The organism is Vallitalea longa (assembly GCF_027923465.1).
GTDB lineage: Bacteria > Bacillota > Clostridia > Lachnospirales > Vallitaleaceae > Vallitalea > Vallitalea longa.
Genome location: NZ_BRLB01000002.1, coordinates 115,344 through 346,029 on the forward strand (window position 1 = coordinate 115,344; position 230,686 = coordinate 346,029).

236 protein-coding genes, 3 pseudogenes and 1 riboswitch (1 of these 240 running past the window's edge) are annotated in these 230,686 nt (G+C 29.9%); of the genes and pseudogenes, 19 read left to right on the forward strand and 220 right to left on the reverse strand.

Going from position 1 to position 230,686, the window contains the following annotated elements:
- Window positions 1-49: the 5' end (the start) of a mechanosensitive ion channel family protein gene (locus QMG30_RS06675; protein ID WP_281813681.1), read on the reverse strand. The gene continues 824 nt to the left of window position 1, outside the view; the window shows 49 of its 873 coding nt (coding positions 1-49); it begins with the start codon at window positions 47-49; its stop codon lies beyond the left edge, outside the window.
- A 211-nt stretch (window positions 50-260) separates the two neighbouring features.
- Complete coding sequence (locus tag QMG30_RS06680) at window positions 261-3,431, reverse strand: DEAD/DEAH box helicase (RefSeq protein WP_281813683.1); 3,171 nt, start codon at window positions 3,429-3,431, stop codon at window positions 261-263.
- Window positions 3,432-3,665: 234 nt separating this feature from the next.
- Between QMG30_RS06680 and QMG30_RS06685 the strand changes: the two genes are divergently transcribed.
- The gene (locus tag QMG30_RS06685; RefSeq protein WP_281813685.1) at window positions 3,666-5,405 is read left to right on the forward strand and encodes an ABC-F family ATP-binding cassette domain-containing protein; all 1,740 of its coding nucleotides are present in this window, start codon (window positions 3,666-3,668) and stop codon (window positions 5,403-5,405) included.
- 143 nt (window positions 5,406-5,548) lie between these two features.
- On the opposite strand, the gene nadR is transcribed toward QMG30_RS06685, so the two are convergent.
- The 8 genes from nadR to QMG30_RS06725 form a co-directional block, all read right to left on the reverse strand.
- A complete protein-coding gene (gene nadR / locus QMG30_RS06690) occupies window positions 5,549-6,586 on the reverse strand; it encodes a multifunctional transcriptional regulator/nicotinamide-nucleotide adenylyltransferase/ribosylnicotinamide kinase NadR (protein WP_281813688.1) in 1,038 nt (345 codons plus the stop codon).
- A 7-nt stretch (window positions 6,587-6,593) separates the two neighbouring features.
- On the reverse strand, window positions 6,594-7,280 hold the full coding sequence (gene pnuC, locus QMG30_RS06695; protein ID WP_281813691.1) for a nicotinamide riboside transporter PnuC: 687 nt from the start codon (window positions 7,278-7,280) through the stop codon (window positions 6,594-6,596).
- Window positions 7,281-7,364: 84 nt separating this feature from the next.
- On the reverse strand, window positions 7,365-8,894 hold the full coding sequence (locus QMG30_RS06700; protein WP_281813695.1) for a GTP pyrophosphokinase: 1,530 nt from the start codon (window positions 8,892-8,894) through the stop codon (window positions 7,365-7,367).
- 418 nt (window positions 8,895-9,312) lie between these two features.
- On the reverse strand, window positions 9,313-9,816 hold the full coding sequence (locus tag QMG30_RS06705) for a GNAT family N-acetyltransferase (protein ID WP_281813698.1): 504 nt from the start codon (window positions 9,814-9,816) through the stop codon (window positions 9,313-9,315).
- A 73-nt stretch (window positions 9,817-9,889) separates the two neighbouring features.
- On the reverse strand, window positions 9,890-10,633 hold the full coding sequence (locus QMG30_RS06710) for an ABC transporter permease (protein ID WP_281813701.1): 744 nt from the start codon (window positions 10,631-10,633) through the stop codon (window positions 9,890-9,892).
- Window positions 10,620-11,351, reverse strand: a complete 732-nt coding sequence (locus tag QMG30_RS06715) for an ABC transporter ATP-binding protein (RefSeq protein WP_281813703.1) — start codon at window positions 11,349-11,351, stop codon at window positions 10,620-10,622. The genes QMG30_RS06710 and QMG30_RS06715 overlap by 14 nt, the downstream gene beginning before the upstream one ends.
- A gap of 84 nt (window positions 11,352-11,435) precedes the next feature.
- Window positions 11,436-12,194 carry a MerR family transcriptional regulator gene (locus tag QMG30_RS06720; RefSeq protein WP_281813705.1) on the reverse strand — a complete coding sequence of 253 codons (759 nt, stop codon included), beginning with the start codon at window positions 12,192-12,194 and terminating at the stop codon, window positions 11,436-11,438.
- A gap of 72 nt (window positions 12,195-12,266) precedes the next feature.
- The gene (locus QMG30_RS06725; RefSeq protein WP_281813707.1) at window positions 12,267-12,899 is read right to left on the reverse strand and encodes an IclR family transcriptional regulator domain-containing protein; all 633 of its coding nucleotides are present in this window, start codon (window positions 12,897-12,899) and stop codon (window positions 12,267-12,269) included.
- Between the two features lie 132 nt (window positions 12,900-13,031).
- Here QMG30_RS06725 and QMG30_RS06730 point away from each other — a divergent pair, with 132 nt between their 5' ends.
- Window positions 13,032-13,796, forward strand: coding sequence for an SDR family NAD(P)-dependent oxidoreductase (locus tag QMG30_RS06730; protein WP_281813709.1), 765 nt, complete (start codon window positions 13,032-13,034; stop codon window positions 13,794-13,796).
- A 203-nt stretch (window positions 13,797-13,999) separates the two neighbouring features.
- Here QMG30_RS06730 and QMG30_RS06735 read toward each other — a convergent pair whose 3' ends face one another.
- The 4 genes from QMG30_RS06735 to QMG30_RS06750 form a co-directional block, all read right to left on the reverse strand.
- A complete protein-coding gene (locus QMG30_RS06735; RefSeq protein WP_281813711.1) occupies window positions 14,000-14,494 on the reverse strand; it encodes a GNAT family N-acetyltransferase in 495 nt (164 codons plus the stop codon).
- A gap of 58 nt (window positions 14,495-14,552) precedes the next feature.
- Complete coding sequence (locus QMG30_RS06740; protein ID WP_281813714.1) at window positions 14,553-15,011, reverse strand: hypothetical protein; 459 nt, start codon at window positions 15,009-15,011, stop codon at window positions 14,553-14,555.
- A gap of 26 nt (window positions 15,012-15,037) precedes the next feature.
- Window positions 15,038-15,574 (reverse strand): DUF4872 domain-containing protein, encoded by a 537-nt coding sequence (locus QMG30_RS06745; protein ID WP_281813717.1) that lies wholly within the window; start codon window positions 15,572-15,574, stop codon window positions 15,038-15,040.
- A 125-nt stretch (window positions 15,575-15,699) separates the two neighbouring features.
- Window positions 15,700-15,930: a BtrH N-terminal domain-containing protein gene (locus QMG30_RS06750; RefSeq protein WP_281813719.1), complete on the reverse strand. Its 231-nt coding sequence runs from the start codon at window positions 15,928-15,930 to the stop codon at window positions 15,700-15,702.
- 255 nt (window positions 15,931-16,185) lie between these two features.
- On the opposite strand from QMG30_RS06750, the gene QMG30_RS06755 reads away from it, so the two are divergent.
- Together QMG30_RS06755 and QMG30_RS06760 are read left to right on the forward strand one after the other, a co-directional pair.
- Window positions 16,186-16,620 carry a hypothetical protein gene (locus QMG30_RS06755; RefSeq protein ID WP_281813722.1) on the forward strand — a complete coding sequence of 145 codons (435 nt, stop codon included), beginning with the start codon at window positions 16,186-16,188 and terminating at the stop codon, window positions 16,618-16,620.
- Window positions 16,621-16,791: 171 nt separating this feature from the next.
- A complete protein-coding gene (locus QMG30_RS06760) occupies window positions 16,792-17,550 on the forward strand; it encodes a class I SAM-dependent DNA methyltransferase (RefSeq protein WP_281813725.1) in 759 nt (252 codons plus the stop codon).
- A 125-nt stretch (window positions 17,551-17,675) separates the two neighbouring features.
- On the opposite strand, the gene QMG30_RS06765 is transcribed toward QMG30_RS06760, so the two are convergent.
- Entirely contained in the window at window positions 17,676-17,978 is a 303-nt protein-coding gene (locus QMG30_RS06765) for a hypothetical protein (protein WP_281813726.1), read from the reverse strand.
- 251 nt (window positions 17,979-18,229) lie between these two features.
- The gene (locus tag QMG30_RS06770; protein WP_281813729.1) at window positions 18,230-19,486 is read right to left on the reverse strand and encodes a M14 family metallopeptidase; all 1,257 of its coding nucleotides are present in this window, start codon (window positions 19,484-19,486) and stop codon (window positions 18,230-18,232) included.
- A gap of 192 nt (window positions 19,487-19,678) precedes the next feature.
- Between QMG30_RS06770 and QMG30_RS06775 the strand changes: the two genes are divergently transcribed.
- Both QMG30_RS06775 and QMG30_RS06780 read left to right on the forward strand, forming a co-directional pair.
- The gene (locus tag QMG30_RS06775) at window positions 19,679-19,888 is read left to right on the forward strand and encodes a DUF378 domain-containing protein (protein WP_281813732.1); all 210 of its coding nucleotides are present in this window, start codon (window positions 19,679-19,681) and stop codon (window positions 19,886-19,888) included.
- Between the two features lie 591 nt (window positions 19,889-20,479).
- Window positions 20,480-20,899, forward strand: a complete 420-nt coding sequence (locus QMG30_RS06780) for a twitching motility protein PilT (protein WP_281813735.1) — start codon at window positions 20,480-20,482, stop codon at window positions 20,897-20,899.
- Window positions 20,900-21,000: 101 nt separating this feature from the next.
- Here the strand turns inward: QMG30_RS06780 and QMG30_RS06785 are convergent, their stop codons facing one another.
- The 46 genes and pseudogenes from QMG30_RS06785 to QMG30_RS07005 all read right to left on the reverse strand — a co-directional run bounded on the left by QMG30_RS06785 (window position 21,001) and on the right by QMG30_RS07005 (window position 65,384).
- Complete coding sequence (locus QMG30_RS06785) at window positions 21,001-21,399, reverse strand: methylglyoxal synthase (protein WP_281813737.1); 399 nt, start codon at window positions 21,397-21,399, stop codon at window positions 21,001-21,003.
- A gap of 13 nt (window positions 21,400-21,412) precedes the next feature.
- Complete coding sequence (rodA, locus tag QMG30_RS06790) at window positions 21,413-22,528, reverse strand: rod shape-determining protein RodA (RefSeq protein ID WP_281813739.1); 1,116 nt, start codon at window positions 22,526-22,528, stop codon at window positions 21,413-21,415.
- A 53-nt stretch (window positions 22,529-22,581) separates the two neighbouring features.
- Window positions 22,582-22,851 carry a cell division topological specificity factor MinE gene (gene minE, locus QMG30_RS06795; RefSeq protein WP_281814268.1) on the reverse strand — a complete coding sequence of 90 codons (270 nt, stop codon included), beginning with the start codon at window positions 22,849-22,851 and terminating at the stop codon, window positions 22,582-22,584.
- A gap of 6 nt (window positions 22,852-22,857) precedes the next feature.
- Complete coding sequence (gene minD / locus QMG30_RS06800; RefSeq protein WP_281813741.1) at window positions 22,858-23,655, reverse strand: septum site-determining protein MinD; 798 nt, start codon at window positions 23,653-23,655, stop codon at window positions 22,858-22,860.
- Between the two features lie 24 nt (window positions 23,656-23,679).
- Entirely contained in the window at window positions 23,680-24,378 is a 699-nt protein-coding gene (locus QMG30_RS06805) for a septum site-determining protein MinC (RefSeq protein WP_281813743.1), read from the reverse strand.
- A 64-nt stretch (window positions 24,379-24,442) separates the two neighbouring features.
- Window positions 24,443-27,259: a penicillin-binding transpeptidase domain-containing protein gene (locus tag QMG30_RS06810; RefSeq protein ID WP_281813745.1), complete on the reverse strand. Its 2,817-nt coding sequence runs from the start codon at window positions 27,257-27,259 to the stop codon at window positions 24,443-24,445.
- A complete protein-coding gene (gene mreD / locus QMG30_RS06815; RefSeq protein ID WP_281813747.1) occupies window positions 27,256-27,771 on the reverse strand; it encodes a rod shape-determining protein MreD in 516 nt (171 codons plus the stop codon). The genes QMG30_RS06810 and mreD overlap by 4 nt, the downstream gene beginning before the upstream one ends.
- 31 nt (window positions 27,772-27,802) lie before the next feature.
- A complete protein-coding gene (gene mreC / locus QMG30_RS06820; protein ID WP_281813749.1) occupies window positions 27,803-28,633 on the reverse strand; it encodes a rod shape-determining protein MreC in 831 nt (276 codons plus the stop codon).
- Between the two features lie 49 nt (window positions 28,634-28,682).
- Entirely contained in the window at window positions 28,683-29,720 is a 1,038-nt protein-coding gene (locus tag QMG30_RS06825) for a rod shape-determining protein (protein WP_281813753.1), read from the reverse strand.
- Window positions 29,721-29,902: 182 nt separating this feature from the next.
- On the reverse strand, window positions 29,903-30,598 hold the full coding sequence (gene radC / locus QMG30_RS06830; protein WP_281813755.1) for a RadC family protein: 696 nt from the start codon (window positions 30,596-30,598) through the stop codon (window positions 29,903-29,905).
- A gap of 282 nt (window positions 30,599-30,880) precedes the next feature.
- A complete protein-coding gene (locus QMG30_RS06835; RefSeq protein WP_330680693.1) occupies window positions 30,881-31,468 on the reverse strand; it encodes a Maf family protein in 588 nt (195 codons plus the stop codon).
- A gap of 17 nt (window positions 31,469-31,485) precedes the next feature.
- Entirely contained in the window at window positions 31,486-31,749 is a 264-nt protein-coding gene (locus QMG30_RS06840) for a DUF4321 domain-containing protein (protein ID WP_281813757.1), read from the reverse strand.
- Between the two features lie 283 nt (window positions 31,750-32,032).
- A complete protein-coding gene (rnfB, locus tag QMG30_RS06845) occupies window positions 32,033-32,842 on the reverse strand; it encodes an RnfABCDGE type electron transport complex subunit B (protein WP_281813760.1) in 810 nt (269 codons plus the stop codon).
- A 124-nt stretch (window positions 32,843-32,966) separates the two neighbouring features.
- Window positions 32,967-33,542, reverse strand: a complete 576-nt coding sequence (rsxA, locus tag QMG30_RS06850) for an electron transport complex subunit RsxA (RefSeq protein ID WP_281813764.1) — start codon at window positions 33,540-33,542, stop codon at window positions 32,967-32,969.
- A 17-nt stretch (window positions 33,543-33,559) separates the two neighbouring features.
- Window positions 33,560-34,177 (reverse strand): electron transport complex subunit RsxE, encoded by a 618-nt coding sequence (gene rsxE / locus QMG30_RS06855; protein WP_281813767.1) that lies wholly within the window; start codon window positions 34,175-34,177, stop codon window positions 33,560-33,562.
- On the reverse strand, window positions 34,178-34,750 hold the full coding sequence (locus QMG30_RS06860; protein WP_281813770.1) for an RnfABCDGE type electron transport complex subunit G: 573 nt from the start codon (window positions 34,748-34,750) through the stop codon (window positions 34,178-34,180).
- Window positions 34,740-35,681, reverse strand: coding sequence for an RnfABCDGE type electron transport complex subunit D (locus QMG30_RS06865; RefSeq protein ID WP_281813775.1), 942 nt, complete (start codon window positions 35,679-35,681; stop codon window positions 34,740-34,742). The genes QMG30_RS06860 and QMG30_RS06865 overlap by 11 nt, the downstream gene beginning before the upstream one ends.
- Before the next feature lie 34 nt (window positions 35,682-35,715).
- Window positions 35,716-37,035 carry an electron transport complex subunit RsxC gene (gene rsxC / locus QMG30_RS06870; protein WP_281813778.1) on the reverse strand — a complete coding sequence of 440 codons (1,320 nt, stop codon included), beginning with the start codon at window positions 37,033-37,035 and terminating at the stop codon, window positions 35,716-35,718.
- Between the two features lie 349 nt (window positions 37,036-37,384).
- Entirely contained in the window at window positions 37,385-37,942 is a 558-nt protein-coding gene (locus tag QMG30_RS06875; protein ID WP_281813781.1) for an ATP-binding protein, read from the reverse strand.
- Between the two features lie 30 nt (window positions 37,943-37,972).
- Entirely contained in the window at window positions 37,973-38,314 is a 342-nt protein-coding gene (locus tag QMG30_RS06880) for a DRTGG domain-containing protein (RefSeq protein WP_281813783.1), read from the reverse strand.
- A gap of 104 nt (window positions 38,315-38,418) precedes the next feature.
- Window positions 38,419-39,762, reverse strand: a complete 1,344-nt coding sequence (locus tag QMG30_RS06885; RefSeq protein ID WP_281813786.1) for a [Fe-Fe] hydrogenase large subunit C-terminal domain-containing protein — start codon at window positions 39,760-39,762, stop codon at window positions 38,419-38,421.
- A gap of 43 nt (window positions 39,763-39,805) precedes the next feature.
- On the reverse strand, window positions 39,806-40,219 hold the full coding sequence (locus QMG30_RS06890) for an ATP-binding protein (protein WP_281813789.1): 414 nt from the start codon (window positions 40,217-40,219) through the stop codon (window positions 39,806-39,808).
- Window positions 40,203-40,571, reverse strand: coding sequence for a hypothetical protein (locus tag QMG30_RS06895; protein ID WP_281813792.1), 369 nt, complete (start codon window positions 40,569-40,571; stop codon window positions 40,203-40,205). The genes QMG30_RS06890 and QMG30_RS06895 overlap by 17 nt, the downstream gene beginning before the upstream one ends.
- Window positions 40,572-40,655: 84 nt before the next feature.
- A complete protein-coding gene (gene hydF / locus QMG30_RS06900; RefSeq protein WP_281813795.1) occupies window positions 40,656-41,879 on the reverse strand; it encodes a [FeFe] hydrogenase H-cluster maturation GTPase HydF in 1,224 nt (407 codons plus the stop codon).
- A 69-nt stretch (window positions 41,880-41,948) separates the two neighbouring features.
- On the reverse strand, window positions 41,949-46,256 hold the full coding sequence (locus tag QMG30_RS06905) for a 2-hydroxyacyl-CoA dehydratase (RefSeq protein ID WP_281813796.1): 4,308 nt from the start codon (window positions 46,254-46,256) through the stop codon (window positions 41,949-41,951).
- Between the two features lie 263 nt (window positions 46,257-46,519).
- Window positions 46,520-47,167, reverse strand: a pseudogene (gene hisIE / locus QMG30_RS06910) (bifunctional phosphoribosyl-AMP cyclohydrolase/phosphoribosyl-ATP diphosphatase HisIE); the annotation flags it as partial.
- Between the two features lie 41 nt (window positions 47,168-47,208).
- Window positions 47,209-47,970, reverse strand: coding sequence for an imidazole glycerol phosphate synthase subunit HisF (gene hisF, locus QMG30_RS06915; protein ID WP_281813800.1), 762 nt, complete (start codon window positions 47,968-47,970; stop codon window positions 47,209-47,211).
- A gap of 56 nt (window positions 47,971-48,026) precedes the next feature.
- The gene (hisA, locus tag QMG30_RS06920) at window positions 48,027-48,746 is read right to left on the reverse strand and encodes a 1-(5-phosphoribosyl)-5-[(5-phosphoribosylamino)methylideneamino]imidazole-4-carboxamide isomerase (RefSeq protein ID WP_281813802.1); all 720 of its coding nucleotides are present in this window, start codon (window positions 48,744-48,746) and stop codon (window positions 48,027-48,029) included.
- An 18-nt stretch (window positions 48,747-48,764) separates the two neighbouring features.
- On the reverse strand, window positions 48,765-49,364 hold the full coding sequence (gene hisH / locus QMG30_RS06925; RefSeq protein WP_281813804.1) for an imidazole glycerol phosphate synthase subunit HisH: 600 nt from the start codon (window positions 49,362-49,364) through the stop codon (window positions 48,765-48,767).
- Window positions 49,365-49,410: 46 nt separating this feature from the next.
- Entirely contained in the window at window positions 49,411-49,998 is a 588-nt protein-coding gene (hisB, locus tag QMG30_RS06930) for an imidazoleglycerol-phosphate dehydratase HisB (RefSeq protein ID WP_281813806.1), read from the reverse strand.
- Between the two features lie 71 nt (window positions 49,999-50,069).
- Entirely contained in the window at window positions 50,070-51,140 is a 1,071-nt protein-coding gene (gene hisC / locus QMG30_RS06935) for a histidinol-phosphate transaminase (protein ID WP_281813809.1), read from the reverse strand.
- A complete protein-coding gene (gene hisD, locus QMG30_RS06940; protein WP_281813811.1) occupies window positions 51,133-52,428 on the reverse strand; it encodes a histidinol dehydrogenase in 1,296 nt (431 codons plus the stop codon). The genes hisC and hisD overlap by 8 nt, the downstream gene beginning before the upstream one ends.
- A gap of 112 nt (window positions 52,429-52,540) precedes the next feature.
- Window positions 52,541-53,182 (reverse strand): ATP phosphoribosyltransferase, encoded by a 642-nt coding sequence (gene hisG, locus QMG30_RS06945; RefSeq protein WP_281813813.1) that lies wholly within the window; start codon window positions 53,180-53,182, stop codon window positions 52,541-52,543.
- The gene (hisZ, locus tag QMG30_RS06950; protein WP_281813815.1) at window positions 53,182-54,447 is read right to left on the reverse strand and encodes an ATP phosphoribosyltransferase regulatory subunit; all 1,266 of its coding nucleotides are present in this window, start codon (window positions 54,445-54,447) and stop codon (window positions 53,182-53,184) included. The genes hisG and hisZ overlap by 1 nt, the downstream gene beginning before the upstream one ends.
- A 335-nt stretch (window positions 54,448-54,782) precedes the next feature.
- Window positions 54,783-55,313: a Holliday junction resolvase RecU gene (gene recU, locus QMG30_RS06955; protein ID WP_281813817.1), complete on the reverse strand. Its 531-nt coding sequence runs from the start codon at window positions 55,311-55,313 to the stop codon at window positions 54,783-54,785.
- A 15-nt stretch (window positions 55,314-55,328) separates the two neighbouring features.
- Window positions 55,329-56,429: a tRNA epoxyqueuosine(34) reductase QueG gene (gene queG, locus QMG30_RS06960; RefSeq protein WP_281813820.1), complete on the reverse strand. Its 1,101-nt coding sequence runs from the start codon at window positions 56,427-56,429 to the stop codon at window positions 55,329-55,331.
- A 10-nt stretch (window positions 56,430-56,439) separates the two neighbouring features.
- Window positions 56,440-57,405, reverse strand: a complete 966-nt coding sequence (locus QMG30_RS06965; RefSeq protein ID WP_281813823.1) for an RluA family pseudouridine synthase — start codon at window positions 57,403-57,405, stop codon at window positions 56,440-56,442.
- A gap of 12 nt (window positions 57,406-57,417) precedes the next feature.
- Window positions 57,418-57,987 (reverse strand): hypothetical protein, encoded by a 570-nt coding sequence (locus QMG30_RS06970; RefSeq protein ID WP_281813825.1) that lies wholly within the window; start codon window positions 57,985-57,987, stop codon window positions 57,418-57,420.
- Window positions 57,988-58,036: 49 nt separating this feature from the next.
- Complete coding sequence (locus tag QMG30_RS06975) at window positions 58,037-58,585, reverse strand: GNAT family N-acetyltransferase (protein ID WP_281813827.1); 549 nt, start codon at window positions 58,583-58,585, stop codon at window positions 58,037-58,039.
- Between the two features lie 149 nt (window positions 58,586-58,734).
- Window positions 58,735-59,427 (reverse strand): nuclear transport factor 2 family protein, encoded by a 693-nt coding sequence (locus QMG30_RS06980; RefSeq protein WP_281813829.1) that lies wholly within the window; start codon window positions 59,425-59,427, stop codon window positions 58,735-58,737.
- 81 nt (window positions 59,428-59,508) lie between these two features.
- Complete coding sequence (thiC, locus tag QMG30_RS06985) at window positions 59,509-60,816, reverse strand: phosphomethylpyrimidine synthase ThiC (RefSeq protein ID WP_334305032.1); 1,308 nt, start codon at window positions 60,814-60,816, stop codon at window positions 59,509-59,511.
- A gap of 42 nt (window positions 60,817-60,858) precedes the next feature.
- Window positions 60,859-61,464 (reverse strand): annotated as a pseudogene (thiE, locus tag QMG30_RS25150) (thiamine phosphate synthase); the annotation flags it as partial.
- On the reverse strand, window positions 61,427-62,257 hold the full coding sequence (gene thiM / locus QMG30_RS06990; RefSeq protein WP_281813832.1) for a hydroxyethylthiazole kinase: 831 nt from the start codon (window positions 62,255-62,257) through the stop codon (window positions 61,427-61,429). The pseudogene thiE and the gene thiM, both read right to left, overlap by 38 nt.
- Window positions 62,258-62,262: 5 nt before the next feature.
- Window positions 62,263-63,042 (reverse strand): bifunctional hydroxymethylpyrimidine kinase/phosphomethylpyrimidine kinase, encoded by a 780-nt coding sequence (gene thiD / locus QMG30_RS06995; RefSeq protein ID WP_281813834.1) that lies wholly within the window; start codon window positions 63,040-63,042, stop codon window positions 62,263-62,265.
- The gene (thiW, locus tag QMG30_RS07000; protein WP_281813837.1) at window positions 63,042-63,542 is read right to left on the reverse strand and encodes an energy coupling factor transporter S component ThiW; all 501 of its coding nucleotides are present in this window, start codon (window positions 63,540-63,542) and stop codon (window positions 63,042-63,044) included. Before thiW ends, thiD begins: the two co-directional genes overlap by 1 nt.
- Before the next feature lie 138 nt (window positions 63,543-63,680).
- A riboswitch (TPP riboswitch) is annotated at window positions 63,681-63,788 on the reverse strand.
- Between the two features lie 114 nt (window positions 63,789-63,902).
- Window positions 63,903-65,384 carry an alpha-L-fucosidase gene (locus tag QMG30_RS07005; RefSeq protein WP_281813839.1) on the reverse strand — a complete coding sequence of 494 codons (1,482 nt, stop codon included), beginning with the start codon at window positions 65,382-65,384 and terminating at the stop codon, window positions 63,903-63,905.
- 114 nt (window positions 65,385-65,498) lie between these two features.
- Between QMG30_RS07005 and QMG30_RS07010 the strand changes: the two genes are divergently transcribed.
- Window positions 65,499-66,341, forward strand: a complete 843-nt coding sequence (locus tag QMG30_RS07010; protein ID WP_281813841.1) for a helix-turn-helix domain-containing protein — start codon at window positions 65,499-65,501, stop codon at window positions 66,339-66,341.
- A 27-nt stretch (window positions 66,342-66,368) separates the two neighbouring features.
- On the opposite strand, the gene QMG30_RS07015 is transcribed toward QMG30_RS07010, so the two are convergent.
- The 16 genes from QMG30_RS07015 to metG all read right to left on the reverse strand — a co-directional run bounded on the left by QMG30_RS07015 (window position 66,369) and on the right by metG (window position 91,588).
- Complete coding sequence (locus tag QMG30_RS07015) at window positions 66,369-68,630, reverse strand: glucoamylase family protein (RefSeq protein ID WP_281813843.1); 2,262 nt, start codon at window positions 68,628-68,630, stop codon at window positions 66,369-66,371.
- Window positions 68,631-68,648: 18 nt separating this feature from the next.
- A complete protein-coding gene (locus QMG30_RS07020; protein WP_281813845.1) occupies window positions 68,649-71,030 on the reverse strand; it encodes a glycoside hydrolase family 94 protein in 2,382 nt (793 codons plus the stop codon).
- Window positions 71,031-71,048: 18 nt separating this feature from the next.
- On the reverse strand, window positions 71,049-72,044 hold the full coding sequence (locus tag QMG30_RS07025; RefSeq protein WP_281813846.1) for a LacI family DNA-binding transcriptional regulator: 996 nt from the start codon (window positions 72,042-72,044) through the stop codon (window positions 71,049-71,051).
- Between the two features lie 117 nt (window positions 72,045-72,161).
- Window positions 72,162-73,805: an extracellular solute-binding protein gene (locus QMG30_RS07030; protein WP_281813848.1), complete on the reverse strand. Its 1,644-nt coding sequence runs from the start codon at window positions 73,803-73,805 to the stop codon at window positions 72,162-72,164.
- A gap of 59 nt (window positions 73,806-73,864) precedes the next feature.
- The gene (locus tag QMG30_RS07035; RefSeq protein WP_281813850.1) at window positions 73,865-74,752 is read right to left on the reverse strand and encodes a carbohydrate ABC transporter permease; all 888 of its coding nucleotides are present in this window, start codon (window positions 74,750-74,752) and stop codon (window positions 73,865-73,867) included.
- Between the two features lie 13 nt (window positions 74,753-74,765).
- Window positions 74,766-75,716 carry an ABC transporter permease gene (locus QMG30_RS07040; protein ID WP_281813852.1) on the reverse strand — a complete coding sequence of 317 codons (951 nt, stop codon included), beginning with the start codon at window positions 75,714-75,716 and terminating at the stop codon, window positions 74,766-74,768.
- A gap of 42 nt (window positions 75,717-75,758) precedes the next feature.
- Window positions 75,759-77,219, reverse strand: a complete 1,461-nt coding sequence (locus QMG30_RS07045; protein WP_281813854.1) for a sulfatase family protein — start codon at window positions 77,217-77,219, stop codon at window positions 75,759-75,761.
- 506 nt (window positions 77,220-77,725) lie between these two features.
- A complete protein-coding gene (locus QMG30_RS07050; protein WP_281813857.1) occupies window positions 77,726-78,559 on the reverse strand; it encodes an MBL fold metallo-hydrolase in 834 nt (277 codons plus the stop codon).
- Between the two features lie 180 nt (window positions 78,560-78,739).
- Entirely contained in the window at window positions 78,740-80,746 is a 2,007-nt protein-coding gene (locus tag QMG30_RS07055) for a glycoside hydrolase family 30 protein (protein ID WP_281813859.1), read from the reverse strand.
- A gap of 157 nt (window positions 80,747-80,903) precedes the next feature.
- Entirely contained in the window at window positions 80,904-83,276 is a 2,373-nt protein-coding gene (locus tag QMG30_RS07060; RefSeq protein ID WP_281813861.1) for a glycoside hydrolase family 2 TIM barrel-domain containing protein, read from the reverse strand.
- 5 nt (window positions 83,277-83,281) lie between these two features.
- Window positions 83,282-84,829 (reverse strand): response regulator transcription factor, encoded by a 1,548-nt coding sequence (locus QMG30_RS07065; RefSeq protein ID WP_281813864.1) that lies wholly within the window; start codon window positions 84,827-84,829, stop codon window positions 83,282-83,284.
- Between the two features lie 15 nt (window positions 84,830-84,844).
- Complete coding sequence (locus QMG30_RS07070) at window positions 84,845-86,605, reverse strand: sensor histidine kinase (RefSeq protein ID WP_281813867.1); 1,761 nt, start codon at window positions 86,603-86,605, stop codon at window positions 84,845-84,847.
- 79 nt (window positions 86,606-86,684) lie between these two features.
- Window positions 86,685-87,515, reverse strand: a complete 831-nt coding sequence (locus tag QMG30_RS07075) for a carbohydrate ABC transporter permease (RefSeq protein ID WP_281813869.1) — start codon at window positions 87,513-87,515, stop codon at window positions 86,685-86,687.
- Window positions 87,515-88,375 (reverse strand): carbohydrate ABC transporter permease, encoded by an 861-nt coding sequence (locus tag QMG30_RS07080; RefSeq protein WP_281813872.1) that lies wholly within the window; start codon window positions 88,373-88,375, stop codon window positions 87,515-87,517. Before QMG30_RS07080 ends, QMG30_RS07075 begins: the two co-directional genes overlap by 1 nt.
- 56 nt (window positions 88,376-88,431) lie before the next feature.
- A complete protein-coding gene (locus QMG30_RS07085; protein WP_281813874.1) occupies window positions 88,432-89,769 on the reverse strand; it encodes an ABC transporter substrate-binding protein in 1,338 nt (445 codons plus the stop codon).
- A 199-nt stretch (window positions 89,770-89,968) separates the two neighbouring features.
- A complete protein-coding gene (gene metG, locus QMG30_RS07090; protein WP_281813877.1) occupies window positions 89,969-91,588 on the reverse strand; it encodes a methionine--tRNA ligase in 1,620 nt (539 codons plus the stop codon).
- 561 nt (window positions 91,589-92,149) lie between these two features.
- On the opposite strand from metG, the gene QMG30_RS07095 reads away from it, so the two are divergent.
- Both QMG30_RS07095 and QMG30_RS07100 read left to right on the forward strand, forming a co-directional pair.
- On the forward strand, window positions 92,150-93,313 hold the full coding sequence (locus QMG30_RS07095; RefSeq protein ID WP_281813879.1) for an amidohydrolase family protein: 1,164 nt from the start codon (window positions 92,150-92,152) through the stop codon (window positions 93,311-93,313).
- 46 nt (window positions 93,314-93,359) lie between these two features.
- On the forward strand, window positions 93,360-93,638 hold the full coding sequence (locus tag QMG30_RS07100; RefSeq protein ID WP_281813881.1) for a DUF503 domain-containing protein: 279 nt from the start codon (window positions 93,360-93,362) through the stop codon (window positions 93,636-93,638).
- On the opposite strand, the gene QMG30_RS07105 is transcribed toward QMG30_RS07100, so the two are convergent.
- Complete coding sequence (locus tag QMG30_RS07105) at window positions 93,613-94,533, reverse strand: hypothetical protein (RefSeq protein WP_281813883.1); 921 nt, start codon at window positions 94,531-94,533, stop codon at window positions 93,613-93,615. The two genes, QMG30_RS07100 and QMG30_RS07105, sit on opposite strands and share 26 nt — an antisense overlap.
- A 421-nt stretch (window positions 94,534-94,954) precedes the next feature.
- Here QMG30_RS07105 and trhA point away from each other — a divergent pair, with 421 nt between their 5' ends.
- Complete coding sequence (gene trhA, locus QMG30_RS07110; RefSeq protein ID WP_281813885.1) at window positions 94,955-95,611, forward strand: PAQR family membrane homeostasis protein TrhA; 657 nt, start codon at window positions 94,955-94,957, stop codon at window positions 95,609-95,611.
- A gap of 27 nt (window positions 95,612-95,638) precedes the next feature.
- On the opposite strand, the gene QMG30_RS07115 is transcribed toward trhA, so the two are convergent.
- The 99 genes and pseudogenes from QMG30_RS07115 to QMG30_RS07605 form a co-directional block, all read right to left on the reverse strand.
- Window positions 95,639-96,442 (reverse strand): HAD-IIA family hydrolase, encoded by an 804-nt coding sequence (locus tag QMG30_RS07115; protein WP_281813888.1) that lies wholly within the window; start codon window positions 96,440-96,442, stop codon window positions 95,639-95,641.
- 255 nt (window positions 96,443-96,697) lie between these two features.
- Entirely contained in the window at window positions 96,698-97,297 is a 600-nt protein-coding gene (locus QMG30_RS07120; protein ID WP_281813890.1) for a thermonuclease family protein, read from the reverse strand.
- Between the two features lie 136 nt (window positions 97,298-97,433).
- Window positions 97,434-98,195, reverse strand: a complete 762-nt coding sequence (locus QMG30_RS07125; RefSeq protein ID WP_281813893.1) for an SDR family NAD(P)-dependent oxidoreductase — start codon at window positions 98,193-98,195, stop codon at window positions 97,434-97,436.
- A gap of 13 nt (window positions 98,196-98,208) precedes the next feature.
- Complete coding sequence (locus tag QMG30_RS07130; protein ID WP_281813895.1) at window positions 98,209-100,122, reverse strand: YgiQ family radical SAM protein; 1,914 nt, start codon at window positions 100,120-100,122, stop codon at window positions 98,209-98,211.
- Window positions 100,123-100,145: 23 nt separating this feature from the next.
- Complete coding sequence (locus QMG30_RS07135) at window positions 100,146-101,243, reverse strand: sensor histidine kinase (RefSeq protein ID WP_281813897.1); 1,098 nt, start codon at window positions 101,241-101,243, stop codon at window positions 100,146-100,148.
- Complete coding sequence (locus tag QMG30_RS07140; RefSeq protein ID WP_281813899.1) at window positions 101,233-101,928, reverse strand: response regulator transcription factor; 696 nt, start codon at window positions 101,926-101,928, stop codon at window positions 101,233-101,235. Before QMG30_RS07140 ends, QMG30_RS07135 begins: the two co-directional genes overlap by 11 nt.
- A gap of 43 nt (window positions 101,929-101,971) precedes the next feature.
- On the reverse strand, window positions 101,972-102,643 hold the full coding sequence (locus tag QMG30_RS07145) for an HAD family hydrolase (protein ID WP_281813902.1): 672 nt from the start codon (window positions 102,641-102,643) through the stop codon (window positions 101,972-101,974).
- A 166-nt stretch (window positions 102,644-102,809) separates the two neighbouring features.
- Window positions 102,810-104,177: an RsmF rRNA methyltransferase first C-terminal domain-containing protein gene (locus tag QMG30_RS07150; RefSeq protein ID WP_281813904.1), complete on the reverse strand. Its 1,368-nt coding sequence runs from the start codon at window positions 104,175-104,177 to the stop codon at window positions 102,810-102,812.
- A 44-nt stretch (window positions 104,178-104,221) separates the two neighbouring features.
- Window positions 104,222-104,908 carry a metallophosphoesterase gene (locus QMG30_RS07155; protein WP_281813906.1) on the reverse strand — a complete coding sequence of 229 codons (687 nt, stop codon included), beginning with the start codon at window positions 104,906-104,908 and terminating at the stop codon, window positions 104,222-104,224.
- A 47-nt stretch (window positions 104,909-104,955) separates the two neighbouring features.
- Window positions 104,956-105,762 (reverse strand): GTP pyrophosphokinase, encoded by an 807-nt coding sequence (locus tag QMG30_RS07160; protein WP_281813908.1) that lies wholly within the window; start codon window positions 105,760-105,762, stop codon window positions 104,956-104,958.
- 97 nt (window positions 105,763-105,859) lie between these two features.
- Entirely contained in the window at window positions 105,860-106,702 is an 843-nt protein-coding gene (locus QMG30_RS07165; protein ID WP_281813911.1) for a M23 family metallopeptidase, read from the reverse strand.
- A 220-nt stretch (window positions 106,703-106,922) separates the two neighbouring features.
- Window positions 106,923-107,405, reverse strand: a complete 483-nt coding sequence (gene rnhA / locus QMG30_RS07170) for a ribonuclease HI (protein ID WP_281813913.1) — start codon at window positions 107,403-107,405, stop codon at window positions 106,923-106,925.
- Window positions 107,406-107,652: 247 nt separating this feature from the next.
- Complete coding sequence (locus QMG30_RS07175) at window positions 107,653-107,760, reverse strand: MetS family NSS transporter small subunit (protein ID WP_281813915.1); 108 nt, start codon at window positions 107,758-107,760, stop codon at window positions 107,653-107,655.
- Window positions 107,760-109,262: a sodium-dependent transporter gene (locus QMG30_RS07180; RefSeq protein ID WP_281813917.1), complete on the reverse strand. Its 1,503-nt coding sequence runs from the start codon at window positions 109,260-109,262 to the stop codon at window positions 107,760-107,762. Before QMG30_RS07180 ends, QMG30_RS07175 begins: the two co-directional genes overlap by 1 nt.
- Before the next feature lie 107 nt (window positions 109,263-109,369).
- Window positions 109,370-113,695, reverse strand: coding sequence for a PolC-type DNA polymerase III (locus tag QMG30_RS07185; protein ID WP_281813919.1), 4,326 nt, complete (start codon window positions 113,693-113,695; stop codon window positions 109,370-109,372).
- A 23-nt stretch (window positions 113,696-113,718) separates the two neighbouring features.
- Window positions 113,719-114,777: a flavodoxin-dependent (E)-4-hydroxy-3-methylbut-2-enyl-diphosphate synthase gene (ispG, locus tag QMG30_RS07190; protein ID WP_281813921.1), complete on the reverse strand. Its 1,059-nt coding sequence runs from the start codon at window positions 114,775-114,777 to the stop codon at window positions 113,719-113,721.
- A gap of 161 nt (window positions 114,778-114,938) precedes the next feature.
- Window positions 114,939-115,967 carry an RIP metalloprotease RseP gene (rseP, locus tag QMG30_RS07195; protein WP_281813923.1) on the reverse strand — a complete coding sequence of 343 codons (1,029 nt, stop codon included), beginning with the start codon at window positions 115,965-115,967 and terminating at the stop codon, window positions 114,939-114,941.
- Window positions 115,968-115,999: 32 nt separating this feature from the next.
- Window positions 116,000-117,142, reverse strand: a complete 1,143-nt coding sequence (locus QMG30_RS07200; protein WP_281813925.1) for a 1-deoxy-D-xylulose-5-phosphate reductoisomerase — start codon at window positions 117,140-117,142, stop codon at window positions 116,000-116,002.
- A gap of 118 nt (window positions 117,143-117,260) precedes the next feature.
- Complete coding sequence (locus tag QMG30_RS07205; RefSeq protein WP_281813928.1) at window positions 117,261-118,064, reverse strand: phosphatidate cytidylyltransferase; 804 nt, start codon at window positions 118,062-118,064, stop codon at window positions 117,261-117,263.
- A 16-nt stretch (window positions 118,065-118,080) separates the two neighbouring features.
- Window positions 118,081-118,806, reverse strand: a complete 726-nt coding sequence (gene uppS / locus QMG30_RS07210) for an undecaprenyl pyrophosphate synthase (RefSeq protein ID WP_281813930.1) — start codon at window positions 118,804-118,806, stop codon at window positions 118,081-118,083.
- Window positions 118,807-118,903: 97 nt separating this feature from the next.
- The gene (gene frr, locus QMG30_RS07215; protein ID WP_281813932.1) at window positions 118,904-119,458 is read right to left on the reverse strand and encodes a ribosome recycling factor; all 555 of its coding nucleotides are present in this window, start codon (window positions 119,456-119,458) and stop codon (window positions 118,904-118,906) included.
- A 68-nt stretch (window positions 119,459-119,526) separates the two neighbouring features.
- Entirely contained in the window at window positions 119,527-120,231 is a 705-nt protein-coding gene (gene pyrH, locus QMG30_RS07220; RefSeq protein ID WP_281813934.1) for a UMP kinase, read from the reverse strand.
- A gap of 127 nt (window positions 120,232-120,358) precedes the next feature.
- Window positions 120,359-121,279, reverse strand: a complete 921-nt coding sequence (gene tsf, locus QMG30_RS07225; RefSeq protein ID WP_281813936.1) for a translation elongation factor Ts — start codon at window positions 121,277-121,279, stop codon at window positions 120,359-120,361.
- A 192-nt stretch (window positions 121,280-121,471) separates the two neighbouring features.
- Window positions 121,472-122,206, reverse strand: coding sequence for a 30S ribosomal protein S2 (rpsB, locus tag QMG30_RS07230; RefSeq protein ID WP_281813938.1), 735 nt, complete (start codon window positions 122,204-122,206; stop codon window positions 121,472-121,474).
- A gap of 138 nt (window positions 122,207-122,344) precedes the next feature.
- A complete protein-coding gene (locus tag QMG30_RS07235; protein WP_281813940.1) occupies window positions 122,345-122,884 on the reverse strand; it encodes a hypothetical protein in 540 nt (179 codons plus the stop codon).
- Between the two features lie 19 nt (window positions 122,885-122,903).
- Window positions 122,904-123,455: a DUF6115 domain-containing protein gene (locus QMG30_RS07240; RefSeq protein WP_281813942.1), complete on the reverse strand. Its 552-nt coding sequence runs from the start codon at window positions 123,453-123,455 to the stop codon at window positions 122,904-122,906.
- Window positions 123,456-123,579: 124 nt separating this feature from the next.
- Window positions 123,580-123,897, reverse strand: coding sequence for a hypothetical protein (locus tag QMG30_RS07245; RefSeq protein ID WP_281813944.1), 318 nt, complete (start codon window positions 123,895-123,897; stop codon window positions 123,580-123,582).
- A gap of 30 nt (window positions 123,898-123,927) precedes the next feature.
- Window positions 123,928-125,529, reverse strand: coding sequence for a flagellar assembly protein A (locus tag QMG30_RS07250; protein ID WP_281813946.1), 1,602 nt, complete (start codon window positions 125,527-125,529; stop codon window positions 123,928-123,930).
- A gap of 12 nt (window positions 125,530-125,541) precedes the next feature.
- Entirely contained in the window at window positions 125,542-126,309 is a 768-nt protein-coding gene (locus tag QMG30_RS07255) for a FliA/WhiG family RNA polymerase sigma factor (protein WP_281813949.1), read from the reverse strand.
- Between the two features lie 20 nt (window positions 126,310-126,329).
- On the reverse strand, window positions 126,330-126,653 hold the full coding sequence (locus QMG30_RS07260; RefSeq protein ID WP_281813951.1) for a hypothetical protein: 324 nt from the start codon (window positions 126,651-126,653) through the stop codon (window positions 126,330-126,332).
- 14 nt (window positions 126,654-126,667) lie between these two features.
- Complete coding sequence (locus QMG30_RS07265; protein ID WP_281813953.1) at window positions 126,668-127,153, reverse strand: chemotaxis protein CheD; 486 nt, start codon at window positions 127,151-127,153, stop codon at window positions 126,668-126,670.
- Window positions 127,154-127,156: 3 nt separating this feature from the next.
- The gene (locus QMG30_RS07270) at window positions 127,157-127,780 is read right to left on the reverse strand and encodes a chemotaxis protein CheC (RefSeq protein ID WP_281813955.1); all 624 of its coding nucleotides are present in this window, start codon (window positions 127,778-127,780) and stop codon (window positions 127,157-127,159) included.
- 78 nt (window positions 127,781-127,858) lie between these two features.
- Window positions 127,859-128,305, reverse strand: coding sequence for a chemotaxis protein CheW (locus tag QMG30_RS07275; protein ID WP_281813957.1), 447 nt, complete (start codon window positions 128,303-128,305; stop codon window positions 127,859-127,861).
- 15 nt (window positions 128,306-128,320) lie between these two features.
- Window positions 128,321-130,393, reverse strand: coding sequence for a chemotaxis protein CheA (locus QMG30_RS07280; protein WP_281813959.1), 2,073 nt, complete (start codon window positions 130,391-130,393; stop codon window positions 128,321-128,323).
- Window positions 130,394-131,479, reverse strand: coding sequence for a protein-glutamate methylesterase/protein-glutamine glutaminase (locus tag QMG30_RS07285; protein ID WP_281813961.1), 1,086 nt, complete (start codon window positions 131,477-131,479; stop codon window positions 130,394-130,396).
- Between the two features lie 4 nt (window positions 131,480-131,483).
- Window positions 131,484-132,155, reverse strand: coding sequence for a flagellar brake protein (locus QMG30_RS07290; RefSeq protein ID WP_281813963.1), 672 nt, complete (start codon window positions 132,153-132,155; stop codon window positions 131,484-131,486).
- 10 nt (window positions 132,156-132,165) lie between these two features.
- Complete coding sequence (locus tag QMG30_RS07295; RefSeq protein ID WP_281813965.1) at window positions 132,166-133,053, reverse strand: MinD/ParA family protein; 888 nt, start codon at window positions 133,051-133,053, stop codon at window positions 132,166-132,168.
- 2 nt (window positions 133,054-133,055) lie between these two features.
- A complete protein-coding gene (gene flhF / locus QMG30_RS07300) occupies window positions 133,056-134,204 on the reverse strand; it encodes a flagellar biosynthesis GTPase FlhF (RefSeq protein WP_281813967.1) in 1,149 nt (382 codons plus the stop codon).
- The gene (flhA, locus tag QMG30_RS07305) at window positions 134,201-136,243 is read right to left on the reverse strand and encodes a flagellar biosynthesis protein FlhA (RefSeq protein ID WP_281813969.1); all 2,043 of its coding nucleotides are present in this window, start codon (window positions 136,241-136,243) and stop codon (window positions 134,201-134,203) included. Before flhA ends, flhF begins: the two co-directional genes overlap by 4 nt.
- 5 nt (window positions 136,244-136,248) lie before the next feature.
- A complete protein-coding gene (flhB, locus tag QMG30_RS07310; RefSeq protein WP_281813971.1) occupies window positions 136,249-137,382 on the reverse strand; it encodes a flagellar biosynthesis protein FlhB in 1,134 nt (377 codons plus the stop codon).
- Between the two features lie 4 nt (window positions 137,383-137,386).
- On the reverse strand, window positions 137,387-138,169 hold the full coding sequence (gene fliR, locus QMG30_RS07315; protein ID WP_281813974.1) for a flagellar biosynthetic protein FliR: 783 nt from the start codon (window positions 138,167-138,169) through the stop codon (window positions 137,387-137,389).
- Window positions 138,170-138,180: 11 nt separating this feature from the next.
- The gene (gene fliQ / locus QMG30_RS07320) at window positions 138,181-138,453 is read right to left on the reverse strand and encodes a flagellar biosynthesis protein FliQ (protein WP_281813976.1); all 273 of its coding nucleotides are present in this window, start codon (window positions 138,451-138,453) and stop codon (window positions 138,181-138,183) included.
- Between the two features lie 40 nt (window positions 138,454-138,493).
- Complete coding sequence (gene fliP / locus QMG30_RS07325) at window positions 138,494-139,291, reverse strand: flagellar type III secretion system pore protein FliP (RefSeq protein WP_281813979.1); 798 nt, start codon at window positions 139,289-139,291, stop codon at window positions 138,494-138,496.
- Window positions 139,292-139,315: 24 nt separating this feature from the next.
- Window positions 139,316-139,681, reverse strand: a complete 366-nt coding sequence (gene fliO, locus QMG30_RS07330) for a flagellar biosynthetic protein FliO (protein ID WP_281813982.1) — start codon at window positions 139,679-139,681, stop codon at window positions 139,316-139,318.
- Between the two features lie 4 nt (window positions 139,682-139,685).
- Window positions 139,686-140,048, reverse strand: a complete 363-nt coding sequence (locus QMG30_RS07335; RefSeq protein WP_281813985.1) for a response regulator — start codon at window positions 140,046-140,048, stop codon at window positions 139,686-139,688.
- Between the two features lie 23 nt (window positions 140,049-140,071).
- Complete coding sequence (fliY, locus tag QMG30_RS07340) at window positions 140,072-141,226, reverse strand: flagellar motor switch phosphatase FliY (RefSeq protein ID WP_281813987.1); 1,155 nt, start codon at window positions 141,224-141,226, stop codon at window positions 140,072-140,074.
- A gap of 3 nt (window positions 141,227-141,229) precedes the next feature.
- Window positions 141,230-142,213, reverse strand: coding sequence for a flagellar motor switch protein FliM (gene fliM, locus QMG30_RS07345; RefSeq protein WP_281813990.1), 984 nt, complete (start codon window positions 142,211-142,213; stop codon window positions 141,230-141,232).
- A 61-nt stretch (window positions 142,214-142,274) separates the two neighbouring features.
- On the reverse strand, window positions 142,275-142,784 hold the full coding sequence (locus tag QMG30_RS07350; protein WP_281813992.1) for a flagellar basal body-associated FliL family protein: 510 nt from the start codon (window positions 142,782-142,784) through the stop codon (window positions 142,275-142,277).
- Window positions 142,785-142,794: 10 nt separating this feature from the next.
- On the reverse strand, window positions 142,795-143,616 hold the full coding sequence (locus QMG30_RS07355; RefSeq protein ID WP_281813994.1) for an OmpA family protein: 822 nt from the start codon (window positions 143,614-143,616) through the stop codon (window positions 142,795-142,797).
- Complete coding sequence (locus tag QMG30_RS07360) at window positions 143,609-144,406, reverse strand: motility protein A (RefSeq protein ID WP_281813997.1); 798 nt, start codon at window positions 144,404-144,406, stop codon at window positions 143,609-143,611. Before QMG30_RS07360 ends, QMG30_RS07355 begins: the two co-directional genes overlap by 8 nt.
- A 5-nt stretch (window positions 144,407-144,411) precedes the next feature.
- Window positions 144,412-144,606 carry a flagellar FlbD family protein gene (locus tag QMG30_RS07365; protein ID WP_281813999.1) on the reverse strand — a complete coding sequence of 65 codons (195 nt, stop codon included), beginning with the start codon at window positions 144,604-144,606 and terminating at the stop codon, window positions 144,412-144,414.
- 64 nt (window positions 144,607-144,670) lie between these two features.
- On the reverse strand, window positions 144,671-145,999 hold the full coding sequence (locus QMG30_RS07370) for a flagellar hook protein FlgE (protein WP_281814002.1): 1,329 nt from the start codon (window positions 145,997-145,999) through the stop codon (window positions 144,671-144,673).
- Window positions 146,000-146,081: 82 nt separating this feature from the next.
- Window positions 146,082-146,468 carry a TIGR02530 family flagellar biosynthesis protein gene (locus tag QMG30_RS07375; protein WP_281814004.1) on the reverse strand — a complete coding sequence of 129 codons (387 nt, stop codon included), beginning with the start codon at window positions 146,466-146,468 and terminating at the stop codon, window positions 146,082-146,084.
- Between the two features lie 20 nt (window positions 146,469-146,488).
- Window positions 146,489-147,055: a flagellar hook capping FlgD N-terminal domain-containing protein gene (locus QMG30_RS07380; protein ID WP_281814007.1), complete on the reverse strand. Its 567-nt coding sequence runs from the start codon at window positions 147,053-147,055 to the stop codon at window positions 146,489-146,491.
- 11 nt (window positions 147,056-147,066) lie between these two features.
- Entirely contained in the window at window positions 147,067-148,401 is a 1,335-nt protein-coding gene (locus QMG30_RS07385) for a flagellar hook-length control protein FliK (RefSeq protein ID WP_281814009.1), read from the reverse strand.
- Window positions 148,402-148,442: 41 nt separating this feature from the next.
- On the reverse strand, window positions 148,443-149,198 hold the full coding sequence (locus QMG30_RS07390; protein WP_281814010.1) for a MotE family protein: 756 nt from the start codon (window positions 149,196-149,198) through the stop codon (window positions 148,443-148,445).
- Window positions 149,199-149,292: 94 nt separating this feature from the next.
- Window positions 149,293-149,730: a flagellar export protein FliJ gene (gene fliJ / locus QMG30_RS07395; RefSeq protein ID WP_281814013.1), complete on the reverse strand. Its 438-nt coding sequence runs from the start codon at window positions 149,728-149,730 to the stop codon at window positions 149,293-149,295.
- Complete coding sequence (gene fliI / locus QMG30_RS07400; RefSeq protein WP_281814015.1) at window positions 149,730-151,055, reverse strand: flagellar protein export ATPase FliI; 1,326 nt, start codon at window positions 151,053-151,055, stop codon at window positions 149,730-149,732. The genes fliJ and fliI overlap by 1 nt, the downstream gene beginning before the upstream one ends.
- A gap of 13 nt (window positions 151,056-151,068) precedes the next feature.
- Window positions 151,069-151,821, reverse strand: coding sequence for a FliH/SctL family protein (locus QMG30_RS07405; protein ID WP_281814017.1), 753 nt, complete (start codon window positions 151,819-151,821; stop codon window positions 151,069-151,071).
- Entirely contained in the window at window positions 151,814-152,821 is a 1,008-nt protein-coding gene (fliG, locus tag QMG30_RS07410) for a flagellar motor switch protein FliG (RefSeq protein WP_281814019.1), read from the reverse strand. Before fliG ends, QMG30_RS07405 begins: the two co-directional genes overlap by 8 nt.
- Before the next feature lie 4 nt (window positions 152,822-152,825).
- A complete protein-coding gene (gene fliF, locus QMG30_RS07415; RefSeq protein ID WP_281814022.1) occupies window positions 152,826-154,421 on the reverse strand; it encodes a flagellar basal-body MS-ring/collar protein FliF in 1,596 nt (531 codons plus the stop codon).
- A gap of 71 nt (window positions 154,422-154,492) precedes the next feature.
- Window positions 154,493-154,798: a flagellar hook-basal body complex protein FliE gene (gene fliE, locus QMG30_RS07420; RefSeq protein WP_281814024.1), complete on the reverse strand. Its 306-nt coding sequence runs from the start codon at window positions 154,796-154,798 to the stop codon at window positions 154,493-154,495.
- A 40-nt stretch (window positions 154,799-154,838) separates the two neighbouring features.
- Entirely contained in the window at window positions 154,839-155,276 is a 438-nt protein-coding gene (gene flgC, locus QMG30_RS07425) for a flagellar basal body rod protein FlgC (RefSeq protein ID WP_281814026.1), read from the reverse strand.
- A 64-nt stretch (window positions 155,277-155,340) separates the two neighbouring features.
- Window positions 155,341-155,715 (reverse strand): flagellar basal body rod protein FlgB, encoded by a 375-nt coding sequence (gene flgB, locus QMG30_RS07430; RefSeq protein ID WP_281814029.1) that lies wholly within the window; start codon window positions 155,713-155,715, stop codon window positions 155,341-155,343.
- A 400-nt stretch (window positions 155,716-156,115) separates the two neighbouring features.
- A complete protein-coding gene (gene codY, locus QMG30_RS07435; RefSeq protein WP_281814031.1) occupies window positions 156,116-156,883 on the reverse strand; it encodes a GTP-sensing pleiotropic transcriptional regulator CodY in 768 nt (255 codons plus the stop codon).
- 199 nt (window positions 156,884-157,082) lie between these two features.
- The gene (topA, locus tag QMG30_RS07440) at window positions 157,083-159,158 is read right to left on the reverse strand and encodes a type I DNA topoisomerase (RefSeq protein ID WP_281814034.1); all 2,076 of its coding nucleotides are present in this window, start codon (window positions 159,156-159,158) and stop codon (window positions 157,083-157,085) included.
- 12 nt (window positions 159,159-159,170) lie between these two features.
- Complete coding sequence (dprA, locus tag QMG30_RS07445) at window positions 159,171-160,271, reverse strand: DNA-processing protein DprA (RefSeq protein ID WP_281814037.1); 1,101 nt, start codon at window positions 160,269-160,271, stop codon at window positions 159,171-159,173.
- Between the two features lie 28 nt (window positions 160,272-160,299).
- Window positions 160,300-161,529, reverse strand: a complete 1,230-nt coding sequence (locus QMG30_RS07450; protein ID WP_281814040.1) for a lipid II:glycine glycyltransferase FemX — start codon at window positions 161,527-161,529, stop codon at window positions 160,300-160,302.
- Window positions 161,529-162,629 carry an alanine racemase gene (gene alr, locus QMG30_RS07455; RefSeq protein WP_281814042.1) on the reverse strand — a complete coding sequence of 367 codons (1,101 nt, stop codon included), beginning with the start codon at window positions 162,627-162,629 and terminating at the stop codon, window positions 161,529-161,531. The genes QMG30_RS07450 and alr overlap by 1 nt, the downstream gene beginning before the upstream one ends.
- A gap of 85 nt (window positions 162,630-162,714) precedes the next feature.
- Window positions 162,715-163,080, reverse strand: a complete 366-nt coding sequence (locus QMG30_RS07460) for a magnesium chelatase subunit ChlI family protein (protein ID WP_309298643.1) — start codon at window positions 163,078-163,080, stop codon at window positions 162,715-162,717.
- Window positions 163,063-163,182: pseudogene (locus QMG30_RS07465) on the reverse strand (ATP-binding protein); the annotation flags it as partial. The pseudogene QMG30_RS07465 and the gene QMG30_RS07460, both read right to left, overlap by 18 nt.
- Before the next feature lie 345 nt (window positions 163,183-163,527).
- A complete protein-coding gene (locus QMG30_RS07470; protein ID WP_281814044.1) occupies window positions 163,528-165,024 on the reverse strand; it encodes a hypothetical protein in 1,497 nt (498 codons plus the stop codon).
- Window positions 165,025-165,307: 283 nt separating this feature from the next.
- Window positions 165,308-166,879 (reverse strand): phospholipase D-like domain-containing protein, encoded by a 1,572-nt coding sequence (locus tag QMG30_RS07475; RefSeq protein ID WP_281814046.1) that lies wholly within the window; start codon window positions 166,877-166,879, stop codon window positions 165,308-165,310.
- A 595-nt stretch (window positions 166,880-167,474) separates the two neighbouring features.
- The gene (locus QMG30_RS07480; protein WP_281814048.1) at window positions 167,475-170,387 is read right to left on the reverse strand and encodes a P-loop NTPase fold protein; all 2,913 of its coding nucleotides are present in this window, start codon (window positions 170,385-170,387) and stop codon (window positions 167,475-167,477) included.
- Between the two features lie 575 nt (window positions 170,388-170,962).
- The gene (locus tag QMG30_RS07485; RefSeq protein WP_281814050.1) at window positions 170,963-171,652 is read right to left on the reverse strand and encodes a peptidoglycan recognition protein family protein; all 690 of its coding nucleotides are present in this window, start codon (window positions 171,650-171,652) and stop codon (window positions 170,963-170,965) included.
- Window positions 171,653-171,657: 5 nt separating this feature from the next.
- Window positions 171,658-172,143: a phage holin family protein gene (locus QMG30_RS07490; protein WP_281814052.1), complete on the reverse strand. Its 486-nt coding sequence runs from the start codon at window positions 172,141-172,143 to the stop codon at window positions 171,658-171,660.
- A gap of 115 nt (window positions 172,144-172,258) precedes the next feature.
- The gene (locus QMG30_RS07495) at window positions 172,259-174,268 is read right to left on the reverse strand and encodes a BppU family phage baseplate upper protein (protein ID WP_281814055.1); all 2,010 of its coding nucleotides are present in this window, start codon (window positions 174,266-174,268) and stop codon (window positions 172,259-172,261) included.
- A gap of 12 nt (window positions 174,269-174,280) precedes the next feature.
- Entirely contained in the window at window positions 174,281-174,508 is a 228-nt protein-coding gene (locus tag QMG30_RS07500; RefSeq protein ID WP_281814057.1) for a hypothetical protein, read from the reverse strand.
- The gene (locus tag QMG30_RS07505; RefSeq protein ID WP_281814059.1) at window positions 174,505-175,626 is read right to left on the reverse strand and encodes a hypothetical protein; all 1,122 of its coding nucleotides are present in this window, start codon (window positions 175,624-175,626) and stop codon (window positions 174,505-174,507) included. Before QMG30_RS07505 ends, QMG30_RS07500 begins: the two co-directional genes overlap by 4 nt.
- Window positions 175,623-177,377 (reverse strand): glycoside hydrolase family 78 protein, encoded by a 1,755-nt coding sequence (locus tag QMG30_RS07510; protein WP_281814062.1) that lies wholly within the window; start codon window positions 177,375-177,377, stop codon window positions 175,623-175,625. The genes QMG30_RS07505 and QMG30_RS07510 overlap by 4 nt, the downstream gene beginning before the upstream one ends.
- Before the next feature lie 12 nt (window positions 177,378-177,389).
- Entirely contained in the window at window positions 177,390-179,384 is a 1,995-nt protein-coding gene (locus QMG30_RS07515; protein ID WP_281814064.1) for a phage tail tape measure protein, read from the reverse strand.
- Between the two features lie 195 nt (window positions 179,385-179,579).
- Window positions 179,580-179,954, reverse strand: a complete 375-nt coding sequence (locus QMG30_RS07520; RefSeq protein WP_281814066.1) for a hypothetical protein — start codon at window positions 179,952-179,954, stop codon at window positions 179,580-179,582.
- Window positions 179,955-180,011: 57 nt separating this feature from the next.
- On the reverse strand, window positions 180,012-180,587 hold the full coding sequence (locus tag QMG30_RS07525) for a major tail protein (RefSeq protein WP_281814068.1): 576 nt from the start codon (window positions 180,585-180,587) through the stop codon (window positions 180,012-180,014).
- Window positions 180,584-180,925, reverse strand: a complete 342-nt coding sequence (locus tag QMG30_RS07530; RefSeq protein WP_281814070.1) for a hypothetical protein — start codon at window positions 180,923-180,925, stop codon at window positions 180,584-180,586. Before QMG30_RS07530 ends, QMG30_RS07525 begins: the two co-directional genes overlap by 4 nt.
- An 8-nt stretch (window positions 180,926-180,933) precedes the next feature.
- Window positions 180,934-181,332, reverse strand: coding sequence for an HK97-gp10 family putative phage morphogenesis protein (locus tag QMG30_RS07535; protein WP_281814072.1), 399 nt, complete (start codon window positions 181,330-181,332; stop codon window positions 180,934-180,936).
- A complete protein-coding gene (locus tag QMG30_RS07540) occupies window positions 181,322-181,645 on the reverse strand; it encodes a phage head closure protein (RefSeq protein ID WP_281814075.1) in 324 nt (107 codons plus the stop codon). Before QMG30_RS07540 ends, QMG30_RS07535 begins: the two co-directional genes overlap by 11 nt.
- Window positions 181,646-181,659: 14 nt before the next feature.
- Window positions 181,660-181,920, reverse strand: coding sequence for a head-tail connector protein (locus tag QMG30_RS07545; protein WP_281814077.1), 261 nt, complete (start codon window positions 181,918-181,920; stop codon window positions 181,660-181,662).
- A gap of 161 nt (window positions 181,921-182,081) precedes the next feature.
- Complete coding sequence (locus QMG30_RS07550) at window positions 182,082-182,348, reverse strand: hypothetical protein (RefSeq protein ID WP_281814079.1); 267 nt, start codon at window positions 182,346-182,348, stop codon at window positions 182,082-182,084.
- Window positions 182,349-182,361: 13 nt separating this feature from the next.
- The gene (locus tag QMG30_RS07555; RefSeq protein ID WP_281814081.1) at window positions 182,362-183,657 is read right to left on the reverse strand and encodes a phage major capsid protein; all 1,296 of its coding nucleotides are present in this window, start codon (window positions 183,655-183,657) and stop codon (window positions 182,362-182,364) included.
- A 20-nt stretch (window positions 183,658-183,677) separates the two neighbouring features.
- A complete protein-coding gene (locus QMG30_RS07560; RefSeq protein WP_281814084.1) occupies window positions 183,678-184,331 on the reverse strand; it encodes an HK97 family phage prohead protease in 654 nt (217 codons plus the stop codon).
- Window positions 184,324-185,544 (reverse strand): phage portal protein, encoded by a 1,221-nt coding sequence (locus QMG30_RS07565; RefSeq protein ID WP_281814271.1) that lies wholly within the window; start codon window positions 185,542-185,544, stop codon window positions 184,324-184,326. Before QMG30_RS07565 ends, QMG30_RS07560 begins: the two co-directional genes overlap by 8 nt.
- Before the next feature lie 7 nt (window positions 185,545-185,551).
- Window positions 185,552-187,279: a terminase large subunit gene (locus QMG30_RS07570; RefSeq protein WP_281814086.1), complete on the reverse strand. Its 1,728-nt coding sequence runs from the start codon at window positions 187,277-187,279 to the stop codon at window positions 185,552-185,554.
- A gap of 4 nt (window positions 187,280-187,283) precedes the next feature.
- A complete protein-coding gene (locus QMG30_RS07575) occupies window positions 187,284-187,628 on the reverse strand; it encodes a hypothetical protein (protein ID WP_281814087.1) in 345 nt (114 codons plus the stop codon).
- An 86-nt stretch (window positions 187,629-187,714) separates the two neighbouring features.
- A complete protein-coding gene (locus QMG30_RS07580) occupies window positions 187,715-188,158 on the reverse strand; it encodes an Rpo12/RPC10 RNA polymerase subunit family protein (protein WP_281814089.1) in 444 nt (147 codons plus the stop codon).
- A gap of 15 nt (window positions 188,159-188,173) precedes the next feature.
- The gene (locus QMG30_RS07585; protein ID WP_281814091.1) at window positions 188,174-188,857 is read right to left on the reverse strand and encodes an HNH endonuclease; all 684 of its coding nucleotides are present in this window, start codon (window positions 188,855-188,857) and stop codon (window positions 188,174-188,176) included.
- Between the two features lies 1 nt (window position 188,858).
- The gene (gene terS / locus QMG30_RS07590; RefSeq protein ID WP_281814093.1) at window positions 188,859-189,599 is read right to left on the reverse strand and encodes a phage terminase small subunit; all 741 of its coding nucleotides are present in this window, start codon (window positions 189,597-189,599) and stop codon (window positions 188,859-188,861) included.
- A 465-nt stretch (window positions 189,600-190,064) separates the two neighbouring features.
- Window positions 190,065-190,604: a tyrosine-type recombinase/integrase gene (locus QMG30_RS07595; protein ID WP_281814095.1), complete on the reverse strand. Its 540-nt coding sequence runs from the start codon at window positions 190,602-190,604 to the stop codon at window positions 190,065-190,067.
- 406 nt (window positions 190,605-191,010) lie between these two features.
- Complete coding sequence (locus QMG30_RS07600) at window positions 191,011-191,496, reverse strand: DUF722 domain-containing protein (RefSeq protein ID WP_281814097.1); 486 nt, start codon at window positions 191,494-191,496, stop codon at window positions 191,011-191,013.
- A 39-nt stretch (window positions 191,497-191,535) separates the two neighbouring features.
- Complete coding sequence (locus tag QMG30_RS07605) at window positions 191,536-191,970, reverse strand: ASCH domain-containing protein (protein ID WP_281814099.1); 435 nt, start codon at window positions 191,968-191,970, stop codon at window positions 191,536-191,538.
- 121 nt (window positions 191,971-192,091) lie between these two features.
- Here QMG30_RS07605 and QMG30_RS07610 point away from each other — a divergent pair, with 121 nt between their 5' ends.
- Together QMG30_RS07610 and QMG30_RS07615 are read left to right on the forward strand one after the other, a co-directional pair.
- A complete protein-coding gene (locus tag QMG30_RS07610) occupies window positions 192,092-192,370 on the forward strand; it encodes a hypothetical protein (RefSeq protein ID WP_281814101.1) in 279 nt (92 codons plus the stop codon).
- Between the two features lie 16 nt (window positions 192,371-192,386).
- Window positions 192,387-192,641, forward strand: coding sequence for a hypothetical protein (locus tag QMG30_RS07615; protein WP_281814103.1), 255 nt, complete (start codon window positions 192,387-192,389; stop codon window positions 192,639-192,641).
- A gap of 21 nt (window positions 192,642-192,662) precedes the next feature.
- On the opposite strand, the gene QMG30_RS07620 is transcribed toward QMG30_RS07615, so the two are convergent.
- The 21 genes from QMG30_RS07620 to QMG30_RS07720 all read right to left on the reverse strand — a co-directional run bounded on the left by QMG30_RS07620 (window position 192,663) and on the right by QMG30_RS07720 (window position 202,395).
- A complete protein-coding gene (locus QMG30_RS07620; RefSeq protein ID WP_281814105.1) occupies window positions 192,663-192,803 on the reverse strand; it encodes an adenine nucleotide alpha hydrolase family protein in 141 nt (46 codons plus the stop codon).
- Between the two features lie 74 nt (window positions 192,804-192,877).
- Window positions 192,878-193,153 (reverse strand): hypothetical protein, encoded by a 276-nt coding sequence (locus QMG30_RS07625; protein WP_281814107.1) that lies wholly within the window; start codon window positions 193,151-193,153, stop codon window positions 192,878-192,880.
- A 40-nt stretch (window positions 193,154-193,193) separates the two neighbouring features.
- On the reverse strand, window positions 193,194-193,544 hold the full coding sequence (locus QMG30_RS07630; RefSeq protein ID WP_281814109.1) for a hypothetical protein: 351 nt from the start codon (window positions 193,542-193,544) through the stop codon (window positions 193,194-193,196).
- A 30-nt stretch (window positions 193,545-193,574) separates the two neighbouring features.
- Window positions 193,575-194,390: a DNA adenine methylase gene (locus QMG30_RS07635; RefSeq protein ID WP_281814111.1), complete on the reverse strand. Its 816-nt coding sequence runs from the start codon at window positions 194,388-194,390 to the stop codon at window positions 193,575-193,577.
- 37 nt (window positions 194,391-194,427) lie between these two features.
- A complete protein-coding gene (locus QMG30_RS07640) occupies window positions 194,428-194,862 on the reverse strand; it encodes a hypothetical protein (RefSeq protein ID WP_281814113.1) in 435 nt (144 codons plus the stop codon).
- A gap of 40 nt (window positions 194,863-194,902) precedes the next feature.
- Window positions 194,903-195,754: a phosphoadenosine phosphosulfate reductase family protein gene (locus QMG30_RS07645; protein ID WP_281814115.1), complete on the reverse strand. Its 852-nt coding sequence runs from the start codon at window positions 195,752-195,754 to the stop codon at window positions 194,903-194,905.
- Between the two features lie 41 nt (window positions 195,755-195,795).
- A complete protein-coding gene (locus QMG30_RS07650; RefSeq protein ID WP_281814117.1) occupies window positions 195,796-196,068 on the reverse strand; it encodes a hypothetical protein in 273 nt (90 codons plus the stop codon).
- Window positions 196,069-196,071: 3 nt separating this feature from the next.
- Window positions 196,072-196,998 (reverse strand): helix-turn-helix domain-containing protein, encoded by a 927-nt coding sequence (locus tag QMG30_RS07655; RefSeq protein WP_281814119.1) that lies wholly within the window; start codon window positions 196,996-196,998, stop codon window positions 196,072-196,074.
- Between the two features lie 14 nt (window positions 196,999-197,012).
- Window positions 197,013-197,366 (reverse strand): hypothetical protein, encoded by a 354-nt coding sequence (locus QMG30_RS07660; protein ID WP_281814121.1) that lies wholly within the window; start codon window positions 197,364-197,366, stop codon window positions 197,013-197,015.
- The gene (locus tag QMG30_RS07665; protein WP_281814123.1) at window positions 197,363-198,328 is read right to left on the reverse strand and encodes a ParM/StbA family protein; all 966 of its coding nucleotides are present in this window, start codon (window positions 198,326-198,328) and stop codon (window positions 197,363-197,365) included. The genes QMG30_RS07660 and QMG30_RS07665 overlap by 4 nt, the downstream gene beginning before the upstream one ends.
- A gap of 207 nt (window positions 198,329-198,535) precedes the next feature.
- Window positions 198,536-199,243 (reverse strand): hypothetical protein, encoded by a 708-nt coding sequence (locus QMG30_RS07670; RefSeq protein WP_281814125.1) that lies wholly within the window; start codon window positions 199,241-199,243, stop codon window positions 198,536-198,538.
- A gap of 31 nt (window positions 199,244-199,274) precedes the next feature.
- Window positions 199,275-199,655 carry a hypothetical protein gene (locus tag QMG30_RS07675; RefSeq protein ID WP_281814127.1) on the reverse strand — a complete coding sequence of 127 codons (381 nt, stop codon included), beginning with the start codon at window positions 199,653-199,655 and terminating at the stop codon, window positions 199,275-199,277.
- A 46-nt stretch (window positions 199,656-199,701) separates the two neighbouring features.
- On the reverse strand, window positions 199,702-199,863 hold the full coding sequence (locus tag QMG30_RS07680) for a hypothetical protein (RefSeq protein ID WP_281814129.1): 162 nt from the start codon (window positions 199,861-199,863) through the stop codon (window positions 199,702-199,704).
- Window positions 199,856-200,164 (reverse strand): hypothetical protein, encoded by a 309-nt coding sequence (locus QMG30_RS07685; RefSeq protein ID WP_281814131.1) that lies wholly within the window; start codon window positions 200,162-200,164, stop codon window positions 199,856-199,858. Before QMG30_RS07685 ends, QMG30_RS07680 begins: the two co-directional genes overlap by 8 nt.
- A gap of 66 nt (window positions 200,165-200,230) precedes the next feature.
- Entirely contained in the window at window positions 200,231-200,779 is a 549-nt protein-coding gene (locus QMG30_RS07690; protein ID WP_281814132.1) for a helix-turn-helix domain-containing protein, read from the reverse strand.
- Entirely contained in the window at window positions 200,779-200,994 is a 216-nt protein-coding gene (locus QMG30_RS07695; protein WP_281814135.1) for a DUF6906 family protein, read from the reverse strand. The genes QMG30_RS07690 and QMG30_RS07695 overlap by 1 nt, the downstream gene beginning before the upstream one ends.
- 147 nt (window positions 200,995-201,141) lie before the next feature.
- A complete protein-coding gene (locus QMG30_RS07700; RefSeq protein WP_281814138.1) occupies window positions 201,142-201,321 on the reverse strand; it encodes a hypothetical protein in 180 nt (59 codons plus the stop codon).
- On the reverse strand, window positions 201,318-201,566 hold the full coding sequence (locus tag QMG30_RS07705; RefSeq protein ID WP_281814140.1) for a hypothetical protein: 249 nt from the start codon (window positions 201,564-201,566) through the stop codon (window positions 201,318-201,320). The genes QMG30_RS07700 and QMG30_RS07705 overlap by 4 nt, the downstream gene beginning before the upstream one ends.
- Before the next feature lie 30 nt (window positions 201,567-201,596).
- The gene (locus QMG30_RS07710; protein WP_281814143.1) at window positions 201,597-201,899 is read right to left on the reverse strand and encodes a helix-turn-helix domain-containing protein; all 303 of its coding nucleotides are present in this window, start codon (window positions 201,897-201,899) and stop codon (window positions 201,597-201,599) included.
- A 20-nt stretch (window positions 201,900-201,919) separates the two neighbouring features.
- On the reverse strand, window positions 201,920-202,102 hold the full coding sequence (locus QMG30_RS07715) for a hypothetical protein (protein ID WP_281814146.1): 183 nt from the start codon (window positions 202,100-202,102) through the stop codon (window positions 201,920-201,922).
- Window positions 202,103-202,185: 83 nt separating this feature from the next.
- On the reverse strand, window positions 202,186-202,395 hold the full coding sequence (locus tag QMG30_RS07720; RefSeq protein WP_281814149.1) for a helix-turn-helix domain-containing protein: 210 nt from the start codon (window positions 202,393-202,395) through the stop codon (window positions 202,186-202,188).
- A gap of 135 nt (window positions 202,396-202,530) precedes the next feature.
- Here QMG30_RS07720 and QMG30_RS07725 point away from each other — a divergent pair, with 135 nt between their 5' ends.
- Window positions 202,531-202,827, forward strand: coding sequence for a helix-turn-helix domain-containing protein (locus QMG30_RS07725; protein ID WP_281814151.1), 297 nt, complete (start codon window positions 202,531-202,533; stop codon window positions 202,825-202,827).
- Window positions 202,828-202,877: 50 nt separating this feature from the next.
- Here the strand turns inward: QMG30_RS07725 and QMG30_RS07730 are convergent, their stop codons facing one another.
- Complete coding sequence (locus QMG30_RS07730; RefSeq protein WP_281814153.1) at window positions 202,878-203,078, reverse strand: helix-turn-helix domain-containing protein; 201 nt, start codon at window positions 203,076-203,078, stop codon at window positions 202,878-202,880.
- A 138-nt stretch (window positions 203,079-203,216) separates the two neighbouring features.
- Between QMG30_RS07730 and QMG30_RS07735 the strand changes: the two genes are divergently transcribed.
- The 3 genes from QMG30_RS07735 to QMG30_RS07745 all read left to right on the forward strand — a co-directional run bounded on the left by QMG30_RS07735 (window position 203,217) and on the right by QMG30_RS07745 (window position 205,319).
- The gene (locus QMG30_RS07735; RefSeq protein WP_281814155.1) at window positions 203,217-203,459 is read left to right on the forward strand and encodes a helix-turn-helix domain-containing protein; all 243 of its coding nucleotides are present in this window, start codon (window positions 203,217-203,219) and stop codon (window positions 203,457-203,459) included.
- 390 nt (window positions 203,460-203,849) lie between these two features.
- Window positions 203,850-204,212 carry a helix-turn-helix domain-containing protein gene (locus QMG30_RS07740; RefSeq protein ID WP_281814158.1) on the forward strand — a complete coding sequence of 121 codons (363 nt, stop codon included), beginning with the start codon at window positions 203,850-203,852 and terminating at the stop codon, window positions 204,210-204,212.
- 237 nt (window positions 204,213-204,449) lie between these two features.
- Window positions 204,450-205,319, forward strand: coding sequence for a hypothetical protein (locus tag QMG30_RS07745; RefSeq protein ID WP_281814159.1), 870 nt, complete (start codon window positions 204,450-204,452; stop codon window positions 205,317-205,319).
- A 349-nt stretch (window positions 205,320-205,668) separates the two neighbouring features.
- On the opposite strand, the gene QMG30_RS07750 is transcribed toward QMG30_RS07745, so the two are convergent.
- The 3 genes from QMG30_RS07750 to QMG30_RS07760 form a co-directional block, all read right to left on the reverse strand.
- Window positions 205,669-207,009: an AbiJ-related protein gene (locus QMG30_RS07750; protein WP_281814162.1), complete on the reverse strand. Its 1,341-nt coding sequence runs from the start codon at window positions 207,007-207,009 to the stop codon at window positions 205,669-205,671.
- An 88-nt stretch (window positions 207,010-207,097) separates the two neighbouring features.
- Window positions 207,098-207,355, reverse strand: a complete 258-nt coding sequence (locus QMG30_RS07755; protein WP_281814165.1) for a DUF7662 domain-containing protein — start codon at window positions 207,353-207,355, stop codon at window positions 207,098-207,100.
- Window positions 207,356-207,565: 210 nt separating this feature from the next.
- On the reverse strand, window positions 207,566-209,377 hold the full coding sequence (locus QMG30_RS07760) for a hypothetical protein (RefSeq protein ID WP_281814168.1): 1,812 nt from the start codon (window positions 209,375-209,377) through the stop codon (window positions 207,566-207,568).
- A 272-nt stretch (window positions 209,378-209,649) separates the two neighbouring features.
- On the opposite strand from QMG30_RS07760, the gene QMG30_RS07765 reads away from it, so the two are divergent.
- Both QMG30_RS07765 and QMG30_RS07770 read left to right on the forward strand, forming a co-directional pair.
- Window positions 209,650-211,218 carry a recombinase family protein gene (locus QMG30_RS07765; protein ID WP_281814170.1) on the forward strand — a complete coding sequence of 523 codons (1,569 nt, stop codon included), beginning with the start codon at window positions 209,650-209,652 and terminating at the stop codon, window positions 211,216-211,218.
- An 80-nt stretch (window positions 211,219-211,298) separates the two neighbouring features.
- The gene (locus QMG30_RS07770) at window positions 211,299-212,855 is read left to right on the forward strand and encodes a recombinase family protein (protein WP_281814171.1); all 1,557 of its coding nucleotides are present in this window, start codon (window positions 211,299-211,301) and stop codon (window positions 212,853-212,855) included.
- 42 nt (window positions 212,856-212,897) lie between these two features.
- Here QMG30_RS07770 and QMG30_RS07775 read toward each other — a convergent pair whose 3' ends face one another.
- The 4 genes from QMG30_RS07775 to QMG30_RS07790 all read right to left on the reverse strand — a co-directional run bounded on the left by QMG30_RS07775 (window position 212,898) and on the right by QMG30_RS07790 (window position 216,890).
- A complete protein-coding gene (locus tag QMG30_RS07775; protein ID WP_281814174.1) occupies window positions 212,898-214,220 on the reverse strand; it encodes a KAP family P-loop NTPase fold protein in 1,323 nt (440 codons plus the stop codon).
- A gap of 12 nt (window positions 214,221-214,232) precedes the next feature.
- Window positions 214,233-215,093 (reverse strand): hypothetical protein, encoded by an 861-nt coding sequence (locus QMG30_RS07780; protein ID WP_281814177.1) that lies wholly within the window; start codon window positions 215,091-215,093, stop codon window positions 214,233-214,235.
- 54 nt (window positions 215,094-215,147) lie between these two features.
- Window positions 215,148-215,693 (reverse strand): hypothetical protein, encoded by a 546-nt coding sequence (locus tag QMG30_RS07785; protein ID WP_281814180.1) that lies wholly within the window; start codon window positions 215,691-215,693, stop codon window positions 215,148-215,150.
- 126 nt (window positions 215,694-215,819) lie between these two features.
- Window positions 215,820-216,890 (reverse strand): YifB family Mg chelatase-like AAA ATPase, encoded by a 1,071-nt coding sequence (locus tag QMG30_RS07790; protein WP_281814183.1) that lies wholly within the window; start codon window positions 216,888-216,890, stop codon window positions 215,820-215,822.
- A 442-nt stretch (window positions 216,891-217,332) separates the two neighbouring features.
- Between QMG30_RS07790 and QMG30_RS07795 the strand changes: the two genes are divergently transcribed.
- Window positions 217,333-217,710 carry a helix-turn-helix domain-containing protein gene (locus QMG30_RS07795; RefSeq protein WP_281814186.1) on the forward strand — a complete coding sequence of 126 codons (378 nt, stop codon included), beginning with the start codon at window positions 217,333-217,335 and terminating at the stop codon, window positions 217,708-217,710.
- Between the two features lie 21 nt (window positions 217,711-217,731).
- Here QMG30_RS07795 and QMG30_RS07800 read toward each other — a convergent pair whose 3' ends face one another.
- From QMG30_RS07800 to QMG30_RS07860, 13 genes are all read right to left on the reverse strand, one after another.
- Window positions 217,732-218,136, reverse strand: a complete 405-nt coding sequence (locus QMG30_RS07800; protein ID WP_281814188.1) for a DUF6241 domain-containing protein — start codon at window positions 218,134-218,136, stop codon at window positions 217,732-217,734.
- A gap of 276 nt (window positions 218,137-218,412) precedes the next feature.
- Complete coding sequence (gene nrdR / locus QMG30_RS07805; RefSeq protein ID WP_281814190.1) at window positions 218,413-218,868, reverse strand: transcriptional regulator NrdR; 456 nt, start codon at window positions 218,866-218,868, stop codon at window positions 218,413-218,415.
- Window positions 218,869-219,032: 164 nt separating this feature from the next.
- Complete coding sequence (locus QMG30_RS07810; RefSeq protein WP_281814192.1) at window positions 219,033-219,296, reverse strand: YlmC/YmxH family sporulation protein; 264 nt, start codon at window positions 219,294-219,296, stop codon at window positions 219,033-219,035.
- A 53-nt stretch (window positions 219,297-219,349) separates the two neighbouring features.
- Window positions 219,350-220,126, reverse strand: coding sequence for an RNA polymerase sporulation sigma factor SigG (gene sigG, locus QMG30_RS07815; RefSeq protein WP_281814195.1), 777 nt, complete (start codon window positions 220,124-220,126; stop codon window positions 219,350-219,352).
- A 98-nt stretch (window positions 220,127-220,224) separates the two neighbouring features.
- Window positions 220,225-220,926: an RNA polymerase sporulation sigma factor SigE gene (sigE, locus tag QMG30_RS07820; protein WP_330680698.1), complete on the reverse strand. Its 702-nt coding sequence runs from the start codon at window positions 220,924-220,926 to the stop codon at window positions 220,225-220,227.
- A 149-nt stretch (window positions 220,927-221,075) separates the two neighbouring features.
- On the reverse strand, window positions 221,076-221,993 hold the full coding sequence (locus tag QMG30_RS07825) for a sigma-E processing peptidase SpoIIGA (protein WP_281814201.1): 918 nt from the start codon (window positions 221,991-221,993) through the stop codon (window positions 221,076-221,078).
- 238 nt (window positions 221,994-222,231) lie between these two features.
- A complete protein-coding gene (gene ftsZ / locus QMG30_RS07830; protein ID WP_281814203.1) occupies window positions 222,232-223,350 on the reverse strand; it encodes a cell division protein FtsZ in 1,119 nt (372 codons plus the stop codon).
- A gap of 190 nt (window positions 223,351-223,540) precedes the next feature.
- Window positions 223,541-224,296 carry a cell division protein FtsQ/DivIB gene (locus tag QMG30_RS07835; protein ID WP_281814206.1) on the reverse strand — a complete coding sequence of 252 codons (756 nt, stop codon included), beginning with the start codon at window positions 224,294-224,296 and terminating at the stop codon, window positions 223,541-223,543.
- A 12-nt stretch (window positions 224,297-224,308) separates the two neighbouring features.
- Window positions 224,309-225,565 carry a UDP-N-acetylglucosamine 1-carboxyvinyltransferase gene (gene murA, locus QMG30_RS07840; protein ID WP_281814209.1) on the reverse strand — a complete coding sequence of 419 codons (1,257 nt, stop codon included), beginning with the start codon at window positions 225,563-225,565 and terminating at the stop codon, window positions 224,309-224,311.
- Window positions 225,566-225,717: 152 nt separating this feature from the next.
- Window positions 225,718-226,869, reverse strand: a complete 1,152-nt coding sequence (locus tag QMG30_RS07845; protein WP_281814212.1) for an FtsW/RodA/SpoVE family cell cycle protein — start codon at window positions 226,867-226,869, stop codon at window positions 225,718-225,720.
- A 12-nt stretch (window positions 226,870-226,881) separates the two neighbouring features.
- The gene (gene murD, locus QMG30_RS07850) at window positions 226,882-228,237 is read right to left on the reverse strand and encodes a UDP-N-acetylmuramoyl-L-alanine--D-glutamate ligase (protein WP_281814215.1); all 1,356 of its coding nucleotides are present in this window, start codon (window positions 228,235-228,237) and stop codon (window positions 226,882-226,884) included.
- Window positions 228,238-228,266: 29 nt separating this feature from the next.
- Window positions 228,267-229,235: a phospho-N-acetylmuramoyl-pentapeptide-transferase gene (mraY, locus tag QMG30_RS07855; RefSeq protein WP_281814217.1), complete on the reverse strand. Its 969-nt coding sequence runs from the start codon at window positions 229,233-229,235 to the stop codon at window positions 228,267-228,269.
- Window positions 229,236-229,274: 39 nt separating this feature from the next.
- Window positions 229,275-230,675, reverse strand: coding sequence for a UDP-N-acetylmuramoyl-tripeptide--D-alanyl-D-alanine ligase (locus QMG30_RS07860; RefSeq protein ID WP_281814220.1), 1,401 nt, complete (start codon window positions 230,673-230,675; stop codon window positions 229,275-229,277).
- Window positions 230,676-230,686 lie beyond the last annotated feature (11 nt).

Sequence of the window (230,686 nt, forward strand, 5' to 3'; positions counted from 1 at the left end):
TTTTTATCAATATTTGATTATCATTTAGATATCTTACAATCACATTCATTCTTAAGCAATACCCCCTTAACCATTTTATTTAGTAACATCTTATGTTCTATGTCCAGTTTAAATTATTCGAACATAAAGATGTGAAACACTTAATTAATCATATATTAGTATTATAACATAAAAATGGAATTTCTTTAGGAGATCTTTAATAATAATTCTTAACCTCAAATAGTAGATTTTAGTTCTTTTCATTTTTAATTTCTTTAAATCTAATTTGCCAAGTTCACATTCTCCTCCAAAAATCCAGCTGGCATATCATCCTCCAACTTCCAAATAAAACTCATAGGCTTTGAACCGCTATGGGAAACATATTTTGCTTTTCCCATGAAAATAAACGGACTAACAAAACCATCACGTTTCTTATATTCACGAACAAATAATAAAATATCCTGATTATTTTTAAGATGGTTTATATAACGTTGTGCAGTAGGAGTAGATTCAGAAATTCTATTCTGGGTTTGCCAGTGAAAGAGATTATTGTTTATAGGATAATCTTTATACATGGTTACTTCTGAAAAATCCTTATCACTCTTATTAAGTGTAATGAAGAAAATGTCTGTATTACCCTCTTCAATATGCAGTACCCCTTCTCTAAAAGCAGGCATTACATTTTTATTATAATATCCAAGACCTGCCAGTATTTGATTAGTGGTATATGTACAATGAACGTCAAGTGGACTATCAATATTCATTTTCTGATGTTTATCTACAAAATTTATATGTTCGTATTGATACTTCAATATCTCAATTATCTCATTACATAACATACTGTTTTCACGAACTTTATTCAGTCCATCATTAATACAACAAAAACCTTCTTTGTCAGGTATACTATTGTAAAAACTATAGTAAAAAATAGCCCTAACCTTGGTATCTGTAATTTCTTCTATCTCACTACTAAAATATTTTATACCTATTTTTAACAACCTTTTACTATTAATGTAGAATAAGTTTTTGAATCTCTTAACTATAGTCATATCATAATTTGAATCAATAGTTTTATTCAATGCAAGACATTCTAAGGAATAAAGACTTCTATTACCAGATCTACCATAGAAATCAATCAAATTCATATTATGATAATTCAAAAAGTTTGTTAAGGTCAATGGCTGATCTGTTTCTGTTTTATAAGTTCTGATTCTGCTAATGATAACACTTTTATTAATAATAGCATTAGTAATATTGTTAAGAATATATTCCTTAGCAAGCTTCTCCATCTTTATATGACATCCTCTTGGCAGACTCAGAACCTCATCATCTATAGAATCTCTTACAGAATGTTTTGATTTATGAATCAAAGCACTGAAACGTTCTTCATAGTTGTATTTCTCATGAGCTCTTCCTACATAATCCAAGACAGTCAAACACTCTTTGTTCTCAGCATGTCTAAGACCACGACCAAGCTGTTGTAAGAAAACCGTTAAACTTTGTGTAGGTCGTAGGAATAAAACTGTATTGACTTCTGGAATATCTACACCTTCATTGTACACATCAACAGTGAATATTATTTTAATCTGACCTGATTTTAATTTGTTTTTAGCTTGAGTACGTAAATTATTATCTGTCTTTCCTGTAACTGATATAGAATTTATTCCATGTTCATTAAAAGATTTTGTCATAAACTCAGCATGTTCTACACTGACACAGAATCCAAGTGCTTTTAGATTATCAAAATCCGTTAAGTATCTCTCCATACTATTCAAAATGACATGAAGACGTCTTTCATGATTGATTTTATAGACATTAGTAAGATCACTAATCTGATAACCTCCGTTAGTCCACTTTAGTCCAGATAAATCAATATCATCAGATATACAAAAATAATGGAATGGTGATAACAGTTTATGGTCAATTGCCTCAGGGAGCCGCATTTCTGAAGCTATGCGACCATCAAATAATTCTAATATATTCTTACCATCCATACGTTCTGGTGTAGCTGTCAACCCTAACAAGATATTGGGTTCATAGTAATTCAATAAAGCCACATATGATTCGGAAGCACTATGGTGAAATTCATCTACTATGATAAAATCATAAAAATCTGGTGTAGTCTTTTTTATTAACTTTTGACTGTTAAATGATTGTATAGTGACAAACAGATAATCTAATGAGTTAGGCTTATGATTACCAGTTAACATTTCTCCAAAATCAGGCTCTTTCAATATGCCTCTGAAGGTATCCATTGCTTGTTTCAGTATTTCTTCACGATGGGCAACGAACAACAATTTTGCATTGGGATTATTTCTATAAAAAAATTTGAAGTCAAATGCAGCTATGACGGTTTTACCAACACCTGTTGCTGCAACAACAAGATTTTTATGCTTACCAAAGATTTCACGCTCTGCTTGTAGGGTATTAAGAATATCTTGCTGATAGGCATAAGGACGTATGTCAAAAAAAGTCATTGATGAAGTCATGTTATTATCATATTCCCCACTACGTTCCTTTAAAATGGCTGATTTCAACTTTTTTCTATGGTCTTCATTACTTAATATAAATGTTTCAAAATCATAACTATTCCAATAACTTTCAAATGTAGCTAGAAACTTACGTATAACTTCAAATGAATCTTTCTCACTTACTTTGAGATTCCATTCAAGCCCGCTTGTCATTGCAACCTTTGACATGTTTGATGAACCAATATATGCAGTGGTAAATCCCGAATTTCGACAAAACAAGTATGATTTTGCATGCAATCTAGTACGTTTGGTTTCATAGGATATTTTTATTTCTACATTAGGTAATTGGGCCAACTTTTCTATAGCACCTGCATCTGTAGCTCCCATATAACAAGTGGTAATGATTCTTATTTTTTTATTCTCATTCTTAGTAAATGTTTTCAGCTCATCATATATAAGTCTTAACCCACTCCATTTAATGAATGAAATTAACATATCAATACGGTCGCTAGACTGGATTTCTTTTTTTAATTCTGATACTAGATCAGGCTCTTTCACTGACCCTGTAAAAAGAGAGCTGGTAGCGATGGAAGTGACAGGACGAACTGGTAGAATTTTATCGTTTAGTACTGATGCCGTATTTAATGTAGAATAAATTGACAAAAGTAGTTCTGATGTTTCAGATATTTTATAATTGTTTAATGTATCCAAATCCAGATTCTCAGATAATAGTTCAATCAAACGGTTACACAATTCTATCTGGTATACCAGATTTCTTTTGGCTTTTCTCTCCTTACGATTGTCTTCACGAATGAATATTAAAGCTTTTCGTACTACTTCTTCAATATATTTTGATAATATTAAATGTGCTTCTGCTTCATCAAGGGGATTTTTCTGTGAACCTTGATTTATGTTTTCCAAATGAGATATTTTGTTTTCAATTTCTTTATTTATTAGTTGTTCGTATATTCCTTCTATCATTTTAATTACCTCTTTAAGTTTTGTTATAATATTAATTCATAATAATCATTTTAACACGAAAAGCTCCATTAATAAATGATTGATATTAATCGCAAAAAATGTTATGCTATCAACAATAAATCCAAAAAATATTGTCATTACTACATAAATCAATAAAAATTTATGATTATGAAGATTATATATTGAAGAGCTTATTTTATAGGCTCTTTTAATGTGATAGAAAGAGGTAATAATATGATAAAAGTTGATAACTTGTCCTACTCATACCCGCAAAAAGATCTATATAATAAGATTTCATTTACATTAGAAGATGGTCAACATTGCGCTTTTATAGGAACAAGTGGCAGTGGAAAAAGTACACTGATAGATATAATTATGAATCCAGAAATATATATGTTTGATGGTAAGTTAGATATAGACCCTAATTGTAGAATTGGATATGTAAGTCAGTTTTCACAGCTTGACAAAACAAAAGAAACTACGGTCTACGAATATATAGCAGAAGAATTTATTAAGCTACAAAAAGAGATAACATACCTTTGTACTGAAATGGAAACATCTTCAGATATTGATACTTTGTTAGAAAAGTACCAACAAGCTTTAGACGCATTTGATGCAATCGGTGGAGATGATTTCGAAAGCAAGATCAATAAAAAACTACACCATGCAAACCTAATCAAACATAAAGACCTAATGATATCTGAGCTTAGCGGTGGAGAATTCAAACTTATCCAGGTAATTAAGGAAATGCTTCATAGTCCTGACTTAATGATTATGGATGAACCAGATGTTTTTCTGGATTTTGAAAACCTTAATTCCCTGAAAAATCTAATTAATTCTCACAAAGACATAATGTTAGTTATTACGCACAACAGATACCTATTGAATCATTGTTTCAACAAAATTGTACACCTAGAAAATATGGAACTCCAAGAATTTGATGGAACATATATTGATTATAATTTCTCGTTACTTCAAACTAAAATTGAATTGCAGGAACTTGCTATTGCTGATGATGAAGAAATTAAGAGAAATGAGATTTTAATTAATAAACTAAGATCTGTTGCCAGTAATAATGCTGAAGCTGCTAAAGGGAAATCTCTAAAAGCTAGAGTTAAGATTCAAGAAAGACTAGAAAAACGTAGAATCAAAGCACCTTTCGTAGATATTAAACAACCGAATATACATTTGGTTACTGACAATGAAATTGAAGAAACTATTGCTTTAAAAGTTAATGATTACAGTGTTACCTTTGATGAAATGCTTTTAGAAAATGTTAGCTTCGAGATTAAATCTACTGATAAAGTAGCTCTTATCGGTTCCAACGGTACTGGAAAAACTACATTACTCCGAGATATTATTAATAATAATCAAGATTCCATTGAAATAAATTCTGATATTGAAGTGGCTTATTTATCTCAGCTTCAAGGAGAAATACTAAATGAGTCTAATACAATAATTGAAGAATTTTTAGACTTTGGTTTTGATACTTATCAAGAAATCAAATCATATGTTTCAGATTATGGTTTCAGCGAAGATATCGTTGACCAAAAAATAGAATCCTTATCTGGTGGAGAAAAGAATATACTTCAATTAGCTAAAGTATCTGCTAGCAAAGCCAACATGTTGCTTCTGGATGAACCCACAAGTCATTTAGATACTTATTCACAAATAGCACTTGAAGAAGCCATAAAAAATTACAACGGTGCCATTATAATGATTTCTCATGATTACTATTCCATAATAAACTGTATGGATTATGTTTTAATCATTGATGATAAGACAATTAGAAGAATGAGTATGCGAAAATTTAGAAAGATGATTTATGCCAATCATTTCGATAAAAATTATTTAGAAATTGAGCAAAAGAAAAAATCAGTTGAAACAAAAATAGCATTGGCTTTAAAAGATACTGATTTTGAACTTGCAAAAGCTTTATCGGAACAATTAGAAGAACTGATTAAATTGCTTTAAAGAATAAAATTCAACTTTATTCTTTATCAATCCATAATAAAGTTAAGTAGAATTCATATTGGTCAACAATTTCAACAAATTAATGAGACGCCTATCTTAGCGTCTCAATGATTTTCTCTCGTATTACTCGACACTGTTTGTATTTACCATCTAGTGTTCAATCCGAGATTTTCTTCAATTAATTTTTTTGCCCTATTAAATCTATCCAGATAGTTCCCCGAAATGCAGTAATATCGTGAACCATATTTTTCTAGCAATTCTTTTATCTGATTACTATATTTATCACGGTCAGATTCAATAATTTCACTTCGTGTACCGTCCTGTACAAAATCTACAGTTGGTTCGAGGAATAATATTAAATCAAACTCATTGATATTAGTGATGGCATCAGCTAATAATCCACATTTTGCAATTTCTTCTTCCTTAGATAATAGAAATTTTGTATAAAACAGTGTAGTGATAGCATCAGTATCAATAAAGAGTATCTTATTGCTGTCCTTGATTGCATCCATTTCCTTAACTTTGTGACGTAAGAGTATTTCATTGAAATCTTCCATTATCATCAACTCTTCGTTTCCAGCTATTTCACAGATATCTCTTCCTACTTCCTCAACATAATTCGTATTATAAGCTAGAGCCAAATTATGTACTAAGGTTGATTTGCCAGTACTCTCCCCTCCTACAATCAATACCTTTCGTGTATAGTAAGGTCTACAGACCTTCGGTATGTAATACCAATTATCGAATACCCATTTTCTTATATCAGTGGAACTTACCGGTACTTCACTTCTATCAAAATAAACTACATCGCTATCAGGAGAATAGAGATTCTCGAATCTATCTGTACCATAATAATCTGTCCCACAGAATACTACATCAATAGGTCTTCCTATTGCTCTTTTAATGTCTTCTGCTCCTTTTTCCCAATAGTAGTTGGTATCATAAGTGTCTTTATCAATAGCTTCGTCTTCTATCATGATAATCTTTATATTGGATAAATGCCTACAGCAATTATGTATCCATCTATAACGTAGCTCTTTAATTGTTGATTCTCTTCCTTCGCACCAACTAATAACAATATATAACATTTTACACATTGATGATGCTCTAATAATATCATGTATATGACCTATATGTAATGGATCAAAGGAACCTCCATACATTCCTACATCATATTTCATTACTTATTCACCTACTTTCCTTAAACCACTTAATGAACATAAAAATGGCGTTAAGTAAATAGACTATCCACATGAGTAGAGTCGCAATATCAGTACCACCATTAAAATAATCAATTAGCCACATATTTACAGTTACTAGATCTACTACAATCCATATTATCCACTGTTCCATCAATCTTCTAACACTTAAAATCATGGCAACTATACTAAGACAAGTAGAAATACTATCAAAAAATGGCAGATTTCCTCCTAAGTTTCTTAATATAGTCCCATAACCGTATATACATATAATTGATATGATTAGTAGCATAATCTCCTGATTAATATTAAGTTTTGTTTTTTCCACTTCCTTGGTTTCATTATTCATATGTTTTTTCCACATTAACCAACCAACAAATTGCATAGGTGCATAGTATAATCCATTAAGCATGACCTCACCATAATACCTAGCCTCAAAAGCAATCCAAGCGTAGAGTATTGTATTGACTAAACCAAACATAAAACAACTCATTTTGCCTTTTCCTGTAAGTATCACACACATTACACCAGTTACTGCTGCAATAATACCTCTTACATTATCCCCCCAATGTAAGGATAGCGAAATAATCACACTGATAGCGAATACCATCCATACTATTTCCCATGTCTTCCATCCTGTAAGCTCATACTTCAAAAATTTCTTAGTCTTATCCATGTTCCATCTCCTCAACCTATAATCTATTTTATTTCTACTGACTCTTGAATAGAAAATATATAAATCAGAGTACTTCCTATTATTCTATAGTTTGAAGAGTTTCAAAGCTTGTTCAGCTTCTATTGAAGATAAAGTCTCTAGTTCATGTGTATAACCTATAATATCTTTACTGATTTCTATTACATTGGATTCATCTTTAGCTTTTTCTAGGAATCTTTTTACTTTTGTTATTTCAATTTTATAATCGAATATAGCTAATATCTTCATTTTGAAACAATCTAAGTATATTTCTTGGTACTCCAACCAATCATCATATGTTTGAATATTCTTACATATAAGTTCAACTATGTAGCGTAATGCATGGTTTATTTTCACTATGTTCGTATCATAGATAAATTTTATTGAATCGATTCCTTTAAAAGAATATACGATAGTGAGCAATAGTTTTTCTATCATTTCTTTAGCTTGATTTTCTTCAAATAATACATATAACTTGGATAGACTCCTATTTTTACTAAATCTTTCTTTTATGAATTGAATAAATGTTTCAAAATCCTCTACATTATTTCCAAGCTCTATTGCAAATAATATTCTAAAAAAGATATTCCATTGAAAATCACTATTGATTGAAGCTATTATGGTTTCTCCCATAACTTTTGAAAATTCATCTTCAAGTTTTATTTCTCGTTCAAATATTATCTCATGAGTAAAATCTATCTTATTCTCACTTATATCATTTAACCTTGAAAAGGTTTTTACCAGAGTCATATTATAGTCATCCAGATTTTCTGCGTGATTAGTCCTAAAAATATATTTCATGATAGTGTCACATGACTTTCTGAAATCCACGATAAAGCCAATACTTTCCTTGATTTTAATAGAAAAAATATCATAAATCATCTTGGAAAGTGTTGTTTCAATTTGGTTTTTCCTAACAGAAGGATTAATCGTATTCAATTGTTTGAATTGGTCATCAATAATATGTAATTGTTTATCAATCATGGAAAGGTTTTCGTTTATTGAACCCATTATATCTTTGAAGAAACTATCCCATACTGTATAATTATTGTTTTTATAGATTATCTTATGTTCTATCTCTCCCCAAAACACATTTACTAGTGATTTTATTTGGAGTTCAAAATTAAATAACTCGTCATTATACTCATATACACCATCGATTCTATATATTTCAAAACCATTTTTTTGTTTTTGTGGTTGTGGTCCATCCAATTCAAGTCTAATATTTTTATTAAGGGAGTTGTAGTAATAACCATCTGAATGGCGCATACTAAAACATCTCTTTATCATACCATAAATCCTATATTCATCTTCAATGAACCTACATTCTATTCTTATCCCAATCAAGTCTGATAGATTAGAAATAAATTCTTCTGGTGAATTAAATTCTTTGTATGAATTATTTCTGATAATTTTTTCTTTTACACTGGGTACTGATTTTACTCTCCTATTGATGTTAAGATAACCATCAGTGCTTACCTCTATTAATTCCTTAAGAAAGATTTTTATTTCATTGGATGCTATTTCCAAATCATTATTTTTAGTATCTATATAATCAGTTACATCATGTATAAATCCAAATAGTTTTAATTCCATAATTCCTCCTATGCATAACAAAGTACTTATAAGCTTTATTTACGCTTCATTTCATGTCGATTTTTTAATTACCATGTAGATCATTTGCCAATTTTATGAGTGTGTACTTCTATTTTATCACTATTTCATACTTTATTAAAAGTTAATTTTATATATTTCAGTAATGTAATACTTGCATTTTACCTTTTATTATACAATAAAAACAATTATTCAACCATATATTTTACTATAAAAAATAAAATTCCACCCTAATCTAACAGAGTAGAATTTTTTCTATTTGTAGTTTTAATTATAGATTCATACTAATATGCTTGTAATTTCTCACCATCAAAACAAGCTTTCTTCTATCAGTTTTTCAATTAGCAAAATCAACTAATTTTAAAATAATGGTATTAAATCTCTTATTATAAGTCAATAACTAGCAATTTACAGCCACATGAGCAATTTGTTTTTCATCATTCTTTTCAAAATATTTATAAACTTCCATACCCAACTTCTTCGCAACTTTTTGTGATGGAATATTTCTCAATATGGTATATGAGAATATTCTTGGATATTGCAAAACATTGAATGCATATTCTTTACACGCTAGAGCAGCCTCTGTCGCAAAACCTTTATTGCAATAGTCATTTATAATATGAAAACCTATTTCCGGTAAACTTTCATCATCTATCTCTTGCATGGTTATACCACAATCACCTATAAAAATATCTCCTTCTTTCAATATTACTGCCCATAGTCCATGTTTATATTTTTTATAGTTGTTAATATTCCAATTAATCCATTTCTCTACTTCTTTCTCGGAAAATGGATGGGGATAAAATTCCATAGATTTTGGATTTGAAAGAACTTTCATTAATTCTTTTTTGTCATCAAGGCGTAATTCTCTTAAATATAATCTCTTTGTCTCAAGTATTTTCATAGTTGGTCTCCTTTGCATAAGTATTTTATTATATTATATAATATTAAAAATATTTAGTAAAACATTTATTTAGTTACTCCCATTTGAAATATTTGATTGAAATTGTGCAACATACAAATGTTATAGCTACCATCAGTATAAGTGGGAAAATTATATTGTCAACAGTAAGTCCTAATGATGTAGCTTTTAAGAGTTTAATACCTTGCGTAAGTGGTAGAAGATCTGCAATATTTTGTAGCCCTTTTGGCATTAATTCATAAGGTAGAGTGGCACCAGAAAAAATCAACATTGGGAAATATAAAACACTTGCTATTATACTCGCTATTTTAACATTAGGTGCAATACCTCCAACCATCATTCCTATACTAAACATTGAAGCCATGACCAATAGAAAAGTACCGATAAATAGCAATATAGACCCATTGAACCTAAAATCAAAAAACAAGGCTGCAATTATAGTGAGTAGAACAAGCGAAACCAATGAATAGAGAAAGTAGATGGTAACTTGTACCCCTAAAACTAGTATTGGACTTACAGGTGTCACTTGAAATCTCTTCAGGATCTTTCTATTTCGATATTCAGAAACTACAAGTGGTAACCCCATAACACCACCTGCACAAATGGCAATCGTTGATACAGCTCCAAAAGTCTGTTCTAAAAAAGTATAATTAGCACCTTCAAAAGCAGGTTTATCTCCATAGATTATTCCAATAAGCACTATAACGACAACAGGCATACATATAGCAAATATAAACATATCCATACCTCTGAGAGATAGTTTTAGTTCTGTTTTCAGCATTGTTCTAAACGTTTTCATAAGCTTTTTCCTCATTTGCATACCATAGATATACTTCCTCAAAATTTTCATAAGGGCTATTATTAATAGCTTCTGTTACAGTTCCATTAAAAACCATATTACCTTTTTTCAGAATCATTATTTTGTCACACAAAGCTTCTACTTCATCCATAAAATGAGATGTCAGAAAGATTGTCAGTCCCTTCTTTTTTAGATGAGATAAACATTTCCATACATCATGTCTCGCCCTTGTATCAAGTCCTGTTGTTAATTCATCCAAAAAGACTACTTTTGGATCAGGAATAAGGGCTAAGACAATAAATAACTTTTGTTTTTGTCCACCAGACAATTCAGCAACAGGACTTCCAGCCTTTTCAAGTAATCCGAATGTTTTCAATAGTTCTTTATAATCCGTAACTTCTTTGTAAAGGCACTGGGTTTCTTCACATAACTCAGATACACATATTTTATCCTGATAATTTGCTTCTTGAAACTGAACACCAACATATTCAAATAATTTATTTCTATCTTTTTGTGGATTCATTCCAAGAATTGAAATCGTACCATTATCAGGTTTACGAGTACCTAAAATACATTCCATAGTAGTACTTTTTCCAGCACCATTTGCGCCAAGAAGCCCAAAGACTTCTCCCCTTTTCACAGAAATATCTATATTGTTTATAATTGTAGTATTTCCGTATGATTTTTTAAGTTGTTCTATTCTGATAGTTGTTTCCAATTTACATACCTCCTATAATTTCTGGCAAGAAAAGCCAAATAGCTTTCCTGTAGTAAAATAATAACACCAGAAAAAACTCTGGTGTTAAAGTGGAGGGTTAATTTGAAATTCTTTTTTCATGTTCAGGATAGTTGTTTTCATTAGTGAGGCATTTATTTGCGCACTTTGTATAGATGACAGTAATTTGTCACATGCTGTTATAATATCTTCATTTTCCTCTGGCATATCAATAATATCTCTTATATCTATTTCAGTATTATATGATAAGACATTCAACATTCTTAATATCGCTGATAAAGAATAATTGGCACATCGTAATACACGAATTATTTTTAGTCGACGTAAATCTTCATGTGTATATACACGATAACCATTAGATTTACGTTTTACTGTTAACAAACCATTAAGTTCCCAATTTCGCAGTGTATCCATCGATATATTCAGATAATTAGATACTTCTTTTCTCTTAAGAAGAACTTCATGTAATTTATCTTCACCAGATAACAGATTTTTGACTATATCAATAGCTTCCTCTGCATTATCTTTTTCTCGTTGGAGCTGTTCTAGATACTCATCTGTTAATATTATGGCTTCATCAAAATTTCCAGTAGCAGAAACTATAATTATATTTAGGGCCTTTCTTCTAAGTCCATTTTGTAGGATCTCCACTTTTAAAGCAGCACGAGCTAATTTAAATTGCTCAATATGGATATCTGTAAAAATACGATATCCGTTTTTCTGTCTTTCAACTTTCGGTATTAGTCCCCACTTCTCATATAATCTTACCGTATTAGGGTGTATACCAATTATTTTCGCTACTTCACTTGTTCTATAAGTATTCATCAATAAACCTCCCTCTATATAATTATACTTTTCCATAGAAGTCTGGTGTTTTAATGGAGAGTTTTATTTTTATCAAATAACTTCTACCATGCAATCCACTAATTTCTTCTCATCAAATCTAGATTTAGGTACAAATACACTAATAGCAACATCTTCTTCAAGTTTAACTGCCACACAATAAGCATATAATTCTATTTCATTTCTAAAATAGATAGTAATATCATTTTTAGTTATAACATAATGTATTTTTTCATCGTACATTTTCTTATCATCATCAAGTGCAAATCCTATAGCTGTTTCTTCCTTCAAATCAAAATTTCCTACCATTGAAGTTAATCTCACTGGATGAGAAGATTCAACTTTGTCAATATATATTATTGAATCATCATCAATTGCTTTAGCTAAATGACAAGTTTCATTAGTTAATTCTGCAAGACGTACTAACTTATTATGGTACCTATTAATCAATATATCATCTACGTTATATTTAGAATATAATTCTAATATTTTGGAACCTAATTCATAAAATCCATTATCATTTCTTTTAATCAATTTATGTGATTCTAGTGTTAAAATCAATCCATTCAATGTGGTTAGTGGCATATCTAATTTCTTGCTTAAAGACGATAGATTATATTTATCTTGATTATCGGATATAAAATCTAGTATATTAATTGTTTTATCTATTGTTTTAATAGTCTTCATACCAGTCTCCTTCTCTTTCAAAATCAATTTTTATTATAGCATACTTCTTGACAAATTCAAAAGCAGTGTTACAATATATACGTAATAATATTTATATTATACTATATTATAGTAAGAAAGAGGAATGATATCATGAATAGAGTATTAATCACAGGAGCTAATCAAGGTATGGGCTTGGCTACAACAAAACTTTTTTTGAAAAAAGGTTGGAGAGTTGCTATGGTAGATATTAATGAAGAACTAGGCAAAAAGGAATGTGATAAGCTTAAAACGGAATATGGAAATGTTATAGAATTCTTCAAATGTAATATATCAGATATCTCAGATATAAAATCTATGAGAGAATCAATTGCCATGAAATTTGATGGTGGAGTTGATGGAATCGTTAATTGTGCTGGAATTTTTGCAACTGGGGCTTGTCATAACTTGGAAGAAGATCAATGGGATAAGATAATGGATGTAGATGTTAAAGCGATTTATCTTATTGCAAAGGTATTTATTCCATATATGATGTCACAGAAAAAAGGTTCAATTGTAAATGTCGCTTCATGTGCTGGTATCCAAGGCGATTATAACATGGTAGCATATTGTGCAGCCAAAGGTGCTGTAGTTAATATGACTAGAGCTATGGCTTTAGATTATGGTAAATACAATATTAGAACAAACACCGTATCACCAGCAGCTTGTGCTACTCCTATGTTCAAAAAAAATCCTCAAGAGGTTCAAGAGACATTTGCAGAAGCCAATCCATTAAAGCATCTTTGTACTCCTGAAGAAGTTGCTCATGCAATTTACTTTTTAATCTCTGAAGAATCCAATTCATGTAATGGTACCAATCTAGAAGTAACTGGTGGTATCAACATAGCTTGTGGTTCACCAGTTGTTCAAGAAGGTTAATCTACATATATACAGAATTTATTTTATAAATGGCTGAACCCAATATATTTGTTCAGTCGTTTTTTCAATTCCAGATATTGAAGCTATACTAGCTATATTCTATGAAACCTTATATAAGGCACAATTTCTTTTTTTGTACTGTTTTTTCTATACTGATTATATCATTTTATATATCTTTAAATAACATGCCAATCATATAGTATCTATAGAATTTTGCTCATATAATATTCATCTACATATTTTCCGTTCACGATAAGTGATTTTTCTTTGATTCCTTCAATCTTGAATCCCATTTTTTTATATAGATGAATAGCACTTTCATTATCGACCATAACTGTTAATTCCAGTCTTTTAATATCACTTTCTAATGCCCATTCTTCCATCTTAGCAAAGAGTTTTACACCCATTCGTTTTCCTCTATATTCTTTTAATAGACCTATTACTATATAAGCACTGTGTTTTATTCTATTAGCGAATCCTCTCTCAGCTGATAAAAATCCAACTATTTTCTTATTATCTTCAACTATCAATATTAGTGACTTTGTTTCATTCATCTTGATGATATCAGATTGCATTTCTTCTATTGTTGTTTTTCTCTCTCCTTGCTCAAACATCATATCATTTGTTTCATTATCCAATTGTTTCAGCATATCAAGAAATCTTTGTGAATCTTTCGTTTCAATTCTTCTAATAACCATTATTTACCTCCAATCTTTAATTACTTATTCTCTAATATATTATGTATTTTGTATCACTTCATAAATTCTTGTTCTTTTGTTCCAACAAATAATTCTCTACTTCTTCTGTTGTTAGTCTTCTTACCTGAGCATTTTGGAATTTTTCATATTTATCTCCTTGAAAGACAGGTTTCATCTGAGTACATGATTTTTGTTTATTTTTGCAGAGATAGACATTTAACTCTTCTACATTCTTAAATATCTTATAAGATTTTCTACCTTTACTATCTGTTATCTCGTAAATACCGCAAGGTATTTTTGTTGACACTTCAGCTGTTCTCAAGTACAACTTTGCTATCTCTAGTGTTTTAAATGGGAAATTCCATCTTTGCAGTCCTCTTCTTTCATCTTTATTGATGCATATACATCGTCCACATGTTCCACAGATATATTGTATATGATTTTCCAAACATTCTCTTGGCTTCAATAATGGTGTTATTCTATTATTACTACTGTAGCATTCTTTACATTCACTCATGTCATTCTCCTCGTTATATTTAATTACTATTTGCTTATTATATTTAGTAGTTCAGTCAACACTGCAATTTCTTTTAAATGTATCCCTTTAATTATATCAGACATCTTCAGCAATAACTGACATTCAATTGTTTCTGATAATTCCCACATTAGATCTCCTACCTTGTCCCATTCTTTTGATATTTCAATGTAAGAAACTCCTAATTCTCTCATTAGTTTACTACCAACAACTTCACTTGCCTGAATTAAAAAATCACCATACATTCTTCTAAAAATACCTCCGCCAGTACCACCGTCAGCATTTATTTGAAAGTAATTTGTAGCTCCCGCTAATTTTAGTTTCTCTTTATCAAATTTATTCCATTTCATTATTTCCTTAGAAAATTTATCAATACCATTTAATCCTAATAATTTTGCTGGTGGATTTAACATATTATCACAAGTTTCTCTGATTGCTGAAAATATAATGGATGACGTTATCTTTTGTTTGTTAGTTATTTTGATGTCGAGATATTTATTCTTTGCTGGAAAAGGTCTATAATTACTACTTCTACCTTTCTCCATTTGAACAAAATCCACTAAATGATAATCTTTTGCTATATTCCCATTAGGTGTTCTAATCGCATAATTAGAGTTATCCCTATCACTAATATAAAATTTTCTTGCTTTATCATCATAACCAAAGATTACTACTGCATGTCCACCAAAGTGATTGTCAACACTAAATCAAATGGTTTTATTCTTCCTGACACCAAAGGTGATTGTTGAAGATTAATATATACAAATGATAGACCTGAACCTATTCCAAAAATCATTTCTTCCGTAATTGGAAAATCAAAATATTGAAATACTTGTTTTAATGCATTTGTTATACAATGCTTACCTCCACTTGTCTTGAATTTACTAATAACTTTTTTCATCATATTTTCTCCCTATTTCCATATTATATTTTTTTACTACCAATACAAAAATTAGTTTAACATCAGAAATAGGACAGCATTATGTCATGTTCATAAAAAACTATGCTTTATATAATTGAATAAAATCCTCTAAATCATATTAAAATAATAAAGTTTTATCATCTCACTACATAGAAAATGTATTTGTTTCATTTTTATTGTCAATATTATTATAATATAAATATATTAATATAGTCTAGATATAAGGAGGATAAAATGAAACAAAAATTTAATATGTACTTATTCGGACTCTATGAATTAATTATAGCTTTTGTAGCTTTTTATACTGGCATAAAAATGATTTCAGATCCCATTGGAGAATTAGGTGTTTTTGCTCACGAATTTCCAATTGACTGGAGTACTAAACTTCAAATTGACAGTTGGTCTATCCCTGGAATATTTGCAATCTTATTATTTGGTATTGGAAATGTTTTGGTGTTCATTTATTGTATAACAAAAAACCAAAGATTATGTGGTATATTAGGAATAATTATGGGAAGCATACTGTTTGTGGGTATAATTATACAAATGCTTTGGCTAGAAATAATACTATTTAGTATCCAATGTTTATTGGCAAGTATCATTCAAATACTATGGGGAATCGTACTTCTCAAAAACCATAAAACCAACGCACTTATAAGTAACCAATAAAAAATAATTCGTTAGAGCTAATTCATTATCATTAGAATTGCTCTTTTTTATCTTATAGAAAAATAATACTTTTATTTTATTAAATTCCATTAATTATTAGAGTCTTTATTGATTATTATTTGATAAACCACTATAATATAAATATTCTAATTCAAAGATTGGAGATATAAAATGAAACAAATAAATAGAACTCAGAATATATACGACAACGATAAATTCTTTAATGGTTATTACAATCTCAGAAAACAACCTAATAATTACAATATTTTATTAGAGCAACCAACAATGTTAGAGTTGTTACCTAATGTAAAAGGTAAATCCATATTAGATATAGGTTGTGGTATGGGTGATTCATGCCTATTGTATGAAAAATATGGAGCTAAAAAAATAGTAGGTATAGATATATCTAGCAAAATGCTTGAAAAAGCAAAAAAAAGAACCAATAGTGATATTATTGATTACCTAAATATTGATATGAATAGTATAAATAAAATTGATGGTAAATTTGATATAATAACAAGTTCTTTAGCAATTCATTATATCCAAGATTTTAGATCATTGACTAATTCTATCTATTCTCTTTTAAATAAAGATGGTTATTTTATATTTTCACAGGAACATCCATTAACAACTGCTCCAAGACTTGGATGTGAATATTCACTAGATGATAATGGTGATGTTATTCATTATAATTTAACAGATTATATGAGACCTGGTAAAAGAAAGGTAGAATGGTTTGTAGATGATGTGATTGTGTATCACAGACCTCTATCTGAAATCATAAATACTTTAATTGACAATAATTTTGTAATTATGAAAATGATAGAATCAAAGCCAGATGATACAACATTACAGAAAAATCCTAATATGATAAATGAATTCCATAAACCTAGCTTTCTTTTTGTTAAAGCAAAAAAAACTATTGATTAATATAATTAGAGAAATAATTAAAAAAAGTGCAAATACATTATATGTATAAGCACTTTATCAATACATTAAAAATTCTACTTTTATTTCCCTTGAAATCTTTTATAAGGCATAGCGTTTGCTCTAGTCTAATGATGCTTATCATTTGATTTCTTTTTTCGGAATAAAGATAATCCCCCAAAACCACTAATGATGGCAATGTAAAAACCAAAGTCATACCACCAACCAGTATTAACTAATTCATAAACTCTAACATTTTCCTTGAAAAGTCCTACTATTAAAGATATAGGAGCAATCCATCCATGCCAAATCCCCCAAAAGAAACCAGCTGGCTTAGTTACCGTGTATTTTGGATCTCCAGGCATACATCCAGTCATTAAGCATAAGACCATAATAATTATTATGCTTAATAAAATCAACTTCTTTTTCATAATTATCATCATTCCTTTTTGATTTATTTTAATACCTTATGTAAATCATTTTAGTTAGACTATGTTTTAATTTTATTATAATATATTTTTCACGATATTTCATCAATTTTACTTAATGGTTAATAACTTTTAATAATCAATGCAGCCACCAATAAGGTAGCTGCTATTTTTTTATTCATAATTATTTTATTAAGATTAATTAACTATAATATTTTTTATTTAATAATATATATTATTGCATATCGAAGATACTATATGATACTTGCCAATAATAACAATTCTTCATTATTCTCATATATCATATCAAATTGCTCAATTGGTAATGGATTCTCTCCTTTTCCTACTTCTATAGTATATCCAGGTTTTCTGAATTCTTGAATATACCAATCTTTGTATCCTGCTAGACTTTGGCTCAGTTCTTCTGCTGCCAATTCATATCCACTAGCATTAGCGAATGTTTCACCAATGTATAAACTGATTTCTGGTTGTAAATCTCTAAAATTCCAAAAAATCACTTGTCCTTGGGAATGATATGCTAATACTAATCTAGTATCAATATCTCTTGTTAGATTAGCCATAGTAGCTGATTCTGGTTCTGACTCAGGTTCTGAACCTCCATACAAGTATGGTCCTGGACCAGTAACCCCTAACTCCAATTCCAGTTTTTTATATTCTTCCCAACCAGCATCATAATTTCTATTAAGGTCAACACCATTTATATTGGATTTCCAGTCTCTAAAATCATCATTATCAAAATTCCATTTTATGAGTTCTTCCTTATTGGTATTTATATTTTCTATACCATCAATAACTAACTCAACACCATCCGGATTAACCATAGGTACAATATCTATTGTGGCATAATCCCATATCTCTTCTGTATCATAACCTCGTATAGAACCCTTTCTAGAATATACTTCCAAAAAAACTTCTAACCATTTCATTAAAACTGGCGTTGTAATCCATTCATTAGCATGATGAGCACCATTATAAATGACATGATTATCTCCTTCTCCTATTCTTATTCTGTATATATTTCTTCCGTCCACACTAGTACCAATGCTATCGTATTTCATAAAAGGATACCTTTTACTTAGAGCTTCTATATTATTTTCTAATATTTCGTAAGTATACGGAATATTAGTAAGAACAATCTGATTATCTAATGGTACTATGATTGCTTTTCCAATCGATAATTCGAAAGGATTGATACCTTGGTTAGCTGTTATTATTCTCCAAACACTTGTATTATATTCTTCAGCTATTTTATATAATGTATCTCCATCTTTTATAGTATATACTATATATCCCATCAAAAAATCATTTAGAACATTAAGCGTTATCTCGTCTAATTCTCCTGTTATTTTTAAATTATTATTTTTTTGAAAATTTTTTATAGAATTTTTTGTATAATTTCCTAAAAAACCATCAATACTATAATTATAATAACCTAATTTATTTAATAAGCCTTGAATTTCTCTAATTTTTGACTTTGAAATATTGTCCAATTTTTATCACCCGAAAAACATTATTTTTATTTTATCTTATTGCTTTAATAAGGTAAATGTACCTTGTACCATTATTTTACTAGTTATTTTTTAAAAAATTACAGAAACTAATAGTAAGATTAAACCTTGAAAAAGATATAACACATCTACTTTTTTAGGTTAATCATAAATACACATTTAAGGAGGATGTTTATGAATACTAAAGGTATTGATATAGTTGCTCTCATTTTAGTAATAGTTGGAGCTATCAACTGGGGTCTTATTGGCTTCTTTGAGTTTGATTTAGTCGCTGCAATATTTGGAGGGATGTATACAATAGCAAGTAGAATAGTTTATGCTTTAGTTGGTATTGCTGGTATATATTCGTTAACTTTCTTTGGAAGAATTAGAGGAGAGATGTAATGTTATTATAGAGATTATTTTACATAATCTCTATTTTTTTATAAATAATTATATACTTTCTATTAACATAAAATTAGTGATTCCAATCCTCTTCTTCTATCAATACTACTCACATTATAAAATTGATATTATATTTTTCATTTTAATACATATATATACTATATATAGTTATTACATTTATTATAATAGTATATATAGTATAACACAATATTAAATTTACATTACCGAACAAAGATCAATATCTAATATAAATAAATAATAATAAATATATATTATATTATTTAAGGTAATTTTAAAATTTGTATGCAATATATTAAGTAATATTCGCAAATATTTTTTTAAATTAAAATTGCAAATCTTATTGTAAATAATTCTATAAAGTTATATAATAAAAGTATAAAGTTATAATTTTTAAAGAATTTATTATAAGTGTTCTTTGAAATTCATCTTCTGATTGATATGGACACTATTGTCTATCTAATAATACTATATAAGTACATAATACAATATATAGATTAGTTCTAATAACTACTCGATGTATTTTGTAAATAATATCAATTGGAAAGAACAATTAAATAGGAGGAGATTGCTATGATAAGATTAGTTGCAGGTGATACTGGGGAAGGTAAGACAAAAGATTTAATTAAGATGGCAAATGATGCAATAAAAACTGCTAAAGGTCACATAGTTTATCTAGATGGCGACAGTAGTCATATTTACGATTTACACCATAATATACGATATATTAACGTTTCCGAGTTTCCTATTAACGATTATAAAGAATTTTTTGGGTTTATGTGTGGCATACTTTCAGAAGATAGTGATATAGAACAAATATATGTAGATGGCATTCTAAGAATGGTCAATCTACCTATAGAAAATAGTAATACTAAAGAATTGATTAATAAATTAAAGACTGTTTCAGACAATCAAAAAGTACGATTTGTTATTAGTGTTAACTGTGATACAACTGGCTTACCAGTTGCTCTAAAAGAATATTTAGTTGCTTAAATGTGAATATTAGCCACCTGTTTTCAGGTGGCTTTATTAATAGTTATTTTAAATTTAATAATTCTTAATAATATTAGAAGAAGGAGTTTCTGCTCCTTCTTTTATGATCTTATTACACTTCGCCATTCTAAATCTCCACGTTCTAACGCTTTAATCAACAATTCAGCTGTAGCTAAGTTAGTCGCAATTGGTATATTATGAATATCACACAATTGAATAACTGATGCAGGATCTGGTTCATGCTGTTTAGGTGATAGTGGATCTCTCAAAAATATAACCATGTCTATTTGGTTATGAGCGATTTGAGCTCCTAATTGCTGCTGACCTCCTAAGTGCCCTGCTAAATATTTATGGATGGATAAATTGGTTACTTCTTCTATTAATCTACCAGTTGTTCCTGTAGCAAATAGTTCATGCCTATTTAAAATATTACGATACGCAATACAAAAATTCTGTATTAATTTCTTTTTATTATCATGTGCAATTAATCCAACATTCATAAGCTTACCCCCTTTAGTAGTAAGTTGTTTTTCTATGCAAACTTATATTAAGTATTACACCAATCCCTATCATATTTGATAATAACGAGCTCAGTCCATTACTAATGAACGGAAGTGGTATACCTGTATTAGGTATTATTCCTGTAGCTACACCAACATTTACAAATGTTTGAAATGATATTATCGCTACAAAACCACTTATGATAAGCATACCAAATAGATCAATAGAATCTTTAGCAATCCATAAACATTTTATAATTAACAATAGAAGCAATAACAAAACAATACTGCATCCAATAAAACCAGCTTCTTCACCAATTATTGAAAAAATGAAATCTGTTTGTGGTTCAGGTAAATAGTTATATTTATTAATAGTTCCTTGATACAATCCTTTTCCATTAAGTTGTCCAGATCCTATTGCTTGAATAGAATTATCGGTTTGATAAGTATCATATTTCTCAGGATACAAAAAACTCAATATCCTTTCAACTTGATGGTTACTGAATATCGTTTGATCTGGTTGTTGCATATACCAAACAGTACCAAATAATATAGGAACAGCTATTATTAAGGCAGCCAGTACATATTTATAGCTTATACCTGCCACAAAGAGCATAACAATCAAAATAACTATTAAAACTAATGAAGTTGATAAATCTGGTTGTTTATAAATTAATATTGTAGGTATAATAACTAGTATTCCAAGTTTTATCAAAAATAATAAATTATTAATTTTATCTATATTCTTATCAATAAATCTCGCTAAAAATATAACCATCATAATTTTCGACAATTCGGAAGGTTGAAATCGTATACCTGCAATGATAATCCATCTAACAGCATTATTTGTATTTACTCCAATAAATTTTACTGCCACTAATAGTATAATATTAAATGCATAAATAAGCCAGTAAAATTTTCCTATAAAATGATAATTTATTAAAGAAACAATAATCATTAATACTAAAGTAAAAATAAAACCATACATTTGCTTATCTCTAAATTGAGTATTTCCAGTACTATTTATTTGAGTAGCGCTACCTATTGCAATTATGCCACAAGAAACAAGAGCAATAACTATTAATATTAGGAAAATATCATATTTTTTGAAATTATAGTTTCGAAACATTTTTGCACTTCTTTCTATATTATTATTTCTTTAACAACTACTAATATATCATATTAAGCTTTTTTCTTCATATCTTTTATCGGTATATTAGCATATAGTGCTGGTACTATAGCGTCACTTATTTCAGACTTGGTATTACCCATTTTTATATCCAAACTTTCCTCATCTATTTCCATATACTTACTAATAACATTGATTATATCAGTTTTTATCATTTCGAGTAATTCTGGAGAACAATTTGCTCTATCATGTATAAGGACAAGTTTCAATCTATCTTTTGCAATTCTTTTTGACGTTCTTTTACTCAATAATGGCACTTGTATCCCTCCTTAATTACCAAATCTAATCATATTTTTTAGCTTACTAAATAATCCACCTTCATTTTCAAAACTAAGTAATGGAATATCTTCACCTAAAACTCTTTTTGTTATATTAGCATAAGCTTTACCAGATATCAAGTTTCTATTACCAACTATAGGATCACCATTGTTTGTCGAAATGACTATGTTTTCATCATCAGGAATAGCTCCCAGTAAATCAATAGCTAATATCTCCACAACATCGTCTACAGACATCATATCTCCTTTTTTTACCATATCTGTACGAATCCTATTAATAATCAATTGAGGACTTCTTAATTCATTAGCTTCAAGTAAGCCTATGATTCTATCGGCATCACGTATAGCTGATATTTCTGGTGTAGTCACAACTAAAGCTCGATCTGCACCAGCTATAGCATTTTTGAATCCTTGTTCAATACCAGCAGGGCAATCTATGATTATATAATCAAATTCTTCTTTTAGTGTTTGGCATAACTTAAGCATCTGTTCTGGAGTAATAGCAGTCTTGTCTCTTGTTTGAGCTGCAGGTAATAAATATAAAGTGGAATATCTTTTATCTTTTATTAATGCTTGTCTAAGTCTACAATTTCCATCTATTACATCTATTAAATTATATACAATTCTATTTTCCAACCCCATAACAACATCTAAGTTTCTTAACCCTATATCAGCATCGATTAAACATACTTTTTGATTCTCCATAGCAAGACCAGCACCTAAATTAGCTGTAGTTGTAGTTTTTCCTACTCCGCCCTTACCAGATGTTACAACAATAACTTCACTCATTAGAAAATCTCCCCTTTATATTAATTATTTTTTTACTATTTCATTATTGTAATATTCAAGTTCCTTATAGATACTATTATTTAATGTTTCAATACATATTCTTCCGTCTGCAACATATGCAATCTCAGCAGATGTTGTATCTATTGCTGATTCTTTTTTATCTGGAGATCTTCCCATTATATTACCGATTTTTAATTGCATAGGCTTCATTGATAGTGCAACTACAAATGGATACTTGCCATCATATTGATTTGCATAAACTGTTCCTTTTAATGTACCCAAAACTATTACGTTCCCATTCGCAACTACTTTAGCACCAGGATTGACATCTCCCATTATTATAACACTATGCTCAACATCTAACTGCTGTCCTGAACGTAAAGTTCCTTTATGAAAGACTGCCATTTTATCATCCATTTGTAATGAATCATTATTATACAATTGATTACTATTACTCTTTGTATCATTACTTTTTGATTCGTCAATTATACATGTTACTTCCATATCTGAATATATAGTAATGATATCAACTAGTTCTTTTTGCTCTTTATCTGAAAGTTCTCTACCAGCAAAAGTAATAGCTATTTTAGCATTTTTAAAGAATTTTTTAGCATCAATAATTTTCTTTTTCAGATTTTGTTTTATATCCTTAAATGCTACGTCTTTATCTAATATAATAGTAAGTCCATATTTATTACCTTTAATTAGTATACAATCGCTCATAATGAGCATCCTCCTAACCAATAAAAGTCCCTTAAATCTTTTTGACTTACCCTAATACATTGAATTAATACTCCAATTTATTATCTATAGTAGTTGTTTCCTTTGTTCCATTAAAATCATAATAACTCTTTAGTATTTCTTTAACAACTTTACCAGAATTCTGAGCTGTATATCCATTAGGAATAACAACAACTACAGCTATTTCTGGATCATCATATGGAGCAAAAGCTGTAAATATCGCATGGTCTGGTCTATTTTTACTTTCTTGAGAAGTACCTGTTTTTCCTGCAACTTTCATTGGCAAATCCTTAAATATGCTGTAACCAGTACCACCTCTAGTAGTCACTTTCAACATACCTGAATGAACTGTTTTAATATTTTCAGGATCAAAATCACTTTGGGTAGCAATATTTGGAGTTCTATCTTCATATACTTTACCATCGTGATCAGAAATTTTATCTACTATATTAAGTTCGTAATTAGTTCCACCATTAGCTAACGTAGTAATATATCTAGCTAATTGTACAGGTGTATAACTATTTTTATCTTGTCCAATACAAGAACGAACAGGGTCGCTTGTAGGATTTTTAGGTGATAATTCATCTAATTCTATTCCTGACTTACTGTCAAGTCCAAATTTCGTAACATATTTCATCAAGGTATTAATTCCTTCAATTGGATTATAGTTACCTTCTTCATCTTTTCCCAATCTTAACCCAACTTCATAGAAGAAATAATTACATGAATCCCTAAGTGCATCAGATACGGTTTCATTGCCATGAGTAGTACCATATGCACTGTATATCCAACACTTTGCAGGAGGTGATATTTTAGTAAAAATACCTAAATCTCGTATTATAGTATTTTTAGTTATTACACCCTCTTCTAGACCTGCCATTGCAGAAACCATCTTGAATGTAGAACCAGGAGCTCTTCTTTCTTTAGTAGCTCTATGAACAAGCGGTGTAGTTGGATCTTTTAATAATTGGTTCCAATAGCTATTATCGAAGTCATTAACAAACTTATTGTTATCATAACTTGGATAACTGACAAGGGATAATACTTCACCAGTCTTAACATCTACTACAACTGCTGAACCTGTACTAGGGTCTAAAGCCAATTGACTTGGTTTTAAATCTAGATTACTTATTTTTGATTTAATAAAACTAAGCGCTGATATTTTACCTCTAGATAGATTTGACATTTCATCTTCACTTGAAGTAATTATATCTTGTTCGATTAACATAAAACATAAGTCTTTATAATTGAATTTTTCGTTTTCTGCCATAGTAGCAATTACCAAACGCTTAAAATCATTACTTTCTAATATTTCTTCAATAATATAATCTTTTATATAATTATATAATTCAATATCTGAAGGCTTATCTCCTTCTTTTTCATCCACTATTTCAATGCTTTTTTCCTTAATGCTGGTATCTAATAATTGATATACACTTGCTTCATCTTTCTTATATTTTTGGTAGATTTCAGTTTGGACTTCTTTAAATTTTTCTTCTTCTTTTTCACCATCTGTATCTTCTATCTTAACCTTCTTACTTGTTAATAATATATCATCAGAGACTAAATTGTCAATTATATAGTCTAAATACCTATCCTGTTCTGATGAATAATTATTATCATCGTTAGATAAAAAATAATTAATATCCTCTATGACACTATTATAATATTTTTCGAAAGATTTATATATCTTATTTTGATGCTGGTCATCATTAGAATTCTCTAATTTTTCTAGTGATACGATATTGTTATTAAATAAATTGGTAAAAACATCCTTTAACAGAATTATAATATCCTTAGAATATGAAGGTTGGCTGGAATATAACTTTTGGACAATAACATTTGCTATTTGCTGTTCTAAGGCATCATATGTCTTCATCTGTAGTTGTTTATCTATAGTCAAGAAAATATCCTTGCCTGGTTTTGGTTCTTCTGTATCTAATACATTCCTAGTTCTTCCCATATTATCTACTTCTATTGATTGCTTACCATCTGTACCTTTTAAATATATTTCCATTTCTTTCTCTATTCCAGATTTTCCAACAATATCTTGAGCATTATATCCATGTACTTTTAATTTTTCTAATTCGCCAGCACTTATTGATTGAGTATATCCTATAATGTGAGCAAAATAAGTTGAATCAATATATTTCCTTTTAGGTTCTACAATTATTTTAGCTCCTGGAAACTTTTCTTGGTTTTCGTTAATCATAGCCAAAGTTTTTTCAGATATATCAACAGCCACCTTAAGTGGTTTATATTTAGTTCCTCTTGTTAGATATAAAGCATATCTTATTGCCAATATCTTAATCGTGTTTTCATTATCAGGATAAATTTCTACGGGCATATCAAAAAATCTTCTTATTCTAAGATAATCAATCACTTCTGACGCTGTCGTACTTTCTTGTACAGGAGATAATGTTCTTTCACCAAATATTTCCCTTTTGAATCTCTTAATAGCAGAGTCAGAACCAACAAATTCATAGTTACCATCATCATTGATTTTTATAGGGAAAGTAACTATTATCTCATCACCATTTTCTTCTATCACATTGATAAGATCTCGTATCATAATTCCTCTGTCATCAACAGGAATACTATCGTCTAGTTCTACTGAATATGCCAACTCATTAATTGCAAGGGGCATACCATTTCTATCATATATATTACCTCTTGTACCATCTAGTACAATATCTCGTTTTATTTTAATGCTAAAATCATTAGCCAATTCTTGTCCCTGTACTATTTGCAAATCAAAAATTCTATTAATCAATACACTAAATAGAACCAATATAAAAACTAATAAAATAAATAATCTATGTTTAATCACTTTCCAGATATTTAAAAGTAATTCTCGAATCAATTGCTATTTGCCTCCTTTTTCTCTCGTGACTCTATTCTATTATTTATCAAATGATAAAGTTTATAAATAAGTACTGCTACAAGTGTCGTATAGACTAATTCTGGCATAATTATATTACCTAAGTAGTATACAAAATTAAGTTTTCCTCGAAATAAAAATGTAAATATGTATACATAAATCCCATAAATAAAATCGCAACCCGAAATAACTAAAGTAGGTATTAATATACTTTCTTTATAAAAACTTCTGTATAGATATCCACTAAAAAATCCAATATACATATAGATAAGAGCATAAAATCCTAAAACTTTACCAAAGAAAATATCCTGAAGAAGGCCACAGAAAAATCCAATTATACCTCCTTCGTATTTTCCTCTAAGGAGAGCAAAAGATACAGTAGTAATAACAAGTAGATTAGGAGCTACATTGTTAATGCTTATATCATTCATTATTGTTGATTGAAATATAATATTCAACAACAATACTATTATCATGATAATCACTCTACGCATACCATTACCTCTCTTCCATCATATTTTTTTATTATTCTTTCCAAACTTGATTAATTACTAAAACTTCTTCAAGATGTTTAAAATCGACTACAGGTTCAATGATTGCAGATTTGTTCAGATTGCTAGGATTCTCTTTAATCTCTTTTATAGTTCCTATTAATATACCTGGAGGATATATTTCAGATAGATGCGATGTTACTATCTCATCACCTTTCATCACGCTTGCTGATCCTTCAATGAAATCCACTTTACAACTTCCTGAATATTGTTTTTCTCCTTGCACAACACAAGTATCTGATGTTCTTAATATTTTGGCACTAACTTTACTAGAATCATCAATTATAGATTTTACTTTAGCGTAATTTTTTCCAACCTCAAAAATGTGACCTACTAAACCATTACCAGCCATTACTACCATATTAACTTTTAATCCATCATCAGTTCCTTTATCTAGCTCGAATACGTTATACCAATTTCCCACATCTTTTCCTATAACAGAAGCTCCTATCTTAGGATAACTTGGATATTTCTTATCCAATTCATATAAATTTCTAAGCCTATCAAGTTCAATTTTGTCTTGTTGAAGTATTTTATTTTCATAACGTAATTTATCTACTTCTTCTTGGAGATCTTTATTCATACTCTCAAATGAATTTACATTTTTAACAAAATTAACCTTATCAATAACCCAATCTCCAAATACATTGATACCCTTTTGTATAGGAACCACAACATATGCAATACCATTTTCTACAGGACTTACTTTTGAGCGGGATTCCCATGTAAAAATAATAAGAATTAAACATATAAGTGTCATTAACAACAAAATATATTTTATTGGCATTTTCTTCTTTCTAAGCATTTTACAACCCCTCCCTCTGTATTTGAATCATTTAATATTATCACATACATTATCTTAGTCTAGTTTCTCTTTTTGATGATACTAATATTTCTTCATATTGTTGCAAATCTCTTAAAATCGTATCTATGCCATTAACAACACATTCTTTTGGATTCTCTACTAAATTGATTGATAAAGATGTTTCATTGGTTATCAGCATGTCTAAATTACCTAATAATGAGCTTCCACCAGTTAGATATACTCCAGTTTCCAATATGTCAGATGATAACTCAGGGGGTGTTTTTTCCAATATAAATTTTACTGCATCAATTATTATGTTGATATCTTCTTGTAAAGCATCATTAATATCTTCATTAGTAACAGTTACCCTCTTTGGTAATCCAGTAACTACATCTCTTCCTACAACTTCAGTAGTAACAATGTCATTTTCATCGTCAATAAATACATATCCTATTTCTTTTTTAATTTTCTCTGCAGATTTTTTCCCAATATAAATGCTGTACTTACGTTTTATATAACTTTTTATGTCCTCATCAAATTTATTACCACCGACTTTTAATAACTTACTTATAACGATTCCACCTAAGGATACAACTGAGACTTCGGTAGTTCCTCCACCAATATCAACTATCATATTACCATATGGCTGTAGAACTTCAATTCCTGCACCAACTGCTGCTGCTACAGATTTCTCTATAAGGTAAACTCTTTTGAATCTAAATCCAGAATGAACAAATAAATCGTATAATGCTTTTCTCTCGACTTCTGACACATCATGGGGAACACTTACTATAGCAACATTGTTAGAAAACTTTTTCCCCATCTTAAGCTTTCTTAATTGACATTTCAATAATTTTGCCATATTGTCAAAATCAGCAACAACTCCATAATTAACTGGATTATTCATAAGTATATGGGATGGTGTTTTTTCTAACATGTCATAAGCTTCTTCTCCTACTGCAATTATATCACCACTTTTTTTATCTATAGCAATAATCTCAGGTTCATCTAATATGATGCCTTTATCTCTTTGGCTAATATGCATAACAGATGTACCCAAATCAAATCCTAATTCTCTACTAAACATGAAAATCTCCTTTCAGTACTTGCTTCATCTATAGTTACGATTATTTTCATTTAAATATCATATATAGCTAATCTATCATAAAATCAACTATACACACTACTTATTATATTATCTCCAAATCTGGTAAATTATTTTCTAAATCTTATTATAAACAACTAAAGAATAGGACTTTCTGCTATAAATCAAAATAATCCTTGCTCTTTTAAGCTGATATAATTACCATCTCCAATTATTATATGGTCTATCAATTTAATTCCGATTATTTCTCCTGCGTTAATAACCCTTTTGGTAATTAAGATATCTTCTCTACTTGGTGTAGGATCACCACTAGGATGATTATGTAACAATATCACATGAACAGCATTATGTTTTAATGCTTCAATAAATACTTCTCTAGGATTAATCAATGAAGCATTCACTGTTCCTACCGTAAGAAATTCATCAGAAATAATTTGATTTTTAGTATCTAAAAATACAATTTTCAAATGTTCTTGCTGTAAATATCGTAACTCTTCCATATAGATTTTAGCTATTGAACCTGGAGAAGAAATCTTTAATTTCGTAACAGCGTTATTCTTGGAAATTCGTTTTGATAACTCAGCAATAGCTTTGATTTGTATTGATTTAACTCTTCCAATACCAGATATCTGCTGTAAATCTTCCAATGACAAATCGTATATTCCCCTTATACCTTGTTTTTTTATTCCCAGTATTCTTTGAGCTAATTCTATAGAACGTTCTTTTTTAGAACCACTTCTAATAATTATTGCCAATAATTCTGCATCAGATAAAGCACTCGGACCGCATATTTCAAATTTCTCATAAGGTCTCTCTGATAAAGGCAAGTCTTTAACCCTCATCCTACTGTCAATTTCCATTATAAATACCCCCTAAGATATAAATAAAAATTATAGTATTAAGTTAAGAAAACAAATATTCATCTATCAATAAATATTTCTTAACTAAGGAAAATCTATATCATCAATTTAGTGTTTATTGAGTAATATAATATAGATTCTCCTTAATCAATAACATTTATAAAAATTATTTCGCTCAATATATAAATAGAGTTAAGGTTAATAACTAACTCTCAACTCTAATTGATACATTTAATTAAGATATATCTAGTATATAATTTAATTATCTACTTAATTTTTATCTTACTTAACAATCTCAAAATAATTAACCCCAAGTTTTTTCAAGCCGTTATATAATTTATTTAATGGCAATCCCATCACATTATAATAATCTCCATTAATTTTCTCAATAAAGATGGATCCTATTCCTTGAATTCCATATCCACCAGCTTTATCGAGGGGTTCACCTGTTTTAATATAATTAGTTATCTCTTCTTCATTTAATTCTTTCATATATACTTCTGTTATTTCATGAGATATATATTTTTTATTTGAATCAACATCAATTATTGCCAAACCTGAGTAAACTAAATGCTTATTGCCTGATAATTTTTTGAGATACTCTGCAGCTTGTAATGTATTACTAGGTTTTTCTAGAATTTCATTTTCATATACTACAACTGTATCACAACCTATTACCAAACAATTACCCGCTTCTGCCTCAGCTACACTCTTAGCTTTTTCATAAGCAAGTTTTTCAACATATACCCATGGTAAGCTTTTTTCAAAACTTTTCTCATCTATGTGACTTACCTTAATGTCAAAATCCATATCAAGCCTTTTAAGCAATTCTTTTCTTCTTGGTGATTTTGAAGCTAATATTATCCTCAAAATTTCACTTCCCATTATTATAATTTTCTATAAACGAATATAGCGGCAACAACACCTATAACACTTGTAATAGTAATTTCAAAATTCAACTGTAAAACAAGCATAATTATTTTCAAATCAAGTTCTAGGGGATTCTCCATTCCAAATGATAGCCCATAATTAAGCCATTTCAACCATTCTACATTTTTTGCTAAAGAACCTAAAAATCCTCCTAAAACGATACCAGCTAGTATTAGTAAAAATAGTGCCCAACCATTCTTATTGCTTCTTCTGTAACTCATTAACTTTCACCCCTTCAAATCTTGTTCAACACTAACTATATCCTTTATTAAGAAGTCCCTTAATGAAATAATTTTATCATATATATAAAACTTTGTATACACAAAAAGCATATTTTTTAGAACAATTTCCTATGGAGTAAATATTAGGATATATATATAATTATTTCCATTCTGAGATATTTCAACGCTAAATTTGTATTTATCAGTAAATTAATATAAAATAATGTATCATGCCATATATAATAAAACAATGTAATATTATGGGAAAAGAAAAAAGCAGGAATTATTTCTCCTGCTCTTTTACTATAATTGCATGTGTCGGACATTTTTCTACACATTTCATGCACATTGTACATTTATCATAATCAATTTTTGCTAAGTTATTCTCAACACTTATGGCATCGAATTCACATACTTTTGTACATAAACGACATCCTATACAACCTACATCACAACTTAATTTTACATCTTTTCCTTTATTATTCGAGTTACAAGAAACTCTAACATTATTATCATAAGGTACCAAATCTATTAAGTTCTTGGGACATGCTTCAACACACATACCACAGGATGTACATTTTTCTTCATCCACTTTAGCGATCCCGTCAATAATGTGAATTGCATCAAACATACATGCGTTAACACAACTACCAAGTCCTAAACAACCATATTCACACGCTTTCGAACCATTACCTTGTAAAAAATTAGCATTTTTACAATCCATTACACCAACATATTCATATTTTTCCTTAGCTTTATCACATGTTCCTTGGCACTTAACGAAAGCGACTTTTTTAACATCATCAGAACTTTCGATTCCAAGTATAGCAGATACTTTTGCTGCAACATCTGAACCACCGACTGGGCAACCATTAGGTTTAGCTTTTCCTTCAACTACAGCTTTTGCAAATGCATCACAACCAGCAAATCCACATCCACCACAGTTAGCACCTGGCAATACTTCTCTTACTTTTGGCACTTTTGGATCAACCTCTATAGCGAACTTTTTGGCTGCTACACCAAGACCTAAACCGAAGACAATACCCAGTCCCCCTATACTTAAGGCAGGATATAATATACTAGTCCATTCCATATCCGTATCCTCCATTTCTATTAATCATAAAACCTGTCAAATATTATTCTCAACTATAAAATCACAGAAACTTTAATTGAAACTTAAGCTTCTCATCTATCACTGTATTCATATACTATTACAATTATTTAATAAGACCAGAGAAGCCTAAGAATGCAATTGCCATTAATCCAGCTGTAATTAATACTATAGGATAGCCTTTAAATGATTTTGGTATATCGTTAAATTGTATTCTTTCTCTAATACCTGCTAGAATAACTATAGCAAGTGTAAATCCTACAGCTGTTCCAAATCCATTAATTATACTTTTGATTAATGAATATTCAGCTTGCATATTTATAACAGCAATACCAAGCACTGCACAGTTAGTAGTAATAAGTGGTAAATAAACACCTAAAGCCTGATATAGTGATGGACTGCTCTTTTGAATAACCATTTCAACCAATTGTACTAACGAAGCTATTACAAGTATAAAAGCTATAGTATATAAATATTCAATGTGTAAAGTCACTAATATATATTTATATACTAAATATGATATTAATGAAGCTAAAGTCATAACAAATGTAACAGCTAGTCCCATTCCAAAAGAAGTTTCTACTTTTTTAGATACTCCCAAGAAAGGACATATTCCTAAAAATCGTGTAAGTACAACGTTATTAACTAGAACTGCACCTATAAAAAGTAATAATAATTCCATATTATCTTATCCCTCCTCTACGCTTTCTTAGAATCTTTGTCTTTTATTTTATTAAATATAGCAAACAATAATCCAAGTACTATAAAAGCGCCAGGAGCTAAAATTAATATGGTTATAGGTTCATATCCACTTGGCATAACATAAGTTTCAAGTGATGTACCAGCTAATATAGTTCCTGCTCCAAACAACTCTCTAACAAATCCAATGACTGTTAAAGCACATGTGAAACCAAGACCCATTGATAAACCATCTACCATAGATGGTAATACACCATTTTTTGCTGCAAAAGCTTCTGCTCTAGCAAGAACAATACAGTTAACAACAATAAGAGGTATGAAAAGTCCTAGTGATTCATATAATGAATACACATAACCTTGTAATAACAAATCCACCATCGTAACGAATGAAGCAATTATAACTATAAATGCTGGAATCCTTACTTTTGATGGTATTATATTTCTAAGTAACGATATAACCATATTAGAAAATAGTAATACCACTGTAGTCGCAAGTCCCATACCAATTCCATTAAATGCTGAAGTCGTTACCGCGAGTGTTGGACACATTCCTAATACTTGAACAAAAGTTGGATTCTCATCAATCAATCCATTCTTAAATACTTTACCTAATTTCATCTACTGTGCCCCCTCACTGAAATTATCATTAAAATATTGACTAGCCACATTAACTGCATTAGTTACTGCTCTTGAAGAAATTGTAGCACCACTTAATGCATCAATCTCTGAGTCAGAATCTGCACCATCTTTAACCACAGTTAACTGATCTGTAGGCTTTCCTTTATACTGTTCTTTAAATTTATCACTATCAGCATTAGCACCAAGACCAGGAGTTTCACTATGCTTAATAATATCAATACCTGAAATAGTAGCATCCGAATTAATACCTACTATCAATTCGATTTCTCCACCATATCCTTCTTTTGTAACTAATTTAAAAGCATAACCGTTTATTTCATCATTTTTCTTTGCTGCATAAATTTCTTTTATTACAGGTTGTTTGGATAAATCAGCTTCTACTGGTGTGAATTGGCAATCATTTAAAACACTATTAAGCGCAGCATCTCTAATTTTTATCTGCTGCTCAGCAATAGGTTTTTCGGTTACCGTATGAGTCAAACCTAATAATAAACCTGCACATATTGTAATAGCAAATAATATAAGAGCGTCTTTGACTATCTTATTTTTCATTCTTAGCCACCTCCCCAAATGCTTTAGGGATTGTAAATCTATCAATAAGTGGTACGAAAAGGTTCATTATGATTATTGCAAATGACACTCCCTCTGGATAACTTCCGTATATTCTAATAACAGCAGTTAATATACCACAACCAAGTCCCATAATGATTTGTCCTGTTTTTGTCATTGGAGATGACGAATAATCTGTAGCCATATAAATTGCACCTATCATCAAACCACCACTGAATATCTGATAAGCAGCATAATTAATATCAAAACCTCTTCCACTAATCAATAATGAAAGTACAAAAACTGTACCTATAAAAAATACTGGTACTCTCCAATTAATTATTTTTCTTATTAATAAATAAATACCACCAATCAATAAAGCTATTGCAGACGTTTCACCTATACATCCTCCAATAAAACCGAAGAATGTATCAGCAATACTTGGAAGACTACTTCCGCCTTCTTTTAGAATACCTAATGGTGTAGCTGTAGTTACTCCATCAAGTTCCCATCTTGTCATTAATCCGGCAAATGATACAAGCAAAAATGCTCTTGCACCTAGAGCTGGATTCATGAAATTCTGTCCTAATCCTCCGAATAATTGCTTAACGATAATTATAGCCACAACACTTCCCATAACTGGTATCCACCAAGGAACTGTATGTGGTAGATTAAGTGCTAATAATAACCCTGTAACTACAGCACTATAATCATTAATGCTAATTTTTCTTTTAGTAATAAATTGAAATAATGCTTCTGATCCAATACTTGATATAATACATAGTACAACTATAAGTAAAGCTCTTGGACCAAAATTGTAGATTCCAAATATAGTCGCTGGCATTAAAGCAATAATTACATCCCTCATTATCTTATCTACAGTTTTATCTGATCTAATATGAGGTGAAGACGATACTATATAATGATCTGTCACAACTAAACCCTCCTACTAAAAACATTAATAATTTTTATTTCTTTTTCTTTGCCATAATCGTTCTCTTAGTCGTTCTTATAGAATGAGTTAAATGTCTGTTTGATGGACATATATATGAGCAAGCTCCACATTCTATACAATTCATACCTTTATATTTTACAAATAAATCATCTTCATTGTTGATAGCTAATGTATTAAGCTTATAAGGTAATAAATTCATTGGACATATACTTACGCATTTACCGCATCTTATACAATTGCTCTCTTCATTTTGAATTGCTTCTTTTTTGGTTAAGCATAATATTGATGATGATCCTTTTATAACAGGTACATCTAGAGAAAATAAAGCCAATCCCATCATTGGTCCCCCTGAGATTACTTTTGTAGGTTCTTCTTTAAACCCTCCAGCAGCTTCTATAAGCTCTCTATAACTTGTACCAATTCTAACTTTGAAGTTCTGAGGCTCTTTTATTGCCCCTCCACTTACTGTAACAATTCTCCTCATAAGAGGTCTTCCTCTGAGAACAGCTCTATGAATAGCTACTACAGTATCAATATTTTGAACAATACAGCCTACATCAGCTGGCAATGCTCCTGCTGGAACTTCTCTTTTAGTTATAGAATATATCAATTGCTTTTCTGCACCTTGTGGATATTTTGTTTTCAGAGTTGCAACAGTAATATTACTAATACCTTTAGTTGCTTCTTTCATTGCTTTTATTGCATCTGGTTTATTATCTTCAATACCAATAAATCCTTTTGCATCTGGAAATAGATGTAATATTATCTGTAATCCTTTTACTACCCTGTCCGTTTCTTCCAACATGATTCTATGATCAGATGTCAAATATGGTTCACATTCCGCACCATTGACAATAATATGATCAATCTTTTTTTCTGGAGGTGGTGATAATTTAATGAATGTTGGAAATGTAGCTCCACCCATACCAACTATTCCTGCCTCTTTAATAATATTAATTATTTCTTCCCTAGAAAGATTTTTATAATCCTTTCTAGCTATCATTGTGTCTATTTCCGTATATTCACCATCATTTTCTATAACGATACCTTGTACTTTGGAACCATTAGGGTGAAGTACATCCTTAATAGCCTTTACAGTACCAGACACTGTAGCATGAATTGGTGAAGAAACGAATCCTTGAGGTTCTCCAATTTTTTGTCCTACTAAAACATTGTCACCTTTTTTTACTAAAGGTTTGCATGGTGCTCCTATATGTTGTAACATTGGGAAAACCAAATCACCTTTTGGCATATAAATCTTAATAGGTTTTTTTTCTGTAAAATCTTTTGAATGACTAGGATGAATTCCTCTTTTGAATGTCAATGCTCCCATTAGTATCCCCCTGTCTTTGTTAGTTTTATAGTAATTATTTTTTATAACGCTTAAGATATATTACTAATAAATATTACTAATAAATAAAATTATTAAAATTAGTATTGTAATAGTATCCATTTCCATATTAATAATAATACAATTCCTTCTGTAATACAAGAATTGATAAAAAAAGTACAAAGTGCTCAACTAGCATATTAACGCTAATAAAGCGCTATTGTTTATTGTATACAATATCCCTTATGTATTTAGCTCCCATATTTACTAAAAAAACTTGTAAAATATGCTAAGATTGTTAATTCATTAACATTGCGTACCCATGAATAAAGCTTAAAGATAAAAAATATCTTTAAGCCTTCTCTTCATCGCTCTTGATTTCTTCAATATTTTCTCTCAAAAATTCTACTAGCCATTTAATAACATCTAAATTAGTTAAAGGTACATCTCCTAAAACATCTTTTAATTCTTTTGTTGATATACTAAATGATTCATCATTATAGCAATGTTCATATTCTATATTAACATTATCGTTGGAAGAAAAAAAAGTTGCAATAGTGGATTCTAAATCTCCTAAAGGTGGTCTATCAATATGATTATAATCCATTTTTGCTAAAATATAAGTCCCCTGATTAACAATTGACTTAATATAAAGTTCACCATTACACATGTTACATGTATCATTTAGTAATGGTATACCTAATCCAACTCGTCGCATAGTTCTTGATGTAGTAAAAGGACTACGAATATCTTTTAATATTACCTCTGGAATACCCTCTCCATCGTCTTGAATGCTAAATTCAAAAACATTATCTTTCACTAGTTCTTTTACTATAATAGTAATATTACTAGATTTAGCTCTTACACTATTCTGAGCTATATCAAGTATGTGCATTGATAATTCTTTCATAGGCAAATAGATTCCTTTCATATAAGAAGATTAACAATTACTGATTCCTAATTTTATAAGTTCACTAACAACTTTATATGATGACTCCTCAGTAGATAATATAGGAATATTTTCTTCGTTTGCTTTCTCAATTGCTTCCTTTTCTATTTTAAAACCTTCTGATACAATTATGCAAGCTGCTCCAGTAAGTACAGCTACTGCTACGATATTCACATGACTCTGAATAGTAACCCAAGCATTACCTTCTTTTGCTTTTCCCATTACAACACTTAATAGATCTCCAACAAAACCGTTGGTTATTTCTGCCTGTAGTCCTTTTTCACCTGCCACTAATTCAAGATTTAGTTGTTTTATTAATTCTGCAACTGTCATTATCATGACCCTCTTTTCTAATATCTATATTTAATATTGTAAAATTCTATGAGAACCTTAAACATCATATAATTATACTCATATAACTGACTTATAACTATATATTATATAATTTTAGTTCCACCATTAGTATTTTCCTTACTAATTGATGGAGGCATTTTTTGTGCAAGCGTAACCATTTGTTCTGCCATATCTCTAACTTTCTGTCTTAGCATAAATACACAATCTTCAATATGAGCCTTACCACAGACAATATCTTCCGCTAATGCCCTACATGTTGGAGCTCCACAAGAACCACAATCGATTTTTGGCAGCATATCATAAATCTCTTCTAATTGTTCAAGCTTTTCTATAGCTTTTTCAACATCATCATCCAATTTCATAACTTGTTTGGTTTGAAGTGGTTTAGACCAATAAAGATCTATTTTTTCATCAAACAAAGGGATGTTTCTTTTAATATAATTATCTTTGTTGTTTTCATTGAATTTCTTAATTCTGTCCATTCTATTACTAGAAACAAAGCAATTCTCAACTGTCAAAGGTCCTCCAAGACACCCACCTACACACGCTAAGCATTCTATGAAATTAACATCATCCAACTTCCCGTTTTCAACTTTCTCTAATATCTTAATTACATTTTCAATACCATCTACCGCTATATGATTTTCAATACCTGATGCATATCCTTCACCGCCAGTATGTGCCCAACCAATACCAGTATTACTGCTCATTTGAAGTATTTCTGGTTCTTTTATTGTTTTTATGACAGGTACAAGTTTCAGATAAATCTCTTTTAAAGATATAACTCCATCTACATAGGATTCATCAATAACTTGAGGCTGTTTACTGTTAGTTACCTTCGCTGCACAAGGTGAAATAAAAAATACACCTATGTCTTCTTTTTTAATGCCTTTTCTAACTAAATATTTTTTAGCATATCTAGCCATTGCTTCTTTTGGTGATATTATAGGTAATATGTTAGGTATTAGAGATGGAAATCTTATTTGAATGAGCTTAACAATTGCAGGACATGCAGAAGATATAACAGGCTTAGGGATTTTCCCTTTAGCCAATATTTTTTTACTTTCTTCTGTTATAATCTCTGCTGCTCTAGCAACTTCAAAAACTTCATCGAATCCCAGCCTTTTTAAAGCTGTTAAGATAATATTTGGGTCAACTACATTTCTAAATTGTGTGTATAGTGTTGGGGCAGGGATAGCTACCTTGAATTTATAGTCATTAATACTATCTAATGGCTCCGTTACAGCTTTTTTTGCATGGTTTCTACAGATTCTAATACACATACCACAATCGATACATCTTTCATCCATAATATGAGCTTTACCATTTCTAACTCTTATGGCCTCTGTAGGACAACGCTTTATACAGTCTGTACAACCAATACATTTATCAATATCCAATCTTACAGAATGAAATATTTCCTCCATACTTAGCCTCCTAACCCAATTATATATAATAATAAATACCTTCTCATTTTATATTAAAAATCAATTCTAATTTTGTCCCTTCTCCAACCTTAGTTTCAATCTTCATTCCATCACTATGTCTTTTTATGTTAGGCAACCCCATACCAGCACCAAATCCCATTTCCCTAGCTTTACTGGATGCTGTTGAATAGCCAACTTGCATAGCCAAATCAAGATCTTCTATTCCTGGACCTTCATCTTTAATAAGAATTTCTATGTTTTCTGGGGTTATTTCAACATCGATAACTCCTCCATCAGCATGAATGACCATATTTATTTCTGCTTCATACATACAGATAGATACTTTTCTAATAACATTAGGAGATATACCAAGTTGTTTTAGAGTTTTCTTTAGTTTACTTGAAGCTACTCCTGCTGAAATAAACTCACCACCCTCAACATCATAGTGAATCTTCATCGTGAGCTATCTCCTCCCCTTCTAAACCATTTTTATATAGTAGTCCACATGCTGTAAATAAAGTATGTTTAGTTGTCAATAATATAATATTTTTCAACTTAGCCATACGAATCAACTCGCTACTAGGTTTTTTACCTCTAACAAATGCTATTGCATTAATATCCAACATCTCAGCAGTTCTTATCACTTGAGGATGAACAAGTCCTGAAAGTAGTATAATGTCATGTCTTACAAAAGCTAATACGTCACTCATTAAATCGCAACCATACCCATAGTCTATATTGATATCCAACATATCTTCACCAGCTAGTATTTCTGCGTCTAATATCTCTTTTATTTCACTTACGAGCACTTTATTGCACCCCCATTAATTTTTTTTAACTTATATATATTATATCAAATTATTATGTATCCTACAAATAGTGTACATTTATATTCATAGTCTTTCATTCGCTAAAGGAAAGGGCTCAGTTACCCTTTTTAATATACCCTTAACATAAGCTATTATAACTCCATAATTAACTATAGGAATATTATTATCAGATGCCACTTTTATTCTATGCTGCATTTCTCGTCTGTTTAGCATACACCCTCCGCAATGAACTATCAGAGAATAATCAGCTAGATTACTAGGATATTTGAACCCACTGGAGAATTCAAATTTAATATTTTTACCTGTATATTCTTTTATCCATTTTGGGATTTTAACTGTACCTATATCATCTGATTGTCTATGGTGAGTACAACCTTCTGCAATTAATACTTTATCACCATCTTTTAATGTTTCTAATTTCTTAGCTCCTTCTATAAGCTTTATCAAATCACCCTTATATCTTGCAAATAATATAGAGAAGGATGTTAACATTATATCCTCAGGCGTATCTTCAGAAACTTTTTGAAACACTTGTGAATCAGTTATAACAATCTTAGGTTTTTTTCCTATGTTCTTAAGCGTATCTTTTAAAGTATATTCTTTCGTTACAATAGAAATAGCATCATTATCCAATATGTCTCTTATTACCTGCTGCTGAGGTAATATCAATCTTCCCTTTGGTGCAGCACTATCAATAGGAACTACTAATACTACAAAGTCACCTGGCTCGATGATATCCCCAACCAACTTATGTTTACTATCTTCATCAGGTAATTTTTTGATTATTTCATTCTTAACTTCTTCAATTCCCTCTTTTTTGATTGCAGAAACCGGAATAAGTTTTAGCGATAAATCTTTCTCCATCTTCGACAATTCTTCTGTAGCTAATGGAGCTGTATCTATTTTATTAATAATACCTACTATGGGAATATTTTTTCCCTTGATGTTCTTTAAAATTCCTTTTTCAAAATTAGTGATACCTGTTTCAGCATCCACTATTAATATGGCTAAATCTGTTTTATTAAGAACTTCTAGTGTTTTTTTCTTTCTTAGTTCTCCTAATTCTCCCTCATCATCTAGCCCAGCTGTATCAACAATTACAACTGGACCTATTGGTAGTATTTCCATAGCTTTATATACTGGATCTGTAGTAGTTCCCTTTACAGATGATACTAAGGCAATATCTTGATTGGTTATAGCATTGATAATACTGGATTTGCCTGCATTTCTCTTGCCGAATAGAGCTATATGAACCCTATCACCTCTTGGTGTCTTGTTTAAACTCATCGCTTGCCTCCCTTTTATTTATGAACCATCTTCTTGAGAATTCTAATTATCATGGAATATCAAGTTGATTTATAGAGCAAGTAATTCTTTATCTTCTTTCTTCTTATCATCATTATCATTTTGTTGGTATCGTTTTGAAGCTGTAACTTGTTTTTCTTCTAAATTACTCTTAGCAACTGATAGCATTAATTTTATTCTATTCAATTGATTCACTTCACTAGCTCCTGGATCATAATCTATAGCTACAATATTAGCCATTTTATATTTTTTCCTAATAGGTTTAATCATTGATTTTCCAACTACATGATTAGGTAAACATGCAAAAGGTTGAACACAAACTATGTTCTCAACACCTTCTTTTACTAATTCTACCATTTCACCTGTCAAGAACCAACCTTCTCCTGTCTGATTACCAAGAGATATAAGTTCTTGTGCATATTTGGCTTTTTCATCAATTGCAGAAGGAGCTCTAAAACGCTTACTGTTTTCTAAGGCATTTTTAGCAGTTTTTCTATATTTCTCTATTAACTTGATTGCTATTTTGCTATAAGTCCAGGCTTTTTTTGTTCCATTTAATTTTTCATATTTGAATTTATTATTATATGCACAATACAAAAAGAAATCTATTAAATCAGGTACACTAGCTTCGGCACCTTCCTTTTCCAATGTTTTTACTAGATTATTGTTTCCTATAGGATGATATTTGATAAGTATCTCTCCTACAACTCCGACTTTTGGTTTTAATATATCCCTAATTTCTAATTCATCAAATTCTTTTACTATGCCTTTCATATTTCTCTTGAATTCATTTATTTTTCCGTTCTCAACATTTATGAGTCCTTTTTTCTTCCATTTCTCATATAATTTATTCGCTGAACCTTTAACCTTTTCATAAGGTCTTGTTGCATATAACACTCTCATTAATACATCACCATATATAGTAGCTATAAGTGCTCTGTGTACTAATGGTAATGTAAACTTAAACCCTGGGTTAGTTTCAAGTCCTAAGGTATTAATAGACACAACTGGAACATTATGAATATTCAAGTCATCCAAAGCTTTTCTTATGAACCCTATATAATTGGATGCTCTACATCCACCGCCAGTTTGAGTAATAAATATAGAAGTATTATTCAGATCATATTTTCCTGATTTAATAGCTTTAATAATCTGACCTACAACAAGTATAGACGGATAACACGCATCATTATTAACATGTTTCAATCCTTCCTCTACTGCACCCGGATCTACATTAGGAAGAATCACAACATTATATCCCATTTTTTTAAGTCCGACTTCAAAAAAATCAAAATGCATCGGTGACATTTGGGGTGCTAATATTGTATGATTTTTCTTGTTATCTTTTGTAAATACAGCTCTATTATGATTAATTTCTTTCTTAACTGGTTTTATACCGCATTTATCTCTTTCATCAAGAGCTGCTTTTAGGGAACGCATCCTTATTCTGATTGCTCCTAGGTTATTACCTTCATCTATTTTAATCAAAGTGTATATTTTACCGTATTCACTTAATATATCGTGAACTTGATCTGCTGTAACAGCATCAACACCACAACCAAAAGAAGTTAGTTGTACAAGTTCAAGATTTTTCTTCTGACCAACATACTCAGCTGCTGCATATAATCTTGAATGATAAGCCCATTGGTCTAACACTCTAAGAGGTCTTCTAACATTACCAAGGTGTGCAATAGAGTCTTCAGTTAATATGGCCATGCCTAAATCTGTTATTATATTCGTTAGTCCATGATTGATTTCTGGATCTATATGGTAAGGTCTTCCAGCTAAAACAATCCCTCTTTTGCCGGTTTCATCTAAATACTTAATGACTTCTTCGCCTTTTTTTCTGATATCATTCTTAGTTTTATTCTTTTCTTCCCAAGCAAGATGAGCCGCCTCGTAAACTTCTTCTTTGCTTATACCAACCGTTTCTAGCTCTTGGGCTAATCTCTCTGCTAAACGTTGTTCTTCATCCATTGCTAAAAATGGATTCAAGAATTTTATATTATAATTATCTATATCCTCAACATTATGTTTTATTGTTTCTGGATATGATGTAACAATAGGACAGTTAAAATGATTATCCGCTCCTTCTATCTCTTTTTCTTCAAATGGTATACAAGGATAGAATATTGTTTTTATACCTTTTTTGATAAGATTCATTATATGACCATGTACAATCTTAGCTGGATAACACGCTGATTCTGAAGGTATGGTTTCTATGCCTTCTTCATATAATTTCTTATTTGACCTTGGTGATAAAACTACTCTATAACCTAATCTTGTGAAAAATGTAAACCAATATGGATAGTTTTCATATAGATTAAGTACACGTGGAATACCTATCGTACCTCTTGTAGCTTTATCTTCACTAAGTGGTTTATAATTAAATAATCTCTTATATTTATAATCGTATAAATTAGGAATATCTTTATTTTTCTTTTCCCCACCTGCACCTCTTTCACATCTATTACCAGATATGTATTCTCTTCCACCAGGAAATTTATTTATTGTAAGTAAGCAATGATTATTACATAGAGGGCATCTCTTCATATCTGTCTCAAATGTAAATGAATCTATCTGTTCAGCTGGTAACAAAGTACTTTCTTTTCCATTATCTCTTTCCTTAGCTATTATAGCGGCACCATAAGCACCCATTATTCCAGCAATATTAGGTCTTATGACTTCTCTTTCTGATATAATTTCAAAAGCTCTAAGTACTGAATCATTATAGAAAGTACCACCCTGAACAATTATCTTTTTACCCATTTCTTTTGGATCTCTGATTTTTATTACTTTCTGCAAAGCATTTTTAATTACTGAATAAGATAATCCAGCAGATATATCATTAATGGTTGCGCCCTCTTTTTGGGCTTGTTTTACTCTTGAATTCATAAAAACCGTACATCTGGAACCTAAATCAACAGGACTTTTTGATTCAAGTGCCGCTTTTGCAAATGTTTCAATGTCCATGTTTAACGATTTTGCAAATGTTTCCAAGAATGAACCGCATCCGGAAGAACATGCTTCATTCAATAAAATATCATCTATTACTCCATTTTTAATACGTAGACATTTCATATCTTGTCCACCGATATCCAATATAAAATCTACACCAGGTAGAAATGTATCTGCAGCTTTATAATGAGCGATAGTCTCTATTTCACCAATATCGACTTTCAATGCCTCTTTTATCAAAGATTCTCCATAACCTGTAACAGTTGAATTAGCTATTACAACTTTTGAAGGTAAAATAGAGTAGATTGTTTTTAAAATTTCTACACTTTGTTTTAGTGGTTTTCCTTGATTACTTCCGTAATAGGAATATAATAATCTTTCATCTTCATCTATTAAAGCAACCTTTGTAGTAGTCGAACCTGCATCTATACCAAGATAGCATTTACCTTCATATGTTGATAATTCTTTTCTTTCAACTACATCTTTACTATGTCTTTGCATAAATTCATCTAATTCTTTATCACTACTAAATAATGACTGTAATCTCGCTACTTCATTACTTCCAATATCTTTTAGATTTTCCATTCTATTCAATATTGATTTAAATGATACGGACTCTTGCTTTTTTGATTCTATCGCAGCACCTAATGCAACAAATAGCTGGGAATGAGGTGGTATTATAGCTTGCCTACTTGTTAAATTAAGTGTTTCAATAAACCTTTGTCTAAGTTCTGATAAAAAGTAAAGTGGACCACCTAGAAATGCGATATTTCCTCTTATTGGTTTACCACAAGCCAATCCGCTAATTGTTTGGTTAACTACTGCTTGAAAAACTGATGCAGCTATATCTTCTTTTGCAGCACCTTCATTAAGTAAAGGCTGAATATCTGTTTTTGCAAAAACACCACATCTTGCAGCAATGGGATATATTACCTTATGTTTTTTAGCAAGTTCGTTAAGACCCATTGCATCTGTTTCTAATAATGAACTCATCTGATCAATGAATGCTCCTGTTCCACCAGCACAGGTTCCATTCATCCTTTGTTCTATTGTATCACCTTCAAAATATGTTATCTTAGCATCTTCACCGCCTAATTCTATAGCAACATCGGTCTCAGGTATTTTTAATTTAATCGCTTTTGTACAAGCAACTACTTCCTGAATAAAGGGTATATCTATCCAATTAGATACAGCTAATCCTCCTGAACCTGTAACCATTATAGTAATATCAGAATCATTAAAATGTGAATATGCTCTTTTGATTAACTTACCTACAGTTAATCTTATATCAGAAAAATGCCTTTTATATTTACTGTATAAAATTTCTCCTTGTTCATTTAAAACTATTATTTTTACCGTAGTTGAACCTACGTCCAATCCAACATTCAATATGTCATTCATATTTTCGCAAAAATGCTTCGCCTCCTACTTGTTGTTCATAACAATTATGATTAGTATTATATTATACCATTTTATCATAACAATCAACTTTTATTTAATTAACTTTAATAAAATGAAATAGAAATTTATTAATAGAAGCGAATAATTCTCATTATTATTAAGGAAATTTATTTTTGAAGATTACCTTATAAAAGACTTCAAAAAAATAGAAAGTAGAACTTTTCTATTTAATAAAAGAAAGTGTGCATTATAGCACACTAATATTATCTTCTACTATCTAATTCCTTACAGATATCTTCCCAAGAAGTATCTTTTTCTACCATCAAAACTGATAAATGATATATCAAATCAGATATTTCATATATTACTTCTTCATTTCCTTCATTCTTAGCGCCTATAATTACTTCTGCTGTCTCTTCTCCGACTTTTTTAAGTATCTTATCGATTCCTTTATCAAATAAATAATTAGTGTAAGAACCTTCTTTTGGATTATCTCTTCGATTTAATATTACATTATAGACATCTTCAAATATATTGAACACATTTTCTTTCTTTTTCTGCAATTCATTATTTTCTATTATATCTTTACTTTCTAGATCGATATCTTTATAAAAACATGTGTAGTTTCCAGTATGGCATGCTACTCCATTTTGTTTTACTTTTATTAATAAAGTATCATTATCACAATCAAGAGCCATACTTACAAGTTCCTGATAATGACCTGAAGTTTCACCCTTGAGCCATAGACATTGTCTGCTTCTACTAAAATAGTGCACCTTCTTAGTCTCCAAAGTCTTATTAAAGGCCTCTTTGTTCATATAAGCCACCATCAACACTTCGTTGCTTGAATAGTCTTGAGTAACAACTGGTAATAATCCATCTGAATTTAATTTTAATTTACTAAAATCCATTTCTTTCATTCCTTCCTTATAAATATAATCATTATCTTTAGTTATAACCTAACAGGTATTTCGTTTTTACTTAAAAATTGTTTTAGCTTGATAATCTCAATTTCCTTAAAATGAAACAAAGAAGCTGCCAGAGCTGCATCTGCTTTTCCATAAGTAAGTACTTCTTCGAAGTGTTCCTTATTTCCAGCACCACCTGATGCAATAACAGGTATATTGACTCGTTCACTAATATGTTTAGTAAGTTCTATATCATAGCCTGATTTGGTTCCATCTTTATCCATGCTTGTAAGTAAAATTTCTCCTGCTCCACGCTTACATACTTCTTCTGCCCATTCATATGCATCTATATTAGTATTAATTCGGCCACCGTTAATATAAACATCATAACCATTTCGTTCTTTACTTTTCTTAGCATCTATAGCAACTACAACACATTGATTACCAAATTTACTGGCTGCCTCATTAATAAGATCAGGTCTTCTAATTGCACTTGAATTTACAGCAACTTTATCTGCTCCTGCTCTAAGTATTTTCCTGAAATCGTCAATAGTCTTGATACCTCCCCCTACTGTAAGAGGTATAAAAATCTGTTGGGCGGTTTTTCTTACAACATCAACTATAGTATCTCTTCCTTCATGAGTTGCCGTTATATCAAGGAAAACAATTTCATCTGCTAAACTTTCATTATACATCTTAGCTATCTCAACAGGGTCTCCTGCATCTATCAAGTTAACAAAATTAACTCCTTTTACAACTCTTCCCTGATCTACATCTAAACAAGGTATAATTCTTTTTGATAACATATAAACACCCTTTCCATAAATAAAAGCTGCTGACAATTTTATTAGTATACATCATATTAATCCTCTATCAATTTAATTGCTTCTTTTAAATCAACCGCATTAGTATAAAGTGCTTTTCCTATTATAGCTCCCTCAGCATTAATGTTCTTTACTTCCCTTAGGTCTTTTATTGATGATACTCCACCAGAAGCAATAATATCTAAACCAGTTTCGTCAATCAGATGTTTTGTATAATCAATATTTGGTCCAATAAGCATTCCATCTTTTGTTATGTCCGTATAAACAATAGTTTTCACTCCATAGCTTTTCATTTTTTTACACAATTCCAATGCAGATATCACACTAAGTTCTTCCCATCCATTTATAGCTACCATACCATCTTTTGCATCTATACCGACAACGATTCTATTACTGCCGAATTTATCTATAGCATCTTTGACGAACCTGGGGTTTTTCACTGCTAATGTCCCAATTATTACGCGAGAAATACCAACATTTAGTCTATCTTCAATATCTCTTATGGACCTTATTCCTCCACCAGTCTGTACAGGAATATTAACAGAATCTACTATTTTCTTTATTGTATCTTTATTGGTCCAATTTCCATCCAATGCTCCATCAAGATCAACTACATGTATATAGGAAGCTCCATTCTCAGCCCACTTTTTAGCTACTTGATAAGGAGAATTAGAATAAACTGTCTGCTCATTAAATTTACCTTGTCTTAACCTAACACATTTACCATTTTTTATATCAATCGCTGGATAAATTCTCATATCTTTCCTCCGCCTAACCTATAGTGAAATAAAATTTTGTAATATCTGTAGTCCTACAGCTCCACTTTTTTCTGGATGAAACTGTAAAGTAAAAACATTATCTTTTTGAGCTGCTACTTGAATATCACTTCCGTAATTAGTAGTTGCACTAACTATATCTTCTGATGTCTTAAGATGATATGAATGAACGAAATACACATATATATTAGAACCAAGTCCTTTAAATAACGGATCTTTTTTAATAATATTCAATTTATTCCATCCCATATGAGGTATTTTTAAATCAGTATCAAATCTCACAATATCTCCATGTAATATAGAAAGACCTTGATGATACCCATACTCACTAGATGAATCAAATAAAAGCTGCATTCCTAAACAAATTCCAAGTAATGGTACTTTACTTCTAACACTATCATCAATAAATGAATCAATCTTTTTTTCTCTTATAAGATCAATAGCATCTTTAAAAGCACCCACACCAGGTAATATAAGCTTATCTGCTTTTGCCAATTCTCTAACATCAGAAGATATAATATATTCTACACCAATATATGAAAGTGCATTAGATATACTTCCTAAATTACCCATTCCATAATCAATAATGCCAATCTTCATCATTTCACCCTTTTCTGATAAGTACTTGTTGAATTTCCATTAGTAACTAAATGCTTCCTTTAGTAGAAAGTGTCCCTTTTATTCTCGGATCTATCAATGTTGCCTGATCAAGTGCATTTCCAAATGCTTTAAATATACCTTCTACTATATGATGATTATTTTTACCATCTAACAGCTTAATATGTAAATTCATCTCAGCATTACAAGCTACAGCTCTAAAAAATTCTTCTACCATTTCAGTGTCCATAGTTCCTATTTTATCAGTAGTTAGTTTGACGTCATAATTCAAATACGACCTACCTGATAAATCAAGTGCACATAATATTAATGTTTCGTCCATGGGAATAATTGCAGAACCATATCTTTTTATCCCTATTTTCTCTCCTACTGCTTCTTTGATACACTTACCAAGTACAATACCAATATCCTCTATAGTATGATGGCAATCAACTTCTAGATCACCTATACAGGTAACATCAATATCAAATAATCCATGTTTAGCTATATGAGTCATCATATGATTAAAAAAACCAATTCCTGTATTAATATCGTAATTCCCACTTCCATCAACATTCAATGTCATATTAATATCAGTCTCATTAGTTTTTCTATTGATCTTACTTATTCTATCCATGTTAATCAACTCCTTTTGTTCAATGAATCATTTTGCTAATATTTTTAAACACATTAGCTGTATAATCTATATTAACGAGGTAGGTCCAAATATTTTTTCATCTCTTTAATCAATTTCTTGTTTTCGTCTTCCGTTCCTACTGTTATTCTTATACAGTTAGCTAATTCACCTTGTTCTCCATAACCTCTAACTAGAATTCTTTTATTTTCCAAGACCTCTACAATACTATAATCTGATACTTTTATTAATAAGTAATTAGCGTAAGATGGATATACCTTTTCAACATATTTTATTGTTTGTAAATTATCACTTAACCATTTTCTGTTTCTAACGATTTCTTTAATTTTATTATCATATTCAGCATCATTTTCTAGAACAGTTCTAGCTAAAAATTGTGATAATGCATTAAGGTGATACGGCGGAATAACAATATTAATAGCATCTATCATACTTTTTGAAGCAATACCATAACCGACTCTAAGACCAGCTAATCCATAAGCTTTGGAAAAAGTTTTTAGCACAATAAGATTCTCATGATCTTTTACCTTACCAATCATGCTCTCTTCTATATATTCACCATAAGCTTCATCAATTATAAGTGGACATTTAATTACATTCAATAGTTTTTCTACATCATTGTCAGTAATAATGTTGCCTGTAGGATTATTAGGTGTACATATAAAAACACATTTCGGATGCTCCTTATGGTATAGATCTATTATTTTATTAACATCATAAGAGAAGTCATCATTTAAATTAAATTCTATAGGAGTCCCTCTATTTAGTTTAGTAGCTAGTTTATACATACTAAAAGATGGTGTTGGCATCAAGACTTTATCTTCTGGCTCTAAAAAAACTTTTAATAAACTGTCGATTAATTGATCAGAACCGACAGAACATATTACATTCTCTTTATTGACTTGCCAATATTTCGCTAATGTCTCTCTTAATTCATTGCAATCAGTATCAGGATATCTTCTTAAGTTGTTACAATCTTCAAGCCACTTTTTCGCTTCTGATATAATCTTTTCATTATGTGGATAAGGATTTTCGTTAGCATCTAGTTTTATATCATACTCTTTTACAGGTGCATGATATGGTATGAATTCTTGTAAATCTTCTCTAATATAATCTTTAATCATTTTCAAATCTCACCTTTATTGAATTTGCATGAGCCGTTAATTTTTCAGCATTAGCAAATTTTATAATATCTTCTTGTAAATCTTCTAGAGCTTCTCTACTAAATGAGATGATACTTGATTTCTTAATAAAATCATCTACACTTAATGGTGAAAAAAACTTGGCTGTTCCATTTGTAGGAAGAACGTGATTTGGTCCTGCCATATAATCCCCTAAAGGTTCTGGACTATAATTTCCTAAGAATATTGCACCAGCATTATTAATCTTTGGAAGAATCATGAATGGCTCCTTTGTACATATTTCAAGATGCTCCGGTGCTATCTCATTACTTAATCTAATTGCTTCGTCTATTGATTTAACTACTACAATTACACCAAAATCATTAAGAGATTTTTGTAGTATTTCTTTTCTGCTAAGATAATCAGTTTGCCTTGCTATCTCTTCCTTTACTTCTTGTCCTAATTTTTCACTGTTGGTAACTAGAATCGCTGAAGCCAACTCATCATGCTCTGCTTGAGATAATAAATCAGCAGCAACATATTTGGGATTAGCATCTTCATCTGCTATAACTAAGACTTCACTAGGTCCTGCAATAGAATCAATACTTACATAACCATATACAGCTTTTTTAGCTAAAGCCACAAATATATTTCCTGGTCCTACGATTTTATATACCTTTGGAATAGTCTCTGTCCCAAAAGCTAATGCAGCTATCGCTTGTGCACCACCTACTTTATAAATTTCACTAACACCACACTCATTAGCTGCTACTAAAGTAACAGGATTAACTTTACCTGATTTATCGGGAGGCGTTACCATTACAATTTGATTTACCCCCACTACTTTTGCTGGCATAACATTCATGATTACCGAAGATGGATAAACAGCTTTTCCACCTGGCACATAGACTCCTACTTTTTCTATAGGAGTAACCTTCTGTCCCATTATAGTACCTAAATCACAGCTATCAAACCAACTGTATTTTTTTTGTTTTTCATGATATACTTTAATTCTTTTTTTTGCTTTTCGGATAATTCCAACTAGCTCTTCATCTATTTGATCATATGCTTCTTCTATCTCTTCTTTTGATACTTTCAATGATTCTTCATTTAATGTTACGTTATCAAATTTTTTACAATATCTATATATTGCTTCATTACCATTTTTCTTGACATCATTAATGATATCCGTAACTATATCATCATATTTATCATAATTATCAGGAGTCCTATCAAATAGCATCGCTTTCAATTCAGTGTTTGAACAATCAGTATAATTAATATATTTCATATAACTTAACACTCCTTTTAAATGTCCTTTAAAATAGGAAAGTTCTTCTTTTCATTTTTATCTATAATCCAATAAATTATTATCTTTTCAAGTATACTAACTAATAATCCAGTTAACTATTCAGTTCTAAATCTCTCAATCCTTTAATTATATTAGATATTCTCTCATTTTCCATTTTCATACTAACCCTATTGACAACCATTCTGGCAGACAATGGACATATTTCTTCTAATACAATCAACCCATTTTCTTTTAATGTAGTCCCTGTTTCCACTATATCGACAATAACCTCTGACAATCCAACTAATGGAGCTAATTCAATTGAACCATTAAGTTTTATTATTTCAACAGTCTGATTTTTTTTGTTATAGAAATAATCTTTTGCTATATGTGGGTATTTAGTTGCTACTCTTATAAAACTTCCATTCTCTAATACTTCTTTCATATTTTTTGGTCCTGCTACAATCATTTTACATTTGCCAAACCCTAAATCTAATACTTCATATAGATTTCTCTTTTCTTCTGCTATAGTATCTTTCCCAACTACACCTATATCAGCAGCACCATATTCTACATATGTAGGCACATCACTAGCTTTTGCTAGAAAAAATCTTAATTTCAAATCTTCATTAGTGAAAATAAGTTTTCTTGTATCACTTTTCATTTCATCACAATCAATCCCAACCTTCTCAAACAAACTTAAGGTCTTTTTTGCTAATCTTCCCTTGGCTAAGGCTATTGTAAGATATCTCATTATTCCTCACCTCTATCTAGTAATTCATTCATTGCTACAATTGATTTATCCATAGTCTCTAAATTAACTAAAATAACTTCATCATGATTTTTCAAAAACATGATTCCACCAATATTTTGTTTCTTACCATATTCAATATTCTCTTCTAAATTCTTATCCAACAGTCCAATCTGAACATTCATTCCATTACTTCTGAACTCTTCTGAAAGCTTGATAGCTTGTTTTCTAGTCTGTTGATTATATACTATTAATGTATCAATATTATATTCAGGTAATGAAATCTTCTGTCTTTCAATCGCCGACATAAGTTCATCAATTACTATTGCAAACCCTATAGCTGGAACATCTTTGCCGAATTGCTTCAATAATGTATCATAACGACCTCCATCTACTATAGAGACACCAGTGCCGTATGTGTACCCTCTAAATATGATACCAGTATAATAATTAAGAGAATTGACAAGTCCAAGATCAAAAGAAATATTGTTTTCTACACCATAATCACATAGGATATTGTATACTTTTTCTAGTCTGTCAAGGGATTCAAGAGCTTTTTTATTATTAGTCAATTTTCTAGCTTTTTCTATTACTTCTACTGATCCAAATAATTTCGGTAAATCTAAGAATACCTGTTTTAAATCATCTGACATATTATACTTTGATAATAATTCTTCTACAGCTATAAAATTTTTCTCATCAATAAAATTTCTAAGTTCTTCTTCCTCAGATACATCAAGTCCTGCTTCTTCAGTAAGTCCTTTAAAAAATCCCGCTTGTCCTAGATCTATTTGAAATTTTTTAAGTCCAGCTATACTTAAGCTATTAATAATCATAGCGATTATCTCAGCATCTGCATCTTCACTATTGATACCTATCAATTCTACTCCTGCTTGAGTAAATTCTCTTAACTTTCCTTGATAACTTTTTCCATTCCTGAAGGTATTTCCTATATAGCAAACACGTATAGGAGTTTCTTCATTCTTGAAATACGTAGAAACATATCTTGCAATGGAAGGAGTTATATCAGGCCTAAGTGTTAAAATATTACCATCTCTATCAAAGAATTTATACATTTCCCTAATATCGACAGTACCTCTCTCATGATTAAATACATCATAGTACTCAAATGTCGGAGTTTGAATATCTCTAAAACCATACCTATGAAATACTGAACCAATTCTATTTTGTAATTCCAACTTTTTGGAAGTCTCACTAATATTTAAATCTCTTACACCTTCCGGAGTATGTAATAAACGGTCAATCATACTATGCAATCCTTTCTATAATTATTATTAAAGATATTATTATATATTGCTCTATAAATTATTATTAACAATTTATCAGAAAAACATACTTTTACGCATTAAAGTGCTAATTCATTAAATCATCTATTTATTGTAACATTATATGTTAGATTCGTTGAAATGTCAATATGAAAATAGGGATTTTATTATAGAAATGGAAAATCAATTGATGTTATAGATAGATTTGTTGGGTATATAGAAGAAATGAGTTGTGATAAGGCAGAACCAGTCAGGGAGTAAAGGGGTATGTACTCTCTGACCCTCCGCCATATATACTAGTGAGTCAAATCACGACGTTACATCCCTTCCACATACTTCTTAATCTGCTCCAAATAATGCAAATAAACTCCATTCTTACCGCCAATAATATATTCTCTATCTATTTCCTTGTAAGGTATAGATTTTCTTCCCCCATCTTTAGCTTTCTTCCAATAACCCTTGATACTCTGAAATGGAACATAAAAATACTCATTATGTTTAGAAAAATACACCAAAAAGAAAGCAATACCTCCTTGTTTCTCAAAATCATCCATAAAGTTCATTTGATGTTCATGAATATTCTGTAAAGGCAATATTTCTTTCGTAGTCTCTTTTGCATCAAAACACACAGAAATACCTTGTACAACTCCAATATAGTCTACTGTACTCTTCTGCTCAAAATAAGCTAATGATATATGCCTAGTTTTTTGATCAATCTTTATTGGTTTAATGGGAGTAGGTATCTTCTGTATTAAAGCCAATCCTTTTTCCCTATATTTTTTATTAGTAAAATTTATCAATTCCTCAAGAGTACTACCTCTAAGTCCTCTTGAATTCCAATATGCCATAATGCCCCTCCCCTTCTAATTTTTGTTTAATATATTAATACCTGCATCTATTAACTTAATTATATCATTATTTTTTTCTTGTACCTTCATTTTCTTTAATAATTCTATCCCTTCAATAAAAGAAAGATTAATAATAGCATCTATTATTTCTTTTCTAATATCTATTCTAACATCATATAGGTGTTTAACTAATATATCTAAAGCTTCTTTGTCCATAGAATTCCCTAATGCAATTATTGCATTTCTCTGTAATATTTTCTTACCTCTCCACCCTGCTGAAGATAAAGCATAGGTTTTTTTAAAATCTTTGTTACTTATATTAAGAAGGTCTTGATATCGGGGATATGGTTCTATACAACTAGACAATTTTTTATTCTCGACTTTATTATAAGGACATACTTTTTGACATACGTCACAACCATATATCTGCTGGCCCATTTTTTTCTTTAGCTTGTTATCAATTGTACCTTTATGTTGTGTTAGATATGAGATACATAGATTGCAATCAATTTCTTTGGTATCTTTTATCGCTCCGGTAGGACAAGAATTTACACATCTACTACAGTTACCACATCCTATATATTCTTTCTGCTCATCTGGTTCAATATAATAATCTGTTAATATATATCCTATATATACTCTAGAACCATATTGATTAGTTATCAGCATTGAATTTTTACCAATAAATCCAAGACCTGCCCTTACTGCAACAGCTCTATCTGAAAATGGACTCATATCAACGAATTTCATTGTATTACAATCAACTAGTTGATGTAGACATTCTTCTAACAACTCCAATTTAGACATTACAATTTTATGATAATCTTCTGAAACGGCAGCCATACTGATATTTCCTCTTAACACATCACTTTCATTCTTGGGAGGATTATCATCATATGCTTCCACTATGACTATAAAGGATTTCGCATCTTTTAATGTTAAACCAGGATATATCTTACTATTATAATCCCTAGACTCCAGATTACACATATAATTACTTTTATCACGAGTATATAAAATATCTTTAAGTTCATAAAAAGGTTTTGCTAAGCAAAACCCTATTTCATCAACACCAATATATTCACTATATTTTATTAATTCTTCTTTTGTATCCATTATTTCACCTTCAATGGCTAAAAATCGTTTCAGCAATTTTTTTGAATCTACCTCTAATGTCTGTAACGAACTCCTTATTATCTAAATATCTAAGCTCTCCGTTATCAATATGGAAAGTTATTTTATACGCATGTAACAATTGATGTGTCAACTTGAACTTCTTTTTAAATATATCATTGATTTTTCTATTACCATATTTGTAATCACCTATTATAGGATGGCCAATACTTGATAAATGAGCTCTTATTTGATGAGATTTACCAGTTATTATCTTCACATCTAATAATGTATAGTCTTTTCCAATTTTCAAAGGTTTATATATAGTTTTTATATAGCTCCCTTTCCCACTATCAGTAGAAATAGTTACTTTATTATTGATTGTATCTTTATCTAAATATCCTTCTATCGTATTAGTAGCAGTTATCAATCCTGATACTATGCACATATAATGTTTATCTAATTTACTCTCAGCTATAAGTTTATTCAACTCTTGTAATGACTTCATATTTTTTCCAGCTATAACTAAACCGCTTGTATTTCTATCTAATCTGTTACATATACCTGGACGGTAACCTTTAGTTACTTCAGGATCATAATCCCCTTTTTTATATAGATAGGTTGTAATTTCATCAACCAAAGATATACTGGTGTTATCATTAGGTTGTGATAACAACCCAACAGGTTTATCACATATCAGAATATTATCATCCTCATATACAATCTTATGTGAGATAGAGATATTCTTATTAATATTTGTTATACTGAATTTTTGTATTGTTTCATCTGACATATATATCTGTATTATATCATTTTCTTTAAGAATTTCATTTCCAACAATTCTTTTTTTATTAAGCTTTATTCTCTTTTTTCTTAACATTTTATACAAAAAACTTTTAGAAGCTTTATTAAGATATTTTAATAAATATTTGTCAACTCTTTGATTACTTTCGTATTTTGATATAGTTATTTCTTTCATATTATCTCCAATTTATATTGAATTATCTAATAACACATTTGCTAATGCTATTTGATTATCTACATTAATTTTGTTTAATAGTATTGATAGCTGTGTTATTACATATGAATACATTTCCTGTTCATCATTATATACTTTCACTTTCGCTCCAAAACCTTTTGAACTTATTAATTTTTCTATTAATTCTCTGTATTCGTTTACTTCTTTTCTTGTTTTCTTTTTATCAATTAATAGGATTATTTCTTTCTCACTAACTACAGCAATTTGATAGAATAATGTTTTTTTACCTCTTATAACAGCAAGACTTGATAAGTATACTAATCTATCACTAATTTTTTCAAATTTACGATATACTTCTTCTTTACCTTCTTTAAATTGTCTATACAAAATATATTTCACAAAAAATTGTGATTCTGGTAAAGCAAGTAATGCTACAACAATTAATAAAACATTACCCTCAGTAAATACAAACCTGTCAACAACATATATTACTGCCATAATCAATAAACCTATTACTGTTGATCTCAAATACATTTTTTTCTGAGAATTAATATATCCGTATTCTCCCTTTGGTTGTCTCATATTAATTTTCCTTTCGTACTAACATTTGTCTTGTAGATTATACCACAAATCAGTAATATTGAAAATATCTTTCTCTTGTCATGACATATCGTACATAATCAATTTTTTTTCCACTTAGCATTTGTACATTTTTATTAATACCTTTTTGTTCAAATTTAAGTCTTTCAGGTATAGCACGACTTTTTTTGTTTTCTTCCGCTACATAAACATATACTACATTCAACTGTAATTCCTTGAAAATAATATTAAGAAAGGTTTTACAACATGTTGTCATTATACCCCTTCCTTGGTAATTCTCAGCTAACCAGTAACCAAGGGATGTTGATTTATCTGTCCAATCAATATTATGCATTCCTAATCTACCTATTATTTTACCTTTGTATATGACATTACATTGGAATCCATTATTACTTGCATATTGATGCATAGCTTTGTATGCAGAATATCTACAATCTTTTGAATTCTTAACTAAATTTACCCAAGAAAGCCATTTTTTCAGATGGTCTCTTGACGAATCTATAACCTTAAATACTTCTTCAGCATCTTGCACGTTCGATAATCTAAGAGATATATCATTATTAACTTTATATTCAAACATATAAAGCTTTCAATCCTTTCTAATGATGAATAGCATTTTATTCCTTTATAATTATTATACGCTTTATTAGAAAACTATTTCATGAAATTCCCCTATTAATAAAAAAGATTCCATGAAATAATTCATAGAATCTTATTCGTAATATTAAATTAATTAATATCCATTCCAAAAATAGTACTTAAATCACTTTCTTTATCAATAACCCATTTATCGTCAATAAGTTTTAACATTAGTTCAATCTTTGATTCTTCAGTAGCAATATCTTTATCCTGTTCTTCAAGAACATCACTAACAATTTCTTTAACTGCTTCCTCACTCTGACCTATTACATTATCAGCAATCTCTTGACTTCCTTCCATTATAGCTTCAGCCATTCCTTCAGTTCCATCAATAATAGCTTCGGTTATTCCTTGACTTTCACCGATCACAGCTTCAACTATTTCTTCACCATCACCAACTATATCATTACTTCCATCAAATATCTGGCTACTGAACTCCAACATTGATTGTTGTAATAATTTCATAATTTCAGTAGATTTCACATGTGTAACATTTAAAGTAACAGTCGCAGTATCTTCACTTATTTCTGAATCAACGACTTTGTACTTCAATTTACCGAACATAATATCCATCATAGGATTATCTTTGAGTTCATCAAAATTAAAATCTTCATCGAATTCTTCATAGCTGTCATATGCATCTTTATAATTGCCTTCAATTAAATTGTCCATAAAAGTCTTAACTACTTTTGAAGCATCATCATCAGGCGACTTAGAATTACTGCATCCTTGGAATAGTAGTAAAGATAGCACCAATAATGATATTAAAAAACATTTTTTCACGTATTTCACCCTCATTTATATTATTTGTATAAATACTGCCTTAATTATTATACATTTTAACAATATAAATGTAAAGATATATTAGTCTCTTAATATATTTATATCTTCTCCATTTAATACTTTATTTAAATTACGTACTGCACACATTTTCCCACACATTGAACATGAGTTTTCATCTTCTGGTTTAGAACTTTCACGATATTTCTTAGCTTTATCAGGATCAATAGCTAAATCAAACATTTTATTCCAATCAAGTTGTTGTCTTGCATAGCTCATATTATTATCCCATGTTCTAGAGTCTGGTAATTTTTTACCTATATCACCTGCATGAGCTGCAATTTTAGTAGCGATAATACCTTCTTTCATATCATCTAAACTAGGTAATCTTAGATGTTCTGCAGGTGTTACATAACATAAGAAATCAGCTCCACTCGCTGCGGCTACTGCTCCTCCAATAGCACCTGTAATATGATCATATCCTGGTGCGATATCAGTTACTAGAGGGCCTAACACATAGAAAGGTGCTCCATGGCATAATTTTTTTTCAAGAAGCATGTTAGCTTCAATTTCATTAATTGCCATATGTCCCGGTCCTTCTATCATAACTTGAACATTCTTAGCCCAAGCTCTCTTAGTTAATTCACCAAGTACAATAAGCTCTTTGATTTGACTTGCGTCAGTTGAATCTGCTATAGCTCCTGGTCTACATGCATCACCAAGACTTATTGTAATATCATATTTAGCACAGATGTCTAGTAATTTATCATAATACTCATAAAAAGGATTTTCTTTTTTATTTAACTGCATCCAAGCAAACATTAATGAACCACCTCTGGAAACTAGGTTCATGAGTCTTGGATTTCTTCTAAATGTATTAGCTGTTTCTCTATTGATACCCGCATGAATAGTAACGAAATCAACACCATCTTGACCATGTTTCTCAACTACATCCATGAATTCTTCTTCAGTGATATCTTTTAATTCTTTGTCATAAAATCCTAAGGCATCATAAACAGGTACTGTACCAATCATAGCAGCTGACATGTCGACTAATTTTTTTCTGAATTCTTCAGTTTTACCATAATTGCTGAGGTCCATTATTGATTCTGCTTTCATATCAATAGCTACTCTAACTTTTTCAAGTTCCCTATCAATATCATAACTGTCTTTTGAAATACCTAGATTAACATTAATTTTTGTCTTAAGACCTTCTCCGATACCTTCAGGGTCAATACTCTTATGATTTTTGTTAGCTGGAATGACTACTGTTCCTTTTGCTATTTTTTCAGCCAGAACATTAACATCCATATTTTCCTTTTTTGCAACTATTTCCATTTCCTTAGTGATAATGCCTTTTTTTGCAGCATCCATTTGTGTAGTATAACTCATTGTATTCCTTCCTTTCATGAAAGCTTCATTTAGTTTTTTTACAGCTACTTTAATATCTTTTGAATCATAGATCTCGGAAATAATAGATACAGAATCTACATTTTGATTAATTTCTTCAGTCAGATTTTCTGCTGTTATACCTCCTATACCTACAATAGGTATGGGTACAGCATTCTTTATATCGATTAGTGTTTCTATAGTAATCTGTTTCGCATCTAACTTAGTTGGTGAAGGATATAGAGCTCCAACTCCAAGATAATCTGCTCCATCATCATAACATCTCACTGCTTCTTCAACATCTTTTGCAGTTGCACCGATGATAACATCTCTACCTAGAATTTCTCTAGCTTCCTTAATACTAGTATCATCTGCACCTAGATGTACGCCATCTGCTTCTATCTCTTTGGCAATATCTACTCTATCATTAATAATCAATAGCGTATCGTACTTCTTACATAATTGCTTTATTTGTCTTGCCTCTTTTAATAGAATGTTTTTATCTTTTTCTTTACTTCTGTATTGGAATAACTTTATTCCTGCCTGTAAAGCCTGTTCAGTCCTGTCTAAAAGCACATTGAAGTCTTTGTATTGCTTAGAAATCAGGTATAACTCATTCTCTAATTTCATTAATAACAACCTTCTTTCCATCTATTAAATTTTTATTTTTAATATTATAAACATTATCAAAAAGCTTAACTTTGAAAGTCCCTACGGACTCCTCTGGTTTCAAACTTTTTTCTACTAAAGAAGCAGCTTCGTTCATAACTAATATACCGTAAATACTGCTAGTAAATGCGTTACCTGTTCTTGCTAAGCATACTGCAATTAAAGGTGAAATCATACATCCTGTACCTGTTATTGAAGTTAACATAGAAGAGCCACCTTCAATTTTAGCTATGTATTTATCATTGCAGATAGTATCAATTTTACCTGTAATCGCTACTGTGGTATTATACTTTCTTGAAACTTCTACACCTATATCACTTATATCTTCTGAATCCAATTCTTCTGAATCAACACCTTTGGAATTAGTTTTTAATCCTAGAAGTGCTTTAATCTCAGATGCATTACCTTTAACTACATCTATTCTATAATTCTTTAATATATCAAATACAATTTTATTCCTATAACTTGTGGCAGCCACGCCTACAGGATCTAGTATTACAGGTATATGTTTTTGATTAGCAACCTGCAATGCTCTTTTAATGGATTCTAATTTATCAGTCGTTACCGTACCAATATTAATGACTAAACAGCTACTTACTGCTGTTATTTCATCAATTTCTTCAATAGACTCTGCCATAATAGGACTCCCACCAAAAGCAAGAGTCATATTTGCTACATCATTTGATGTAACATAATTAGTTATATAATGTATTAATGGTTTCGTTGAGCTATTATATATTTTAGTAAAGTCAAATTTGTCTATACAATTATCCATAACTACTACCTTTCTATAAAATGATTGACAGGTCCACTTCCAGAACCAATTGAAAAGCCACCTGCAATTGCTTTTGTAATATAATCTTTTGCTGATTTTACTGCACTTATGGTGTCAAAACCTTTACTATAGTTAGCGGCTATAGCAGAAGATAATGCACAACCTGTTCCATGTGTATTAGGATTATCTATTCTCTTATGGTCAAAATATGTAAATTCATTTCCGTCATATAATACATCACACGCTGTATCTTTTAGATGTCCTCCCTTTACTAATATATTACTTGGACCAAGTTCATATAATTTTCTACATGCCTTCTCCATATCAACAGTATTATTTATAGTTGTATCTGTTAATTTTCCTGCCTCCAGTATATTTGGAGTTATAAGATTGCATAGTGGAAATAAATCTTTGACAATACTTTCTATTGCATCCCCTTTTAGTAATATCCTTCCTGTAGTTGATATCATAACGGGATCTAATACTATCTTAGGCAAATTATAATTTTTAAAGGTTTCATTTATTGCTGTGATTATTCTTTTATTGAATAACATTCCTATTTTAATACTATCAACTTTAATATCTTCAAAAATAGCTTCTAATTGCTTAGAGATTGTTATAGGTTCTAATCCTTGTATATAAGATACTTTTGTTGTGTTTTGAGCTGTTACAGCAGTTATAACACTCATACCATATACTCCATGAGCATTAAATGTTTTAAGATCACCTTGAATACCTGCCCCACCGCTGCAATCTGAACCTGCTATTGTTAACGCTGTCTTCATTACATTGATACCCTCTTTTTCATAACTATTTTTTTTAGTGATGTGAATTCAAATAATAGAACTGCTATTAGAGCTCCCATAAAAGAACTAATGATGAAAGGAATTACAAAACCAAATATTGCAGCTTGTTTACCCATTAACAAAATACCTACTGGACATGCAATAATAGCACCTATAATCCCTGTTCCAACAACTTCACCTAATGCAGCTAAATATGTATTAGCGAATCTTTTAAACATAAGAGCAGCCAATAATGCTCCAAATATACTACCTGGAAATGCTAATAATGTTCCCATGCCAAAAATATTTCTCAAGGTTGATATAATTACTGCATTCAGTACAGCATATGCCGGTCCTAATATTATCGCAGATATTACATTAATCAAATGCTGCCATGGAAAACATTTTGTAACACCAATAGGTATATGATACGGACTCAGAACAACACCTAATGCAATAAGCACACCTGCCAAAGCTAATTTACGTACTTCATATCTCATGTGTTCATTTCCTTCCTAATCTCATTTATAAGAGATAATTAAACATTTTATGGATATTGGCAAAGCAAAACTTATTAAGCAACTATATGAACATAACAAAAAGGCAATCCCGCGGATTGCCTTAACTACCATATAAATCAATATAACGATAAGCTTCCCTCCGCTGGTACGAACCAGATCAGGTTAAGGGTCAGAAAATATCGTTTTCTATCTCAGCTAGCTATACTAGCCCCCCTAGCCAATGTTTAATTTTTGTTTGAGTATATGGTAACATATTTAATTAATATAATCAATAGACTTTTTTAAATGTAATTTTTATCTACTAACAACAATTTATATTTAACCTATTTTACGCTAAACCTAATTAATTGTTATTTTCAAACAGACTGGATAAGATGTATCTATATTTTTATCTGCCTTAATCACTAATCCTTCTTCAGTTTGTTCATAGCATAATTTTGTTTCGTACCCTAAAACATCAACGTCAAGTATATCTCCTGCAAAGAATTTACTACCTTTTTGTAAAGATTTTATGATTACTTCATTATCTTCAGGCCATTTCAGAACATTAGCATATATATAAGGCGCTTTATAAGTGAATCTGATATCCTCACTTGTGAATGGAGAACGTTTTACATCATTGAAAGCACCTTCAATAATTTCTGTTGGTCCTTCCCCGAATGTACTCCAATATTCTGTATCATATATAGATTCTCCGTTAGTCTTCAACCACTTACCAATATTTCTTAATACGTTTTCGTCTTCTTCTGTTATAGTACCATCAGCTTTTGGTCCAACATTAAGTAATAGACATCCATTTTTACTGACAATATCTACAAGGTCACAAACTATGGATTCAGGTGTCTTGAAATCATTATTTTCTGTGTATCCCCATGAATTCTTTGCTATAGCTGTATCTGTTTGCCATAATCTAGGTCTTATTGAAGCCAACTGTCCTCTTTCTACATCAAAGATAGCAGTCCCTTTTGCATAAGCATCAAATTTATAATTGATAGCTACTTCTTCGCCCCACTCTATAGCTCTATTATAATAATATGCCGCAAATTTCTTAAGATAAGGTTTGAAAGCTTTATTTTGAATCCACCAATCGAACCATACAACCTTTGGCTGATATTTATCAACAATTTCACAAGTCCTAACTAACCAGTTGTCCAAATGTTCTTTTGATGGACCTTTACTAAGAATATTGTGAGTAGTCTCATGTAAATCTTCATTCTCGAATAATTTTACAGCATGACCATAAGGCTCTTGAAATTCAATATCCCTAAGTCCTGAATCAAATTCTCTAAGTCCTGACATGAACCAATAGTTTTCTGCTCTATGACTTGATGCTGTAAATACAATATCTTTTTCTTCAGCAGCTGTTTTCAATTCACCTAAAATGTCTTTCTTAGGACCCATTTTTGCTGCATTGAATTCAGATAACTCACTATCATACATTTGAAATCCATCATGGTGTTCTGCGACAGGCATAACGTATTTTGCACCTGCATCTGCAAATAACTCCATCCATTTTTCTGCATCAAATTTTTCGCCCTTGAACATTGGAATAAAATCCTTATATCCAAAATCTTTATGTTCACCATATGTCTTAATATGATGCTCATATTCTTTTGAACCTTTTATATACATATTCCTTGGATACCATTCGTTCCCAAAAGCTGGAACTGAATAAACTCCCCAATGGATAAATATTCCAAATTTAGCATCCTTATACCATTGAGGCTCCTTATAGTTTCCTAGAGATTCCCAGTTGTCCTTGTATGGACCTTTATCAATAACTTGTTGAATACTATCAAGATAATCTTTTAATGGTTTCATAACAATTCTCCCTTCACTAATATATTTATATTTTAATTAACCTGTGATATAATATAAATATAAAATACTAACCTATATTTATATTATTTTTATGAAGATCATAAGGAGAATGATATGTCAAAATCGCAGGATAAAATGATTTCAAAATATATGTCTTACCTTAGGGTGAATCTAATAATATCAGCTTATAATCAAGTCCCATTGGATTGGAAAGAAACTCAGACTAACCTTACTTATTGTAAAATGTATTTTATTGAACAGGGTGAAGGCGTAGTTTATATAGATAATATTGCATATTACCCAAAACCTGGAGATATGATGTTTATACCTGAAGGCTGTAAACACGGTTATTCAACCATAAGTCCAAAAACATATGTTAAACATTGGTGTCATTTCAACGCATATATAGGTTCTATCCCCATATCAGATTTTTTAAATATACCGTATATAAAATCAATAAAAAATCCTCACAAAATCATTTCGATTTTCGAGGATTTGACAACTTATTATAATAGTGATAATCCTTTTTCACCATTAAATGCTCAAGCGACTTTAATGCAGCTATTATCAACGTATTTTTCAGATATTTGTAAAAAAGATATATCTCTAAAAACACAAATGACAGATACTAAACTTAATCTATTACTAGATTTTATAGAAAAAAATCTCCATAACAAAATAACTATTGATGAACTTGCTGATTATATGAATCTTCATCCGAATTACTTGATTCGATTGTTCACAAGTACATTCGGTCTCTCTCCTATAGAATATATAAACAGATTGCGTATTGAAAGAGCTAAGGAATTACTAACTATCAATAATGAAAGTATAAAATTGATATCCGAACTAGTTGGATTTAGTACTCCATACTATTTCTCTCTAGTTTTTAAAAAGCAAACTGGATTATCCCCAAAACAATATAGGCAGTTGATAGTATCTAGTTACAAAAAATAACATATATACATCTTTAATATAATAAAATTAATTATTAACTGCTTCCTCAACTTTTTCTGGGATTAACACATTTGTACGAACTCCTTTACTTTCTATATTAAATTTATTTACTGTAGTTATAGTGAAAAAATACGCTTTACCTAATGTTAATCCAGTAAAAGTTTTGGAATTATTACCTTTTTCTATTGGTCCAGCTACTTTTATTCCATCTTGATTATAGATATTTACATATTCATAGTTAGCATTGATTGGATCTGTCCAAGCCAAATCGATACTATCTTCAACTATTTTTCCTACATGATCCAATGTTCTTTTAATAATGGGATATATCACATTAGTCTGAGGTACTTGTTCCTCTTCAATTATGCCAGGCGTGGGATTATGGTTTTGTGACTTTGGTATCAATCTTTCCATTATGATATCGTCATGTTTTGGATAATAATAGATAATACTTTTTCCATTTGTAAAATCACTTTTACCATCATAAAATGCATTTACGATTCTATTATCAAACTTTTCGTCAGCTTTTATTATAGTAATATTCCTAGCAAAATTGTTATTTAATACAGTAGCCATCTTTGGAAAATTTATAACAACAATATCATTATTTCTTAAATTCACTTTATATAAATCATTAAAATCATCTAAAGTTTTTCCTGCGTTTCTTTTCTTAATCCATATTACCTTTGTTTTCCCCGGTTTAATAATTGTTGAAGCTGTTGTATCATAAGAAAGCAATGGGTATCTAGTTAATCTTAATGTACCATATATATCTGTAAAATAATAACCAATATTATAATCAGCTAAATCTATATATCTCGTACTATTATTATATACTTCTATGTACTCAAAATTTTCTTTTGCATCTACTTCAGCAGGTGAATTAACCATCAATTCCGTTATCAATAATTTAGGATATTCTTCTACCTTTAATAAGCCAACCTCTTTTATCCCTTTTTGAACATATGGATTTTTCATGAATTGTTTCCAAACAAATCCGCTTCTATAATTTTCTATTCCAAGAAGTGTAATGCCTACATTAATGACCGAATAATCATCTGCATACCATACTGGATCCACATCTAAGTTATATCCATCATAGAAACCATATTCTCCCCATAAATTCTTATGGTTCTCATAATAATTCCTCAACGCAACAATAGCTTCATTTGGAGTAAACATCATAGCTGCAGCGGCTCCAGAAGGTGAAATAGTACCAAGTGTCTCATGCATAGGCTTAGTTCTGCCAGAAGGTGGAGCTCCATTTTTACCTTCATATTTTTCTGGTCCCTTACCAGCCATCATTCCCCATGCATCTAATCCATAAGTGTTAAATTTTCCACCATTTGATTTAGATATATCAATGGCATATTGCCTATTTGCTTTTATAGCAGTTAAAGAATTTTCATACCAGTTTATGCCACATCTATCTTCTTTATTTCTGAAATCAACCCATGCATGTGACATAACATATGTATGCATAGAACCAAAAAAAGAGTTAATAATTGGTGTTCCATTTCCATATGAACCATAATCTCTATTAAAATTATAAAACATATTGCCATTTACCGGATGAGTTGGTGATCCAGCAGATAAAATATATAATGCAAGCTGTTCTCCGCTATTTTTCCAACGTCCTCCATAACCTGAATTACGAAGTCCCATATAGAACTGATTGTAAGTTTCATCTCTCATTACTGACCAATCTACTCTTTCGTATATTTGATTAGCTAACTCTTTTACTTCTCCACCAAAATATTCTCCAGCAACAATTGCACCGCTTATTGCTCTCGTAGCATCAATTGTTGAAGCTTCCACATTCTGTGTATTTCTAGTACCTGTTTTAATATTTATGAAATGATAGAAAAATCCATCCTCATGTTCTACGTTATCTAATAGTGTTTTTAATGTGATTAATGCCCTTTCATAAGCTTCTTCTTTGGAAACCCATCCACGCTCTGCTCCTATAGCAATTGCAGTTAAAGCGTGACCCATTCCTGCTATACTACTAACATTAATGTTATAATCTTTTAATCCTTTTGGTACAAGTCCATAACCAGGACTGTTAGAATCCATATTTGCAGTATCCCAAAAGTAATTAAATGTTGCTCGTGAAATTGTCTCAAGTATTTCTTCGTCAGTTAATTTATCTTTATTTTGGGTGGAACAATCATTAGTAGCATCTTCATATGCATATGCATTAGAATAAGAGTTAATAACAAATACTCCAATAAATAAAATAAGACATAATAATATTGCCACATTCTTCTTTAAAGACAATCTAATCATACCTTCTCCTCCTATCACCTATCCCATAATAACTTTTACAACATGCTCTTTTTTATCACCAAATGTAGCTATTTTATTTGACTCTACCTTTACTCCATCCACGATAATTTCTTTTACCCCTTTACTTACATGAGCTGAATTATCAACCTCTATCATATATATATCATCTTGTAATTTTCTAGTATATGTAAACCCATTCCATTCTTTTGGGATACATGGATCAATTATAAGTTCATTGTAATTAGGTCTAATCCCTAATATCCATTGTACAGCTACACGATGAAGCCATTGTGCCGATCCAGTAAACCATGTCCAACTTCCTCTACCATAATATGGTGATGTAGGTCCATCAGAATTTCCTGGGGTTACATATGGCTCTCCCATGTATGTATCAATATCATTTGAACGGTTTGGAGGACATATCTTTCTATATGCTTCATATGCTTTATCAGCATCTCCCAACATAGCATATGCGCGCACAGCCCATGTAGCTGCATGAGTATATACGCCTCCATTCTCTCTTAACCCTGGTGCATATCTTGTAATGTATCCAATTTTCTCATCCGGAGTTGAATACTCGGGAAATAAAAGAAGTGCTCCATAATCTTTCAAAAGATATTTTGAAACAGAATCCATACATTTTTTTGCTCTATCATTATCTGCTATTCCACTAATAACAGCCCATATTTGAGGATTTAAATAGATAAATCCTTGTTCATTATATTTAGCTCCTACTTTTTCTCCATTATCTTGTGTTGCCTGAAGATACCATTTTCCGTCCCATCCATATTTATTAATATTAGTTCTTAGTAACTCACATATATCTTTACATTTTTCCACAAAATTTTTGTCTTCTTTTTCTTGTGCAATGCTAATAAAATCACTTAATATGTAGTATAAGAATTCTCCTACCCAAAAGCTCTCACCCTTCATATCTATCCCTATTCCACTAAGACCATCATTCCAATCATGAGCACCCATAAGAGGTATCCCTCTTGGACTAAACATAGCAAAAGATCTATTAATAGATTTCTTACAATGTTCATATATACTACCCTCGCCACCATCAAGGTAAGTTATTTCCTCATCCATAAAATCAAAGTCATTCGTTTCTTTTAAATATGCTATTGTAATACAAGGTAACCAAAGAAAATCGTCTGAACATCTACTTACTTGCCCTTTTTTTGATATTGGTCTCCACCAATGTGTTACACTACCATCATTTTTTTGTTGAGATGCATGAATACGAAGTCTATCTTTTGTACCTTCTGGATTATTTTCTAGATATATTAATGAATCCTGTAATTGATCTCTAAATCCATAGCCGCCATTTACCTGATAATAGCCTGTTCTTCCCCATATCCTACAGGATAGAGCTTGATATTTCAGCCAAATATTAGTCATGATATTCATTCCGTTATCAGGAGTATTTATATTCTCAGTATTAAGATATTTATCCCACATTTTATTGACTTCGTTAAATGCATTTTCTGATTCATCTATATTGTTATATCTATTAGCAAGATAATCTGCATGTTCCATAGAATCAGCGCAGCCAAGAGTAAACACTATCTTTTTCTTTTCTCCTGGTTCTAAATTGACAGTTACTTGTAAAGCTCCGATAGCATCGCCGTATCTTCCTGTCTTACATGTAAGTTTTGAATTGTCCATTGCTTTGGGGTGCTCTTCCGATGAGTACATTCCAATAAAATTTTCCTTATCTGTATCATAAGCTATTGGTGTCTCACTACATGAGTGAAATGCTACGTACGGCCAATTGGTATTTCCAGCTTGCCCTCTACTGTTTTCCATGCTCCACATACATTTTTCTGCTGTCAATCCATTCATTTTGACATTGTATTTAGTATCAATAAATAATTTATGGAACTCCCGATTTATATCTGGCGCATCACCTAGTGCCCATTCAAAATATGTAAAAAGATTAAGTTGGCGCTCTTTTGTATCTGTATTTTCTATTTCAAGTTCCCAGATTTCTAATGGATTATCTGGAACTACAAATATTTTCATTGTTGTAGCTATATTATTATCTCTTGATTTTATAACTGAATAGCCAATACCATGTCTAACTTCATAAAAATCGGATTCTTTACACACCGGTTTCCATGTTGCTGACCAATAGTCTTTAGTAGCCTCATCTCTAATGTATATATATTTTCCCCAATCATCTTTGATGGTATCTTGAAAAGTTCTAGTTATCCTATTTTCTGTAGCACTAGTTCTCCATGAAAAGCCACCACCCGTCTGAGAGATTATTGTAGAATAATCACCATTACTAATTGCGTTAGCCCAAGGTTTTGGGGTTTTAGGTGAAGTGATAACATACTCTCTTCCGTCCTCAGTAAAATATCCATATTTATTTTGAAATAACTTTTTTCCCATTGTTTACCTCCAAGTTATCTATTCAATCTGTTTTTTACATGATTCCCTAATAATTAATTCTGTTTTCATCATTATCGGTTCTTCCTGGAATTGCCCATTCATCGCATTAAAAATTGATTTAGTAGCTAAAATTCCCATTTCATACATAGATTGCCTTACTGTAGTTAAAGATGGATTAACATATTGTGCTAATTCTATATCATCAAATCCAACTATTCCTATATCTTTTCCTACTATAATTTTTGACTCATGAAAAGCTTGCATAGCACCAATTGCCATTTCATCATTAGCAGAAAATAAAGCATCTGGAATTTTATTTTGTAGAATCATAAGTTTTGCAGCTTTATAACCACCTTCTTTTGTAAAGTTTCCTTGATAATAAAATTGTGGTATATACTCTATTTTGTGATCATTTAATGCATCACAATAACCTTTAAATCTCTTTTTATCTGCATAACTCAGTGGAAAACCTCCTAAGTAACCTATTTTTTTGTATCCTTGAGAAATGATATATTCTACAGCATCATATGATGCGGCAATATTATCTACCATTACACTCATCACATATTTATGTTTTATATGTTGATTTATTAATACTATTGGCATATTTGCATCTGCTGCATTTTTAATCAGGTCTTCATACATATGATGATCAAATACTATCATTCCATCAGTTCTATTTTCTTTTAGAAATCTAACTGCTGTACTTTTTAGACCTCCTGAAGAACTGATACTAACTAAATCATATTCATATGATAAAACTTCTTCTTGTACTCCTTTTATGAATTCTGAATAAAAAGGGCCATGAAGTTCAGACAATATTAGCCCTATGAGATTTTTCTTTTTTGATTTCAAATTCTTAGCATTACTATCAGGTCTATAATTTAATTTCATCGCTGCTTTTAAAACTTTTTCTTTTTTTTCCGTACTCACATACCCAGTATTATTTAGTGCATAAGATACAGTAGATATGGAAACTCCTGCGAGTTTCGCTACATCTTTAATTGTTGCCATATAGTTATCACCCTTCTAATTCTAATTTACTTATATCTTACATTCTTCCAACAAAATAAGCAACACTATGTAATATTATGTAGGAAGAATGTATATATAAATTAGAAAAACACCTTTTTATTTACTATTTGCATATCGTTCATATGCTTGTGTATTTATTTCCATATATTCTTTCAATCCCATTTTATTAAGTGTTTCTATATACTTATTCCAGCCTCTATCATCAAATTTATATTGTCCAATAATAACTTTGGCTCTTATTTCTTTTACATAATTTAGAATATCTGCTGATAATCCACTTAATTTAGAATTTTCCTCTGTTGTATATGTTAAATTCGGCCACACTTCTTTTACATGATAAGGTTTTGTTTTTTTAGCTGCTTCTAGAGCTGGTATTGAAGCTTCAGAACCTCTAAAATATTTTTCCATTGTAATACCTGCCCAGCCAGAAACAGATGGCATATAAAGATTTCTAGCTTGGTCAAGACTCAATCCATCTGGATTATTAGTTATTATATCAGTAAACTCATATTTTCCATCTGATGTAACATTATATGTTTCACCTTCAATACCCATATTGAAAAGTCTTGCTCCTTCTTCGCTATACATATAATCTAACCATCTCATTGTTGCTTCAGGATATTTATTGCTACTAGTAATAACAGCCATACCAGGTGTTTCAAGTATTGGCATAACACCACTAAACAATTTATCTCCCTTTGGTCCTTCAATCACTCCAAGTCCTATATATCCTTCTTGATTAAGTAATACCGGACTAAATCCTGCATAACATCCAAAAATATCATTTGAAGCATGCGCAACTACTGTTTTCCATTTCTTAGTAAATATTTCTTGATCTAACAGACCTTCCGTATAAAGTTTATTAAGATATAATATCATATCCCTATATTGCTCATCTGCAGGTATGAATCTAAGTTCACCATTATCATTCTGATCTATAAATAATTGCCCTTTACCTCTATTGTTCAATCCATATGCTCCTGATAAATCGATAATTAACCCACCTATATTCAACCCTGTAAGTGGTATTTCATCTGCTTCATCATTTCCATTAGGATCTTTATCTTTAAAAGCTTTCAAAACATCATAAAGTTCTTCAGTTGTTGTTGGTTCTTTTAGCCCTAATTTTTTCAACCAATCTTCTCTTATCCAAAATCTTACACCAGTTCGCATTGAAGCAAAATCAGCATCAATTACCCTAGGCAAACAATATATTCCTCCATCAGGTGCTGTCAAACCTTTTCTAATTTCAGGATATTCTTCAAACATCTGTTTAATATTCGGAGCATACTGGTCAATTAAATCATTCAGTTTAAGGAATACCCCTTGCTCAGCACCATAAGTTACAATATCAGAAAGTGTTACTTTCATACGAAAAAATACATCAGGGTATTCTCCACTTGCTAATGTTATATTTTTCTTTTCTTTAATTGAAGCCCAAGGAACCATGTTCCATTCAACTCTCATATTAGTCATTTTTTCATATTCCTGCATAACCATAGTCTCATTGAATGGTGGTTGCGTAGGTGATTGACTAGCCATAACTTTTAGAGTAATTGGTTCGTTTACTATGGGCATCCCTGACTCATTTATCAATTTACTTTCCTTTTGATTATTCCCAACATCTTTTTTTGCAGCTTCTGTTGCTTTTTTGCCACAAGCAGTCAATGAAACTGTACACATGACGATTATTAATACTAAAGAAATACTATTTCTTAAAATTTTCCAATTAGGTATCATGAAATACTCTCTCCTTTGTAAATTTCATTATAATCTATAATTTTATAAACATGGCGTACTTATCCTTTTAATGCTCCTACCATCACACCTTTTACAAAATGCCTTTGTAAAATTGGATAAATAATTAATACAGGTAAGCTTGCAAATACAATGACAGCATATTTTAGGCTCTCTGAAAATAATTGCTGTTGAGCTACTGATTCACTAGTCATATTCATCATATCATTCATCTCATTTTGAATAAGTATGTCTCTTAAAATTAATTGAAGCGGATGCTTTTCTTTATCAGATAAATATATTAAAGCATTAAAAAATGCATTCCAATGAGCAATTCCATAATATAACACCATAACAGCCATAATTGGTTTAGATAATGGTAAGATTATTTTCATTAGAATTTTTATATTGGAGCAACCATCTATCATACTTGCTTCTTGAATTTCCATCGGTATGCTGTTCTGAAAAAATGTTCTAACGATAATGACATTATACATAGATATTGCATTAGGTAAAATCATAACCCAGAAATTATTAATTAAACCTAAGTCTTTTATAATTAAATAAGTTGGAATCAATCCACCGCTAAAGAACATAGTAAATGTCAATATAGCCATTATGAAATTCCTTCCTCTCATATCTTTTCTAGATAGTGGATATGCAATCATTATAGTTAAAATAATATTTACTAGCGTACCAATAACTGTGTATATAATAGTATTTTTATATCCCATTAAAATATCTTTGTTCTGTAATACCCGCTTATATGCCTCAAGCGTAAATCCCTTTGGTAATAATCTTAATTGACCATTAAGTATAGCTGTAGGGTCACTAATTGAAGCACTTACAACGTATATAAGCGGATATGCTACAATAATTAGAATTATTGTAAGTATAACCACGTTAATTGTATCAAAGATAATATCGCCTTTAGATTTTCTTGCATTCATATACGTTCCCCCATTACCACAAGCTAGTTTCACTTACACGTCTTGATATTTTATTAACTGAAATCAACAATATAAAATTAATGATAGAATTAAAAAGTCCAACTGCTGCCGAAAAACTGTATTGTCCATCTAATATTCCTGCTCTATAAACATATGTTGATATTACATCTGATGCTTCCATATTTAAATCATTCTGCATCAAAAATATTTTTTCAAATCCTACTCCCATAATTCTACCTACTGCTAAAATGAGTAAAATAACTACTGTAGGCATAATCCCAGGAATATTAATATGTAATATTCTCTGAAATCGAGAGGCACCATCAACCATTGCAGCTTCATGTAATTCATAATTAATTCCAGATAAAGCTGCTATATAGATGATTGAACTCCATCCCATTTGTTTCCATAAATCCGAAAAAACATATGTTGTCTTAAACCATTTCGGTTCAGCCATAAAAAATATAGGTTCTCCTCCAAAGAACTTTATTATTTCATTTATGATACCATTCTGAGGAGAGGCAAAATTAACAACTATCCCTACCAAAACTACAGTGGACAAAAAATGTGGCGCATAAGTAATAGTTTGTACCGTCTTTTTAAAATATTTATTATTTACTTCATTAAGCATCAAAGCAAGTATAATCGGAAACGGGAAACATATAAGTAAGTGATAAATACTAATACCGAGTGTATTGCGAATTAATCTCCAAAAATAATAGCTACCAAAGAATTTCTGAAAATGTTTGATTCCTACCCATGGACTGCCCCATATTCCTTTGGTTGGTATAAAATCCTTAAAAGCTAGTTGCACCCCATACATAGGTAAATAATGAAATATAACAAAATATAGTAAGGGAAGAACCATTAATAAATACAAATCGTAATTTTTAAATAAATACTTAGTATTCTTTTTTTTCTTCTTATGTTTTATTGGAAATTGCTTTCCTAGAGCCAATTTCATATTATCTATCCTCCTGTGCCGATTATCGGATAAAAATCTATGCTATTTGAATTCTTCAGGGTGTCTTTCTTTTAATAAATTAATAGCATAACTACGTCCTGTTTTTTCTAGATGTGGACAATAATTTTTAAGAGCACCTCTAGCATGGAATGGTCCACCTTCTTTCATGACTGTCCATAAAGGATCAATTTCACAATCCATAGAGTTCATCATATCATCATGCCAGTTATTCATATGATATACTGCTTCCATACAAATATCTTTATTTTCTGTAGCAATATTGTACTGTTCATGAGTATCTTTATCTAGATTAAAGAGCATTTCATTTTCAAACATATGGTATCCATCGTGATAAGTTCTCATATATAGCCAGTTCTTAAATCTTAAACTCCTCTGGCATACATGTGCACATTGACTCAATACAAGAAAATCTCGACCACAATCTTTACCATCCATTAGAGTAGGTGCATAGCTTTGTCCATCCCAGCTTGGAGCAGGTTCTTTATTAAATAGATCTGCTACAGTAGGAGCAAAATCTAAGTTATAGTGTAGTCCTTTGTCCACCATTCCCTTTTTGAAATTAGGTCCACTTATAATCATAGGTATCCTACAAGTAGCATAATCTGCTGTTCCATGTTCTCCATAAATTCCAAGTTCGCCCATATTTTCACCATGATCCGCACTTATTATTATCATGGTATCTTCCAGCACGCCTTCTTCTTCCAATGCATTGAAAACATATCCAATATTTTTATCCATGTAACTTATTCCACAATCATAGCCATCCATCATTTTCTTTACATCATTAATATCTAACAACTCACCAGGTTGGCGAGGGAACTCAGGATTTGTTTTATTATTATACATATTTATTTCATGAACTGAATGAGGTCCTATCTTCTTTAAATGTTTTGCAAATACTTCCTCATTAATCCAGCTAGGAATTGGTTCTTGCTCAAATGGATTACCATATTCATCAGGAACTCTATATGGAGTATGAGCATCCCAATAATTAAGATGTAAATACCAGTTGTCATTTTTGGCATTATCTTTTATCCATTTTAATGCTGTAGGAGTTATATCACTAGCTATTTCATCCCCACGTTTTCCAGTATTGTACATTTCATTAAATCCTGAATAGAACCACCATGCAGAATGCCTTTCTGCAAATGGACTAATCGATACTGTTCTTAATCCCTGCTGTTTTATGAATGATGGCAAACTTTCAAATCCCATCAAATCTCTAAACCTACGTTTATATCCTTGTAATCTCATATCTGCAGCAGTTCCACCATGTCCAACCACTCCAGTATGTATACCATATCTTCCTGACATCAACGCTGCCCTTGAAGGCAAACAAGGAGCATCAGAGCAATAATAATTATCAAATCTAATTCCCTTATTGCAAATTTCATCAATATTTGGAGAAGTATTTCGTTCATATCCATAACAACCTAAATGATCCGGACGCAATGTGTCCAAATCAAGAAAAAGTATTCTCATTGCATAATTCCTCCTATTATTTAAAATTTAGTAATTATGTTTAATTTTATAATTAGCAAAAACAAATATTATAGAAACGTTTCTATAAACCATATTATCACTTATGTTATTAATTGTCAACATTATAAAAAAGTAAAATTACTATAATTAATCTATAGATACTAGTTCTAAAATATATACTTTATCTTAAAACCCACTTATTACATATTAATATTGTATATTTAAAACTCAATTTAACTTTGTTTTTTTACATTATGTAGCAACATATAATAATTATTCAAATAGGCAATAGTAAATTTATATAAATTAGTTTTTATTTGCTTTTTTTACCCTATTTATTTTATTGAAGAATCAAACAATCGAACATAGAAATAAAATTTTTATTTTTTACATAACATGTTGAATCGTTTCTATATACTTTTAGATTATGTCATTTATCAAATTTATTATGCAAAAAAATAAAGCGCTATATTATAATAACATAGCACCTTATCTATAAATTGATATTAAGCTTCTACTTCCATTCCATCATAAGCCATTATTAATCCTTTTTTCTTGAATATGTCTTTGTCCCTATCATAAACAACAAGACCGTTATGTGAAAAATGTTGAGAAATTACTATGGTTTTATCATCTATCGCTTTGTTTTCTCTTAGAATATGTACAATCTGTTCATTATCTTTCAAACACATATGAGTTGAATTTTCGTTGGTTTCACCAAAACCACATGTACAATCAAGAATAACCAAATCGAAATAGAGTTTTGTTATATGGTCAATAACCTCATCAAAATAATAACCTGAATCTAGTCCATATAACATTCTTTTACCATCATGTTCTATTATATATATCAGGCACTCTTCATCTTCATACATAGTTCTATGTTTAGCAGGTAATGGTGTGATTCTATAATCTTCTATAGAAAATGTTTTGAAAGGTTCAGCCCTATTTAATGTAAAATGTTCATCAATATTCCCTGAAAAATCCTCAAACTGATCTAATATGTCTAAACAAGATTGGTTAGCATAGATATTCAGTTTTGGATTACCTTCATTCCTGTAACCAGGTAATTTGAATTCCAGATCATAATAATTGAAATGGTCACTATGGGAATGTGTAATCAACAAATATTCCAATCTTGAATAATCTATTCCATATGTATGAGCACAATGCATTGCATCATTAGTGAAATCAATGACTATTTTATCATCAATAATGATACTTGAACGTTTTCTGATATTTTTTCCCCCGAGTCTTTTGGATTCCATGCATATGGGACAATTACAAAATAATGCAGGTATGCCTTCAGCAGCTGCTGTTCCTAAAAATTTTACTTTCATATATTTTTACCTCCATGTAATAATATTAGTTATTAAATCATGATAGCTTCAATATACTCTCTCAGGCAAATTATGTCAATATATATCATATCATTATATGTATACATACCTATATTATTTTGTATTAAAACTCATTCTTTAACATAGTTTTAAAAATATTGATTATTAGTGGATAGATTATTAGTCTGAGCATTTATCTATTCTAATGAAACTAATCATAGCATCTGCATTATTATCAATGATATGTTTACATCTATCTACCTCTATGGTTAACATTCCATCATTAACTTGAACGGCCTTATAGCTTTTGATCTCTTCCCATCGAGGTGGTACATACCTCCATGTCTCTAGATTACCCTCAATAGTTATATCCAATTGACGATAAGCGTGAGACCAAGGATCCCGAAATCCCAGATCAATATTATAATGACCATTGGGTACCTCAAAACTATATGTGATTCCTCTACCACCCAATAAGCTTTCATCAGTTCTAAGGCTAAAGAACATGTCATCCCTATGGGCTACAGCTGTTGTTTCTCCATCTGTTTCATAACCCCAAGAATAATTACTGATAGAATCTTCTCCATAAGCTTGGTCAGGTACACTATTCCTTAGATTATTATTAGAATCAATATCAGTATAAGAGTTGCTACATTCTACATTACCGCAATCAACATAGTACATTATATCATCAGAATTGCTATAATCAGCATCAATGATTATAGTGGTAACTGATTTTGATGGTAATGATATTTCCAATATGTCATCATTTATGAAAATATTTTGTAGTTTTTGGAGATTTTCATTAATGCTTGTTCTGTAAACTTCAATATTTCCAAGAGTATCAAACCTTGATAAATCATAACTTATTGTTTTATTATCATCTGTATCATTATAAGCTACAAGAACCAATTTACCATCATCTTCACCATAAGCCGCTAAAGTTTTCGAGATACCATTATATATTATTTTATAACCAGGACAAATAAATTTACTATATTGAGCCATTGTATAATATTTTTTTGTTAAAATAAAGTTATCATTATCTTGATTAAATGGAGTATGAATCAATCCAAAACTATGGTCACCTTCTACAGCTCCTGTTTCATCTTCAACAGCTTGCCAAAATACCCAAGATTCTGCTCCTATATCATAAACATCATAATATATTTTTTCAGCTAACCACATGGCTTCTTCCATAGCATGTTCACCATAGTGATCGTGAGCTCCACCACTTAGAGGTAATGTAGGTGAACTGTCTGTTTCAGACATCCATATTCTTTTATCCATGAATCTCGCTAGACTTTTCACTTCTGGTCTTTTGGTACCATGATAAGAATGAGTATTGATCTGCCATATATCATCTATAACATCTTGGGAATAATCTTCTATGTTAAAAGTCCAATCAAGATTAGTCTCTTCATTACCTGATATCCTAATTTGTCCTATAAGATCTTTTTCTACTAGACTATCATACAATTCTCTATAGATTTTTTCTTGACTTTCCTTGGACCAGTCACATCCTTCCTGATTATTACCAGCTTTCCATCCCAAACCTGTTGATGGCTCATTTATTGGTGATAAGGTTCTGAATGTAATCCCCCATTCATCTCTAAAATGTTTAACTACTTCTGTTAAATAATCAGCGAATTCATCAAAATATTCTTCTTTCAAGTTATCATCCCAAGGGAAAGTATTTCCTGCTGAACAACCACTATAAGTCATCCAATAAGGAGGACTATTAGAGAAAGCTTCTAATGTATCAGCACCTCTTATAATTGCTTCATCTAGAATTTTACGTTGATTTGCATCTCTAGTCCAATCATAATTACCACCTTCTATTGGTAAATACCCAGGCACATCTCCTCCAATCCTCATATGAGAGTGACTAGGATTGTCACCACCTCCGATATTGTACCTTGCTACAGTAAAGCCCAACCCCTTGGTTGGTGAATATAGCAAATCCATAACTTTATCAATATTTTCTTCTGACCACCCCCCAATTACATTAGCCCACCAGCACAATGAAGTACCCCAGCCTTCAAAAGTCTGTCTTTCGCCAAAAGGATCGATTACAATAATATTATCTTCCTTTGCATAAGTTATTTCGCTGACATTTGCAAATAATAGAAAAGCAATCAACACAGTTCCAAAAAACATCTTGTTTTTCCTGTTAAATAAAAACATCCCTCTTCTCCTTTATAACTATTTTCAACTATATTATTGGCCATCTCATGGAAATACCCTTTAACAGCTAGTTGAATTGTATATTACATACTAATTATAACGTGAGAGAAGAAGGTATTAATTCAACAATTCTACTATTTACTTAATTATTCTATGATTACTTTACTTGTATTACTATTTCGTCTGATTCGAGATTTTTTCCTGACGCAGTAACAGTTATTCTACTAGGTATTTTGCTTGCTCTAATATAAGCTATCAATCGTCCATTATTGGCTTTTCTTGTTCTACTTCTATAAGGAGTCAAATCATCGCAATAACCATTTTCCATACCAAGGAATTCACATTCGCCTTCAATATCCAAGGTTATTTCATTATCTGCATATTTTACTACATTATTGTCTTTGTCTTGAATGTAAATCTCTATCTGAGATATATCTTGTCCATCAGCTTCCAGTATAGTTTCTAGTGGATTCATTTTAATTTTCGCAGGTACTGATACTGTTTTCAGTTCTGTGATGAATTGCTTTCCATCAAAGGTTTCACCCACAGCTTTTAATATACCTGGCTTATATTCAACTTCCCAATCCATGCAATGATTAGGATGCTCTTCTAAACTTTTTGCTCCTAATGAAACATCATCAAGAAAAAGTTCTACTGTCTTACAATTAGTAGTACATAATACTTGTATCCTTTCATCAAGACTCCAATTCCAATGTTCACTGTCACCAGATAAATCATCAAGTTGTTCTTGTTGAAAGTCTGTTGATTTTATAGTTGTTATATGTAAAACTGGTTCATCACTCCATAAGCTCTTTCTTTGATAATAATTACTCTTTTCAAACCCAGCAGTGTCAAGGAAACCTGTAGGTGACACTCTAATAGGCCAACCTAGGGCTTCACCTAGATAATCTATTCCCGTCCATAAGAATTGGCCACATATGAAATCATTATTTTCGACAACCATCCATTGTTTGGTCATTCTACTATTCTCGCTTCCATACAGAACTCTATCGGGATATTCTCTATGATGTTCATCATAGAGATTCTCTTTATAGTTGTAACCGATTATATCTATCTCCTCTGAATAACCAACTAGATTGGAGAGTTCTGGGAAAGCAAGTGCAGCTGTTACAGGGCGTGTGTCATCACACTCTTTTACATACGTATTTAGTTTTTTTGCTATAGACTTGAGTCTATTTGCTTTTGGTTTATTAGGATCATATTTCATTTCTTCTTTAGGTTTATTGGAATCATTATTACCTTCCATGACCTTGAAATATGGATGGCAATATGGGTCATTGGGATAATCTATTTCATTGCCTATACTCCACATGATTATACAAGGATGATTCTTATCTCTAAGTACCATAGATTTTATATCCTTCTCACACCATACTGGAAAATCTTTACCATACCCAAAATGTTTTGGTGGATATACATTATGTCCTTGCCACCATTTATTTTTGATACCTTCCCACTCATCAAAAGCTTCTTCTATCACTAGAAATCCCATTCTATCACATAAATCCAAGAAAAAAGGAGCTACTGGATTATGACTTGTCCTTATAGCATTACAACCCATATCTTTTAATTTCTTAAGTCTTCTTTTCCATATATCTTCTGTTGTAGCTGCTCCTAGACAACCTGCATCATGATGTAAACAAACTCCTTTTAGTTTCATGTTCTTATCATTAAGGTAGAATCCTTTACTGCTATTAAATCGAAAATCCCTTATACCAAAATCAACATCCAAATCATCAATAACCGTTCCATCTTTAATCAATTCTATATGCATTTCGTATAAGAACGGTTGGTCCACAGACCATAATATAGGATTATCTATTTTGATATTAAAAGTATTGATGCTTTTTTCTTCACCCTTAATAGTAAATTCCAATTTATCGGATGTCCTGCTATCTTGACCAATGACATCTGCCTTTATGGTAATTTGTTCATCTGTAATATTATCGTTTATTATTGTCATATCCGTTTTTATGATTGCCTCATTATTTTTAATATGAGGAGTTGTAACAGACAGACCATCTATATCAAAATGTACATTATCGGTTATAGTCAAATAAACATCTCTATAGATTCCTGAACCCGTAAACCATCTTGAATCCGCTAAGTGAGAATGGTCAACCTTTACTGAAATAACATTATTCTTATTCTCAACGAAATCTGTTATATCAATAGTAAAAGTAGTGTATCCATTAGGACGGTTACCTAGATGATTGGAATTGCACCATATCCTTGAATTATTATATATCCCTTCAAATGTGATATACACTTTTTTATTAGTCATATCAAAGGGAATGTCAAATACCTTACGATACCAACCAATACCACCACATAGATAACCTGTTGAACTTGCGTATGATTTATCGAAATCATATTCAACGGACCAATCATGGGGAACAGTAACATTTCTCCAACTACTATCATCAAAACCTCTATATGATGCCTTTGATTCATCTCCTCTATAGAATTTCCATCCACAATTCAGGTTTATTTTTTTACGTATTTTCAAGTGAATCATACCTCCTTAAGACAATTACCCGTCGATTTTCTACCATTATTCATATATTCTTTTACAGTTAGACCACATTTCCTTTTGAATATAGTACAAAAATAAGTTACATTGTTGAATCCTACATCATATGCTATCTCATACACTTTTTTATTACTGCTTCTCAATAATCTCTTAGCCTCTTTGATTTTAAGAGCATTGATATAATCAGTAATCTTTATACCTGTTTCTTTTTTGAAGATTAATGAAAGGTAATTAGGTGTTATATCATGTATATGAGCTATTTTATCCACAGTAAGATTTGATGATCTATAATTCTTCTCTATATAACCAACAATTCTTTGTATTCCCATACTATATTGCTTATTTCCTACTGTTTTACATAACTCACTATAACTATGTAAATATTCCTCTTCCAGCATTGTAACATCATTGATTTGGTCATTAACCAATAATTCTATTACTCCCAACTTATCATTAATATCCTGCTGTAATTCTCTGGATATATTATTATACATGATATACAAATCCAATAATACTTTTTTCAATTCTCTTTTTGACAACTTGTATTTGCATATGAAACCAAATATATTGGTTATGTCTTTTTTAACCTTATCAACATCCCCACTTATAGTGCTTTCTCTTAAATGATTCAATAAGTCATCTAATTTCTGATTTTTATTGGCAATAAGGTCATTGGAATAAAAGAAAATTTTCTTATTCTTATCGTAAAAACTATACTCCAAAGATATTGCTGCTTGTTTGAAATAGTACTCATATCTGTTAATATCATTGAAAATATCGCTAATACCTATTTGACAATTTCGTATACCATATTCATATGATTTTTCTATAATATATCTGCTCAAATCTTGTAAATAATTATGGATCTTGAACTCGCTTTTCATATCACTTATATCCAATAAAATACAGCATAGGTTTTTATTGATTCCCAGAATATACTTTGAATTTTTTTCATCTATGATGTTGTGGAATAATGAATTATTATCATACTCCTTAGCTTCTAACTCCTTAATTTTAACACACAACATGACTCCAGGGTGAAATTCTTTACTGATTCCTTGTAATTCTTTTTTTATATCTTTTATTTCATTACCTGATATGATATCGTTCATTATTTTATTTTCTTTCAACAGAATCTTGTTGTACCTATCTTTTTCGATTTCGTCTTTTATCTTATCAAGTAAATCAACTAATTTCTCCTTTTCAAGATCATATTTCAGTATATAGTCCATAGCTCCAAGCAACAATGCATCTCTGACGAACTTATAATCGTCATATGAACTCAAAACAAGTATTTTGATATCCGGATAATTCTCTTTAACATATTTTATTAGAGAAATACCATTAAGTTCGGGCATACTTATATCCGTTATAAGTACATCTGGTATATTGACATGCAACTTATTAATGGCATCTTTACCATTAATAGCTTCATCCCTAATGATAAATCCGTATTGTTCCCAATTAATAACTGTTTTTAATGCATAGCGATACATTACATCATCTTCAACAATCATAACCTTTAACATAATAGTCCCCCACAACTAATCATCTAGATCACATCTATTTTCAATATATGGTAACATAATTGATACTATCGTTCCTTTACCTAACTCACTCTTTATTGTAATACCATATGTATTGCCAAAATACATTTTGATTCTTTTATCCACATTAGCTATTCCTATACTATTTAATCCAGAATATTTGGTATCTTCATCAGCAATGATTTTTTTTGACTGTTCTTCAGTCATACCTACTCCATTATCAACAACTTCCAGAACAATTGTTTTATCTTTGTTATAACCATTTATAGTTATGATACCATCACCTTTTGATATTTCTAGCCCATGATAAATAGAATTTTCTACTATAGGTTGCAGAATGAACTGTAATATATAACAGTTTCTAATGTTTTCAGCAATATTATAGATCATCTGGAATCTATCTTCAAAACGGATTTTCTGTAGATAGATATATTTATTGATATACAATAATTCTTCATCGACAGTTATATATTTATCACCTTTAACAGAAGTTCTTAATATATAGATAAGCGAATCTACCATATCTTCTATTTTTTTCTGACCTTGCATTCTTGATAACCATTTTACACTCCCTAAGGTATTGTATAGAAAATGAGGATTAATCTGAGCTTTTAATACTTCAAATTCAGCTTCCTGTTTTCTAATCCTTTCAACATAAACTGTATCTATAAGCTCATTGATTTTTTTCATCATATAATTGAATCTTAGTGAAAGTAAACCTACTTCATCATATGTAGTTGGTTTAACTCTAACATTAAAATTACCATCTTCTACCTTTTTCATGTTTTTCTCTAAGAGCCTTATATTTTTGGTTACTCCTCCAGCAATAATATATGCAATTATTAAAGCTACCATTGAAATGATAATACAAACCAAAGTAATTATTGTTTTTAGATGATTAATATTACTTAATAGCTTTTTCTCAGAGATAATTGATATTATTTTCCAATCCTTATTTTTAATTTTAGTGCTGACTGCTGAGTACTTAACATCATTATCTACTATTGAAAAAATTTTTTCCGGCATTGAATTGATATTCTGTAAGATTTCTTCTTTTCCAAGTATATCATCCTTAATCAATACTTCACTGTTTTCTTTAACAATAGCAATTTGGTCATTACTTATGCTAGAAGTTTCATTATCCAATGTTAAAAAATAGTCTTTATCAATAAATAATATGATATAACCATGTGTTATGAGTGATTCTGGCGAAACCATCTTGGATACAAATAAAATCGTTTCATTATTTTCTGTTGGACTCCAAAAAGAATTTTCCTCTTCGTTACTATGGCGCATAATAATCTTTCTAATATAATCATCATCTATATAATAGTTATTAATATTATCCTTATGTCCCCAATAAAAATAGCCATCATTGCCTGTAACACATACAGCTTCAATGGAATCACTGGAAGATGACCTATATTGACTAACCATATCGTTAAGCCCTCTATTGATCACAACTTCTATATCACTTATATGCATATTATTATCTAATGAATTATTCTTTACGAATTCACGGCTAGCTTGATATGCAGTTTTTCTTAAAGCTTCGGTTTTATTGTATATGTTTTCGGCATATTGATTCAATAACTCGGAAGTTAACTCTATAGTGTTTTTTTTAATCAATTCTTTAGATATATTAAAAGTCAGTTTTCCTATACATGATGATAAAATTAGAATTATGATTAACATGCCCAGCATAAATTTCTTTTTTATTTTTAGGCTTAAAAAAAAATACTTTATTCTATTTTTCATCTTTATTCTCCATTTTTTGCAAAATAGTCTAACCATATTATATCTTGTTCAAATGTAATATTCAATAACTCTTAATATTTTAGCCTTTAACAGCTCCACTCATCAAACCGTTAATCAAGAATTTCTGTGCTATAATAAAAAATATAAGTATAGGAATTATAGCAATACAAGCTGATGCAAATGCTAAATTTAGGTCAGTAGTATATTCCCCGAAGAAATAGAATTGTTGTATAGGTATAGTCTTAACATGTTCTTTTTGAAGCACTATAAGAGAAATATTGAATTCATTCCACATCCACATGACATGAAGAGTGGCTACTGTCGCAGTAATAGGTTTAAGTAAGGGAAATACTATATTCCAATAAGTTCGATATATTCCACTTCCATCAATAGTCGCAGCTTCTTCCAATTCTCTAGGAACTAATTTAACAAAACCTATGTAGAGAAAAGTAGAATATGGAATACTGGTACCCACTAAAAGTATTATTAGTCCAGGTAATGTATTCATCATATTTGACAACTTCAACATTTTATATACTGGTATCATTATAACTTGAAATGGTACCATCATTGCACCAAGAAGTATTGTTTCACATAATCTATATCTAAATTTTTTAAGATTCCTAGCAATGATATAACCACACATAGAGCTACAAATAACAATAAAAACAACTGATGTTGTTGTAGTTATCAAACTATTTAAAAATGATCTACTGAAATTAGTTATCTCAAGAGCTTTACTAAAGTTCTCCCAATGAAGTTTTGATGGTAATGCTAATACTCCTTGTGCTGTTTCCATAGGGGTTTTAAATGCAGTTACAATACATATATAAAATGGGAACAAAAATAATACCGCTATCAATGCAGCTATTATGAAAACAATAATCCTGCTTATTCTTTCACTTCTCATTACATCTCTACCTCCCTCTTTCTAAATATGGTTGAAACTGTTTTACCGATAATAAGTAAGAAAACCATAAATACAATAGATATCGCCTGACCATAACCTGCCTTGCTATATTCAAACAAATGTTTATAAATATACATCGCTATTGTTTCTGATGATCTAGCAGGTCCTCCTCCAGTTGCTATCATAGGTACCGAAAATTCTCTAAGTCCATATGTCAATGACAATGTAACACATGTGGTAAAAGCTGGACCAATCAATGGTACCGTAACATTTTTGAATCTCTGGAAAACATTTGCTCCATCAACTTTTGCAGCATCATATAGATTTTTTGGTACATTAATAAGTGCAGATAAATAAATGAGCATATTGATTGCTACCCCATTCCATAATGAAATAATAACCAATCCAGGAATTACTGTTTTCATGCTACCAATTAAACTATTAATACCGAATAATTGAAAAAACACTTCTCTATATAGGAATTTCCAAACAAAACACGCAAGAACTGTACTTAAACATGTTGGTATGAAGTATATAAGTCTAAATTTTGAATTTCCTGCGAATTTCTTATTTAAGATTAAGGCTAATCCAAGTGCAAAGGCATTATTGAAAACAGTTATAAGAATAGCAAAATATGTTGTATTTCTAATAGGTTGCAATATATCAGAATTGCTAAATATGTTACTATAGTTCTGCAAACCTATGTAATTCATTTTTTGACTAATTCCATCCCAGCTAGTAAATGATACCTGTATTCCAAGTAGAAAAGGGATTAACATTGAAACGCCAAAGAAAAAGATTGCCGGAACCAGAAAACCAAATTTCAATAATGATCTTTTTATATTCTTTCTTCTATTCATACATTTACCTCCATTATGAATTCAACCCCTCAGCTATTGCCAAGGGGTACTAGACATTATTGTCTTTCTGCTATTTTATCAAATTCTTTATCAAGAGCTTCAATACATGCATCTTCAGTCATATTTTCTAACAAGTATAAAGAGATTTGATCTATAAATGCATTTCCAAATTCATCTTGGAATGATGATAATAGATAAGACATATCGACTACTTGGTCATTATTCTGATATTCAACTAGTGAATTAAAACATGAATCAGAATCTAATTCGACTCCTTCCACTGTTGATAAAGCAACTTTTTTGTCTTGATATATTTTAGCCATGGATTTGGAGAATATATGGTTAAAGAAATCATATACTACTTCTTTGTTCTTAGAGCCATTATGTACTGCTAGACCACCTTTGACACCCAAAACAACTTTGTTCGCATTTGGTTCATTGAAAACAGGTAATGCCATTACTCCTAAATTCACATCTGGATTCTTGGCTTGCACACCACCAACTGTCCATGTTCCATTAATAAGCATACCAATTTCACCTGTCGCTAGTTTATCTTGTACTGTATTCCAATCAGTTCCAAAAGGATCACGATTAACATATTGATATCTTTGTTTCAATCTTTCTAAAACCTCTCTAAAGCCATTTTTGTCATCTTGAAACTTCAACTCTCTACTTTGAACTTTTTTAATCCATTCCTCATCATAATTGCCTAAAATGCTTACAACATAATCATTCTGTAATTCCCAATCAAGTGTCCATCTATCTTGGTATGATGCTCCAATTGGGTCAACTCCTATATTCTTTAATTTCTCAAGTGCGTCATTGAATTCTTTATTGGTAGCTGGTGCTTTAGTGATTCCTGCTTTTTCAAATACATCTTTGTTATAAGTAACTACAGCTCCCCATACATCTAGTGGTATAGCCAATACTTTTCCATTACCTAACTTTTGTACACTATCTATAACACTTTTTTGTATATTAGGTATGAATGGTGCATCCGTCAGGTCAGTTAAGTAATTATTATCAATAAATTCTTGATCAGCAATTAAATCCACATCATAAATATCTGGAGCATCATCACTAGCGATCTTAGTTTTTAATAATGTATAATAGTTATCTCCACCTGCCGCAGTAATTTCTATATCAACATTTGGATGTGTCTTTTCATAAGATGTCTCTAATTCTTGCAACCATTGTCTTACCCCTTCTTCTCCCCAATGATGTAACCATTTGATTGTCACTTTTTCTTCTTTCTTTTTTTCATCATTATTCTCTACATATTCTTTGTCCGGTACAACCTTAGTATCCCCTGTTGTTTTTGTTTTTTTGCTACAACCACCTAATAAACTTATTGATAGTACCACAGTCAATAAACATACTAATATTTTCTTCATAATTTTCCTCCTTAAGATATTATACAAAGATAATACATTATTTTTAACGATTAATAATTAAATATATCTATAAAATATTATACAAATCTATAATTCATAATTTTATTATAATAGTAAAACAAAGAAACTCAAGTAATAAAAGGGAGCTATCAATATTTACGATAGCTCCTTTACTGCAATTATTCTATTTATTAATTACTCAGTTTATATTCAATTTCTGAAGTTCTTCATCAATTACTTTTTTATCTATTCTTTCAAATAATCTATATATATTTTCAATAATCTTTCCACTCTTAATCCATTCTATTTCCCACTTGTCAGATATTCCTAGCCACTTAATTACTTTTTCCGATGAAAATGGAATATAAGGCTTAAGCAATACAGATACATTAGCTATGATCTGTATACAATTATAAATTGTATCGTCACAATCACTCCTATTAGTTATTCTAGTTTCCCATGGTTTCTTAGTATCAAAATATTTATTAGCCCTTCTAAGAAAATCAAATATTTCTTCTAAACCAGCTTTTAGGTTTCCTGATTCAATTTTTTCTCCTACTGATACAAAGAGTTGATCTAAATTTTTTTCTATATCATTATCAAGATTGCCACAAGGAACTTTCCTATCATAGTATTTATCAACAAACACAAATGTACGATTGATTAAATTACCATATGTGCCTAATAACTCTTTGTTATGACGATTGATAAGTTCTCTAAAAGAAAAATCCGTATCTCTTTTTTCTGGACCGTTTGCAATAAGAAAATATCTTATGGTATCAGGATCATAATTATCAATAAGGTCTTTAATCCAAACTGCATAATTTCTACTAGTTGATATTTTCTTATGCTCCAGTGTCAAATATTCGCTGGAAATGATTCTATCAGGCAGATGATAATTTTCTTCATTGGCTAGCAACAATGACGGTAGTATTATTGTATGAAATGGAATATTATCTTTTCCATGAACATAATAATGAATCGCATCTGAGTTTTTCCAATATTCCTCAAAAGCTTTATCATCCGTTACAGCTTTACAAGAAGATAAATAACCCAGAACATTTTCAGCCCATATATATATTTTCTTATCGGCATAACCTTCTTTAGGAACGTCAATCCCCCAATCAATATCACGTGTTAAGGCTCTGTCTCTAAGACCTTCATTAATATATCTGTTGGTGAAGTCAACTGCGTTCTTCCTCCAATACTTAGATTCGTCAACTAGATTTTTTAATCTCACTTCATAATCAGACAGTTTTAGATATAGATGTTCAGATTTTTTGTAACTTATTTTTTCTCCACATATTGCACATGTACCATTTACCAGATTTTCAGGTTCTAAGACTCTCCCACAAGAATCACACTGATCTCCTCTTGCAACTTCACCACATTCGGGACATATGCCTTCAACGAATCTATCAGGCAAGAATTCTTTACATCTGTTACAATATGCTTGATCTATTTTCTTTTCAATAACACTATCACTTTCATATAATCTCTTATGAAAATCTAGAACAAATTCTTTATGTTCATCACTTGTCGTCTTACCATAGTAATCATAAGTAAATCCTAGTTCATTAAAGCATTTCACGAATTCATTATGATAGTACTCGGCTATTTCTAATGGAGCTCTCTTTTCTTTCTTAGCTTTTATGGATATAGGTGTTCCGTAGCAATCGCTACCAGAAACATAACAAACATTATCACCTTTTTGTCTATAATATCTTGCAATGACATCTCCTGATATAAGAGATGCTATATGACCAATGTGTAAAGAACCATTTGCATAAACCCATGCACCACTAATTAATACATTCATTCTATTACCTCTTTCTATTAAAATTTTCTCTAATCGTAATTACCGATAATCGGTCTAATAATATACAGAAATAATAAAGCACTCACCTCCCGGAAATCTATATTTCCGAGGACGAGTGCTAAAATGCATCTTCGTGGTACCACCCCAGTTCATCTGTATCTCACAATACAGAACTCATCAAGTACGCCTAGGAAATGACCTAAGTTATACTCTATCACTATAACGGGCAATCCCGTCGCAGCCTAAACTAATGTATCGGTGCGCAACTCCAAGATCATGTTCGATAAATTCATAAATCCCTTTCTCAGCTAACGGGGTCTCTGTAAAATAATCCATTATCTACTCTTCTTTTCTATGTCTTTCGGGTATTAAGTTATACTATATTATATCTATTATTATCAGTTTGTCAATAGATAAATCTAATTATCAATAGCTAATATATTATTTATATGATATTATAAGTTTATGCAAAGAAGAACACTTCTAAATCAACCTATTGACCTACTCGCGATGATTCAAAAGCCATAATAATTTCAAAAAATTATATAGGGAGGCAATCGAATGAAAAAGATTTTATTATTCATTATATTTTTATTACTTCTACTGGTTAGTTGTACAAAAAGCAAAGATAAATCTGTTGACTTAGGAATTACTAATTGCTCTATTGTGGATGTAGAAAGCGGTACCATTAAAAAAAATGGTACTATTGTGGTTAACAATCATAACATTATTGACATTGTATTCAATAATAATAAAAAATATACCTTCAATGAAACCTTAGACATCAATCACCAATATATCTTGCCCGGTTTTATAAATGCTCATGTTCATTTATCTAGTACAGATGATTATGTGCAATTACAAAAATGGGCAAAAAACGGTGTCACAGCTGTTAGAACTATGAATGATTTTGATAATGGAACTCTAACAAAGATGAAATCAGAATTGAATAATGACAATGCTAATTGTACACTTTTCACTTCCACTCCAATAATAACAAAACCAAATGGATATGGTCGCTATTTCATTGAGTCTGTTAATGAGGCAATCGAAGCTGTTGAACACCACATACCATTGGGCGTTGATGTCATCAAAATAAGTATAGAAGACTCTATTAATCGGAAGACATACAATATGTTAGAATTGGATGAAATTAAAGCAATAACAAAGACAGCTCATGACAACAACTTAAAAGTAACTGCCCATGTAACTAATTCCTACAACATACCTCTAGTACTCGATGGAAATGTGGATGAAATAGCTCATATGATTATTGGGAATGTAAATGACGAAGATATAAAAGCACTTATTGATAAAGGAGTTACTTGGATACCAACTATGGAACTATGGAAAGGTGTCAGTAATAAATATAGTCTTGATTATTATGATATAGCTATAGACAATCTTAAAAGATTCTATAATGCTGGAGGAACTGTCGTATTTGGTACAGATTATGATGGATTTGATATTAAATTTGATGATGAATTTCCTATAACAGAAGTAACTACATACAAAGAAGCCGGTATATCAAATATTGATATTATTAGGTCTGCTACAATCAATGCCGCAAAATCATGTGATGTTGATGATAGATTAGGTTCAATAGCGGAAGGTAAAATAGCTGATTTAATAATTTGCAAAGAAAATCCCTTAGAAAATATTGATATATTAACCAACCTAAGCTACGTCATTCATAATGGTCAAATAATCTCAAATACTAATTAAAAATATGCAATATAACCAATACAAAAAATAACTACAGGTGATATTAATGAATGTAAAAAGCGCAATCATAACTCTATTATTGTTTGATTCTTATTCACTGAAAGATAAAAGAAGTATCATAAAAAGTATAATTCATAAAACCCACAATAAATTCAACGTAAGTATTGCTGAAGTAAAAGAACATGATGTATTGAATAAAGCTATTCTTGGTCTTTCAATAGTCAGCAATAACAGCAATAAGAATGAACATATTTTCAACAATATAGTTGATTTTGTTGAAAAAAATTATCCCGTTGAGATTATTGAGATATGTGATTATTACTGATAGCATCTTTTTCTTTCAGACCCTTTTTCATAGTAATTACAGTATCGCCTACAATTACTGTAATAATTATCAATCTCACAAGATTAAATTTGGATAATACCGTATTTTCATTACAAATTATAATGGTGACCATAATCATCAATAAGTTTATTGCTATAGATACTACCATTACTCTTTTGGTATATCTACCATCAATGATTTTAACAATTGCTATTACTATTCCTAAAATCCCAACGCTCACAATTAAATACCATAGCTTATTCAATTCCTTGAAATCTATCATGTAATAAACCCCAGTATTTCTAAACATTTTCTCAACAAATGAAAATTTACCAGTAAAAATTACAGTAAACAATAATGATATTATAATATCCAAGATGGGTTCATAAATTTGGATTCTATCTTTGTCTTTTATCAATTCAGTTTTATCACTACAAGTACTATAAAATATTTCTTTTTCAAAATTCATTCTATATCTTTCCAGTAAACAGTAAAAAATTGTTATACCTGTAAAAACTATTGAAATACCAATAACATTATATACAAATATATTACTAATGAATTCATATGAATCTATATGATTTATTAAATAATCCGTTAGATTAATAAGTGTTATTATGACGCATGTAATGAATACTAATGTTCTAACGGTTATCTTATATTTATGATAATATATTCCGCTTATAAAATGTCTTTTGCTATTGAAATTGGTATTTCCCAATCTTTTCAATACTCTTAGCACATCTTCTTTTTGTGGAGTTTCACTACCACATTCAACAGTCAATATATGTAATATGACACTTTCAAGTTCTTCTTTAATTTCTTTTCTATTCTTAATATCCAGTTCATACACAATAGAATCAACATAATTTTCAATCAATTGATTATTATCCATAATATATATTCTCCAAACTTATTTATTTATATATTAAAATAATACTATATTTTTAAAATACTTGTCAATATCTCCTTATATTTTTTGATTTCTAATAAAGACTTGTAATATTGGTAATATTTATAATATACCCGATAATATGTTATCGTTTGACAATTATATTTATTTTCTGTATAGGCTAATGATATTAACATATATCTATGAAAAATTTATCTAATAATTATAAAAAGAGTATTGAATTGAATAGAAACATGTGGTATTATACTTATATCATTTTATGTAGTTATTAATACTACATGTTAAGTTTAATTTAACCACTATACATCACATGCTCATTACATGCAATTTACATAATATTTACTATCAATCTTACTAGAAATATTGTAATCAAAATATATATATTATCGGAAAGGAAGATTTTATGAAATTTAAAGTAAAAGACCCAATAAGTGCATTAACACATTTCATTGGAGCAGTAGTCTCATTAATAGGAGTTATATTTTTAATATGGAAATCATTGAACGTGGCAACAATATGGCATACTCTATCTTTTTCATTGTTCGGTGTTAGCCTCGTGTTATTGTATACAGCAAGTACTGTTTATCATATCATTGAAAAACCCAAATCATTAAGCGTTATTCTAAGAAGAATAGATCATATGATGATTTTTGTATTGATCGCTGGAACTTATACTCCAATATGTCTAGTACCTCTTAGAGATGGCTTCGGATATACACTACTTACCATAGTCTGGTGTACCGCAGTAGCAGGCGTTCTGTTGAAGATATTCTGGATAAACGCACCTAGTTGGTTTTCAGCAGCCATATATATAATTATGGGTTGGTCAGCAGTTCTAGCAATGGGACAAATAAAAGAAAACTTACCTGCAAATGGATTCATGTGGCTAATTGTAGGAGGAATAATATATACTATTGGTGGTATCATATATGGATTGAAATGGCCTAATTTTAATTCTAAGAAATTTGGTTTTCATGAACTGTTTCACCTATTTGTACTAGGCGGAAGTGTTTGTCATTTCATATTGATGTATAACTATGTTATGGTTACAAAATTATAGCCAGCATAACAGCTGGCTTTTCTTTTATCATTTTAGTCTTTTCAAATCTTCTCCTAATTCTTTTAAAGATGGATAAACAAAATCAGCATCTATATCTGATTCTTCATATTGGATTCTGCTTGTTTCCCCAGATAGAACAACGACTGTAGCTATATCAGCATTTATCCCAGTTTTGATATCAGTATATAATCTATCACCTACCATAGCAATATCTTCTTTATTGTAACCATATTTATCACAGATCACATTAATGATATCAGCATTGGGTTTTCCGATTACATGAGGTCTTCTACCTGTTGAAGCTGCAATAAAATCTATCATTGCACCTGCATCAGGCATAAACTTTCCACCTTCAAGCGGACAATTATAATCTGGGTGAGTAGCGATATAAGGTATTCCTTCTCTTATATAATCACACGCTATCCATAATTTCTCATATGTAATGGTAGTATCGAACCCTAACACAACATAATCTGGAGATTCGCCTCTCCCTTTCACAAGTTCAAAACCTGCATCAATGAATTCTTCTTCTAACAAAGGCGTTCCTAATAACAATATCTTCGCTTTTGGCTTCATGTTTTTCAGATATATTGTTGTTGCTTCTCCAGAAGTAAATACTTTATCTGGTTCCAACTCACAGCCTAATCTCTTCAATTTTTCTACATAAGCCATTCTATTCTTTGAAGAATTATTAGTCAAGAATAGAAAATCTTTGTCCTGCATTTTAAGAATATCCAAAAAATCCATGGAACCATCAATAAGTTCATCGCCTAAATAGAAAGTACCATCCATATCTAGTAAAAAATATTTTATTTCACGTAAGTCTCTCACTTATTATCACCGTCCTTTGAATTTTAATCCATTATCTACCAATCACGCTCCTGTTATTTTCAACAATTTTTATATAATAATAATAAAACTATTATAATAAATATACAAGCGCAAATACTTGCAACAATAGTTGCAAAAATATACTTTATAATTAATAATTTGTTTTGCAGTATATTATATAAACATTTAACAACATCATTATTGCTGTGCATATATAAAAACTTTATTAAATAAAACCAGCTATAATTAGCTGGTTCACTTTTTGTTCTTCCATAATCCTATATTATTATCTCTAGCATTTTTTTCAATTTCAACAAATATCTTAGAATACTTGACATCTGGTGGATAAGTCATAACACTTGCATATCCTTCTTTTAAAAGAATGGCATTATACATTTTTTCTTCTAACTTTGATTTATCAGGCTCTTCGAGCCATATGTAACGTAATAACCTACCATATTTATCTGTATCGCTAACATCTTTTTCAAGATATACTGTTTTTCCATCTAGATGTTTTTTAGTATAATTACTTGCTTCTTTTCCATAAGGCTGAGGTTTTTTAGCATAACGTCCTACTGATTCAGGTGTATTAACCCCTATGAATCTAACTTTTTCTTCTTTTCCATTAAGTGTAATAACAACTGTATCTCCATCTACAACTCTACTAACAACACCAACCTCATAATTGGTATCAATAGTAATACTACAAAATATACTTTTTACAGTTTGAAATAATTCTTTAGCTTGATTAACATTTTTATCATTAACATCTACTTGGAAAAAAAATAGAAAAGCTAATGCAAGAATAGAAGCTAAAACACTCTTTATCTTTATTTTCTTTTTTTTCTTTCGCATATTTTTCCTACCACTTCCATATTTACAACACAATATAATACAAACACATTATACCATAAATTACCAAATATGGCATTTATATATATTTACATTTATTCACTTTATTAATCTAATTAATATAATTGTACAAATATAATCATTTAATAAACTTTAATAAAAAACTATGTGGAATTACTTTAGATAATATCTGTAATCCTTTCATACTTTTACCTTGTATTGAAATATGATTACCTCTTCTTGAATCATATAATGCTTTACTGACCACTAAGTTGGCAGGTTCAAAGAAAAATCTTTTAAATGACTTAGGTGTCTCATTATTAGAAGCTACTTTGAAGAATTCTGTTTCTACAGGCCCTGGACAAACGGCTGTAACATATATTCCTCTATCATTTAATTCTCTTTCAAGAGCTCTTGAAAAGCTTAAAACATATGATTTAGTCGCAGCATATACTGCAAACTTAGGTTGAGGTAAAAAAGCAGCGGAAGATGCAATGTGTATGATTCTAGATGATTTTCTCATATATTTAAGAGTTACATGTGTGATATATGTTAGAGCTTTGATATTGACATCTATCATATTCATGTTATCATCTAAAGCAATTTTATCAAAACAACCTACTTTACCTAGACCAGCATTATTAATAAGCAATTTCACATTAGGTTTTTCCTGTTGTAGAATGTTTTTATATTTCTGCAAGCACTTTTCATCTGCCAAGTCCAGATCTAATATCTTAAAAATTTGCTTAGGAAATTTACTTGCTAAATTAGTCAGTCTTTCTTTTCTTCTGGCTATAATCCAAATTTCATCAAAATTATAACCTTTTGACATACATATTTGTTTAACAAATTCCCTACCGAAACCTGATGAAGCACCTGTTATAACAGCAATTTTCTTCATGAATATCAACTCCTTACCTAGTGTTTTTCTTTTTATGAACGTTACGTATTGTTTTCTTTTTTCTCTTAACTTTCTTAGTGTTACTAATATCGCTATCATCTATTCTTTTACTACTATAATTACCTTTATTTATTTTTGGTCTAATAAGACAATTCTTATCATACCCAATTAAATCTTCTCTTCCAGTTAAAATCAAAGCTTCATGAACAAGTCTATAATTCTTAGGATTCCTATATTGAATAAGAGCTCTCTGCATAGCTTTTTCATGTGGAGACTTTGGTACGAATACTTTTTCCATAGTTCTAGGATCAAGCTCAGTATAATACATACATGTTGATAAAGTTGAAGGTGTAGGATAAAAATCCTGTACCTGCTCTGGCATGTATCCAAGATCTCTTAAATAAACCGCAAGTTCTACTGCCTGTTTTAAATCAGATCCTGGGTGACTTGACATAAGGTATGGAACTAAGTATTGTTTTTTATTTAATTTCTTATTTATATTGTTGTATTTTTTTACAAACTCATTATATATCTCAACCTTCGGTTTTCCCATTTTTTCTAAAACTTTATCAGATATATGTTCTGGAGCAACTTTTAATTGTCCTGACACATGATGTTGAACTAATTCTTTGAAAAAAGTATCATCTTTATCTTTCATAAGATAATCAAATCTAATTCCTGAACGCACAAAAACTTTTTTAACCTTAGGTAATTCTCTTAATTTTCTTAGTAGACTTAGATAGTCTGAATGGTCTACTTTTAAATTATTACAAGGCTGAGGAAATAGACATTGTTTATCTTTACATGCACCATATTTTAATTGTTTTTCACATGCAGCATGTCTAAAGTTAGCAGTAGGTCCACCTACATCGTGAATATATCCCTTAAAATCTTTGTCCCCTATTATATCTTTGGCTTCATCGACTATAGATTTATGGCTTCTAGTCTGGACAACTCTCCCTTGATGAAACGTAAGAGCACAAAAACTACACCCTCCAAAACAACCTCTATTACTGATCAAACTAAATTTCACTTCTTTTATCGCAGGGACTCCTCCATCTTTTTCATACACAGGATGATAATCTCTCATATATGGTAATGCATAAACACTATCCATCTCTGATTGACTCAATGGCGTTGAGGGAGGATTTTGAATGATATATTCATTATCTTTGTACTTTTCAGCTAATCTCTTTCCATTATAGAAATCAGTATTGTTATATTGAACCATAAAACTTTCTGCATATTTTTTCTTGTCACCGTTAATATCTTGATATGATGGTAATTTAATATAATCGTAAACACTATCAAGATTCTTAGCCTTATATGCAATCCCTTTTATATAAGTTATATCCTTAACATAAATCCCACTATCTAGAGCATCAGCTAACTCAATAATAGACTTTTCACCCATGCCGTATAATAAAATATCAGCTTGTGAATCAAGTAATATAGAACGTTTTATCTTATTGTTCCAGTAATCATAATGAGCTAGTCTTCTCAAACTGGCTTCTATTCCACCTAAAATAACGGGAACATCTTTATATACTCTTTTAATCAAATTAGCATAAACGATTGTTGCTCTATCAGGTCTTTTACCTATTACTCCACCTGGAGTATACGCATCTTTTTGTCTTCTTTTTTTTGCAACACTATAATGATTAACCATTGAATCAATATTACCAGCTGTTACTAGAAACCCTAATCTAGGTCTTCCAAAAACAGTAATATCTTCTGTCGTATCCCATCGTGGTTGTGGAATAATACCTACTTTATATCCATAAGCTTCCAAATATCTGCTTATTATAGCTACTCCAAAAGAGGGATGATCTACATATGCATCTCCACTAATAAAAGCAAAATCTACCTCTTTCCAACCTCTTTTTTCCATGTCTGCTCTACTTATGGGCAAATAATCTTTAGTCATTTTTATCTTTCCTTTACTAGACTTTATTTATCTATCAACTTGTTAAATGCAACTGTAAATATAGTCTTGTTATCTTTACTGACTACACCTATTTTACCATTATTTAACTCCACTATCGTCTTGGCTATATTAAGACCTAAACCAGAACTATTAAAGTCATAATCTCTAGCTTGCTCAATTTTATAGAATCTATTAAAAATAAACTGCTGTTCATATGCAGGTATCATATTATCATAATTAATGAAATGAATATATATTTTGCCACCCTTTGATTCTATTTTAATATCAATATATTTACTATTTTCTCCACTATATCTTACCGCATTGGAAATCAGATTTTCAAAAACACGAAACAATAGATCACTATCCGCATTTATTTCATATTTTTCTTCATTAAATTTCAATCTACATTCCAGATTTTGTTTTAGAAAATAAGGATAGTATTCTACTACTAATTGATTAAGCATTTCTTTTACATTAATAGTGACTTTATTTATTTTCATACTTGAAGAATTGTATTTAGTATAGGTAAATAATTGTTCTATCATGTTCTTCAATTGAATAGTCTTCCTAAAAGCTATATCAGTATAATATCTTAACTCAACTTCATCTTTATACTTATCATTATTAATTAATTCCAGGTATCCATATATTGAAGTCAGAGGTGTTTTTAGATCATGTGATAAACCTGTTATCAAGTAGTTCTTACTTTCTGTTATTTGCTGTTGTTGTTTAATTAGATTCTGTATCTGATCTGACATATTATTGATATTTTTAGATAACTGTCCTAATTCATCATTGGAGATTTTGTCTATTTTATTATCAAAATTACCTTTTGCTATTTCATTGACACCTATAGATATTTTATCAATATATCTAATTATCCTAGACACCAAGATTAATAAATATATTATAAACAAGAATACCAAGGTAAAAATAATCAATCCTTGTATTGTAGTATATTCCATCAATATATCATATACATTTCTTACAAATCCTTTATATCTGTTTATATAAAGGATTTGATATATAATATATAATGTAGCAGCACTCAACAAAAAGCTTTCTATACAGATAATAACAACTTTGAATCTAATACTTTTGAGAAATCTATTTTTCAATTTTATATCCAACTCCCCATATGGTTTTTATATATCTTGGGTCCTTAGAATTATCATTTAGCTTTTCCCTTATATTTCTTATATGAACCATAACATTATTGTTGGTTTCATAATATTTATCTTCCCATATTTCTTCAAATATTTTTTCACTACTAAAAACCTTGCCAATATTTTTAGCTAATAAAACTAATATATCGTATTCTGTAGGGGTTAATTTAATTTCTTCATCTCCTATAGAAACTTCATGGCTCTCTAGATCTATCATCAAATCTTTAACCATAATTGTATTATTCTTATTTATATTACTATCGTTAAGATATAGATATCTTCTGAGTTGTGAACGTATTCTGGCATTAAGTTCCATCATATTGAAAGGCTTACATATATAATCATCTGCTCCAATGCTAAGTCCAACTATCTTATCTATATCCTGTGATTTTGCACTCAACATTATTATTGGGACATTTTTTTTGGTCCTAATCTGCCTACATACTTCTAATCCATCCATATTAGGTAACATGATATCCAAAATTACTATTTGAATATCTTTAGTTAATGCCATATTCAACCCAATTTTCCCATCATAAGCCTGATATACACTAAAACCTTCTTTTTCTAAATTGGTTTTTATTAATTCAGATATTTCTTTTTCATCTTCTACAACTAAAATATTAATTTCTTCCATTTTTATTTCCTACCCTATTATTCTCTATTTATACTCAATATTTTTAAGCTTCTTGAACTTTGCCAAAGATTGATAATAGTTCATTATAATCTTTTATATAATAATCTGCTAATCTTCTCTTTTCATCATCCAAACTCTTGGAATAATCATCATATATTGCACATACTTTCATTCCTGCATCTTTTCCGGCTATAATTCCTTTAGGTATATCTTCAAAAACAAGACATTCTTCAGGTTTCACCTTCAAATCTTCTGCAACTTTCAAATATATATCTGGAAAAGGTTTACCCCTATCTACTTCACATGATGTTCTTATTGTTGTAAAATAGTCAATCATATTATACTTCTTCAATACCACATTAACAAGGTCTATTGAATTACTTGAACCAATACCTATTGTAATATTGTTTTTTATCAGATACTCAAGAAATTCCATAATGCCATTTTTCAATCCAACCTTATTAACATAATAATCCCATGCCATATCATTCCAAGTCTTTTTTATCTCTTCTATCGATTCCGGTATATTAAAGGTTTCCTTAAAGTAGTTCGCCGTTTCCGTAAAGCTCATTCCTTCTATCTTGTCTTCTAGTTTTTCTGGTAATTCTATATTGTATCTACCGAGATATTCTATATCAATTGATTTCCAAAGCCACATTGAATCAACCAAGGTTCCGTCTAAATCAAATAATACGGCTTTTATATTTGTTAACATTTTCATCACCCTTCTCATTAAGTATTTATAGTAATTTCAACAAGTACTTATTTTACAAGTTCAACCATTATTTATTAAGATATCTTGTTATCTCTCTGCTATTCTATACTAAGTAGGTTGAATTATCTAATTATAACATATTACCATAGCATTTTCCTATAACTAATTACATCCATCTCCAACCAGAATAATATTTATTCTTTAATAGATTATTTGATTTCTTGGCAAAACCTAAAGGGTAATTGTCTACACAAATTAAATTCCATCCATTCATTCCTTGTAATTGTAATGTTTCACCTTTTAGGTATCTTATGACTTTATCATCATTAACCTCTAAATCAATAACATTATTAAATTGTTTGATTTTTAATGAAGAAGCTAAAGCTTGTGATGGTTCAAATCTATTTTTCTTGATATCTCCTAGATATAGACCTGTCCTTAACAAACGAAGACCTTTTAAACTTGGTATCTCATCTGGCATATAGTATAATTTATCTTTTATTATGCTCAACCTTTTAATGTCAAAATCAATATTCAGAAATTCTTTTTTAAACTTACTAAATAACTCGATGTCTTTTTCTTTTATATTACTATTATATATTTTACATCTATAACTAGAAGCTTCATCCTTCTTATACAATAGCGCAACAAAATGGCCCTCACCTTTAATCTTGTGTGGCCATAATCTAACTGCTTTACTAAAATCATACTCATAACCAAAAGCATATTCAGATCTACCTCTATCGAATCCTTTAAAATCAGGTAGATCAACCAATTCAAATTCTTTGTGATCATTTAGGAAACGACTGATTGTTTGTTCATTTTCCTCAGGTGAGAATGTACAAGTAGAATACATCATATAACCACCTGATTTTAACATGCTTGCCGCATGTGGAAGAATGGTTCGCTGAATATTACTATAATTCTTTACTGATTCTTCGCTCCAATTTTTTATCATTGAAGTATCTTTACGAAACATCCCTTCCCCTGAACAAGGAGCATCTATTAATATTTTATCAAAATACTCAGGAAAATAACTGCTCAATTTCTCTGGAGTTTCGCTAAGTACCAAACTATTACTTATTCCTGATAATTCAATGTTTTTAAGTAATGCTTTGGCTCTAGAAGCACTTATATCATTACATACAAGGACCCCTGTACCTTTTAACTTTGCACCTAGTTCCGTACTTTTACCTCCTGGTGCAGCACATAAATCAAGTACTTTATCATTTAGGTCTATTTTGAATAATTCTGCTGGAGTCATTGCACTAGGTTCTTGTAAATAATAAAGTCCAGCATAATAATATGGGTGTTTTGAAGGTTTATCATTATTTCCATAATAATATCCATTGGAAGTCCAATGAATTTTATCTAAATTGAAAGGGGAAAGTTTTACAAAATCAGTAGTATCTATTTTAAGATTATTTATTCGTAGACCATAATAACGTTCTTTATCAAAAGATGTAATATAATCATTATATTCATCTTTTAATAATTCTTTCATTCTAGCTAAATATATTTCAGGTAAAATCAAATGTTAATCTCCTCTCTATGTTAAAACTGCTATTAACATCTTTTTTATTTATCAATTATTTTCAACTTAAAATCAAGATAATCACAAGATACTAATATATACTCTACATCATCTCTTATTCCTTGAAGTCCCATCTTAAAACTTTCTTTTCCGTGTAGATGTCCATATATTACCTTATCAACGTTATACTCATCATATAATTTTGTGAATTCAGATGGTTCCAGTTTGTCATTTGTAGGTGGAAAATGTGTCATAACATATATTTTATCAGCATGTTTTCTTGCATTATCTAAAGCTATTTTAGTACGATTGACTTCTCGATAATATAATTTTTCGTCATCTTCGGTAAACTTAACTTTATTAGGACATATCCATCCTCTAGTACCACAAATGGCTATATCGTTATAGATTATACTATTGTTTTGTATGAACTCTAATTCTTTATACATTGTAGATACTTTATTAAGAGAGCTCCACCAATAATCATGATTACCTTTTACTAATATTTTTCTTCCCGGAAGTCTTTTTATGAAATCAATATCTTTTTTTGCTTCTTCTAGTTTCATAGCCCATGATATATCCCCAGGAACCAATACCAGATCGTCATCTTTAACTCTTCTTTCCCAATCCTCTTTAATCTTAATATAATGTTTGTCCCAATTTTTTCCAAAAACATTCATAGGCTTATCATTACTAAAACCTAAATGCAAATCACCTATTGCATAAATCATATAAACATCCTTTCATCGAATATCTGGTGATTACAGCTATATAATTATTAATTTAAACTTTGAGCTTTGTATCCAGCTGCTAGCATATCTAGTCTCTTGTTAAATTTATCAAGCTGTTCAAAATTACCTTTGTCCCATAAATCATAAAACTCTTCCTGAATATGTTCCACTTCTTTTATATCATCACATACTTTATGCAGATTCTGTATATTATTAAGTATATCAGCTATAACACTGGATTTTAATTGAAATAAATTCTGAGCTTTTATTATTTCATTCCTAATTATAGACATCTCTTTATCTAATTTAAACGCTGCTTCTGCTGCATTCATCAATCTTTCTTGAATATCTTCAGGAATGTTGTGTTCATATTTATACTGTAATGAATGTTCTATGGTTGCCCAGAAATTCATAGATAAAGTTCTTATCTGAATCTCAGCTTTTATTCTCTTAGCACCAAGAGCTGTATGAACATCATAATATACAATAATGTGATAACTTCTATAGCCACTTTTCTTAGTGTTTGATATATAATCTATTTCATCTTTGATTTCCATATCTTTTCTGCTTCTTATTATAGCAACTACCTTATCGATATCTTCAACAAATTGGCAAAGGATTCTTATACCAGCTATATCATCTATCTTATCTTCAATTTGATTTATAGGTATATTTTTTTTCTTAGCTTTTTCTAATATATTAGATATTTTTTTAACTCTTCCAGTAACATATTCAATAGGTGAATACTGTCCTAATCTTCTGTTTTCATGTACTATACTAGCAAATTTAACTTTCAACTCTTCTACTGCCTGTTGATATGGAATTAATATTTGCCTCCATAATTGAATTTCCAAGTTGCACCAACTCCTTGTAAATATTTAAACCTAATCCATAACAATCTACTACATGTATATTATACCATATGTTGTATGAAAATTATAATTATTACATCTAAAAACTTTTAGTAATTTTACTATCTTCCATATATCTTAGAATCCAGTATGGATTAATCCAAAATTCATCAGATATATATTCTATAGGCAAGGAAATTCCTAAGTGTAGGTGAACTTCAAATTTTCCACATGTACCTTCTTCACCATATCCACTGTCACCCATATAGCCTATTATATCACCAGCCTTTACACTGCTTCCTTTTTTAATACCTTTTGCATATTTATCTAAATGAGCATAATAAAAATATCCTCCATGTTCTGCTCTTATTCCTATTCTCCAACCTCCAAGTTCCAACCACCCTATCTTTTCAACCTTACCATCTGTCATACTGACTATTGGAAAATATCCTCTTTCGTTTTCAGTATCCATGATATCTGTCCCATAATGCTTTCTCTCACCACCATATGACCTATCTGCCAACCAAGAATTACAATACCAATAATTTCTTGAGTCATCTTTTTTGTTTTTTGGTATAGGAAAATATTGAATATCAGATAAAACCATACTATATAACTTTTTGACTGCATCGATATCATTAACACCTTGATAATATTCTTCATTATAATCATAGGAAACGCTATCGACTTCATAATTATTATACTTCATATATGAAGAAAAGAATTCAATAAAATCTATATCATTAGTATCGCAATACGCTTTTATTTCTTTAATCGATTCGTCTGTTACATTAAATTCAGCAATTCTTTCTGCTTCTTCCATAGTTTTAATCTGTATATATTTTAATTTATCTTCTCTATTATATAATTTTTCTAGTAGCATTGAATTAAAAAATGCAATAATAAAAATAACAATCAACAATCTAAATATAGTATTTTTCATATCCACATAATAATCCTAGTTTTTTATAATATATGATTTATTGTTAATAAAATATAACTGTATATCAGAATGAATATGTCACTAAAATTATATTAACATAAATTAACTGTTACATAATACTAATATCTAAAATGTATTATATAACAGTTCACGTACACAACCAACTCTATTTTTCTCCACGTAATCTTATGAAAAAAGCGCTTATGAATTGGTATTCATTTTATAGTCTTTCATCTTCAACCAGATTATCGCCATCAGCCGCACTGGTTGCTAAAAAATCACATCTTTCATTTTGTGGATGAGAAGCATGTCCCTTAACCCAGTTAAAAGCAACTTCATGATTTCTCATTGCATCTATTATTCTTTTCCATAAATCTACATTCTTGACATCTTCTTTTTTATTTTTACCTCTTTTCCAATTGTTCTTAATCCAGTTATCTAGCCACCCTTTATTAAAAGAATTAACTATATATTGTGAATCGGTATATAGTTCAACTTTACAAGGCTTATTCAGGGCTTCTAATGCCTTGAGAACCCCCATTAGTTCCATTCTATTATTAGTAGTACTTTTATATCCACACGATAATTCTTTTATATGTTTATCTCCTGATTTATCTAAATATTCAAGAACAACACCATAACCTCCAGGTCCATCAGGATTACCTCTACATGCTCCATCAGTATAAATATTAATTTCTTTCATGACTTCCCTCCAAATAATAGTATGTTAATCATAATTTTTATTTGTAAACAATATATTAATTTTAACATAATTTAACAGTTATGTATATAATCTATAGTAACGGAATATTTAATTACTAATAATAGACATTTCTTTTACTTATTTGTTAATATTTAATAAATTTCAATTCATTTTAATAAGGGACTATGGAAGATATCACATAGTCCCTTTAAACTTATATATCATTAATAGTTTAACTTACTAAACTCTAAGCCTCAAATTTATTGTTTTTTAATGCAATTCTAAGGCAAGTAGCAAAACCGCCCCATAAAAACAATATACTAAATATGCAGAATATTATTGAATCGAATTCCATTATTTTTCACTCCTTTTTTTCATTGATGCTTCAAAACTTTTAGAACCTTTTAAGGATGAAATTATGAAACCAACAGCAACTGTCATAACCATAATTCCAATTCCATATATCATGAGTGCTTTTGTTGGATAACCTCCATAAGGTTTAGTAACATCATCAATAATCTTAAGTATTGTCATTACGCCAAGTAATAATGGTGTAACATATTTAATAGATACAATCCACCAATTACCAATAGCAAAATCAGATATTGGATTAACATAGTCTTTGATACTTCTAATGTTAAAGAACCATGTAATCAATATTGTTTCAATAAGTCCTGCTACAGCTACACCATAATTATTCAAGAAATAATCTGCAATGTCAAGTACATATAATCCAGCACCTGTTGCATAGACTAAGGATAATACTAATCCTATACTACAAATAATTGAAAGTGCGGTAATTCTTTTGATATTAAATTTATCCGTTACAGCAGAAATTACTGTCTCAATAATTGAAATACTTGATGAAACACCTGCAAAGAATAAGGATAAAAAGAATAATACACCAAATATTTGATTGAAATTAGGTAACCCATTTATTGCTGATGGGAAAACAACAAATGCCAATCCTACACCATCTGTAGCAACGTCAGCAACAGCTTTACCATTATTTAAAGCCATATTCCCAAGTATACTGAAAACAGCTATTCCAGATAAAAGACTAAATGAGCAGTTACCGAAAGCAGTAATAAAAGCATTATTTACTATATCTGATTTTTTTGGTAAGTAACTTGAATAAGCTAACATTATACCAAAACATATACTTAATGAATAGAATATTTGTCCATATGCAGCAATCCATACACGACCATCTAATATCTTACTGAAATCAGGCTTGAAGAAATAATTAAGTCCATCAAGAGCTCCTGGTAATGTTAATCCACGAATTGTAATAATTACAATTGCCAAGAATAGAATTGGCATAAATACTTTAGTAGCTTTTTCAATTCCTTTTTTAACTCCAAAAGCTATTACACCAAAGTTAATTAACCAAATCAATATTATTGGAATTAATAAGTCAAGATGAAAAGTAAAGTTAAAAGCTGAGCCATTTCCATGTAAAAAGCTATTAAAGAAAAAATCTTTCGTATCATTACCCCAAGATAGATCAAATGCAAATAACACATACCTTAATGACCAACCTATTACAGCCATATAATATATTGAAATAGCAAATGCTATCATGGTTTGCCACCAACCGAGTTTCTGCCATTTTGAGTTAATTCTTCCGAATATACCCGGTGCAGATGTTCTCATTTTGTGACCTAGACCAAATTCTAATATGAGAATTGGAATACCTGCTGTAATTAATGCTATGAAATACGGTATAAGAAATGCTCCTCCACCATTTTCTGCTACTGCATAAGGAAATCTCCATATATTCCCTAAACCTACAGCTGAACCTATAGCTGCTAATATAAAACCAACTCTAGATCCCCATTGCTCTCTTTTTGCCATATTATAATCTTCCTTTCCATATATGGTTCTTATTATGTTATTATATAGTCACTATTATACTTTTATAAAGTCACTATTTGTTTTATGTTTATCATATATCACGATAATTAAAACAAACTCAGTTGATTTGATTCTGGCATACCATCTATTATATGATTCTGTTTCATTATCTCAATTACTGTTTTGCTGATTTTTGTTCTTTGTCTCAGTTCATCAACAGATAAAAATATCCCATTTTCTCTAGCATTTACAATATTCTCAGCAGCTTTTTCACCAAGTCCCTGAATAGCACTTAGAGAAGGCATTATCCTTCCATCCATTACTTGAAATAGTTTGGATTTAACCTTATATAAATCAATAGGAATAAAATTAATCTTCCTTGCATACATCTCCTGAACTATCTTCATATCTTTTAGTGTATCTTTTTCTTTCTTGGTTAATTCATTAAGTCTGCTTTTATAATCTTTAATATAATTATCAATTTTATCTTTACCATTACACATTAATTCATAATCAAAGTCTGATGCCCTGATACTGAAATAAGTAGCATAATAAGCCTCTGGATGGTATACTTTAAAGTAAGCTATTCTATATGCCATCATTACATATGCAACAGCATGTGCCTTAGGGAACATATATTTAATTTGTCTACATGACCATATATACCAATCTGGTACACCATTAGATGTCATAATTTCTTCCCATTCAGGTTTTAATCCTTTACCTTTTCTTACACTTTCCATGATGGTAAATGATAGTTCTTTATCTAGTCCCATATTTATTAGATATACCATAATATCGTCACGAGATGATATTACTTCTGCAATAGTAGCTTTACCATCCCTAATTAGTTCTTGTGCATTATTCAACCATACGTCTGTTCCATGAGATAGAACTGATATTTTACATAGTTCTGAAAAAGTTGTAGGTTTTGTATCAAGTAACATCTGAATAACAAAGTCAGTTCCAAACTCTGGAATTCCAAGGGAACCAAGCGGACATCCATCTATATCTTCTGGTTTTATCCCTAATGCTTTCGTACTTGTAAATAACGAAGCGACTTTAGGTTCATCAAGCCTTATTTTCTGAGCATCAAGTCCAGTAATATCTTCTAGCATTCTTATCATCGTAGGATCATCATGTCCTAATATATCAAGTTTCAAAAGGTTATGATCAATTGAGTGATAATCAAAATGTGTTGTTATTGTTTTAGTAGTCATATCATTTGCTGGTCTTTGAACTGGAGTGAATTTATATATTTCCTCACTAGTAGGAACAACTATAATTCCACCTGGATGCTGTCCTGTTGTACGTCTAGCACCTGTACAACCTGCTACAAGTCTATTAACTTCAGCATTTCTAACATTAACGCCTTTTTCATCAAAATACTTTTTAACAAATCCATAAGCAGTTTTTTCAGCCAAAGTTCCAATGGTTCCAGCTCTAAATACATGACCTTTACCAAAAATGACTTCTGTATAGTCATGTGCTTTACTTTGATATTCTCCTGAAAAGTTAAGATCAATATCAGGCTCTTTGTTTCCTTTAAATCCTAAGAAAGTTTCAAATGGTATATCATGCCCCTCTTTTATTAGATCAGTACCACACTTAGGACATTTTTTATCTGGTAAATCACATCCTGAATTACCTGCATTCTTTTTAACTATCTCAGAATCAAAATCACTATATTTGCAATTAGGACAAATATAATGAGGTGATAAAGGATTTACCTCTGTTATACCAGCCATAGTTGCTGCGAACGATGAGCCAACTGAACCTCTAGAACCAACTAAATACCCATCTTCGTTAGATTTCCATACTAGCTTTTGAGCTATGATATACATAACCGCAAAACCATTAGAAATTATTGAATTAAGTTCACGTTCTAAGCGTTCTTCAACTATATCAGGTAATGGGTCTCCATATATTGATTTAGCTTTGCTTTCACATATTTCTTTTAGATTCTCTTCAGATCCTTCAATTACAGGTGGATACTTATCAGGAGGTACAGGATCAATCTTTTCAATCATATCTGATATTTTTCTTGTATTATCAATAACAATTTCTCTAGCTTTATCATCACCAAGATAAGAAAACTCTTGTAACATTTCTTCAGTAGTTCTAAAGTATAGAGGCGGTTGTGCATCTGCATCTTTAAAACCTTGACCTGCCATAATAATACGTCTATATACTTCATCACTAGGATTAAGAAAATGTACATCACATGTACCTACTACAAGTTTATTATGCTCTTCACCAAGCTTTATTATTTTTCTGTTGATTTCTTTAAGATCCTCAACACCATCAACTCTTCCATTTCTAATCATGAACTCATTATTCATTAATGGTTGAATTTCTAGATAATCATAGAAATTCACTAATCGGTCAATCTCTTCCTTAGGTTTTTCATCTAGTACAGCTTTGTATAATTCTCCTGCTTCACAGGCTGAACCGATTAATAATCCTTCTTTAAACTTTAAATAAACACTTTTAGGTATTCTAGGTTTTCTAAAAAAATACTCAATATGGGATTTAGAAATTAATTCATATAAATTCCTAAGTCCTACAAGATTTTTAGCTAATATTATTGCATGATAATATTTTAGCTTTTTAACATTTTTAGTTGCTTCATGAGAATAATCTTCTAATTCATTTAAATCATAGATATTTTTATTCTTAAGCATATTGATAAACTGAACAAAAATTTTTGCTGTTGCTAGAGCATCATCAACTGCCCTATGATGGTTTTCAAGTTTGATACTTAATTCTTTAGTAACGGTATTAAGTTTATAATTTTTCAAATCTGGTAATAACACTCTACTAAGCTCTAATGTATCAACAATTGTATTATCCACTTCTATATCTAGTTCTTTACAGAAATGCCTAATAAAATTGATATCAAAATCCGCATTATGAGCAACTAAAATCGAATTACCAACAAATTCCATAAACTTCGGTAGAATTTGCTTATATGTAGGAGCATCTGCTACTAACTCATCTGTTATACTTGTTAGCTTAACAACTTCTTCAGGTATAATTCTTTCAGGATTAACAAAAGTACTGAACTTGTCAATAATCTCACCTTGTTTAACTTTTACTGCACCAATTTCAGTTATTCTATCTTTCCCGGCATAGAAACCTGTAGTTTCTAAGTCAAATACTACATATTCGTCATCTAGACTTTGTCCATTGGAATTTTGTATTATTGACTTTAGATCATCTACTAAATATGCTTCGACTCCATATATAATCTTAATATTACTACCACCAGCAGTATGAAACGCTTCTGGAAAAGCTTGTACAACACCATGATCTGTTATAGCTATAGCATCATGGCCCCATGCAATAGCTTGTTTAACCAAAGCTGTTGCACTTACCACACTATCCATATCGCTCATTTGAGTATGCGCATGGAGTTCCACCCTTTTGTCCTTACTTAAGTCCAGACGTTTGATTCTGAAATCATTTATTTCCATAATCGCTCTTGCCATAACCGTCATTTCTTTTGAAAAAGTATCAAATTGTAGATTTCCTTTTACTCTAACTACTTTTCCTTTGACAAGTCTTTCTTTTACATCTTCTTCAAATTGATCTTTTTTAATAAAACATTTTGCTGTAATTGAATCTTTATCATTAGTCAGATCAAATGCAACTATGTACTTATCATTCTTAATCTCTCTGCTTTCAACGCTTATTATTATTCCATCAAAAATCAAATCATCAATTTCGTTATTGATTTCATCTATAGGAGTAATTTCACCACCGAATTTTCTCCCATAAATCATTTTACTATCATCAACATTTTTTGATGACTGTTGCTTCTTGTTTTTTGATGTTGATTTGTTGGAAGAAACAGGATTATTACTTAAAATCTTAGTAACGAATTCTTTTTCCTTCTTTTCCCTTTTCTTAACAAATTCCTTGTTGCTTTCTTCAGCTTCTTTATTTAATTTAAATACTACTGTCGTATCTAAATTAAATCTACTGTTTAACACATCTTGGATTTTTCTATCAACTTGTTTTTGTTTTAGAAAATCTCCTATATCATTATTAAGTATAATTATAATAATATTATTATCGACTTTAATATCAGCTTTCTTGAGAATACCGAAACAAATAGGACTATATTGTTTTAACTCATACAATATACTGTCCTTATATAGCAATAATAATTTATCTAAATCATATTGTACATTATACTCACTAATAATTTTAACTGTCAGATCTGAATTAATACATAAACTATTTTCTATTACTTTTTCAACTTGACGTATGAATTTTATATGAACAATATTATTGAATGACACATATATTTGTAATTCTTTAGCTTTTGTATTAATAACAACACGTTTAACCTGTGCATCGTTAAAGTATGTTGATATATTATCATTAAGATGTAAGTCGTCAAAAACTTCCACAAAACATTTGCTCATATAAAATCAACTCCTAAACTAAATTACTCAGTGAATCTTTCTATTTCTTTCGCAAGTTCATCGATTAATTCATCTTCTGGAACTTTTTTAATAATTTCCCCTTTTCTAAAGATAAGACCGACTCCCTTACCACCTGCTATACCAAGATCAGCTTCTTTGGCTTCACCAGGTCCGTTTACTACACAACCCATAACAGCTATTTTCAATTTCTTATTAAGCTTACCAAATCTTTTTTCAACCATATTAGCTAATTTAATAAGGTCTATTTGTGTTCTTCCACATGTAGGGCAAGAAACAATCTCAATATGGTTTCTTTCACGTAGATTAAGTGTCTCTAGTACCTTTTTAGCTACCCTAACTTCTTCTACAGTATCTCCAGTCAAAGAAACCCTAACTGTATCTCCTATTCCTTCTGCTAGAATAACACCTAATCCAACTGTAGACTTAATCGTACCAGACCATACAGTCCCTGCTTCTGTTATACCTACATGAATAGGATACTTGATAGATTCTGCAACAAGTTTATGGGCTTTAATAGCCATAGGTACATCGGATGATTTTAGAGATATAACTATATTATCATAACCCATATCTTCTATAATCTTAACATTATTTACTGTACTTTCAACCAATCCTTCAGCAGTAACATGTCCATACTTATTAAGAATTTCTTTTTCGACAGATCCACTATTGATTCCAATTCTTATAGGTATATTATCAATCTTAGCTCTTTCAACTATTTTATTAACCCTTTCTAGATTTCCTATATTAGAAGGATTAATTCTTATTTTGTCAGCCCCATAATCCATAGACATAAGTGCTAATTTATAATCAAAATGTATATCTGTTACCAATGGAATATGTATCCTCTTTTTTATTTCATCGATTGCTTTTGCAGCTTCTATATCAGGAACTGCAACTCTTATTATTTCACAGCCTTCTTCTTCTAATGTCAATATCTGATTAACCGTTGCTTCCACATCATTAGTCTTCGTATTGGTCATTGACTGAATAAGTATAGGATTGCCTCCTCCTATAACTCTATTACCTATTTTAATTACTTTTGTATCATCTCTGTACATAACTTTACCTCCTTTTTGCACATAAATTTAGACTGTCCCATAATACTTTTATGTCTGCATAACATTTGTTGATTTACAGAACTAGATAATAAGCTAAATAGACTCACCGGAAACTATTAGCTATTAAAATTGTATTATGTGACAGTCTCCATTTCTTGATATCAAAATACATTACTAATATCATTAAATAATATAAACACCATTAATACCATTAATAATACAAATCCAATAAAATTAACATATGCTTCCTTTTCTCTATTAATTGGTTTTCTTCTGATCGCTTCAATAAGTAGAAATACAAGTCTACCACCATCAAGAGCTGGTAACGGTAATAAGTTCATTATTCCAAGGTTAGCACTCAGTAAAACAATATAAGATGAAATTACATAAAACACTTGTTTTATTCCATATTGAACACTTGCAGTATAACCTTTACTAATCTCTGATATAATTCTTACTGGACCACCAAAATCTTGTCTTGTAACTTGACCCTTAAAAATCATACCCAGACTTATGAATACTGTCTTAATCCAGAACAGTACTTTAATGAAGCCATATTTAATTATTTCCAGTATATTACCATTTTTAATAGACTCACCTGTAATTCCTATCTTAAGATCACCTTGACTATCAGCCTCAGGTTTTATATTGGTTGTATAAGTATTTCCATCCCTTTTATAAGATAAATCAATACTTTCACCTTTTTTGAGACTAATGTACAAACCAACTTCTTCATATGCTACTATATTATGATTATCAACTTTTACTATTTTATCTCCTGCCATCAACCCTGCATTATCTGCTGGAGAATTTTCCGTAACTTCACCAATAGTAGTTGAAACAGCTCCAAATCCTCCAACTATCAAACACGAAAAAATAAATGCAAGTAATATGTTAAAAGTTGCACCTGCTACAACAACTACAATTCTAGCACCTACTGATTTGTTAGAGAATGCTCTATGGTCATCTTCTACTTCTTCATCTTCCCCAAGCATTTTACAGTAACCGCCAAAAGGTAACAATCTAATAGAGTATAATGTATCTTCTCTTTGTATACCAAATAATTTAGGACCCATACCTATAGCAAATTCTTCTACAAGAATACCATTTTTTCTTGCCGCCAGAAAGTGACCTAATTCATGAACTAAAATGAGCAATCCAAATATTAAAATTGCAACAACTATATTCATATAAACATTCATTCCCTTCCTTATTAACTACTCTATCCCCATCTACTCCTAATAATCTCATAAGTTTCTTTTTCAGCCTCAAATATATTATCTAAAGATGGATTTGATACGTTTTTATGCTCATCCATGGCATATTCTATTATGTCAGGAATCTCTAAGAAGCTTATTTTATTGTGTAAAAATTTATTTACTGCCAACTCATTAGCCGCATTTAATACTGATAGTATTGAACCTTCTTCATTCAGTGCTTTATATGCCAGACCTAAACATCTGAATGTCTTAACATCAGGCTTTTCAAAAGTTAGCTTAGCAACTTGAAATATATCAAGTCTATCAATATTATTTTCTACACGTTTTGGATAATTAAGAGCATATTGTATTGGAATCCTCATATCAGGGACACCCAATTGTGCTATTATACTACCATCATTATATTCCACCATAGAATGAATTATACTTTGTGGATGTACAACAACCTCTATTTGATTTGGTGTAACATCAAAAAGCCACTTTGCTTCTATTACTTCTAGTCCTTTATTCATAAGTGTAGCTGAATCTACAGTAATCTTGGGACCCATTGACCAATTAGGATGATTTAGTGCTTGATCTATTGATATATCTTCTAATTTCTCTTTACTTTTACCTCTAAAAGGTCCTCCAGAAGCTGTTAATAGAATTTTACTAACTTCTTTCTTATTCTCTCCCTTTAGACATTGAAATATAGCAGAATGTTCACTATCTACAGGAAAAATATTAACCTTATATTTCTTTACTAAATCCCTTATTATTGAACCAGCAGTCACTAAAGTTTCTTTATTAGCTAAAGCTATATCCTTAGAAGCCTTTATAGCTGCTACTGTAGGTCTAATACCTATCATTCCTACTACAGCTGTAACTACAATATCAACCTCTGACAAAGTAGCAACTGCAATAAGACCTTCCATTCCACTTAATACTTCCACTTTAGAATTAACTCTACTTTTCAGAATACGTGCTTTTTTTTCATCCATCACTGCTACAACTCTTGGTTTAACAATTTTTATCTGATTCTCAAGTAAATCTATATTTGTATTAGCTGTAAGTCCTATAACATTAATATTATCTAACCTACCTACAATATCAATGGTTTGCCTTCCTATTGAACCAGTCGAACCTAAAATAGATATATTCTTCAATTTGTTCTCCTCTTCCAAACACCACTATTTAATTTTATATATAAAATATATATTTATTAGTATAACTAATTATATCAAATAAGTAAAATAAAATTATGTTCAACATCAATTTTAACCATTATATAATAAAAAACCTTAAAATATAATAAACAAATGGAGCTGTAAATATAATACTATCAAGCCTATCTAAAATACCTCCATGACCTGGCATTATGGTACCAAAATCTTTTATATTATTCTGTCTTTTCATTGCTGAAGCAGCCAAATCACCTATTTGTGATAATATAGACCCCACTCCACCAATAAGTGCAAAAGTAATAAGATTCATAGGATCTGATAATTTTTCTAAGTTAAGTAGAATAACACCATATATGATACAAAGTACAATAGCTCCAACAATACCACCTATAGAACCTTCAATACTTTTTTTAGGGCTCAATTTTTCAGCCAACCTATGTTTTCCGAAATTGACACCTACAAAATAAGCTACAGTATCACTTCCAAAAGCAGCAATAAATATTAGCCATATTGACCAAGCACCATATATTTCATTACTTCTTACTAACAAAATATGGGATAAAAGATAGACCACATAGAAAAATCCTATGAAAACATTCATAATCTCTTTTAGATCATTTTTTGGATAAAACAAAACATAACTAATCAATAATATCAAAAAGAATATACCATAAAATTCTTGTAGATACGTACTTTTATCAAATACTAAAAGCAAATAATATGCAAGAGTAGCAACATAACCTACTACTTTAAGTTGTAACCTAACTCTATAAGCCCTATAAAATTCAAAAAGTCCTATTAATGAAACTAAAAATAATATTAAAACTAATATCTTACCACCATAAATTAAAGGAACTAACAATATAGGCAATGCAATTATTGAAGATATAACTCTTGTTTTCATATACCCATTCCTCCTTTTATCTTTCTTTAACTTTACCATACCTTCTATCAATATTACTATAGTATTCTATAGCACCTTCTAAATCTTCTATAGTAAAATCAGGCCAATGTTTTTGGACAAAATAAAATTCAGTATAAGCTAACTGCCAAAGTAGGAAGTTGCTCAATCTCATTTCTCCACTTGTCCTAATTAATAAATCTGGATCAGGTATGTCTTTCGTGTCAAGATATTCTTCTATAAGATCTTGGTTAATAGAATTTATATTAATTTTATTATTTTCAATATCACAAACTATCTTTTTTGTCATTCTAACAATCTCATCTCGGCCACCATAATTTAAAGCAATTTGTAGTCGTAATCCAGTATTGTTTTTTGACCCTTCTTCTAATCTATCAATACTTGTTATAATATCCTTATCAAGTCCAGTTTTATCACCTATGACTCTTACCTTTATATTATCCCTACTAGCATTTTTTAAACTTGTTTTTAAATATTGTCTTAATAAATTCATTAAATTATTTATTTCATCTATGGGTCTAGCCCAATTTTCAGTAGAAAAAGCATATGCGGTTATATATTCTATACCTATATCATATGCCTGTTTACATATTGTTTCTAAAGTTTTAGAACCTTGTCTATGACCCGCTTGTCTTTTTTTGCCTCTTGATTTTGCCCATCTACCATTTCCGTCCATTATTATTGCCACATGTCTTGGAACATTACGATTATTTTCTGTTTTCATAAAAACAATTCCTTTCATCCTAAGAAATATTATATTATTATTCCTAATAAAGGATATTAAAAACAACCCCTCATATAGAGGGGCAAATATAAACAATCTATACTGTTAGTATTTCTTTAGTCTTGTTGTCTACATGTACATCTATTTCTTTTATATATTTATCAGTTAATTTTTGCATATCTTTTTCATAATCTTTCAAATCATCTTCTGTTATTTCATGGTTTTTTTCTGCTTTTTTAAAATGATCCAACGCATCTCTTCTAATATTCCTAACGGCTACTTTAGCTTCTTCACCTTTTTTCTTAACGTCTTTTGTTAAAGATTTTCTTCTTTCTTCAGTAAGTTCAGGGAATACTAATCGTATGATTTTACCATCATTATTAGGAGTAATTCCTACATCAGAAGCTAATATTGCTTTTTCAATTTCTTTCATCATACTAGCGTCCCATGGTTGTATTTGAATCATTCTAGGTTCAGGTATTGAAACATTACCAACTTGTTGTAATGGTGTAGATTGACCGTAATAATCAACTGTAACTCTATCCAATACATGTGGATTAGCTCTACCCGCTCTTATTGAATTATAATCGTTATCTAACGCATTGATTGTCTTTTTCATTTTTTCTTCATACTTATTAATTTCTTGTAACATTTTTTCTCCTCCTATTATTTTCTTAGCCATACGATAAATAGCAGGAAATCAACTATTTGTTGTATAGCTTATATCGTAATGAATGTACCGCTAATGTTATTTTCCATAGCATTTTTAATACTGTCTTCTTCAATCAAAGAAAATACTAGCATAGGCATATTTTGCTCCATACACATAATCGCAGATGTAAGATCAATTACTTTCAGTCCTTTGGAAACAATATCCTTATAAGTCAATTTATCATATTTTTTAGCATTTATGTTCTCATTTGGGTCACTATCATACACACCGTCAACATTTTTAGCAAGTAATATAACATCACATTCTGTTTCAATAGCTCGTAGTGCAGCTGCTGTATCTGTTGAGAAATATGGATGTCCTGTGCCTCCTGCAAATAGAACTACTTCATTATTTGTTAAACGCTCTATTGCTTTATCTTTAGAAAATTCTTCTGTTGTAGTTCCAATTTTAAAAGGTGTCTGGACAACACTTTTTAACCCTATGGTTCTTAAAATTTCTGCCATATATAGCGAATTCATAACTGTAGCCATCATACCTATTTGGTCTGATTTGGTTCTATCCATATTCTGGCTAGTTCTTCCTCTCCAGAAGTTACCTCCACCAATTACTATAGCCACTTGAGTACCTTTTTCTACGATATCTTTTATTTGGTTTGCTACCATTAGTACTGTTTTTTCATCAAATCCTACACCCTTTTCACCTGAAAGAGCTTCTCCGCTTAATTTTAGTAAAACTCTGCTATACTTTGACATATATAACACCTCTATCTATTAATTTATCACAAACTAGTAATTTTTTCTAGTATAAATATCCATTTCTTAAAAAAAGGAAACACTAAGTGTTTCCTTTTATTTAAATTACATATGAAAATCCATATAATTATTGCATTTGCTTTGCAACTTCTTCAGCAAAATTTTCTTCTCTTTTTTCTAAACCTTCACCAGTTTCAAAACGAACATATTTCTTAACAGATAATTGAACACCAGTTTCTTTTGCTACTGAAGCGATATATTTAGAAACATTTAAATCGCCATCTTTTACATATGCTTGATCTAATAGACATATTTCTTTCATTTCTTTATTTAAACGACCGATAATCATTTTCTCAATTATATTATCAGGCTTATTTGGATTTTCGTTCTTAGCTTGTTGCTTAAGAATTTCTTTCTCTTTTTCAATATAATCAGCATCTACTTGATCTCTAGAAATGTATTTAGGTGATACAGCTGCAACTTGCATTGCTATATTTCTAGCACATTCAATTGTTGCATCATTAGCTTCCCCTACCATTTCTACAAGAACACCGATTTTTCCACCACCATGAATATAAGAAGCTACAAAACTTCCATCTGCTTCGATTTTTTCAAATCTTCTGATGTTCATGTTTTCACCAATAACTGCTATTTGCTCTGTTAAAGCATCTTTAACGGTTTTACTTTCATCTTTAACCCAAGCATCATTTAAGAATCCTTCAATATCATTAGCTTTTGTATTTGCTGCTGCTGTAGCAACATCTGCAACATAACCTTTAAAAGTATCATTTTTAGCAACAAAATCAGTCTCACTGTTTACTTCTACGATTGAAGCAACTTTGTTATCATCTGAAATATATGTTGCAACTAATCCTTCTGCTGCAATTCTTCCAGCTTTTTTAGCTGCTTTTGCTAATCCTTTTTCTCTCAAGAATTCAACAGCTTTTTCCATGTCTTCATTATTTTCTACTAGTGCTTTTTTGCAATCCATCATACCAGCACCAGTTCTTTCTCTTAACTCTTTTACCATACTAGCAGTTACTGCCATGTTTACACCCTCCATATTCATTTTTATATCGTACTTAATTAATACTTTAATTCATTAGTAATATTTATTATATATCATAGCTACATATTGTTTATTAGTAATTATTAACATTATAATCTCAATCAATACATATTTCAGAATATACAATAAATGCTTCAACCATAGTAGCTGGTTGAAGCATTTTTATAATTACTATTTAGCCTTTGCTTCTGCTTCTTTTGCAGCTTCTTCTATATTATCTTGTGCACCTTGGTTAGCTTCAATAACAGCATCTGCCATCTTAGAAACGATTAATTTGACTGCTCTAATAGCATCATCATTACCAGGGATTACATAATCAACTTCTTCTGGATCACAGTTTGTATCTACAATTGATACAATAGGTATTCCTAAAATATGAGCTTCTTGAATAGCAATCTTTTCTTTTCTTGGATCTACTATAAACATAATATCTGGAATATCTTTCATTTCCTTGATACCGCCAAGATTCTTTTCGAGTTTTTCCATTTCATGTTTTAACTTAATTACTTCTTTTTTTGGTAATAAATCAAAAGTACCGTCTTCTTGCATTCTCTCTAAGTTCTTAAGTCTTCCGATTCTAGTTTGGATTGTTTTAAAGTTTGTTAACATTCCACCTAACCATCTTTGGTTAACATAGAACATTCCACAACGTTCTGATTCTAATTTGATTGCATCTTGAGCTTGTTTTTTAGTACCAACGAATAATACATTACCACCATCTGCTACTGCTTCTTTAATAGCATTGTATGCATCGTCTACTTTACCTACAGTTTTTTGTAAATCGATGATGTAAATTCCATTTCTCTCAGTATAAATATACTCAGCCATTTTTGGATTCCATCTTCTTGTTTGATGTCCAAAATGAACACCTGCTTCTAACAATTGTTTCATTGAAATAACGCTCATGTTATACCTCCATAATTTTGGTTTTTTTCTTCCGCATTCTTCAACTTTTTAGAATACCGTATAAGGCACCTTTCTAAAAATCTGAATACGTGTTTTTTCACGAGTGCTAGTATATCATAATACCCAAAAATAATCAAGCTAATTTGTAAAAATTTTCATTACTTCTTCGTATGTACTATTGATTTTGAATTCATATGTTCCTATTTTAATCTTTCCAGCAATATTGTTAACCATCAAATATTTATCACATTCATCAATATCGTCAATAACTTCATTATCAAATAGTATTTTAGCTGCATCTCTTGAACTCATTCCATACTTGATTTGAATTTTTACTGTATCATTTTCATTATTTTTTTCATCATTATAAGATTCTTTTCTATCTTGTTCATCTATCACTTTATTGTTATCGCTTTGCTTATTCTCTTCTTCGTTATCAACAGGAATTATCATTCCTAATTTTTTAGCTTTTAATATTATTTCTTTATCAGTTAATTCTGTTTTAGATTGTTCATCTTCTACTACCATACCTAATTTTTGGGCTTTTGATATTAAATCTTCATCGCTTATATTTTCGATAGCATTTTTATTAATATTTAAGCCAATGAAATAAAAAATAATGGTAGTAATTATTAAAGTAATACCTACACCTCTAAAAAAATATTTATGTTTGTTCATTATGCACCTCATGAATCCACTATTCTCTTGTTGTTCCTAATTCTAGAATCAATTTAACTTCACCTTTACCTAAAGCCATGATCTTGGCTATATCGGTTATTGAATATCCTTTTTTATGAAAATCGATTATCTTTTGATTCTTGTTTTCTACATTTTGAAAATCAAGAGCATAATCTTCCTCTATTATTTCATCATCATTTTCTATTACTTCAATTTCATTTTTCTTTTTAATACTGTTAATGTTAGATAGTTTTTTAATGTTTTTTTCTTTTTCACATATAAGTTGGTATAAGAATAATAATTCTTTATGTTTATCATTTAATTCCTTTTTGATGAAACTAGAATAATCGTTTAGTTCTAGTATCTTATTACTTATTTCTTTCATTATTTCATCTTTATTCAGATCCATATTTTCAATATCTTTATTTTTAGAAATTAATTCTTCCATCAACTTTTTTTCTGTTTTGGTATCTTCAGACTTTTGAGTTTTGTCTTTTACCATAAAACTCAATACTATAAAAATGATACCAATTATAATGAATGCAATAACAATTATGTTTATATACTCCATGCAAGTTACCTCTTACCATTAAAATTTTATTTTTAATTACTCAATATTCCACTAGATATTTTATGCTTGTAAGCTAATTAAAAGGCTATGCAGAATAATATTATAGTTGAGTTAATTGAGTTAATCATATTCTAATATCTATTTTATTTCTTGTAATACTACGATGATTTTTATCTTTTTCGTTTTCTTTCTTATTATCTTTTTTCTTATTACTGTTTTGGTACTTGTTTTTACCTTTTTTCTTAGCATCCGGTCTAGAATAAGCTTTTTCGTTTTCACCTGACTTAACGACATTTTTAGTTTCATTTTTAACGTTAGCATTTATAGTTTGAGAAATATTTTGTTGATTGATATTTGACTTCTGTTGGTCAAGATGTTTGATACTAGCAACTTCTTGGGTCTTAGGTAACATCACTTGCATGTCTAGAGGTCTTATTGACATAGAATTACCTCCTTATTATCTTTTTATTTGTTAACTGTAACTAGCAATTTTTATATCTGCTCCATCTTGATACAATACACAATATTTAATATCTTTTCTAACATAATATTTTACATTACCTATTGAAACCCTAACACCAGGATATATATTTCCTATTACTTTTACTTTTCCCGTGTTCTTATTATCAATGTTATCTACCATCTCATTATATTTTTTTTGATAACTGGTCAATTTATTGTTAACAAATATTTTACTTCTAGTAGCTGATATCAACATTTCTTTTTTTTCTTTGCTAAGTTCTCCGGATATTCGTTTTTTCTTATTTAATAGCGTTATTATTTGACTCAATTTAACTTCTTCTTTAGTTAATTGTTTGATATTTTTCTGTAATTCATTATATTCATCTATATATGTAGGATCTATTCCAACATCTATAACCGTGACTGTACCCATATGTGAACCAATGACCTTAGCACTGACTTCGATACCTGACCTTACAGTACCTCCAGATATTAATCCTTTTTTTCCATCTACTAGTATGTTTCCTTTACAAGAAACATCACTATGTAGAATTGCATCAGAGTGAATGCACCCTCCAGCAGTAACTTTACTGTTTTCTATGTATTTGGCCATCACATTACCTTTAGCCTCAATTATTCCTCTATCCATTCCTTGTATTCCTCTGTGGAGAACTATATTGCCATCAGCAATAATATGTGCTCCTTCTACTACTCCACTTACTTCTACATCACCTTTTGCTTTGACATTATAACCAGTAAGTACATTACCACGAATTAGGACTGTCCCAAAAAAATCTATATCTCCAGTTGAATTATCAACATTACCAGGAATCTCAAGATAATCCAGTACAATTACTTTTCCGTCATCTATTTTAACTTGTCCATCTTTGATTGCATATAAAGTATTATCTCTTACTTTAGTATTTTTACCAAAATATAGTTTTTTAGCTTTTACTTTTGGTGGTGGTACTTCCTGACCATAAACATTCTTACCGGCAATGCCTTCTTCTTCTTTAATTAGCCTAGCTAATGCATCACCATCTTTAACGTTAGTAATAAGATTAAGTTTATGATAGTCAACTGTACCATCTTTATTCATATGTGGTTTAATTTTTTTCTGAGTCTCAAATAAATATTCAATCTCCCCATCTTTACCCTTAACGGGCTTTAATCCTCTTGCAACAATTATATCTCTATTATATTTTTTATTTTTTACGATTAAATCGATTTTTTCATAGTCTATACCAAATTCTATATTTCTACCTTGTAATTCTTTAACTATCGCTTCACTTGTTAGTTTCTTACCATCACCTACTGGTGGGCTAAATCTAATATAAACATATAATTTATCCATAGAAACATTTATATCCATAGTTTCATCAGCTGCTTCTACGTTAGAATCAGATATTTTAAAGTCACATACCTCCTCTAAATCTCTTAATTTATCAATAATCAAATCCTTATCATAATCTGTAATGTTATTATTTTCTAATGCAAATAGAACATCATTAAGTTCTATATCCTTACCCTTGTTTTTGCTAGGAAACAACTTAATATATAACCCATCTTCTTTATTTGATAAAATAAAATATCCATCATAAATTGTATCCATAATATCACTCCCCTAAAAACCTGCTAACAGTTCTATATTATTACCCAGCTTTATTTTTAATTTTTTTAGTGCTTTAGTATGTATTTGAGAAACCCTAGATTCTGATACCTCAAGTATATGACTTATCTCTTTTAATGTAAGTTCTTCAAAGTAATATAAGATTATAACTTTTTTCTCGTTATCAAGCAAATTTTCTATAACCTCAGCAAGTATCTCTTTAAGTTCGTTTTTCTCTACAACTCTTTCAGGCTGTGTGTATCTAGACTTATTCATAGGCTCAATTCTAAGCTCACTTCCTTGATCAATATATTCTTCAAGAGAAGTTAAAGTTAAGAGCTTGGTCTGATTTATCCATTTCTCATACTCTTTTAATGTTATACTAAGCTCTTCTGCCATCTCTTCATCTGTAGCTAATCTACCATAAGTATTCTCTAATTTAGAATTAGCATTATCAATTAATTTCTGTTTTTTTCTAAGTGACCTTGGAATCCAGTCCATTCGTCTGATATTATCTAAAATAGCACCTCTTATCCTCAATGACGCATAAGTTTCAAATTTTACTCCTTTGTGAAAATCGAATTTATCTATAGCATCTATTAATCCAAAAACACCATATCCTACAAGATCTTCATATTCGACATTATTACCCAGATACATATTAAGTCTACCAGCCACAACTTTAACTAACTGAGCATATTCTAATATCAATTTTTCTTTTAAGATAAGTGTTCTATCTTTTGAATACTGTTCCCACAATATTATTCTACTCTTCTCATCCATTTTAGCCTCCGTTAAAGTTTTTAGTCTGTTTTACTATCTTCTACGGGTTGTTTATTATTATCAACTTCATTGTCATCAGCCATATCATCTTGGTTTTCATCATCATTAGCTTTTTCATGTTTTTTGTTTAATTCACTAATCATTTGTTCTTTCTCTTTTTTTCTTACTTGTTTGTATACTCTATTCACTATTTTCTGTATGATAGAACCTAAGATAAAGAAGATAGCTAAAACGATAATCATTGTTATACTAAGAGTTTTAATATCGTATCTATTAATAAGTCCTAATATACTAACAATAATTCCTGCAATAAGCATTATTATGATACGCAAATTTCTAACCATGTTACCTACCATCCTTATATGATTTTAATCTCTTTACCAATTGTTTTAATCAGTAATTCCCCTGTTTCTGTATAAAATTCTATTGTTCTACCATAATTTTTACCTGTATCCTTTGAAAGGATTCTAATTCCCAAAGTCTGTAACATCTTAATAGATGCCTCAACATTTCTATCTCCTATCCTCATTAAATCATTATTGCTTTTAAATGAGAACATTTGTGCTCCTCCAGCTAATTTTGCTACAAGTCTTTTTTTATTAGCACCTAACTTAGTCATATCATCAATTAATTTTTTTATACCAGTATCTGCAAATTTTGCTAAATTGCTATTGTTTTTTATCTGAGTGCTATCGGGAAGCATAATATGTGCAAGTCCACCCACTTTTTTAATTGGGTCATATAACACAATACCTACACAAGAACCTAGTCCAAGTGTTGTCAATATACCTGGTGAGACGCAAACATTAAGATCTGCCATCCCAACCTTTATTTTTTCTTCCATATACTACTCTGTTATCCCTAGAGATTTTAATATTGTCCCATAAGATTTAACGTCAGGAATTAATATAAAGTTACCAAATACTTTATCTTCACCTTCGCCAAATTCTGTTTGTATCAATAATGCTTTATCCCCAATTTTACCGAATTCAATAGCAGGTACACTTAGTATAGCTCCGGCCATATCAATAGCCATATATGGTATAGATGATACTATTTTCAAATTAGTTAATGATGATAATGATGATAAATATGCTCCTGTAATAATGTTACCTATTTCTTTTAATGCAGACAAATCTATTTCAGTAAAATCTTCAAAGGTATTTAATTCTTTTCCCATAAGTATATTAACTAGATTATGTGCGGAGGTCTTCTCTAGTATAAACATCATCATTCCATTGATTTCACCATCTACATTAAGTAATATCCCTACTACTTGATTTTCAGCACCACCTAATACATCTGATAACTCTTTAAATTCAGATATATTTACTTTTGGTACTCCCATATCAACTTTTTTGTTAATCATTTGAGAAAGGGCAGTTGTAGCATTTCCTGCCCCAATATTTCCAATTTCTTTTAATACATCTAGCTGTATGTTATCTAAAGTATCAATATTAATATTATCCATTAAAATATCCTATCCCTTCGCTTAAGACATAAATATTAGTAATCAGTCTTATATATTCTAGTTGATAATCAGCATCTTCTAATCGTTAGTATTAATTAAGCCATCTATATTTAGTAAAGTCACTAATTCCTTACCAATTTTGCCAACACCTTGAACATAAATATTTTTTTCATCGCTAGAATCTTTAGCTATTTTTTCAATATTGTCTTCTGTTAAATTAATCACTTCCTTAACTTCATCAACAATAAATCCCATTGGATTACCATCTATCTTAACAATTATAATTCTAGTATCATTGGTATACTCATCAGGGTCTAATCGAAATTTAAGTCTTAAACTCATTACAGGAATTATATCCCCACGTAGATTTACGACACCTTTTATATAATATGGTGCTTTCGGAACCCTAGTTATTCTTAACATTCTTTCTATATTATGTACATGTTGTATATTAACTCCATATTGTTCATGACCAATCTTAGCTACAATATATTGTATGACTTCTTGATTATTATTTTCTTCCATTTTGCGACCCTCCTATTAAACTAATGAATTTACATCTAGAATTAATGCAACCTCGCCATCACCAAGTATAGTAGCACCTGCGATTAATTTGATATTAGTTAAATATTTCCCTAATGTTTTTATTACTATTTCTTGTTGTCCAATAAGAGAATCAACTACTATTCCAGCTTGTTTTTCTCCTTTATTCACAATAACTACAGTTAAGGAATCTTTCTCTTTATCTTCAGTAGGTATATCCAATTTATCATGCAATCTTATAATTGGTATTACACGTCCTCTTAGATTAATCACTTCTTGATTCTGGATATATTTTATATCAGATATTAATACATCTTCTATATTTTGAATTGTATTAAGAGGTATTGCATATTTTTCTTCTCCAAGATTAACCATTAGTGCCTGGATTATAGCAAGTGTTAAAGGAAGTCTTATGATGAATTTACTGCCTCTATTGATTTCTGTTTTAACTTCAATATCACCCCCGAGAGCTTCTATTTTAGTTTTAACTACATCTAATCCGACACCTCTACCAGAAACATCTGATATCTTTTCTGCTGTACTGAAACTTGGTTTGAACAATAATTCTATTATTTCTTGATCGTTCATACTATCAGCTTGTTCTCTAGATAATACGCCTTTACTTACAGCTTTATTTTTGATATTATTTACATCTATACCTTTCCCGTCATCAACAACTTCTATAATTACATTATTTCCATCTTGGTATGCTCTGAGATCAATTATCCCTACAGGATCTTTGCCTGCTTTTACTCTTACATCAGGAGTTTCTAGACCATGATCCCCAGCATTTCTTAATAAGTGAACTAAAGGATCTCCAATTTCATCTATTACTGTCCTATCAAGCTCTGTTTCTTCTCCAGACATGTGTAATTCAATATTTTTATTTAATTTTCTTGATAAATCCCTTATTAGTCTAGGGAAACGATTAAATACACGTTCTATCGGAACCATTCTGACTTTCATAACTGCATCATGCAAATTTGTAGTAATTCTTTCCAAATATTCTATTTGTTCATTGAAATTATGACTAGTATTTTTTAATTCAATAGTCTCTAAACCATTTTTTATAATGATAAGTTCACTAACTAAATTCATAAGAGTATCTAATCTTTCAATATCTACTCTAACAGTTCGGTTTGTCTTAGGCTTAGTTGTTTTACTGGTAGAATTGTTTGGTTGTTTTTTAGTTGTTTTACTGACTTTCTTTTCATTAACTTCTTTTTTTTCTATTTTTGTATTTTCTTCATCTTCAATTTTAATTTCATCAGTTAAAACTTCAGTTACTTCTGCAATAGAAGTTAATTCCTTTATTATAGTTGAAGGCTCTTCTTTAGTTATTATGAAGGTTGAAAAATCAGTATCGAATTTTTCATCTTCAATATCTTGCACAGCAGGATATGATTTAATAACTTGTCCTAGCTTTTCCAATGTCCTAAATACAATAAATGCTCTTGCGGATTTTAATACGCAACCTTCACTTATATAAATAGTAGTACCATATACTTTATAATTTTCTTCATAAGCTTTGATTATCGCATTTCTTTCAAAATCAGTAAAATTAATGTTTAAGTGTTTTCTCTTATCCATATCAGATAATGATTCTTTTTTAGCTGAATTTGATTTTACGTTATCTTCCTTATTACTTTTATTACTGTCTTTATTATTGGTTTCATCATCTTTTTTATCATTGTCTAAAATCATATTTAATTTATCAATGATATTTTGATTATCTTTGTCGCCTTCGGAACCAGATTCAACAATTTGATCAACATACTGCTCTAATGCATCTAAGCATTGAAATAAAACATCTAATAAATCAGCTTCTACTTTGATTGTTCCATTTCTTATTTCAGATAGTACGTTTTCCATGTCATGTGTTAATTTCTGCATCCGTTTATATCCCATTGTAGCAGCCATACCTTTTAGGGTATGAGCAACTCTAAACACTTCATTAATCAATTCTACATTATCTGTATTTTTTTCAAGTTCTAATAATGATTCATTTAAACTTTGTAAATGTTCTTTTGATTCCTCAATAAAAATTTCTAAATATTGGCTTATATCCAATTAAAGCACCCCCACTTTCTTAAGAATTGAGTCTGATATTGATTCTAATGGTATTATCTCATCAGCAATGCCCTTAGCAACAACTGCTTTTGGCATTCCATATACTACACAAGTTTCTTCATCTTGTGCAATTATATGTATTTTATGATTATCTTTAAGATTCCAAAGGCCCTCGGTACCATCATTACCCATACCTGTCATAATTACACCAATTAGGTTATCTATATTAACATCAACCAATGAATTCATCATCACATCAACTGCTGGTCTATGTCCTCTGAAAGGGTCTTCTTTTGATAATTTAATGCAAAGATTGCATTTCTTGTCTTGTATTACTTTCATATGATAATTCCCTGGTGCAATATAAGCTGTACCTTTTTCAATAATATCACCATCTTCAGCTTCTTTTACATTTATTTCACTTAATTGATTAAGTCGGTCGGCTAAAGACTTAGTGAATCCTGCTGGCATGTGCTGTACAATAATAATTCCTGCATCCAAATTACTTGGAAGATAAGGCAAAACATATTGAAGTGCTCTAGGACCACCTGTTGAACAACCAATTGCTACTATTTTACTGTTTATTGATAAACAATCATTTTCAGGTTTAGTTGTTCTGAATTTTTTTGAAGGATAGTCTCTTCTTCGAGGTTTTAACTGTTGTATTTTAGGAGTTTTTATATTTACTGCCATCAATAATTTCTCAATTAACTTATTCTTCATTTCTTCAGTATTAACTTTAAAAATATTTTGAGGCTTAGTAACAAAATCAATAGCTCCAAGTTCCAACGCTCTAATTGTTTCTTGTGTTCCTTCACTAGCAAGAGTACTCATAACAATTATAGGTACATGTATTTTATCAAGTTTTAATTGTTCAAGCATCTCTAATCCATTCATTATAGGCATTTCAATGTCCAGAGTTACAACATCAGGTTTTAGCTCTTTAATTTTTTGCAGTCCATCTTCCCCGTTTTTTGCAGTTCCTATTACCTCACATCTAGAATCACTTTTAATTATATCAGATATAACTCTTCTCATGAATGCAGAGTCATCAATCACAAGAATTTTTTTATTATTTATGCCCATATTATCACAGTCCTTTTTTTCGCTTTCGTCTCATTCGTTCCTTTTCAAAAATAAATTTTATTATTTTTTCTCTATCAACATTAGATATATCACAAAACATAATTCTTGTTTCATATTTCATTGTATCAAAATCAACTATATCAGATAATAAAACATTACCCTTTAAATCAATATGATTCACTTTATCATTCATAGCTAAGTTTATTTTACATCTAATAGTAGTATTAGTACCTAACTTTTGCTTTGAAGTAAACCTTAATCCACCACCACTAATATCTACTATTAACCCTTCATTCCAAATGTTATCGTTTATATCAGTAAAAAGAATAGGAAGAATGCATTCCAATCTATAATATTTTCTTCTTTGACTTTTTTTAAATTCTGATTTTATTTCGAATGTAATAAAATGTAACTCTTTTTGTTTATATCTATTTTTAACAGATGTTTTACATTTGTATAATCCATTTTTAGTATAAATTGATAATACATAAGTTGCGCCCACTTCTAATGGAATGATTTTACCATTCTTTACAGGTGCAGTTATGATTAATTCATTATCTCCAATATCTTGCAAAATACTAGCATATACCTGTTCGTTCTTATATGTTTCATTCATATTGAATTTCAATCTTGATATTTCAACTTTATCTCCTAGTGCCAATGCTTTAAATGTCATAAATACCACCTTACCTGTACTTTTTAAATTTAACTAAACTATTAAAAACACCTCTAAGTCCAACATCTTGTTTAGTTTTATATGTGCTATGATTCAGTAAATTATTAGCTATGACTTCAAAAGCTTTAGATACTTTTGATTTTGGATATAATATTGAGACAGGCTTTTGTTGTATTACTGCTTTTGTCAAATAATTATCTTGTGGTAAAAATCCTACATTATTAAGATTAATGTCTAAAAATTTATTTGCTACCTGATTAAGTTTATTATATATATCCAATCCTTCAGATTCACTTGAAACCCTATTAACTAATAAACTGATTTCTGTTGATTTATAATCTGCTCTTTTCCTGTTTTTTAGTGCTTTTAATACAGCATAAGCATCAGTTATTGAAGTAGGTTCTGGAGTTGTTACTAGAATCACTTCACTTGAAGATACAATAAATTCTAATACTGAATCTGATATACCAGCTCCTGTATCAATTATTATGATATCTGCTAGATGGTCAAGTTCTAATAATTTTTCATTTAGAAAACTTATTTGATCTTTTGTCATATTAGTCAATTCCTGTACACCTGAACCACCAGATATGAATTCAATACCTAATGGTCCTGAAGTCAATACTTCTTCAACACTCATTCCATTATAGATCAAATCAAACAGATTATATCTAGGAATAATGCCAAATATAACTTCTATATTAGCTAATCCAAAATCTGCATCGAATATAACAACTCTTTTACCCATTTTTTTTAAATTAATTGCTAAGTTAACAGATACATTGGATTTACCTACGCCACCTTTTCCACTTGTAACCGTTATTACCTTGGAAGAACTTCTATTGCTAGATGTTTGCCTTTTACGCATTAAATTTCTTAAGTTAACAGCCTGATCCATAGTTATCCTTGTCCCCCTAATAAACTTTTTGCAATATTATGTGGATTAACCTCAATAATATCATCTGGAACATTTTGTCCGAATGTTACATAAGATAATTTAACTCCTAATTTATATCTAAAATTAAGTATATTACCTACACATATGGATTCATCCAATTTAGTAAAGATAACTTTAAAATCTGCTATATTCATATAGCTTTCGGCAATACTCATCAAATCTTTATACTTAGTTGTTATACTTAGTACTAAATAGACTTCGTTCCCAGGAATGTAACTCAATAATTCTTCCATATCAGCCAATTTTTCATTATCTTTATGTGATCTTCCAGCTGTATCAATTATTATTAAATCTTTATCTTCAAATCTTTTTATTGACTCTTTTATATCTTCGTTATTATATACAACTTCAACTGGGATATTTAATATTTTCGCAAAAGTCCTTAATTGTTCAACTGCTGCGATTCTATATGTATCAGCAGTAATAAGCCCGATACTCTTATCTCTATTTAATGCGAAATGGGATGCTAGCTTAGCTATTGTTGTTGTCTTACCAACTCCAGTTGGACCAATAAAAGTAATAATTTTAGGTCCTGTACCACTAAAGTCAACAGTTTCTATTTCTCCCAACTCATGAATTATCCTTTTATATATTATTGAAACTAAATTATTTATCTTAATATTTCCTTTTGATAATGATTCATTTAACCCATACATAATTTTATTAGCAACTTTTTCGTTGACTTCATTTTTTATTAGTTGATTGTATATTAAATTTATTAGTGGTATGTTCTTTTCTGATACTTGTTCTTTTTTAATTACTAAGTGATTTTCTTTTTGTCCATTTTTTATATATTGTTCTAGTTCATTAATCTTATCTTCAATATTTTCAATAGATTTTGAATGGTATATGCTATTATCTTTTTCATCATCTATTATCTTTTTGTCATCTACTTCCACTTCTTTTGTTATTGCAGAATCTTTTTCTTCTAATGCTGCTGTAACCTGTACACATGGACTTTTAAATAATTTGAAAATACCCTTAGGTTTTATATTTTTCACACTGACTATAAGAGCTTCTTTACCAAATTCTTCTTTCACTTGTAACATAGCTTCTTTTTCTGTATTTGCTTCGAACTGCTTTATTTTCAACCAATACTCACCATCCCTACTGATTGTATTTCTGCATTAGCATCTAATTCATTGTAAGATAGTATTATCAAATCTGGATACTGTTCTTCAATAAGCCTTCTAAAATAGATTCTTACTATTGGAGATGTTAATAATATTGGAGTACGACCTATTGACGTTAATTTATTAACTTCTCTTTCTATAGAATTGAATATCTTTCCAGTAATCTCAGGATCTAATGCCAAATATGTGCCTTGTTCTGTAGTTTTAACACTATCCATAATTTTTTGTTCTAAGATTGGATCTAAAGTAATTATGCTATTGCTTTCATTCTCATTCAAAAATGCTGATGAAATCGCTCTTTTTAGGCTCTGTCTTACATATTCAGTTAATATATCGGTATCTCTGTTCGTGACAGCATTGTCAGCCAAAGTTTCAAAGATTGTAACTAAATCTCTAATGGATATTCCTTCTTTTAGTAAATTCATAAGTACTTTCTGTACTTCACCTACACTGAGTAATTTTGGTACTAATTCATCTATTAATGTAGGATTGCTTTCCTTAACATTGTTTATTAATGTTTGTACATCTTGTCTAGTCATAAGTTCGTCAAGATGTTTCTTAATAACTTCAGTCAAATGTGTTGCAATAATTGATGGAGGATCAACTACAGTATATCCAATAGTCTCTGCTCTTTCTCTTTGATTTTCTGTTATCCATAATGCTGGGAGATTAAATGCTGGCTCAACTGTCTCTATTCCATCTATCTCTTCCTCAACGAATCCAGGATTCATTGCCATATAGTGATCAAACAGTATTTCTCCTTCAGCGACTTTAACACCTTTTATTTTGATTATATATTGATTAGGATTTAATTGAATATTGTCTCTTAACCTTATAATAGGTACAATAGTTCCAAGTTCAATAGCAATCTGTCTTCTAATCATTACAACCCTATCTAGTAGGTCTCCACCTTGATTAACATCTGCAAGAGGAATAATACCGTAACCAAATTCAAGCTCTATAGGATCAACTTCTAGTAAAGATATAACATTTTCAGGTTTTCTAATTTCTTCAGCTTCTATATCTTCTTCAGATATATCTCCCTCAATGGCTTGTACCTGTAAATTATTTTGCATTTTCCACGCTGCCAAAATTGACAATGCACCTGCCAATGAAACTATTTGCACTGGCAATGGTGTGAAAAGTCCTAGGAATACTAATACCCCTCCACTAAAATATAATACTTTAGGTAGCGAAAAAAGTTGTTCCATTAATTGGTCACCGATTTCAGCCTCTTTAGAAACTTTTGTAACTAATACACCAGTAGCTAAAGATATCAATAAAGCTGGTATCTGACTAACAAGTCCATCACCTATTGTTAGTATTGTATACTTTTGAAAAGCTTCATTAATACTGAGTCCTGACCTAGTACAACCTATAATCAATCCCCCTACTATATTAATAAATGTAATAATTAATCCTGTTATTGCATCACCTTTAACATATTTACTGGCACCATCCATTGCACCATAAAATGATGCTTCATCTTGAATTTTTGTTCTTCTTTCCCGAGCTTGCATCTCATCAATAAGTCCAGAGTTAAGATCTGCATCTATAGCCATTTGTTTTCCGGGCATAGCATCTAATGTGAATCTAGCTGATACTTCTGAAACTCTCTCTGAACCTTTAGTAATAACTAGAAATTGAACAATTATTAAAATGATGAACATAACTACTCCAACTACAATATCATCTCCACCTACAAAACTACCGAATGTACTAATTACATCACCAGCTTCACCACTAGTTAATATTGATCTGGTAGAAGATAAATTTAATGCTAAACGATAAATAGTTATGAAAAGCAGTAATGTAGGAAAAGTCGACATATTTAAGGCTTCTTGTGCAAATAATGCATTAAATAAAACTAATAATGCTATTGTAATATTCAAAGTAATTAATATATCTAATAGGAGAGTGTCCATTGGCACAATCATTATAATAATAGCAAGAATAACAAATAGCCCTAATACAATGTCGCCCATTTTTATTTTCATAATGCCTAGCCCTCCTTGTCCTTCTTAAGATTATAGACAAAAGCTAACACCTCCGCTACAGTCTGATATAATTCTTCTGGTATTTCGTTACCTATATCAACTGTATAATACAGAGTTCTAGCCAATGGTTTATTTTCAACAATTTCTATATCATTATCTATTGCTATACTTTTAATCTTTGCTGCTAATATATCAACACCCTTTGCTATTACTACAGGGGCTAACGACTTTTCACCATCATACTGAATAGCAACAGCAAAATGCGTTGGATTCGTAATAATTACGTCTGCATTAGGTAAATCTTGCATCATTCTTTTCATTGATGCTTCTCTCATTTTCTGACGAATTTTTGATTTTATTTCTGGATTACCTTCTGTTTCTTTGTATTCTTGTTTAACTTCTTGTTTCGTCATTTTCAATTGCTTTTCTAAAGAATATCTTTGATATATATAATCAGCTACCGCTACTAGAATGAAAAATGCCCCTACTTTAATACCTATATCAAGAGCTAAATCTGTTATCAATTTTAATCCATCGAGTAATGATAAATCATACATTAAAATTATTAATCCTATTTTATCTTTAATACTTACATAAACAATTATTATTATTATACTAATTTTAAGTAATGACTTTAATAGTTCCATTATGGAACGTAATGAAAATAATCTTTTGAATCCTTGTAAAGGACTCAACTTATTAAATTTGGGTTTCATAGTTTTTGCAGACGGTTTCCAGCCAACTTGCAGAAAATTCCCTACTAAACCAATAGCTACTGCAATAGCAAAAAAAGGAAATAATATTTCTAATATAACTTCAAGAGTATACTTTGTTATATTTGAAATAAAATTTATAGTAAACTCATCAGTACCTATTTTAAATGTTGAGTATATATACTTGAACATTTCTTGCATTTTGTCATATACATAGGGTGTAAAAAGCTTAATTGCAGAAAACATGGTAACTAACATTAAGGCAGTTGTAACCTCCATACTCTTTGCAACTTGACCTTCTTCTCTAGCTTTTTCCCTTTTACGTTCTGTTGGTTTTTCAGTTTTTTCCCCGGCATCACCATTTCCAGCAAAAAATTGCAGATTATAACTTATAATCGTTTTTTTTTCTAGAAAATAGGATTTCATCGTATTAACTCATTCCTTTTATAATTAAATCAATAATGTATAACATTTTATCAAATATCCATTCGCTAACATTAGGAAATACTGATAAAGTAATTAATAAAACAACTAATCCTACCATTAACTTAAGTGGAAGCCCTATTACAAACATATTCATTTGTGGTGCAGTTCTAGCTAAAATACCTAAAACTACATTTATTATAAGCATAACACCAATCATAGGAGCGGCTATTTTTAGAGCTATAACAAAATACTCTGTAAAAAAAGATAGAACAGATGTATATAATTTAGGTCTAAATACCGCTTCGCCTAGTGGTATCCATTTAAAACTTTCTGTTAAAGCCTTTATTAGAAAAAAATGTGTATCGGTAGCTAACATCATCAATAACAATAAATAGTAATATAGATTACCTGTTATTGTTATTTGAATTTGACTCAATGGATCAAATACATTAACCATTGAAAATCCAATCTGATAATCTATTAACTGTCCTGCTAGTGTAATTATAGAAAAAGCCAGATAAGCTCCAAATCCAATAAGCCATCCCACAATAAATTCCTTAACAACTAAAATCGCATAAGGTACAACACTAGCACTTGTAACTTCTATTTGCATAGGATAAAGATTAATAATAATAACAGCCATAAAAAACGCCATAGTAATTTTAGCTGTTTTTGGTATAGTTGAAATACCAAATAACGGTACTGCAATAAAAAAACTTATCATCCTTACAAAAATAAGCAAAAATATATCTAAATATGTAAAAGGATCGTTTAATAGTAATTCCATAGTCCATCCTCCTACTTGATTATAAATGAACCAAATTGTGAATACAAACTTGTAATTAGTGTCAATAGCTTATTAAGCATCCAAGGTCCAAACAGAATCAAGCCAAGGAAAACAGCTAATATCTTTGGTACAAAAGCTAATGTTGGCTCTTGTATAGAAGTAACAGTTTGAAATATACTAACTATTAATCCTACCACTAAAGCCAATAATAGTAATGGCCCTGCAACACTTATAACTGTCATTAATGCTTCTCTGGCCACATCTATTATCATATCCTGGTTCATACTATAACCATCCTTTCAACTGATACAACTAAAACATCTATTATAGTCTAATGGTTTTAACTAATTCACCAATAATCAAATTCCATCCATCTGCAAGTATAAAAAGTAATAGCTTAAAAGGTAATGAAATCATTACTGGTGGTAACATCATCATACCCATTGACATAAGTGTTGATGCAACAACCATATCAATAACTATAAAAGGTATATATATTAAAAATCCAATAATAAAAGCGGCTCTTAATTCGCTGATAATAAAAGCAGGAATTAAAACACTTGTTGGAATATCTTCAATTTCAGAGACACTTCTACTCTCCGCTATATCTAAAAACAAAGATAAATCTTTATCATTTACTTGGTTCAACATAAATTCTCTTATAGGTTCTAGACCCTTATCGATAGCTTCCTGTTGAGATATTTCACCTGCAGAATACGGTTGTAATGCTACTTCATTTACATCTGACATAACAGGTGCCATAACAAATAAAGTAATAAAAAGCGCCAACCCAATTAATACTTGATTAGGTGGTGTTTGCTGAGTAGCAAGCGCTGATCGTACAAAGTGCAACACTACAATTATTCTAGTAAATGATGTCATCATCACTAAAATAGATGGTGCTAATGCAATTAATGTTAATATAAATAGTATTTGTAAGCTACTTACTACATCTTTACCATTTTCTGCTGCACTGACATTAAAATCTATAGAAAAAGGTATAGGACTGTCTGTAGTAGTTGCAAATACTTTAGTATTGCTAAATAAAGTAACAACATAGATAATACTTAATAAAAGAACTATTTTTGACCATTTTATGTGTTTGAATTTAATATGCCTCATTAAACCTACTCCATTATGTACATTTTATTTCTTACCTAGAAATTTCTCAAGTTGCTTACTAAATGGAGTAACTTGAGCAATCTTCTCTTTTTTATATTTACTTAAATCAATATTGTTTTTATCTATTTCTTTAAGAAATGTAATTTTATCCTTAGTAATACCTATTAAGATGTATTCATCTCCAATTTTTACTAATTGTATGAATTTTTGAGGCCCAACTGAAATAGACTCAAGCTGATGTATATTTTGGCTAGACCCTTTCTTAATCTGAAATCTTCCAAATAACCTTGTTACAAAATAAGCTCCAACTAATACTAAAATAAATAATACTATTAAAACAATTACCTGCCACCATTCACTTTGTCCGGAATATATATAATATGTAATCATATTTCTATCCTATTACTTTTGAGACAGCTTCTATAACTCTTTCTGCTTGAAAAGGCTTTACAATGAAATCTTTAGCTCCAGCTTGAATGGACTCTATTACCATAGCTTGCTGTCCCATTGCAGAACACATAATAATTACAGCATTACTGTCATTTCCCTTTATAGTTTTTACTGCTTCTATACCATCCATTTCTGGCATAGTAATATCCATAATTACTAAATCAGGTTTTAATTCATTATATTTTTCAACAGCCTTTATTCCATTTTCTGCTTCGCCAATAACAGTATAACCATTTTTTGTTAAGATGTCCTTTATCATCATCCTCATAAATGCGGCGTCATCAACGATTAATATATTCTTTCCCATTGAAATCTCTCCTCTTAATAATATTAATTAACTAGGCTTTGGTTGTTGTTTTTTATAATATCAGTAATTCTAATACCAAAATTTTCATCAATTACAACTACTTCACCTTTTGCAACATTCTTTCCATTGACTAATACATCAATTGGTTCGCCGGCTAGTTTCTTTAGCTCAATTATTGTTCCTGGCGCAAATTCTAAAATTTCTTTAATTGGTTTACTTGTTCTACCTAGCTCAACAGTTACCTCTAACGGTACATCCATAATTAAATCAATATTTTCTTTTTGTTGCATTACAGCATTAATATCAAAATCCTGGAATTGAGCTTGTTGCACATCAATATTCCTAAATTGATTATCTGAACTTGAATTATTCATATTATTATATCCAGCCATATTAGGCATTTGCATTCTTTGATTAGGAATCTGTTGCTTAGGTGTCGATTTTACAGGTTGTTCTTCAACTTGTTCTTTAGGTTGTTCTTCTTCTTTTTCAGCAGCTTCTTCTTGACATGCCATAAAATTATCGTATATATCTTTTGCAAATTCCATTGGATATAGTTGCATCATTTCACTATCAACTAATTCACCTATTTGCATTTTAAAAGATACTTTTAAAAATTCTTTATTAAGAAATTCAGCAAATTCTTCTGATTCTTCAACATCAAAATCAACAATATTTGATGAAGGAGGATTAATATCTATTTTCTTCCCAAACATAGAAGACATTGAAGTTGCAGCAGAACCTATCATCTGATTCATAGCTTCACTTATTGCGCTAAGATGAAGGTCAGACAACTGTGCTTCCACGTTGTTTCCGTCACCACCCATCATTAGATCTGCAATAATCTTAACATCATCTTCGTGAAGCAATAATAAATTTGTTCCTTCCAATCCTTCTTTGTATACAATTTGAATAGCAACACATGGTTTAACAAAATCTTTAGATAAATCTTTCCAATCGGATACTGATACTTTTGGTGTAGTAATTACAACTTTTTGATTTACTAAAGAAAATAATGTTGTTGCAGCAGTACCCATACTAATATTTGATATTTCGCCTATTGCATCTTTTTCAGCATCATTCAATTCATTATCTGTTGTTCCATCACTACTGCTGTTCGTATCATCTAATCCCTGTAAAAGGGCATTTATTTCTTCTTGAGATAACATTTCATCCATTGCTTATTCCTCCTCCCTAATAATAGAAGTTATTTTTATTGCATTTTTATGATTAAAAATACCTGGTTTACCTTTGAATTTTTTAATATTTCCTACATAGACTTCCATTTCAGAATCTACTTTACTAGAAAGCTTTATTATATCTCCCTTTTGAAGATTAACAAAATCATTGACTGATATATTTGAACTACCAAGTACTGCTTTTATTGGTATCTTGACATTATCTATTTGATGCTCAATAATCTCTTTATAAATCTCTTCATCAGTATTCTGTATGGTTGAAAACCAATATTTTGTATTAAGTTTGTCCATAATTGGCTCTAGACATAAATATGGAATACAAAAATTCATTAAACCTTCTACTGGACCTATTTTTATGCTTAATGTAATAAGGGCAACTACATCAGTTGGCGATATTACCTGAGCAAATTGAGAATTAGTTTCTATCTTTTCTAAACGAGGTGACAATTCAACAACATTTTTCCATGGCTCTCGCATGTTCTGCAGGCAAATCACCAATATTTTCTCAATCAGAAGAACTTCTATCTCAGAAAAATCTCTTTCCCTATCAAGTGTTTCTCCCTTTCCACCAAGTAGTCTATCAATAATAGCATAACCTATATTTACTGATAAATCAACAACAAATGACCCCTTTAATGGTGAAAAATCAACAACTCCCAATAATATAGGATTTGATAATGCATTTGCAAATTCAGAATATGAAATTGCCTCAGAATTCACAACATCTACTTGTGTCGTGGTCCTCAAATATGCTGGCAAAGTCGTCGAAATTAATCTTGCATAATGTTCAAATATAATTTCCAATGTCCTTAGCTGTTCTTTTGAAAATTTTGACGGCCTAGCAAAATCATAGTCTTTAATTTGTTTTTCATTAGCATTAGAACGATATTCATCTACATCTAATTCACCAGTATTCAATGCATTCAACAAATCATCAATTTCATGTTGAGATAAGACTTCACCCATATCCTCACCTCCTACAGTAAGTGTTAATAATCCTTTTTCTATGTATTAAATGAACTCTTAGCTATTTATATAAGAAATCTCTAATGTAAACTTCTACAAGAGAATCTGTATCTAACATTTCATTCATCATGTCAAAAATTTCTTGTGATATATCTTCTTTACTATTTTGTTTAAGCATATCCTCAGAATATTTATCACTTAATAATCCAGAAATTTTAGATTTAATGAAACCTTTACTTTCTTCTAACATAGTCTTTGTTTCTTTTAAATCTTTGCTTTTCTTATCTAGTTCAAAACCTACATAAAAAGTAAAACTCATACGTTTATTAGGATTATCTTTAGAAGGTAATATAATTACAATATTCTCTGTTTCATAACTTTCTTTCTGTTTAAGAGGTATCACCTTAGCATCTTTTTCTTCTACCTCTTTTGGATTTGTATTGTTTTTCATTATATATACTGATATACCCAACAGAATTACAGAGCAAACTATCAAAATTACACCTATCATCAATACCAATTTACCATTATCTTTTTCACTTTTTATTTTTACTTTCTTTTCCTTCGCCATTACTTCACCTCTATTCTACTTCTTCTACTTCGTTAAGCTCATCAATGTCTTTGTACTCTTCAGTAACAAGCTTAATTTCTACTCGCCTATTTATAGCACGTCCTTCTGGTGTACTATTGTCTGTTAATGGACGGTATTCTCCGTAACCTGTAGCGGCGATTTTTGAAGGATCAATACCATGTTCATTAATAAGTCTATATCCTACAGCTATTGCTCTAGCTTGAGATAATTCCCAGTTACTAGGATATTTTGCAGTATTTATTGGCCTATTATCTGTATGACCTTCTATTTGTATAGTCTTATCTGCTAAGTGTTCTTTTACTTTTACAGATATAACATCTACTAATTTAATAGCATCGGGAGTTAATTTTGCACGACCACTTTCAAATAATATTTCGCCTTCAATAGTTAATTTTATTACGTTAGAATTATATTTCACATCTACTTCGTTTTCATATCCTTCTTTTTTAAGATACTCATTAATATCTTCAGCATCTTTTCTTGCTTCAGCTAATTTACTTTCTGTTATGTCTGCGTCTTCTTCGCCCTCTTGTTCTAATGGTATTTTGTTATCAAAAACTGTTTCGATACCATTAATCTGACTTATACCGTTAGCTATTAACTCATCATCAGTAAGCGAAGTACCTCCCGGCATGATATCTATTTGATTCTTGAAAGAACTCATTGCAGCTTTAAATTTAGCCACATCAATACTGGACATAGAAAAAAGTAAAACGAAGAAGCAAAGTAAAAGTGTCACCAAATCAGCATATGTATTCATCCATGGGGCAGAACCTGATTTACCTTCCTCTGGTTTTCTTTTTCTAGCCATTTATTTCACCCTCTTCAACATCATGTTCTTTGCTAATTTCTTCTCTTAGACTTGGTGCCAAGAAAGCTTTTAGTTTTTCTTCAATTACACGAGGGTTTTCACCTGCTTGAATTGAAAGTAAACCTTCTATCGATACTTCTTTTAATAATATCTCTGATTCACTTATAACTTTCATTTTATTAGCAATAGGTAATGCAATAAAGTTAGCTAATAAAGAACCATACAATGTTGTAATTAAAGCAACAGACATACTACCACCAATGGTACTTGGATCATTCATTGTCTTTAACATATTTATAAGTCCAATCAAAGTACCAATCATACCCCAAGCAGGACCAAATTCACCAATCTTTTCCCAAAAGCCTCTAACAGATTTGTGTCTGCCTTCAATGAATACTAATTCTGTTTCAAGTATGTTTCTAACTAATTCTGGATCTGTTCCATCTACAATAAGTAGAATTCCTTTTTTCATGAATTCATCATCAATTGATTCTGCAGCCTCTTCTAGTGCCAGTAATCCCTCTTTTCTAGCAATATTAGATAACTCTATTATCTTTTTTATTATGTCCCCTTCATTTAATATTTTACTTTTAAATACTAAAGATAGAGCTTTAAAAGACTTAATAAAATCAGTTAATGGATAAGCAATCAAAGTTGCTGCAAATGTTCCACCAATAGTTATCATTATAGAAGATGGATCAGCAAAAGTTGATAATGATCCTTTCTGAAGAATGGCAGTAACAAGAAAGAAAATACCTGCAATCAAACCTCCAATAGTAGCTAAATCCAAAGTTTTCACCTCACTTCTATAATACCGATTTTTCGTTTGTATGTAATAACCTTATCTATAATCTCTTTAGTTGAATCTTTTACTATGATTTTTTTACCTGTTGTCAGAGTTATTATAGTATTAGGTGTTTCTTCAATGACTTCAATTAAGTCCGCATTAATAACAATCTCGTCATTATTAAGTTTCGTAACATATATCATATTATCACCTATAATATTATTGTTATTGGTGGCTATCTAAGCCACCAATAAGTTAATTATTTAGTTATCTTTTAAGATTTACAAGTTCTTGAAGCATTTCATCTGATGCAGTAATTATTCTTGAGTTAGCTTGGAAACCTCTTTGAGTAGTTATCATGTCAGTGAATTCTCTAGATAAGTCTACATTGGACATCTCAAGAACCCCACCGTTAAGGCTACCTCCATCTGCTGTTACATCAGTACCGATACCATTAAATTCTCCAGAGTTATTTGTAACTTGGAATAAATTATTTCCTACTTTTTGAAGTCCAGCTGGATTTTTAAACTTAGCGATTGATATCTGACCTAATATTTTGGTTTTGTCATTTGAATATTTACCTAATATTTTACCGTCTGTACCAATTTCATAATCTGTAAGTTCTCCTGCAGGAGCGCCTGCACCTAAACCATCTTCATCTCCTCCAAAACCTTCAATAGTTGTATCTTCATTAAACAATGTTAGACCTGCGAAGTCTACAATTATAGGTTGACTGAATTCGGAGAAACCTGTTGGTGTACTACCTAACGCTATTTTCAACTGAGTATCTGAACCATCAGCAGCTGCTGATACTACCTTACCAGTGTTAGTGTCAAAAGTTATTGTTTTAGGTATATCTCCATCTGGTAATTTATTACTTGTAGAACCTATCTTAACACCATTTATGTCTTTTAATGAATTGTCCATTATTGTTAAATCTAATTGATTTTCACTTTTAGCATTTTTTTTAACCATAAAATCCACATTATATTTATAACCCAAACTATCATATATTGGCAATTGTATTGTTAAACCATCAGCTAACTCAGGATCATTTTTCTTAATATTACCACTTACGGTAATGTTTTTTGTCATGCTAGGCTCTGAATACATGTTTTCTGCAGATAATATTTTAATCTTATTTACTTTATCTTTTATGATATTACCAGTATTAGGGTCTACTCCCCAACCCATGACATTTAATCCTTCCGGATTACATAAGTTACCAACCTCATCCAATCTGAAAGCACCCGCTCTAGTGAATTTGAATCCACCTGCATCACTAACGATAAAGAACCCTTCTCCCTCAATCTTCATATCAAGAGGATTATCAGTTCTCTGTGCAGCACCTTCAGTCATTAATGTATCAATTGACGAGATATTGGCACCAAGACCTACCTGCATAGGATTTCTACCACCTATGTTTTCACTTGCACCACTAGCACCCTGTAATGTCTGACTGAATATTTCATTAAAAGTTACTCTTCCTGATTTAAAACCTGTTGTATTAACATTAGCGATATTATTACCTATAACATCCATTCTAGTTTGGTGTATTCTAAGTCCTGATACACCTGAGTACATAGAACGTAACATATAATAACCTCCTTTTTTTCTATGCCATCATATAATCTCATCTGTCAGTCAGAGATTAAAACCCCCTCATAAGAGGTCCGGTCTATATAATGACAGCACCATCAATATTAGTAAACACTTTATCATCTTGTTCTGTTTTTCCCATGGCTGTTATGACAGTCTTATTCTTTATGTTAACAACTAAAGCAACATCATCAACAATAATTAATGAATCTTTTATACCTTTTCCTTTTGCATTATCTACACCTTTGTTAATCCTAGCTAACTGGTCATTTGATAATTTTATATTTCGTGAATCAAGACGCATATTAGCGTGTTTAGAAAAATTCAATTCATTACTTTTATTTAACTTGTCCTGCAAGACATTATCAAATTGATTTATCTTAGCGTTAGTATTATTAGTAGTAGATATTATACTTGAATTAGGTTTTATTTTCGAAACATTGTACATTGAAGGATTTATTTTCATGTTACTCACCTACTAGTTCTTTAATTAGTTTCATCTGGTTTATCTACTTCATCTTTCTCATCATCTTCATCTGTTTCTTCTGGAGCATACTTTTCTTTTATTTTAGCAAGATCTTTGCTCATTTCTTCTACTTTTTTATTTAACTCAATCATATCGATTGGAGCTAATACCCCTTCTACTTTATCAAGTGGAACATCTGTTTTTCCGACCTTTAGAAATACTTTACCATTTTCTAAATATACTCCAATAACTGTTCCAGCAACAGGAGTTGCTTTATTGGTAATTGGATCATTTATATTAGCAAAAATATCTTTGTTCATTAATTCATATGCTCTTGACATAGAAGCACTGGTATTAAGATTCTGCATTTGTTCTAAAGCTGAAAACTGTGCCATTTGTGCAAGAAAATCTTTATCCTGTGTAGGATTAAGTGGATCTTGATATCGCATTTGAGTCACTAACAAATTCAGAAAAGCATCTTTATCCAAATCATTACCTTGTTTACTTGGTTTTAATGTATCAACTCCATACTTATCCATTATTTTATTAGCAATATCTGTTGGATTAGTACTAGAAATATCTGCCATATTATCCCTCCTTATACTGAGTAATCAATAGAACTAATATCTTCTGCATGAGACAATACATCCTCATCATCCAATATTTCATTATTGATATCTTCTTCAATACTATTAATTTTCATCATCTTAGCTGCTCTTCTCTTTTTATCATTATTATGACTAGATTGTTTAGAGCTATCATTATTATTATTATTGAACATACTATTGTCATTAACAACAACTTCAAGTTTATCTACGACAATACCTTGTTCTTGAAGTGCCATTCTAAGTGAACCTAAATTAGTTTCAATCAATTCTTTTACAGCTCCATTTTCTGCAACGAAGTTAGCTGTCACAACACCTTCTTGTTGCGTAAGAGAAAGAGCAAGTTTCCCTAAATGTTCTGGTTTAAGTTGAATGTATACAGTATTAGCATCATCAGTTAAATTAACTTTAAAACTAGAAACTATCTGATCAATAACTTCTTCTGTACTAATGTTATATGTAAGTATTTGTTTTTGTCCGCTTTCATCTACTACTTCAACTTTTACTTCTGTTTGAGTCATCGTAATGTTTTGAACATTATCGAATGCTTTACTGTCATTGCTGACGCTTTCCACACTTAAGTCATTTTTAGTTGAAGAACTCTTATCAGTTCTATCGTCTTTAATTTCAATTTTAGGTAATTCTTTGTTAGAATCACTGACTTCTTCTTGATTAGATTGTTCTGTAACTTTTGTCTCATCAGAAGTCTTCAATTGTTCATTAACATTATTCTTCGGGTTAACATCAGCAATTATCTCTTCAATTTTTTCTGTTGTATTTTCGAGATTAGATATTTCCAAGTTATAACTTTCTGTCAACTCATTAAGTCCGGTTTTTAATTCTTTAATATTAGAAGTTGCATTAGGCACTGTCAAAAGTTCAAGAGAATCTTCAACTTTATATAGCGACATTAAGAAAGTATTAAGCTTATCAGATGATAATAAATCAAAAATTGTCATATTCAGTTGAGTTAGCATCTCATCTAATTGCTCTCTAGTAATGTCTAGAGCCTCGATCACTTCGTTAGTAATTTTTTCTTCTATTTCATTCAAATCTTCTTCTACATCATCTTTAGTATTAGTAAGTTTTTGCTTATCATTTTCACTACTTTTAATTTTATGTTTATTACCATTTGTAGACTTAATATTAGTAGTGGGTTTTTCTATATCTTTTTCTGCCGCTATCTTATCATTTGATTGATTAGCTTCTTGGTTCAATATTTTTTCAAAGTTACTATCTGAATTTGCTTTATTATTTGATCTGTTAGTTCTAACGTTGTTTTTGACTTCTATTGCAAAATCCATATTATTAAGAACCGTTGTTACCATTTATTTTCGCCTCCTTCCTAATAAGAATATTCTTCTTATCATTATTTTTTCGGAAACATATATTCAGTAATTTTAGCTGCAGTTCTAGTATCCATGGCACCGAGTATTGCTCCCCGTTGTTCACTATTTATATTATTAAGGATTTGAACAACCATATTCATTTTAGAAGATGTAGTAGTCATCTTCGTTAATATAGCTGCTGCATTTGCAGCTTTCATCTGTTCGTAAGATGATGCAATATCAAGAATTTCTTTATCATATTGCTCTAACTTAACAGCTTCTGCATATATATTTGCAGCATTTTCAGGTTTCATTTGCTCATAAAAAGCAACGAAATTACTTATATCCGGAACTCCTTCACCAAATACTACTAGATTATCGAACTCTTCTTTTGTTTTATCAAAGTTGACTTGATTTTCCTCAAAAACTTTTAATCTAGTATTTTCATCCTTTAATAACTCTATTTGCTGTAAAAGGTCTTCATTCTCGATTTCTTTATCTTTTAACAAAGTTTCTGTTGCTTTTAAACGAACTACTGCCTCATCAACATTTTCAAAAGTATAATTATCATCCGCTACATCATTACCGGAGACATCTTCAACTACATTAGGTAAAATTTTATTTAGCACTGGTATATTTTTTAGTGCTGGATATGCATATTTACTTCCAATCCCTCCTATATCCAGTTTTATAACAGCACTGATAGCTCCTATAAGGATTAATAATATAATAATACGTGTTATAACTTTTCTTAACCCTGATTTACCTTCTTTAAATTCAATACTTTCGTTTTCCATGAACGTACATTCCTTTCAGTCCATTAGAAATATAATGGCTTAATAACGTATGTTACTTTGATACAGCGAAAATATCACTGTTTTTAAGTCATTTCTATTTTTTATATCTATAGCTTACTATTTCATCCAAATGTTTTTGCTCTTCTTTACATTCTTCATCATAGTATTTTGCGTAAGCATTTTCTTTTAATTTCTCATATATCTTTTTCTCTATTAAGGCTTCTTTTAACTCTTTTTTAATAAATGAAACTCTATCATTTGCTTTAGCTACAACAATATCTTGTTGTATTATAATGTTAGAATAATATTGGTTTGATTCTCCAATATCTCTAATATCTTTTACGGTAATTTTATTACCTACTTTATTTCTTAATATTTTAATATTATCATCTCTAAGAGCTGTAAGATGTTCTAATCGTTTTTCTTCTATATCTAATAATTGATGAGCATTACTTAATTCCATTTTTTTTTGCTCTTCCAATTTTTCTTTTATATTAAGAACATTTTGTAATCTGAATTGGAATTTAGCCATTACTTATCACTACTTTCATTAAATATATGTTCCATCATATTTATTTCTTCTTGGAAGTTAAATTTTTCATTAGTCTTTTGTTGCAAGTAATTATTAACCGATTTGATTTTACTTATTGCATAGTCTATATCTTCATTACTACCTTTAGAATATGCACCGATATTTATTAAATCTTCTGCATCTCTATAAGTTGCCAAAACTGTTTTCATATGGCTTGCTATATCCTTATGATTATCATCTGTAACTTCTGACATAACCCTAGAAACACTTTGCAATATATCAATTGCAGGATAATGATTTTTGTAAGCTAACTTTCTCGATAATACGATATGACCATCTAATATACCTCTTGCAGTATCAGTTATTGGCTCATTCATATCATCACCATCAACTAAAACAGTATATAATCCCGTTATTGATCCTTTTTCTGCATTACCAGCTCTTTCTAGTAGTTTTGGCATAACAGAAAATACAGAAGGTGTATATCCTCTACTTACAGGCGGTTCTCCTATAGCAAGTCCTATTTCCCTCTGTGCCATAGAAAAACGTGTTAAAGAATCCATCATCAGTAAAACATTTTTCCCTTTATCTCTAAAATATTCTGCTACTGCTGTTGCTGTGCTAGCAGCTTTCTGCCTAACTAAAGCAGGTTTATCAGAAGTAGCTACTACTACTACTGATCTTTTAAGACCCTCTTTTCCCAAATCTCTTTCTATAAATTCTTTTACTTCTCTTCCTCTTTCTCCTATTAGTGCTATAACGTTTATATCAGCACTGGTATTTCTTGCAATCATACCAAGTAAAGTACTTTTCCCAACACCGCTACCTGCAAATATACCTACCCTTTGACCTTTACCAATTGTCAATAAACCATCCACAGCTTTAACTCCTATGGGTAATGGTTCTTTGATCCTTTTTCTTTTTAAAGGATCCGGTGGTTCACTATGTATATTGTATTTAGTATTGGTATAAAGCATTTCTTTATCATCAATAGGTTTTCCTAACCCATCTAGAACTCTTCCTAAAAGTTCATCACCGACTGATACTTTAAGAGTTTGACCTAGAGCCTCTACCGTACTTCCAAGACCAACTCCTTCCAAATCTCCTAAAGGCATAAGTAATATCCTGTTTTCTTTGAATCCTACAACTTCTGCTAAGACAGAAGAATTGCCGACACCAGAATGAATTTCACATAATCCTCCCATACGAACTTTCGGACCTAATGATTCAATAGTAAGACCTACAACCCTAGTAACTCTTCCTAAATGTCTAATATAAGACTTATTTTGAAGTGCTTCATATCTATTAAAATTTATACTTTCCATAGGATTCATCCTTTTAAGAATTCAAGCTATTCGCTATAAGTTTTAAATCTGAAGTTAATCCATTTAGTCTTGTATTAAGACTGCAATCTAAATTACCTAATTTAGTTTCTATAATACAATCATTACTTGATAACGCTTTATCTTTTACAATTTCAAGATTAACATTCTGACTTATATCTTCATATAACTTTTTCTTATTTGTATTGACATATTCGAAATCTTCAGCCGAAACATGAACAACTATATCCTCCAAAATCTCTATTTCGGAAAAACCTTTTCTAATCAGATAAATAATTATATCTTTTTTTTCAATTACGTGATTAGTTAGTTTTTTTACAAGCTCTATTAAAATGTTTACCATCTTTGGTTCTATATCATTAAGTATTTCTTCTTTGTTTTCATTAGCTTGTTGTAATATAAGTTCTGCTTCTTCCCTTAGTCGAATCGCTTCTTCTTCACCTTTACTAATTCCATCTTTATATCCATCATCTAAACCTTTGTTATAAGCTTCACTAGTAATATCTATAGCATTTTTTTTAGCATCATCAACAATGCACTGTGCTTCTAGTAAAGCTTTATTAATTATATCATTAGAAATTTCTTCCGCATGTTTCTTCTGTTTTTCAATAGATTTATTGATTAATTCCCTATCTATATGTACATCATCATTGTTATCAGTATAGATGGTATTTTTAGTATTTCCACCAATAATCTTTTTATTATTGGTAGCATAATTTATAAATGGTGATTTGATAATACTAGACAATTATCTCGTCACCTCCACCTCTAGAGATAACAATTTCACCAGCGTCTTCTAATTTCCTAATTATACCAACAATCTTTTGTTGGGCTTCTTCTACATCTTTAAGTCTAACAGGTCCCATATATTCCATGTCTTCTTTTATCATTGTGGCTAAACGTTTTGACAAGTTATTAAATATGGTATTCTGTACTTCTTCACCTGCACCTTTTAATGCTGTTGCTAATTCATTATTATCAACATCCCTAAGAATAGTTTGAATTGAACGACTATCAAGTGTCAATATATCTTCAAATACAAACATTTTCTTCCTAATTTCTTCAGCAAGTTCAGTATTTTCAATTTCTAATGTTTCCATAATATTCTTTTCTGTAGATCTATCTACAGAATTTAATATTTGAACAATAGAATCTACTCCACCAACGATTGTATAATCCTGAGTAACTAATGATGATAATTTTCTTTCTAATACGTTTTCTACATCTTTGATTACATCTGGTGATGTCCTATCCATTTCAGCTATTCTTCTTGCAACATCCGCTTGTTTCTCTTGTGGCAATGATGCAAGAATCATTGCTGATTGAGATGGATTTAAATAGGAAAGAATAAGTGCAATTGTTTGGTTATGTTCATCTTGAATAAAGTTAAGAAGCTGGCTAGGTTCTGTCTTCCTAACAAATTCAAATGGTCTAACTTGTAATGATGCTGTAAGTCTACCAATAACCTGTTTTGCTTTATCAGCTCCAAGTGCATTTTCAAGAAGTTCCTTGGCATAACCAATACCACCCTCAGCAATATATTGCTGAGCTAAACATACTTCGTAAAAATCTTGTAATACCGATTCCTTATCTTTTGGAGAAACGCTTCTTGTATTAGCTATTTCAAGTGTCAATTGCTCAATTTCCTCTTCCTTCAGATGTTTAAATACTTTTGATGATTTTTCAGGACCTAAAGCAATCAATAATATAGCAGCTTTTTGTATTCCTTTTATTTCTTTACTAGCCATATCATCACTCCCAATCTTCATTTAGCCAGTTTCTAAGTAACTGTGCCACCGCATCAGGTTTCTCATCAACAAATTTTTCTATCTGAACTCTTGTATCTGATTTATCATCAAATTCGATTTCTTCAAGATCCTGTTGTTCCTTAGTACTTGCAAGCATATCTTCAACTGATAATTCAGGTTGTATCTCTGTTACTTCAACAGGTTCAGTACCTTTGTAAACCGCATATCCAAGTAATGCTATCATAATTACAATTATAGCTATGAATATATAATCGGTTATTGGTTTTTTCTCAACAGAAACAGGTATAAAAGTAGGAACCTCATATCCTATTATTTGAACTTTTGAACCGTTAGCTGCATTATTAATTAGCGCCATAAGGTCATCATCAATAGCAATCTTTTCAGTTTGACTATTTTGAGCTTTAAATTCTTCCCAAGTAATATTGTCCAGATCACCTTGCTTTTCAAGAAGAGCCTGATCATATATCTTATATTTTTTAGCTGATATGGATACTGATGATTCATTGTATTTTATATTTCCAATATGTTTTGATTCATTTGTAATGGTTTTGTTCACATCGTACTCTACTTGATCAATTTTGGTACTGCTATCGGAAGTACTATTATTAGGTACAAGATAATCAGTTGTACCATTATTAGAATCAGTTCCAGGAATTCCTGATGGAGTTTGATCTGTGCCTTGTGATTCATGATGATACTCTTTAGAAGGTATACCTTTTGCTTGTCCTTCTGGAGTACTATATTCTTCTTTCACAGAAGATTGCGCATCAAAATCTATGATTAAATCGGCAGTAACGACTGCGTCATCAAATTCTCCAAGTAAAATTGATAATACATCTTTTTCTATTTTATTTTCCATAGTCACTTCATAATTAATCTTATTGTTTAAACTAGTACCATTTTCTTCAATATCTTCACCGTAATATAACATCTCACCGGAACTACTAAGTATTCTAATATTCTTAAGATCTAGATTTTCAACTGAAGAAGCTAAAAAATTAGCTATACCATTAACTTGTTCACTTGTTAAATCATTAGTAGTAGTTAATATCGCAGAAGCTTTAGCTTCTTTAACATCATCAAATATCGTTCTATCTTGATCTGGTATAACGAGCTTAACTACTGCTGATTCTACATCTTCGATAACAGAAATTTTATCTCCTAATTCATTTTCAAATGCTAACTTTTGCTTCGCATTCTTTTCTGCTTCTGTAGTACTAAGACTTGAGTTAAATGCTTCTTTATAAGTCATTCCAGTATTAGATATGATACCCATACTATCAAGTGCCATTTGAGCATCTTGTTTCTTTTTCTTATCTACATATATTGAAGAAGCATCGTCTTTAACTTCATATTTAATTCCCTGCTCTTCTAATAAAGTCTTGACTTCATTTGTAGTTTTGGGTTCTAATCCAGAAACAAATGGTACCATCTTTGTTTTATTAAGTGCTATTGTTAATATACTCAATGCAATAACCGTGACTACCAAAGCTGCTATCATCTGCAACTTTTGCTTTTTGTCAAACTTGTTCCAGAACCCGGTTATTTGGTCTGAAGTTTTACTTATAAAACCAGGCATATGTACACCCCTTTAACATAAATCACACATCCATTTTCTAACTTAGTTTAGGTTTGACATCTAAATATTATTTAGACTTGCATACGCATTATTTCATTATATGCATCAAGTAATTTATCTCTCAAAGTTACTGTATATTGTAACGCCACTGAAGCTTTTTCTGATGCAACTAGAACATCAACAAAATTATCAGTTTTCCCTGTAGCAAAATCTGTAGTTACTTGTTCGGATTCTTTCTGCAATTGATTAGTATCGTCAATTAATCCTATTGCAGCTTTGTAAATATCTTCAAACAATTGTCCAGATTCATTTTTTGATTTGTTGCTACTAGATATGATATTATTTATACTGCTAATATCTCCAATTTGGATACTCATACTATACCACTCCAATCATATCAATTTATTAATCTCTTTCTTATTTACCAATCTCCAAAGATTTCATTGCCATTGATTTAGCTGCATTCATTGCAGTCACATTAGCTTCATAAGAACGATTAGCTGATATCATATTAACCATTTCTTCCACTGTGTTAACATTAGGCATTAATACATAACCATCCTTATCAGCTTCTGGATGACTAGGATCATAAACACTTTTTAATGGAGCAGTATCTTCTATTATTTTGGATACTTTAACTCCTGAAGCAGTATAATTGTTTATTGAATTATTAAGCATAGAATTGAAATCAGTGCTACTTTGTTCTTCGAATAGTAAGACTTTTCTTTTATATGGTCCACCATCTTTTGTTTTGGTAGTATTTACATTGGCGATATTCTGTGAAATAATATCCATCCTTAGTCTCTGTGCAGTTAATCCAGTTGCACTAACATTCATTGAATTAAAAAAAGACATTTATCTAACCTCCAATCATATTTTTGATTTATCTTATTATATACCCAAGGTAAATTGTTTTATCTTACCTACTTAAAACTGTTTTAATTCTACTAAAGTTATTAGATACTTGGTCAACTAAAACATTGAATTTAATCTGATTTTTTGTAAGTTCTGTCATTTCTGTATCAATGTTAACATTATTACCATCTAATCTATAACTTAGATTCTTTTTATCAACAACAACTTGTGGTGTCATAGTATTAAAACCAATTTTAGATGAGTTATTATTGGATAATAATGCCTCTTGTAATAGCCCTTCAAATTTTACATCTTTTCTTTTATAACCTGGTGTATCTTCATTAGCAATGTTTTCTGAAATTACATTATGTCTCAATAAACTAGCATCTAGAGATTTTCCTATAAGATTAATCCCGTTGTACATATTATTACTTATCATAATTCCACCTGCCTTTTTATTCCATTAATATTTATTATAATTTATATGTCGAAAATTGCAAGGCTTTTGTAATGAGCAATTAGACTTAATTTACACTAATCAAATAAATAAGACTTAATTATTAATTTTAGTTCTTAAATACTCAGTAATCTTTTACACAAAATTACTTTTATCCTATATATTGTATCAGTTTATGTCATAATATACAATATATACTTAACAATTTTTGAAAATATTACCTAGTATTTACAGTAATAGCCTTTTTTCCCATTAAAATAATGATGCTACATATAGTTCATAAAACATCAAATAATATACAAGAAAAAATATAAATAAGAAATTTTATAATTAACCAAAAAAAAGAAAGCTTTTGCAAGCTTTCCCTCTTTATTAAAAAATCTTAAAGTTTTTTGAGTTCTTCAATTAATACATCATTAAGAACTTTAATATAAGTTCCTTTCATACCTAGTGAACGAGATTCTATAACTCCTGCACTTTCGAATTTTCTTAATGCATTAACAATAACAGATCTAGTAATTCCTACCCTATCAGCTATTTTACTTGCAACTAATATGCCCTCTTTACCATTTAACTCTTCAAAGATGTGTGTAATCGCTTCTTGTTCTGAGAATGATAAAGTACCAATTGCAGATTTAACGATAGTTGTTTTTCTGATCTCTTCTGTATTTTCTTCGTTAATTGATCTCATGATTTCTAGTCCTACCACAGTAGCACCATATTCACTTAATATTATGTCCTCAATGTCATAGGAAGAATTATTCTTGTATAGGAATAAAGTTCCAAGTCTCTCTCCTGCAATATCAATTGGAATGATTATACCAATATAATTATTTGCATTTACTTTTGAAGAGAACCCTAAAGTTTCAAGATTAACATTTTCTTTGGTTGATAAAACATTTAATAATCTTTCATTTAAATTCTCATCAATACATGCTCCAAGTTTATCTTGTAACAACTCCTCAATTATACCAATTTCTTCCCTATTATGAAGTCCTAGTAATTTGCCCTTTTTACTAATGACTAATGCATTAGAATATAAAATATCACTAAGTACTTCACAGATGTCGGTAAATATTACCCTTTGTGTACCTGTTCTTTGTAATAATCTGTTAATTTTTCTTGTTTTATCCAGTAGTTGTACACTCATTAAATTTTCCCTCCTAAATTATTATGCTATTAAGTTAAAAGCATCAACCAAGTTAACACATTTTATTATATTACGAAGCTTCTAAATATTCAAGTATATATTTTAAATTGACGCTATTACCTTTCTTTTTTTTAAATCAAAGCAACTGCCCTAGACTATTATTTTAATTACTTTGATTATTTTAACGAATAAATTAAATCTAATCATTTGTAACATTTTCTTTCAAAATACTATAATTACATTCTTCATTATTACATTTTAGATATTTGCCCTTTTCAACCATAATAGTTCCACATTTAGGACAAATTTCTTTTGTAGGTTTGTTCCAAGTCATAAAATCACATTTAGGGTTGTTTTCACACCCATAATATCTTCTGCCCTTTTTAGTCTTTTTAATAAAGATCTCGCCACTACATTTAGGGCAAGCAACACCCTCAACTTTTTCATATAGAGGTTTTGCATTTCTACATTCTGGAAAACCAGGACATGCTAAAAATTTACCATATCTGCCAATTTTGATTACCATGTTCCTACCACATTTATCACACAACACATCAGAAACTTCGTCCTTTATTTCAATTTTGCCTATTTTTTCTTCAGCATATTCAATTGTATTACCAAAATCAGGATAAAAGTTTCTTAGTACTTCTTTCCATGGTATGTTTCCTGTTTCAACTTCATCAAGTTCTTTCTCGAGAGCTGCTGTGAATTTCACATTAACTATATTCTCGAAATATTTTTCCATTATATCATTTACTATTTCTCCTAATTCAGTTGGAAAAATATTTTTCTTTTCTTTAGAAACATACCCTCTCTTTTGAATAGTAGATATAGTAGGAGCATAGGTACTTGGTCTACCTACACCGTTTTCTTCTAAAGTCTTAACTAATGATGCTTCAGTATATCTTGGTGCAGGTTGTGTAAAATGTTGTTTGGAGTTTAACTCTATCAAACTTAAATTAGAATCCTTATTAATATTTCCAATCTTTTGGTTATCTTCTGTTTCATCCAAAATATTATAGACTTTTAAAAATCCATCGAAAATTAATACTGAACCGGAAGCATTAAATCGGTAATCTCCTCCACTAATTTTTATTGATTTTGTAGCGTATTTTGCGGGCTTCATTCTACTTGCAACAAATCTGTTATAAATCAGCTTATATAATCTTAATTGATCCCTTGATAATGAATCTTTTATCTCATCAGGATGAATATCTATATAAGATGGTCTTATTGCTTCATGGGCATCTTGTACATTAGTTTTTTTATTACTTACAATTTTTATATTATTTACATACTCTTCTCCAAAACTACTTTTTATATGTTCTTTTACTGCTTTGTCTGCATCATCAGAAATACGTGTAGAATCTGTACGAAGATAAGTTATTAAACCTATTGTACCTTTACCTTTTACATCTACACCCTCATATAACTGTTGGGCAAATCTCATAGTTTTAGCAGTAGTAAAATTCAATTTTTTAGCAGCTTCTTGTTGAAGAGTACTGGTAATAAATGGTTGAAGTGGTTTTTTCTGCCTTATACTTTCTTTTACATCATTTACTATATAGTCTTTGTCTTTTAGGTAATCAACTATTGTATCAACCTGCTCTTTGGAAGTTATTTTCATCTTTTTATCTTTGCCATAGAATGTAGCAATAAATTCATCCTTTGATTTATCGTCTTTTAGTTTCGCTTCTAATGACCAATATTCTTCGGGTATAAAGTTATTAATTTCTTCTTCTCTATCACAAATCAATTTTAAAGCAGTTGACTGGACTCTTCCTGCACTAAGTCCTTTTTTTATCTTTTTCCACAACAACGGGCTTATCTTATATCCGACTATTCTATCTAGAATTCTTCTAGCTTGTTGAGCGTCAACTAAATCCATATCAATTTCTCTTGCTTGTTTTATTGAATTCTTAACTGCATTCTTTGTAATTTCATTGAATGTTATTCTATAAAATTTTTTGTCTTGCAAATTAAGAGAAAATAATAAATGCCATGATATCGCTTCACCTTCACGGTCAGGGTCAGTTGCTAGGAAAACTTTATTAGCCTTTTTAACTTCTTTTCTTAAATGTTTTAGGAGTTCACCCTTACCCCTAATAGTAATATATTTAGGTTCGAAATCATTTTCTATGTCAACACCTAACTGACTTTTAGGCAAATCTCTTACATGTCCCATTGAAGCTTCAACTTTATAATTACTACCTAAAAATTTTTTTATAGTTTTTGCTTTTGCAGGCGATTCAACTATTACTAAATTTTTTGCCATTTTTACCCTCCACTACAATTTTTTAATGAAATACTTATTTGGCAGTTGTTTTATTACGCCCTTAAGTTCCAGTTTTGTTAATATCAACCCAAGTTCATCAATTGGTATATTTGACTTACTATGTATATCGTCAATAAATAAAGGTTCTAAACTTAAACAAGAATACACTATTTTTTCAATTTCTGCAAGTCCTAAAGTAATATTTTCTGAATTTTTTTGTTTTTCATTGCTATATTTATATGAAAATTCCTCTAAAATATCATCAATATTAGTTACCATCTTTGCACCCATTTTTATTAGATGATTAGTACCTTCACTTAATTTATCTGTAATCCTACCAGGGATACTATATACATCTTTCCCTTGTTCTAATGCTTGGTCAGCAGTAATTAATGAACCACTTTTACTAGCAGCTTCTACAATTAAAACACCGTCACTTATACCACTTATAATTCTATTTCTAAGAGGGAAATTACCTGCTTTAGGGATTTGATTAACAGGAAATTCAGATATTAACGCTCCATTTTCACTAATTTTGTTCATTAGCATATAATTTTCTTTTGGATAACATATGTTAACACCGCACCCAAGTACAGCATATGTCTTACCACCACCTTCTAAAGCTCCTTTATGTGCAGCGGTATCAATCCCTCTAGCCATACCACTAATAATTATAATTCCCATTTTTGCTAATTCTCTTGCAAAATATTTTGCAATTTCTCTACCATATTCTGTACATCTTCTAGCACCAACTATAGCTATAATAGGTGAATTAGCAGATAGTTCACCCTTAACATAAATACCATATGGATAATCATAAATATTTTTTAGATTTTCAGGATACATATAATTATCAGTAGAATAAAAATTAATATTGTTTTTATTAAGTCTGTCATAATATTCTATTATTTTATGTTTATTTCTAGACTCAATAATTGTTTTCTTATCAATTTCTCTAATTCTTTTTACTTCATCAAGTTCATCATAAGTTGCCTCCCATATATACTTTGGTTCATCAAAATAGTTAAGGAGGTATTTGATTTTTTTCAATCCAATACCTTTAATATTATTTAACCATAACCAATAATGCTCCTTTTCCATAGTACTCCCCATACGCATCACCTTTTAGTACAATTATTTGTTATTTTTTCTTTAGTCTCGTTACTAGTTTTTTGATTTTGGGTACCCAAAATTCCCACAAATGATAATAGAATTTGCTGACCACTAAATCAAACTCACCTATATACTCTACAAAATCTCCATTAAATCCTTTTTTAAACCTATATAATCCATATAAGTGATGATTTGGGTCCAGATTACCAGAAATACCTCTAAAATCATATAATGTGCAGCCACAATCCATAGAATATGCTATCATATGCCACTGCAATAAATAATTAGGCATTAGATTTCTATAAAGGTTGTCACTAGCTCCATAGAGATACCAAGATTTTTCACCATTCAAGAGTATGATGGCTCCAGATACTATAATGCCTTCTGGGTTTTCTTCAGCTAGTTTTTTCATCTCCGGTATTTCTCTTTGTAGTTTATTAATCCTGTCTTCATTAGGTTTTTTGGAATTTTGTTCTTTATCTAAGTCTTTAATTGATTTATCTAAAGCTTTATTAACATTATACTTTGCCATAAAAACCTTCATTTTACCTTGTTTTTCCATTGATTCATACATATCTTGGAAATATTTTAGAGGTCTTGTTATGAAACCGTCTCTAGCTCCTGTAATTCGCATAATTCTTTCAAACTCTTTTAGATCATTAATATTTCCTTCATATATTTCTATACCTTTTTTTTCTGCTAATCTGATATTATATCTAGTTTTGTGATGAAAACTTTTAAAAAGAGTATCTTTGTCTTTATCTACATCTAATTTAAATACAAATCTAGGCTGAATACCTTCAAAATCAAGAGTGGTACCTTTGTGAGCATAACCCATATCTTTAATTGAATTAATTAGCATTGAATTATCTATACCATCTTCTCTAATATCTCCATCAATAGTTCTTTCCTTGTAAATAATACAAGGATCTATCTTAACAAAAATCGCTTTAGTTTTTTTAGCATATTGCTTAACATTTTTTGAGAATTCTCTAATCAATGAAACATCATTGTAATCAAGAACATACCCACGTGGAGCATATAATATATATCGAGATAGACCAGGTAACTTTCGTCTTAAAAGCATAGCTGAAGCTTGTAAATCACCATTATCGTCTTCAAGTCCAACTAATTCTTTAGTCCATTCACCCATACTTTTAAAATTACCCCATTCTATTGATTGTAAAGCATGACCATTAGGATGTTTTTCATTAAATAGAGTATATTTCTTTTCATCTATATGTGTAACAAAATTCATTAATTCTTTACCTCCGAAACGTATGTCCTCTTTATATTCTCTTTTACAAACATGGGAGAGATTTTGATCTCAACTATCATATTATCTATTTTAATATTAGTAATATCTACAATAGTATATTGCATATTAGGTCTTCCTAGAATCTCTAAAGGTAAACCTTCATAATATATGATTGTTTTACTTCTAAATAAATACCTATATATTTCTTTTAGATAGTATTTAGTAACGGATAAAAATCTAGAACCTATCGGCTTTTTCAATAAACCCATTCCGTCATAAAATCCAATGGGAATTATTCCAATGATTTTATTCTGTTTTGATTTATAGCTATTACCATAACCAATATTTTCGCCTTTATTAACTTTTTTGGTATATATGATTCTAGATTTAACTTTAGATATTTTTTTGAGTCCTATGTTTTTTTGACTATTACAAGGACCAAACAAAGCATTACCCAATCTTACCATATTATAATGAGCATGTTTAAAGTCTATTGTATTTTCACTATTGGCTATATGATATATTAAATCATTATAATAATTATCAAAAAAAGTTTTATATTTGTCAAATTTTTCTTTTTGGTTTAATACATAATTTTTATTATTTTTATAGGTTGTTGCAAAATGAGAATATATGCCTTCAAGTATTGCATAAGTAGATTGTTCTAATAATAATTTAATTTCTTCTAGTTGATTATAATTTATGCCAAATCTATTCATACCCGTTTCAACTTTCAGATGAAACTTTATTTTTTTCTGATTATTGTTTGTCCATTTGATTAAATTCTCTAGTTCATTCAATGAACAAATACTCATTGTAATATTATTATCATAAATTGTCTTATAATCATTACTGGGACCCATTAAAAAAATAGATTGCTGTATGTTGTTTTTTCTAAGTTCAACACCTTCATCAAGTAACCCAACTCCAAAATAATCTACATCTTCACTTAATGCTTTAGCTATTTCTACACTACCATGACCATAAGCATTACCTTTTACAACTGCCATTATCATAGTACTACTATTCAATTGTTTTTTTATTTTGGATAAATTATAATATAAATTATGAAGGTTAACTTCCAAATAGATATCAGACAATTGTCTTCCTCCTCAAATCATTCTATTAATTTTCCCTAAGTTAACATTATAAACAGTTTATGGAATAATATCAAGTTACTATTTTTTAATCCCAGTAATTGCGATCAAGAGATCTATATTGTATTGCCTCTGCTAGATGTTTTTCTCCTATATCAGCTTTACCTTCTAAATCAGCAATCGTCCTAGCTACTTTCAATATTCTATGATATGCTCTAGCACTTAAATCAAGCTTGTCGAAAGCAGATTGCATCATTTCTGCACATTCATCATTCAATTTACAATATCTATCAATTAATGCAGCACTTAACATAGAATTAAAATATATATTGCTGTCTTTATATCTTTTCTGTTGTATTTTATGAGCCGCCATCACCCTCTTCTTAATATCACTTGAAGATTCCACCTTCTTTTTCTCATTAAGATCGTGATAATTAACATTATTGGCTTCCACGTGTAAATCTATTCTATCCAGTAAAGGTCCTGATATCTTGTTCAGGTATCTCTTTATCTGTAGTGGGGTGCAACTACATTTCTCCCTGTCTGGGTAGTAACCACAAGGGCAAGCGTATTATAGTTATTATACCCTTATTTCAATTACATATTTAGCATTTCTATTATAATATATAACATTTTTAGTATTTTGTAAAATAATTTATTAAATATAATATCTTTGTTAATATTTATTTTTATTTTATTTCATTTTAATTATGCTATCTCATATGGGTATTTAATACTATTAACCATAAATATGGATTAATATACCCTCTATTTATAAAAAATCATATTAACATAGGAAAAAACTAGTTTAATTATTTGGATTAAAAATATACTGGATTAAACAGTTTAATTGTATTATCGTTTAATCTAGAATTATAAACAGTAAGTAAATTCCATTTTATTATTGATATACTTTTAAGAAATCTTCTTCAGTGATTTGAATATCTGATTTAATATAGTTTTCTAAGATTTCTACGTTTATATTATCTATATTAACATAATCTAAATTCTCGGTATTTAAAAATGATAGCTTATGTATATAATCGTTATGTAACTTAAAAATATATTTTCCTTTACTATTATTTAAAACTCTTCCTTTATCAGAGTCAAAATATTGCGTATGATATTTGCCCATCATATCTTGATACTCAATCTTAGTAAAGATTATTTTTCGTAAAAATCCATAAGAATTTTTCCTGGTCAAAAAAACATTCTTTAAATTAGATAACTTTATATTATTCCTATACCCTCTAGCTTCATATACTATGTCACCATCCCCTAAAATTTCTGTTGATATACCAAAAAAATAAGTTAATGGAAGGTAAATTTTTTCTTGTTCTGTTTCAATTTCAACGAAACAAATTTGACAGCTCTTAAAATCATAAAATCCTTGTCCTGAATTATATATGCATAAGTTAAGATCACGTACTTTTCCATTTTCCATTTCTTCACCATAAAATGTAGAAATATTAAAATGTGGTTGTACTTCAAATTTATGTATTTGTAATTGCATATTGGAAATCCATACAGCAGCTATTGTCACTGCTATTGACGCAATAAATTGCGATAAATGTAATATATTTATTGTTTTATTTTTTTTATGAGTTTTATAATTTTTAAGTATTTTGAATCTCTGAGATCTTTTAACTTTTTTAGGTTCATTATTTATTATCTCATTAATGATATTATTATAATCACTAATAAATTTGTTATTATCTTTAATCAAGTAAAACAAAGTAATATATTTATTAATTATGTTACCATTAGTCCTTTTAACTTCTCCAGTATGCTCTTTAAGTATTTTAATTATTTTGTTTACAGAACATTCATTAATACTATCTTGCTGTATTCCTTGATATAAATCTAATCCTTTAGTCTTAGATATATATTCAATAAATAATTTGTTTAGTTTTGAATAATATTTATAATCAATTGTATATAATACTTTTTCTATAGAAACAATTAGGTCATCATGTGCTTTTAAATATTTTAATACTACTGGACTAAAATCATCTGTATCAATTAAAGATGGATTAAACAAATCACACATATCACTAAACGTAAAATCATTTGTAATTTTATTAGGAATATCATTACCTCTATCTTCAACAGGTGTAGTTATAATAGCTCCATATTCTAGGCATCTAGTAATACTTAACTTAATTACAGTGTTACTTCTTTTTATTTTAGAAATTTCCTCTTGTCTTCTTTCCTCATCATTATTTCTTTTAAATATTAAATCTACAAAAATTAAAGTTACTATAATTCCAATTGTCTCCGTAAATGTACCTCTAATATAATCATTTAAAAATAACTCATCATTAATAATAAAGTCGAAAAACCCTAATAACACTAGTATTATAATAAGTATAACTATAATTTTACGATAAACTTTCATACTCCCTCCTAATTATCTGTATATCTTTTTGTTGTAATATTGCAATAAATATTTTATATATACTCTACTTTTTTTCTAGATTAGTAACTTCTTTATAAATAACCTTTGTATTTTCTCCAATGTATTCTCATCCGCACAATAATAAATTTGCCTTATGTTTTTTATATATAGTCTATACTCATATGAAATAAATTGACATTTAATATATGCTATAGCACTATATTATTACCATAATGTTCCATATGTTAACACATGTATCATCTGTATATTCTCCTTACTATCATCAATATATGTTATTTAAAGTGAAATCTAGTTTCAGAGATAACTCTAATTCACACATAATTGCTTCTTTGTTAACCTCAGTACAATTTAATTTAATAAAATCATTTTTATATTGATATATTATGTTGTCTTTTAAGTAGTACTTATTCTTCTGAGATAGATTAACTTTCTCTATATCAAATTGCCAATTTGCTGAATAACCTTTTTCTTTAATCAATACCAATAATCTTTCCCTGTCAATAATTTCATCGTATGTATAGTCTTCCATAAGTTTAGTTTTACTCTTATAATATTTATCATTAATCTTGTAGAATTTTTTTGTATTACTACATAATAAATCTCCTAATGTCAAATCTCCAAGTTCTAAATCTAATAGTTCATCATATTCTTTCATATATTCCTCTAAACTCTTTTTAACTGGTTTCTCTTCAACTACTTTATCCTTATCCATTATTACATCATAATCTGCATAATAAAAATATTCAAAGCCATATTTGGTAGATAATCTCGCAAAGGGAATTCCCTGTTTCTCTGAACTCTTGATAAGTGCAGAAATTATTTGCTCTGGTCTGCTACTTCCAGCTTTTATCAAACCTGATTGTAATGCATATTCTCCAAATTCTTTCAATGAATCATATCTCATACTTTTACATAATATCTTCCTTTTTAATTTTTCAGTGTACTGTTTAGTATTAATTCTGCGAATAAGCTCTTTCAATTTTTCTTTCTCTACATCTGAGTAATCCTTATATTCTTCATAATATCTCCAAACAAGTTTCTTATAATGCTCTCTTTCACCCTTACATACCTTACTAATATAACCATATCCTCTATCATAACCATACACTTCTCGAGATGCTATTTGCATTGAATCATATTTTTTTCCGGTATTGATACAGACAACTGGTTTAGACAAGCTTAATATTGCAGCATCATTAAGTTTTCTTAGTCTCTCACCCTCAAGTTTAGCACCTTTTTTTCCTTTATTACTTTCAGAGATTCTCTTTTTATGAATCTCTGAAAATACTCTTTTCTTTTTAATATTACTGTTAATACCAGCAATTCTTTTCTCTAGTTCAGTCTCATCTTTATTGCTTCTGTTCTCCTCTAATAATTCACTTAATTTATTTAGAACTTCACAAGTTAATACTTGTGCTTGATTCCAATAACTTACAGAAATCCTTAATAATTCATTAAATCCTTCAAAATTATTATCAAGTTCAACATTTAACTCCATATTTTCATTCAAACCACTCTTAGTGAAATTACTTGAACCTAGTATTACAGTTTTACTATCTATTACATACATTTTTGAATGAAATACTCTTGAATTAAAGAACCTTACTTGAATATTAGGTTTATCAAGTAATGACATTAAAAGTTGACAATCAGTTGATGTACAAAGTCTCACAACCAAATTAAGTTTAATGTTATTATCAATAATATAATCCAGGTAATCATTATGAGTAAAAAATGGGGAACATATTAATAAATTATTGTTAACTCTAACATCTAATAATCGATTCAACAAACAATCCTTTTTCGTCTCAGTATTTGTATAAACTTTGCTCATTTTCTCACCAACTAAATTTAATTTAATATATAACCCCTTATTATGACATTCCTTAATCATACACACATGAATTGTATTCAGTAAAAGATTGCATAGCATACGGAAAAATTTTGTTAAATCATGTTGAGATGAACATCATTTCTTTATACTTCCCAACTCTTCATCAAAAGATTTCTTCATATTTTTTAACATATTTTCATACTTATTTTTTTAACTTATAAAAATCTCTTTATAAATTACTATAAGCTACTCTTTCATCAAATATGTCTTTTTGTAAATAAATTGATCTTTTCACCAAATTATAGCATACTATTTCTGTCCTTTTGTTAAAAAATCTTCTCCTTCTACTGTCACTACATGCTCAAATACTTTGTGTGAACACAAATATACAAACAGTCTTACAATAATTGGAGAATTCAGTGCTAAAATATTTTATCTGATTTTATAAATTACATAGGAGAACATCTATTATATTATTATTACAGAATTATTTCCTCATATATATAGTAGTGTATATAATTTTAATTTATTTTGGTTTTATAAATTCCTTTGTCATGAATTTTATTTATTAACTTGATTTGAATTTGTAGTTACGTTATTCATTTTGTAATAATTCGTCAAGAACTTTATAAACATTTATTAAGTCTTCCTTAGAGTTGTTTATGTTTATATCATTAATTTTAAATTTTGCTTTAATAATATTACATTCCTTTTTCCAATATTTTATGAGTAAATCTTTATCTAAAACATTAAATATTTGATTTTTGTCAAACACATAATTAATTCTAGACAAATGGGTTAATAAATACTGTAAAAAGTATTTATAATTATTCATATTATTTTTATTAGACTTAAAACAAAATTCAAATAAATAATTATTGATTTCTTTATTAATACCTTTTTTGTCTTCTTTTCCAATAACATCATAATATCCACAACATATTCCTGAGTCATCAATTATAGTATTTCCTAATTGATAAATAATAAAAGATATCATCTCGCATTTTAAATTAATAACTTCACTATTTATTTTTTGTTCATCATCTTTACTATAATTAAATTGATATCCACACAAATCAATAAATTTGAGCTTATCTATTTCATGAAAAACGTTTATTTTTTGTTCAATATAGCGAAATTTAAATATGATAAAAATATTTTGGGATATTTCTCTCATTTCATTAATTACAATGTTTTTAATATACCCTGAAGTAGGCATTTTAGGATCAGCATGATTACATAGCGACCTAGTTAAATTATATATGTTTAATCCTCTGTCTTTAATACAGAAAAGGCGAAAGCATAATAAATCATATAACCCCAACACACCTTTATTTTTTTGTCCTAAAATTTCTAAAATTCCATTTCCCTTATAATCACCTTCTCCGAATATCCATTCGGCAATTTTTGTTTTATTTATATCCATATTATCAGGATATTTACCAACCTTAGCAAACCACCCTACATCATTAAGTAATTTGACTATAAATATAATTAGCGTTTTTCGAAATCCAATTTTAAAATCTTTTATATTTATAAGTGAATAGCTATTTAAATTATAAACGGCATAACTAATTATTTCTCTTGATTTTTCATAGGTAAACTCTTTATAAGAAGTACTATTAACCACTGCTCTCCAAAATTGTTCATGTATTTTTTCACCACAAGAAAGAGAAAACTCTTTACCTGCAAGTACTTCTTCTATAGACTTTTCATATAATACTTCATTTACACAATTAGTATAGAACCTATATTGATCCGTCTTAATAGGGTAAGATATATTGTTAATAAGATTTAAATATCTTTCTAAGTTTCTATATTTATCATTCCATTGTGAACCATTAAAACATGCATAAGATGTTAACATTTCTGGAGAATTGTTTGTATTACTAATTCTTTCTTTTACTAAAAAAACTTTATTCAGTATAAATTTTTGATTTTGTGTAAGATTTTTTAGATAACTTTCGTATTCTACCTCATTTTCAGGTTTATTCCCGTCATATGGAATTGCAACTGAAAAAAAACCCTTTTTACCTTTAGTTTCAGTAATATATATATTTCTAAATATATTTGGATAATATATATATATTAATAATAAATGAATAAGATCTTGTTTATTAAAATCTGAGTTATCAAAATCGGTTTTTTCTATATCAAGTAATAATATTGTATTGATAAGTCTCTTAAGCTTTCTAGGATTACCTATAAAAGGTAGATAACGATAATAATCCTTTGATTCAAATATATCTATAATTCCTTCTATTGCTTTTGAAACAAGTACTGGTTCTATCAATATATTTTCTGATAAAGATCTGTCTTTATTTACAATAAAATAATCCAGCAAAAGTTTATTATCGATATAAATACTTGTTTTTACATTAATAAATTTTTCTAAGAACTCAATTATCTTTTCATTATCTAAACTTGTTTTTTCAAGTTTTGCAATATTATCTGTATCATAGCAAAGAACATAAGAAATATTGGATAAAGTAAATACTTTCTTTATAACAAAAAGCACCTCTTTAATAGCTGAAAAATTCAATCTGTCTAAATCATCAATAATTATTATTATTTTATTATCTATATTAGCTAATGCTACTTCTAGTTTTTCAAAAATATCATCTATTGATTTATTTCCTGTTGGAAGTTTAAATCCAAACCCCATAATAGAAAATGATGGTTTAGAATCCTTTATGATTGTAGCATATTTTGAAATAAGCCATTCTATCTCTGGAACAAAAACATGTTTTTTGATTTCATTAATAAACCCAGATATAAATTTATCTAACATTTTTTCTTTATTTTCATATCTTAAAGGATTAAATGTATAAACAATTATCTCATTCTTGTATTTTTCATTCCAATATTCTTTACAAAAGTTAACAAATGTTGATTTTCCTGTTCCCCATGGAGCATCAATACCAAAAACTAAACCTTCAGATGATTTTTCATCATAAACCTTTTCACAAAATTTTTCAACCTTATCTATAAAATTAAATTTATCGTCATCTTTATTTTTACATTCCTTGTCACTCATAAAAAATGAGTCTTTATTAGGCTTTTTCATAAATCTGGCTTGTAGATTCTTTAAAAAAAATGAGATACTAATTATAATAGGCAACATAAAGATAACACTAAGTTGTGGTAAAGACAATGTTCTAATTAAATTTTCAAAAGAAATAATGCCAATACCACCAAAAGCAAATACTAAAATTCCTCCCCAAACTAAAATAATTAGTAAATCAAACCTTAAGCTTTTTATAAGCATTTTCATTTTTCTATAAAAATTTCTCTTACCAAGATAACATATAATTATAAAATAATATATTACTCTAATAGGCCATATCAAATATTGTTTTTTATCAAAAAAAGCAAACTCCCAAAATACCCTATCGACTGCAGATAATAAAATAAAAAGCTCAGAAATTAAAGCTCCAACACAAAAAGATTTTAATAGAATTGAATGATTTATGTATGTATAATTATTTTTTTTACTATGTTGTCTCATAATTAACTCCTCATAATATTTTTCAATAATTCAAATTTAAATATTATAAATAAACCTCACATTTTTTTATAATAAAACTTGCATTTATAATTTTATATCTTATAAATATATTGTATCATTATAGAATATAATATCAAACTTCCTGTTTCTTTTCAATAAAAATAACCTATATCCTACTTTATAGGCATAGGTCTAACATTAGTAATTTATTACTAGACTTGATAAACTGTTAGTTATCCATCTTTCGCTTTTGAGTTAACTGTTTAATTATTTCATTACCATATACAGAGCTATAGCTACAATAATAACCGATTGTATTACAGCAGTTACAATTTCTACTGGTGTGAATTCACGTTCTACTACCACACCCATATAAATAATGGTAATAAATAAACTTACACCTAAATGAATAATAGCTATAAGCCACTCTGCAGTAAATGCTGGTATTTTCTTTAGGAATAGTCCACAGTATAAAAATATAATTAATCCAAATACCTATAGTCTTATAAAACTAATTATTGCATTCCATTCCATGAAATATCTCTCTTTTAAATTTATTGTTTATTTTATATTAACTAAACAAGTCTTTTATCTATTTGCTTAAATCTTTTCAACATAGTCCAAACCTCTTCCCTAGTAATATTATCTTTTGGTCTTGTACCATCAGAAATATTATTTTGAGTCACAAAATCATGTCCTTCTATCGCCCAATCAGAAAGATCAATTTCATTTGATTTAGCTATAATTTTGTTCACTTCTTCTGAAATTTTTCCATGAAGGTTATACAGATAATCACCAGGACAGGATTTATTTGCAAACCATCTATGAACTGTCATGTTTTGCTTGTCAATCTGACCAATCAAAGATTTGTCACCTTGCCATTTTAATTCTTTGATTCCATTTCTTTTGCATATATCAGCTATAAGATTGATTAATGCAGTAAGTGCTTTGTCTGATACATGCCATCCAGTATTAGCACCACCATCGTTTGCAACTTCAATGGTAACTGCTCTGTTGTCATTGGAACTGGAAGAAGAACACCATGAACGGTCTTTTTCTTCAACATACATTCCAATTCTTCCATCAGTACCTACACCATAATTGGAAGAAGCCTGTATTGAAGTAGGCTGAAATATATTTCCACATGTTTCAATAGAACAATTTCCTGCCATACAATGAATCGTAATTGTATCAATCACATGGTTTCTTGGACTGGTTTTGTTTGGACTGATTTTTGTGTAATCTACTAAAGGACTGTTATTCATTGTTTTTACCCTTCCTCTCCAACTTTTTCTACCGTATCCTTTAGTTTTATAAATGCTTTTTTTAAGAATCCTGGTATTGGTACTCCTATTCTTCCTAGATTTTCTATAAGACTTATTGCTTCTGTACCTATTAACCAACAAGTTACTATTAAAGTGAATATACCTTTGAATCCTAAATCTATACCAGCTGCTGTAGCTCCAATGTAATATACTATGTAATCCAATAAAATAGCTAGACCAACTAATATTAAATATCCTACCTTTTTAAATACACCTGTTAATCCTCTTTTGAAATTCAGTTTTCCTAGAGATTTACTTGAATCAATTTCTTGTTCTACATAACTAGCAATTACTCCTGTTAGATAGTCCCCTACCATAAGTATCGCTAGTATTATAACTAACTCCGTAACAGAATTAGTTATAAAAGAAAATATTGCCCCACACATTGCTAAAAAACCTTTACTTCCGTTTACTATAACTTTCTCGTTCATATTCATCATCCTATCTATTTTATATTAGAAAAAGCCGATTATATCGACTTTCATTTTAAGCAATCATATTAGGTATATATTCTGTTTTGTTATTAATTAATAATTTCAATATACATTACCAATGAATGACTTTTATAGTTTGGTTCTCAGTTCCATTTTGTAATGCTATTCCATTAGGATCTTTTGTTATGTTCAATACACAAGCTATACATTTATTATTATGACGATTAACATCTATATAACAGACCAAAGCTTTCTCATCTGTTAATCTTGTCACTGATATATCATAAGTGTTATTACTATTAAAAACCTTTTCTTGATCTGCTGTTATAGTTGTTCCTTCTATGTTCAATACACACGCTGTACCATATTTATTACGATTCATAACCTGATAACAAACCAAAGCTTTTTCATCTGTTAATCTTGTTAACGATATATCATATAGGCTATCATTGTTAAAAATCGTTTCTCTACATACTGTTATAGTTGTATCATCTATATTTAATATACAAGCCACACCATGATTATTATATTTAGTATCTGTATAACAAATTAAAGCTTTTTCATCTGTTAATCTTATCAATGATATATCACATAGGCTATCACTATTAATAATTGTCTCTATACCTGATTTAATAGTGGTACCATTTATTTTTAATACACAAGCGGTGGAACAATCATCACCATTAACATCTATATAACAAACTAAAGCTTTTTCATCTGTTAATCTTATTGCTGATATATAATATGTCCTATTACTATTAAAAACCATTTCTGGACCTGCTGTTATAGTTGTTCCATCTATGTTTAATATACAAGCTGTACCACGATATTTAACATCAGTATAACAAATCAAAGCTTTTTCATCTGTTAATCTTGTTAATGATATATCATATGGACTATTACCATTTAAATCCGTTTCTGGACCTGCTGTTATAGTTGTACCTTTTATGTTTAATACACAAGCTGTACTATAATCATCATTATTAACATCCGTATAGCAAACTAAAACTTTTTCATCTGTTAATCTTGTTACTAATGTATGATACATCCTATCACTATTATAGTTTAAAACCGTTTCTGGACCTGCTGATACAGTTGTTTTATTTATATTCAATATACAAACTGTATCATAATCATCTTGATTATGATCCTTATAACAAACTAAAGCCTTCTCATCTGTTAATCTCGTTACTGATATATCATATGGACCATCATCATTTAAAACCGTTTTTGTACTAACACTTGGTTTTACACTTCTAACTTTTATTATCTTACCATTAATTAATTCAATCAGATCACCTTTAGTTATAGTTTCTCCTGCATCAATTTTAAATGATCCTTCTTTCGTATCGTTTACTTCAATGCCTCCTTTAGAGGCTAAGAGAAAAAAACTGCCATTATAAATTGCTCTATAATAACTATTAGCTTTGATATCACCAATACCAAGCTCAGTTGCATCTGCATTTTTCAGGCTTTTAGCACCTGAACTATTGACATTCAATGTAACGTGTCCTGTATTGGTATGTTTAGCTTTAAATTCTACATATCTGCCATCATCAAGTGTAAATCCTTTTTTAGATAGTGTTATATCATTTATGCTGCCATCAGCTGATTTATATGAAATATCACTTATTCTATTTGCATTGTCATTTACCTCAACTGAAATATCAGCCATTGATGTATCAAGTTGTTTCTTTACTTTTTCTAAAGTTACTGTCCATAATTCAATCTCTTGAGGTGGGACTACATTTGAATCTAGATCAATAGGAAATCTGGAGTCAAATGAAAATTCATTAGTTGTTATTCTATCTTGCCCTGTTCTTATTACAACTTCGGCTTTAATTTCTTTAGAGTCATTGAATATGCCATTGTTGATTGTAACTTCTATACTTCCTTTCTCTGCATCTTTAATGATACAACCACTATTTTGGTCTTGATAATATTTATTACCTGTTTCATCTTCATAATTAATTCTAACTGTGCTGTTTGTGAGATTAATGACTTCTCCGTTTTTCCCATACATTTTTATAATGAGTATATTACTGTCTAGTGTTACAAAGGTTATTCTAGGAATAGCATATTCTTTCTCGTATATTCCTACTTTAATATCATGTATCGCCATTCTTCCACCTTCCTATGTTAATTTCCCTAAGATAACGAAACTCCCTTTTACCTTTGCAAGTAGTACCCTGTCATTATTATTGAGTGTTATATTATTTAGTCTTTTATAGATTTTGTTACTTACTGTACTTTCTCCATCAAACCTTACTTTGCCATCTATAATCTTACCTAGCTTAAATCTATTATTATCATTAGTTGATGTGTCTTTTTCATTATCTTTATTGAATAGGTCTTCTATCATACTTGAATTACCCTCCTGACCTTATGATTCATTAACGCTCCAATATTTAGCTTCATACTCCATTCTGTTTCTATATAGTAATTATTGATACCTAATCCATCATGTTTTATATATAGACAGTCCTGAAAGCTATGGTGAGGCATTATCGCTGAATTAAATGTTATGTGTCCATATATGTTACTTGCTTCTTCTGCTGTTCTTTTGGTATAAGCATCTAGACTTTGTTGGTCTGCTATGTCATCTATTTCCTTATAGCTTGTTATGATTCTATGTCTATTTTTTGTACTTGTGGGACTGTTTTCTTTATCGTTGGTATAAGTACTTACCAATGGTTCACTATCAGGATTAGTACATACAACTATGAACTTGTTTGGTACATTGAATGTATCCATTTCTTCTTCCATTCCATTTATTATTGATAGTTCATCATTGAAATACTCATAGTCCTTTGTCCTGTATGAGGGTAATGTGTATGGAGCTGATGTTAGATATCCTCTTTCATCTGTCCAAATGGATGTATAATTTATTTCAGCTAATAATTGATTTATTATAGTTAATTTTGATGTACCTATTTCAAATTCCTTATCTGAACGTAAGGTCTTACTGCTGCTAGTTATATTGGTTTGATATATCTTACTACCTGTAATAAGTTCTTTTATTTCATCTGTATATTTTTTACCTTTTGGTACTAGATATCTTTTATCAATCTTTTCATCAGATAATATTAACAATAGATCATAAGCCTCTACATCTCTTATGATGTTCTTACCTGTAGATTTTCTTTTTGGAGATGATAATAAGTATACTCCTAAACTCCATTCTAGCCATGTATTACTATTAGGTACTTTAAGCATTATAAAAGGCTGAATACGATCATTCAGCCAATCAATATTTATATCATCTGATTCTTTTATAAGAAATTTGCCACCTCGTTTTATGTTAGCAAGGCTTTTGAAATTTATTTCTGCATCTATCACATTTTCAAGTTCTGCTTTAGTACTGTTATTAATATCTAACAACAGGTACTTGAATTTTATGTTCCTGTTATTGTTCTTAGCATGAAGTATATTTATCACATTTTCTTCGGTATAACCTTTTTGGGCTAATTGCTGCATCATAACACCTCGCTGAAATCAACTTCCTGCAATATAAATGTCAAGTTGTATTTAAGTCTTCTATCATCATCTATGTCAATCTGTGTTATTGTTCCGTATATCTTCCTACCTCTATCATCTCTATATAGTATTGTCTCATTAGCTGTAAGTATTTCTTCAATCTTTTGGATATCTTCATTATCTCTTATCAAGAAACCTATGCTAAAATATTTACTTAAGTGTTCACCATATTCTACTACTGGTTTTTCTCTACCATCAAAATTAGTGGTTTGTCTATTAAGTTGGTATTTTACTTGTAAAGTACGGTTATATCTTAGATTAATACCATTACTATAATCACTTGTAAGTGCTATTTGTGAGCCTTTTACAAATGCTGCTTTGCTTGCTTCTGTGGAATCCTTGTATTGTCCTTCTTCTGCTATTGCTCTGATTTTATAATAATAGGTTTTACCGCTTTTGACTGTATAATCGGTGTATGTACTTTTTATATTGTCAGCTATTTTTATATATTGTTCTTGATCATCTTTTCTGAATACCTGAAAATGATGTGTTGGTAATACCCCATCCTTTTTTATACATTTTATAGTTATTGTACCCATGACATTATTGGAATTTATTATAAGCTCTGGCTTCTCTGGTTCTGGATAGTTTGTAGTAATTGTTTTAGTTGCTTCACTAGACCAGTTACCGTATTTATTTTTTATAGCTAGTCTAATAGTATACTTCTTATTGTTTTCCAAAGTTCTACTAACTCTATAGAATTTTTGAGTCCCTACTATTTCTTTTGTATCTAGTAATGTTTTTGTTCCATCCAGGATTTTTATCTTGTAACTGACTTGCCCCTTGCTACTCCAAGTGATAGATAGTTTTGGGGTATTCAATGTTGTACTATTTGTTATTACAGGTGTATGTGGTTTACCTATTAAATGGAATCGGCTTTCTGCCCATTGGCTCATTAATAATTGTTTATTATAAACTCTTACTTTCCATATAATATCTGTATCGTAAATAAATGTATTAGCAGGTAGTGTATAACTTGTTGAACTTGTTGTCTTAGATACTTTTCTCCAATTTTGACCGTTATCTATACTGTATTGGAGTTCATATTTATATTGAGTATCTCCCTCATATTGTGGCGTGTAACTCCAACTGAATATAACTTTTTCATTACTCCTCTTATTTTCATCATTTGGTTTTACATTTGAAGGTTTAGTTGGAGGTACTTCTTCATATGTTACATTCAAGTATGGTTTTGAATCTGATTGAACTGATTTTATATATATATAATCTCTTGCATCATCCATATTTCCTCTTGCAAAACAAAAGGAATTATTAGTCTCTTTTCCTTCAACAATAGGAGTTAAAACCTTTTTCATATCTAAAGAATAATTTCCTTTTTCATGAATCCATTCACTTGTTCCACCTGTTTTTATTGACTCTTCTTGTATGTTGCTAGGGATATTCGATTCTTCCCAATGTATATTATTCCTCATATTACCATATCTGATTTCCATATACCTATTAGCATAATAATATTTTGCAGTTGATATATTTATATTCAATGTTGCATTAATTATTTTAGCATGTAATGGTATATTCTCTAATACAGGAAAATATATGATACATCCGTATTGAAAGGCGTGGCGATCAATATCGGCACCTATCTTAAGAATGCTTTCAGTACCATACCATCTATTGTTTGATGTATCTACATATGCATCTTTAGTCGCTGTAATCGTTACTGTTTTAGCCATTTCATCATCTCCTTACGCATATTGCCTTCTATTTTGTCTTGCATTTCTAGCTATTTCCACTATGTCATTAATGTCTTTTATATTCGATGTATCTATAGTGATATAGAAATTATCTCCACCGTATTTTTTATCATTATTGATGTTTCTTGGATCACTTGCTGTAAGTACTTCTTCATTCTTATGTAATTCTGCCTTGTATCCATCAAATGGAACTGTTTTTAATCCATTTCTATGACTGCCATTTACAGAATATTGTTTAGGTACATACTCTTTAGGTACTTCTGGTTGTGGCAGCTTCATGTTACTTACACTGTTCGTTACATCCTCTATTCCCTTACTTACATCCTTAGAACGTCCTAATACAAGAGCTAAAATAAATGCTAATGCAGCCAATGCTCCAACAACTATAAGAATATGACTGGCACTTATAGAGCATGTTATTCCTAATGTACCCATTGTAGCACTTATTGCACCAATGGAAATTGCCAAGGTACCAGCTAATTTAATAAAACTTCCTATAACTACAAGCATTATTCCAAATATAGTTATGAACCTTAGTATTATAGGGTTTATGTTACTGAATGCTTTAAATATTGGATTTAATATATTAAGGATTGTAGTTAGTATAGGCTCTATTGCATAAAAGGCTTCTGTTGCACTATTTTTTAGAGTTTGTATTGTTTCATCTAGGTTTCTACCACTACCATCCATATCTTTTACAGCTTCATCTGTCATACCTGTAGAGTCAGCCATGGCATCTAGTGCTTCTTTAAAGTCTTTTGCACCCTTATCACTAGTTAAGAGCATAACAGCATTCAAAGCTTCTACAGAACCAAATAGTTTAGTTAAACTTTCAGTATTTCCATGTGTTCTTTCAATAACCATATCTAAAAATCCTGCAAATCCTTTTGCTTTTAATCCTGCTGCATTAAATTTCATTCCTAACCTATTAGCTTCTATACTTGCTTCTACACTAGGTTTTATTATGTTGGATATTACAGCTTTCATTGCTGTTATTGATTCTTTACCTTTTATGGAGTTTTTGGTTAGTGTTGCTATAGAACCCAATAACTCATCTATATTTACATTAGCTTGGCTTGCTAATGGAGCAACTTTACCAATCTGATCTCCAAATTCTCCAATGGTAGTTTTACCTAGTTTCTGTAAAACAAGAAGTTTATCAGATATTTCTATGGATTTTTCGGTTTCTACATTATAAGCATTTAATATATTAGTTAAAGTATTAACACTAGTTGTTGCATCGGTAAATCCACCAATGCTATTTTTTATGGCATCATCTAAAAAAGAGATTGATTTTTTGGTTTCTACTCCTGCACTTAATGTCTCATACAATGAATTAGCTATTTCTGTATTAGCTATACCATATTTACTACTTAATTCTAGAACACTATCGGATAGCTGTTTATTACTTACTTGTGTTTCATCTGCTATTGTTTTTACCTTTCTCATGGAAGTATCAAAATCTATTCCTATTTTCGTTACTACTGCACCAACTGCTGTTATGGCAGCACCAACTTTAAGCATACCATTAGATATTTCATTTGCTTGTTCTCCAACTTTTTTTACTCTGTCGCCATAGTCTTTCATTTTCTGTTGTACTTCTGTTAAGGCTTTAGATTGTTCTTTTATATTTTTGTTTGTTTTATCAAGCTGCCCTTCTATCCTCCTTAACTGAATAATAGCATTGTTATATCTGATAGCTAAAGTATCTGTGGCTTTACTATTATCTCCTGTTTCTTTTCTGCTTTTTTCATATTGGTGTTTTAATTTTTGTACTCTCTGTGTCTGTAAGTTTATTTTTTCCGTTAATATCGTATGCTTTTGTTTCAGTGTATCAGTACTTTCTCCATAGGCTTTTGCCCTAGCACTGGCTTCACGAAAAGAGGTATCTAGAAGTTTTATTCTCCTAGATACCTCTGAACTGTTCTTATTGAAATCTGTAGCATTCATACCAACTTTAATTATGGTTTGGAACTCCTTATTCATAGTTCACCCCCTATATTATGTCTTCTATGTAATCATTTGTTTCTTTGCCTTCTGCTATATCTTTTTCATACTGTTTTTCTTCTATATAAATGTCTATTAATGAATATATTTTACATAGATAACTATTCCAAAATTCCGCATCACTTTTATGTAATATAACAGTATACGTATAATATAGATAATCCCAATCAAGTTCTAGATTTTCTTCTTGTGGTTGTATTTCTTCTTCTGTTTGAAATCTTGTGGGATTTTGTACTTTTTTTTATCAACTTTGATTGTGTTAGCTGCAAACTCAAATAGATCTAGTATACTTTCTACTGTCATATTACTTGCAACAACTTTTGCATCTTCAAAGGTTACATCATCACCGCAGGCTTTCATACCTGCATATAATAGTTTTGCCCCACTTAAGAATGGTGTGTTTTGTGAATCTTTAAATGTTTTAGTGAATCCATCATATTCTTCATCTAGGATCATCATTGCATATGCACTGAATTTACATTTTTTAATTGTTCCATCTTCAAATTCCAAACCCAAGGTTTCTATAGGTTTTACATTAATCTTTTTCATTGTTTACATCCTTTCAGTGAAATTAGAAGAACTAAAAATTAATTCTAAGTCTTATTATCATTCCTTCCAAGCAGTACCATCATATACATTTTTAAACCACTTAGTTTCTAAATCTTCAGGTGCGTTAGTATCATCACTATCAATAACATTCTTCCATTGTTTATCAATTCTCTCTGACACATCAAATGTAAGGGTTGAACTTACTGGATCAGTTTTTTCTGTTTTCTTCACATAAGATTCACTATTATATTTTTTCTTACAATACAACAACCATACAAATCTGCTAGCTTTATTCCTTTTAATTGCTTGGAAACCTATAGCTACATGTGGTGGTTCATCATCACTTTTTTCAATTACTACTCCATTACTGTCTATTTCATGTCCTTCTATTTCAGCTAGCGTAGCATTATCTATACCATATGTTTTTATGGTTGCCTCTCCACCTTCAAAATCGTTTATTATATCTATACCACCTGTAGTATGTTTTTTTAAAGTACTGGTAGTTACACTAAGGTCTATTTGTTCACTTTCGTATAAAAGGTTTGGTTGACCATATGTAAGAACATTATCTTCATTAATAGATATTTTTGAAAAATATATGTTCTTAACATCTATAATCGCATGTTTTCTCACTGTATTACCTCACTTTCATTATTCCTTAAATAATAGTATCTTTGAATATAGTGGAATATGTTTGTATCACTTTCATATTCTTCTGTTTCAAAGGGTCTGCTGAAATCAAGTGACATTAATCTTTCTTTCACTGATTTTGATATATTAACATGATCTATTTGTTTTTTGGTCCATATATCAACTTGAATAAAAAGTTCTGTTTCTACTTCTCCACCAGTGGTAAAAACAGAACCTTCCTCATTAATTATCCTGAATGATATTGAAGGGAAACCACTAGGACGTATCATCCATTGTGTTGTAGCTATATCATTCAATGCATTTTTAATTGTATCTCTCAAAAAACCACCTACAATCCTAATGATTTCTTAATGTCATTATCTATTACTTGCTTTACTTCATTTTGAGTCTCTTTTATAGTTTTACTTAACAGATAATCCGGCTCTTGCTTGCTAGTTCCAAATTCATGCCATTTAGCTTTATATTGAAGATTACCAAAATGAATACTTCTAATCCTATTTAATTCTTCATCCTCTTTCAAATGAGATATTTTCACATTATCTTTCATATGAACATAATCTTCTCTATTAATGTTAGAACTTGTAACATTGTCTTTTAATTTTTCTGCTACTATTTTACTTGCTTTTAGAGTAGTATTCTTTTCAATTTTATTAACATCTTTACCCATGCTCTCTATTTCATCAATGATACTATCAAAATCAAAAGATATATTAACTTCACTGCTCATGTTTTATTATCTCTCCTGTAACTAAAAGATACATCTTCCTTTTATCCAAAGGACGTATTCCTTTTATTTCATATGGTACTTCATCAAGCAAGAATCTCATATCATTTTTTATATCTTTTCTTGTTCTGATAACTAGATTTACTCTATTAAGTACATTGTTGGCATCAGAAGTAAATGTCTCTTTAGCACTCATGTATTTAACCTTGGTCCATATGTTTTTATATAATTCATATGCATCATTTGATAAATCCAATGTATCACTTTCTTTTTTCTTAAGAAAAGGTATTCTTGTATTTAATTCTCCTGGATCCATTTACATCACTCACTTCATAATTGCAATAACATCATCTTTGCAATATCTCTTATTTTACTGTTGCTTTTTTCAGTTACCAGTCCTCTATTTTCGTACATATCAGTTATTAAAAACAGGCATACCATCTTAGCTCTCTCATCATTTTCATTTACTTCTGAATCTACTGCTGATCTCACAAAACTGTCTGCTCCACCTATCATTAACTTAATAATTTCATCATCTTCATTTGTCTCTATTCTAAGATGTTTTTTTACCTCTTCAAGTGCAACTATCAAATGTTATCACTCCATTCTTACAAAAGAGGCTACGCCTCGTTTCGCAAAGCGAATTTGTTCGTTAAGATAATTTCCTTAGCGCATATGAAAATGTTTCTATTTCATATGCTTAAAAGTAGGATTTTCCTATAAGATAAAAATAGAGAAGGAATCAACCTTCTCTACTTAATGACAATCGTTTCTACTGAATATGGCATCAATATAATCTCATGCCCTGTTTTTTCGTTTTCTGATTTTAACATATCAGATAATAATTCAAACTGCTTTTTGTTCAATGCTTTCTTAGCCCTTACTATGATTGTTTTACTTTCTTCATGTATAACTTCTACATCTTTATTTTCTACTTTATTACTATTCTCAGTAGATATAACTTCTTCAGTTATTATTTTATCAATTGTTTTTTCATCATTTTTCTTTTTGGCTGCCACTCATCTTCACTCCTTATGCTTTTATCTCTTCTTCAACTTTTTTAACTATTACGAAGCCTTTATACATTGCTACATTACCGCCTACCCATACTGAACCACGATAAGCTATTTGTCCACTCTTGAATTTAAAGTCTCTTGATTCTTCTACTTCTATATCTGAAAATACTGGCATTTCATATCCTTCTAGTTTTCCATATGTCATACATGAAGTATCTACTGGTGTTTTTTCTGATGATAATGCAGGACAACCACTGTTGATTATATATGGGACTTTGAAACTATCATCAGATGATATTGTTCCGGTGTTTCCTTTTAAGTCTATCTTATAAAGCTTCTTACCATCTGAACCTCTTATAGCTGCAAACTTGGCCAGGTCTAATTTATTTAATATTAAGTAAGCATCTCCTTCTACATCTTCATCTCCACCATAGCCGAATACTATTTTATCTAGTGTGTTTTCATCAATTTCAGATATTTCTACTTCTTCTCCATCACCTGATGGAATAACTTTTGCTGGTGCATTGAAGATACCTGTTATTGCATTGGAACCGCCTGCACCTAATACAATCTGCTTAGTTATTTTCTTTCTAAGAGATTTCTCTATACTGTTTCTGACTAAAGTTTGATATTGTATATTGGGTAGTTTTTTAGCTTCGTCTGTTATCTCTGTATAAGCTGTAATCTTGGCTTTCCCTATGGATACATAATCGAATTCTGGATCTGCATCATGGTATTCACCATCTTCTGTTGTATAATCACCTTCACCACTTGATTTTTCAAAAGCCTTGGAATAACTTTCTCCACCTTGGAGTGGTACAGCGTTCACCTTGTCAATTAGTCCTGATACTTCGTTAAATGTTTTGTTTACTTCTCTGCTGTATTTTTCTTCATTAATAAGCTTACCACTTTCTAATGATACGGATCTGAATGTTGGCATTTCATCAGTACTGAATTTTACTGCTTTACCATCTTTTAATGTCTGCCCTCTCTGCTCATATTTCTTTTCTTGTTCTGCCCTTGCTTCATCTGATTTTGTATATGTAGCTATTGGATTGAATTTACCATCTGGGATAGCATCTCTTTTTTCTTCTATGTTTTCTTGTTCTCTTTTTTCTGATTCTTCATTAGCTTTTTCTTCAGCTATTGCATTTAATTGTGACCTGTATTGTGAGATATTCTTTTCACACTCTTCGATCTGTTCTTCAATGCTTCTTACTTCTTCCAAGGTCTTAGCATCTTTACCTTTGGCTCTTAATTCATTTCTTTTTCCCTCTGTTTTCTTTAACATTTCTTGTAACCATTTTTCCATAACTGTTTTCTCTCCTTTTATTAATAGAATTTCAGAAGTTTTATTTTTTCCAGTTCCAGACTTCTTTGTTCATTCTGCTCTCTAGAGTTCTCCAACTCCTTTACATTATCCAATGTAGATTTAGCGTTATCCAACGCTTTTTTATCACGAGCATTTATATCAGTACCCTCATAAGCTGGGTAATTGACTGCACTTACTTCTCTTACTTTTGCTATTTTTGATATATATCTAGTAGGCATATCACTGTCTAAGTCGGTCCATCTTTCTTCTTCCACATAAAAAATAAAAGACATTCCATTGATGTCTCCTCTTTTTACAGCACTATATAAACTTTTTGCTTCTGTGTTGTTGTCCACGTCAAGATCTGCTTTTATGTATAGACCTTTTTCATCTACATTCAACTGCATTGTGGAGTTTCCATTATTTCTTCTGCTTCTTGCCAAGGGTATCTTATGCCATTCATGATTAGCACTGAAAAGTACATCATCAAAATCAGTATCCTGGAATGCTCCTCTTTCAATGACTTCGTAGAACCAGTCACCTATGTTGGTCCTTTGATTGTATACCGCTGCATGACCATCTATATATGTTCCTTCTTCACTTGCCCTTATGTCTGGGAAGCCAAAACTTCTTATGACCTCCATGTCTTTAGTGGGGAGTTGTTTTTTATTCAATTCTATGTCCCTCCATTCTTGCTTTATTTAATTGATATTGATTGGCTATATTTACATCAACATAATTGAGACTCATATATCGTTCATCTCCTCCTTGATATGGAGGATAACCAAATAACTCCAATAAAGCATTGTTAGTCAATGCTCCTCTGTTCCCTAATATGTCTGCAACTGCTATCTTGTTTTTTACATTAGTGAATAATAGTTTCTGAGGATAGAATACTATCTCATTCCCATGATTCAATTTTTCCTCACTGAATATAGTTTTTGAAAATGCCTGCCCCAAGCTTATTACTAATGGCTCAATAGTTTTTTCATAGAATGCCTGATATTGTTCATCGGTAAAATCTCCTGTCAATATAGGCAGTGATACTCCAAACCATTTAAGTACCTTCATTTCAAGAAATTCCATCGTGTCTTTATCTATGACTTTAGGATCAACTTTCAATGGTATGTATTCACCTTTTACATCTAATGGAAGAATACCAGTTTTACCACTTTCGATTCTCTTTTCAAATCTCTTTGTTTCATTTATAAGTTTTTCTTCATCGACCAAAGTACCATATTTATATACCCCTCTTATCTGCAAGGATGTCTTAATGGCTTTATCCAGACCTTGAATTACCGTATCATTTGTTTGTAGTACCTTCACCAATGCTTCATTGTCTGGCTGTCCATTCATTCCCCCACCCATTACTTCGTTGACTGAATATCTTAGTCTTAGATGTATAAGGTTGTCATAGGGCAAGGTATAGGTTTCTCCATTAGCGAATCTCATTTCTACGAACATTCTGTTTAATTCATCCTGCTTGAATGTAACTACTTTAGGGTCCAGAGGATAGAAACCTGTGTATTTTCCATCTTTATACATAGGATATATAAATACGTTATAGTTCAGATATAATTGCCATATTATCTTTTCTAAGAAGTCTTTTGTTGTCATTAGTTCGTTGGGAGAAAATTTGAAAAGTCTGTTAAGCTCACTATTTACTCTTACCTGCATACCGTCTGAATCATTCCTTATATGTTTTGGCATGAGTTTACTACATTCTGTCGCAATGCAGTTGATACAGTCTTGAACTATATCTGATGCATATATGTTTTCTCCAAACTGTGAAAAAACAGGTATATTACCATTTAGGAATTTAGCATATTTTGTTAGTCTACTCTTATTCTTGAATTTGGTTATTGTATTGATAAGTCCTATAGTAATTCACCTCCTATGTTATATTCATGTATTCGGTCCTATACCTCTTAAGCAGTACATATAAGATTATCAATGTTACTGAACCATCTATTCTTTGTGTTACATCAGATGATTTTATTGGATATATGAGTCCTTCTTTATCAACTTTAAGACAAGTATTCAAAAAGCACCATCTATCAACTGGATTATTGTTATATATTATTAAACCATCTTTGAAGTCAGCTTCTACTGATTTCATTGGGTTCGATAATGTGTATTTGTCCATTGGTACATTCTCAACATCTATACCTAACTTTTCATCCATTTCTTTACGCCAGTATTTAGCGTTCCATTTATCACAACCAGCTTTGAATATTCTTATTTTGTATTTCTTCCGTAGTTCTTCATGCCACTGAGTAATCTTGGAATAGTCTATGTCATTACCTTCACATTTGGTTACATATCCAGCTTCAACCCATTCTCTATACGGTGCTTCTTTAGAATTTAATTTTGATTCAGGAATGAAGTATTTTTGTATTATATATTTCTTATTGCTGTTTGGTTTCATTATAAGGACCTTGGAACTTGTTAAGTCTGTTGTTTCTGATAAGTCGGTACTACTGAAACCAAAGTAGCCTCTAAACTCTTCATAATCGAATGTTGCATCATTATTGATGTCCGATTCTTCAAGCCATCTGGTGGCACTGGTCTGTTTGACATTGAAATCTTTTGCAAGTACGAATACCCTATCTGATTTCTTAGCTTGTGCACTTCTTATTTGTGATACTAGATACGCTCTCTTCTTACATACACCAAGGTTAGGATTTGCTTTATACCAAGTAAGTTCATCCTGGAATATTTCTTCTTCTGAATCTTGGGTATATAACCAGACTAGAATATCTGGGTCTTCTCTTTCACCATTTAATACTTCTCTACCGTATCTTAGTTCTTCGTCAAGGTATCCGTCATTGATGAATCCCTCTGTTGTTATATTAATGAATAATGGCTCATCTTTTGTTGACTGGGATTGTTCTATTGATTTAGCTATAATATTATCCTTCATCTCATGACTTTCATCTAATATGGCAAAATCAATATTTCTTCCTTCTTTGTTTCTTGTCCTGTCAGATAGTTTTTTGATACTGGACCTGGTTATTAGATTAAATATACCTTTTTGGTTTTTATGGGTTCTCTTTTCTTTTGGATCAAACATTTCTCTCATAGTGTTTATTTCATCATAGATTATACTTGCCTGGTTATCATCATTTGATGAACATATGAGATCTGAACCACCATTGCCACACATGAATTCAGCCATGCTCAATGCTCCACATATGGCTGACTTTCCATTTTTTCGACCTATAAGAAGTATTACTTTCTTAAATCTACGTAGACCAGTTTCAGACCACCTGAATGAATATATGACTTCTATTAATGCCTTTTCCCATAGTTCCAACAAGAATGGTTTACCATAGAAAGGTGATTTTGTATGTTTACAGAATGTTTCTATAAACTCTATTCTTAACTCTGCTATAGAATTATCATAGTAGTAATCTGGGTTATCCAAGTCATTTATTAAGTTTTCAAGACAGGTCATTAACTCTTGACCTATAATTACTATTTCACCATTTTCAATAAGGCTTTTTATATCTACAGGTGCACAGTTTATTGAGTCAAGTCCTTTTATGGCTTTGTTGTAGTATTCAAGGAGATATGAATGTTCATTGTTGATGGTATTAAGAGTTAAATTTACATCAATCATCTAATCACTTCGCTTGCTTTTCTTTCATCCATGTTTCAAAAGCATCTTCTTCTTCAATGGCATTATGACTTAAGATACTGTTCAATGTCTTTATCACTGTTGAGTATGTATTTACATTCTTAAGATATTGTTTTGATACTTCTGTAGTCTTTTGTCTAGTCGGGTTTTCGGGATGTACTCTCACCATTCCTGTCTGTTCCATAATCTCAACTAAAGCTGTATTTTCAGCAAATAAAAAAGCAGCATCTTTAATAAGACCCTCTGCCAGCTGTTTTTTATCCTCTTCTACATTTTGAAATATATTGGATAATTTTTCGTATTCTTCTTTATATACTTGTGATTTTCCCATTTTACTAAAAACCTCCACCGATTTTCAAATTTTTAGGTTGCTGTGAAAAATGCCTTTGCCTCTACGGTCTTTTATAATTAAGGCTTTTATTGATGATGGGGGGGATTAATCTTCTTATCACTTGTATCTATTACCTTTTCAAGTTCATCAAGAACTAAACCTGTAACATGTTTGAATTGACTTATAGTAACTGGTTGCTCTTTAAAGTCTGGCTTATAACTTTTTAATGCTCTTCCTATAATGTCATCACGATTAACACAACTCGCCAAGTTAATATTTAATTCTTTTATTGCCTCTAGTGCTTTACTAGTATCTATATCTATTTTGTATTTAAATTCTTTATTGTCTTCTTTATCATCCTTATTCTGTGACAATGTTTCATATTCTTTTATAATTGAAGGTGATAACCTGACTCCCTTTGTCCTAGATATCTCTTTTAACATCTTACCGCAAACGGGACACTTTATATCACTTAGGATATATTTTGATTTAACTATAGTGTCACAACGTAAACATTGATATTTATTCATCTTTCAATCTCCTCTCTATTCTTTATAACTCTTGAACCATTTATCTATGTATGATGAATATTCTTTTATGCTTCTACCATCATTGCTGCTCTTTAACCTACTTAAGCATTCCTCTTTAGTTATATTCATCAGTATTAGTTCTGCCCCTAGTTCCTTAGCCAGTCTATCTCTCTTGTATTTATCTGCGTAACCACCTATTACCCAAGCATTATCCCATTTACCATATCTGGTTTTAATATTATCTATCAAAGTCTTTTGAATGCTTATAACATTAAATAATAACTTATCTGGTTTATTATATCTTGGTAGTAGTGTAACAGCTTCATATAGTCTATCTATGTTGATGACTATGTCATTATCTGTTTTATGTTCTAGTACATAAGTTGTTTTGCCTGAACAAGGTGGTCCATAGATTATATAGACGTTCTTTTCTTTCTTCTTATGTCCTCCTTGAAATCTATCATGTCTTTTGTTGTGACAGCCATTACATAGAACTTTGACCTTGTCTGGATTAAGAGATACCATTACATCATTGACATTATTAATCGTCAATAATTCCTCGTGGTGTACCTCTATTTGTTTATTCTCAGTAATTAACTTTCCACAATCTTCACATACTGGACCTCGTTGCAATATAATCATCTTTCTGAATTTCTTCCATTCCTTTGAATCATAAAAACTTTTTAGTGTACTCCACATGTTACCATTCCTTTAACTCTGATTCTTTTTTTCTTAATTCAAATGCCTCTTTATCAAGCTTCAACTTCTCTTTGCTGACTTCTTTCCTATGCTGTAACTCTGGATTAGCTATCTGTACTCTAAGTCTATCCACTCTTAAGCGTTGTTCTTCTGTAGTTGTCTCCCAGTTGGCATGAATCATATCATCATATTTCTTAATCATGTTAGATAGTATTGTCATTGCTCTACTTTGAGAGTTCAAAAAGTTAGCTTGTTTATCCCAAGCGAACTGAATCTCATACTCTTCACTATCCATCTTGTCACCAATAGTTGTTTTCTTTAACTCTTTTGTAATATCTTCTTTATCGTTAACAAACATTATTTTTTGTGACCTTATGATAGCTGCCCACAAAGTAATTATCTGTGCCCATAATATTTCCGTTGGATCAGCATTAGCATCTTCCAATTCTTTTACTATGCTCTTAGTCTTTGTTGGGTAATACTTAGAATACCATCCATCTGTTCTTGCGTTCTGATTACGTGTTGGTGCTCCTCCTGAATTGCCTACTGCATTTTGATTACCCATAGGTGCTCCACCTTTTGGATTATACTTTGCATTCCATTGGTCCACCTTTTTCCAATATGTAATGTTTCTAGGATTCTCATTCAGTTTACTGGCTATTTGTTTTGTTGTTATTTTCCCATGATAATCTTTATAAATTTCAAATGCTGCTAATCTATTAGGGTTCTTTTCTTTTGCCATCATATCCCCCCTTTAAGTTTTACTGTCATTTTTATACTGTACTCAAAACCTCAATAGTTCTTATATATATGATTAATAAAATATGATTAGTTGAGTTGTTTTAATTGGTTTTTAATTTTTTATTTACAGTGAGTAATTAATAGCCAAATAGAAATGATAAAAATTCAATTACAAATTTCATTTCAATGGACAATATAAAACCAATTTTATGGCATGACTATTACCAAATGCTATAAAAAAAATAGTGCACAAATCTCTCTTTTATGTAGTAATTGATAAATAAGCTTATAAATAGCTATTCAACCTTCATTATTACTGGCTTTACACCACTTTCACTAGCCAAATGCTAAATCCGCAAAAACATATATGATTACGGATTTTATTTTTCACTATATATAATAGGAAGTAACTTTTCATTTCACTCATAAATAAGTATGTTCATCCTATTTACGGATTTATATGTTTTTATAACCTACTACCAGCAATCTTGGCTGCACTTTCCTTAACTTTATCCTCTATTCCTAGATATTTTTTAGTTACCTCAACTGATTTATGTCCTAGTGCTATCCTTACATATTCAAGGTCATGGGTTGATTCATATAACCTATTTGCATATGTTTTCCTTAAGCTATGCCCTGTTATGCTTTCAAGATTGATCTCACTATCTAGTGAAACCTTTTTTAATATATCTGAATATGATTTCTCAGTGATATATTTACATCCTCTTCCCTTTTGACTTGGGAATGCATATTCTGATTTTTTCTTGTCTTTTATATAATCTTTAATGTAAGCCTCTAATAATGGTACAATATCATGTTTCCTTTTATCGGGTTGTTTCCTTGTTGACTTGGGATATTTCTTGGTATGTGTTACCCAAGCTTTATATTGTTTCTTTTCTTGAACTTCGAAGTACCCTTTTTCAATAGCTTCTTTCAGATCATATATTGTAAGACTAACAATATCCTGTAACCTATATCCAGTGGCAACATCTAATACGAATATCAATATATTTCTCTGTGCATACTTTCCACTAATCTCTTCTAGTCTATATTTAAACCGTTTATATATTACTTCTGGTATAGGTTTGGCAGGTCTTTTTTTTTATGTTCCATTATACATTTAGCACCTCCACTTATTTTATATCACTCTAATATCTTACATATAACAAGAGGCTACGCCTCATAAATGATTTCAAGGAAAATAGAAAGTAGAACTTTCTTATTTAATAAAAAAGCCCTGGCATTTTATTACCAAGACTTTTTTGAAAGGGGATCAATCCATGCTGTCCAATACATAAGATTTTGGAGGATTTTACAATATTATAGTATCACATATTACTAGCAATGAACTGCCATTTAGTTGACATTTAGTAGACATTTAATTGACAAGGGAATGACATAAAAGTGACATGCTAAATCTGGAATGCATCCAGTTTAATATCAAGTCCTAATTGTATATTGCCTGTTTTCTTATCCTCTATCTGAGCAAATAGTAATGATTGCATTTTATCAATGGCATGATCTCGTATCCTCATACATTGTCTTTCGCTCATATGTATATCTTGACTTATGGCTACCCAAGATTCATCCTCAATATAATATTTTTTAAGTATAGTACTAGAATCATTATCAAGTGTACTTAATGCTATATCAATGTTATTGATTGTGTTTTGTAGCTTCTGTACTCTTGTTTGTAATTCTTCCTTTTTTAGTACTCTAGCCTCAACGTCTGAATGAAATTTGTTAGTAGCCTTTGTTTTCTCTGAATCGTATGCAATACCTTTTATAGTATTATTCTGTTGTAACAACATGTTATATGCTCTTATCATTTTTTTGTAATAGTTATAATTATTTAGTGCTTCCTCAATTATTCCTATCTGATTTATTTTTGTTCCCATACTAACTCCCCTTACTTACATGAGATATTGCACAGTATTCTATAGCTCAAAATTCCAGATGCTTAGTTGTCCTTTCGCTGGTATTGGATCAATCAATTGAATATCATCCAGTATCCATCCATATCTACCTAATTCATAATTACCGAAGTGAAATTCATAGTTGCTTACTGTATATAGTTTATCTCCTTCTAGTAATGCACTGTATTCTTGACTGTCTACCACTTTGGCACAATCTATTAAGTTGGCTTTTGCAATAACAACTCCCGTTGGTAGATTGTCAATGTTATAGCCATGCATATTCAATACCTTCTTAGCGATCTCTTCATAACAGAAATCTTTATCAATCTTTTTACCTGCGTGAATATATATCTCACCACGATATTTAGTTTTCCATGAACGAGTTTCAATTTTCTTAGCTTTCATAGCTATTAATGTAGCCCAAGGCTGAATTATGGTTAAAGCTTTTGATTGCATTTTATTCCCCTACTTTCTATAACTTTGATTTTATCATATATAACACTAAACAGTTCTTTGTTACATATTGTTTTTATGATATAATATTATCTAGTTATTAATTAAAAGGATGGTGTATTTTATGAACAATAAATATTTTAATCTAGGTTTAATTTTTGTTGGTGTTTTTTTACAAAGTGTTTGTCTTATTTGTGCTACTTTTTCAGGACATTATTTTAATGATTTTATGAGATATCAATTACTTTTTCCTAATATTATTAGTTACATATTTATGTTTGCAGGTATTATTGGTATATTTCGTAATAAAATAAATGTTAGTAAAATAAAAGAAAATATATCAAAGCTAATTAACAAAAATAATACTGACAATACAGATAGTACTCATACCAAAATAATGTAAGGAGGTATTAGTGGATATGAATAAAATCGGCTTTCTATTATCCGGTTTATTAACTCTTATAGGTTTTATCACTTTAAACTTAACATCTTTTACAAATAAATTACTTCCTAAAATTGGCAGAATGATATTCGAACTTTCAAGTTCTGGTAGTTATACCCAAAGTGACTATAAAATATTTTTTGCATCAACCAATAGTCTAGCACTCTTTGAAATAATAATAGGTTTGGGATTATGTGTTTTCTTTTATATTAAGATTTCTAAAGCTGATTAAAATATTCAGCTTTTTTCTTAACTAAACCGAACTTTTCTCCGTAATTTGTTTTTCTATGTTCCTAACTAATTCCTCCAGTGTCCATCCATCTGCATATTCAAATTTCATATTCTCACCATACTCTTCAACGGCTACCCAAAATTTATATCCACTATCAAACACACTATCTCTAAAACTTCACAATTATATTTCTTTGCAATATCCTGGCTTCTGTAAATCATCTTACACCACCTTTACTAAACCAAGCTTTCGCCTGCTAATAAATTATTCACAATTTCGAGTCTTTTCTCCCACCTGTCTCTAGCTTCACACGCTGCTTCTAAACTTAATCTTGCATTTGATCGTCTTTTTTTTGTAGTTGTAAATGGGTCCATATCTCTTAATTTTATACTAGCTCTAGTTACTGCTTTTTGTTTTTTTAATATCTCTTTTTCAATATTGTTTTTTGTATATCGTAAAATAAAAATATACTCTGTTTTATTATCTGTTTTTACTGGTTGCCACATGCTCATATAAAACACCTCTTATCAAAATTAAACACAATTTTTCCTCTTATTCATTGGCACATGATAATTCTTCTTCGATTAAATCTGCCAATCCATCTAAGCACTCACAATCTTTAAATAATTTTAAATCATTTTTGATAAATTCAACTAAATCCATGCCATTAGCTCCAAGTATAGTAAATAACTCAATAAACCTATTATTATCTTTTAAGAATTTAGTTTTATGTAGTTCCATTTCTGCTACCTCAACAGCTCTACCTGTTGTACTTTCTCCAATGCTACATGACTTAATTAATTCACCATCTTTTGTAATTGTTAAATGATATATTTCATTTTCATACGTACTATGTTTTACAGTACATTGGTAACCGCCTTCAATTTTTATATTTATGTTCATATCTTACATCTTCCTTTCATCATCTTTAATTTAATTATTTGTCTTGGTTAACTCAAATAATGATATCTGACTAGACAATTCATAGTTATACCAAATGCATTCAGTTCTTTTTAATCCGTACTCTGCTGTTGCTGGTACCTTTTCTTTATGCCATCCTTTGAGATACTCATTATATAAATCACTATTGTATCCAGATATCATGGTCATACCTTTATGATTCAACACTGTTTCTAGTAATTCTATATGATCATTATCCGTCATTTCATATTTATATTGCTTACCAGTCCTAGTTCCTAATACATAAGGTGGATCTAAATAAATGAATACGTTTTTATAATTAAATCTCTTGATAAGTTCAACTGCAGGTCTATTATCTATCTGACAATTCTTAAGTCTATCCGCTATTTGTATTATCCATGATGGAAGGCGATACCAATTATATGCAGCATACATCTGTTCACGACCTTGTATATCATTCTTCCATCCAACCTTGTATCCGTTAGTTCTGAAACCATGTCCCTGCCAACATTGAACTAGAAATCTTCTAACCTTCTCTATTTCTGAACACTCTCCATCTTCATATGTTCTGTCATACTCTTCACGAGCAAATGGAGTAAGAGCTATAAGTCTGGCCAGTTCCTCAGGACTATCTCTAACTATCCTAAATAAAGCACATACAGTACCATCTATGTCATTAATAAGTTCTATGTTGCTACTAGCCTTCTTAAAAAATATTGCTCCACTTCCGAAGAACGGTTCTAAGTATGTATGATGCTTTGGAATCTTGTTTATGATCCAGTCAGCTAAATTCCATTTGCTACCTGGATACTTAAGTATCGCTCTCATGTCTCACCTGCTTTCTACATCAATACAAATTCAATCTTTAGTATTGTCCCATTAGTCTATTCCACGTTTTACCATCAGGCTCAATGCCATTAGCGCAAGAAACAAGAACCTTCAATAATTCTATTTCATCAACATTGATACCAATTAATTTAATTTGATATCCATTGTTAAGAGTGCCTAATTCGCTTAAATCAATATCTTCATTTGCATATGCTCCATCAAAATCAACAGTTATACCATATTCAGTATCACAATCTCCTAATTTCCAATTAAAGTTAGCTTGATGTGTAATTGCAAAATTGTTAGCATCTCTTACCATTTCTGCAAACTCTGAATACCAACTCTTATTAACTTGTATATCATTTGTATTTCCGCTATATATCTGTGTAGCATCTATAGCTACTTGACTATTTTTAGATATTGTAAAGCTATTATTCTGATTAGTATTTAAAACCCATTTTTCTTTATTCATACATACTTCATCCTTTCACAAAACTAATATTTTGTTCATATCATTGATTATGTATCCACCAATTCATGACTTCCTCAGCTGATTTCCAGTTGGTTTCAAGTCCTCTTTTCTCACGTTCTTTCAGCATATTATTAAACGCTTTAAGATACATCTTTTTGTAATGTGGCCATCTTTTAAATTCTTTCATCATTCCTTTTTCACCAGCCATAGGACAACCAATACAACCTAACCTCTCAAAACCTTGGTCATACAACTTGCAATAAGGAATGTCATATTTATGTATAAAGTTCCAGATATCATTGTTAGTCCAATCAATAATAGGATTAAGAATATGTTTTCCTTTAATTGCACAACTTTCTATCATTCTCCTTTTTCCTTCATTGTCATTCATTAAAAATAATTTCCTGTACTTTTTAGTTTGTTTAGATTGACTCCCATATCTATCAAATTCAATCATTTCTCTATTGTTTTTTCTTCGTATACTTTCAGCCCACCTTATACCAGTTATTACAAATCTATCTTTGCCACCACCTTCTTTAAGTACTGAACAACAATATCTTACAATTCTTGTTGGTGGCATTAATTTATATGGTATTAGTTCCCACATTGTCATAGAAGGTTTCTCTCTTTTTACATCTACATGATATTTTTTTATGAATCTTAGTAGCTCTGGTGGATCTACTGTTGTAATATTATAATGAGCATCATATTTAACTCCTGCCATGTCTGCTAATGCTTTGATAACTATACTATCTTTACCACCTGAAAAAGCTAAATAATAACCTTCCTTGGGTTCAAACATCTTATATCTTTTTATAGCTGTTTTAACTTTATAATCTAATTCATCTTGTAATTCTCCAGTATCAAAGTTTATAACTTGTTGACCTTCCAATTATTCACCTTCTATCACTACATATCTACAATCATGAAAATTTATTGTAAATCATTTAGTTTTTTAAGATTCTCCCTCTCAAAAACCTTATCCCCTGTCATCTTAGCAATACACTCTATTCCTAGTATTGCTATCTCTCTGATACTTTCAGACTTATTAATCTTTATCCTATATCGCTCACTAATTCTTATGTATTTGGCTTCCTCTGCTGATTCTTCTAAGTTCAAAAGTGTATGGCTGCTATATGGAAAATACTTACTTCCATCTTCACCATTCTTAATCTTTTCCAGTAACATCATAGTATTCTCATACATTTTCTACCCACCTTGTAATTCAATCTCTTTTAGCTGCCTTTGATATTCAGCTTGTGTTATTTTCCCAGCATCATATAGCATTCTTAGATCTAATTTTTGCTGATAGAGTTCGTATTGCTTTCCATCCGTTTGGTCATAGTTAATAAAACCACTTACAGGCTTCTCCTGTTTCGCCTTTGGTTTCACTCTATTAGCATATGTACCTTCCAGTATCTTGACAGGATTATCACTCTTAAGTAGCCAGTCGAAGTTACAAGCACACCATATCCCATCTCTACCGGTTAAGAAATCACTTGATTCTGTCATTTGAAATATTCTAGTGAAGCGTTCAATGTCTTTATCTATGACCTTTGATTCATAGACTTTCTTAATAGCCTTCTTACGCTTATCGGTTAGTTTTAATACTTTTGGTAAAGATACACATGTTTCATGGTATGTGTCTACAATTTCTTGATAGAGATTTTTTGTTTCTTTTGGTGCTTCTTCTGGCTCGTCTGATTTACTATATATATTATTACTTGTATTATTATATTTTGTATTACTCTCTTCACAGTTTTCCGAAGGGGGGTAATCGACATCTCGAAGGGGGTATTCGGTATCTCGATGGGGGTATTCGATATCTCGATAGGGTATCTTTACATCACGATTAAATCCCTTGTTAGTAACTTGGATAATCCTCTTAATGATCTGCTTTCCATCTTTTATGTATTTAATGTATATGTAATCCTTAGTTTCCAATGATTTTATTACTTCAGAACACCTGTTTTTTGATAGATTAAAAAACTTGGCGAAGTGTTCATTTTTCGCATAACACCCTCCATTGTTATCTAATGAATCAATTTCTACTAAAAATATTCTCTCCTGCATTGTCAGATCATCTGATAACCATATTTCTTTAGGTATCCATATACCTTTAAAATCTCTTTCCATGTTACAATCCCCCTCTAATCCTCTTCACTAAGGATTAAATCCTTTAATTCATTATCTATCTTAGGTTGTATTTCTTGTACTTGGTTAGTCTGTTTTATGCTATTATGTGATTTATCTGTATCAGCCTTATTAATTGCTGTAACATCTGTAGATTCATTAGAAACACTATTACTAGACTGTGATTTGCTCAAAATCAAGTTAATTTTATCCTCTATCCTCGTCAAATCTATGGATACATTTTTATTTTGTTCATAAAACCTAACTGCTTCACATACGTATTGTGAAGCATTAGATTTATTATTCAATAGTTCAAGTACCTCTTTGTTATCTTCATTGAATGTGAGTAATTTTTTTAGTTTGTTACTCATAATACTCCTGCTTTCACTAATCCCACCACTTGAAAGCCTTTCACGTTCGCCCATTGAGTATCTTGATTAGATATGTTGACATGAGGTAAGTTTTTTTTAACATGATCTAGTATGAATTTACTTGTTCCACCTATGAGCATAACTGTCATAGTGGATAGATTGATGTTCTTTTCTCGTATTGGTTTTAGGATATAGTTAGTTATGTAGTTGTCTATGGAGCTGCTTACTAGATTGGCACTTTCTTCTTGTAACTTACCATTAATGATGATACCACCATTTTTCAGAGCGTTTACCGCTGTCGCAAGATCATAATCCTCTCCATAATGGCTTGATAAATCCTCTCTTACTATAGTTTCTAAGACTAAGCCACCATTGTTATTAGAGAATAGACTGCTAGGTACTGGAACACGATTATCATATATACCAAAATTCATGTTACGACCTCCAATGTCAAGTATACCGACTCTCTGGTGTACAAAAGTATGAGGTTGCAAGTAAACTATTCCGCTGCCTTCACATTTTACTATGACTTTTTCAATGTTAATGTTATAAGTTACTTCATCAACACTGATAGTTATAGGGTTGCCATCACAGATATATTTTCTATAGGCTTCTTTTAATTTAGAATTCTTATATATTGCAGTTGGACAACCAATGGTTAATATTACAGTTGGGTTGGTATCTTCTTCTGTAATCTTTGCTATAGCTGTTAATGTTGCTAATTTATGTAAAAGAGAAGTCTTGGTTGTAGTAGTATCGTACAACTCACCTTGTTCTCCAATAATGTACTCATGTCCTTCATATCTCACCTTATATGAATCACCATATACCTCCATGTCTCCATTATCCATGTCATAATATCTTGTGTTAAAAAACACCTGCCTATCTTTTGTCTGAGTTACTTTTCTTCCTACACATTTGGTAGCATGTTTACCTGCATCTACTGAAATGATATATTTCATTAAATTAATCCTCCCTTGTTGGATATCCTATTGATATCCTTGTTAGTTACTGGGATATTATATTGATATCCTAGTTAACTGTAGGGATATCCTATTGATATCTGAAAGGGGTGAAGATATTATATTGATATCCCTTTTTGTGGTTTTTGGATATCATATTGATATCCGTTACTAATGGGATATCAATATGATATCTACTATTAAAAATCAAAGAATAATCTTCACATTACAATCTTCTAATGCTTCTGATAAGTATTGCTTAATTCCTTCCATAGCATTAACTCTCCATCCAGTTCCACCTGCTTCAAATAATGCAGCTTCTGGACCTCTCTGCATCCTTAATACAAATTTGCTGTAAGGCTGCTGCAACTCTGGAAATGTTCTATATGGTGCAAGTTCCACTGGATTAGGTAATTCTACATCAGCTACCCTTGCAATACCTGATCTTGCTGTAACAGTTTGAGTTATTCCATCATCACCAGTATTCTTAACCACTTCTTCCTGAATATTCCCTACTATCTTCAACATGGTTTTTAGGTCTACACTATGTTCAAAACAACTTTGAAGCATGATATTAAATCTCTCTGTGTCCATAAAATAATTGAAATCAATACGTGGTAATATTGCCTCAGCTTCTACTAGTTGTTCTCTATTTCTATCTTTATTGAGTTTTGAATATATCTTTACTATACTTGGTGACTTGATATGTATTGTCAGGTCCTTTCCAACTATATCTCCATCAATACCATTCTTCACATAATCTATAACACCAGTTAGTGTTGTTAGTTGAAAATATTCATCAACTATCGGATCATCTATCTTTTGACATTTGTTAGTGGCATACTTGAAACCGTCAATCTCCTTAATCTCTGTCTTTCCTAATCCTACTAAATACTCTAATGCTTGTTTTAACATACCTATTTCCTCCTAATTTTATTTTTTATATTTACCTTACTTTGTTGATATTGGTTACTTTCTCACTGTCTTTCTCTTCATCAAGATTAATCTTCATCTGTCCTGGTATACCTCCTGTAAATTCCTCTGCCACTAATCTACCATCTGAATCTCTACCTATGGCTATTTCAGTTTTAAGTTTGTCTGCTGGAACCAAAGTTGATTTAGTCTGAAATTCAATGTTAGCTGTTCTCCTGCTTGAACTAGGCTTCAATGAAAGAACTATCTGTATCTTTCTAGCTTTTTCTGCTGGTGTATTCGGGTCCGCTATGTTGTCTAATACTTTCTCAAATTCAGCATCGAACTGCTCTATCAATGCTCCTTGTGCCATCTTAGCAATGTTGAAACAATCAATTTCATTAATATTACTCATGTTACCCTTCCTCTCTTCATTTATTTTTAATGTTGTGCATTAACTATTAGATCTTCAACGTCCCTGCTTTCAACTGAACTCTTATCCTTTTAACGAAATCATCCCATATCTTCTTGTCATGTCTGTATTTCTTAATCTTCCTAATACTCCAATGGGTCATAACACCTGTAATGAATCCTATACCAATACCTAGAACCAAGTTATGCAAAACATTCAGCTCCTTTCTGTTCTAGTTCAACTATTTCAGTATTCATGTATAGATCATTGATATATTCTTTTATCTTGTTGAGCATAAAGCATCCACAATCATCAGAATTGAGCCTAACATGAAAATCTTTAGTCCATTTATTGTCTTTTCTCCAACCATTTACGTGAACTCTACAATCAAGTGTATTGACGTGTCCTGCATATTCAATAAATATTGTATGTTCACTCACGTTGTTTACTAATAAAGTAAGTCTCATAATCTCGTTTATTAAAACCATTTGATTCATTATTTTTTCATCCAAAATTAACACCTTCCTTATTTGATTAATTTGTGATATTATAAAAATACGATAATTTTTAATGGGCTCTTATATAAGGGCTCTCTTTTTTTGTCTATTGCCTCTTACATACCCTCTGTTTCTAAGTTTTCTGTTACACCTTTTTTCTATCTCTTTAACGTTCACACCAAATATATTCATGGTTACAAAATGCATCTTAAGAGCTGAATATAAATCTCCTACTTGTTCCTCTGCATCAATCAATTGTATGTATTCTTCTGAACTGAACTGTGAAACATTGGTCTTGTTTTTCGTTAACTTCTTAATTATCATTAGTGCTTTTATCATTTCACTAGCCTCTTCTATCAAGCTATCATTAACTACCATTGGATGTTTATCAACGTTGTCAAGTACTGGAACATTGAAGAACTCTGTACCTCTTTCAAAAGTGTATTCAGCTATTATTCTAGAATCACCCAATTCTTTGGCAAGAGAAACAATAATGTCATCTGGCATATTTCTTTCTTTTCTCTCATATGCTCCATAAGTGCTTGGTGCAACTCCAACCATTACAGCTATTTGATTCTGATTCAATCCCAACTGCTCTCTTGTAGATTTGATTGTGTCTACAACACACATTAAATAACAACTCCTTTCAACTTGGGGAATCTTCTTATAGTACCTGATTTCTTATGTACAACAACAAATGTCTCTTCACAATCTTTTACCACTAGCCAGTCACTATAATTAAGTTTCTTATCACTCATTAACTTCTTTTGCCTTCTTGTAGGTCTCTTTCCATGCTTCAAAAAAATCATCTCCATTTCTACTATCTTGAATAAAATTACTATCATGAAACTACATTCTGTAAAGGTTAACCTATTTATTTACTACAGCTGCCTTTGATATAATTAATACAAGTTAAATCACTTCTGGAAATGTGTACAACCATTCACTTCTTAAAATAAATTCATAACTTTGTACCATGTAAAGTACAATGATTATCTTCTTTGGCAGAACCTATTACCATGCTTCTTACTCTTGATATATTTTGGTTGCTTACTGGGATCTGCCATTATCTCTTTCACTTCTGATAAGATCCCTTCTACCTCTTCCTTAGTCCATTCATCCCGTCTTAATATGAACACTATGTAACCTACGATACTCCCTATATTCTTCAACCTGATTTGCTCCTTTCATTTTCTTCAATAACCTGCACTAGCTTTCTTCTCTGACTCAATAACCGCCTGTTGTTTTGACTGACCAGATAACCACCAGAATAATTAATCATGTCATCTATCCTTTTGATACGTTCCCGATTGTCCGCCCAAGCGAAGCAATTAGTTCCTATTCGTTCACTCATGGCTATACAACCATCTTTGGTATTATTGGCACAGTTAGCACAAGTTCTTTCTCGCTTAATCATTAACTCACCTTCATATCCAGTAATGTCTAATCAATCATCTTTAATCGCTATAACATTACATACGTTTTTCTTATAACACAACTTACCTATCAAGCATTCATTATTACAGAACCAACTAATAAGACTAGGGTCATTGTATAGTTCTGACATAAGAATAACTATCTCCTGATTAACTGGTAGTATACCTAGTTCATATCTAGCTAATGTTGATGGATGGATGTTTAGCTGTTCGGCTGTCAAATCTCGATTTTTAAAAGATTCATTGAATTTACTAGCTCTTATTCTGGCTTGATAATAGATGTTATCTTTAGCCTTGACTGCTTCTTTACTCATGAATCGTTACCTCCCTTTAACTAAGCTCCTTCAATAATCTTTTTCTTGATGATGTCTATTAGATCAGTCTCTTCACATACTTTGTCAAAAAGCTTATCTTTAATCTCTTGTAATTCTTCCTCACTGAATGACTCCCAAGGTCTTACACTACCATCTGGCATAACAAAAAACTTTTTGACAACTATATCAGTACTTTTACTCACTTTGGTTCCTCCTCCCAAAATCAAATTCATTGTTTTTGTTATAAATGATAAAAATTATGTTAAGAATCAATAATGTCCTACTGCTAAGCTGTTTTACGCAATAGATCTTCTACCTCAACACCTAATGCTTTTGATATTTTCTCTACATCTGGTAACGTGATGTAAGTACTACAGTTCTCAATCCGACTTATCTCAGCCTGTGACACTCCAACCAACCTTGCTAGCTGACTCTGGGTTACTAATTTTTCTTGTCGATAATCTCTTATTCTTTTTGCGACTATTTTGTTTAACATTTATTCACCTCCTGTATAATTATTATATTATACGCTAAACGTATATATGTCAACAAAAAAATACTTTTAATGTATTGGGATTATTCATAATTATTCTATAGAATATACATATAACGAATAAAGGAGTATATTATTATGAACATAGGTAATAGAATTAAGCAGCTACGCAAAACTAAAAACATGACTGGAAACCATCTAGCTGATCTTACAGGTATCTCACAATCAATTATTTCTAGATACGAAAGGAATGTAATTGAACCACCTATTTCATCTTTGAAAATTATTTGTGATGCATTTGGTATTTCTTTATCTCAATTTTTTATGACTGAAAGTAATCCAATAATGTTACAAGAGTTGGTCGATTGTGCGATACAGTTACCTGATGAAAAAGTTGAAGCATTGATACAAGTTGCTAAATATATGAAGAATTAATTGATAAACTATTTCTTATTACTCAAATCTATTAGCTTAATTTTATTAACTTAAGTTACATCATCAAGTAATTGAATAATTGATACCTCTAATACATCACACAACATTTTTAATTGTTTTAAATCTGGAGACGTTTTATTAGTTTCCCAATCACTTATCGTTGTTTGAGGTATCTTAGTCAATTTTGATAACATCGATTGTGATAATTCTTTAGTTTTTCTAAGTTTCCTTAATTTTTCATTAAAATGCAAACCACTATCTCCTTTCATCTCATTAACGTTATTTCGTTAATAAAATAATATCATTATATTTTGCGTTTGTCAACGTAATATCGTTAATTATTTTATTAATTTCTGTTATACTTTTAATAGTTACATTAAAATTAGGAGGTGTTAATTTTGAATATATCTGAATGGACAGCAAACAGATTAAAGGTACTATGTAAAGAAAAAAATATAACTATTAATAAATTAGCTACTTTATCTGGTATAACACAATCTACTTTAAACAGCATTATTAAAGGAGAAAGTAAAAATCCTCGCCTTTCTACTATAAAAAAAATATGTATAGGTCTTAATATAAGTATTAACGATTTTTTTGATGAAAGTTTTGATGAACTTGATATTGATTAATTTTAACTACATAATCAAAATCAATAATGTTTCAAGAGTTAGTCAATTGTGCGATACAGTTACCTGATGAAAAAATTGAAGCATTGATACAAGTTGCTAAGTATAGGAAATAGTTTTGTTAACTATCATTGAAATAATTTCCCGTTAGGATACTTATTCTCAAAAAAATTTTGCTATACTTAAATTTTTTGCATCTAATGTCCAAATTACAGTTACTTTCTCTTAAATATAGTTAATTAAAATATCTCAATAAGACACTTATTATTATAGTATCCAATTAAGATATTGTCAAGAATTTTATTATTTTTTGTATCCAGTAAAGACATTATGCTTGAAAGTCTCCATTTTGGACAGTATAATTATATTAGTTTCCTAGGAAAGGATGATTATATGTTAAGAAATAGGTTAAAAAAACTTCGCATTGATAATCATTTAACTCAAGAAGAGTTAGGGAAAAAAGTTAATTTAAAAAAATCTGCAATATCAAAATATGAAAAAGGAAGAGTAGAACCTAATATTGATGTTATAATTAAATTTGCTGAAATATTTAATGTCTCTATAGATTATTTAATTGGTAAAACTGATAATGCTAACAAGATTCAATTATCTGATTGTACTCAAAATCTTTCTTATGAAATTTGTAGTTTATTAATTAATAAAGGGGTTATATCAGAAGAAGAAGAATTAACTAAAGAAAAGATTGAATGGATAAAAAAAATATTAGGACATGCAATTGATTTAAGTAAAATGTAAAATACATTAAATATACTTTAAGCTCAAAACAATATATATTATCTGACATCTAAGCAGGGCTACATAGTAGTTCTGCTTTTTTAGAGTTATGATAACCTCTATTGATTTGGAAATTCATTAAATAAAACCAACCATTAAATGGCATAAACTATTGTTTAAAGATGATTCAAACCATTTTAATTATAAATAAACTTATAGATTAAATAAATTTCAAAATAATATACATAAGGTGAAAATATGGATAAAAATACTATTGGACTAATAAGCCTATTAATATCAACAATTGCTACAATATTTACTTTAATATCAAAAAAAGAGAAAAAACTATGCCTTACTAAAAGTAGATATTTTCTACCTGGCGATGGCAAAAATGGAAAATTTAAAATTATTTTTGCTATTATAAAGTACATATTATTATATTTATTTTTAGTAATTATATATATATTTATTTTTATTATTCTAGAATATTCAATAAATAATAGTAATCCCTTAAGAATTTATTTATTTTTCACCTACACTTATCTATTTTTATTATACATATTATGTACTCGTAAAATAAATGATGATGATCTAGATAAATATGATAAACAAAACAAAAACAACATTATAATTAGAAGATTATTTATTTTACTAACTTTTTTTGTGACAATGGTTAGTGGTTATGGTCTTATAAACTTAATAGATATTGATAGTATTAAAGATATTAATAAGTCAAAAGATATTTATAACATTATAGCTATTGATAATATTTATGATATTGTAACAGCTATAATTTTTATTTCTATTTCTTTAATTACTTATATATTCATAAGTATTATGTTGTCTAGTATTAATGTTAATTGTTCTTCTTTTTATAAATTCAAAATATATTTTAAAAACAATAAATCTGTTGAATGTGATGAGATAATTGATATTGGAAAGAGTTTATTACTAAAAAAATACTATAAAAATTCTACACCAAAAAGAGTTAATATCATTGAGATAAATAAGAGTAATGTATTTTATGTTAAAAGTTTAATTACATATAAACAGTACCCCTCACCACATAAAAAGGTAAAAAAAATAAGGAATATTTTTCTTAAATTTATTCCCTTTCGTAATAAGTAATTTTATCACATTATATAGGTAAATAAGACATGAATATTAGGAATCCTAGCACTCATGCCATCAAATTATCATAGAAAGCTAATTACAGAGATAAATTCACACTCTAACTAAAATAGAAACAATAAATTAATAATCAACCAATAGTACTTAAAAGGGATATATTGCATATATGTAATATATCCCTTTTTTATTATATATTATATGGATAATGGGAATATAATAACTTATAAATCAAGCTAACTCATATTTCTCATAGTTTCTACCATGCTAACATTAAGTAGTTATTTAATTTTTTATTTTTAAGAAATTCAACCTAATTCAAATCAAAGCTCATAAAATTCAATAGTGTCTATACTTTAATATTATGTAATTCAAATAATTTACTAATAAAATCAATTATTAGCTTTCGTGCATTATTTTGGCATAGTTCATATCCTCCAAATCTATACACATCATAACCTCTTAATTTTAATTCTCTATCAGCATAAACCATTTGAGAATATAGTCTTGGGCTAGAGTTTTCGCCAATTGAATAATGTTGTTTACCATCAATCTCTATTACTACCCTGTCCCTATTTGAAAAAAGAAAAAGAAAGTCCATTCGTTGACGTGGTATTCTTCTCTCTCCTAGCATCTTTATTGTATATGGATCATAATGTAAATACACTTGTGGAATCAATGCTAGCAATTTCTCACTAAACTTATGACGAAATTCTCTGAAGTAAGTATCAAAAAACAACTTTTCAGGTTCTGAATCTAATGATTTATAAAGTCTTTTGTAAAGTTCTCTTTCAAAATTTTTGTTATAACTAGATTTATTTTTACTCCACCAAGTAACCAAGTCTTTCCATAACAATCCTGTCTGCGGAATTGGTTCATCATATATCAAACAATATTCTTCGTTTTTAATTGTTAATAAGTCGTTATTTAATGAGTCTGAAATAATAATTTCAGGTTTAGGTCCATCAGCAGAAAAAATCAAATTTTTAATTGCTCCTTTGACACCTTTAACTAATTCAACTGCTCTATAAACAGGTATCCCTGATATATAATTCAAAATTTTAAGTTCAAATCCATCTATGTTTAAATGTTTATTTAGTAAGTCTACATATTCATATTGTTCCTTCTTATCTCTTACAAGTGGATGAACTAGTTGTTCTACAAAATCTAAAAATTGTTTGTCCGATACATAGAGTACCTTTAGATAAGAATTAAAAAGATAATTGTAGTCCCAATCATCATTATTTATCATATGTTGTCCAATATCACCAACAGCATTTATAAATCTATAATCCGTAGATGGCATCTTATCTAGTTGCCATATCCTATTCAAAAAATCAATAATACTAACTTTTCCTTCTACATTTCCTTTTATTATTACTTCATCTATTATATTCCTTCTTGTTAAGATAGATATTCTAAACATATTATTATTAACAAATTTTTCAGCAATTCTAGCAAAATCTACCGATTCATAATCTCTTAATAATTGTTCTGTTAGGGAAAAAATAAAATCTTGAGATTTAGAAGATAGTCTTTTAGAAACATATGTCCTTTTGCTTGAATAAGCTTCAGATTTCTCTCCAGGGTCAAGACCATATTTTAAACATATTGAAGGAACATCATATGCTTTCTCTTCATTAGCAATCAAATTAGCTATTGCAGTAATCAATTCACTTATTTTTGCCATATAACTCCTCTTTTCTGTTGAAAAAATTTTCAATTAACTCTCAAGAATGCCTACTTTTATAGATGTACATGCTATGGATAATCTGAAATTAGCGTTTTACAAAAGTAATTTTTTCATCTTTATATGTATCAGTTACATAATCTGTTTCATATCCTGCATCTATCCATGCTATTGCTTGTGAATGCGTATAATCATTAGCCCACCATACCTCAGCATGAACATAAGCTGACTTTGGTAATATGTTTCCTATAATTTGCTCAATATCATTAAATGACAGTGTAACAATAGGTGCTGTTGAACTTTGTAAATACCTTTTCAACCCAATATATTTATCACCTTTTGCCATTATAATACCTCCTTTTCGCTTTCCATAATTACTCTAATATTTTATTTTCAAAAGTGTTACTACAATTGAAATCTATACCCGTATTAATGAGCATCTGTGTAAATTTTAACCCTTCTGCTATGATGTTTAATTGATCTATGCTCTATTATTTAGTTTGAATTTTTTATGAATAATTGGCAGTTAAAATATTAAATTCATATTTCTAACTTATTATTCATCTTGAAATTTTTCATAACAAATTTCACACAGCTGTACTCCAGCTACCTCATGTATTTCATCACAATATTCACCACACTTTTCACATATATATAAATCATTCATTTCACCACAATTTAAGCAACGTCCTAATTCAGCATATTCTTCATCAATACATATATAACTTTCACCACAATTCCAACAACATATGGTTGAAACGGGGCTACTACCACCATTTTTAATTGAGGTATACATTTGGCTATCTACTTTTTCTCTTAAACTTTCTAAATTAGTATTTACAAAATCAATTAATTCTTCTATAGCTTGTTGCAATTGCACTTCTCCAAATTCATCTTCAGTTTCAGGCATATAGTAACCTTGTTCCTCATTATAGCTTACTTCACCATTTACATACGGCACATCTAAACTTTTACTAAATTCCTCATATGCAAATATTAATTCAAGGATGCTTTTTCCACCTTGAGAAATATCAATTACTATTTTACAACTTATAGTTATCTCATCTTCTGTAACCAAATGTTTTATATTAAATAGAGTTTGTGTATCTGGTTCATACACAACCACTGCAGTATCTTCTACCTCAATATCTAACCTAAATCTTAATTGTTCTTCTATGACTTGGTGAAATCTCATAACAGCATCTTCAAAAACCATATAAATTTCATCTTCGTTTTTAATTTCTACTCCACTCTCGTTTTCCATGATCTCTCTCATAAATTCATCTTCTTCTTGAGCATCATATTCTTTTTCAAGTCTATCTAACTCCAATTTCTCCAATGATTTTATATTACTATTAATACTTTTCAATGATTGTATCAAATCATTCTTAACATTAAATATAGAATCTTTTATTATATTATATGCTTGTCTATCAATTATTTTATTATGAGCAATGTGATTTCTATTATTACTAAATTTATGAAATTTATCAAAAAAATCATCGGGTAAAAACTTTGAAAAATATTTTTCCCATAAATCATCCGTATAATTAAGCTGTGACATCAGTATACGAGTTGCTTTATCTATGTATCTACCATCAACATTCTTATAACTTTGTCTTTTTTTAAATATCTGTATTAACTCTGTTAGTTCTTGATTATATTCGGGGTTCCACTCTGTTAATTTTAATTTTGTCAGCTTTGAGAGATCTGAAACATCAATCGACATTAATGTTTCATCAACATCATTTAAGGATTGCACTATTGATTTATAAGTTCCTACTTTAGAACGTTGATCATCTTTTAAATCCAATGGAACTATAGTATTCCACCAATCCGCACCAACCACCTTAATCATTACTTGATTTATTAATTCCCTATAAAGATTTTCCGTTTCATAGATTATAGGATATAGATTTGTTGCAAATACCTGAGATTGTTTATCTATTAGCCAAATACATTTTTCCCAAGCTTTACATTTCTTCTTTTTATCTGTATAAAAAACATTGTTTTTTAATACAATCTTGAATATTTCTAAAAATGTAAGTTTTTTATTAGCAAGTAATTTTATTAGTTCTTCCGTATTACTATAACTATTTATACTTATTTCAAGTTGTTTTACTTCATTAAATGTTTCAAAAGAAAAACCAACAAAGTATTTCTGATCATCTATACTGAATTCTGCATAGCACTCATTTCCATTTTCAATACTTACCTTTTCTGAAATATTTAATCTACCTATAAAGCAATTACTAGGTTTTATTTTCATTTCTAAAAAGGTTGCATTAATTTTTTTTTCCATATACTCAAGGTAATCATCAATAAGTATTTTGTTTTTTACTACACCAAATTTAACTATTTCATTCATAAAACTACTCTTCCTTTCCCGGCATACAGAGCTATTTCTTCTTATATTTAAATATTGCAATTAACTGTATATTATAGACACAATATATATTTGTACTTATTATATGTTATAATAGCAAATAAATAGTATTTTTACAACACAGAACATATAAGTATATATATAAACCTAACTTGTTCGTCATTTAATGATTATAATAAATATAATATCTTTCCTATCATGCTATGTAAACACCTCTTTTATAATGATACCCTATCATTACAGGAGGTGTTTCTATGTTCGCCATATATGCAAGAGTATCAACAGATGAACAGACTGAAAAAGGTACTATTAATAGTCAAATAGCTTTTGCTAAAAAATATTGTAATTTGTACAGATTAGAACCATATAAGATATATAGAGAAGATGGTATTAGTGGTACTATTCCTTTTCATAATAGACCAACTGGAAGTAGATTATTAGAAGATGCTAAGAAAGGGTTATTCTCTACTCTACTTGTTTATAGACTAGACCGTCTTGGTAGATCCATGTTGGTTACGTTAAATATAATAAAGGAACTGGAGAATCTAGGTATTCAAGTTAAGAGTATGACAGAGGAATTTGACACTACTACTGTATCAGGTAAATTCACTATCACCACTTTAGCTAGTATTGCAGATTATGAAAGAACTAATATATTATCACGTATGCACCAAGGAATAGATAGAGCTGCTAAAAAGGGTAAATGGGTTGGTGGAATTGTACCATATGGTTATATACTGAATAATGGTTATCCGGTTACTAATAATGTCATAATGAAATGTGGTTATAGTGAAGCTGATGTTATTAAATTGATATACTCTCTTATTGTAGATTATAGATATAGTTCAATAGATATTGCATTACGATTAAATGAATTGCATATTCCTGCTCATACCTTCAATTCAAAGACTAAAGGAAAGAGAAAGTCAAATGTTAGTCCTGTTTGGAGACCAGGACGAATAAGAGGTATAATATCCAATACGATTTATAAAGGTGTTCACTACTTCGGTAAGCATTCCAATAAATCAAGAGAGATTATTGAAAGAAAAGTTCCTGCTATAATTGATACTGCTACATGGGAAAAAGCTCAATTACAGCTTACCAAGAACGTTAATCATAAGTATAGTTATAATATAGATAAAGTGTTCTTGTTATCTGGTATAATCAAGTGTGGATTATGCGGACGTAATTATATTAAGAAGTCTTATAACCGTATTAAAAGTAATAAGAGTATTTATTCTAAGTATTATTATTATTGCAGTGGGAAAAATGGAGATTTAAAAGTATTGAGTAATAGATGTTATTCTAAGAATATAGATGCTTGTATAGCTGAACAATATGTTTTTGATGAATGTATATCGTTACTTATAAGAAATCGTGATGTATTTACTAATCTCAGTAATGATATGTACAATACTTCTATTACTTACACTGATCTGAAAAAAGATTATGATCTTACCCAAAAAGAGTTAAACAAAATTGAAGAAGAAAAAGAGTCTATACTGGATCTGTACCGAAAAAAAGTTATTAATATTAATGATGTAAGTAAACAGATCGGCAAGATAAATAAAGAGTACAATAGTACTAATCAGGAACTGATTACTAAGAAAAAGCATATACAAGAATTCAATAATCGGATGCAGATAATTAAAGATGCAATGGCTAATATAACTATTGATAAGAATGAATTACTTGATTTACCTGATAGTATCAAGAGGAATATTATACTCTCTTTGGTGAAAGAAGTTACAGTCAATACTATACTTGATGAAAATAATAATCCTATAGCTGAATTATCTATAAAGTTTTATTATGTTACTTAATTACTATTTTTATGTTTCCTATCCTGCTATTTAAACACCTGTTATTTAATGATAACCTATCATTGATGGAGGTGTTTTTTATGTTTGCAGTATATACTAGAGTATCTACAGATGACCAAGCTGAACGTGGTACTATTGAATCACAGATAGACTTTGCTAAGAAATATTGTGACTTACATAGTTATGATATCTATAAAATATATAAGGATAATGGTGTGAGTGGTACTATACCTTTTAATAAAAGACCTGAAGGCAGTAAGTTATTTGAAGATGCTAAGAAAGGGTTATTTTCTGCTGTACTTATTTATAAGTTGGACCGTCTTGGTAGATCAGTTATAGTAACACTTAATATTATAGATAGACTTGAAAAACTAGGTATTAAAATTATCAGTATGACTGAACCATTCGACACTTCTACTGCAACAGGTAGATTCATGATTAATACTCTAGCAAATGTTTCTGACTTGGAACGTTCAACTATATTAGAACGTATGTGGATTGGTGCTAATAGAGCTGCTGAAGAGGGTAAATGGCTAGGGGGTATTGTTCCATATGGGTATATAGTAAAAGATGGTTATCTGGCTATTAATGATGAAACAATGTCATGTGGATTTAGTGAGGCTGATATTATTAAGATGATATATTCATTATATGTGAATGATAAGTATAGTACTCTTAGAATAGCTGAACACCTTAATTCATTAAATATACCTACAAGATATGCTAAGGCTAATAGAACTGTATTAAGAAACAATCGCAAACAATATACTGCTAATACTTGGCGTCAAGGTAGAATAAGAAATATGATTATCAGCACTACTTACAAAGGGATTCATCAGTACGGTAAGAAGAGTAATAAGAATAGAGACATCATTGAACGTGAAGTTCCTGCTATTGTTGATGAAGATACATGGAATAAGGCACAAGATCAACTAGTTCTTAATAGGAATTATTCTAAAAGGAACAAGAAGAACAGAGATTATCTCCTTACAGGACTTTTATTCTGTGGGCTATGTGGTAAGCCCTACTATGGATTTTCTTATTATAAAAAGTATGTCACTAAACCACCAGAATTTAAAGCATATTATAAATGCTATGGTAAAATAAATAAGAATGATAAAGATTATGTGTTCTGTAACTCTAAAAATGTAGATGCTAATGAGATTGAAGAGTACGTTTGGAATGAATGCGTCGAAATCATCCAAAATCCGTCTAAATTAGAGTCCAAATTGGACAAGGGTAGGAATAATACCTCTAAGGATAAAACTTCCATAGAAAGGGAAATTATACAATTAAAAGAGGCTATTAAAAATATAGAATTAGAGAAAGAATCTATATTAGATTTGTATAGAAAAAAAATTATATATATTGATGATGTTAAAAAACAGCTAGAAAAAATTGAAGATGAAAAATTACATCTTCAATTAAGGTTAAAGGAAATAAAAAAAGTACACGTTACTCCTTCAAATGAAGCATTTATTAAACAACTTAATTTTTTTAAGCCTTCTATTAATGAACTTGAAACTTTAGAACCTAATCAAAAAAAATATATTGCCAGGTCCCTAATTAAAAAAGTTACAATTTACTCTGTAAATACAAATCTAAATTATAAAATCAATATAATTTTTAATAATTGACAAAGATATATTATAATTTATTGTTATAATTCTATTAAAATATCATAAAATTTGTATATTATTGTCTAATACACACATTTCAATTTTATTAAATATGTATTGCCCTATTGGAAGTAGTATATTTTTAGTATTATTATCACTAATATCATTTTGATCAATTAAATAACGAAATTCAACTTCATACGCGGTTGGATTATTTACTATTATTTGTACAGTTGTTTTATTTCTACCACTAATCAAATCGCAAAAAGTACTAGTCCATATTGTCTCAGGAAATATTTTTACTAATTTATTGTAATCATCAGTTAAATCATCAGTTAGTAATCGCTTAAATTCAATAGAATGTTTCAATTTTACAGCTATAAGATATATATAAGATTTAAATGCTTCTATTAAAAATTTCTTGTTATCATTATACTCATAAAACAATTGTATATTTATCAGAAACTTATTTATATCTCTAATAGACATATTATAGAAAGAAACTACATCCACTATTTCATTTATATAATCATTCAAATAAGTTTTTTGTATAATATAATCTCTAATATTATCAGGTGTTGGAATTTTCATTATAACATCTACAAATCTTATTAAATACCCTGTAGCATCCATTTTCTGTCCATATATTGTAGCTATTGAGTAGCTCAGTTGTTCAAAATCCAATCCTAGTATAAATATTACATTATTAATACCAAAATAATGTTTTATTATTTCTAATGTTTCAATTGCAAAAGTTGGTCTGCATCTATCTAGTTCATCAATTATTATTATCAATTTATTGTTATTATTACTTTTAATTGCATTCTGTATCACATCTTTCAGTTTTTTTTTCAATATATTGTGTTTTTCTATATCTTCAAATGATGGAGGTATAACAGTTGCTTCACTGATAATTTTTTTTCCTTTACTAAATACTTGCTTGATTCTATTATATATTTTATCATCAATACCAATTTTTTGTACATATGATTTTAATACAGATGACGCAATTTGCTTAGATAAATCTTTAAATTGATTTAATATTTCTTTTTTCAAATTTTCCTCTATTTGTTGCATTTTAAAAGTATTATAGATATGATATGCTAGTGGAGTAAATGCATCATCCAAATCATCGTTTTCCCATGCATTATAGTATACAACATTAGCATTTAATGATTTATATAGTTCTTCATGTGGATTTTCTATTTCGTTCTTAAACTGATCTAAAAAAATTGATTTCCCTACTCCCCAAGAACCATCTATAGCTATTACAAATGAGTCATCTCTTAATTCCTCAGATTTATGTATTATCTTTGCCAATTGATCTCCTAATATCTTTCTTTTAAATATATCATCATCTTTAAACGTATATTTTTTACTCATAAATTCTCCCACCTAATTATTTTTATGTTTTAAGTTAATTTCTACCAAAGCAATATTTCTTAAAAATGATATTCCTTCTTCAGTTAAATTCAAATTATCATCTAAATAACCAATATGCATTAAATCTCTTATGTATTCTTCTTCCATCATATCAATGTTATCTTTAAAAAATCTTTGTATTATATCTTTAGGTGATTCTAAAATCATTCCCTTTAACATAGGAATATGCCTTAATAAATTATGTGAATATTCTATCATGCTTATTGTTATTGAAGAACCATTACTACCATTTACTTGAGCTTTTAAAAAATCTAATTGTCTCTCCAATGACTTAATTTCTTCATCTTTGTTACTTAGGTCACTGATAAATTTATTTCTTTCTTCTTTTTGTAAATTGGCTCTCTTAACTAATGTTTCAAACAATTTATTTCTATCCTCTTGCATTTTGGTTAATTTTGTTTCCTCTTTTGCTATTTCTTCTTTTGCATTTTCTCTACTTACTGAATATTGACTATCAAATTTTGTTGATAATTTACTGTATCCTTCATCTAAATGGTTAAGTTTTTCTCCGAACCCACTTTCTATTGATTTTAATAAACCCGATATTTCTTTTGTGAATTTAAAAGTATTATCATAAAAATTATTACTTGTTTCAGTAGCTTTAAAATAAAAAGCAACTGATAATCCAATTGCAAAAAAAGCTAATATTGTAGATAATAAATCAGTATAAGTTATATCTTTAAAGCTTATAGTAAAATCAGTAGTAAATATTTTAATTGTTATTATTACTGCAAACAACGAAATAATTATTATTTTAAACCAACTATGTCTATCTTTTATCTTTGCTTCAACATTATAATATTCTTTTTTCATATATTTTTCTCCCTAGATTATGTAGTGTATTAATTTACAGAATATTTTACAAGCTCATTTTTTAACGTAACTATGAAGATAAACATATTCGTAATCTACATAAAACCCTTCTTCTATATCCTTATAATTTTCTGGCTCAATACCAAATCCGAAACCTGAATTACCAAAACCATAACCTACATCTATTAACTTATTATTTTTATTAGTAAGTGTGAGTACCGGAGATATGACAGTTGCATTGTTATCTTCGTGTAAAATTGCAGTATCAACAAACTCTCCTCCATTATAATTCATATCTTGTTTAATTTTGAACTCAAAAAATAATTTATTACTTTTAGTAACATTTAATACTATTGTTGACTCATATAATTCTAATATTACTTCTTCTTTTATTTCTGCATCAGATTTAAGAGGAATCCACTCAGGTTTAATGAATAATTCAATAGGTATTTCTTGTACTAGTTTTACTTCATACTTCTTACCTTTTTCGACATTATTAAGAATACCATTATTAGAATAATTATTATATATATAACCATATAAAATAATTAAAAATGATAAAAACAGAACTACGAATAGTATTTTCTTTTTCTTTTTCATTGATCTCACCTTGATTATGTAAAAATTACCAACTTTATGTAGCTGGATTTTTTGTATTATTATTAGTTAGCACAATGATTGAATCATTGATTCTATCAACTTTAACTGATGGATATATTACCATCCTCACGCACATGGATTAAGTGAGGCGACCAACATAAAATTGGCAGGATATGTAATTGTTGCATTAACCCTAGAAATAGTAACTTCACCATCTTCTAAGGGTTGTCTCATTACTTCCAAAACATTTTTATTGAATTCAGGCATTTCATCCAAAAATAGTACTCCATTATGAGCTAAACTTATTTCTCCTGGTCTTGGAATTCTACCCCCTCCTGTTAACGCTGAATTGGATACAGTATGATGCGGAGCCCTAAAAGGACGCTTTGTAACCAAAGCTTGGTCTTTTTTCAATAATCCTGCTACACTATATATTTTGGTAATCTCTATACTTTCTTCAAAAGTAAGATCTGGCAAAATGGTAGGTAATCTTTTCGCCATCATAGTTTTACCTGAACCAGGAGGACCTATCATAAGTACATTATGTGCTCCTGCAGCAGCTATTTCTAATGCCCTCCTGACATTTTGTTGTCCCTTAATATCACTAAAGTCAGCAGTATCTTCTTTATTCACATACGATTCCTTAAAAAGGTTTTCAATATCAATCTTTTTTGGTTCTATTGCTAACTTGTTATTTAATAAATTTACAACTTCAGTTAGGTTTTCTATTCCAATTACATCTATACCATCAACAACTGCACCTTCATCAACATTATCTGCTGGAATGATACATCGTTTAAATCCATTTTTATAAGCACAATAGACTATTGGCAATATGCCATTTACCCTATGGACTTCTCCATTTAAAGATAATTCCCCAATAATAAGGGTTTTATCCAACAAATCGCTTTCAATCAACTCCATACATGCTAAGATTCCAACAGCAATTGGTAAATCAAATGCAGGTCCTTCTTTTCTAATATCAGCAGGTGCTAAATTAACCGTTATTCTTTTGCAAGGAAATGTGTAACCTGAATTATTGATAGATGTCCTTACTCTTTCAATTGACTCTTTTACTGCGGAATCAGGTAAGCCTACCAAATCAAGTTTTGGGAATCCACTTGATATATCTACCTCCACTCCAACCATATATCCATCTATACCCATTAAAGCTGCACTATAAACTCTACTAAACATGTTGTCCCCCTTACCATATGTAAATTTGGTTATTCAATAAAATGAAATATTAAACAAATTAATAATGTATTATGTTTAATTCATCAAAGCATTAACCATATTAGTAATTTTTGTTATTTAAATAATCCATACCATTATATCATAAAATAATTATATTATTAATAAAAATATAAAGTTTTAATCAGAATTATAGTAATAAATATAGACATTTTCAACAAAACCTTTGATTAAATAATTAAATTTACATCTTTTTCATATAGTCCCTTCAATAAAACATGATTAATATTTGCTGTTTTGGCAATAATATAATTTAAATTATAACATCATTAAATATATTGTCAACATAATTGCTTTTTTAGCAAAGACAATTGTTATTATTATTTTTATTGATATAATACATATAAATGTTTATTATTAATTTATATCGATAAGGAGTTTATTAATGATTCGATTAAAAGAATTAAGAAAAAGTAATAAAATATCTTTAGAAGCCCTAAGTGAAATTTTACATGTTAATAAATCTACTCTATCTCGTATTGAAAATGGTAGCAGAGAGCCAAAACTAAGTTTTATAGAGGATTGTGCTAAATATTTCAATTGTACAACTGATTATTTACTTAATCTTACAGATGTTTCTTGTAATGATAAAAAGGTAAACAAAAATAATTGTCTTGAAAATATTTTTAAAGAAATGGAAAATATTCTATCATGTAAAAACAATGTAAAATTCAATGGTAATATTATGGATAATGAATCCAAAGAATTAGTTTTGTTAGCTATAAAACATGCTAAGGATATAGCTGAATACACCTCAAAATAAATTTAGTTACATTGAATATTCTTATCTTAATTCATAAGCTTTACCAACATTACCTCCTAATTTTCCCCATAAATAATTGTGCTCATCTACTGCATTAGAAAAATCTTCATTTTTCCAATTATATAATATTGTGAGAAGTATTTTTTTATCAGGATAATCAGATGCTAGTACCTCTATAATTAAAAAATCAACTCTTTCTTCCGTAATTTCTAGCTCTCCCCATATTTCATCTGCAATAATTTTGGTGTTAGCCATCATATGCATTTCTTCCCATACTTTCTCTTGACTTCTTACATATACTCTTGAAAGCTCTGTCTTTTTTATAAGTTCTTGATATTTATTATCATCTATCTTCTCGATTTTATTAGTACAGCTTGTGATTATGACAATAATAATTATTAATATAAACATCCCAATCTTTTTCAAGTCCATCACCTCTAGCTAGTAAAATGTTTATACTGTCATTAATTAGTATAACTTCCTTATTACACTAGTTTTTCCAAACTTAATTAGGATTATTATATTATGCTCATAATCATCAATGTTATATTATTCCATAGAAAAAAAGATGCTATGCCTCGTTTTGCAAAGCGTATTTATCCGTTAGGAAAGTTTCCTTAGCGCATATAAAAATGCTCCTATTTCATATGCAAAAAAGTAGGACTTTCCTTTGAGGCAAAAAAAGGTTTCCACTAGGGAAACCTATTTATCATTTAATATTTTTTTGAGTTCATCCATAAAAGTATTGATATCTTTGAATTCACGATAAATTGATGCAAATCTGACATAAGCTACTTCATCAATGGATTTAAGTCTCTCCATAACTTTTTCTCCGATATCTTTACTCTTTATTTCTTTTTTCATAGAATTATATAAACTGTTTTCTATTTCATCTACTAACCCTTCAATTTGACTCATTGATACAGAACGTTTATGACAAGACCTAACAACTCCATTCATCAATTTATTTCTATTATATGGTTCTCTTGTCTTATCTTTTTTAATAATGACTAAAGGTATCGTTTCAATCTTTTCATAAGTAGTAAATCTTTTTCCGCACGCTTCACATTGTCTTCTTCTTCGTATTAAATTGTTTTCGTCAGATGGTCTTGAGTCAACTACTTTAGTATTATCCTCATTACAAAAAGGACATCTCATAAGTTATTCTCCCTACTTTCCGCTTATAGCCACTATTTTAGTCATATTATAAGTTATAAGTAGGAAAAGGTCAACCTATGAAGTGAATTATTTACTTAAAGCAACTCAACTTTCTCACCTTTAAATTAACTTGGCTGTATAGAATATTCAAATGAGAAATTGGATTAGTAATCTGACTCAACTAAAGATTTTTCTACATTGATTTCTACAAGTATTATATCTTCTCCAATTTTTTTGATACTATCCCATGGTATCTGATATTCCTTACCTCTTCCAAACATTCCAAATAATTTAGCTGGTCCGGGAACAATTAATTTAGTAAGCTTACCATCTTGTAAATCAACCTCAATATCACTTATAAATCCCAATCTTATTCCATCGTTAGAATTTATAACTTCCTTTTGCTTCATATCATATATCCTAACCAATATACTCCCCCCTAAAAGCTGTCATTACTTAGATTTTCAATTAATCGTGATAATCAATTCAAATATCTTTTCATGTGTCTAATAGCTGATTTTTCTAATCTAGATACCTGTGCTTGAGAAATACTTATTTCACTAGCAACTTCCATCTGTGTCTTACCTTCAAAAAATCTAAGCTTTAGTATATTAAATTCTCTTTTAGGAAGTTTTTTCATAGCTTCTCCAAGAGCTATTGATCTAACCCATCTCTCTTCCTTATTTTTTTTATCACTTACTTGATCCATAATATATAAAGAATCGCCCCCATCATTATAGACAGGTTCAAATAAAGATACAGGATCTTGAATTGCATCAAGAGCAAAAACGACATCTTCTTTTCTCATATCTAGTTCCTTGGAAATTTCAGTAATAGTTGGTTCCTTGTTATTTTCTCTTAGTAGTCTTTCTTTTGCTTGTAAAGCTTTATAAGCTGTATCCCTAAGGGATCTGCTTACTCTAATACTGTTATTATCTCTTAGATATCTTCTTATCTCCCCAATTATCATTGGTACGGCATATGTTGAAAATTTAACATTTTGAGTAATATCAAAATTATCTATCGCCTTTATAAGTCCTACACAACCTACTTGAAACAAGTCATCTACCATTTCACCTGAATTACTAAATCTTTGAATCACACTTAACACTAATCTTAGATTGCCGTGTATATATTCGTCACGTGCAGCAAGATCCCCATCAAGTATTTTTTTGAATAATACCTCTTTCTCTTTGTTTTTTAAAATGGGTAACTTTGATGTATTAACACCACATATTTCAACTTTATTCAATGCCATACTCTACCTCCAGTAATCATTTTGTCATAAACAAGAACGACTTCATGTTTTTCTTTATATTAAAATGATTACCAGTGGCAATATATTTATACCTTTTTTTATTGCATTCTAATAATTTCCTTTTGCAACCTTTTTATAATTTTTTTTTCTAGTCTTGATATGTACGATTGTGATATACCTAACATATCAGCAACCTCTTTCTGAGTCTTCTCTTCTCCATCAGCTTTTAACCCGAATCTTAGCTCCACTATGACCCTTTCTCTATTTGATAATTTGCTTAGAGCTTTTTTCAGTAGTTCTTTATCAACTTCTTCTTCAATATTCCTATAAATAACATCTTCCTCAGTACCTAATATATCTGATAAAAGCAATTCATTGCCATCCCAATCGACGTTAAGTGGTTCATCAATAGATATCTCTAACTTAGTCTTATTATTTCTTCTTAAATACATCAAAATTTCATTTTCTATGCACCTAGAAGCATAAGTCGCCAACTTTATCTTTTTATCAGGTTTAAAAGTATTGATTGATTTTATTAATCCAATGGTTCCAATGGATATTAAATCTTCCACACCAATACCAGTATTTTCAAATTTCTTGGCTATATATACTACAAGCCTTAAATTATGCTCAATAAGTATTGATTTAACCTTAAAATCGTTTTCACTTCCAAGCATAGCAATAATTCTTGATTCTTCTTCATTTCCCAGTGGAGCAGGTAATATTTCACTGCCACCTATATAATGAATCTCTCCATTATCCCACAAAAATAATTTCCTGAATCTCTGAATAAGTTTTATACTAAAAACATTTAGTAGATTTTTATTCTTACATATCAACTCTATTCCCCCTATTATATATCCCTTGTCTTAGTAATGCCTAACAAAAGATATTTTCCTTAGCGTTTTAGTTATGATATTGTACTTTAGCTAATTCATAAAAATATATTCTAATGTACACTAATTAATTTCGGATGTATAAGGACTTGGTAACTGTTGTCATTAGATAGTTTTTTATCATATACAGCAACTACCACATCTCTATAATCTTTTGTTTCATTCCCAAGATTAATACATATATTATCTGCAACAATTCCTAACAACATACCATTTTCATTGCCTAATGAAGAAAATGGAATCAACCTTAACTTTAGATTACTCTTTTCACCGAACTCAGCGAAGCTAGATAAATTATATACATCACAAGATATATCTCTTAATTTATCATAACTATCTTTTTCAATTAATTTTTTTAATAATTCTGTTTCAGCTATTAAAACTGGATTTTTAGTTATTGGATCATATAAATTATTACCAGTATCTAACAAACCATTTACCATAATTTTCGAATCATTGATATTGATTTCTACTCCATATAGATTTTTGTTAGTCATAACCGTATTAGCCATAACTTTTCTAATGATCTTAAATATGATAATTGCAATTATTCCAAAAATTACGAATAATCCTACTCCCAAATCCATATTATATGTACCATTAATAACTTTACTTACAGCAACTCCAATAGATGAATAATAATATAGTGCAAACATTATTCCGCCAAGCATAATTGCGCTTAAATACATAATAATAGTTAATTTAATAAATTCACTTAATATTTTTGGTTTAAATGATATATATATCAAAAGTACACTAGTCAGTAAGTATCCCACAACAACATTAAAAAAATAATTATCATAAGGAAGTATTACAATCATACACATCATAAGTGCTCCAACTACAGCACCTAAAAACAATCTTATTTTCTTGGTATTTCTCTTTGTTAGTACCTTGACTATAAATAAAATTATATAGTCCATAATCAAGTTAATTATAAAGACTATGTCAATATAGACTTCTAAATACACGCCCCCCCTCCTTTACAATTTCAGCTAAATAGCTATTATCTCTCTACTACACAAATTACTATAATATATTTTATTCATTAATTGTTTGAGCTATGCTAATTATAGCATGGTTAATTGGAATAATTTGTCAAAAATACCAATTGAATACAATTTTTTTTAATATTTTTTTCAACATTTTTAAAAAAGGACATAAAAATAAGAGGTTATCTTTTAACAAATAACCTCTTTATTCTTATTCTTATCTATTCCTTCTTCTTTGTAAAAAAGGAGGAATATCTATTGGTTTTTCATCAATATGTATATCTGTTTGATCATTTTTCTCGTCTAGTTCTTTAGTGGCACTTGCCATTTCATTAGTTTTTGCCTCAATTCTACTATTGTTATTAATACTAGAATCAATAGGTGCTTCAAAACCAGTTGCAATAACTGTAACAACTAATTCATCTTCCAAATTATCATCTATAATTTGTCCATAGATAATATTGGAATCATTACCAGTAGCTTCTTGAATTAATTGTATTGCATCATTTGCCTCAAACATAGACATATTAGAATCACCACTGATATTTATTAATATGTGCTTAGCTCCATCAATTGTTGTCTCAAGTAAAGGACTTGATATAGCCATTTGAGCTGCATCTTCAGATTTATTATCTCCTTTAGCTTTTCCGATACCAATATGAGCAATACCTTTATTTGACATTACGGTTTCAACATCAGCAAAGTCAAGATTAATAATTCCTGGAGTATATATCAAGTCAGAAATACCTTGTACACCTTGCTGTAATATTTCATCAGCTTTCTTAAAAGCCTCTCTGACAGTAGTTCTTCTATCAATTATAGATAATAATTTTTGATTAGGTATAACTATCAAAGTATCCACTGATTTCTTTAACGCAGTTATTCCTGCTTCTGCATTCTTCATTCTGACTCTGCCTTCAAAATCAAAAGGTTTTGTTACAACACCAACTGTAAGAATTCCCATTTCTTTAGAGATACTAGTTATTACAGGTGCTGCACCAGTTCCTGTACCACCACCCATTCCAGCAGTAACAAAAACCATATCTGCACCTTTCATGGCTTCAGATAATTCTTCTTTGCTTTCTTCAGCAGCTTTTAATCCAACCTCTGGATTAGCTCCAGCTCCTAAACCTCTAGTAAGTTTTTCACCAATTTGAATTTTAACAGAAGCTTTTGAACACTGTAAAGCTTGTACATCAGTATTAACTGCAATAAACTCGACACCATTGAGCTTATCTTCTATCATTCTATTAACGGCGTTATTTCCACCTCCGCCTACTCCTATGACAACAATTTTTGCCACACTTGCCTTTTCATTCATCTTTATTTCAAGCAAAGTAGTTCCTCCTAACAACTCTTTTCTTAATCTATATGCATTAAGTGATTTTATTGACATAATCTCTTACACATAATAATATATTTTTTTATAGAATTAATCAATATCAAATTATAAAATTTTAATTATTTTTTTCCATATCTGAGTAAAAATGAAAGTTATAAACGTTTTCGCTTATGTCAACTAGTTATTATTTACTATTATAGGGAGTAAATATAATATTTTTTTTATTTATGTCAGTCAAGTCAATTGTACCTTCTGCGCCTTCTGGCAATTTGGTAATCAATTCCTTTAATAGTTCAAATTTCCTATTTATGTTTATTATATTGCCGATTGATATAGATATTTTGTCGATTTTTATTACAATTTGTTCTGGGTCATTGTAATTAAAGTCAATATAGTCTATTTTGAAATCAAATTTTTTCATTTTCAGTGATGTTTCCAAAATAGCTTTAAAAATTCCTGTTTCATCATTAAATAGCTTGTCCCCAATAACAAAATGGTCAAAAGATAAGCCATGTACAATAGGTATATTTTTCTGTAAATCATTAGTATAATCAATTACAGTACCATCTTTACTCAAACATAAATATTTACCCATATATGGAATATATGATATTATACTTTTTTCTGTTACAACGATATCTACATTGTTGAAAGAGTGGTACTTTATATCTATATTCTCAATATATGGATATTCTTCTAAAACAAAGTCTTTAGAAGCTAATTTATATACAAATAAATTTGTTTTTTCATGGATACCTACTACATTTTTAATTATCTCTTCACTATATATTTTATTTCCTATAACAGTAATGATATTTACATTAATAAGTTGAAAAGCAAAAATAACTGCAATAAATACTAAGCAAATTATCAATAAAACAAATTTACCAGATTTATTATTACGCTTTCTAACTTTTTCCATTGAAATAACATTAGACATATTATCACCTTTTTAATCTGAAGAGTATTTTATTTTGGCTCCCAACAAGCTTAAATCTTTATCCAAATTTTCGTATCCTCTCAAAATATGACTAGCATTATTAACAATAGTTTTACCTTCTGCGCCTAGACCTGCTAGTACTAATGCTGCACCACCCCTTAAATCTTCTGCAAAAACTTCTGCTCCATTTAATCTAGGAACTCCCTTTAATACTGCTATTCTTCCATCTATAATAATATCTGCACCCATTTTTACTAACTCTGTAACATGTTTGTATCTTGATTCAAATATCGTTTCAGCAATTATACTTGTTCCATCAGCTGATACAAGGCAACTCATTAGCTGAGCCTGCATATCTGTAGGAAAACCCGGATATGGCTGAGTCCTTATCAAATCAATAGATTTTAACCTTATAGGTGCTTTTATTAATATACTATCTTCATACTCTTTTACTGAACATCCCATTTCATTTATTTTAGTTATTGTTGCATTCAAATGATCTTTACATACGTCTTTAAATAGGACTTCACCTCCAGCAGCAGCTACAGCACACATATAAGTACCCGCTACTATTCTATCAGGCATTATCCTATATTCAACTGAATTTAACTTATTAACGCCTTTTATAACAATAGTATCTGTTCCAGCTCCTTCTATCTTAGCTCCCATTTTACATAGAAAATCTTGTAATTCAACTATTTCAGGTTCTTTAGCAGCATTATTAATAGTTGTGATTCCTTCAGATAGTACTGCTGTTAACATGATATTTTCTGTAGCACCGACACTAGGATAATCTAAACTTACTTTATTACCTATTATTTCGTTAGTACTACATTCAATAAATCCATGTCTATCTTTTATATCAACATTCATCTGCTTTAAAGCTTTTAGGTGTAAATCAATTGGTCTGGTACCAATTGAACATCCACCGGGAAAAGATATTTTCACATTTTTTAATCTTCCAAGAACAGAACCTAATAGGATAATGGAAGATCTCATCATCTGAACATATTTTTCTGGTATCACATGCGTTTTAATAACTGAAGAGTCAATAATCAAAACATCTGACTCCCATTTGATTACACACCCTATAGCAGTTAGTATATTAAGCATATTATAAACATCTAGTATCTTAGGACAATTGTGGAAATATGTTTTTCCTTCATTTAAAACAGTAGCTGCAAGTAATGGGAGAACTGCATTCTTTGACCCTTGCACTTTTATTTCGCCACTTAGACTGTATCCGCCTTCTATAATATATTTACCCATGTACTGCGACCTCCGCACAAATAGCAATTCTATATAATTTATAGTATTCATTTATTTCTTTTATGTTACTATATAACTTATCCGTAAATATATACAATAACACAAAATACTAATAAATAAATAGTTAATTATTGTAAACTGTAGTTTATTATTTATCCCGCTTTACTTATCTTTGATTTTCTGGCTATCCCCAATACCATTCCCATTTCTATCATAAGAAATAAAAGCGATGAACCTCCATAACTAATAAATGGTAAAGTCATACCAGTTGCAGGTATAGAATTAGTAACTACGGCTACGTTAATAATAACTTGTAATCCTATCTGTGCCATAACTCCAACTACTATCAGTAAACTATTGAGGTCTGAACAATTACTAGCTATTACCATACATCTCCATATAAGCAACACAAATAGTATAATTAACACTATCGCTCCTACTAAGCCCAATTCTTCACATACGATGGAAAATATTATATCGTTATGAGCCTCAGGTATGAATCCTCTCTTTTGCATGCTCTGACCAAGTCCTGTACCAAACAAACCACCTGTACCTATGGCATATAATGATTGAATGGTTTGATAACCAAGATTAAGGGGGTCACTCCATGGTCCTTCTAACCATATCTTAACCCTGTCTAATCTATAACCAGCAAACGCTATTCCTATTCCACCAAGAACTACACCAGGTACAACCGTTATCAACAATAATTTATAGACTTTTGGAACTGCAACAAATAAGATAGCAGTACCTACTGCGAAAACAACAATCGCTGTACTCATGTTTTTTAGGCCAACCAAAGCTGAAGGAATTGCTATTAAGAATAATATGAAAAACATCAATCTATATTTATCCAGATGATTAACCATCTTTGATGCCACATAAGATACTACAATTATTATTGTCAATTTCGCGAATTCAGAAGGTTGAAACCTTAATTGACCAACTCCCAACCATCTCCTAGAACCGTTAACTTCTATTCCTACAAACAAAACTAAAACCAAAAATCCTATTGATAATATGTACATCAACAATGCAAATCTATTAAATATATGAAAATCGATTCTAGATACAACCAGCATTACAACTATTCCTAATACTCCCCACATCAATTGTCTTTTAAGAAGATGAGAACTATCATTGAACATATTAATACTGTAATAATAGCTTGAACTATATATCATAATAATTCCAAAAATAATAAGAATAACTATTATTGCAACTAGGGTAAAATCTGTTTGATTCTTTTTTTTTCTTAGGAATGATCGCCTTCTACGATGTCTATTGTTTGTTGTTTCATGCAACCTAACCCCTCCCTATTGACTTTCCAACTCATATACACACTGCTTAAACAAATTTCCTCTCTCTTCAAAGTTCTTAAACATATCCCAACTGGCACATGCTGGTGATAATAATACATTTTCACCTGACTTCGCTAAAGAATACGCTTTATATACTGCTTCTTCAAGTGTATCCACTTGATAAATTTCATTAAAACCATTTTCCCTAGCAGCATTTTCAATCTTATGAGCTGTTTCGCCAAATAAAATTAAACCTCTTACTTTATTATCAAAAGCTTTTATCCAATCGTCATAACTTGAACCTTTATCCATTCCACCACCTATTAAGATTGTATTACTCTTCATGGATTTTATACCATTTATAGCAGCATCCTCATTAGTGGCCTTCGAGTCATTAAAATATTTGACTCCTTTTATTGTAGTTACATATTCAACTCTATGTGCAACTCCTTTGAAATTTTTTATAACATCTTTAATTACGTTTAAAGGAACATTCATACACAATGTAATAGCTACAGCAGCCATAATGTTTTCAACATTATGTTCACCTAATTCAGTAACATCAATAATCTTTTCTTCTTTATTATTGATGTTAGTACATAACAATCCATTTTTTATATATACACCTTTTTCATATTCAAAAGATTCTTTGCTGAAAAAATATACATTACAAGTAATTTTATTAACTAGATCTCTGCAAATTTCATTATCATAATTAAGAATACAAAAATCATCTTTCGTCTGGTTCTCGGTAATTCTAAGTTTTGCATTAATATAGTTTTCATATGTCTTATGTCTATTAAGATGGTCAGGTGTAATATTCAATATTGCACTTACTCTTGGAGCAAATTCATGTATTGTCTCTAATTGGAAACTGCTTATTTCAGCTATAACCTTTGAATCTTCATTAGTTCTGCAGACTATTTGTGAAAAAGGTATGCCTATATTACCCACAACATAAGTACTATCATAATATGACTCCATAATCTGTCCAACAAGAGTTGTTGTAGTCGTTTTACCATTAGTACCAGTTATAGCAACAATGTCAGATTCACAAAATCTATACGATAATTCTATTTCACTCCAAACAGGTATATTAAGTTCATAAGCTTTTTTTACAAAAGGTAAGTCCAAAGGTACTCCAGGGCTTATGATTATCAAATCTGTATCATTTAGTATAGTATAGTCAAAATCTCCAAATATGAATTTGGGTTTAAAATCATCCAATAACTTTATACTGTCAATTAATTGTTCTTTACTTTTTCCATCATATACTGTGACATTAGCTTTTTTTTCTAAGCATAGTTTAGCTGCACTTATACCACTCAATGCCATACCTATGACTAGTATATTTTTATCTCTTAATTCCATTCTAATAGCACTCCTTTATCCTAAGTAACCTAAAAAAATCCGTTAAATGCTAATAAGCCTATTAGACTCAATATTGCAGTAACTATACAAAAAACCACAACAACTTTTGTTTCATTCCAGCCTGACAGTTCAAAATGATGGTGTATAGGTGCCATTTTAAAGAATCTTTTCTTAGTAACTTTGAAATAACCAACTTGAATCATAACTGATAATGCTTCAATTACATATATAAGTCCTACAATCAATAAGAATATAGGCATCTTCAAGTATATTGCTGTAGCTGCAACAAATCCTCCTAATGCAAGAGAACCTGTATCTCCCATAAAAACTTTGGCAGGATAAGTATTAAATAATAAAAATCCCAATAAACTACCTACTGCAGCACAAGTAATAGGAGTGATATCACTCTTGATACCAATACTTATAACTGTAAAAAATGTCGCAACAAGTACTGTCACACCAGATGCTAAACCATCTAGTCCATCTGTTAAATTAACACTGTTCACTGTACCTATCATAATAATGAATACTAAAGGAATATAGAACCATCCTAAATCAAAAGACACTCCTCCTGAAAAAGGAATAAACACTTCAGTAGTAAGTCCAGCAACATTAAACATATAATAGCAATATATCCCAGTAATTAAAAATTGAGCTATAATTTTTTGATATGCCTTCAATCCTAAAGAACGTTTCATGACTACTTTAATAAAATCGTCCATAAATCCTATAATACCAAATCCAAGTGTAGCAAGTAGTATAGGTACAATATCAGGATTACTACCTACATATATGAGTGAAGTAAAAAATAGTCCAGCTAATATTACTACTCCTCCCATAGTAGGTGTTCCTGCTTTTTTTAAGTGAGTTCTTGGTCCATCATCCCTAACGAATTGACCTAATTTCAATCTAGCCAAAAAAGGAATAACAATTGGGCATAATACCACACTTATAAAAAAAGATATTAGTACTGGTATTATAAAGGATGTATTTGTCATAAGTTCCACCTCTTCAAATCATTAACTTTCGTTTAACTTTTATTTAAATATCGACTGCAATCTTTCAATTACTTTTTCTAGATGCATACCTCTAGATGCTTTTATTATGATTGTATCTTTAGCTTTAACTAATTCATCTATATCATCTATAAGTTCTTCTTTAGTTTTATAGTATGATATTTTATTTTTATCTATGCCATTACTCATAGCACCTTCATAAATGTATTTAGAATCTTTTCCTACACATATGATAAAATCAATATTCTTAGTTGCTGCTACCTTACCAATCCTTGTATGAGTATCTTTTGACATATCTCCCAACTCAAACATATCTCCAAGAACAGCAACTTTCCTACCTTGTGTATCCAAAGTTGATAATGTATCAAGTGCCGATATCATTGAGTCTACACTAGCATTATATGCATCATTTATCACAACAATATTATCGTTAAGTTCAATTCTATCCATTCTCATTTTTGAAGGCTTATAACTATAAGCACCTTGCTCTATTTCATTAGCAGTCATATTTAAATGATTACCAATTATTATACCTGGTATTATATTATATAACATATGTTTTCCAAGAGTATGAATTTTAATATTATATTCTTCATGTGTTCCTGTTATTTTTCCAATCAAGCCATCCCAGCCTAATTCTTTATAATCAGATATATAATAATCATTATCATCATTAAATCCAAAAGTTAAAGTATTGAAAGGAATATTTTCTTTCAGTTTTCTTAAATAAGGATCATCCCCATTCAAGATAACCAATCCATCTTTCTTAAGGAAATCAAGTATTTCACTTTTAGCTTTTAGAATATTATTTTTAGTTCCAAAATATTCAATATGCGCTTCACCTATATTCGTAATAACAGCAATATCAGGTCTAGCTATTTCACTTAATCTATGAAGTTCTCCATAATGATTCATTCCCATTTCAAGAACTACTACTTCATGTCTATCTTCTAATTTAAAAATAGTAAGGGGAAGCCCTATTTCATTATTAAAATTGCCTATTGTTTTGTGTACATCATACTTGACGCTTAATATTGAGCCAATCATTTCTTTGCAACTAGTTTTACCTACGCTTCCAGTAACTGCAACTATAGGTATCTTAAACAAAGAAAGATAATACTTCGCAAAATCCTTTAATGCTTTTTTAGTATCGCTAACCAGTATACCAATTTGATTGGAAGGAATCCTACTCTTATCTTCCGTAAAACATATCATAGCACCTTTTTCATAAGCCATTGATATGAAATTATGACCATCAAAGTTATCTCCCTTTATAGGTATAAATATATCGTTTTCTGCTATGGTTCTAGAATCAATTGAAATGTTGTTATATTTCCAATTGATATCTTCTCTTAACAATTCCTGATTAACTATATGTCCACTGACTTCTTCTGCAATTTTTTCAATACTTACTTGTTTCATTAAAATATCAT

Excerpts from the sequence above, each read along its gene's own strand:
- QMG30_RS06680 (WP_281813683.1), bottom strand. The coding sequence starts at position 3,431 with ATGATAGAAGGAATATACGAACAACTAATAAATAAAGAAATTGAAAAC.
- QMG30_RS06685 (WP_281813685.1), top strand. The coding sequence starts at position 3,666 with ATGATAAAAGTTGATAACTTGTCCTACTCATACCCGCAAAAAGATCTA.
- nadR (WP_281813688.1), bottom strand. The coding sequence starts at position 6,586 with ATGAAATATGATGTAGGAATGTATGGAGGTTCCTTTGATCCATTACAT.
- pnuC (WP_281813691.1), bottom strand. The coding sequence starts at position 7,280 with ATGGATAAGACTAAGAAATTTTTGAAGTATGAGCTTACAGGATGGAAG.
- QMG30_RS06700 (WP_281813695.1), bottom strand. The coding sequence starts at position 8,894 with ATGGAATTAAAACTATTTGGATTTATACATGATGTAACTGATTATATA.
- QMG30_RS06705 (WP_281813698.1), bottom strand. The coding sequence starts at position 9,816 with ATGAAAATACTTGAGACAAAGAGATTATATTTAAGAGAATTACGCCTT.
- QMG30_RS06710 (WP_281813701.1), bottom strand. The coding sequence starts at position 10,633 with ATGAAAACGTTTAGAACAATGCTGAAAACAGAACTAAAACTATCTCTC.
- QMG30_RS06720 (WP_281813705.1), bottom strand. The coding sequence starts at position 12,194 with ATGAATACTTATAGAACAAGTGAAGTAGCGAAAATAATTGGTATACAC.
- QMG30_RS06725 (WP_281813707.1), bottom strand. The coding sequence starts at position 12,899 with ATGAAGACTATTAAAACAATAGATAAAACAATTAATATACTAGATTTT.
- QMG30_RS06730 (WP_281813709.1), top strand. The coding sequence starts at position 13,032 with ATGAATAGAGTATTAATCACAGGAGCTAATCAAGGTATGGGCTTGGCT.
- QMG30_RS06735 (WP_281813711.1), bottom strand. The coding sequence starts at position 14,494 with ATGGTTATTAGAAGAATTGAAACGAAAGATTCACAAAGATTTCTTGAT.
- QMG30_RS06740 (WP_281813714.1), bottom strand. The coding sequence starts at position 15,011 with ATGAGTGAATGTAAAGAATGCTACAGTAGTAATAATAGAATAACACCA.
- QMG30_RS06745 (WP_281813717.1), bottom strand. The coding sequence starts at position 15,574 with ATGGAGAAAGGTAGAAGTAGTAATTATAGACCTTTTCCAGCAAAGAAT.
- QMG30_RS06750 (WP_281813719.1), bottom strand. The coding sequence starts at position 15,930 with ATGAAAAAAGTTATTAGTAAATTCAAGACAAGTGGAGGTAAGCATTGT.
- QMG30_RS06755 (WP_281813722.1), top strand. The coding sequence starts at position 16,186 with ATGAAACAAAAATTTAATATGTACTTATTCGGACTCTATGAATTAATT.
- QMG30_RS06760 (WP_281813725.1), top strand. The coding sequence starts at position 16,792 with ATGAAACAAATAAATAGAACTCAGAATATATACGACAACGATAAATTC.
- QMG30_RS06765 (WP_281813726.1), bottom strand. The coding sequence starts at position 17,978 with ATGAAAAAGAAGTTGATTTTATTAAGCATAATAATTATTATGGTCTTA.
- QMG30_RS06775 (WP_281813732.1), top strand. The coding sequence starts at position 19,679 with ATGAATACTAAAGGTATTGATATAGTTGCTCTCATTTTAGTAATAGTT.
- QMG30_RS06780 (WP_281813735.1), top strand. The coding sequence starts at position 20,480 with ATGATAAGATTAGTTGCAGGTGATACTGGGGAAGGTAAGACAAAAGAT.
- QMG30_RS06785 (WP_281813737.1), bottom strand. The coding sequence starts at position 21,399 with ATGAATGTTGGATTAATTGCACATGATAATAAAAAGAAATTAATACAG.
- rodA (WP_281813739.1), bottom strand. The coding sequence starts at position 22,528 with ATGTTTCGAAACTATAATTTCAAAAAATATGATATTTTCCTAATATTA.
- minD (WP_281813741.1), bottom strand. The coding sequence starts at position 23,655 with ATGAGTGAAGTTATTGTTGTAACATCTGGTAAGGGCGGAGTAGGAAAA.
- QMG30_RS06805 (WP_281813743.1), bottom strand. The coding sequence starts at position 24,378 with ATGAGCGATTGTATACTAATTAAAGGTAATAAATATGGACTTACTATT.
- mreD (WP_281813747.1), bottom strand. The coding sequence starts at position 27,771 with ATGCGTAGAGTGATTATCATGATAATAGTATTGTTGTTGAATATTATA.
- mreC (WP_281813749.1), bottom strand. The coding sequence starts at position 28,633 with ATGCTTAGAAAGAAGAAAATGCCAATAAAATATATTTTGTTGTTAATG.
- QMG30_RS06825 (WP_281813753.1), bottom strand. The coding sequence starts at position 29,720 with ATGTTTAGTAGAGAATTAGGATTTGATTTGGGTACATCTGTTATGCAT.
- radC (WP_281813755.1), bottom strand. The coding sequence starts at position 30,598 with ATGGAAATTGACAGTAGGATGAGGGTTAAAGACTTGCCTTTATCAGAG.
- QMG30_RS06840 (WP_281813757.1), bottom strand. The coding sequence starts at position 31,749 with ATGAGTTACAGAAGAAGCAATAAGAATGGTTGGGCACTATTTTTACTA.
- rnfB (WP_281813760.1), bottom strand. The coding sequence starts at position 32,842 with ATGGAATGGACTAGTATATTATATCCTGCCTTAAGTATAGGGGGACTG.
- rsxA (WP_281813764.1), bottom strand. The coding sequence starts at position 33,542 with ATGGAATTATTATTACTTTTTATAGGTGCAGTTCTAGTTAATAACGTT.
- rsxE (WP_281813767.1), bottom strand. The coding sequence starts at position 34,177 with ATGAAATTAGGTAAAGTATTTAAGAATGGATTGATTGATGAGAATCCA.
- QMG30_RS06860 (WP_281813770.1), bottom strand. The coding sequence starts at position 34,750 with ATGAAAAATAAGATAGTCAAAGACGCTCTTATATTATTTGCTATTACA.
- rsxC (WP_281813778.1), bottom strand. The coding sequence starts at position 37,035 with ATGGGAGCATTGACATTCAAAAGAGGAATTCATCCTAGTCATTCAAAA.
- QMG30_RS06875 (WP_281813781.1), bottom strand. The coding sequence starts at position 37,942 with ATGAAAGAATTATCAATGCACATACTTGATATAGCTCAGAATAGTGTA.
- QMG30_RS06880 (WP_281813783.1), bottom strand. The coding sequence starts at position 38,314 with ATGACAGTTGCAGAATTAATAAAACAACTAAATCTTGAATTAGTGGCA.
- QMG30_RS06885 (WP_281813786.1), bottom strand. The coding sequence starts at position 39,762 with ATGGAGGAAATATTTCATTCTGTAAGATTGGATATTGATAAATGTATT.
- QMG30_RS06890 (WP_281813789.1), bottom strand. The coding sequence starts at position 40,219 with ATGAAGATTCACTATGATGTTGAGGGTGGTGAGTTTATTTCAGCAGGA.
- hydF (WP_281813795.1), bottom strand. The coding sequence starts at position 41,879 with ATGAGTTTAAACAAGACACCAAGAGGTGATAGGGTTCATATAGCTCTA.
- QMG30_RS06905 (WP_281813796.1), bottom strand. The coding sequence starts at position 46,256 with ATGAATGACATATTGAATGTTGGATTGGACGTAGGTTCAACTACGGTA.
- hisF (WP_281813800.1), bottom strand. The coding sequence starts at position 47,970 with ATGTTATCAAAAAGAATTATACCTTGTTTAGATGTAGATCAGGGAAGA.
- hisA (WP_281813802.1), bottom strand. The coding sequence starts at position 48,746 with ATGAGAATTTATCCAGCGATTGATATAAAAAATGGTAAATGTGTTAGG.
- hisH (WP_281813804.1), bottom strand. The coding sequence starts at position 49,364 with ATGAAGATTGGCATTATTGATTATGGAATGGGTAATTTAGGAAGTATA.
- hisB (WP_281813806.1), bottom strand. The coding sequence starts at position 49,998 with ATGGATAGAATAAGTAAGATCAATAGAAAAACTAATGAGACTGATATT.
- hisC (WP_281813809.1), bottom strand. The coding sequence starts at position 51,140 with ATGATTAAAGATTATATTAGAGAAGATTTACAAGAATTCATACCATAT.
- hisD (WP_281813811.1), bottom strand. The coding sequence starts at position 52,428 with ATGAAATATATTAATTATACTGATTGTTCAAACACTGAATTGAAAGCG.
- hisG (WP_281813813.1), bottom strand. The coding sequence starts at position 53,182 with ATGAGATATCTTACAATAGCCTTAGCCAAGGGAAGATTAGCAAAAAAG.
- hisZ (WP_281813815.1), bottom strand. The coding sequence starts at position 54,447 with ATGATTGACCGTTTATTACATACTCCGGAAGGTGTAAGAGATTTAAAT.
- recU (WP_281813817.1), bottom strand. The coding sequence starts at position 55,313 with ATGGCATATTGGAATTCAAGAGGACTTAGAGGTAGTACTCTTGAGGAA.
- queG (WP_281813820.1), bottom strand. The coding sequence starts at position 56,429 with ATGGATACAAAAGAAGAATTAATAAAATATAGTGAATATATTGGTGTT.
- QMG30_RS06965 (WP_281813823.1), bottom strand. The coding sequence starts at position 57,405 with ATGAAAGAAATAACTATATCAAAATACGAAAGTAATCAAAGAGTTGAC.
- QMG30_RS06970 (WP_281813825.1), bottom strand. The coding sequence starts at position 57,987 with ATGAGACAACCAAAGGGAGAATACGGATATATTAATTCTCAGAAAAAA.
- QMG30_RS06975 (WP_281813827.1), bottom strand. The coding sequence starts at position 58,585 with ATGTTTGAATATAAAGTTAATAATGATATATCTCTTAGATTATCGAAC.
- thiC (WP_334305032.1), bottom strand. The coding sequence starts at position 60,816 with ATGAGTTATACTACACAAATGGATGCTGCAAAAAAAGGCATTATCACT.
- thiM (WP_281813832.1), bottom strand. The coding sequence starts at position 62,257 with ATGGATAATTGTATAGACAAATTTGACTTTACTAAAATATATAATAGC.
- thiD (WP_281813834.1), bottom strand. The coding sequence starts at position 63,042 with ATGAAGACAGCGTTAACAATAGCAGGTTCAGATTGCAGCGGTGGGGCA.
- thiW (WP_281813837.1), bottom strand. The coding sequence starts at position 63,542 with ATGAGATATGAAGTACGTAAATTAGCTTTGGCAGGTGTGCTTATTGCA.
- QMG30_RS07005 (WP_281813839.1), bottom strand. The coding sequence starts at position 65,384 with ATGAAACCATTAAAAGATTATCTTGATAGTATTCAACAAGTTATTGAT.
- QMG30_RS07010 (WP_281813841.1), top strand. The coding sequence starts at position 65,499 with ATGTCAAAATCGCAGGATAAAATGATTTCAAAATATATGTCTTACCTT.
- QMG30_RS07015 (WP_281813843.1), bottom strand. The coding sequence starts at position 68,630 with ATGATTAGATTGTCTTTAAAGAAGAATGTGGCAATATTATTATGTCTT.
- QMG30_RS07020 (WP_281813845.1), bottom strand. The coding sequence starts at position 71,030 with ATGGGAAAAAAGTTATTTCAAAATAAATATGGATATTTTACTGAGGAC.
- QMG30_RS07025 (WP_281813846.1), bottom strand. The coding sequence starts at position 72,044 with ATGGCAACAATTAAAGATGTAGCGAAACTCGCAGGAGTTTCCATATCT.
- QMG30_RS07030 (WP_281813848.1), bottom strand. The coding sequence starts at position 73,805 with ATGATACCTAATTGGAAAATTTTAAGAAATAGTATTTCTTTAGTATTA.
- QMG30_RS07035 (WP_281813850.1), bottom strand. The coding sequence starts at position 74,752 with ATGAATGCAAGAAAATCTAAAGGCGATATTATCTTTGATACAATTAAC.
- QMG30_RS07040 (WP_281813852.1), bottom strand. The coding sequence starts at position 75,716 with ATGAAATTGGCTCTAGGAAAGCAATTTCCAATAAAACATAAGAAGAAA.
- QMG30_RS07045 (WP_281813854.1), bottom strand. The coding sequence starts at position 77,219 with ATGAGAATACTTTTTCTTGATTTGGACACATTGCGTCCGGATCATTTA.
- QMG30_RS07050 (WP_281813857.1), bottom strand. The coding sequence starts at position 78,559 with ATGAAAGTAAAATTTTTAGGAACAGCAGCTGCTGAAGGCATACCTGCA.
- QMG30_RS07055 (WP_281813859.1), bottom strand. The coding sequence starts at position 80,746 with ATGTTTTTATTTAACAGGAAAAACAAGATGTTTTTTGGAACTGTGTTG.
- QMG30_RS07065 (WP_281813864.1), bottom strand. The coding sequence starts at position 84,829 with ATGTTAAAGGTTATGATTGTTGAAGATGATGTAATGTATCGCTATGCA.
- QMG30_RS07070 (WP_281813867.1), bottom strand. The coding sequence starts at position 86,605 with ATGAAAAATAGAATAAAGTATTTTTTTTTAAGCCTAAAAATAAAAAAG.
- QMG30_RS07075 (WP_281813869.1), bottom strand. The coding sequence starts at position 87,515 with ATGAGAAGTGAAAGAATAAGCAGGATTATTGTTTTCATAATAGCTGCA.
- QMG30_RS07080 (WP_281813872.1), bottom strand. The coding sequence starts at position 88,375 with ATGAATAGAAGAAAGAATATAAAAAGATCATTATTGAAATTTGGTTTT.
- QMG30_RS07085 (WP_281813874.1), bottom strand. The coding sequence starts at position 89,769 with ATGAAGAAAATATTAGTATGTTTATTGACTGTGGTACTATCAATAAGT.
- metG (WP_281813877.1), bottom strand. The coding sequence starts at position 91,588 with ATGAATGTATTAATTAGTGGTGCATGGGTTTATGCAAATGGTTCTTTA.
- QMG30_RS07095 (WP_281813879.1), top strand. The coding sequence starts at position 92,150 with ATGAAAAAGATTTTATTATTCATTATATTTTTATTACTTCTACTGGTT.
- QMG30_RS07100 (WP_281813881.1), top strand. The coding sequence starts at position 93,360 with ATGAATGTAAAAAGCGCAATCATAACTCTATTATTGTTTGATTCTTAT.
- QMG30_RS07105 (WP_281813883.1), bottom strand. The coding sequence starts at position 94,533 with ATGGATAATAATCAATTGATTGAAAATTATGTTGATTCTATTGTGTAT.
- trhA (WP_281813885.1), top strand. The coding sequence starts at position 94,955 with ATGAAATTTAAAGTAAAAGACCCAATAAGTGCATTAACACATTTCATT.
- QMG30_RS07120 (WP_281813890.1), bottom strand. The coding sequence starts at position 97,297 with ATGCGAAAGAAAAAAAAGAAAATAAAGATAAAGAGTGTTTTAGCTTCT.
- QMG30_RS07125 (WP_281813893.1), bottom strand. The coding sequence starts at position 98,195 with ATGAAGAAAATTGCTGTTATAACAGGTGCTTCATCAGGTTTCGGTAGG.
- QMG30_RS07130 (WP_281813895.1), bottom strand. The coding sequence starts at position 100,122 with ATGACTAAAGATTATTTGCCCATAAGTAGAGCAGACATGGAAAAAAGA.
- QMG30_RS07140 (WP_281813899.1), bottom strand. The coding sequence starts at position 101,928 with ATGGAAGAAATTAATATTTTAGTTGTAGAAGATGAAAAAGAAATATCT.
- QMG30_RS07145 (WP_281813902.1), bottom strand. The coding sequence starts at position 102,643 with ATGTTAACAAATATAAAAGCCGTATTATTTGATTTAGACGGAACCTTG.
- QMG30_RS07155 (WP_281813906.1), bottom strand. The coding sequence starts at position 104,908 with ATGATTTATGCAATAGGTGATTTGCATTTAGGTTTTAGTAATGATAAG.
- QMG30_RS07165 (WP_281813911.1), bottom strand. The coding sequence starts at position 106,702 with ATGAAAAATACTATATTTAGATTGTTGATTGTTATTTTTATTATTGCA.
- rnhA (WP_281813913.1), bottom strand. The coding sequence starts at position 107,405 with ATGAAAGAAATTAATATTTATACTGATGGAGCATGTAGAGGTAATCCT.
- QMG30_RS07175 (WP_281813915.1), bottom strand. The coding sequence starts at position 107,760 with ATGGAATTCGATTCAATAATATTCTGCATATTTAGTATATTGTTTTTA.
- QMG30_RS07180 (WP_281813917.1), bottom strand. The coding sequence starts at position 109,262 with ATGGCAAAAAGAGAGCAATGGGGATCTAGAGTTGGTTTTATATTAGCA.
- QMG30_RS07185 (WP_281813919.1), bottom strand. The coding sequence starts at position 113,695 with ATGAGCAAATGTTTTGTGGAAGTTTTTGACGACTTACATCTTAATGAT.
- ispG (WP_281813921.1), bottom strand. The coding sequence starts at position 114,777 with ATGTACAGAGATGATACAAAAGTAATTAAAATAGGTAATAGAGTTATA.
- rseP (WP_281813923.1), bottom strand. The coding sequence starts at position 115,967 with ATGAATATAGTTGTTGCAATTTTAATATTTGGATTGCTCATTTTAGTT.
- QMG30_RS07205 (WP_281813928.1), bottom strand. The coding sequence starts at position 118,064 with ATGAAAACAAGAGTTATATCTTCAATAATTGCATTGCCTATATTGTTA.
- uppS (WP_281813930.1), bottom strand. The coding sequence starts at position 118,806 with ATGAAAACAGAAAATAATCGTAATGTTCCAAGACATGTGGCAATAATA.
- frr (WP_281813932.1), bottom strand. The coding sequence starts at position 119,458 with ATGTTACAAGAAATTAATAAGTATGAAGAAAAAATGAAAAAGACAATC.
- pyrH (WP_281813934.1), bottom strand. The coding sequence starts at position 120,231 with ATGTCAAAGTATAGCAGAGTTTTACTAAAATTAAGCGGAGAAGCTCTT.
- tsf (WP_281813936.1), bottom strand. The coding sequence starts at position 121,279 with ATGGCAGTAACTGCTAGTATGGTAAAAGAGTTAAGAGAAAGAACTGGT.
- rpsB (WP_281813938.1), bottom strand. The coding sequence starts at position 122,206 with ATGAGCGTTATTTCAATGAAACAATTGTTAGAAGCAGGTGTTCATTTT.
- QMG30_RS07235 (WP_281813940.1), bottom strand. The coding sequence starts at position 122,884 with ATGAACAAACATAAATATTTTTTTAGAGGTGTAGGTATTACTTTAATA.
- QMG30_RS07240 (WP_281813942.1), bottom strand. The coding sequence starts at position 123,455 with ATGGAGTATATAAACATAATTGTTATTGCATTCATTATAATTGGTATC.
- QMG30_RS07245 (WP_281813944.1), bottom strand. The coding sequence starts at position 123,897 with ATGTCAATAAGACCTCTAGACATGCAAGTGATGTTACCTAAGACCCAA.
- QMG30_RS07250 (WP_281813946.1), bottom strand. The coding sequence starts at position 125,529 with ATGGATACAATTTATGATGGATATTTTATTTTATCAAATAAAGAAGAT.
- QMG30_RS07255 (WP_281813949.1), bottom strand. The coding sequence starts at position 126,309 with ATGGATGAGAAGAGTAGAATAATATTGTGGGAACAGTATTCAAAAGAT.
- QMG30_RS07260 (WP_281813951.1), bottom strand. The coding sequence starts at position 126,653 with ATGGTTAGAAATTTGCGTATCATAATAATGCTTATTGCAGGAATTATT.
- QMG30_RS07265 (WP_281813953.1), bottom strand. The coding sequence starts at position 127,153 with ATGGAAGAAAAAATAAAGGTTGGGATGGCAGATCTTAATGTTTGCGTC.
- QMG30_RS07270 (WP_281813955.1), bottom strand. The coding sequence starts at position 127,780 with ATGGATAATATTAATATTGATACTTTAGATAACATACAGCTAGATGTA.
- QMG30_RS07275 (WP_281813957.1), bottom strand. The coding sequence starts at position 128,305 with ATGGAAGAAAATAATAATCAAGAAGTCATACAATATATTGTAGCTAAG.
- QMG30_RS07285 (WP_281813961.1), bottom strand. The coding sequence starts at position 131,479 with ATGGGCATAAATAATAAAAAAATTCTTGTGATTGATGACTCTGCATTC.
- QMG30_RS07290 (WP_281813963.1), bottom strand. The coding sequence starts at position 132,155 with ATGACATTTAAAGCATTGGCACTAGGAGATAAAGTTGAAATATCAAGA.
- QMG30_RS07295 (WP_281813965.1), bottom strand. The coding sequence starts at position 133,053 with ATGGATCAGGCTGTTAACTTAAGAAATTTAATGCGTAAAAGGCAAACA.
- flhA (WP_281813969.1), bottom strand. The coding sequence starts at position 136,243 with ATGAAAATAAAAATGGGCGACATTGTATTAGGGCTATTTGTTATTCTT.
- flhB (WP_281813971.1), bottom strand. The coding sequence starts at position 137,382 with ATGAAATCCTATTTTCTAGAAAAAAAAACGATTATAAGTTATAATCTG.
- fliR (WP_281813974.1), bottom strand. The coding sequence starts at position 138,169 with ATGGAATTACTATTAAACGATCCTTTTACATATTTAGATATATTTTTG.
- fliQ (WP_281813976.1), bottom strand. The coding sequence starts at position 138,453 with ATGAACCAGGATATGATAATAGATGTGGCCAGAGAAGCATTAATGACA.
- fliP (WP_281813979.1), bottom strand. The coding sequence starts at position 139,291 with ATGAGGCATATTAAATTCAAACACATAAAATGGTCAAAAATAGTTCTT.
- fliO (WP_281813982.1), bottom strand. The coding sequence starts at position 139,681 with ATGATTACATATTATATATATTCCGGACAAAGTGAATGGTGGCAGGTA.
- QMG30_RS07335 (WP_281813985.1), bottom strand. The coding sequence starts at position 140,048 with ATGGGAAAGAATATATTAATCGTTGATGACGCCGCATTTATGAGGATG.
- fliY (WP_281813987.1), bottom strand. The coding sequence starts at position 141,226 with ATGGATGAAATGTTATCTCAAGAAGAAATAAATGCCCTTTTACAGGGA.
- fliM (WP_281813990.1), bottom strand. The coding sequence starts at position 142,213 with ATGGGTGAAGTCTTATCTCAACATGAAATTGATGATTTGTTGAATGCA.
- QMG30_RS07350 (WP_281813992.1), bottom strand. The coding sequence starts at position 142,784 with ATGGCGAAGGAAAAGAAAGTAAAAATAAAAAGTGAAAAAGATAATGGT.
- QMG30_RS07355 (WP_281813994.1), bottom strand. The coding sequence starts at position 143,616 with ATGGCTAGAAAAAGAAAACCAGAGGAAGGTAAATCAGGTTCTGCCCCA.
- QMG30_RS07365 (WP_281813999.1), bottom strand. The coding sequence starts at position 144,606 with ATGATATATGTTACGAAACTTAATAATGACGAGATTGTTATTAATGCG.
- QMG30_RS07370 (WP_281814002.1), bottom strand. The coding sequence starts at position 145,999 with ATGTTACGTTCTATGTACTCAGGTGTATCAGGACTTAGAATACACCAA.
- QMG30_RS07375 (WP_281814004.1), bottom strand. The coding sequence starts at position 146,468 with ATGAAAATAAATCCTTCAATGTACAATGTTTCGAAAATAAAACCTAAT.
- QMG30_RS07380 (WP_281814007.1), bottom strand. The coding sequence starts at position 147,055 with ATGGCAGATATTTCTAGTACTAATCCAACAGATATTGCTAATAAAATA.
- QMG30_RS07385 (WP_281814009.1), bottom strand. The coding sequence starts at position 148,401 with ATGGTAACAACGGTTCTTAATAATATGGATTTTGCAATAGAAGTCAAA.
- QMG30_RS07390 (WP_281814010.1), bottom strand. The coding sequence starts at position 149,198 with ATGGAAAACGAAAGTATTGAATTTAAAGAAGGTAAATCAGGGTTAAGA.
- fliJ (WP_281814013.1), bottom strand. The coding sequence starts at position 149,730 with ATGGCTAAATTCCAATTCAGATTACAAAATGTTCTTAATATAAAAGAA.
- fliI (WP_281814015.1), bottom strand. The coding sequence starts at position 151,055 with ATGGAAAGTATAAATTTTAATAGATATGAAGCACTTCAAAATAAGTCT.
- fliG (WP_281814019.1), bottom strand. The coding sequence starts at position 152,821 with ATGGCTAGTAAAGAAATAAAAGGAATACAAAAAGCTGCTATATTATTG.
- fliF (WP_281814022.1), bottom strand. The coding sequence starts at position 154,421 with ATGCCTGGTTTTATAAGTAAAACTTCAGACCAAATAACCGGGTTCTGG.
- fliE (WP_281814024.1), bottom strand. The coding sequence starts at position 154,798 with ATGAGTATCCAAATTGGAGATATTAGCAGTATAAATAATATCATATCT.
- flgC (WP_281814026.1), bottom strand. The coding sequence starts at position 155,276 with ATGTCTTTTTTTAATTCAATGAATGTTAGTGCAACTGGATTAACTGCA.
- flgB (WP_281814029.1), bottom strand. The coding sequence starts at position 155,715 with ATGATAAGTAATAATATGTACAACGGGATTAATCTTATAGGAAAATCT.
- codY (WP_281814031.1), bottom strand. The coding sequence starts at position 156,883 with ATGAGTGTACAACTACTGGATAAAACAAGAAAAATTAACAGATTATTA.
- topA (WP_281814034.1), bottom strand. The coding sequence starts at position 159,158 with ATGGCAAAAAATTTAGTAATAGTTGAATCGCCTGCAAAAGCAAAAACT.
- dprA (WP_281814037.1), bottom strand. The coding sequence starts at position 160,271 with ATGGGGAGTACTATGGAAAAGGAGCATTATTGGTTATGGTTAAATAAT.
- QMG30_RS07450 (WP_281814040.1), bottom strand. The coding sequence starts at position 161,529 with ATGAATTTTGTTACACATATAGATGAAAAGAAATATACTCTATTTAAT.
- QMG30_RS07470 (WP_281814044.1), bottom strand. The coding sequence starts at position 165,024 with ATGAAAGTTTATCGTAAAATTATAGTTATACTTATTATAATACTAGTG.
- QMG30_RS07475 (WP_281814046.1), bottom strand. The coding sequence starts at position 166,879 with ATGAGCAAAGTTTATACAAATACTGAGACGAAAAAGGATTGTTTGTTG.
- QMG30_RS07480 (WP_281814048.1), bottom strand. The coding sequence starts at position 170,387 with ATGAGACAACATAGTAAAAAAAATAATTATACATACATAAATCATTCA.
- QMG30_RS07485 (WP_281814050.1), bottom strand. The coding sequence starts at position 171,652 with ATGAATAACAGTCCTTTAGTAGATTACACAAAAATCAGTCCAAACAAA.
- QMG30_RS07490 (WP_281814052.1), bottom strand. The coding sequence starts at position 172,143 with ATGAACGAGAAAGTTATAGTAAACGGAAGTAAAGGTTTTTTAGCAATG.
- QMG30_RS07495 (WP_281814055.1), bottom strand. The coding sequence starts at position 174,268 with ATGGCGATACATGATATTAAAGTAGGAATATACGAGAAAGAATATGCT.
- QMG30_RS07500 (WP_281814057.1), bottom strand. The coding sequence starts at position 174,508 with ATGATAGAAGACCTATTCAATAAAGATAATGAAAAAGACACATCAACT.
- QMG30_RS07505 (WP_281814059.1), bottom strand. The coding sequence starts at position 175,626 with ATGATGCAGCAATTAGCCCAAAAAGGTTATACCGAAGAAAATGTGATA.
- QMG30_RS07510 (WP_281814062.1), bottom strand. The coding sequence starts at position 177,377 with ATGGCTAAAACAGTAACGATTACAGCGACTAAAGATGCATATGTAGAT.
- QMG30_RS07515 (WP_281814064.1), bottom strand. The coding sequence starts at position 179,384 with ATGAATAAGGAGTTCCAAACCATAATTAAAGTTGGTATGAATGCTACA.
- QMG30_RS07520 (WP_281814066.1), bottom strand. The coding sequence starts at position 179,954 with ATGAAAAAGATTAATGTAAAACCTATAGAAACCTTGGGTTTGGAATTT.
- QMG30_RS07535 (WP_281814072.1), bottom strand. The coding sequence starts at position 181,332 with ATGAGCAGTGAAGTTAATATATCTTTTGATTTTGATAGTATCATTGAT.
- QMG30_RS07540 (WP_281814075.1), bottom strand. The coding sequence starts at position 181,645 with ATGGATCCAGGAGAATTAAATACAAGAATACCTTTTCTTAAGAAAAAA.
- QMG30_RS07555 (WP_281814081.1), bottom strand. The coding sequence starts at position 183,657 with ATGGAAAAATGGTTACAAGAAATGTTAAAGAAAACAGAGGGAAAAAGA.
- QMG30_RS07570 (WP_281814086.1), bottom strand. The coding sequence starts at position 187,279 with ATGATTGATGTAAATTTAACTCTTAATACCATCAACAATGAACATTCA.
- QMG30_RS07575 (WP_281814087.1), bottom strand. The coding sequence starts at position 187,628 with ATGGGAAAATCACAAGTATATAAAGAAGAATACGAAAAATTATCCAAT.
- QMG30_RS07580 (WP_281814089.1), bottom strand. The coding sequence starts at position 188,158 with ATGAATAAATATCAATGTTTACGTTGTGACACTATAGTTAAATCAAAA.
- QMG30_RS07585 (WP_281814091.1), bottom strand. The coding sequence starts at position 188,857 with ATGTGGAGTACACTAAAAAGTTTTTATGATTCAAAGGAATGGAAGAAA.
- terS (WP_281814093.1), bottom strand. The coding sequence starts at position 189,599 with ATGGCAAAAGAAAAGAACCCTAATAGATTAGCAGCATTTGAAATTTAT.
- QMG30_RS07600 (WP_281814097.1), bottom strand. The coding sequence starts at position 191,496 with ATGGGAACAAAAATAAATCAGATAGGAATAATTGAGGAAGCACTAAAT.
- QMG30_RS07605 (WP_281814099.1), bottom strand. The coding sequence starts at position 191,970 with ATGCAATCAAAAGCTTTAACCATAATTCAGCCTTGGGCTACATTAATA.
- QMG30_RS07610 (WP_281814101.1), top strand. The coding sequence starts at position 192,092 with ATGAACAATAAATATTTTAATCTAGGTTTAATTTTTGTTGGTGTTTTT.
- QMG30_RS07615 (WP_281814103.1), top strand. The coding sequence starts at position 192,387 with ATGAATAAAATCGGCTTTCTATTATCCGGTTTATTAACTCTTATAGGT.
- QMG30_RS07625 (WP_281814107.1), bottom strand. The coding sequence starts at position 193,153 with ATGAGCATGTGGCAACCAGTAAAAACAGATAATAAAACAGAGTATATT.
- QMG30_RS07630 (WP_281814109.1), bottom strand. The coding sequence starts at position 193,544 with ATGAACATAAATATAAAAATTGAAGGCGGTTACCAATGTACTGTAAAA.
- QMG30_RS07635 (WP_281814111.1), bottom strand. The coding sequence starts at position 194,390 with ATGAGAGCGATACTTAAGTATCCAGGTAGCAAATGGAATTTAGCTGAC.
- QMG30_RS07640 (WP_281814113.1), bottom strand. The coding sequence starts at position 194,862 with ATGAATAAAGAAAAATGGGTTTTAAATACTAATCAGAATAATAGCTTT.
- QMG30_RS07650 (WP_281814117.1), bottom strand. The coding sequence starts at position 196,068 with ATGTATGAGAATACTATGATGTTACTGGAAAAGATTAAGAATGGTGAA.
- QMG30_RS07655 (WP_281814119.1), bottom strand. The coding sequence starts at position 196,998 with ATGGAAAGAGATTTTAAAGGTATATGGATACCTAAAGAAATATGGTTA.
- QMG30_RS07660 (WP_281814121.1), bottom strand. The coding sequence starts at position 197,366 with ATGAGTAACAAACTAAAAAAATTACTCACATTCAATGAAGATAACAAA.
- QMG30_RS07665 (WP_281814123.1), bottom strand. The coding sequence starts at position 198,328 with ATGAAATATATCATTTCAGTAGATGCAGGTAAACATGCTACCAAATGT.
- QMG30_RS07670 (WP_281814125.1), bottom strand. The coding sequence starts at position 199,243 with ATGTTAAAACAAGCATTAGAGTATTTAGTAGGATTAGGAAAGACAGAG.
- QMG30_RS07675 (WP_281814127.1), bottom strand. The coding sequence starts at position 199,655 with ATGAGTAATATTAATGAAATTGATTGTTTCAACATTGCTAAGATGGCA.
- QMG30_RS07690 (WP_281814132.1), bottom strand. The coding sequence starts at position 200,779 with ATGTGTGTTGTAGACACAATCAAATCTACAAGAGAGCAGTTGGGATTG.
- QMG30_RS07695 (WP_281814135.1), bottom strand. The coding sequence starts at position 200,994 with ATGATAGTAATTTTATTCAAGATAGTAGAAATGGAGATGATTTTTTTG.
- QMG30_RS07705 (WP_281814140.1), bottom strand. The coding sequence starts at position 201,566 with ATGATTAAGCGAGAAAGAACTTGTGCTAACTGTGCCAATAATACCAAA.
- QMG30_RS07710 (WP_281814143.1), bottom strand. The coding sequence starts at position 201,899 with ATGAGTAAAGAAGCAGTCAAGGCTAAAGATAACATCTATTATCAAGCC.
- QMG30_RS07720 (WP_281814149.1), bottom strand. The coding sequence starts at position 202,395 with ATGTTAAACAAAATAGTCGCAAAAAGAATAAGAGATTATCGACAAGAA.
- QMG30_RS07725 (WP_281814151.1), top strand. The coding sequence starts at position 202,531 with ATGAACATAGGTAATAGAATTAAGCAGCTACGCAAAACTAAAAACATG.
- QMG30_RS07740 (WP_281814158.1), top strand. The coding sequence starts at position 203,850 with ATGTTAAGAAATAGGTTAAAAAAACTTCGCATTGATAATCATTTAACT.
- QMG30_RS07745 (WP_281814159.1), top strand. The coding sequence starts at position 204,450 with ATGGATAAAAATACTATTGGACTAATAAGCCTATTAATATCAACAATT.
- QMG30_RS07750 (WP_281814162.1), bottom strand. The coding sequence starts at position 207,009 with ATGGCAAAAATAAGTGAATTGATTACTGCAATAGCTAATTTGATTGCT.
- QMG30_RS07755 (WP_281814165.1), bottom strand. The coding sequence starts at position 207,355 with ATGGCAAAAGGTGATAAATATATTGGGTTGAAAAGGTATTTACAAAGT.
- QMG30_RS07760 (WP_281814168.1), bottom strand. The coding sequence starts at position 209,377 with ATGAATGAAATAGTTAAATTTGGTGTAGTAAAAAACAAAATACTTATT.
- QMG30_RS07765 (WP_281814170.1), top strand. The coding sequence starts at position 209,650 with ATGTTCGCCATATATGCAAGAGTATCAACAGATGAACAGACTGAAAAA.
- QMG30_RS07770 (WP_281814171.1), top strand. The coding sequence starts at position 211,299 with ATGTTTGCAGTATATACTAGAGTATCTACAGATGACCAAGCTGAACGT.
- QMG30_RS07775 (WP_281814174.1), bottom strand. The coding sequence starts at position 214,220 with ATGAGTAAAAAATATACGTTTAAAGATGATGATATATTTAAAAGAAAG.
- QMG30_RS07780 (WP_281814177.1), bottom strand. The coding sequence starts at position 215,093 with ATGAAAAAAGAATATTATAATGTTGAAGCAAAGATAAAAGATAGACAT.
- QMG30_RS07785 (WP_281814180.1), bottom strand. The coding sequence starts at position 215,693 with ATGAAAAAGAAAAAGAAAATACTATTCGTAGTTCTGTTTTTATCATTT.
- QMG30_RS07790 (WP_281814183.1), bottom strand. The coding sequence starts at position 216,890 with ATGTTTAGTAGAGTTTATAGTGCAGCTTTAATGGGTATAGATGGATAT.
- QMG30_RS07795 (WP_281814186.1), top strand. The coding sequence starts at position 217,333 with ATGATTCGATTAAAAGAATTAAGAAAAAGTAATAAAATATCTTTAGAA.
- nrdR (WP_281814190.1), bottom strand. The coding sequence starts at position 218,868 with ATGAGATGTCCTTTTTGTAATGAGGATAATACTAAAGTAGTTGACTCA.
- sigG (WP_281814195.1), bottom strand. The coding sequence starts at position 220,126 with ATGGCATTGAATAAAGTTGAAATATGTGGTGTTAATACATCAAAGTTA.
- QMG30_RS07835 (WP_281814206.1), bottom strand. The coding sequence starts at position 224,296 with ATGTCTAATGTTATTTCAATGGAAAAAGTTAGAAAGCGTAATAATAAA.
- murA (WP_281814209.1), bottom strand. The coding sequence starts at position 225,565 with ATGGGTAAATATATTATAGAAGGCGGATACAGTCTAAGTGGCGAAATA.
- murD (WP_281814215.1), bottom strand. The coding sequence starts at position 228,237 with ATGGAATTAAGAGATAAAAATATACTAGTCATAGGTATGGCATTGAGT.
- mraY (WP_281814217.1), bottom strand. The coding sequence starts at position 229,235 with ATGACAAATACATCCTTTATAATACCAGTACTAATATCTTTTTTTATA.
- QMG30_RS07860 (WP_281814220.1), bottom strand. The coding sequence starts at position 230,675 with ATGAAACAAGTAAGTATTGAAAAAATTGCAGAAGAAGTCAGTGGACAT.